We start from the raw sequence: 223,344 nt of genomic DNA on the forward strand, positions 1-223,344 counted from the left end.
CACCTAATTTCCACATATCTTCTACTTGCCCAGTAAATACATTAATTCCATACCACTTATTAGCTTCATTTTCATGAGCACTTCTTAATTTAACTAACAAATCAATTGGATCATAACCTCCATTTTCAATTAATATCATAACTAAGTTCTCTAGTGCTGATGCATATGCTTCAATTGCTAATTGCTCTTTTCCTCCTATTTGTGGAGCATACTTTCTTAATCTTTTTGCTATTTCTAGTTCTACAGCTCCTCCTCCGGCAACTGCTCTACCATCTTTTATTACATCAGCTACTGTTCCTAGAGCATCTCTTATTGCTCTTTCAGTTTCATCTACAACTCTTTCTAAACCTCCCCTTATTAGTATACTAACTGCTTTTGGATTCTTCGCTCCTTCAACGAATACCATTTTGTCTTCTCCTACCTTTCTTTCTTCTACTAATGCAGCGTATCCTAAATCTTGTGGAGTTAATTCATCAATATTGGATACTACTCTTCCACCAGTAGCTCTAGCTAATTTTTCTAAATCACTCTTCTTCGCTCTCCTTACTGCTAATATACCTTTCTTTGCAAGATAATGCTGAGCTACTTCATCAATTCCTTTCTGGCAAATTACAACATTAGCACCAGTTGCAGCTATTTTATCAACTTTTTCTTTAAGTAAGTTCTCCTCTTCTTCGAGGAATTTCTTCATTTGAGTTGGATCGTTAATTCTTATCTCTGCATCTAGTTCTGGTTTTTCCACTTCTAATGATGCATCTAATAATGCAATTTTTGCATTTTCAATTCTTTTTGGCATACCAGGATGTACAACTTCCTTATCAACAACTATACCATAAATTATTTGAGTATCATTTATGCTTCCTCCATGTTTCTTTACAATTTGAATATTGTCTAAATCAACATACCATTTATCACCTCTTAATTCAGCTACTTGTGTTACAGCTTTCGCAACAATGTCAGCTAGGTATTCTCTTGCCCCAGCTACTGCCTTACTATTTAACGAAGTTATTGCAATTTTCCTCAATATATCCATATCGTTAACAGATACTTTTTGAGCTATTTCTTCTATTGTTTTTAGTGCTTGTTCTTCTGCTTTCTTAAAACCACTAACTATAATTGTCGGGTGAATTTCTTTATAAAGAAGTTCTTCTGCTTTTTTAACTAATTCGCCTGCAAGAATAACAGCTGTTTTGGTTCCATCAGCTGTTTCTTCATCTTGCCCTTTCGCAATTTGTACTAAAAGTTTGGCAGCAGGATGTTGTAAGTCCATTTTATCAAGGATTGTAGCGCCGTCATTTGTAATTGTTATATCACCGAGACTATCTACTAGCATTTTATCCATTCCTCTAGGTCCATATGTGCTTTTTAATGCTTCTTCAACAGCCTTAACTGCTGCAATGTTTATTCTTAATGCTTCTTTTCCATATGTTCTGCTTGATCCTTCTTTTAGAATAATGACTGGAATACCTTCTGGTGTAGTTGCAACTGTAGCTGTGGTGGACATAATTTTTTCACCGCTGAAAGCACATAAGAAGTGCTTATATAAAAAGTTTTCTTTTAGTATTTGTAGTTAAGTACATGAACCATCTTATGTGTTTAGTCTTTCTCTCATGTGTAATTGCAATTTTATTTTTTCAGTTATTTTTATTTTTGTTAAAATTTTTTTCATATATTTTTCACTTATGTTTAGGTTTCTTGATAATCTATTAAATTCTCTTTTATCATAAAGATATAAAGCTACTGCAAGTTTGTATTTAGAGTTTTTAGATTGAAACATTGGATGCGTGTCGATTATATCATATAAAAGCAATAATTTTTCATTATTTTCTATAGCTTTTAATGCATTTAGAGAACTTTCTCTTAATAAAGAACCATTATATACGATTATTTTTTCTAAGCCTTTACGCTTTACAGTTCTAACCTTATTATATTTAGTTATTCTCTCAATTTTCTGAAAGAAATCCGGGTATAGGGACTTTGTGACTAATATGATTTCTTCATTATTGTCTTGATAATTATCATAAGAGTATATTTTATCTAGTACACTACCGCATTCAGTACATACAAGGTTTCCATTTTTGTAATCCCATACTAAGTTCTCACTCCCACAATATGGGCATTTCATGATGGAAAATAAACAAATGAGTATATATGATACTTTTAAGTTATAATTGAATATTGAGACTCAGATGAGTGAAGATATTGACAAAATTATTATATTAAACGATCTAAAACAAAGAGGTAGAAAATCAATAGTAAGTGGTAATTATATTTTTATCTCGATGTCTGATCAATTTGAATATGTTATATATCCAGTAAATGAAAATAAGGTGCTAAACGTTAGGGAAATAGAAAATTTTGTAGAATTCTCTAGGAAAATTAAGAAAAAAAGTGTACTGGCTATAGTTGATAAATATGGGGATGTCACATATTATTTATTATCTGAAATAAATTTAGCTAAGAAGTGAGTGATCATGGTTTCTTACGAACCTGTAAGAGGAATGAAAGATTATTACGGTGAAGAGCTTTATAAGATAAAGGCAGTTGAGAATGCTTTTATTAAAACAGTAAAACTTGCTGGATATCAAGAAGTAGAAACACCTATTCTTGAAGAGTTCGAATTATTCGCATTAAAGGGTGGGGAAGAACTAAGAAACACTATGTATGTATTTAAAGATAAAGCTGAAAGAGAAGTAGCTCTAAGACCAGAATTCACGCCAAGTATTGTAAGGTTTTACCTTAATTCTTTACAACATCTGCCAAAGCCAATTAGGTTATATTATATAGGTACAGTTTACAGGTATGATGAACCACAATTCGGCCGATATAGAGAATTTAGGCAAGCAGGAATAGAACTTTTAGGTTCTTCAAATATTTTGTCAGATATAGAAATATTACAGATTATAACAGAAATATATAGAGAGCTAAATTTAATCGATAAAATAAGAATTAAAATCAATAATATTTCATTGGTTCGAAAAATATTAACAAAATTAAACCTTGATGATCGTTCTCAAGAACATTTTCTTCACTTAGTTGATAAAAATAAAATTAATGACGCATTATCGATGCTACCTTCTTCAGAATATACAGAGCTTATAAGGTCTATCCTTGAAGTACGTAAACTTGACGATTTATCATACTCTAAAATAAAGGAAGAAATTGAAGAAAAATACAAACTTAATGATCTAGTTCAAGATTTAAATCAAATAATTACAATAAGAAATATAATAACTGAGTTTGGAGTAGAAGCTTATATTGATTTAGGATTTGTTAGAGGCTTAGCATATTACACTGGTTTAATTTTTGAAGTCCTTCATCCATCCGTTTCCTTTAGTATTGCTGGAGGAGGGAGATATGATAATCTTGTAGAACTGTATGGTGGAAGTCCTACTCCAGCAATAGGATTTGCTATAGGAGTTGAGAGAACTGCTCTCGTGCTCGATAATTTAGCAAAGAAGGAAAATCAACCAAAAATTGGTGTTTTTGTCTTATCAGATAACGCCATATCATATGCAATAAAAATAATCGATATGTTAAGGCAAAATAATTATATTACAACGATTAACCTAAAATCCGCTTCTGTCACAAAGTTAATTCCTTCATATGCTGAAGAAGGATATTCGTTTCTGATATTTATAGGTAAAAAAGAGTTTGAGGAAAAGTCAGTAACATTAAAGAACTTACGCACAAAAGAGCAAGTAACTATAAAAGAAGATAGACTGGTGGAGTATCTTAAGCAAATAATTTAAGTTATCAAATAATCATTTTCATGGGTTATCAAAATATGGAAGAACTTCCTGCAACAGCTTTAGGAGTTAAACTCAATGATGGTGTGATTTTAGCTGCTGAGAGAAGACTTAGCTATGGCGGTTTTGTACTTAGTAGAGCTGCTAAAAAAGTTTTCAAAATAGGTAGATTTGGAATTGCTGGAGCCGGAATAATGGGTGATATTCAAACATTAACACGTGTGATGAATGTTGAAATAAAATATTATGAGATGTATAATAATAAACCTATTTCAGTAAAAGCAGCAGCTAAGTTACTTTCTGTAATACTATATCAATATAAATGGACTCCTTTTATATCTGAGCTTTTATTTGGAGGTATAGATGAAGAGGGACCTAAGTTATTTGTCCTTGATCCCATAGGTTCTCTTATTGAAGATAGTTACGCTGCAGTAGGGTCTGGGGCAAGAGTTGCAATTGGTGTTTTAGAAGCTGAATATGATCCTAATATGTCACTAGATAAAGGTAAAGAAGTAGTATTGAAGGCATTAAAAGCAGCTATTGAAAGAGATGTAACATCTGGGGATGGAATAGATATATTAATGATAAAAAGAGATAATACTTCAGCTGAAGATTTTATCAAGTCTTTTTAACACAAAAATAAACATGATCCATCATATTAAATATTTTATTACTTATTAATCCTTTTTCGCTATATATTTTTACTATTAGCCCATATAGAGATATTTGATCTAGAATTTTATCTCCATCTGGTTTCTCATAAAAAATATAACCATGCGCACAGAAATCATTTGAAGTATAGGTAGGTTTTTCTCTAGATATCTCCATCTTTACATTTTCTTCGTTTCTAAATATATTTATACTATCTAATATATCAAATTCAACTTGGTAATTTTCACAGCTCATTTTTACTATTAATAACCCCTTAAGACTACCTTTATCTATTGAAGTTATTTTGCATTCGACTTCAAGCTTTCCTTCAGCTTGCAATGCCATATGCCAATAAATGGTTTAATCTTAAATAATATTAACTATTATTCATTTTGATGAGTAGCAGAAGAGTAGCAACGGAATTAAACTCCTTACTCGATAAAACAGTTACTGTAAGGCTTATAAATAATAAGATATACTCTGGTACTTTATCATCATACGAGTTATCACCATTTATTTTGACGTTAACAAATGCGAAAGATAACGATAATAACAGTTACTATAAAGTCATTTTAAACGGTAGTTCGATAACTGAAATTCTAGTAAAATCATCACCTATATTTGATCCAAGAGAATTTGCAGATTTGATTACTAAAGAACTTAATTTAAGGGCAGGTGATGCGAAAGTATATGAAGAAGCTGGTGTTGTTATAGTTTTGGATAAAATTAAAGTTTCTGAGAACGGAGTTGAAGGGAGCGGACCTTTAGCTCAAAGAGTATATGATCTATATAACGATTACATTAATAAAAAGAAGAAAGGAGCATAAAATGGTTGGAGAATTCGAAATTAAGGACGAAGATTTAGCTGGAAGAATAGGAATATTGACTACAAAGAAAGGAAAACTTGAGACACCAGTTTTTTTCCCAGTAATTAATCCATTTAAAACAGAGATAACCATAAAAGATATAGAGAATATAGACTTTAAAAACATAATAACTAACGCCTATCTAATTAAGAAAAATATAAATGAAGAAAAAGATATTCATGAAATACTTAATTTTAATGGAGTAATCATGACAGATTCTGGTGCTTATCAAATACTTCAGTACGGTAACATAGACGTTCTCAATAGAGAAATAGTGGAATATGAAAAAGCAATAAACACTGATATTGCAGTCTTTCTAGATCTTCCTACTGGAGATACAAATGATAGAAAGGAAGCTGAATATAGTGTAAAAATAACATTAGAAAGGGCAAAAGAGATAGAGGAATTAATCAAAGACGATAATGAAAGAATTTGGGTTCATCCAATTCAAGGAGGAAAATTTCTTGATTTAGTTAAATATTCCTCTATTGAAGCTGATAAAAATGAAATATTTAAGATGTTAGCTTTAGGGAGTCCTACCGTTGTTATGGAAAAATATGAATATTCTTTATTAATTGACATGGTTTTCACTGCAAAAAGTAATGTAAGTCGTGGAAAACCATTTCATTTGTTTGGTGGGGGTCTTCCACACATAATACCTTTAGTAGTTGCTCTTGGAGTAGATTCATTTGATTCCGCCTCGTACATACTATATGCTAGAGATAATAGATACATAACAAGAAGTAAAGTTTACAGATTAGAAGAACTAGAATATTTTCCATGTTCCTGCCCTGTATGTTCAAAATACACTCCAAAAGATTTGTTAGAGATGCCTAAAGAACAAAGAATTAGATTATTAGCTATACATAACTTATATACTATAAAAGAGGAAATTAATGCAACCAAGCAAGCTATAAAAGAGGGAAGATTATTTGAGTATGTTCAAGAAAAAGCTTACTCCCATCCTGCTGTATATTCTGCTTTTAAAAGATTATTAAGATACAAAGAATACTTAGAAAAATATGATCCAAGAGTGAAGGGAAATGTAAAGGGTCTCTTCTTTTTTGATTACAACTCTTTAGAAAGGCCAGAATTGGTAAGACATGATAAATTTTTATTTACTATAAAAAAGAACAAAGAGAAAGCGATCGTTATATGTAATAAAGAGAAAGCCATGAAATTTTATTCTGAAGATACTGACGTATATTATGTTCATCCGTTTTATGGTATTATACCTAAAGAATTAATAGAAGTTTATCCATATTATCAAACAGAGTTTCCAGAGGAAATAGATAAAGAAGTGATTTCTACCGTGAAAAATAAAGTGATAGATTTCTTTAAAAGACAACAATACAAAGAGATAAAATTTGAAGAATGCGAAAAATATGATATTACATATATACCCTATTAGATCCCTCTTTGGTTAATTCTTTTTGAACTAGCTCTAGTTGTCTTTGCAATTCTTCTTCTATTTTTCTAGCATCTTCATATAATTCTGAAACATCAACAGTAAGGCTGTAAAGTTTATTAATCTCTTCTAAAGCCACTGCAGCTGCGGCAGGATCTATTCTTTCTCTATCAGCGTAAGGTAATAATACTGTAGTAGGGATATCTTCTATTTCAGCATATATTGTAAACAAAGCTAATGGTCCAATAATTAATAGCTGTTTTTCCATCAATGGATATGGAAGATTTATCTTGCTTGTTGAGGTCTTTAACCATCTTAAATTACTATTATCATTTTTATATCTCTTATCTAGACCTCCTATTAATAACATCTCTGAAACTTCAATTTTCTTTAACCATTTAATAATCTTCTCAGTGAATATATTCATTTCTTTCTGTAATGGTAAAAGATGACTAAGCAAAACTAAAATATTATTATTTTTATCGTAAAATAATTCAAAAGGAGTTGCTAATCCGTATTCATCAATAAATGTTACATCTCTTAAGTACTTTGTTAAAACAAAACCTACTCTTTTCATTCCTAGTTTTAATGCCAGATATCTAGTAGCAATGTAACCAACCTCACCAAGAGTCCTAAAACCAGTTATAAATCTAACTCCTTTTAGTTCGTTCTCATTAATTCCCTTCAAAACTATCTTGATCGACATTTTTTATACCTCTCTTAACAATTACAGCTAAACCCCTTTTATATTGTTTTACTTCTTCCCCAGAAACCTTTGCTCTTCCGACACCTAATAGGTTATCATTCTCATCTACAATTAATACTTCATCTCCTGCTCTAATATTTTTATCTGCATTAACAACAAATTTACAAAACACATTTCTTCCTTCTCTAATAAAATTAGCAACATCATTTCTTATAACAAATCTAAAAGTTGGAGGAGTTGAACATGATTTAATCACTGCTCCACTTAATTCTGTTAATGAAAAGAGATTATCTTGGGCTCTAAGAACTAGATATAGTTTTTTATCTTCTGTAAGAATAAATCTTATCCTATTTGTAGTTAAAGACTTTTGAATTAAAAAAGAGGAATCTTGGGGAAATAAGCATGAACTAATTTCATAAGAAAATTGATAAGTTGCAATATTACGTAAATATTCTAAATCTTCTCTTTGTGCCTTCATGGGCTTACTAAGATTAAACATATTTTTCTGATCTTTCTGTAGACTTAGACTTATTATTTTTAGCTCTAATTTTTTCTATCGCTTTTACTAAATCATCCATAGTAATATATCTTCTTCCTTCTCTTATAGCAATGTAACCAGCTTCTGTACATGCATTCTTAATCTCTGCACCGCTAAAACCATTAGTGAGGCTAGCTAGCACATCATATTTAATTGAACCATCTACTTTCATTTTTTGAAGATATATTCTAAATATCTCCTTTCTACCCTCATAGTTTGGAAGTGGAACCTCTATTAACCTATCAAACCTCCCAGGTCTTAATAATGCTGGATCAAGAATGTCTATTCTATTAGTTGCTGCAATAATTTTCACATTATCTAATGGTTTAAAACCATCAATTTCAGCAAGTAATTGCATTAAAGTTCTTTGAACTTCTCTTTCTCCACTAGTGCCCATATCAACTCTTTTAGCCCCAATTGCATCAATTTCATCAATGAAAACTATTGAAGGAGCTTTTCTTCTAGCTAACTCAAAGACTTCTCTTACTATCCTTGCTCCTTCTCCCACAAATTTTTGTGCAAACTCTGAAGCAACCACTTGTATAAACGTCGCATTACTTTCAGCTGCAACAGCCTTAGCTAGCATAGTTTTCCCAGTTCCTGGAGGACCATATAATAAAACTCCCTTAGGTGGTTCTATCCCAATTTCCCTAAAGAGTTCTGGATTCTTTAATGGTAATTCTACTACTTCTACCAGTTCTCTAATTTGTTCGCTTAGTCCACCTATGTCTGAGTAATGTACATTAGGCTTTTCTACTACTTCGAACGATTTTACATATACATCTTCTCTTTCTGGTAAGATTTCAACAATAGTTGACCCTCTCTGAGTTAATGCTACTGAAGTACCGGGCTTTAGCTTCTTTATATCTATATTGGAAGAAACATTTACAATAAGATTAGGTCCTGAAGAGCTCCTTACTACAACCTTACCATCTGGTAAAATATCTAATACTATAGCTTCAATATATGGTGGAGCTAATAGCTTTTCGAGTTCTCCTTTATACCAATTAAGGTCTTGTCTTAGTTTTTCAAGTTCTTTAGTTAACGACTCTATTTTCTCTTCTAATAGTCTAACTATAGGATCATCACTGTTATAATGCTTAGCCCTATAACTGTCTAACTCGTCTGACAATTTACCCCAATAATATCTTTAGTATATTAAAACCTAAAAACGTTTAAGAGTGGTAATAAAGAGTATATAGTATGCAAAGCCCAGTTACAAAATACTGTGAAATGTGTGGTGCTCCTATAAAAGGTAACGGGATTACTGTAGCTTATGAAGGTAGTATTATTACTGTATGCTCTTCTTGTTATAATAAAATTAAGAAGTCTGCAAAAATAGTTGACGAAAAAGAATTAAAGAAGAAAGAAGAGAAGAAAAAAATAAAAACAACGGTACCAAAATTATCAACTGAAGTGGAGTTAGAAGTAGTAGATGATTATTATAAGTTAATAAAAGAAGGAAGAGAAAGACTTAAAATGACTCAACAACAATTAGCACAACAACTTAAGGTTTCAGAAAACGTTATAAAAAGATTTGAAAGCGGAAAACTAAAACCAACAATACAACAAGCTAAACAATTAGAAAGAATACTTGGGATAAAATTACTTATACCAGTTGAATCTGAAGAAGAAAATGAAGAAACAGACTTTGAACTAACATTGGGTGATGTAGCTAACATTAGAGAGGGAAAGAAGTGAAAGCAATTCTGTTTACAGCTGAGGAATATAAAGATGAAGCATTATCATTAGCAGAGACTGCTTTATATGATGTAGTGAAAATTTATAAGTTACCAAAAAAGCCAAATCCAAATTTTTATATTCAAAAAGATAAGCTAGAAGAGATAAAAAAACTAGACGACGTAGATACTATAATAGTTTTTGATCTATTAAAATCTAGGCATTTTATAAATCTTAATAAAGAATTATTAGGAAAGAAAATTCTAGATAAAGTCCTTTTATTGCTAGAAATTTTTGCTTTGCACGCAGGATCAAAAGAAGCTAAACTACAAATAGAATTAGCAAGAATGAAATACGAGTTACCTATCTTAAAAGATCTTTATAAGAAAACTAAGATTACCGAACAGCAAGGTCCGTTAGGAGCTGGTGTTTACGGTGTTGAATCTGCCATAAGACTTTATCAAAGAAGAATAGTTAAGATTCGTAAAGAATTAGAAGAACTTAAGAAAATAAGAGAGGACCAAATAAAAAGAACAAACTTTAATAGTATAGCAATAGTTGGTTATACTAATGCCGGTAAGACAACGATATTTAACTATTTAACTGGTCTTAATCAGAAAGTCGATTCCTCAATGTTTACAACAACTTCTCCTAAAAGATATGCAATACCTTTAGATGGTAAAAAGATACTTTTAGTAGATACAGTAGGATTTATTAGAGGTATTCCTCCTCAAATAGTTGAAGCATTCTTTGTAACCTTATCTGAAGCTAAATATGCTAATGCATTATTACTTGTACTAGATTCCTCTTTATCAAGTACATTGTTAGTTGAAATGTTACAAAGTTCATTAGAGATTTTAAGAGAATTAGGAATTTCTGGTAAGCCTATGATAATAGCACTTAATAAAATTGATAAAAACGCTAATGACAATGAACTAAGAGAAAAGATAGATTTAGTTAAAGAACTAAGTAGTACTCTCTATACTCCGGTCATTGATGTAATACCAGTGTCAGCATTAAAAGGTATAAATATGAATTTATTAAGGGATAGGTTATTAACACTAATACAAACTTCGTAATAAAAGACATTTATGTTTTAAGATTACATCACAGACCAGAAAGGGACAAAAGAGTAACTACTCACGTTATTTTAGTAGCTAGAGCATTTGGTGCAAAAGGAGTCTTTATCGAAGGAGAGGATAAAAATTTACTCAAAAGCATTGAAAAAGTAAAGGAAACTTGGGGAGGAAAATACTTTTTAGTTGAATTTGTGAAAAATCCTAAAAGTTTTGTTGAAAAATGGAAAAGAGATGGAGGAATAGTAGTACACTTAACAATGTATGGACTTCCGATAGATAATGTAATTGATAGAATAAATTCAGAAAACAAAAAAATCCTTATAATAGTTGGATCTGAAAAAGTAGAAGGCTGGTTCTACTATAATTCAGATTACAACATAGCTATAGGAAACCAACCTCATTCAGAAGTTGCAGCTTTGGCAATTTTCTTGGATAGAATATATAAGGGTGGAGAACTAAATATACAATTTAGTGATGCAAAATTATCAATTATACCCCAGGAGAAGGGAAAAAAGGTGATAAAAAATGAGTAGTAGAGCTGAAGAGTTAATACTTAGTTTAGCAAAAGATTTAGTAGGAGAGGATGCTACAGAACTCCTTAGGTTTCTTCTAAAGAAAAGAACGGAAATGACAGATGAAGATATAGCTAAAGAGTTAAACATTAAAGTAAATGAAATTAGAAAGAAGCTTTATTTACTTTCTGATCAAGGATTTATAACTTATAGAAAAACAAGAGATAAAGATACTGGTTTATTTATTTATTATTGGAAAGTTAACTTAGATCAAATAAACGAATTGTTACTTAATAGAAAAAGACTCGTATTAGAAAAATTAAAGACTAGGTATGAACAAGAAAAAGATTCCCTTTATTACTATTGTCCTCAAGATAATATACAGTTCAATTTTGACGAAGCCTTAGAAAACGAATTTAAATGTCCAAAATGTGGTTCTCCATTAGAGTATTATGATTCAGAAAAAACCAAGAAATTCTTAGAGTATAAGATAAAACAGCTTGAAAGCGAAATAGAAAGAGAGACAAAGCATGGGTCTAATAACCGTTGACCTTTTTTCAGGTGCTGGAGGATTCTCAATAGGGTTTAAAAGAGTAGGATTTGATATAAGGTTAGCAATAGATATAAATCATGCTGCAACGCGCACTTATTCTACTAATTTCCCAGAAGTAACAGTAATTGAAGATGATATAAGAAATATTACTGGTAAAGATATTGAGTATTTTGTAGGAAAAAAGATAGACGTTGTAATTGGAAGTCCTCCTTGTGAACCATATACTGGAGCCAATCCTTTAAGGATGAGAGAACCACTTGATAGGCTTTATCTAGATGAAGATGGCCAGCTTACACTAGAATATATTAGGCTTGTTGACGAGTTAAGGCCTAAGGTATTCGTTATGGAAAATGTACCGTCAATTATAGGTACGGAGTCTCTAAAATCTGCTATAGAATACGAATTTCATAAAATTGGGTATAAGGTATTCTTTAATTTTTTAAACGCAGAAGATTACGGAAATCCTTCTAAGAGAACTAGAGTCTTCATAAGTAATATAAAGATAAATCCACCTAAGATTAAACATAAAAGAACTGTTTGGGATGCAATAAGCGATTTACAAGAAAGGACTGATATTCCAAACAATGAGATTCAAGATTTGTCTGAGGAGAAAATTAAGGAAATTTCAAAGTTAGATTTTGGAGACTATTTAACTATGTTTAGAGGTAGTTCTGGTAAGAATATTCCATTATATATTAGACTTAATCCTTATGACATTGCCCCTACAGTATTAGGAAATTCACGCTTTATACATCCTTTTGAGAACAGATTTCTAACAGTTAGAGAACAAGCAAGATTAATGAGTTATCCAGATGATCACATTTTCTTAGGAAGCAAAGAGGAACAGTATAATCAAGTAGGTGAAGCAGTTCCAGTAGCCTTATCTACTGCAATTGCACGAGAAATAATGGGTAAAGTATATGGAATTATTAATAGTGCTCCATAACGTAAGTAGTACCCAAAGAATTATTGATTTTGCAAAGTTAATATTTAATTTAAATATAAATCATTTTATTGTAACAAAAGTAGGAGGAGTAGCAGCACAAGCCGGAGTACCGGAAGTTAGTAAAATAGCATATAAAAATAACAAGTCATTTATTATATTACCAGACCTTAAGGATGCTATAGAATTATTTAAACCAGATGCAGTTTATCTTTTTACTCAGTCAGCTGAAAAGAAATTTACAAAAGAATTATTAAAAGATAAAAATAGAGTAATGTTAGTTTTTTCTGGTATTGAGACAGGATTTAATAAATTAGAGCTCAACCTAGGAGAAGCTGTAAAAATCGAGGGAATAAGCAATGAGATTTCATCTGTTGCATTAGCTGGAATATTAGTGTATTGTATATTAAATGATGGTAATATACTGCATTAATAAAAGTGAGAAACTTTTATAAGACATAATATACAATAAGATAATGTCAACGTGGGCCCGTCGTCTAGCCTGGTTAGGACGCCGCCCTTACAAGGCGGAGGTCCTGGGTTCAAGTCCCAGCGGGCCCATAATTTTACATAAAATTGAAAGGCGTTCTCTCTTTTTAGAATTTGCGTTAAAATCGCCCCATTAAACAATATGGCAACAACGAGTCAACAATCATTTAGACGTGGCAAGATGGAAATTTGGCAACGCAAAAAAGCAAATTTTTTAAATCAGTGGCAACATAAATAATTTAGGTGTAGCTGATTGGAATTAACAGAAGAAGAACTAAAGCGAATTGATGAAAAAGCAAGAAGGAAAATCTTTGAATATCTAGATTCTCAGAAGAGAAAGCCAGACACGATTGATAGAACCACGTGGTACAGGATAAAGAAAGGAGTGAGAGGAATAGGGGACGACACTTTGAGGAAGATGATAGAAGTGTTGACTCCCGAAGAGTTTGCTAAGTTAATTTACGACGCTGAAGTCAACACTAACGTAAGAATCGACACTGTTCAGGGTGCGATCTTTTTTGTGGAAGATGCCGTGAAGAAGTTTAAAGAAATTGTTGACCTTCACCCTGAACTTACGAATTATGTAGCGGATAAGATTTTGCCGTTTGTGTCATCATTGCCACACTCCGTAACGATAAAGCCTGAGCATATCAAAAAGTTTGAGGCTATAATGAAGATGAAAGGATTGGCAAAGAAAACATACGAAAATAATTACAATTACTTACTCCGAGCTTTGCGCGATCTCAACTATCAACTATCTCCAGATGCTTTGGCGGAATATATTGTTTCTCTTCAAGAGGAGTCACCTAATGTAGCTGAACACGTCGCTAAAGCGCTTAAACTTTTCATAAAGGAAGTTTTGAAGGACAAATTACTCTATGACTCGTTCAAAACGCCACGTGCATCTTCTGTTAGAGTAATACCCGCTGAATTTTTGGATTATGATAATTTGAAGAAGATCTTTGAGGCGATTAACCACGTGCCCGCTAAGGCTTTCTTCCTTCTTCTCGCTGAATCAGGTTGGAGACCTAACGAGATATTTTCTCTAACGTTGGATAAAGTGGATTTCAAGGAAAGGCTCATTCGATTAGAGAAAGTAACTAGAAGTAAGAGAGCTTATATCACGTTTTTGCATGAGAAAACGGCGGAGTGGTTAGAAAAGGAGTACTTGCCAGTAAGACAATCTTTTGTTGAGGCTATGAAACCTCAGTTGACAAAATTAGCTGAGGCAAATCCTGAACAGGGAATAGACGTAAGCGAGTGGGAGAAGAAACTATTCCCATATGGCATAGATTCATTAAGAGAGAAAATTAGAGAAGGAGTAGCGAAAGTTTTGGGAGAGGAGAAAGCGAAAACTTTCACGCTCTACTACTTGCGCCACGCGTGGAGTACTTATATGAGGAGAAATAACGCACCCGCCGATATTACTAATCTGTTACAGGGTAGAGCACCGCCTAAGGAGTTTAAAATTTTAGTTGAGGGTTATACGCATTACGGTATTGAAGATTTAAGAAAAGTGTATGAAAAGTTCGCGCCATGTTTAATTTGCAATAGATGATTACCATGGCTAATTTCTTCAGCTAACTTTTCTTCTTTATTCTTTTTTAGCCATAATTAGCCAATCGACTGGCTAACTAGCTCAATTTCTAGTCATAGCGAATTTTTCCTAACTGTAATTCTACTATTAAATCATACATCCGTGAATGGTAGAAGAAAAAATGTGTGATACTTCTACAGAGCTATCCATTGGATTGTGCACTACACGGTGTGTCACATATAGAAAAATTAAAAAAGAAAGAAAAAATATATGTCTTCTTCACAGAAGAAGATCGCTTCTTTTTCATTTCTCTATATGTCACGCACCTCAGGGTGCATAGCCCGACAGAGAAGCATGCTAATGGAAATACACCATGGGCTGAAAAGGACGTGGTACACTTTTTAGTGATACACGCCCGTTATGGCGTATTTTTTGTGGATTACTTTTTAGTGTATCACGCGGAATTTTACAAAGCAATATGAGTAGCACATCCCATACTACTTTTTAGTAGTACAGACTCACCCCCCACCCCCCTATCTATACTACTAAAAAGTATACTATGCGCTTGTCATTTTTCCTACTATTTGCATTTGCTCAGAATTTTAAGCAATGCAACAATTTGCACGCATTTTAGAATATTGAGCAAAATGTTACAAAAATTTGCAAGCTTGTAAGCGTGCTTTTAGTAAATTGAGCAACAAATTGTAAACTGAGAGAAAAAGCACTTAGTTTTCAGTTGTAGGCGTTACTAATCCGCACTTAGCTTTCAATTCTTCAGCTTTCGCCTTATATTCCTTTGCGTTTGAAATAAGTTTCTTTATCTCCTCACGATCTTGAATTAGTGATAAGGCATTGTTAAGGTCAAAAAATACAAGTAAGATTATAGGATCCTTTATTAGCCATGGATTCCCATTACTACCACAGAACCTTAAAACGTCACAATTTTGAATTGCGTCATCATAAGTAATTGAACCACACAATACTCTACTATACCCCGGAATAATTCGCGCTAAATACTCCAACACGTTAAGGCTTTTCATTTTCGTTCTCTTTATCGCATCTTCAAAATCTGCTTGTGTTGGAATTTTTGTCTTCTTCTCACCCTGAGCTAATAACCATATTTCAGGGTACTTCTTGAAAAGCTCTCTTTCCGCATCACCAATTATGAAATCAACTAGTTTTTGTATTATCTGATGAGCACCAACTATATTAAGCCCATCTAAGCTGAATATATTCAATTGCTCAGGCTTATAAAATACGTTCTTAACGTTGCGTTCATCATCAATCAAACAGCATTCATCACGTAACTTCTTTATCACTTGTTGAATTCTCCTCATCGAGTATTCTATTCCCTTCTGTTCACGTATATATTTTTGAATCTCTGACGTCTCCTTTACTCCAGATGATATAATTTCTAAAACTAACATTGCTAGCTCATCCCTTTCGCATAATTCTGGTTTACATTTCGCTTCATTAATCTTATGCGTTTCGCTTGACGTTTTCTTTTCATTTCGCTTCAAGAAAATACCCCCGTTAATAATTGTTTCGCTTTATCCGGTTATAAGTTTTTAGGGGCGAAATAGAAATAATGAAAATGAAGAGTGATGGCTGAGGCACTAGTTAAAGATAAAATAATTTTCGTGGGAAAGAAGAAAATTGCAAGAAATAGTAATAGATTTATGGTTAATATTCCCAGTGTTTTTATAGGGAGTATTGTAGAGCCCGGAGAGAATGTTTATGTATTCTTGCGACACCCGAAAATAGGTTTAATTCCATTAGGCAATAGAAAAATAGTTACAGTGCAAACGAAAACTGGAAAAGCATATTATGTTTATGTTCCAAAAGAAATTCTTGAATTTTTGAAAATTTTTGAAGTTATCAATGATGAATTCGAAATCTACATAATGAGAAAGTGAAGAAGTTAAAAAAAACAGAACGGGGGACGGGTATGCCTACTAATAATAAAATTAAGAGGTTAAAAAAGTCAAACGGAATTAATCATAAATCTCTTCTGGATTTTATAGTCTATAATAGCATTGAGGCAAACAAAGAAGTAGATTCCAAAAACCAGCTAGAAAACAATTCGAGAGAAGCTGAAGAATCTAGAACAAATTCCAAGTTCAATTACTCAAGGGGTATATCTGACAAGGTGGAGAAAGTGGAGGAGAATATTGATCATCTAGAAGAAAAAAATACTAATCCACTTTATCCACCAGTTAAGGATACCCCAATTCAAAAGCTGTCAGAAGATAATTACATGCCCAATATAGAAGAAAAAAGTAGTGAACTAGAGGAAGATAAGGAGAATTCTGTAGTTTTTGACGCAAAGAACCAAGTCATAATACTGAATGCAAAGAATAGAAAAGCTTTCATTTATTTTGAGAAAGTTGAGGATACAAAAGTTGATGTTAACCTGGCTAAAGATGGCAAGATACCAGTTTATCCAGTGTATGAGCTTATTCTGAAAAGAGCCAGAAGACCAGAAGCAAAGACGCTTAGAATAAAGCTGATATGGAGAAGAAATGAGAAAGGAAATGTAGAGTGGCATATTGAGAATTATGGCGCTGTTGTTAATCAGATTTATGAATTCCTTTCCTCTTCAAAAAAGGATAAGCATATCACTAAAGACATGGTAAAGTTAGCCTTAGACTACTTAATTAATGAAATTCCGCATGAGCCGAAAGAGGTTGATATAGTTGATTATGTTCAGTCAGACCCAGAGCTTAGGCAATTGTTTAATGAGCTAAAAAGGAATCCTATCAAGTTTGTGTTAGACCACACTGACAATATTGTGGGGAATGAAGAGCTGAAGATCAAAATACTATACGCGGTAGTCTCTTCAGTCTTACCCCCACTTGAACAGTCCATTTACAGAATTCACCTAATTATAAATGGTAATTTTGGAGTTGGAAAATCATCAACAGTTGAGTCAGTGCTCAACTTGTTTTTCAATAATGCTGATGGTTTCAGTGACTATATAGTCTACAAAGCAACAAGGTTCACAAGGAATGCCCTGGGGCATCTTGATGTTGATAACTTAGATGGTAAGGTGTTCTATCTTGTACAAATGGATTATGCTGAGGGAGTGAATTATTTGAGGGAAGCTCTTGATATGGGCTATTTGATAACAATTTATCCATGCCGTGACTCAAATACTGGTGAGATTAAACAGTGTGAGAATATTATCAAAGGAATGCCAGTTTTCATTTCAACAAATGTATCAGCAAACTTAGATGATCAGCTGTTAAGTAGAGTGTTACAGCTCTACTTACCAAGGAAAACTGATAATGAAACCATTCACAAGGTCTTTATTAAGAAAGTAACTAAGCCCAAACGCAAAGTTGATATTACGAAAATTAAGCTAGTAACTTACGCATGGTTAAAATCTTTGCCTAAAGATGTTGCCATACCCGAAAATGTTGCGGAAAAGATGTGGGAGTTTTACGCAAGGTACTTTAACCTTGAGAAAATCAAAAAAGATGAAATCAATAACATTTTCAGACCAATAGACCACTTTAGGAATTTAGTTCATGTTCACGCATTAATACATGGGCATGATGTTGTTAGGGAAAATGATGTTGATGAAGTGATAAGCCTATTTAAGAAAGACTTAATCCTCTCAGCATTCCTATTATCTGAACTTGACCTTAAGATTATGAAATTCTTGAGAGATATAGGTGCTGTAGAGGAAGAAAATGGGAAAACGCCACACATGGTTAGAACTCTAGTAGTTGCGTCAGAGTTTAAGATGTATGTGCGCTCTATGAAGAATATCCTGGATAGACTGGCAAATAATGGATTGCTCATAAAAGAATTAGAAGAGGGAAGGACATCGTTATGGTGCTTAAGCCGTTATGGGCTAAATGTTGTTAATGATTTACTTGAGGGAGAACAACAACAAGAGAGTGAGGCAAAACCCTGGGAAAACTTCTTCCAACCACCAGAGGAGAAGTATGATTATATTGTATCAAAAATAGCTGATAAACCAGAGTGGACTGTGGAAGAGTTACGCACTATGTTACAACAACATGCTGAGGCAAACACAGATGACTTGGTAAACAAATGGATTAAGCTGTTAGAAGAGACCAAGGTTATTAGGAAGATTAGTGAGAACAAGTATAAAGCATTAGTAAAGTGGAAAGCAATTGACAGTGAGACAAAAGAGTTAGTTTATGAAGAAGAGGAAAGCTGTGAGGCATATGATGGTCAGCCTTATGATGAGAATAATAAGGTAATGAGATTATGCCTTAGTATTGGGAATGCATACATAGAGAACACTGAAGATGGAAAACGTATTTTCAGAGTGATAAAATAAGACTGTCAACATTTTGTCACAAAAGGAATATTATATGAAAACAATTTATATTTCGTTGTAGCTAAATTATTTAATGCGTTGACAGTTACAGCGTTACTAGTCAACGCTTTCCCATCCTTACAAGGCGGAGGTCCTGGGTTCAAGTCCCAGCGGGCCCATTGAAGGGGGTACCCCCTTCAACCCCCACTTTCAATTTAACGTAAGTTTTTACGACGTCATCTAAAGGACCCACGTAACGTTCCTTTACCTCACCATTTAACGTTTCCAATTTATAGACATAATACCGCCCTTTTCTTTCCCTTATTATCACATCACCATATTTGTATCTCGTTTTTTCTTTCGTCATTTTATCGCCCTAAATAACGATTGCCAATTTTGATTTATAAGTCTTTGGCAACCCGTAAATTTTGCTGAGATTTAATTACAAATTGAAAGAAAATACAGTATTTCATACCGGTGCAAATAGTGTAAAAATAGCTCCCTAGTTAATGATCACTTTTTCTAATCATCGCTGATAATATTCTCTTTGTTAGAAAGATTATAAACATAATATCACAATAAAAGAATATATTCAAAAATTTTTATTTTTATGAAATTTATTAAATAAATAGAGATAAGATGAACTATTTCTGCAATCTAATTTTCCATGTTTTATGTGCTATGGAGAGAATACAGTTTTCCAACTTCTTTATTGTAATAATAAAATCGTTAGACACACTCTGTAATTGTTAAGCTACAGATTATTTCTATAACTTCTTAAAATATTTTGACATTATTCGTATATAAATCTTTAGAAGAGATCATAGCTACCTTTAATTTTTATCTGCATGAAAACATTATAATCATACTCAAATTTGAAAGAGAATATTAATAATTATATCATTATCTATGTATTCTATTTAGATGTATGAATATCTATATATTCTATTTTTATTTATATAAAATAAATAGAAAATATTTAAAAAATATTAATTCATGCTTATTCTAAATGGTGTTCAATCATATTGAAGGGAATATTAATATTCCAGGGGAAATACCTTGGGAAATAGTAGCAGCATATTTTATCATTGTTCCACTACTTCTATATCTAATAGCTAAAAAAGAGAAAATAATAAAGAAATTTACTACGTTAGATTATGTTTACATAGGGATAGGTGCTGCAATAGCGACAGTCTGGGAATTCTTTATCGGAAGTTTTCTAGATAGAGCTTTAGCTATACGATATATTGATCTTGCTTTTTGGGGTAGAATGTTTATACTGATATTAGTAGTGGCTATAGTAAGAAAATTTGGAGCAGGAATGCTATCATTAGTAATATTCGATGTATTAGCTGATGCTGTTCATTATGGTTGGGCAGGACAACCATTGTTCTTTATCTATGAAGGTTTAACTTATGGCTTATTTATAGATCTAATTATAGTAATAACTAAAGGAAGACCATTTGAAGGGAATAAAATATTTGTTGCTTTACAAGGTGCAATAGTAGGATTTTTGTGGAGTTTGCCAGATCCTATACTATGGGAGGGATTTCTACGGCCATTTATTTATGGAGGTATAGTTAACTGGGATAAGATAGGTTTTGATATAATAACTTCTTTTCCATTTACCACTATTGTAGGAGTGATTGCAGCATTTACATCTCTAAGAGTTGCTAGAGCAATTGGAGCTTAAGTTAAACTTTTTTTATTATTTGTTTCATACCCCTTATGGACTACAAAGTTAAAGATCTTAGTTTAGCTGAACAAGGGAAAAAGCAAATAGAATGGGCAGAAATGCATATGCCAGCCTTGATGGAAATAAGAAAAGAGTTTGAAAGAGAAAAACCCCTACAAGGAGTAAGAATTAGTGCGGTTCTTCATGTTACTAAAGAAACTGCTGTTTTAGTAAAAACGTTAAAGATAGGAGGAGCTAGTGTAGCTTTAGCTGGGAGTAATCCATTATCAACACAAGACGATGTGGCAGCAGCATTAGTTGAAGAAGGAATACATGTTTTTGCTTGGAGGGGAGAGAATGAAAAAGACTATTATGATAATATTAGAGAGATTCTAAAGTATGAACCACAAATAATTATGGATGATGGAGGAGACCTTCACGCTTATGTACATGAAAATATGCCCCAATTAAAACTATTTGGAGGAACAGAGGAAACAACGACTGGAGTAATAAGATTAAAAGCAATGGAGGAACAAAAGGTCTTAAGATACCCAGTTATTGCAGTTAACAACGCATTTACAAAATATTTATTTGATAATAGAATAGGGACAGGACAAAGCACTATTGATGGTATACTTAGAGCTACAAATATATTAATTGCTGGTAAAGTTGCTGTGGTTGTAGGTTATGGTTGGGTAGGAAGAGGAATAGCATTAAGACTAAGAGGTATGGGTGCAAGAGTTATCGTAGTAGAAGCTTCACCATTAAGAGCGCTAGAAGCTGTGATGGATGGTTTTGATGTAATGCCTATGGGTAAGGCAGCAGAGTTAGGAGAAATATTTGTAACAGCTACTGGTAACATAAATGTGATAAGAAAGGAGCACATACTTAAGATGAAAGATGGAGCAATACTTGCTAATTCTGGTCATTTTAACGTAGAAATTGATGTAAAAGGACTTAAGGAAATTGCGAAATCATCCAGAGTAATAAGGCCTAACTTAGAAGAATATCAATTGCCTAATGGGAAAAGAGTATATTTATTGGCTGAAGGAAGATTAGTTAACTTAGCTGCAGCAGAAGGTCATCCTAGTGAAGTTATGGATCTGAGTTTTTCTAATCAAGCACTCTCTGTTAAGTACATATATGAAAACAGAGGAAAGTTAGAAAACAAAGTATATAACGTTCCTGCTGAAATTGATGAGACTGTTGCTAGACTAAAGCTTAAGGGTATGGGAATAGAGATAGAGCAAATGACTCAAGAACAGATAGAATATATGAAGCAATGGAAATATGGAACTTAACATAATAGCGTAACTCTTTTAAATGATTTTAACATATTTCTTAATGGGCCCGTAGCTTAGCCCGGTAGAGCGCCCGGCTCATAGAGAATTTAGAAGTTCTTGAGAGACCGGGTGGTCCGGGGTTCAAGTCCCCGCGGGCCCATGGTTATGAGCTTAGGTGTATAAATTTGCAGTTAGTATCTCTTAAAATAACAGTTGAATAATGAATATGACTTCCTCTGCCTAAAGCGGAGGTTCCCCTCATCGATTCGGAATTACATCTCTCATTTGAGGGGCATTGGAGCTCTCGTAAACGTTGGAAAAACAAATATAGAAGATAGAAAAATTGCAGCTTTTTCATTTATGTGTTCCATTTACTGTTTACTCCCCAGTAAACGCATGAAAGGAAGTAGCGTTAAGCTTATTATGATAAGATGAGAATTAAAAATCGGGTTGGGGCCCTCATCGGTCGATTCACACGGTCCTCATCTTGGGTCAGCCTAGCCAGGTTCTCTCATTCCTCGGGCCCCTCATCCCCGTTTTCTAATTCTGAATTTTGAAGTATTTAAATTTTTCATGTTTTTATTTTTGCTCTATTAATATTACATTAGAAATAATATTACAAGTACTGTCAACGCTACGCTCACTGACCCGCGCTTTTCTTTCATCTGGGCTCCAGGTTTTGGTGATTAAGGTTAGAAGGTTTTTAGATAAAGAGAAAAACCGAGGTTAAGGGAGTGAAACCCCTTATAGATTGAAGAGAAATGTAAGGTTAGAGAAGAATTAAGGCTAAGGATCTTGTATTGTTAGATAGAGAAGAGATTTGAAATGAATAAGAGGTGAGGTTAAGGGGCAAGGCCCCTTATAATGTATAGGCTAGGTTAAGTTGACTTCCTCCGCTTTCGGTACTCCCTAAATTCAATTCATGATGAATATTACTAAGACTTTATTTTATGTTAGTAAGAATGAATCAAAATAAAACTTAAGAAATAAATTGAATTACTATAGCATAGGGTCATCTGTAGTTAAAAATTCTACATCCATTTTTTCTCCTTATTAAGGCAAAGATAAAACTTATAATAATAGTAATATATTCCGAAATAATTTACACCTCTTTGACGATATATTTTAGGATGTTTTTCATATGCTAAATGAAGATGAGTTTTTATTTGAATTGATTAAAATTATGTAACCACTTTTTATTAATCTTGATTTATTTTCAAGGAGGTGATTTTATGGAGTACCGTGAAGAGCGAGGCTTTCTGCCCACACTTATTGTAAATTTAGCTAATTACTAATTTAATTCAACTTAAAGTTGTTAATAATAAAAATTTTAATATATTATATATAGCATTTGCAGCAGTGATGGCTGTAGAGGCTTGGGATAGTGAGGATCAAATAGTTAAAGATGCGCAAAAATACATAGAAAAATTAAATGAAATATATAATTATGTTTTAAATCAAGCGTACTCTTGTATTGAATCATTTCCCAACTTACCAAGAAATGAAAAAATTATTTACGAAGAACAAGTACAGCAATACTTAAATGGAATAATAGGAGATGTTGATGCTAGATTAGATAAAAACGAGATAATTAGTTTCTTAATGGAAAAAATAAATGAGTATTTAAGTAATCAAGGAATTTATTGCTAAGGATAGCCACAGTGAAAAAGTATAAATTATTTCTAAATATATCAGTGAAGAAGTTTTATATTAATCTTAATAAAATGTATGTAAAAAATTTTAACTACATGACAGCATTATGGAGATAACCAAGAGTATCATTAATTGCAAAAGTTAAGTAAAAGTGTTGTTTTATACTTTAGTGAGGCTTATAAATAGATTTTTGTTAACCTTAAATTTATAGTGAAAATGACTAAAAAGAAAACATATTACAACTTTGGTAGCATAATCGTGCATAAACGGAAAGATAAATATTATGTTAAGTATGTCCTTAATGTCGTCATTAAGTTATAAATATTATTTGTATAACGAGTATTATTTATTGCCAAGAAAGGAAGCCAGTCTATAGTAATATTCCTTGTCCCTCTGTGGTAGTAATCATGTGGTTAAGAATGGGAAGATTATGGGAAGTAATCCTACCTCTTCAGGGTGTGTTGGAGAAAGTTAGTAAAGGGAGCTAAACATTATCAAGACAAGAGTGTGAGGGAGAAGGTTCTTAAGTGTATGCTAATTGGATGGACATGAGGGTCATTTCTAGGGTACTTCAAGTTCCCTTGGGCACGATCTTCGCGTGGATCAAGAGGTATGCAAAGCTTGTGGTTGAGAGCTATTGATGAGTTGAGAAGGTGTAAAGGTTGTGGATGTACTTAAGGAGGAACATAAGGCTTTTTACGTGTGAGTCTTTACGGGCTTCATATTCTCCGTTAGAGACAGAAGCAAGAAGACGTTTCTGGGGCTTGTGCAGTACATGCACTAGAAGAGCATATAGGTCACTGAGGGCAACAACGTTTATTTTCCGAAACATAGGGTAGTGCCACGCGTGAACCCTAACGAGTCCTTCAAGAACAAGCTCGTGAGGTTTAAGAGGGCAACCAAGGTGGTGAACAAGAGGTTTGAGATGATGAGGTACTCCGTGGCTCTAGTTCTATGAGAAAGAGGGCTAGTGCCAGAATTTATACCTTAATGATAACACAATAGACACACGCTTGAATTATAATGGTAAAGTTTATTAACAAAGATGCTATGAAATAATAACGGAAAGTCCCGCCGTAGCTCAGCCCGGTGGAGCGCCCGGCTGTAGGCAGGAGGGCACGCGGTGACCGGGTGGTCCGGGGTTCAAGTCCCCGCGGCGGGACTTCCTTATTTTAAATACAATAAAGGCGTTTTTCTCTTATCTAGATAATCTTATTTCCAAATATTTCTAATTAATTCGAACTAGCCAAATAACTACTAAATTCGACAAGTGCTAGTCTGCTCTCTATAAAACAGGAGATAGTCTAAAACTTTCCGGTAATACTAACGTTTCATCAAACAAAAAGTCTGCATCTTTCTTAAATCAAGACCTTCTCCGTGAAAAGGAGTTTTCCATTCTCTTAAATAAGAACTTCAGTACCTCCTCTCTACTAACAAAGTTGTTAGAGTTTATGGTATCATTTTTTCTGGTTTAATTATTTGTGCAAATACTGCTGTGGTAATTATTGATAGTGCTACTACTATTATTCCGAAAATTAGATATGTTTGGACTATTTTCGATGTAATTGATGGTATTAGTATGTAGATAAAGAGGAGTATTAAGGTTATGAAGCTTCCTGCACTGGATCTTCCGGTTGGTGAGATTCTTTGGAAGTATGAGATGTATAATGATAGTGAGACGGAGAGCAGGAGAATCCTAGGCCTATTAGTAGGATGATAATAGCGTATGTTATGCTGTTGTAAATGAGTATATATAAGATGGTTATTGCCATTACGATTGGTGTCGCAATAATTAAGTATGATATGATGTAACTTATGTATAGGGATTTTGGTGGATATCCTTGTGTTAGTAGAAATTCTAGTAGACTATTTCGTCCATCGTCTATGCAACATTACTAACCTTAACCATGTTTTCTCTCTCCCATAATATTCTCAATCATCTTCAGCAACTTAATCTCATTACTCTTAAATGAGGGAAGAAAAAACGAGATATAAGTATGGTGATGTGATAATAAGGGAAAGAAAAGGTCGGTATTATGTTTACATTCTAGAGAACGTGAATGGTGAGATAAAGGAGCGTTACGTTGGTCCTTTAGATAAGGTCGTAAAATCATATATTGAATTGAAATTGGGGGTTGAAGGGGATGTTCCCCCTTCAATGGGCCCGCTGGGACTTGAACCCAGGACCTCCGCCGCGTCAGGGCATAAAAGAGAGTAAAGAACGCTCTAAAAAATCGTTAGTTGCCAATTTACTCCAATATGCGACAGACGGCAACTTAAAGGACTTTTACGACTATCTAATTAATGAACGAAAAATAAGCGAAGAGACCGCAAAAGAGAGATTGCATTACTTACAAACCCGTGAGGTTAGATTATCAGATGCGGGGATTAAAGCGTATAGACTTTTCACAAAGTTCTTAATTAGCCGTGGATTAATCAGTGAAGAGTTCGCTAACAAGATATTGAAGGAGTTAAAAGTACCCAGGAGTAACGCCGATTTATATGTTCCTACGATTGAAGAAATAAAGCGTACTCTTCAATTAGCGAAAGAATACAGTGAAAACGTCTATCTCGTTTATCGTCTCGCGTTAGAAAGTGGGGCGAGATTAAGCGAAATATTGAAAGTGTTGAAAGAGCCAGAGCGTGATGTTTGCGATAATGGGATATGTTATTATCCATTAGCATGGACTCGCGGTTATAAAGGAGTATTTTATGTATTCCACATAACGCCCCTTAGGAAGTTGAGTATAACGCAATATGCAATACAAGACTTTGAGAAACACAGAGACGCTTTACCAATAAAATACATTAGAAAGTTTGTAAGTACGAAATTAGCCGAACTGGGAATTCCACTTGACGTAATCGATTTTATCCAGGGTAGAAAGCCTACTCGCGTACTAACGCAACATTACGTTTCGCTTTTCGGAATAGCGAAAGAGCATTATAAGAAGTATGCGGAATGGCTTAAGGAGTTTTATCAACACTTATAGTAACCTATACCCCGTTACCAAGCCTAAAAACCCGTGCTTTTTCCCTTCCACTAGCCGGGTTACTATATAATATTATAATGAATACCCCGTTATCCCACGTCATTTACGCCCTTATTCCCCGTCAAATGGGATAACATATTATATTATAATGAGTACCCCCGTTAGCTCACGTTATTTACGTCCTCATTTTCCGTTATTTGAGCTAGTATTTTTTACGTGATTTTCAAACTTTATTATTGGAGTGACCTATACCCCGTTATCAGCCGTTATTTCTTGTTCTTTTTTCCTTCTGGCTGATAGTATTTTTTGCGTGATTTTCAAACTTTACCCCGTTAGCCACTGTCATTTAGGTCGTTATATTACATTTTGGTGGCTACAATTTTTTGCATTCACGCGTGATTATTTCCTCTCAATATATTATCGCATTATTTCATTATAAATATTTTATCACTCTGAAAATCCCGCGTTCGTCTGTAGTTCTATCGATATACGCTTTCGCTTTGTGTAAGCAATCCGCCATAATGTCGTTCCTATCGTCATATTCCATACCGTCAAACTTCTCACAGACGTTGTTAACGTCTCTCAGTCTGATGTATATCTCGTTATCTGCAGTGAACGTTTCTAATCTATCTTTCAGTTTTTCGAAAGCGTCAGTACCGAAAGCGTCAATGAAGTCGCGTAATGCGATAGTCCCGTGGCTCTTTAGATATTTGTAAGCGTCTAAAGTCATAATATCTTCCGTCCCTCCTTCCATAGTTTCAGCATCTTTTCCGTTGCTCTCTGACATTCCTCTGGCGTCATTGCTACGCATGGCATTTGACGAATCTCGTTTTCCGTCATCATGAAAAAAGTCGTTTTCCGCTATACCCGTATCAGTTTCGATAACGTCATCAGAATGTTCGAAATACGATAATAATCTCTTTCCTATCGTCGTAATTTTCCAATGGTACGCCGTACCAATTCTTTCCGATATTACTAAATGTTTTCCTCTTAACGACTCTAAAACGTCTCGTGTTATTGAGTCGTCGAAATTGGATTCCTCCGCTATAACTCTAGTCTTAGGATAATTAGCAATATCGTCATCTTCTCTTAACGACTTAGTTAATTCGTATAACGCCTCTAGAACCTTAAACTCTCTCTCACTAATACCGACAACATTATACATTATGTCGAAACGAAACTCTCCTTCAAGAACGTCCCTAAGATACTCTAATGTGATTAAATTACGTCCTTCGAAACTCGCCTTTGCTTTTAGAAACGCTAATAATATATCTAAACGTCTTTTTGCCACTCTATCGTCGTTAGTCAATTGCTTTAAGTCCATAAGGAAATCCTCTAATAATTTAACGGCTTTTTCGTCAAATTCCACGTTTCTAGGACGAGTTAAGATATAACCCGTGAATATTAAACGGTCTACGTCAGTAACCTTTTCGTACAACTTTAACGCTTTATTTCTTATTATCGCCCTTAATTTCTCGTCATCATCTGAGGGTAAATACGCTCTCCAAGTACGATTAAGTAATTGTTCTAACGTAATATCGTACTTATCCGTAACTATGGAGTAAATGAGCGCCGGTTTACCATATACTCTGAGCGTTCTAACTCGAAATCCATCCGTCGTTTGTTCAGTCACGAATTTGTTAATTCTTCCTTCGCTTAATATTGGTCTTAGACGCTCAAGATTTAACCCGTCAATTTGATTAACATACAAAATTCTCCCGTCCCAATTATAACCGTCTAACCATGTAATCGCCTCTTTCGTTATAACGTCGGCAATAATTACTATCTCGTCCTCTAACGACTCACCGCGAAGTAATAAGTCTAACACAGCCTCGATAGTCTTAGTCTTACCTTCGCCACTACTTCCTTCGATACCGATATTAAAACGCAAATCGTCATTATCTAATTCTATTTGAGATGAAGTTATTGCGTACGCAATATACTTTTTGAATTTCTCATTACCGACGATTTTGGACGTTTTCTTAAATAACCACTCGTATGGGTTCTTTTCGATATCCTTAAATTCGGGTAGTTGAGTAACGATATCTATTAATTTCACTTCTAACGTTTTCTTGCTAATTATGTTGTCTATGTTATCACGCAATTCCTTAATCGTTACGTTTCTTTTAGTCGCTTTAGATACTTCGCTTAATGTCTCGTCACAATTATTGCTTTCGCACTCGCCTACTTTTCTATCCTTATAATAAAATGTAATATGATAAATTGGTATTAGTACGATTTTCGCCTTATTCCTATCGTTTAATCCTTTCGCCCTTATTTCGAATCTAGAAAATTTTAACGATATGTTAACGACGCTTTTGTTTTTTGCACTAACTGAAATTTTTAACGTCTCTTTTCTATACGAATCTTCGAATTCTTTTATTTTAAAAAACCCCCCGGGATTAGTCGAATTAGTCGTTTTTTGCATAGAGTCTGAAATAAACGACGAATTCGAAGAATGGGTAGGGGTATTTGTTAACACATTGAAATTATTTCTTCTAGATTGTACATTTTGATCGTTGACAGTTTGAGAGTTTTTGATAGAAGTTTTTGCAAACGATTCAGATTTACCTTTATTCTGTTTTTTCGCGTTTAGAATTTCACTTAGTCTTTTCGCCATTACTCATCACCCAAAAGTATGAATCGTTCTACGTCAATTCCTTTAACGAGAATATCGCCCTTCCTAACGCCTTTTGCATCTTCGTCTTTTAGATTAAGAACGACACGATAATTCGCTAATTCTTTCGCTTTATACCATTTCTTATTTTTACTATCGTAATAATTACCGTCTAAGGGTTCTATCTCTACGCCATAGGAGTATCTCGATTTGAAGGGATTATTTAGAACTTTGGCGATAATACTTTTGCCAGGATATACGTAGATAGTTTTCTTATTAGCGGTAGGCTTTTTATTTTGATTTGCGTTATTAGATTTTGAACTGAACACCTTCATTCCGACCACCTTATTTTTTCTGAAAACCCATTAGAAGAGAGGATTTAAAAAGGGCCTTTTACGGTTTCATGTGTCGTTTTTCCGAAATTGCACGCCTTTCCTTAATCTTTAGTACTTTTTGAACTATTTCGTTAAATAATTTGTTATCATACGCTAAAATCCTAGCAACTTCGTCTACGTTATCTCTTACGATTCTTTCTATTTCGTCATCGCTAAACTCAATATCTTCTACGTCAACATCAAATTCAGTATTATAACAGACTGGATAATATTCGCCGTGGTCTTTATCGACTTCGCAACTTTCTACCATTTCGTCCCCTTCAATTTCGATTTTAGCCATTTTTATTAGCCCTCCTTTCGACGAATTCTCTTAACGCCATTCGTATCAATTCGCTCCTATTGTTTATCCCGTACTTTGCTCCGATTTTCTCGATTTCTTCCACGAACTCGGGAGTTGCATAAAAAACGAATCTTTTGACTTTAGGTTTCGATTTTTGTGACACATTTTGTGTCATATTTCGTCCCTTATACTTTATCTTTACGTACGTATATATAAACCTTTCTATCATAAAAAGTTTATAAATAGGCGAAGAATAAGGTACCATATGAGACCGTTTGTAAGAAAAAGTGGCGCGGGTAACGAAGTCTATTATCTTAATATTCCTAAAGATGTTGTTGAGGCTTATCAGATATCTAGAGATGATAACTTTATCCTTAGCGTAGAGAAAGACTCTGAAGGGAATCTTGTGTTGAAATACACTAGGGTTAATAAGGCATAGGTTTTTTTTACTCTCTCTATCTATATTCATTTTGAGCGTACCCCCCTACCGATTTTTGTGACGAACGCTTATGCGTCTGACTTTATGATGACGCCTCTTTTAGGTATCTATCTATTGCTAAGCGTATGATGTCATTCATACTTACTCCCGTCTGTTTGCTAATCCTCTTTAGGGTTTCGTACTTTTCTGGGGTCAAGTTTAGTTTAAATGATTTCGTGTTTACCATATTTTCACCTCTGATAGAGGTCTTTTTACATAATACTTGATAAAATATTGGGGGATAAATGAGGTAATACTTACCCTAAACGCTTAAATATGAATTACAAAGGATTGTCTCGCGATATCCGAGTATTATTTTTTCATTTTTTCTCGCCGATAAGGATTCTTTGCCGTCTTCTTTCAATTCACCGTAATATCACGGCAAAATTTACGGGTTGCCAAAGACTTATAAATCAAAATTGGCAATCGTAAAATTAGGAGTGGGGTTTTAGGGGTGTCCCCTAAAGAAAAAACGAGATATAAGTATGGTGATGTGATAATAAGGGAAAGAAAAGGTCGGTATTATGTTTACATTCTAGAGAACGTGAATGGTGAGATAAGGGAATCTTACGTTGGTCCTTTAGATAAGGTCGTAAAATCATATATTGAATTGAAAAGTGGGGGTGTGGGGGTTGTACCCCCACAATGGGCCCGCTGGGACTTGAACCCAGGACCTCCGCCGCGTCAGGGCGGCGTCCTAACCAGACTAGACGACGGGCCCATAAAACCAATAAGATTATTTTTAATTGGACTTTAAAAGATTATAGGTTTAATGTAACGGAGGATATACCTTAAAACTTATACTACTCTAAGGCTATCAAGTATCTGCGGTGCATAAACTCTTGTTCCATTTAATCCTATTTTAGTCTTCTCTCTCTCTACATATCTTCTAAAGGATTCAATTGATCCAGGCTCACCGTGGTTCAAAACTAAGTTCTTAGGCTTTGAATTGAGATTCCTTAAGAAATTCAATAATTGTCTTCTATCTGAGTGTCCAGAAAATCCTTCTACTCTTTGGACTTCCATCTTTATTTGTATATTCTCTACCCTTCCATCTCTATCAATTATTTGAATTTCAGTGGCTCCATCGCTTACTTTTCTTCCTAAAGTGCCTTCTGCTTGATAACTAACGAAAATTATCGCATTTCTACTGTCTGGAGCCATTGTCTTGAAAAATTCTACGGCTGGTCCTCCATTAAGCATTCCAGAGGTTGCTAATATTATTGAAGGTTCACCTTGTGCTATATCTTCTCTAAATCCTTCAATTCTGTGGAAGAATTCTGACATGAAAGGATTTTCATCTTTATAAAGTATTGCTTCTCTTACTTCTCTACTTAACATTTCTGGATAGGCATTATGTATTGCTGTTATTTCTTCAACTAAACCAGTAACGTATATTGGTACTTCTGGTATGAGTTTCTTCTTCATTGCATCATTAAGGACAAGCATTATTTCTTGTCCTCTTCCAACCGCAAGTACTGGAATTAATACTCTACCTCCTCTACTTACAGTTCTGTTGATTATCTCTATAAGTTTCGCTTCAGCCTCTTCTCTCCCTTCTTGCTCATGGTCACCGTATGTTGTTTCCATAATCATTGTATCTACTCTTGGGAACTCGTCATTAGCTTTGTCAAGTAATTTTGTTCTAGCATACTTAAAATCACCAGTATAGACTATATTATGTGTTCCATCACCTATATGTAGGTGTGCCATAGCTGAACCTAAAATATGTCCAGCGTTATAGAAAGTTAGTTTTATATCTGGTGCGATGTCGGTTACTTCTTCGTAATCTAGAGTTATTGTATGTAAAAGTTCTTTTCTAACTTCTTTTGCTGTATATGGGAGTGGTCTTCCTTCTTTTTCAGCTACATCTAAAGCATCTAATTGCATTAATGCCATAATGTCCCTTGTGGGAGAAGTTGTATATACTGGTCCATCATAACCATATTTAAATAGTAATGGTACCATACCGCAATGATCTAAATGAGCGTGAGTTATTACTACGGCATCAATGTCCTCAAGTCTTACTTGGTCTATATCAAGTTTAGGAAATAATCTTTCTCCATAACTAACGCTTGGATTCAATCCAACATCAAGTAGTACTTTACTTTCTGGAGTTTCAACTAATACGGCTGATCTCCCAACCTCTTGAAATCCACCTAATGCTGTTATTCTTACACTTCTATCTTTAAATAGAAGTTCTCTGTGTATTCTCTCTCCAAAGACCTTAAGCATTTTAGATCTATATTCAGTTTCATTGTAAATATGAGTTAGAATGCTGTCATAAGTTCTGGATTTAATTGGAGGCTCTCTAACTATTATTGGTCTCCAAAAAGTTTCAAAAAATATCTTGTTTTGTATCGTTCCTCCTTTTCCTATAACTAAACCAGGTTTCTTCGCTTTAATTAGAACTTCACCGAGTTCTTCATCAAATTTTATATCAGTTATTTCTGCTTCTTTAGGGACTATATTCTTTATAATTTCTATTGTTTCTTTCTTATCTCTTCTAGCTTTTTCATCAGCTTTTAGTACAATTCTTTTTCGTATATCTTTTGCTATTTTCTTAAATAATTCTGTCTTATCTGCTAGGACTGATGGGTTCTTTACATATATAGCTATCTCTGGTCCTTCAAACTCTATTTTTGTTATTCCAGCTTCTTTTGGTATATTATTATATATTGTTGCTATTATATTCAATCTAAGAGAGGACACACATTTCACCAACTATAAGAAGTAGATATACAAAGTACATATGCTAACTTTTAATATTTAAATTCTTGTTATATAAGTTGTGGAACTAAAGGAACACATTATTGATTTACCAAAGAAAGTTTATATTGGTTATGATATAATTGAAAATACTAAAGATTATATTACTTCACTCAATCTTTCTGGGCCATTTCTTATAGTTACTGGACCTCTAGTTAGGAAAATAATAACAAATAAAGTTCTAGAAACTTTAAGGGATGAAAAACTAGAAGTAATAGAGGTAAAAATTGCTTCAATGGACGAAGTAAGTAAAGTTGAAGAAGTAGCAAAAAAAATAAACGCTAACACCATAATAGGAGTTGGCGGAGGTAATATAATAGATGTTGCAAAATATGTAGCCTATAGAATTGGAAAGGAATTTATAAGTATTCCTACAGCTCCTTCTCATGATGGAATAACTTCTCCTTTTGCGTCAATTAAAGGATTAGGTAAACCGACTTCAGTAAAAGCTAAAGGCCCTATAGCAATAATAGCAGACATTAATGTATTATCTTCAGCACCTAGAAGGTTAATAAATGCTGGAATAGGAGATACAATAGGTAAAATAACTGCCGTTAGAGATTGGCAATTAGCAGCAAAACTGAGAGGAGAGTATTACGGAGATTATACTGCTTCCTTAGCTTTAATGTCAGCTAAACATGCTATATCTTGTGCAAAAATTCTTGATAAAGATCTGAAAGCTGGAGTCAGAATACTTACTGAAGCTTTAATAAGTAGTGGTGTTGCTATGGGAATGGCTGGAAGTACAAGGCCAGCAAGTGGTTCTGAACATTTATTTGCTCATGCAATTGAAATTTTATACCCAGATAAAGCCTTACATGGAGAGTTAGTAGCCTTAGGAACCATCCTTATGGCTTATATTCATGGGATTAATTGGGTTAAAATAAAGAATGCAATGAAAAAAGTTGGTTTATCTACTAAAGCGAAACAGTTAGGAATTCCAGATGAAATTGTAATAAAAGCATTAACCATTGCACATACAATAAGGCCAGAAAGATACACAATTTTAGGTGATAGAGGTATAACTTGGGAGGCTGCTGAAAAAATAGCTAAAGAAACTGGAGTTATCGACTAAAAACATCTTTATTATAATTTTCGATGAAAGTTATCGTAGAGTCTGGTAATACGTAGTTAATTATGTCTTTTGCTAGCATATATTTTCTTACTTGGATGTCCTCAACTAAGAATAATTCTTTAGGCAGAGTAAATTTTACATTCTTCTTCTCATCTAACTCCATGTTCAATTTATCAACGTAAGAGGAGCCTAACCATCTTTCAATTAACGCTTTTATCTTATCTGCCTCACTTTCCAATACTTTAACTATCTTTACTTTATATACAAGAGTTTTACCAGCTAATGGGTGATTTAAATCTAATATTACTCTACCTCCAGATACACTTTTAATTACAGCTAACGAACCATTAGATAATCTAACGACCATATTTGGATATGGGCTTATTCCTTGTCTCTTCAAATCCCCTAAAGGTATTGTTTTGACTTTTGTATTATCTCTTAGGCCATAAGCTTTTTCTGGAGGTATTTCGATCTCTTTTTCTTCTCCGGGGTTCATTTGATATAATGCTTCTTCAAGCCCTTGGATAACGTTATGCTCACCTAATATAACTAATTTTGGTCCGTATTTATTTTCTTTATTATAAATATTAGCTTTCTTTGCTTCTTCTTCAATAGTCGTATCGAAAACTTCCCCAGTATCTTTTACTTTTGCAATGTAATCTATATAGACAAAATCTTTATCTTTTAACATTTTTCAATCTAAAATCAGTAGGGCTTGTAGTTTATAAAGCTAAGTGGAAGGTTAAAGTTTTAATTTAGTGTCTTTATCTTTTTAATGAAATGAAAGGTACACCTTCATTCGGAAAAATGAACAAATCGCCGACTCACGTTAGATGCAGAAGATGTGGTAGAAATTCCTTTAACGTTAGAAAAGGTTATTGCGCTGCTTGTGGATTTGGTAGAACCAAAAAAATAAGAAGATATAGCTGGCAGAATAAGAAAGTAAATGGTCTGAGGCTTGTATAAATGTATGAATGGCATTGGCATATTGAATGGCAAACGCCATATGAATTTCATGGCCATGCAATAACCAAAGTAATAGCGGAAGAGAAAACACCTTATCAAAGAGCTCTTTTAGTTGAATTAGCTAGATTTGGTAAAGCATTAATATTAGATGGGAAAATTCAATCATCATTAGCAGATGAGTTCATCTATCATGAAGCATTAGTTCATCCATTACTTTTATCACTCAATAACCCAGAAAAAGTCCTAATTTTAGGAGGAGGTGAAGGAGCTACTCTAAGAGAGGTTTTAAAGCATAAAAGTGTTAAAAGTGCAACAATGGTTGATATAGATCCAGTTGTAATTGACTTTGCTAAGAAATATTTACCAGAATGGCATCAAGGATCATTCGATAATCCAAGAAGCAAATTAATAATAAAAGATGGTTACAAATTTATAAAAGAAACTAAGGAAGTTTATGATGCAATAGTAATAGATTTAACTGATCCAATAAAAGATTCTCCCTCTCAGTTATTATACACTAAAGAGTTTTATGAAGATCTAAAGAAAATAACTAAAGGCGGAATAGTAACTCAAGCAACTTCTCCTTCATTCAGTTTAGAAACTTTCTCCATCATCTATAATACTATAAGGCAAGTATTCAAGAAAGTAAGTGCTGGAATAGTCTATGTACCAGCATTCGACGGATTATGGGGATTTGTTTACGCATCAGATAATGTAGCGCCTACTGAATTAACAAAAGATGAAGTCAACAAAAGAATAAAAGAAAGAATTCAGGGAGAATTGAAATTTTATGATGGTGAAACACACTATACCATGTTCAGTATTCCTAAGCATATAAGAGAGGTAATAGAAAAAGAGAAAAGGATTTCGACAAAGGAAAATCCTGTAGCTGTTCCAGCATAGTTTTTATTTTTAAGAATCTAATTTTATATTTGCCGGGGTGCCCGAGCGGACCAAGGGGGTAGGCTCGAGACTTTTCCAGCGTTTAAGGCGGGCGACCTACTGCCTCTCTGAGGCACGCGGGTTCAAGTCCCGCCCCCGGCGTAAATTTAAAACTACAAAAGAGAAAAATAAAGTAAGCGGGGGTGCCCGAGCAAGGTCAAAGGGGACGGGCTCAGGACGTAAAAAGTGAGATCCCCGTTGGCGAAGGCCTGCGTGGGTTCAAGTCCCACCCCCCGCATTTTATTACAATATTGTTTATTTTTCAAAGAAGAACTAAATTGATATAAAACTTAATAGATCTAAAATTCTCACAATTTAAATTAATATGTTAAAGAAATTCTAATCAATTTTATAGAGAAATTTCATTTAAATTCTTCTTTTGAAAATTTTTATGAAAAGTTAAAGGATAGTATAATATATGTCTTCTCAAGAGCCTCAAGAGCAAGTGTTAAAGCAAATAGCAGATAATTCAGCTGGATATGAGTACGTGATACAATCGTATATTAGACAATACATTCAACTAGAAGAATTATACAAATATGCTTATTATACAAATTATTATTCATTATTAGTTGAGGCTATAGCATCAAAACAATTATCAGAACAATATGCTTTACGATTAGAGGAAGAAGCAAAATGCTTAGTAACAGGAAATTATGATACATACAATCAAAATAAGTTCTGGCTATACCCAGCAATAGCTATAGCTGAAAGCATAGCTTCAACAACAAACTCACTCATAGACATTATAAGACAAGGTATTATAGTACAAGAGAAAGATTCAGATATACTATATTATATTGGAGGATGCTCAAAATATTGGAGATCTGGTAATATAATAGTATTCCAAGGAGGAAAACAATTCGGAACAGCAGATAAACAAAGAGTAAAAGTTCACGGAGTAGGCAAACTCAAGGCTAACCAACTAGACATCTATTCCAATTCTATTACAGATGATTTAATGGAAATATGCATAATACCAATACTACCCCCTAAAGGTTTCAATTGGATAAACCCAACATACTACTCACTACCAAATGCAAACTATCAAGAATCAGTAAACGAAAACGTACTTAAAATAGCTATAGCACAATTATTAACATACCAACCAGATATAATCTACTTAACACTTACGTATTCCAAGAACTTTTATTATACTAGTAATGGACATTATTACATTAGTCTTGGAATAATTAATTTCTTATCTTCAGTGAGTGGTGTTTTTCCTTATCCTTATCCAGCATATTATACTTCTGGTGTTGAGTATGCTGGAAACTATGATCCATCAATATTTTTAGGCAAGGTATATGTCTTAGCAGATTCAACAAAATCTTCACCATTCTACTCTAAAAAGGGAATATTATATCCAGAAAAATATAATGGACTAACATCTTCCTTATTCACTATTAATAAGGCTTCTATTGGTAGTCCTGTTTTTACTAGTACTTGGGCTGGTGGTACTTCTTGTAGTAGTTATGGTGTTGTTGGTTTGGTTTCTGGTATTGTGAACTATTGGGTTAAGATTGGGAATAGTGTGGTTTCTAAGGCTCAAGATAGTAGTATATTGGAAAGTGTTCCGGATGATTTTGATATTGGTTTATATATTTTGCCAGTTATTAGGCTTCCTACTGATTTTACGCGTCAAGGTATGTTAAAATTTGCTGCTGGTTTAAAGCAAGAGAAGGCTGTTGAGATAGGATTGGAGGTTATAAGTAAGGCTAAGAGGGCAATGAGTGAGTTAATTTCTGCTGGTATCTTATCTAGTATTGCGTTTGCAGCAGTTGTAGCAGTGGATGAGTGGGATGAGGTTAATCAAATAGTTCAAGATGCTAAACCTTATGTTGAAAAATTAAATAAGGTTTATAATGAAGTACTTTCTCAAGTGAACTCTTGTATAGAAGCACAACCAAATTTACCAAGGAATGCGAAAATAATGTATGAACAGCAAGCACAACAGTATTTAAACGGATTAATGAATTATATGAATGCGAAAGCTGATGAAGATGAATTAATTGAACTATTAATATCTGAAATGGATAACTATCTTGAAAGTCAAGGAATAGAATGCTAATTTAAATAAGCAACATATTATCATTTTTCTTCTACATTTTGCTAGAGTTATTTAACTCAAGTCCCACCCCCCGCATTAGAATCTACCTTAAATTGACCAACTTCTTCTGGTTCTTCATACCATTTAACTTTTCTTCCAATCTTAGCTCTCATTTTCCACTTTAATGTTTTTGGTTCTTTTTCTATTCTTTCCTTTAATGCTTTCAATTTTTCAGCAACATTTTGTGGAGGATTAAACTCATTTAATAATCTATCAATATTATCAGTTACGGTTGTATAAAATCCCCAGTCATCAGAAAGCAATTTAGAGATATAATTCATATCTATAGTTTTTTCATCATCATGATCCCCTAAGCTTAGATCAGTAAGGAGAGCGAAAACATCTTTTATATCATTTTCAGTTAATTTTACAATTTGTAATTTAGTTAAGAGAAGATCGGAAGGGGGAATAGTATAAGGCATTATGGTTAGCCTGTCTTTTAGGTCTATCTTATGGCACATCTCAAAAATGTCTAAAAAAACGTCTATCGTAGAATCTATTTGTGGGTCGTAAAACATTAATCTTCTATCGCCATGCAAAGCGTTAAAACGCTTATTCCCAATCATTCCAACGCTCTCTAAAACTTCGCTTATTTTCTTACTTTGGCTAGAAAGTCCAAAGAAATCTATATCTTTATATTTTCTTGCAAACATCTCACTACCTTTTGGGGCGAGTATTGCTACTGCAGCACCCCCAATTAATCTCAGTATTATATTTTTATCTCTGGCTTTATCAATTATCTCTTTGCCTCTTTCCAATAGTTTTTCTTTAGTTATTGCTATTTCTTTTCACCACAAATAGGTTTATACATGAGGAGGATTTAAGTGTTATAGCAGAAATCTAAACAATTTTAAAGTATCAATTTATTATGCTGAAAAGAATTTTGACTTTATGAAAAGTTCAATTTTATGTTTGACAAAAATAATTGCTTAATAAATTTCGTTTTCAATATCTATAATGATGAAAGATTGTATATAAGTGTGGCGATATAATTATAGAGAAATAGAATGGAAGTAATACGTCTATAAAAATGGTGATGTGAAGTAAACTTATATCGGTCCTTTAGATAAGATTGTCGAATTATATCACAAATTCAAAATGGAGGTTGAAGGTGGACATAGTCCTTCAATGCTGCGACCGAGATTTAATCCGGGCCACGAGCTCGAGAGGCTAGAAAATGTTTCAGAATAAACATGGAAATTAACGTAAAATGTTTCATGTTTCAAAGAAAATAGATTGAAAGTATAACAGAAACTTAGAATAAAATTTTATCACAATGTAATACTTGTTTATTTCAAATTTGCTTCCCAATAAGCTGAAACAAATAGTATGGAAAGCAACATAGTTAAGCTTATTTTAGTATAAGGAGAGAGAACTAAGGGGGTATGGGGTGGCCTCTGACCCTCTGTCTCAGTTGCCGGGTGCCGGGTAACTCATCATCCCCTACCCCCGTTTCTAATTCAGAATTTTGAGGATTTAAACCTTTATGTTTTTATTTCTATTCTATTAATATCGCATTAGAAATAATATTGTAAAAAATATGAAAAGAAGGCCTTTAGGCTAGGATGAATGCTTACAAAGTTCAAAAAACGCTATCAAAAAATGATGTAGTATAAATACAGCAAACATGGGAAGGGGTCTCTGCCTCCAGACTGCCCCTCAGATGAGACATTAAACTTGAATTAATGAGGGAACCTTTGCTTTATGCGGAAAAATCAGATCAATTAGCATACTAAATCACTTTACTTATAAGAAAGTGAGGCTGTTCCAAAATAAGGATTGATGTTTCATTTACGGCTTTATAAAGAGAATGTAAAACCTTTCAATTTAATACAAAATTAGTGCCGCGGCCGGGATTTGAACCCGGGCCACGGGCTTGAGAGGCCCGCATACTTTCGGTGCACGTGCTTGACCGGGCTATACTACCGCGGCGTTATAATATAGTCTTCTTATCCTAAAAAATTTAAGCTTGAAGAAATGGAATTTATGTTAATAGCTGGATCCGCGACTTTTTTGGTTAAATATCCATGGTAATATGAAAAATATTATTGCAATTATTGTAAATATTATGCCAAATGTAAATAAATATGGTAATTGAGAAGAATTACCAGCTCCTATTATTATTGGAAATGGTCCAATAAATATTACTCCAGTAAACCCTCCACTTGTAGTAGTTTGTGATATAGGTATATTGCTAATCGAAGCTAAAGTTAAAATAATAATACCAAGAAAGAGTAATCCTATGCCAGCATAAACTAGTTTCATAATATCTTATTTGTAGTGTGACTTTTAACTTTTATTCGAATAAATTTCATTGAAACATATTTAGAGAAAAGTTTATATACCAGTGAAGGGTAAAATTTTTAATTGGGTTTTAAAACTTTATGCCCCCTTCTAGGTGGTTCTATGTCAGAAACTAATAAATCTCAAGCTTCTGCAACTCCTTGTCCTCCTGATAAAATAGTTTTTGATGAGGAAAGAGGAGAATATATTTGTACAGAAACTGGTGAAGTAATAGAAGAGAGAGCTATTGATCAAGGGCCTGAATGGAGAGCTTTTACACCAGAGGAAAAAGAGAAGAGGAGCAGAGTTGGTGGTCCTCTTAATCAAACTATACATGATATGGGTATATCTACTGTAATTGACTGGAAAGATAAAGATGCTATGGGTAGGACTTTAGACCCTAAGAGAAGATTAGAGGTATTAAGATGGAGAAAGTGGCAAATTAGGGCTAGGATTCAATCTTCAATTGATAGAAACTTAGCTCAAGCTATGAATGAATTAGAGAGAATAGGGAACTTATTAAACTTACCTAAAGCTGTAAAAGATGAAGCAGCTTTAATATATAGGAAGGCGGTGGAGAAGGGATTAGTGAGAGGAAGAAGCATTGAGAGTGTGGTTGCTGCTTCAATATATGCAGCATGTAGAAGGATGAAGATGGCTAGAACTTTAGATGAAATTGCTCAATTTACTAAAGCTAATAGGAAAGAGGTCGCTAGATGTTATAGGTTAATATTGAGAGAACTTGATATAGAAGTACCAGTGAGTGATCCTAAGGATTATGTAACTAGAATTGGTAGCCTATTAGGCTTAAGTGGAGCTACAATGAAGATGGCTATTGATATTATAGAAAAAGCTAAAAGTTCTGGTTTGACTGCTGGTAAAGACCCAGCTGGATTAGCTGCTGCTGCAATTTATATTGCTGCATTACTTAACGATGAAAGAAGGACTCAAAAAGAGATTGCACAAATTGCTGGTGTTACTGAAGTAACAGTTAGAAACAGATACAAGGAATTAACACAAGAATTAAAGATTCAAATTCCAAATCAATAAAAGTTTTGTCTTTATTTTTCTTTTTTCCTTTTCTTTTCATTACTCTATTATTATTATATTAGATTCTGGATACCCCATTTTCATTAATAGTTCTTTTACTTTTTCTCTATGATCTCCTTGTAACTCTATTTTCCCATTTTTAACAGTGCCACCAGCAGCTAATTTTGATTTGAGTTCAGAAGCTATTTTCTTTAATTCCATGTCAGAACCAGATAAACCTTCTATTATAGTTACTTCTTTTCCATATCTTCTTTTTTCTACCTTTATTTTTATGAATTGTTCTTCTTTATTTAGTTGTTCACATATTTCTGGTGGTAAACCTCCACAAAGATTATCAGACATTCTCAAAAATTCATATTGTATTAGGGATTTTTCAACTTTTCTGTTAACAGTTAGGTTTTTAACTATGTTGTTTTTATTGTGTTTTATGGCAAGGTATAGATGTGGAAAGTGCTGGAAAGAATTTGATGATGAACAATTGAGAGCTTTACCGGGTGTTAGATGTCCATATTGTGGATATAAAATAATTTATATGGTAAGGAAACCAACAATTAAGGTTGTTAAAGCGATCTAGCCTTATATATTTGTGCTGCTGTTTCTAGTATTATTCTTGCTGCTAAAACAGAAGTTATTCCAGTAGGGTCATATGGTGGAGAAACTTCTACTACATCAAATCCTATGACTCTTTTATCTATGACTAATGAGATTATATCTAAAACTGTAGATGGATCTAATCCTTCTGGTTCTGGTGTAGCTACTCCAGGAGCGTATGAAGGATCTATTCCATCCATATCATATGTTATATAGATTTTTTCACATTCTCTGAAATTATTTACTATTTTTTGTGCTGTCTCTCTCACTCCCATTAACTTTATTTGATGTGGTGTTATGTATGCTATACCATTTCTGTTAGCATATTCTATTTCTTCTCTGGATATTGCTCTAGTCCCAATTTCCATTATTTTGATTCCTTGCTCCGATATCCGTCTCATTACACATGCGTGATCATATCTATAACCCATATATTCTTCTCTTAGGTCGAGATGTGCATCTATGCTTAATACACAATCGGGTTTAATTCCTCTTGTAGTTCCTACAGTTATTGAATGTTCTCCACCTATACTAATGACTATTTTTCCTTTTTCAGCAAAATAGCTTGTTACATCTGATATTCTTTTTATATTTTCTTCGACGTCTGAGGGGTGCATTACAACATCTCCAACATCGTTAAATCCTATTTCTCCCATATCAATTCCAGTCCTTATTGAATAAAATTCTATATATTGTGCATATTCTCTTATAGTTGAAGGTGCAAATCTAGACCCTGGTCTAAAACTACTTGTTATATCTAGTGGTAAACCTATTATTACAAATGGTGATGTAGGTTTATTGAAGCCTGCAAATAATCTGCTATTTTCATTCAAATATAATAATCTACTGTCTGACATGAGAGTAGAAATTTTTAATCTCGTTTATATGCTTATCTCGTATGAGTGAGAAGTTAATAGAATTGGCAAAAAGAAGAGGAATCTTTTGGCCGTCTTATGAGATTTATGGTGGCGTGGCTGGACTTTACGATATAGGTCCTATAGGTGTTAGAATTAAAAACAAGATAGTTGAATTATGGAGAAAATTCTTTGTTTATGATAATTCTGATTTTGTAGTAGAAGTTGAAACGCCAGTTATAACGCCTTATAAAGTTTTAGAAGCCAGTGGACATGTTGAAAACTTTACTGATCCAATAGTAGAATGTACAAAATGCCATAAGATATATAGGGCTGATCACTTGATAGAGGAAATAGCTAAAATTAACGTTGAGGGTTTGTCTCCTTCAGAATTAGATAGAATAATTAGAGAAAAAGGCATTAAGTGTCCAGCCTGTGGTGGAGAGCTTAGTGAAGTAAGGCTATTTAACTTACTTTTTAGTACCAACATTGGTCCATATAGTGGAAATCAAGGGTTTTTAAGACCAGAGACAGCACAAGGTATGTTTACTTCATTTAAGAGGGTTTACGAAGCTTTTAGGCAGAAATTACCAATTGGTATTGCTCAAGTAGGGAGAGTTGCTAGAAATGAGATTTCACCTAGGCAAGGGTTAATACGAATGAGAGAATTTACGATAATGGAATTAGAGTTCTTCTTCGATCCAGAAAGCAATGTAAATCCGCCTTTAGAAAAGTTTGGAAATATGAAGTTAAATATTCTTAGGGGGGAGGATAAAGTAAAAGGGGAGAAGCCTAAAGAATATTCGATTCAAGAGTTACTTGAAGAAAAAATTGTTTTAAATCCATGGATGTTATACTGGATGGCTACAGCTACAAAATTTGTTTCTGCACTTGGAATAAATTCATATTACTTTGAGGAAAAATTACCTCATGAAAGGGCTCATTATTCTAAACAAACATTTGATCAAATTGCTGTAATAGGGGAGGAGAAGGTCGAAATATCTGGTCATGCCTATAGAACTGATTATGATTTAAGCAGGCACATGAAGTATAGTGGGCAAGATATGACAATATTTAAGAAATATGAAAGTCCTAAAATTATAAAGAAGAAAGTGGTAGTAATAAATAAAGATAAACTTAATAAAGAAGATAAAGAGTTCGTAAAGAATCTTATGACTTTTATAAATTCTAAGAGGCCAGAAGAAATAGAAGAACTTATTAATAAAGGAGAAAAAGTAGATGGTAAAAACATTGGAGATTATGTTAAGATATTAGAGAGGGAAGAAAAGGTCGTTGGTGAGAAGATTATACCTCATGTCGTGGAACCCTCCTTTGGCGTAGAGAGATGTTTATATTTAACTCTTCTTAATGCATATAGAGAAAAAGACAATAGAATTATATTATCTTTACCTAAATATATAGCACCTTACGAAGTAGCTGTCTTTCCTCTCTTAGAGAAAGAAGAGTTAATAAAGAAGGCCAAGGAAGTTTACGAAATTGTGAGAGAGAAGTTTGACGCAATTTTTGATGATTCTGGAAGTATTGGGAAAAGGTATGCAAGAGCTGATGAAATAGGTATTCCATATTCTATTACAATAGATCCTCAAACTTTAGCTGATAATACTATTACTATTAGGGATAGAGATAGTTGGCAACAAATAAGAGTTAGTATTAATGAGATTATATCAGCATTAGATAGGTTATTCAAAGGTGAAGAGTTTAATAAGGTAGGTAAGCTAATTAATAATGAAAATGAGTAAGGAGGAAAAAGAAGAGGAAAAGAAAATTGATGTCAAATCTTTAGTAAATATCATACCACCAGCGTCATCACTAAAGAAAAGTAAAGCTCCTCCTAAAGAAAAAAGAGTGAAAATGAGGAAAAGGCCGGATGTAGATCAGGGCATTATTTTAATTTCTAACAAGTTGGCTAATGAGTTAGGAATAACTGAAGAGGTTGAAGTTTCTGTAAAAGGAAGAAGAGCAAAGTTTAAGGTTATAATTCAAGATGGTTTACCAGAGACTGAAATATATGGAAATGAGGCTGATATGATTAAACTTGGTCTTGAAGATAATAGTACTGTTAGTGTGAGGGCCTCTAAATGAATGAAAATGATATTGAGATAGGTAGAGTATTATTACAATTTGATCAAGTAATTGAAGAACATAATTCATACTTAGAAGAGCTAGAGAATTTAGTAGAATTGCCAGAAATAGAGACAGAGAGATTATCTAGGCTTTTAAGAAGAATGAGGAAAACTAGAAAACAGATATTAGGAGGGATAAGTAGTATTGTCGAACATATCAAAAATTCTAATGATCCAAAACTAAAGGAAGAAGCTTTAGGAATTATGAACTATTTTTACGTCGTAGGAATTAATGATGAGGAAAGAGCCTTAAGGAAAGTAATGGAGATTGAAATGAGTTTGAAGGAAGATATTGAAAAAGATATTGAAATGTTAGAAAAAATAAGGTCATTAGTAATGCAATTTATTTATTAACCATTACTCATCTTTCTAACATAGATGAGTGTTCCAGAACTGAATATTGAAGAGCAAATACAAAATATACTTAATAACATTCTTGACCAACTAAGATTATTATATCAACAATTTAATGAAAATGAAGTTAATCATATGCAGATATATTCTAAGATTGATGGCTTGAAGTCAGTTGTAGAAGATTCTAAATATAAAGCTGGTGAATATATAATAAAGGTGAAAGAAGGAATAGAAACTGCCAGCTTATACTTAGATATATTAAATTACATAGAAAAAGTTGCACAGAATTTAAGTGCTGTTTCCTATAGATACTCTGTTCTTCAAAGCAGAATTAAAATAGAGGATAAAATATTACATTCACTTTTAGTAAGTATGATAGAGAAATTAATTGCTGCTACAAGTAGTGCATTAGAATCCTTTAGATTGCTTTCTCTTAATGCGAAGAAATCTGCAGAAAAAGCTAGAAATATAATTAAAATAGAAGAAGAAGTTGATGATTTATATAGGAATTTTGAGTTAAAGTTATTTGAGAAAGAGAATGAGTTAGCATTTATGATGCTGACAAAAGATATAGGGGATAGGTTAGAGGATTGTGCTGATTTACTTAGGGATGCTGCAAATAACATGCTTTATATCAGTTATTTAAGGGAATGAAATAGATGATAGGAGAACTTCTAAAAGATAAAATTATTATAAAAAACATTGAAGATGCAAGAAAAATTTATAAACTAGGATATTATGGAAAGCCACTAGGTATTTCTAAGCCTAAGTCAGCAGAAGAAGTTAATAGCGAATTAATTCTATCACTTATAGAAGGATTATATTTAACTAAAAAAGGAATTTTAGATGTAACATATAACGGTGAAAAGCTGGATTTTCAGAAGTTATATGATATAGGAATAAAGCAGATTCCAAGATTTAGAATTCTTTATACTGTTTATGAAGATCTAAGGGAGAAGGGGTATGTTGTAAGATCTGGGATTAAATATGGAGCAGATTTTGCTGTTTATACAGTAGGTCCTGGAATAGAACATGCTCCTTATCTTTTAATAGCTTTAGATGAAAATTCAGAAATAACTTCTAATGAAATATTAGGCTTTGGTAGAGTTTCACATAGTACAAGAAAAGAGTTAATATTAGGTATTGTTAATTTAAACACTGGTAAGATAAGATACATAATGTTTAAATGGTTGAAGATGTAATATGATTATAGGCTTCATAAAAATTGGGTGATAAGTAATTGAACCCTAGAGACGGCAACTTTAGACAAAAACCCAGTTTTACTGCTGACGAACCTAAGCCCATGCCATTAGGTGATAAATGTAACTATTTATGCCCATATTTTAGATGTAATAAAAAGGCATTAAACATACAGAAGAAATACATCAAAGGAACTCCTCAAAAAATAGGCTACTGTATGTGGGTAGGAGATGTATGTATTACTGGAGATTGTCAATATGCTTATTGTGAAAAGAGAGCTCTATTGCCCGGGAATAAATGTGCTTTTGCTATAAAGAGAACTGAAAATGGGGAAGATATGGAAAAAGAGTTAAAGAAAGAAGAGGAATACGATAGCAAAATGAAAGATATATTATCTAAGAGATTTGGTCACAAGGGATACGATTTACTGTAACACTATTCCAATGTTTATATAAGGAATTAGGAATTTTTAGTAAATCAAGGATTTTTCCTACTATGAAGTTGATAAGGTCGTTTATGTTCTGAGGATTATGATAAAATCCTGGAGATGCAGGCATTATTATTCCGCCTGCTCTAGAAACTTTTAATGCATTTATCAGCTCTATTGTACCTAAAGGAGTCTCTCTAATAACCAGAATTAGTGTTTTTCTAACTCTAAGAAAATTTAAAGCTGATCTAGAAAGTAAATTTGAAGCTATTCCATTTGCTATTTCTGCTAATGTTTTTATGCTACATGGCACTATAACCATGCCCTCAGTTTCTACTATATGGCTTGAACTAGAAGGTGGTGCTTCTATCTGATCTTCCTCATAAACAACAGAATTTAATCCATTAAAGAAAGATTCTAAATCTATTCCACATTCTACTTTTGCTACCTTCTTTGCTTCTTTACTTAAAATAACTTCTGTATGGTAACCCAATTCATTTAATATTTTAATTGTTCTTATTCCATAAATTACACCACTCGCCCCGCTTATTCCTATAATAACTGTCCCTTTCTTGTCCCTACTTTCTGTTCTTGCCTTCTCATCCACTCTCTCACCCAATTATTATAGCATTGCTTACTACAAAAAACCCAAGGTTTATTATTGCAACAAGTTTTTACTACAATAGGATTTTCCTTTATTATTTTTCCGCACCAACTGCAATGAAGCTGATTTACTTTCGTATCTAGTTGAAAAGGCATGAGGGTATATTTGTGTTATTAAATAAATAGATTTTTCATAAAAATGCTATATTAGCTACTTTATAACTAACTTAATTCATGGATTCAAACTCAATAAAGGTAAAACAAGTAGATGAGGTTAAGATAAGTAAGTATATTTTAAGATATACATTTCAAGATTGGGAGAACATAGTAGAAAGCGATGTTGTTATTGTAGGCGCAGGACCGTCTGGAATGACTGCTGCATATTATCTTGCTAAAGCTGGATTAAAGACTGTAGTTTTTGAACGTAGACTAAGTTTTGGTGGTGGAATAGGAGGAGGAGCAATGCTATTTCACAAAATAGTTATTGAAAGCCCAGCAGACGAAGTTCTAAAAGAAATGAACATTCGATTAACAAAAGTTGAAGATGGTGTATATATTGTAGATTCAGCTGAATTTATGGCCAAGCTAGCAACTGCAGCCATAGATGCTGGAGCAAAAATATTACATGGTGTAACTGTAGACGATGTAATATTTAGAGAGAATCCATTAAGAGTTGCTGGAGTAGCAGTTGAATGGACAGCTACTCAAATGGCAGGATTACATGTTGATCCCTTGTTCATATCAGCTAAAGCAGTAGTAGATGCTACTGGTCATGATGCTGAAGTAATATCAGTAGCTGCTAGAAAAATACCTGAGTTAAATATTGTTATTCCCGGAGAGAAATCAGCATATAGTGAAATTGCTGAGGAATTAACTGTAGAAAATACTGGAATGGTTGCACCTGGTTTATATGCTACTGGAATGGCTGTAACTGAAGTAAGAGGTTTACCGAGAATGGGACCAATATTTGGTGCTATGGTTTTATCAGGGAAGAGGGTTGCTGAAATAATTATAAAAGATCTCCGTTACTCTTAAAGCCTATAATTATATTTTTTACTTCGATGAGTGAAGTACAACAAACAAAAATTAAGATTTCAGATAAAGCTGAAGGAATAGTAGAAAGAGATGTTAAAAATAATGCGATAGGTAGAAGAGAATTATATATTAAGGTTTTTCATATAGGTAGTGGGACTGTTTCAAGAAAAGATGTGATTAAGGCAATAGCTTCTGCCTTTGGTGCTCAAGAGGATCTTATAGTAATCAAGAAAATCCATACAGTTTATGGTGCTGGAATAAGTTACGTTAGAGCTAATGTATACAATGATAAGAAAACTTTACAAGAATTCGAACCTCAATATTTAATAGGTAGAGATACTGGACAAAAAGTAAAGAAAGGTGGTAAAGGTGCCCAAAAACAAGGATGAAAGCCAAAAAGCAATAGTTAGAACTTATTACGTCATAGAAGGCGATAAGATAAAGTTAAAGAATAAAAAATGTCCTAGATGTGGCAGTATAATGGCGCATCATCTCAAGCCTGTAGAGCGTTGGGCATGCGGAAAATGTGGTTATACCGAGTTTATAGGTAAAGGGAAATGATTGTTTTAGGTATTGAGTCTACTGCACATACTTTTGGTGTGGGTATAGTTTCTGATTCTCCTTTATCTATATTAGCAAATGAAAGAGATACTTTTGTTCCAAAACAAGGGGGTATGAAACCTAGTGATTTAGGTAGGCATCATGCTGAAGTAGCCCCAGTAATAATAAGTAAAGCTTTAGAAAAAGCAAAATTACGGATAGAAGATATAGATTATATAGCAGTTTCTTTAGGCCCTGGAATAGGTCCAGCTTTAAGAGTTGGAGCAACTATAGCTAGAGCTTTAGCCTTAAAATATAAGAAAAGTCTTGTTCCAGTTAATCATGGTATTGCTCATATCGAGATAGGTAGATTTACAACTAAAGCTGAAGATCCTTTGATACTTTACTTATCAGGTGGAAATACTATAATATCGACTTACATAGATGGAAGATATAGAGTTTTTGGGGAAACTTTAGATATAGCCTTAGGTAACATGTTAGATACATTTGTTAGAGAAGTGGGTCTTGCTCCTCCATACGTGGTTAATGGTGTTCATCAAATAGATATATGTGCAGATAAAGGGGGAAAATTCATTGACTTGCCATATGTAGTAAAAGGGCAAGACATGTCGTATAGTGGTTTATTGACAGCCTCTTTAAGAGCTGTAAAAAACAATAAGCTTGAAGATGTTTGTTATAGTTTAAGAGAAGTTGCATTTGATATGCTTTTAGAGGCGACTGAAAGAGCATTAGCTTTGACTGGTAAGAAAGAGATTTTAGTAGTTGGTGGCGTAGCAGCAAGTGGTAGTTTAAAAAATAAGTTATATAATCTTGCTAAGGACTGGAATGTTGAAGTAAAAATAGTGCCACCAGAATATTCTGGAGATAATGGGGCTATGATAGCATATACTGGATTACTTGAAGCCAAGCATGGTGTAACTATACCAATTGAAAAATCTATAATTAGACCTAGATGGAGAGTTGATCATGTGGATGTAGTATGGAGATAATAAGAGAAATAAAGAGAGGTGCAGAATCGATAATTTATGAAGGTTATTTTGCTGGCATTCATTCTATATTTAAAAAGAGAATTTCAAAATCGTATAGGGATAAACAACTTGATGAGAAAATAAATAGTGAAAGAACTAAGTTGGAAGCTAAACTTATGTTTTCAGCAATGAAGAATGATATCAATGTACCAGCTATATTATTAGTTGACCCTTTTGAATATTTAATTGCAATGGAGTATATTGAAGGATTTCCCATAAAAGATATGATACCAAAATTGAAAGATAGATTATTAGCAATTGGTGAAAACATAGGGGAGATTGCTGGGAAGCTTCATAAAATTGGGATTTCTCATGGTGATTTTACAACTAATAACTTAATATATACTCTTAATGGAGAAATATTTCTTATTGATTTTGGATTAGCTAAGAGAAGTGATGATATTGAAGATTTTGCCACCGATGTACACGTTTTTTTAAGGAGCCTAGAAAGTGTTCATTATGAATATAAGGACGTGATTTTTAAAGGATTTGAGAGAGGCTATTCAAGATTTAGAGATTTTGATAAGATTATGAATAAGGTTAAAGAAATAAGAATGAGAGGGAGATATGTTGAAGAACGTAGAAATAAGCGTGGTAACATCAAATGAAAACAAGTTTAGAGAGTTAGCAGAGTTAGCCAAGGAATATAATATAAAACTAAGATGGATTAATTTACCTAAAGTTGAGATTCAAGCTGATTCTTTAGAAGAGATAGTAAGAAATTCTGCAATCATTGCTTATAACATGATTAAATCTCCTTTAATAATGGAAGATAGCGGATTATTTATTGAAGCGTTAAATAATTTCCCTGGTCCTTACACAAACTATGTAAGAAGAACCATAGGATTAGAAGGAATACTAAAAATAATGCAAGGGATAGAAAATAGGAATGCCTATTTTATGACAGCTATTTGTTATATTGACGATAAGATAGTGAAAGTTTTCACTGGAAAGATAAATGGCAGGATTTCATATAGTATTAGAGGAGACAAAGGATTTGGGTTTGATCCTATATTTATTCCAGAAGGAGAAGATAGAACTTTTGGGGAGATGAACTTAGAAGAAAAAAATAAATATTCTCATAGGGGGAAAGCATTCAAGGAGTTTGTAAAATTTTATCTTACTTATATCTCTTAGTTTCTTCGATACTTTCATTATTTAACTCTGAAAAATGAGTTATTGAGTATTCATAAAGATATTTATAATCTTCATCTGTCAAGTCCGGTAATTTTTCTACTTGGATATATTCTTCTAATTCTTTGAGGCTTGATATATTAGGAAGAACAGAAGTTACTTTACTGTTATATAAGATGAATTTTAAAGCTAGTTGTGATAATTTTATCCCCTTACTTTTTGCATATTCTAAAAGGGGTTTAGATAGCTCTACAGCTTTTTTGATCCAGTTAATATCTTTTAAGCTTCTATGAAGTTTTGGATTATTAAAAATAGGCCATTTTTCCTCTATTAATGCATCTGACGCATGGGGTACTCTTACAAAATGTGCTATATCAAAATTTAAGAAATCGATTCCAGGTTTTAACTCTATTATATTATAAATATATTCTAAGCTTTCATATCCCATTTTTATTGCTTCTAATCCTTCTTCTCCCCATCCTAGAGTAGGACCTAGTGCAACTCCAATTACTCTAACTTTTCCATCTTTCTTTAAACTATATAAAAAATCAAGAACTTCCTTATTTTTAATAATTTGCATCTTAGGATTATGAATCATTAAGATATCAATGTAATCAGTGTTTAATCTTTCTAAGCTCTTCTTAAATGCAAAGTCTAAGTAATCTAAGTCAAATCTCTGAATAGCTCTATTATTTATTTTATTATAGAAATCATATCCTATTTTAGTCAAGATTACAATTCTATCACGTTTCGTATTGAATACTTTTGACAAAATAGTTTCTCCTAGTCCTTCTCCATATATGTCAGCTGTATCAAAGAAATTAATACCATTTTCGTAAGCTTTTCTAAGAATATCTTCTGCTTTATTAACTTCAGCCCCCCACCAATCAGTGACAAGGCTCCAAACTCCTATACCAATTTCAGATACTTCAATGTTAGTATGATTTATTTTTCTTAGTTTCATGTAATACCTCGCCTAATGTTAAAATCCTTTTTGATATTATAAAAACCATTATACATAATGCTTGTAAAAGTACCAGAGAAAATATTTGATGAAATACTTAGGAAACTAAAAATTCAAGTATATGAATATAATTCAAAAATAAAAGAATACGGAGTCTATTTAAAACCGTATCACATAGTTTATAAAAATGGTAAACAGTATATTTATATAGGTAAGTACTGGTATAAATTAGAGAAGAAAGAAGGAAAATTGAAGTGGATATATTTAGGCAAGAAAAAACCTATTGAAAAAATGCCTGACCCACCTGCAATACCAGATTATACAATAATAAGAGATGTTGAAGGATATGTTATAGATGAAAAAGTCCTAAATGAGTTCAAATGATAGCATCTTTTTTACTTTATCTATTATTCCTAACTTTATTCCATTTATAATCATAGTAAGGTCTTCATAATCTAATTTTATTAACTCTGAAATTGCTAGAACAGTAGCCGGGGTAAACGGACTTCCCATAAATGCTTCAATGGAGGATTTTCTTGCATTTACTCTAGCTAAATGATGAAAGCTAGCTAAAGCCTCATAAACATTAGTTGTGATCAAACTTTTCGAGTAAGGAGTCCTAGATAAAACATCTAGTACTTCTTTTTCTGTGTTAGCCCCTGCAATATCTTTTAAAGAAGCTTCATCCATTTTGCACATTACATCCCCAATTAAATGAAGTTTGTAAGCAAGTGCAGTTGAATAGTAATCTTCATATGTACAAATAATGTCTTGAGCTTTTGATTTCCAATCCCCTCTAAACTCATTTACTATCTTTGATAACTTATATATAAAGTAAAATTCTAGAAGAGAATTAATTTCAGAAGGAGTCTTCTTGTTTGCTCTACTTAATGCGAATTTAAGTCCCTCATTAATTATACCTTTTGAAAAATTCATCACATCATCAAGGCTTTGAGGGTTTGAATCTGCTAATTCCTTTATTAAGATAAAATTATTAGTTAATTTTGCCCCAGTTAACAGAGAGGAAATAAGGGGCTCTAATTCACTTAAACTAAAAAGATATAAGTATAAATCTACTATATCAGAATTTACTTTTGTATTGCTTACATATTTTCTAATTTTAGTAAGAAAATTTATTGCTCTCTGCTTAAATTTTCTTTCAGCATCATCAATGGTGCTTGGAATTTCCTCTATAAATCCTCTATCCTTAAGCAAGCTTAAAGCGTCTTTCCACTCTGCAGTTGTTAAAAGTTCATTTACTGTTCCTTTAGTTAATACAAACGATTTATATAATCTCGCTATAGATGTAGAGTAAGCTAGTGTACTACTCATCTATTTAAATACCTCCTCGATCTTTTTTAGTACAAATTGGGTAGCTTTTTCTAGGTTCTTTTGGCCTTTCTCCTTAATCTTTGATATTTGTTTTTCTCTGTCTTCAGCATATTTTTTACTTAATTCATTAATTTTATCACTAGTGTTTTTATCTATTTCTTGTGAAATTTGATTTAGTTCTTCTTCAGCTATAGACCTAAACTGTGTGGTAAGAGATTCTGCAAATATAACAAGTCTTTTCGCATCATCTGCAATATTTTTTTCTATGTTTTTTAGTTCTTCTTCATATCTTACTATCAAATTCGCATATGTTGATAATTTTGAAGACATCTTAGTATATAGTTTAAGTTGAGCTTTTTAATGATTTTCTTCCTCTAATAATATAACCCGTGTGCATTACCCCTATATTTTTAGGTCTTGTTGCATTTTCTTTAATCTGATACTCTCGTAAAATTAATTCTTCTGCATGTATATCAATAAATCCACTATTTTTTAATGCGATGCCTACTTTCTCAATTTGATTTGTGGTAGGAACAAAAATTACTATTGAACCAGATGGCTTTAAAGCATCATATGCATGTTTAGCAACATTCCAAGGATCTGGCATATCTAGAAAAATGGCATCCACATTGCTTTCTTCAAATCCTTCTCTAACATCTTTTAATTTAAACGTTACCCTATCTGTGAGGTTAAGTAATTCTATGTTTTTCTTCGCAATTTCTTGCATGTCTTGTCTTATATCGTAAGTTATTACTCTCCCTTTTTCACCCAAGTAATAAGCTAAAGATATGGTAAGGAAACCAGACCCGGTGCCAGCTTCTAAAACAATATCTCCAGGTTGTATTCCGGAGGAGTATATCATATAAGCTACATCTTTGGGATAAAGAACTTGCGAGGGTCTTTTAAGTCCATTATAGATATCTATTAATGAGGGTTTTAATACATAAGCTTTATTTCCAGTAGATAATGTTACCTCTGAGCCATATTCTAATCCTATTATTGAGTCTAAATTTATAGCTCCTTTATCACTTCCAAATTTTTTACCTTTTTTCACTTTAATAAGATAAGTTCTTTTCATATCAATCCAAAACGTTATAACATCATCTTCTTTTATCATCAGAATTAGAAAGATAAAAGTAACTTAAAAATCAGTTCTGGTGTCTTATTTCATTGATCAAAAACACCAGCTTTCATCACTGGTCGTTTACCCATAATTCTTTTCTTATAAACTCATTTAATGCTGCTCTTATTACTTCACTTCTTGATGTATATCTACCAGTATTTATTAATTCATCTATTGCTTCCAAAAATTGTTCTGGTAATTTTACGGTTATTATTCTCATTATAGGTCAATTATTTTGCTTTGAGGATATTATCTTTTAAGCATTATCCCTATTTTTATCAGCCTTTTCCCATAAATACTCAAAATAAACTTTGCCTATTTCAACAAAATAGATATGATTTGAAAACATTCCTAACAACGTATTACCTTGTGTTTTTATTATTAAGAAAATTGAATTTGATGTTATTATGCCACTTCCAAACATCGAATCTAAATATCTAACTTGAAGGACGTTGCTATCTACTTTTAGACTTTTACTTAGTATAACTTTAACGTCATGTTTATAGGAGTTAGCTTCAAGTAATTTAACAAGTTCTTGTGATAATATTTCTGGAAAAGATATTGCAACATAATACTTACTAGAGTTCTCAGAGAGTATTTGTTGAAGTGTTTGGTTAATAGCATCTTGCTGAACAAGAGCTATATTATAGAAAGAAGTTTGAGAAGAGAGTAAAACAGATATAGGTAAGATTAAATCTCTTTCTATTTTTTCTAAGCTGTCAAAGATATTTTTCTTCACATTTTCCCATACTTCTCTAATTGGATTAGCTATATAATAAGATGGCCTTTTTCCTATTCTTCTTATCCAACCTCTTCCTTCTAATTTAGTTAAAATAGGGTATATCTTTGTATAAGAAATGTTAATTTTATCAGATAATTCCTTGGCTGTCATCTTCCCATTAAGAAGTAATATAAAATATAGTTTCAGTTCATTTCTACTTATTCCAAAAGCTCTAGCTATATTTCCTATTTTACTTACGATATCATCAATATTTTGGGACATATTAACATTTTTATTTTCAAGCCACTTATTAATAAACGGTGTATCAAATGGGTGGCGCCAGTAAGAAACCCATATCTACAGTAGAGAAAAGAATGAAAAAAATGGCTGAAGAGCAACAAAAGAAACAACAAAAGAGAGCCCCTACAAAGACTGGAAAAGAATTAACGAGCAAGAATGTTATAGTTGATAATGAGACTTTGAAGAAAGTTCAGGAAGAATTAAAGAAAGAAATAATAGTTACTCCTTATACTTTATCAAGTAAATTAAACGTCACTATAAGCGTGGCAAAGAAAATATTGGAAGAGTTAGAGAGACAAGGAGTTGTTAAAATAGGTACCAAAGATAGAAGAACTGTAGTATATGTAGCTGCTTCATAAAAATTATTCTTCTTCCTTTTCTTCTCTTTGTTCTTCGACTTTTTTTGTTACATTAGTCTTCATTTTTTTAATACTTTTACAGAAAGTTTGAAGAACAGAATCTATGTTGCTTATGCTCCCTATTTTTTCTCTATTAGCTTCCTGCGTTAACACAGTAGATTCAACATATACTACAGTATCTTCTTCTTCAGCTTGCTTATAAATTAATGTGTTAGTACTTGTTACAAATGTTGGTGAAGACCCTATTATGTCCCCGTTCTCATCTTCTATTGTTTCTCCAACAATAATATATGGTAATCCATTTTCTATTGTTCTTGCTATTGCCATATACTTTATTATATCATATCCATTTCTAGGATAAGCTTTCATTGTCCCAATTATTGCAGATACATTATTTAATGATAAAAGTTTATTGATTTCAGGTGAAAATAAGTCATCTTCAGAGATTATACCATATCTTTTATCTAATGACATATAAACTGGTTCTTTTCCAGACGAAATTCCAAGTCTTACATCTTTTTCAGACACTATTATTTTCCTATATTTTCCTAATATTTCTCCTTGCGGAGAAATAATTAATGTTGTCAGAAATATTTTTGGTCCAGCTTGTTCAAGTATTGGACCAGCAATTAGATGAACTTCTCCTTCCATTGATAAATTTATTAAAGTGTCTGTTACACTACCCGGTATTTTTTCAGCAAGATTCTTAATTATACTCCTCGCTTTCTTATCATTCTCGTAAATTTCAAATATATTTCCTGCTGGAAATAAAGATGGAAGTATAACTAACTTAGCACCTTTATCTTTAGCTGCCTTAATTAATTTCTTAGCTTTTTCTATATTATATTTTTTGCTCATTTCTCTCAATTTTAAATGAAGTAATCCGATGAGCATAATATCACCTAATCTTATTTATTTCCTCATAAATATCCTTTAATACATTTATGTAATCTTCTTTACCTTCCTCCACCATATCCATCAACTGTAATAGAGTTCTTGTTCTGTTCTCAGATACAAAACTACTAAACTTTTGATTTAAATAGTTATTTACCTCTTTGCCTAAGGTAGTTGGAATAAGTTTTTTTGTTTTTTTACTTTCAATTGCATACCCTCTTTTTAATATTGTACTTATAATAGTGGCATAAGTACTAGGTCTTCCTATTTCTTTTCTCTTCATCTCAGCAACTAAATCAGCCTGAGTATATAAATTCACGGAACTTTTTGCAAAAGATCCTTTAAGCTCTACTGTATATATTATCTCGTCTTCGCCAGATGCCTTAATTTTTTGAATAACACTGCCTTTCACAATTCTAGTTGTTGGCAAATATAAGAACTTAGAATAATCTATTTGAATAGGGAGTTTAATATCTGTTATAAACTCAGCTAAGTTCTGGAATGTCTTTAATTCGGTCTGGCATTTTTCATCTTCACAGATTTTATATTCTATTTTCTCTTTAATAGCTTTGATAGGAACTAATTGGCTAGTGATAAATCTTCTAAATATTAAATCATATACAAGGAAATGAACTTTTGATATCTTTTTAGCTAATTCTATTTCTCCCTCATCAATTAATAATCTTAGCTGATCAACATCTAAAGGTCTCGTAGGTCGAATAGCTTCGTGAGCACCACCTTCTCCCCAAGTTCTAGGTTTAAAAATATTTTGATAGTTCTCCCCAATGATTTGTTTTAGATAATTCTCTGCTATAGATATACCCGTGCTTGATATTCTAGTACTATCAGTTCTATGATATGTTATAAGTCCTAGTTCAAATAGGTCTTGAGCTATTTTCATTGCCTCTTGTGCTGATATCCCATAAAATTGATTTGCATCATATAGCAAAGTGTCAGTAGTGTATGGTGGTAAAGGATTAATTTCCTCTTCTGTAGTATTCATATTTACAATCTTTACATAAACTACTGAATTCTTTCTTATCTTGTTATTCTGCTTAGGTACATAAATTTTAAGCTCTTCAATTCCTTTAATGTTTCCGTAATAAATTTTCATCTTATTTTTCTGATATTCGTCATATCTACTTACTATCCAATTTAGTACTGGTGATTGCACTCTTCCAGCACTTAAGTTTCTATTTTCTAAACTATCACACTTATAATGACTACAATAATAGTTTCTCCAGAAATCTTCTTGAAGTTTAGTAGAAAGTTTGAATCCTATCCATCTATCTTCTATTCTTCTAACTATTTGCGATTTAACTAAATTCACATTAAACTCTCTTGGATTGTTAATAGCTTGTAGTATCGCTTTCCTTGTAACTTCATGGAATTCAGCTCTTTTTATGTTAGAGTTAAATGGTCTGAGTGCTAGATAAATATCCCAAGCAATTTTTTCACCTTCAGTATCTGGGTCGGTTCCTATAAGAATCTCATCCACTTCTAACGCTAATTTTCTTAAAGCATCTATCGTGTTATTCTTATCTAAAACTATTTCTGTTGTTCCGCATCTAGGGCATCTATTTCCTTCAGCATAATCAGTAAATTGATGCCCATTTCTACATCTTTTTATAGTATTATAATAAGGAATAAATAATAAATGAGAGTTACTTTTAACTTCTATTCCATAAATTCCTATATTTTGCGTTGTTAAGTCATAAACATGGCCTCCAGAAGCAGCTACTATAAGAATTTTGTCCTCTAAAACGGTCTCAAATGCCCTAATGTTTTCTATTTGTCTAATACTAGGCCTAGAAAAGAAATTAGAAATAGTTTTTGCTTTATTGGGAGATTCTACAATAAACAAAACTGTTTTGACTTTTTCTAAAGACGGTTCTACTTCTCCTTCTTTTTTTATCTTATATATTCTCTCTCTTTCGCTCTTTATCTTGTTGACAATATCATCTAAACTTTCATTTTCTATCTTATTATTTTGTAAATCTAATTCTTTCCATGAAATTTCATCTAAGATAAGCGATAATTTTTTATTTAAAATATTGAATAAACTGAAATCATCTACTAAAAGAACTGAGAGCCCAGTAGTTAACTCTCCACCATATATTCTAGAAGTCCTTCCACTGGCTTGAATGTACGTAAGATAATCAGGGATAAGGATATTACCATTAGATATAACTAAATCTCCAATTTCTGCTACTTTCTTTAAAATTTCTTTATCTTCAAGGTATTTATTAGCTATTTCATAAGCTTTTAATAGAACTTCATCCTCTAATTTTCCTTCTTTTGCTTGCATAGACAACATTGAAATTGCTGCTGGGCTTAATCTTCTAATTTTTCCTCTTACTCTTCCTGCTAGTCTTATTATTTCTTGATCTCTAGTAACTAAACCTAATATACTTAATATTCTAGATAGTGCTACAATATTCATTACTTCTCCTATTCTAAACTTAAATTTTGGTATGCCAACAAAAATTGCATATTTTACTCTCCAAGGAATATCAATTCCTCTAACCAGAATACCATAATGTGTAGCAGAACCAATTAGTGCATAAATGTCTCCGTTAGCAAACTCATCTATTTTACCTGTATTTGTTGAAGTTATAGCAGCAATTTTAAAACTATCACTTAACTGTTGCTCAAGCCATTTTGCATACTCTTGTCCTTTGTCTATGGGAACAAAAATTAAGCCTCCATCGCCTAATTTACTTAATAACTCTTTAAGGTATGCTACGATTTCCTCGTTAGTTTTAGGTAAAGGAGAGTAAGTGTCTATTATTTTTCTTAAGTATATCACTGAACTACCCGGCCTAAATCCCATAAGGGCTGATAATACTGGATTTCCTCTAGTTAATGTGGCTGATGAAAACACTATTGTCTTTCCTTTAATTTTATTTCCTCTTATTTCCTGGATCTTGTTATATATTGTTTCATCTTCTTTAGCTTTCTTTAATAGTTCTTTTACTGCTGTTATGTCATCTTTTGTGAAACCAGCTAGGTTTAATATTGTCTCTGAGCTTTTGCTTGATTTTAGAGCAGTATCTACGTCGTCAACAAACATGAAATCGTACCTAATATTTCTAAGTTCGTTGATTTTATCTATGAAAAATCTATTTGTAGAGACGAAGATATTAAATTCTCCTTCATTAAGTGATTTATAAAGCTCTTGTTTTTGTGATTCATTTAAACCAGAATGATAGTAAAGTAGCTTTGTTTCTAGGTTAGCTTTTCTTGCAAATGTCGATATTCTATCAACAGCTTGTTTTACTAAGCTTCTAGTTGGGAATATGAGTATTGATCTTCCATTTTTAGTAGAATAATATAATGACGTTATCATTCCAAACGTAGTCTTACCTAAGCCCGGTGGAGCTATAATAGCGAAGCTTTCTTTCCTTAAGACTCTAATTATCCAACTCTTTTGTGGACCAAAAGGAGGAAAACCAATAATATTTTTGAATAATTCTACGAATTTATCGTATTCTTCAATTATATTTTTGATCTCTAGTAATTTTTTCAGGTTATTGTTCTTCTCCAATTCTTCAATTAAATTCCTTATATTTTTAAATTCTAAATCCTTTCCAAGGCATTTGTTACATACAGACCCTTTATAGAGTCTCTCAGCTGTAATAAACTCACCACAGTTTGGACAAGTGTTCATATAAATTGATGGGGGAATATCGTTCAAGTTTCCCTATCACTAATTTATGTAACAGTTAGACTTATTTAAAAGATTGTATAGTTCAAACATAATGAGTCAAGAGGTAACTTTAAGAGTAAGTGAAGCAAGACAAAGAGATGTTGGAAAAAAAATAGCAAGATTATCTGATTATATTATGAAGAAAATAGGTATTGAGACCGGTGATTACATAGAAATTACAGGTCCGAATGGCTCTGCTCTTGCACAAGCAATGCCTTCGTATGACATATCTGACGACGAAATCAAAATTGATGGATACATTAGGAAATCAATAGGAGTAGGCATTGGAGATGAGGTTAAGGTTAAAAAGGCTAATGTTAGCCCCGCGTCTAAAATTACCCTTGCTCCCACTCAACCTATAAGATTTGATAGAAGCTTTGTTGAATACGTAAAAGATCAGTTAATGAACAAACCGTTAGCTAAGGGAGAAACAGTTCCTATACCAATTTACACTGGAACTTTAGACTTCATTGTAGTAAATACTCAACCCTCAAATTACGTTTATGTGACAGAGTCAACTAACTTAGAAATAAGAGAGGAACCTGCAAAAGAAAGTGAACTAGGTGGATATCCTAAAGTTACATGGGAAGATATTGGAGATCTGGAGGAGGCAAAGCAGAAAATTAGGGAAATAGTAGAATGGCCTTTAAGACATCCAGAATTATTCCAGAGACTAGGCATAGAACCTCCTAAAGGAATTTTACTTTATGGGCCTCCAGGTAATGGCAAAACTTTGCTAGCTAGGGCTTTAGCTAATGAGGTAGGAGCTAGTTTTTATACGATTAATGGACCAGAAATTATGAGCAAATTCTATGGAGAAAGTGAACAAAGACTAAGGGAAATATTTGAAGAGGCTCAGAAAAATGCTCCTGCTATAATTTTTATTGATGAAATAGATTCTATAGCACCTAAAAGAGAAGAAGTAACTGGAGAAGTAGAGAAAAGAGTTGTTGCACAGTTACTTACTTTGATGGACGGAATAAAAGGTAGAGGAAAAGTAATAGTAATAGGAGCTACAAACAGACCTGATGCTGTTGATCCGGCATTAAGAAGACCAGGTAGGTTTGACAGAGAAATAGAGATAAGACCTCCAGATACTAAAGGTAGAAAAGAAATCTTGCAAGTTCATACTAGGAACATGCCATTATCTGATGATGTTGATTTAGATAAATTAGCTGAAATTACGTACGGATATACTGGAGCTGATCTAGCAGCTTTAGCCAAAGAGGCTGCAATGAATGCTTTAAGAAGGTTTATAGCGGAAAAGAAGATCAACTTAGAGCAAGAACGAATACCAGCTGAGATCCTAAAAGAGCTAAAAGTAACCATGCAAGATTTCCTTGAGGCTATGAAATCTATTCAACCTACGTTGCTTAGAGAAGTTTATGTTGAAGTGCCTAAGGTACATTGGAATGATATTGGTGGATTAGAAGATGTAAAACAACAACTAAGAGAGGCTGTAGAATGGCCTTTAAGATTTCCAAATGTGTTTAGCAAAAGTGGAATAACTCCACCTAAGGGTATTTTGTTGTTTGGTCCTCCTGGTACTGGTAAGACTATGTTGGCTAAGGCTGTTGCTACTGAGAGTGGTGCTAATTTTATTGCTGTTAGGGGTCCGGAAATATTATCGAAGTGGGTTGGTGAGAGTGAGAAGGCAATTAGGGAAATATTTAGAAAGGCTAGACAAGCAGCACCAACAGTAATATTCTTTGATGAGATAGATGCAATAGCACCAATGAGAGGATTATCAACAGATAGTGGAGTAACAGAAAGAATAGTAAACCAACTACTAGCAGAAATGGACGGAATAGTACCATTAAATCAAGTAGTAGTTATTGCTGCTACTAATAGGCCTGATATTCTTGATCCTGCTTTGTTGAGGCCTGGTAGGTTTGATAGGTTGATTTATGTTCCTCCGCCAGATAAGAGGGCTAGGGTTGAGATTTTGAAGGTTCATACTAGGAATGTTCCATTAGCTGAGGATATTACTCTGGATGAGTTAGGTGAAAGGACTGAAGGATACACTGGAGCGGATATAGAAGCTCTAGTACGAGAGGCAACAATTAATGCAATGAGAAAGGTATTTGGTGAGTGTGATAAAAAATCAAAAGATCAGTGTGGCAATAATGTAGATTGTTATAATGTAAAAATGAAAGAGTGCATGAATAATACTAATATTGTTGTGTCAAAAGAGGACTTTATGAAGGCTTTAGAAACTGTAAGACCAAGTTTAACTCAAGCTGATATTCAAAGATATGAAAGAATGGCTAAAGAACTAAAGAGGTCTACTCTATGAAGAAATATAAAATATTATTCTTTATTGCTGATGGTCTAGGGGATAGACCAGTAAATAAATTAAACGCTAAAACTCCATTAGAATACGTAGAAAAGCCTAACATTAAAGAACTATTGAGGAACTCAATAGTAGGGTTGATGGATCCTATATCACCGGGAGTAATAGCTGGCAGTGACACATCTCATTTATCAATGTTTGGATTAGATCCTCATAAGTATTATAGGGGTAGAGGCGCTTTTGAGGCAATAGGTGCTGGTGCTAGATTAAAAGCTAATGATGTTGCCTTCAGAGGAAATTTCGCTACAGTAAATAATGATTTAATAGTAATTGATAGGAGAGCGGGTAGAAAGATTGAAGAGGCAGATGAGTTAGTAAAAGAATTAAATGATAAAATTGGTGAAATAGATGGAATAAAAGTTAGATTTTACCATGGTACTGAGCATAGAGTTGCTGTAGTATTAAGTGGAAAAGGGTTAAGTGATAAAGTTAGTGATACTGATCCTCATGAGGTTAATAAAAAAGTTTTGGAAAGCAAACCTTTAGACAATTCACCAGAAAGTCAATTTACTGCTACTATAGTTAATAAATTAACTCATAAGATTTTTGAGGTTTTAAACTCCTCAGAAATAAATAAAACTAGAGTAAGTAAAGGAGAACTCCCTGCTAATATTGTTTTACTTAGAGGAGCAGCTGAGTTTGTTGAACTCCCTCCATTTGAAAGCTATACTAAATTAAAAGCAGCTGCTGTTTCTGCAACTGCATTAATAAAAGGAATTTGTGAACAAATTGGAATGAAAGTAGTTACCCCAGCTGGTGCTACTGGTGGTTTAGATACCAATTATCTAGGTAAAGCCGATGCTGCAGTTGAATTATTAAAAGAGTATGACTTTGTCTTTTTGCATTTAAAAGCTACGGATGCAGCTTCTCATGATGGTAATGTGGATGGTAAAGTCTATGCTATTCAGAAAATGGATGAAATGATTGGAAGGATAATCAATAAGTTTGGGAGTGAATTAGTTATAGCTATAAGTGGTGATCATTCTACTCCAGTAGAGGTGAAAGAACATACAGGTGATCCGGTTCCTTTCTTATTATATGTTCCTTATAGTATAGTTAATGATCAAGTAAATGATTTTAATGAAAGAGAAGCGAGAAAAGGTTCATTAAGAATAAGGGGATTAGATGTAATAAATATTTTACTTAATTATTCTAATAGAGCTGAGAAGTACGGTGCGTGAAGAGGCTCGAAAGGGCTGAAAAGTGATGAGCCCGCGCAGGTCGGATTTCAACAATTTTTTACGTAAAATTTCTCTAATATTTGTTTCACTCTAATCCTAGTAAGTTGGTTGTTAATTATTACTACAGCTCCAGCATTAGGTTGCCCATAGATTATAATGTCCTTATCTCTTCCAAAAAGCACAACTGGAATAACAAGTAAGTCTTCTTCTCCATCAACTAAAATTATACTCTTTTTACTGTAATTTTCATTTAAAATATCCTTAATTGTTTTAATACTCGATAATCTTATTGTTGATTTTTCATTTCTTATTTTTATTAAATGATCTTCCTTTAGATCAATTTTTATATTTCTTTTTGTTTTCCCATCAATAATAGATAAAAAAGGAATTATTCCATTAGTTCTCAAAGTTTCTGTTACTACGTCACCTACAGTAATTATTCTCTGACCTTTATTTAAGAGAAGAAAGTTTATGAGCGAATTTTTATCAGTAAATAAAAAACCGTAGGGTCTCGATAATTCCTTTTTCAAATCTTCAGGCATTACAAAGCAATACTCTACTTCACTATTATCGCGTATCTCCAAGGTATTGTTACCCCAAGTAGTTTAGCGGTTTCTGAAGAGGGATCTATGATAATTACCATACCGCTCCAATCGTCACTAAAACTTGTTGATCCGCAGACTGGGCATTTGGGAGTATCTGAAGGGACTAATGCTCTACAATTTTTGCAAGCTTTAAACTCTTTATTTTTCTCTGGCATCACTTGCTCGCCTTTGTCAACTCTTGTGTAATCCATTCAATTTTTCCTAAATAAGGTTGTTTCATCGTAAGAGCTATCCTTGGCATTCTTCCTCCACTAGTAGATACGCTAATTATTCTTGCTCTAACTCTATCGCCTTTTTGAATAACTTTCTTACTTTTTTCTCCAAAGAGAATACCTCTATTTTGATCATATTTTAAATTATCATCAGTTATCTGAGATATGTGAGCTAAACCATCTACAGGTCCTATATTAACATATACTCCATAATTATCAACCTGGTTAACTTCTCCTTCTACAACTTCTTGGATTACTGGAACAAAAGTTAACATTTCAAAACTTACTTCATGATATGTAGCTCCGTCTCCAAATATAATATAACCTTCTTCATTTACTTTAGCATTTAATACAGCTAAAACTAAACCTAAATCCTTAACCATTTTTTCCTGGTATTCTTGTCTTAAAATTTGTAGAGCTATTTCATCCAGAGGTTGTCCAAAATATTCTGGCGGTATACGTATTATACCTCTTGCTTTAATTAATTTAAACATAAAATATCAGACTAGATAATAATGTCTACCTTTATATTTTTACTCTTCTGTCTAAGATAAATAACTTTCACTCCTTCACGCTTTGCCTTATATCTAAGTTTAGTATCATTTGTAAATAAAAATAAATTATAATATTTGCAGATATTTATTAATGCATCATCAACTCTTAGATTCTCGTAACCATCTATATTCTTCCAATAAGTTTTATACTTATCTAAATATAACAAAGCTAAATTAGCTTTTTTACTCATTAATACACTCTTAGAATTAAGAAACTTGTTTAACTCTTTAATTACTACATTAGGTATGTAAAAAGTTGGTTTATAATCTAGGAATTGTATTATTTTTTCAAAAGGATCAAAACCGTAATATATATATAGAAGAATATTAGTATCTACTACTACTCCTAAATTTTTATTATTCCCCAACCTACTAATCTCCATCTTCCACTAACTTGTCTACTTATAACAACTCTTAAATCTTTATCCCATACTACTAAAGGTCTCTTCAATTCAACCTCTAGCTCGTCGTTTTTAATACTTTTTGCCACACCCAAAGTTGTTGAAGAACCTAGCGTAAGCATTAGTACCTCTCCTTTCTTTATGTTTTCAACTTTAACTAAATCTTTTGCCCCAACTACTCTTTCTAATAATTGATAATTTTCTATTCTCAAGTTCCATAGTACTTGTACGTTTTTATTATTTGATTTAACTACAACACTTCCAACTAAACTATCAGCTTTTACATATGAAGGATCTAAATTTGTTCCAAGTGCTACTAGTCCACCAGGTTTTGCTTCCTTAACTTCTAGATCTGAAAAACGAATAGATGTTATAGTTGTATACATTGGTTCATATTCAACTTTACCACCAGCTTTTTCATATCTTATTCCTGGCAAAATCTTTATTTCATCTCCTATCTCTAATTTCCCTTGAATTATGCTACCTCCTACTACTCCGCCTTTTAATTCATTATAAGGTGTTCCCGGTTTATTCACATCAAAGCTTCTAATGACTAGCATTATTGGATCTTTTGTTAAGTCTCTATTAGGTGTAGGAATATATTTTTGTATACCTTCTATTAAAGCATCTATATTTATCTTGTGCAGTGCACTTACTGGAATTATCGGCGCATCTTCAGCCCAAGTACCTTTTAAAAATTCTTTAATTTGCTTATATTGCTTATAAGCTTCTTCTTTGCTTACAACATCTACTTTATTTTGAACAATAATAAGATTTTTAATATTAACAATACCTAATGCAACAAAGTGCTCTCTGGTTTGTGGCTGTGGAAAAGGTTCATTTGCTGCCACTACCAGAAGCGCACCATCCATTAATGCAGCTCCAGAAAGCATAGTAGCCATTAATATTTCATGCCCTGGGGCGTCAATAAAAGATACTTTTCTAAGGAATTGTGGTTTTTCGTCACTGCCACATTGGTTGCAAGAGTATTCTGTTACGTATGCTTCTGGTTTGTTACAATGAGGACATAAGCCAATGCTAGCTTCAGCATAACCTAATTTTATTGTCATGCCTCTTTTTAATTCTTCGCTATGCTTTGAAGTCCAGACGCCAGTAATAGCCTGGACTAGAGTAGTTTTACCATGATCTACATAGCCAACTACACCTATATTAACTTCTGGTTGAACTTGTGGCCAAGACAAAAGGATAATCACCTAATAATTATACTGTTAATCTGAACTATATCTTGAGTAATCATATTACCCCTAACAGTTTTTTTCTTTCTTATTCCATCTTCGTCTGGATAGAACCCAGGAGGACCACTAAGTAATAATCTTCTTTTTGCACCTCCAGGGACATCAAATCTCATTGGAAAGCCAGAATTATCTGAACCACCAGTTATCTTGACTTTAAATAGTAAACCAGAGATATTTAACTCTACAGTATCACCTATTTTAGCTCCTATTAAATTACTTAACTTTGATTGATCAATAGAAATTTGAAAGGATTTAGTTCTATAGGCTAATGCCTCAAACTCATTAGCTCCATATTTTTCTGCTATACTTGGTGAAATCCAGACTTCATCTGCAGGTATATTGTTATCTATTTCAACTTTAAAATGAGTTTTTACTTTTACCTTTTTGTCTCCTTCTTGCTTTACTATCTGTAAAGTAATTAGTGTATCTAGTCCAAGTTCTTCCTTTAATTTTTGGCTAAGTTTGGCTATTGGTAAAGCTTTTCCTTCTTTCTCTCCTTGTATAGATTGAACTTGATCAGATGTTTTAACCTTAACTTTCTTTATTTTTGGCTCTTTTGTTTGCGGATCAGATATGACAATTTTAAAGTCTGGCAAGTTAGTATCACTTGGTAAGGTAAATTAGAATACAAGTATTTAAAATCGAAGTATATAAATTACGTATGCTTGGTGTCTTACTAGTTTTACATGGAAGTAAAATAAAAGAGTGGCAAGATGTGGCTATTCAATATGCTAATCTGTTAAGAAAATATTTTGATTTAGTTGAATATGGTTTTATAGAATTTAATCAGCCTAGTATAACTGAAGCAGCTAAAAATCTTGTAGCTAAAGGAGCGGATACAATTGTTGTTGTTCCATTACTTTTTGCTGCTGGAACTCATTTTAAGAGAGATATACCAAAACAGTTAGAAGAAATAAAGGGTGTAAAAATAATTATTGCTGATCCTATAGGAATAGATAAAAGAGTTGCTGAGATCTTGAAAGAGAGAGTTGAAGAAAGTTTACGTAGCTCCGGAGGCCAATAGTTCTGCTTTTTCTGGCTCGTATTTCCACTCCATTGGTAATTTTCCTACTCTTTTATAATACTCAGCCAATCTTCTTATTTTGGACTCGATCTCCTCTAATCCTCTTTTAGCTTTTTTATCTTTAGGATGTTCAAAAAGATGTCTTCTCACGTTTGCAGCCTTCCTAATCAAGTTAAATAGATCTTCAGGGATCTTTGGTGCTAATCCTTTCTCTTCAAGAATAGTAGTTATTTTTTTACCAGTAATTTGTTTTACTAGAGGAACTCCATATTGATCTCTAAGAATTAATCCTATCATACTTGGAGAGTATCCTTTCTTAGCTAATTCTTCTACTAGTAATTCTACTTCCTCTCTAGTAAACCTTACCCACTTTGGGGCACCACTTCTAACGGGTCTTGTTGAATGCGATTTACCGTTAGGTCTTTTCTTGTTCACAATACTTCACCTATTTACTAATGGCTTTAACGAAGTAGTATTATAACCCTTATTTTTAAGTTCTTCTCTTATAATCTTTGTTCCTTTTACCATGTTAACTAGTTTTTGAAATGCTATCTTTCTTGGCAATAATTTGAGTCCACAGTCTGGATTTACCCATATCATTTCTGGCTTAAAATAATTCAGTAGCATTCTCAAGTCTTTAGCAACTTCTTCAGCAGTTTCAACTCTCCTATTATGCACATCAATTACACCAACTCCTATTTCTCTATCCCATTTAGTAAATAGCTTTACTGGTTCATAGTTATAGTTCTTTAATGCAAGATTTATTTGATCTACATTTAATTTATCTAGGTAAGGTTCTAGGTACTTATATTCACCATAACAGACATGCATAACAACCTTCACATTGATACCTTTTATAGACTCATTAACTGCTTCTATTGCCCATTCAACTTCATCTTTATGAGTATGTATAGCTGGCTCATCAACTTGAATAATTTTAGCTCCAGCCTCTATGAGGTTTTTAATTTCTATATTAATCACTTTTGCTAAATCAAAAGCTAAATCCCTTTTGTTTTTATAGTACTCATTATAAGACCATTCAGCGATTGTATAAGGACCTGTTATAGTTATTTTTAGGTTTTCTGTATACGATGCTGACTTTGCGAAGAGAAATTCATCTACTAACATTGGTTTTATATATTCTACTTTTCCAACAACTGATGGTTTCCTATAATAATTAGTTCCCCAAACTCTTACTGGACCATAAAATTTAAATCCAGCTAATCTCTCCGCAAAGAACTCTACCATTTCATCTCTTCTCATCTCTCCATCAGTTGGTACATCAACCCCAGCTATTTGATGGTCTCTTAATACTGTGACTACAGCATCATCAAAAGCTTCTTGTAAGTCTTCGTCTGATATTTTGCCGAGTTTATGTAATCTAATTGCTTCTCTTAGCCATTTAGGTCTGGGATAACTACCTATAACTGTAGTAGGAAGAATTGGTAGCTCATCCATTCATTATCATCTCCTTAGCTTTTTGTAATAGTTTAAATTTTTTCTGGACTATTATTTCTGGTATAAAGTCATTAAATGAAGAATTTCCTATTATGAGTCTTTCAATTCCCTTTTCCTCTGCAGTGTTAACTATCCTTTTTATAGTTACTATTTTTTCCATCTTAGTTGTTCTAGAATCTAAAACTCCAAAGTAAATCTGTTTTCCTTTCAATAGCTGATAAAGTCTTCCAAGTTTATTTTTGTTGTTTTCTGTTACGTCAAATCCATATATGTTTGCTGGGATCTTCATATAATACTCAATTCTATCGAAGTCTATGTCAAAATAGGATAATAGATGAACTTCATAATTTATATTTGCTAACATAGACTTGTAAATTTCTGGTAATAATTCAAGAATTTCTTTCTTTATTCCTTTTTGAAAAATTGAAGGTTCATGAATTTCTATTATATCGCTTCTTATGTTAGAAAGCAAAGAGTTTACCGCATTAGCATAATCTCTCATAAGTTCTTCCTCGTTTTTATAATATTGGTTTTCAGAAAGCTTAAGAAAAGTTAGTGGACCTAAAATTACTGCTTTTAATTTTATTCCATGACTTTTTGCAAGTTCGTTTGCTTTTTCAAAGTATTTAATATAATTGTTATCTTCTTTGTAAGTTAGCTTATTTTTTATTACTATTTGTCTGTAATAGAAATTATTATCAAAAAATCTTGTCAGACTTTCTTTTTGCACATTGCTTAGAAAAGAATATGTTAAATCTTCTATATCATCCCACTCAATCATGCTGTCCGTAGAAAAATCTACCTTAAAGTCTTTCATCATAGAGAAGAAACTGTTCATAAATTTATATATTTCTTCTTGAAATTTCTCTTCAGATATTTTCCCATTATTTCTTTTTGATATTATTTTTGCTATTTTTATTGGTTTTGGATAACTTCCAATTAACGCAGTTTCTAACTTCATTAAGATAATTTGGGGGCAAGCAAATAAGTAACTTTCCCCCCTCCTTCCATATTGAATTCAAGTTGCATAGGTTTTTGCTCCGCAAACGCTACCTTAACATAGTCCGAAAGTTTTGTGAGTGAAATTATATCATTTAAATATTCTATATCATACGATGATGAAGATTCCTTATTAAATTCTATTTCAGCTAGGCTTCCAGTTTCTTTTGAAAATTCTACTTCAACTTTATTTTCGCCTTCTCCTCTAACAACCACTTTCTCTTCATTAGCAGTTATTGATAAAGTATCTGATACCTCGGCTATTTCACCAATTGCATTTTTAAATCCGCTAGCATTTATTGAAGCTTTTATATCAAATTCTAGATTTATTTCAGGTACCTCAGGTGGTAATACTTCCAAGTTATTAACGTTAAACACTCTATTGAGAGCACCACTTAATGTTAATTTAACAATCTCTGGAGAGTCCGCTTCAATAACAATCTCTTCTTTTCTTTTAGCCGCTTTAAGAAGCTTGCTCATGTACTGAGTATTAAAGCCGAATTTGAACTCTTCTGGGACATCATATTCTTTGAAAATTTCTTTTGGTAAGTCAATCTTTATGAGAGAAATATGAGCCTTATCTATTGCTATTAACTGTATCCCATCTGGCTTTATATCAAATAGTGCTTCATCAACAAGTTTAAGTAAAGCTTGAACTATTGCTTTTAAATCTCTCACATCATCATAAACTATTCGCATATTCACTTTCCCAAATTTATTTAATCTAATCACTTTCTTATTTTTTCTTATGGAGTTTCCTCGTATAATCATTTCTTCAGATAGGAGCGATTCTGGTAAGACTTTAATTTCCTCAGCTTTAATGAAAATTTTATCTAAAAAGATGAAAGTCAGAGGATTTAAAGTAGGTCCTGATTTTATTGACCCCAAGTACCACAAAATAGCCTCTGGTTCACCTTCAATTAATCTTGATTTGTGGTTAATGGGTAAGGAAGGCGTAATAAAAAGCTTAGTGAAATATGGTAAAGGTTATGATATAGGAATCATTGAAGGCGTAATGGGACTTTATGATGGTATAGATACAAATTATAGCACTTATGAACTTTCAAAAGTTTCTGGAACTCCAATAATTTTAGTTCTGAATTGTAGTAATGTAAGCAGTACCATAGGAGCAATAGTAAAAGGCCTAAAAGAATACAAAAATGTAAATATCCTAGGAGTGATATTTAATCAGATTGGTTCAGAGACTCACTATAATTATTGCAAAAATTCTGTAAATGAAGTAGAAGTACTAGGCTATGTAAAGTATGATAAACGATTTGTAGTTCCTTCTAGGCACTTAGGACTTTACACTACTGAAGATTATAGGGAAGCTAATGATACTTTAAACATAATTGCAGAAGAGATAGAGAATTCAATAGATATCGATAAAATAATTGAAATAGCAAAAAATGCTGAGACATTACCAGATATTTTTGAAGAGGAAGATAAGAGAGTAAATAAAGGTAAAGCTGCTATAGCGTATGATTCAGCATTTAATTTTTACTATGAAGAAAATATAGATTTACTTAGAAAAAAGTATGAAATAGAGTTCTTTAGTCCTATTATGAATGAACAAGTGGATAAAGATGTTGAATTAATTTATATTGGTGGTGGCTATCCCGAATTACATCTGAAAGAATTAGAAAATGCTACTAAAACCAAGAGCTGGATTAAAAAAGAAGCAGAAAAAGGAACTAAAATTTTAGCAGAATGTGGCGGTTTAATGTATTTATCGAGAGAGATTATAGAAGATAAAAGTTATAATATGGTAAATTTATTTGACATTAGCATAAAAGCCAAAGATAAATTAACCATAGGTTATACAGAATTGGAGACTTTGTATGACAATATATTAAGCAAACAAGGTGAAATAATTAGGGGTCATGAATTTCATGTATCTAAGGCCATAAACGTAGGATTAGATGTAAAATTTTCATTAAAAAACAGGGTAGGAAAAGGCATTTGGGAAAGAAAAGATGGAGCTACAGTTTATAACGTGTTAGCTTCATATTCTCATTTTCATTTTTCAACTACTAGAGGATTGTTGTCTTCTTAACTCTAGTTTTTTAACTCTGTCTAATACTTCTTCCAGTCTATCTATTTCAGTAGTATATAATCTTATTTTGAAAGGTAATTTTGACGTGGATGAGTGTATTTCTATATACCTTTTCTCTCTATTTTCACTAATTTCTGCGTTTACTAAGTGTCTTGAATGTAAGAATATTCCGCTTTTATCAGTTGAAAGTATCCCTTTTTCAGTTATTTTATAACTTTGAGGTGCCATAACTTCCATCATTTGTACTTTTACTAATCTTCTATAGACAAACATGTTAAACAAGAATAATGCTTCAAAATATGCTATATACACTAATAATCTTTCATAACCGATTACACCGTTTACAATTTTTAATAGTACCTCATCGTAAAATACAAAAATCGCTATAATATATATTATCATGTACATAAATGATTTAAAGTTAGCCATTGCAAATTCTTGCATTTTCCTCATATATTCCTCGTCTTTTTGAAGTATTTCCCCAGCTTTCTTTTCTTCAAAAAGGGTTCTAGCATTAGTGATATCAGATAAATATTTCCTCTCGCTTAATAACGGATTACTTCTCATTGTCATAACGCTGGTAATTCCCAAGATAACAATTATATAAAGAATATATACGGGTAAGAAATATTGAGGATATAATGATAGTACGAATGATAATACTATCATTAGTGCTTGAGATATTAGTATCATTTTCCAATTGTAAGGATTAGGGTATCCTTGGGGATAGGTAGACATGCCTAATATTAATATCTTTATTACCTTAATAAATATGTGTTTACTTGTTCTTGTTTTATTATCTTTACCAACATCATCAATGACTCTAATTAGTCACTATACTTATAATATTCCAGCAACTAATAATATCTTAAATATCTATGTTATCGAAAATTATAAAAATATCCCTCTTAAGATAGACGTTATATTTAATTTAACTTATGTTGCTATATGCATATTTAATAATTCAAAATTAAATATTACATACACAAATAATTCAATATTACAAAAGCCACTCATAAGTGTTTCTAATAACAAAACATTAATCGAAGTAACTTATCTATTCGCATCCAACATGACATTAATCATATCTTCACAATCACAAATGGTAAAGATAATTGGAAATGTAAGTTATATAAACGAATCAGTAGTGTCTTTACCATCTTATATAGATTCTAGTAATTCTTCAAATGATTATAATCTAGCTTATACTGTATATATATTAATATTAATAATTTCAGTGATAATGTTTATTATACTTAGGAGATATAAAGGTCATTAGTATATACGCTTTTATATTTTTGATTTAATGTATTTGTGATGATACTAAAATCGGAACTAAGGAAAAATCTTGAAGAAGGACTTCCAGTGCTAATATATGATTTCGATGGAAGAGAAGAAGAAGTTGATATGATGTTTTATGGTGGAAAAATAACGTGGAAAAGTATAAACTTGTTAAGAAAAGACGCTGGGGGACTAATATGTTACGTTACTACAGAAAATTACGGCAAAAAATTAGGCTTAGACTTTATGGTTAATATAGTTAAAGAAAAATATCCTAATTTAGCTAAAAAACCAGTTTATGGTGATGAGCCAGCCTTTTCACTTTGGGTCAATCATGTAGCAACAAGAACTGGGATAAATGATTATGATAGGGCGAAAACAATTAATGAACTTCATAATGTTATTTCACTTATAAACCAAGATGAAACCTTAGCTAGAGAAAAATTTGAAAAGGAGTTTTATTCACCAGGCCATGTGCCGATTTTGCTTTCTAGAGGTTTAAATAAGAGAAAAGGTCATACGGAGTTAAGTATATCTCTGCTTGAGTATGTAGGGCTAGAAAAAAGTGCAGTCATTGCAGAAATGCTTGATGATGGAAAAAGCATGAGTAAGGAGAAAGCATTAAGATACGCAAAATATAATGGATTTCTATTCATTGAAGGAAATGAAATTCTAAAAGAGGTGTCATTATGAGGAAATATGGAGTTGTTGATACTACGTTTTCAAGGGTAGATATGGGGAGTATAGCAATTAAAGTTATAAGATCTGAGGATCCAGATGCCGAAATAATTAGGTACACAGTACCTGGAATTAAAGATATGCCAGTAGCTGCTAAAAGGTTATTAGATGAGGGTTGTGACGGTGTTATAACATTAGGTTGGGTAGGAAAGACTATGTTAGATAAATATAGTTACTTAGCTACGAGTATTGGGCTTATCATGACTCAAATATTAACTTCTAGACATATAATAGATGTTACAGTTCATGAGGATGAAGTTGATGATGAAGAGAAACTTAAGGAGTTAGCCATAGATAGAACTACAAAACATGCTAAAAACTTAGTTAGATTAGTGAGAGATGGAAAAAATGCTTTAACTCCTTATGCTGGGAAAGGTTTGAGGCAGGGTTATGAAAATGCAGGACCAATCGATTAATCTAGGAATAGTAGTTGCTGAATTTAATTATGACATAACATATTTAATGCTACAACGAGCAATATCTCATGCTAAATTTTTAGGAGCTAATATTAGGATAGTGTTCAAAGTACCAGGAAGTTATGATATGGCTATAGCAGTAAAAGAATTATTAAAAAGGGATGATATTGATGCTGTTGTTACATTAGGTGCAGTAATTAAAGGTGAAACTAAGCATGATGAAATAGTGGCTACTCAAGCTGCGAGAAAATTGCTAGATTTATCAGTAGAATTTGGTAAGCCAGTTACCTTAGGTATTATAGGTCATGGTGTTACTCATGAACAAGCAGTAGAAAGGATAGAGGAGTATTCTACTAGAGCTGTAGAGTCAGCAATAAAATTAGCCAAAAGATTGAGAATGTTGCATAATTTACAAATATCTAGAGAAGAGATGGTGATAATAGAATGAAAATAGCTGAGATAAACCTAGAAGGATATAAAGAATGGACTGAAAGTTTAGGTTATGATAGGGAGTGGAAAATACAAAGTTTTCAACATAATTTTTTATCTGAATTAACGCAGCTAGCTTCAGAGATAAACTCCTTTGCTGTTACTTATAGATACGATTCCTACATATTACTTTTAGACGGCGCCGAAATAAGCAAAATAGATCAAGTCATAAGCAAAATAAGAGATCTTTCGCCAGTACCAATCAAAGTATGCTATGGATACGGAAAAACTTTCTTAGAGGCTGAGAAAAATTGTGAACATGGAGAGAAAATAAGCGATTTTAACGATGAAAAAATACTAGTCGCTCATTTTGATTTAGATGGTTTTACAAGGAGGAGATATTTGTTTGATGCGTATCTAGAAATATTTGAAGTTTATAACAAGATATTCAATATTATGCAAAATCTAGGGGGTTTGGCCTATTATTTTGGAGGAGATAATATTGGCGCATTTTTAAATGTAGAAATGTTAAATCATGTTAAAGACATTGTAGAAAGTATATCTGGGCTAAAAGTTGGAGTAGGAATCGGTAATAATCCAAGAGAAGGCTTAAAAAACGCAGCTAAAGCATTACACATTATTAGATTATATAGAGATAGGAAGATTGAAATTGTCCAATCTTAGAATAAATCTAGGAGGAATTCTTTTAGGTGAAGAGTTAGAATTAAAAGAGAACGTAAACGTTGAATTAAGTGAAAATAACGAAATTCTACATGTGGGTAATGGTTATGATTCAAGTGCAATAGACATGAGACAATTTATAATGCTACCCCCTTTAATAAATGCTCATACTCATATAGCTGATTTTACTTTTCCAGAAATTGGAATAGATAAAAGCATAAAGGAGTTGGTAGGTGATCCTAACAGTGAAAAATATAAGTATCTAAAAATCTATTCTAATAAGATTATTGATGGTATAAAGAATTTTGTAATTAAATCATTAAAGTTTGGAATTGTGGGATTAATAGATTTTCGTGAAGAAGGAATTATCGGTATAGTAAAAGCCAAAAATGCATTGAAAGAGTTCGTGAATATAAGATATTATGCTCTAGGTAGATTAGATTCTTTCGACGAAAAAGAATTAGATAAGTTATCAAAGATAGCTGATGGATATGGTTTACCTGATTTAAAATATCACAATGAAAAAGAGTTAACAAAAATATATCAATATTTTTCTGTAAAAATAAGAGCTGTTCATGTAGCTGAAACTAAAAAACAGTATATAAGAGATAATATCGAGAATTTAATTTCAATTTATTCTCCGAATCTTGTGATTCATGGCACCCACTTCACCGAAGATGAGTTTAATAGCCTCAAGGAGAAAGAAATACCCATAGTATTTTGCCCTAGGAGTAATCTTTGGTTTGGTGTTGGAGTACCTAATATTGCATTAGCTTATGATTCTGGGGTTAGTGTACTTTTTGGTAGTGATAACGGAAGCTGGATATCTCCAAATCTTTGGAAAGATTTAGAGCTGGCTTTACTTATAACGAGAATACAAAGACCAGGTAGCAACTATGCAAAAAATATTCTTTTATCGGTAACTGTAAACTCTTATAAATTACTTAATATTGATCTTAGCATAAAAGAAGGCAATAGGACTTATCCTATTTTGATTAAAGGAGAAGAAATTTTTCAAGCTCACGAAAAATATGTAGCGATAATAAAAAGAGCTTCAGATAATGGTATTTACAGTCTAGGAGCTATCCAAAATATTAGCTGACCTCCAGAATCAGTAGGAACTTCTATTTTCATCGGTATATTATTTCCAAATCCAACAGTCACGTTTTGAGAAATAGAACTCACTTTAAGTACGTCTTTTAATACTTCTATACTATATACTGCTTTTGACTGTGATTCTATATTTAGAGATTTTAAAGGTTTGTCTTGTCTCAAAACTGATCTGTAAGTTTTCCCAGACTCTTCTACGTAAAATACGATACTATCTTCTTCTGCAGATATCTGTACCTCTTCACCAATCAAACTCAAGTCTCTAGCAATATCTTTTAATACATCACCGTCAGTTGTAAAAGAAGCACTCAAATTTACTTTTGGTTCAGTAAGTTGATCTATTGACACTTTCTCCCCTTTTATGTATATGTTGCTTCTTGTACCAGTCTTTTCATCCCTTACAGTTACCTTTAATCCTGCTTCTGTTTCTTCAAAAGTAACTGTTGCACTTTTCGACTTAGCTTTCCCAAGAATTTTCTTTAAATCATCTATTTTAATCTTTATTCCTTGTGGTTTATCTATCGTATAATCATCAAGAAATTCCTTTGAAATCTTCAGTATAACCATTAGTACTTTGTCTTCTGTTAAATACCTTGAAAAAATACTATCTTCAGAGAAATTTAATACAATCTCGTCTGTAACTTTAAGTAACCCAGATAATAAGGAGTAAAAATCTTTCGCATTGGGATATGTTGCTTTAATCATTCTTCTTCATTTGATTTTTGTTGCTTAACTTTTTTAGTCTTTTTTGCTACCTTTTTCCTTTTCTTCCTATCAGATGCAGAATAATGAGAGGCTAACTCTTCAAACATCTTTTTGGCTTCTTCAATACTAATCTTACCATTAAGTAGATTATCCCAGATTTCGGTATTCTTCATTAAAAGTTCTATATCAGCTACACTTAATGCTGGAAGTTCTTCTTCTTCTGTCTCAGCTTCAATTTTCTCTTCTTGCTCTTCTTCTTTTGGTGTAAGTTCTTCTTCTGTCTCAGTTTCTGTAGATTCCTCTTCTTCTTTTTCTTTGTCATTTTCTTCCTCATCAAACATTATAAATCACCATATGCTAAGTTTAGTAGATATAAATCACCCCTTAATAAATCTCTAGTTACGCAAAGCCCCCTTGGTAATTTTTGTAATGTTTCGTAGATTGCTGAATAGATATGCGAATCATAACCACCTATTAATTTGCTAGCATAATCCAATTCTTTTGGATCTATAAGGTTAAAGACAAAAATGTAACTCGAGTTATTTATTAACTCTTTTATATACTCACTTGTCTGTGAAATTAAAATAAAACCAAATCCAAATTTTCTTCCTTCAGCAAAAAGTCTCTCAATTAGATTTTTGCCTGATTCTTTAGATAGAATAAATGGAGCTTCATCTATAACAATAATTTTCTTTAACTTTGATATACCAGAAATATACATGAAACTTTGTATAGATTTCAATAATGTTTCAATAATTATATATTTTATTTCATTAGTTGGAACTTTAGAGAAATCTATTATAAAATTTTCCTTAAATATATTTGACAAATCAATGTTCGAGTTACTGAAAATAGAAGAAGTGAGAAATTGAATATAAGGTTCAATAGACTGATATTTTGATAAATCTTGTGTTGTTGTAGCTAATTTCTTTTTCTTTTCTAATAATAAAAGAACATCTCTAAAAGTAGGTGGAGTATTACTCCAACTTGTTTGGTTGTCTTCATCTATTCCTTTTTCCGCATAAGCTTCAAGTATAAGATTCGTTAATTCCATTGTTTGAATATTGCCTAAATTAAAGAGACTTTTTAACATCAATGATATTTCTAATGCTCTTTCTTTTGGACTTCTTCCAAACAAACTTAATGGATTTATAGTAATCTGAGAAGCATCAATTCTTTTCGCATTGTTTATTTCATATTCTCCATGAACATCGAAGACTAAATAAGATACATTTAGAGAATTAAGTATCTTTTTAGCTAATGTTGACTTTCCTACACCGCTAGTTCCCAATATTATAACATTATAATTTTTACTAAAAGAGAAATCAAGGTAATACATACTATTATATCTTATCCACTTATAGTTAGGATCGCTAGTTAAAAACACAGTGTCTACTGCAGTAGCTTTACCTAATTTTCCTATAATTTTTCCAATTATAATACCGTTTTTACTTGTTATACTATTTTTAGGAATGACTAAGTAAGGAAATATAATCCAGCTTAAGGTTACTAAAGGTAGCTCATAATTAGATCCATAGAGAGATAAAGTAATACCTGCCAATATACTTCCTACAAGCAAGAAGGGATTATAATACAAATACCAATAGAGTAGGATTGAAATAATCATGCTTATAGCAAGTTTTAAAGGAGAAAAAGAGATTTTATTTTTCCTTAATTCGTCCCAAAGAAAATCATAAAAATTTCTTTTTACAAGTGAGTAAAGAAAGAAAATAAATAATGAAATTATAAAATAATATGGAGCATAATAACTTATTAGAAGAATTGTCTCATAAAAATCCAATTTGAAGAATATACTATAAATTGCAAAGAAAGTAGGCATTGATAATATGGATAAAGTTATAGAATTAAAAAGGATGAAAGCCAATACCCCATCTGCAATAATAAATATCATCATTAGCATAAAATAATATAGAGAATTTTGAATAATATATAGAGTTCCCATCTCGATAAATAATATAAGTATAAAAATTATGTAAGCCCTCACTTATATTAATCCCAAAAACTTATTATTATTGGCTAAATGATAAGTGTTTCTAATGATTTTGTATCAAAGCTTAAGGAATTAGGTTATGTTAGTCTTACTCCCATACAAAAGTTAGCTATACCAATAATTCTAAAAGGAAAAAACACGTTAGTTATTGCCCCTACTGGGTATGGAAAAACGGAAACTGCTATTTTCCCTGTTTTTTACGAAATTTACTTAGAAAATTCATTACCTATTTCTGCTTTATATTTAACCCCACTGAGAGCACTAAATAGAGACATAGAAATAAGGTTAAAAAAACTAGGAGAAGCGTTAGGGATTAAAGTTGCTGTAAGACATGGTGATTCTACCGAAAGTGAAAGAAGAAGGATAATTAATGATCCACCTAAACTTCTTTTGACTACACCAGAAACACTACTTTATTTATTGGTTAATAATAAATATCGAGAGCTATTTTCTAATCTAAAATGGATAATAATTGATGAATTGCAAGAAATGTTAGATGAGAAAAGAGGTTATGAATTATTATTAGCATTAGAGCGAGTAAAGAGGATTAGTAAAAATAAAATTCAATTTATTGGCTTATCAGCAACTATAGGAGATATAGATATTGCTAAAAAGTTTTTAGGAGATGAAGTTGAAGTAGCAAAAATTGACGCAAGAAAAAATATGGAAATATCTCTCATAATTCCAGAGTTAAAAGATGAGTATACTGACCTATCTTTAAAATTTGGTTTAAATCCAGAGGTAATCGCTAGATTTAAAGAAATAGAAGAAATAATTAAAAAGGAAAAGCCAGTTTTAATCTTTACTAACGTCAGAGAAACTACTGAGTTTATAGCAAACGAACTTTCAAAAATTACTCAACTTAAGGTTTTAACTCATCATGGTTCCTTATCTAGAGAAGTTAGAATTGAAGCAGAGAAAGAATTTAGAGAAGGGAAAATTGACGCATTAGTTGCAACATCAAGTCTAGAATTAGGAATTGACATAGGTAAAATTAACGCTGTTATTCAGTACATGTCGCCTAGGCAAGTTTTAAGATTAGTACAAAGAATTGGTAGGAGTGGGCATTCAATAAATAAACTGTCTAGAGGATATGTAATACCTTCAAATGACATTTATGATATTTTAGAATGTAAAGCTATAATTGATAAACTGAAAGAAGGATATTTAGAGAAGCCGTTAGTTGAAAGAAAGCCATATGATGTTATTGCACATGAGATTGCTGGATTAGTTTTGGAAGGTTATACTGATATTAATGAGATTTACAGTATTATCAAAAGTGTATTTTTATTCAATGATTTATCCATAGAAGAGTTCGATAACATATTAAGTATGTTAGAATCAGCAAAAATAATAAAAAGAAATAAAGATAAAGTTTCTCCTTCATTCAGACTTTGGAGATATTACTATGAAACTAATATGATACCAGATTCGTTAAAGGATTACTTAGTAATTGACTACGTTACTAACTCAAAAATTGGGACTTTAGATGAGGAATTCATTTCAGCCTTAGATGAAAACACCGTTTTTGTATTGGGAGGAAAACTTTGGAAAGTAGTTACTATTGAAGATGGAAAAGTTTACGTAGAGCAAGCCCAGTTAAAAAGCGGTATATTACCTAGCTGGTTTGGAGAATCTATTCCAGTTGAAAAAGAAGTCGCACTGAAGGTATATGAGTATATTGAAAAGGTAAAAAGAGGTGAAGATATTGATCTTCCAGCTCATATAGTTCAAAAATTGCGAGAAATAATAGAAACCCAAGAAAAAAGAGGGTATCCATTACCTTCAAGTAAAGAGATTTTAATAGAAATTAATCATGATCTAATAGTCATTCATTCAGCCTTTGGTACCAGAGGTAATAACACATTAGGTGCTTTAATTTCTGTATTGTTATCTCAAGTAAAAGGAATAAAAGCTAATTATAGATCCGATTCTTATCACATAGCTATTGCTACAATAATTCCAGTATATAAGAGTGATATGGAAAAGGTAATTAATTTATTAGTTTCCATGAAGGAAGAAGAGTTAATAGAATTGTTAAAGGTTGCTATTAAAGAAAGTCCTCAATTTAAATGGAAATTGCTAGTGGAAGCAGAAAGATTTGGGGTAATAGACAAGGAAAAAGACATTGATGTAACGTCTACTCTTTTAAGACCATTTATAGATACTGTTGTTGGGGAAGAGGCAATTAAAGAACTATTAACGAAAAACTATGATTTGGATTTAATAAGAAATGATTTACAAAGAGTGACTTGGAAAATTATAGAAGTGCCTAGTTTTTCTCCTCTAGCTAAAGAATTTTTAGATAAACTTCTAGTATTTCATTCTAGTGAAGACAAGCCAGTTATGATAGAGGTCTATAAGAGAAAACTAATGTCAAAAGAAGTTAAAATAATATGTATGGTCTGTGGTTGGAGTAGTAACTATCGTGCAAATGAGGTACCATCAAAATGTCCAAAGTGCAGTTCAGTTTTCTTGACCGTAACCAGTCCAGAAGATAATGATAGTATTCAGATAATAAAGAAGGCCTTAAAAGGTGAAAAAATTCCTAGAAAAGATATGAAAAAGTTAGAGGAATTAAAACGTATATCCTCTTATTACTCTCAATACAATAAGTATGTTGCAATAGGCTTATCTGCCCCTGGTGTAGGTGTTTCAAATATAGCTAAAGCATTAGAAAAATTAAGAGAAGGAGAGGACAAATATTATGAGGCTTTACTTGACTTAGAAAGGAAATTCATAAGAACGCGTAAATACTGGCACTAAGTTTAAATTTTTATTAATACGTTTTTTCATAGGTAATAACCATGCCTGCAATAGAGGTCGGAAGAATATGTGTCAAAACTAGAGGGAGAGAAGCCGGTAAAAAATGTGTTATTGTAGATATTATAGATGAAAACTTCGTTCTAGTAACGGGTCCCAAAGACATTAATAAAGTCAAAAGGAGAAGAGTAAATATTTTACATCTAGAACCAACTGATAAGAAGATAGATATAAATAAAGGAGCTAGTGACGATGAAGTTAAAAAGAAATTAGAAGAAGCAGGGCTTATCGAATTTATGAAACAAGATGTGAAACCCAGAATACCTGTGATTTGATATGCAACTATACGATTTTATTTATAAAATAGATTCTTTTTGTGATTATAATAATAATTGGAATATTATGAAAGATTTATCTACTGATGAGAAATACGGTTATTTTGCTGATAAAAGACCGATTGATATTTTGATTAAAAATTCTATTATAAATATTGATAAACCTCCAGGTCCAACAAGTCATGAGGTTGCTTATTGGATAAAACAAATGTTTAAAGTTTCAAAAGCTGGACATGGTGGAACCCTAGAGCCTTGAGGGTCAAACCCTCAGGCGGGGAGATCCTAAAGTAAGTGGAGTTTTACCAATAGGCTTAGAAAATGCTACAAAATTAATGAATTATATTAGTTCGTCAGGCAAGGAATATGTATGTCTAATGCAAGTTCATTGTCACTTTGATTTTAAAGAACTAGAAAATATACTAAAAAAGTTTATTGGAACAATATATCAGAAACCGCCTGTAAGATCTTCAGTAAAAAGAAGGACAAGAAAAAGAAATGTCTATAACATTGAGATATTAGATCATGAAGGAAAATTTGTTCTGCTTAAAATCTCTTCAGATCCTGGTACGTATATGAGAAAAATTTGTCATGATGTAGGTATTATCTTAGGTTGTGGAGCTCATATGAGAGAATTAAGAAGAATAAGATCTGGTATCTTTACGGAAAAAAACTTAGTTACATTACAGGAAGTATCTGAGGCTTTATACATGTGGAAGAATTGTAAGGATGAGACTGACTTAAGAAAATTGCTTTTGCCAGAAGAGTTTGCCACTTGCGGAATTCCAAAAGTTATAATTGACGATAACGCGGTAAATGCGATAACTTATGGAGCTATGCTTACAGCCCCTGGTATAGTGGCATTTCAGAATTTCAAAAGTAAAGATAATGTGGCTATACTAACTTTAAAAGGAGAACTAGTCGCTATAGGAGAAGCTGAAGTAAACTCAAGTCAAATATTAAATATGAAAAAAGGAATTGTTATAAGACCTAAAAGAGTTATTATGCCCCGAGATATATATCCTAGATCTTGGAAGAAACATGAGCAGTGAATTCATAGTTAATGATGTAGTTAACGGAATTCCATTATCTTTAGTTAGCAGTCGTGGAGTGTTTTCAAAAACTAAGTTAGATTTAGGTACAAAGGTTCTTCTTGAGAACTTAATTTTACCAGAAAAAGGGATTGTATCAGATATAGGTTGTGGATATGGACCTATTGGCATTTACATTGCATTAAAAAATCCTAATCTAAACGTTATTATGATAGATATTGATGAAAAAGCTGTTTATTTAGCTGAAAAAAATGTAAAAAGATATAAACTAGAAAATAGAGTAAAAGTAATAAAAAATAACATCTTAGAAAATATAGATATAAAATTTAATGGAATATATTCAAATCCACCGTTAAAGGCTGGAAAAGCCTTTATAGAGAAAATGTCTGAACAAAGCTATCAAAGGCTTGAAACTAATGGAATAGTTGAAGTGGTAGTTTATAAAGGCGAAGAAAATGTGATTAACCTTTTCAGAAGATATTTTAATGAAGTCAAGGTCCTAAAAAGGATCAAAGGGTATTCGATTATAATGGCGGTTAAAAATTAATAGTAATTATTCATATAATAATATTGCCGGGGTGCCCGAGCGGACTAAGGGGCTGGCCTTGAGAGCCAGTGGGGATTTCCCCGCGCGGGTCCGAATCCCGCCCCCGGCGCTGAAGGGGGGTACCCCCTTCAACCCCATTTTCAAATTTACGTAAGATTTTACGACGTCATCTAAAGGACCAACGTAATGTTCCTTTCCGTCACTACTCGACGTTTTCGATAAATAGACATAATACTTACTTTTAACTTCACGTATGATTATATCGCCAAACGTATAAGTCCTTTGTTTTTGCGTCATTTTTTCGTCAATATTACGCTTAACAAAAAACTATTTTTAAGCTTTGTTAACACGTTAAAAGTTATCAGAATTATCAGTAAATTGAAAGAAAGCGTTAACTGTTCCACACCGGCGAGAAAAAATGAAAAAAGTTATCCCGTTAAAAGATACGTGACCATTTACTCGTGCTCTTTAGCTCTTTTCTTCTTAGCCGTGACTAAGTAGACCGAAAAGAGGAAATCGCCAAAAAATCCCAAAGCTAATAAAGGTTCAATAGCTAACGATATTCCTATACTCATGCCCGACATTAGCGATATTACGAATTCCTTACGTAATCTTAATGATGGCATTAATCAGACTCACCTCTTTTTGTCCTTCGTTTTTGATACTTAAGATTAATATACGTTTTAAATTAGGTCGTTAAACGCTAATATTCCCGGGAAATTTTTAGTTTCTATTTGGTTAGGAAGATACAGAGAATAGGCTAAAAACTTTCTTGGTTTAGTAATGGTTACACTATTAATTACGGAAAGTCTTTAGACAAGTAAAATCAAAAAATTTGTGTTATGCAAAGACTTTCTGGAAACAGTAGCGTTATTTTTTGTTAAATTTTAATTCATATTATAGTTACTAAAAAGAGTTTATTAGAAAATGACAACTACAAAAGGTTGTAAAAAGGCAAATATGACAAACGCAAAGACAATGAAAATTCCTTAGTTCTTAATTAAAGATTTAAAAACAAGATAAACAATAAAGACATATCGTTTTATTAAATGTTCTTTCTTATCAATACTAAATTTATCTAAGAGTTAAGCTTGCTACCATTAGGTAATCTCTTAATTCTCTTGTAATTAAGAAGTTCTTTCTCACATGTTCTCTTCCATTTTTGCCTAATCTTTCTCTGACTTCTTTATTTCTAAGTAAATATAAAGCATAATGTGCGGCTTCTTCTGGGGTACTAACTAAATATCCTGTTATATTATTAATTACTTGCAATGGAATTCCTCCAGTATTACCTCCTATGACTGGTCTTTCTTTCCATAAAGCTTCACTAACAGTTAGTCCAAATCCTTCTTTTATTGACTTTTGCATTACTATAGTTGCTCCGCGTTGAAATGCATTTATTTCAAGATCACTATTAGGAGGAAGCATAAGTAATTTGATATCATTATCATTCCCAGCAGCTTGTAAAGTCTCTTTGTATACTATTTCTCCTTCAGGATCATCAGTGGCAGGACTTCCTACATAAACAAGCTGTACATCAGTGTGTCTCTTTACTAATTTATATGATTTGATGACTCCTAGTGGATCTTTAGCTCTATCAAACCTTGATACTTGGGTGATTATAGGTCTATCTGGATCTATATCAAATTTGTATAATATTCTTTTGATAGTTATTTCTGGAATTGGTCTGTTCTTTATGCTTAAAGGATCTATCGATGGAGGTACAACGTATTGAGGCTTCAGTAAATCATCTCTTCCAAATACTGGTGAAGAGATTATTATGCTATCATAGTTTTGTACATATTGTTTTAAGAAATTCCATACTGGTTCATAAGGATTTGAGATATCTATATGACATCTCCAAATCCATTTTCCTTTTTTCTTAAACTTAATTAATCCTGCAGGCTGAGGATCATGAATGAAAATTATGTCATAATCTAAGTCTAATTCATTCCCATTAATTTCTTGCCATTTATTATATGTTTCAAATGCGCCCTGAGGAAGTTCACCATAGCCATTTTGCAAAGAATTATGAAAAGATTTTGTTACTGTGAAGAAGTCCTTATCTCCTCTGATTACTTTCCAATCAGTGTTAATTCCCAATTCTCTCATTAGTGGTACTAATTTACTTAATATTTCAGCTACTCCTCCACCTGCGGGAGTAGAATTAACGTGAAGAACTGACATTCCTTTCAATTTTTCAGCAATTCTTATAATACTATCTAGCTCTTCTTCTCCTATTATCTCTGCATATTTCTCTATCATTTGAACATAACCTCCTCTATTTTTCTTATTATATCTTCTCTTAATTTTTCCTCATCTGTATAAGTTTGTGGATCTATTGATGATAAAGAATCAGATATATCCTTTAAACCATAATTTTCTTCTATCCATAATGAAAAGTCATTTTTTGTAGAGTACCCCATCACCCTTTTAAATATGAAATGATAAGCAATTGATCTAATTGATATTGTTGCTATAGTATCAAAGAACTCTCCTAAATTTCTAGCTACTTTTCCGGTCTTATAAATAACTGGAGAGCAAGATACAAAGTAAAATGGTCTTGTAGCTCTTCCACTCACTTTATTTTCGCTTAAAATTTTTATAAGATCTTCTCTAACATCTTCTACTGTTCTAGGTTCCTTTCCTTCAATATCAGAAATTATTTGGGCTAATTCTAAGTTATGTAATTCATCTCTTATCCATACAGCAAAGTCGTTATGCATATCCTCTGGAATAACATGACTAGAAAAGAGAGGATGAAATATATGATAGAAAATAGATAATCCATCTACTTTCTTTATTCCTTCTATTAGTTCATCAACTGTATATGCCTTTAATCCAGCATATCTTGGTGGATAATAAGCTGCTTCAAATTCAAATGGAGTTTGTGCTGGTTTATCAAGTAACTCCTTATTCATAAAATTACTATTATATACAAAAATATTTAAAACATCTTTGCTCAGATTTTCCAGCGAAAATCATCAATCTTTCGACCCTCTTTTCATCATCAAAAATTTATTATCTTGTTATTTAAAATATATATTGCGGCCGTCGTCTAGCCTGGATTAGGACGCTGGCCTCCCAAGGCTAGACGAAGAAAGCCAGTAATCCCGGGTTCAAATCCCGGCGGCCGCATAATTGTTCTCTATGTTGGGACCTCTGGAGACCCTATCTCATCGAACCCGTTTTGGGTATCTCGATAGAGTGTCGCCAGGTCCCTACATAAAAAATAACCATTAAACCTTTAAATTCATGTATCATAATATTATATGCCGCCGTAGCTCAGCCCGGGAGAGCGCCCGGCTGAAGTAATGCACGCAGTGACCGGGTTGTCCGGGGTTCAAGTCCCCGCGGCGGCACTTATTAAAACAGGTGTTTCTATTGTATAAAGTGCTTATAGTAAAACTCACGAATATTGATAAAAATGTGATAAATGAAATTGTAAATCATCTCTCAAATCTTGGCTTTCATGTAGATGTTCTCGGTGAAATAAATCATATTAATATAACCTATTTTGATTGGGAAAGATCTCAGTTTAAGGCTGAAAAAATATTAGAATTTATATCAAATAAATTCAAGAACTTTCCTTATGATTCTATTATAGCTATTGGGGAAATTGATGCATATGCAAATGGTTTAAACTTTGTGTTCGGATTGTCTACTAAAAAATTTGGCACTGTTTATTTATCTAGGTTAAAAAATGAATTTTATAGGAAAGAATGTGATATTCAATTATTTATAAACAGAGCAAAAAAAGAAGTAACTCATGAGTTGGGTCATACATTAGGTCTTTCTCATTGTTCTAATCCTAATTGTGTGATGAACTTTAGTAATTCTGTTCAAGATGTTGATAAGAAATCTGCATATTTTTGTGAAGAATGTAGACTGAAATTAAATATCAACAACAAACGTTAAAATATAATATCCATTTTCATTTTCTATGTTCATCTCATGATAAGTCATTGCTTTGACAACGGTTCTTCTTTCATGTTTATCTGGATTGAATTTTTCTCCCCAAGCTTTTGCTTCAAGGGTTAAGTTTTTTTCATCGATATTTACATCAAACTTACTAAATAATAATAATTCTGAATCATAATAAACTAATAAACTTTCTATCCATCTATATAGTAAGTTTTCAAGATCGTATCCGTCTACTTTAATTTCTCTCATTTCCTTAGGCTCTACTTTACTAGTGTCTGTCATTACTTCAAATACAGCTAAAGCAGCATTTTCAAAAGCTTCATTAAGGTCTTTTCCGTAAGCTCTAATACCAATATCTGCAGTATGATCAAAGAACTCAAACTTTTGCATAAATTATAAAAGGCTGTAGAGATTTTATTTTTAATTGAGCAAAAGTGGGAGGAAGACAAAAGACTACATTATTTATGACAAAGGAAGTAAAAAAGGAAGCTAAAAAAGGTGTAACTACGCAACAAACTTCTCAAAAATAAACTTTATCCCAAAAAGTATTGATAACCCTATTATGATACCTAAAGCTAAATATTCTATGTTTTTTAAATATAGGTAAACTAATATTGAGTCAAATATAATAAGATACGAAACTAACTCATAGCTTTTCATTTTTATCACACGATGTCTACTAAGAATGGTACTCTACTTCCATAGCCACCAATAGCATTTCCAAGACCTATGCTCAGACCGCTTAAAAGTATTATATAGCTTGTAGGTGCTAGTAGATTGGCGATAAAGATTTGAGGAATTTCATATTGTAATACTATAGATATATTGGGATTAGGCGGCAAATTCATTTTGAGTATATTTAGATCTAACTGAGTTAAGAAAGTAGGCAAATACGGTAACCCAATGTAGAACACTATTGATGCTGCAATAAATGAAGCCCCTATTGATCTCCCAATTCTAAAAGGCAATGCCATAAGTAAAATCCCCATTGCAATAAAAAGCCCAGAATACTGATATATCATTTGAGATATTATTGTTAAGAATTCTATAAATGACGTGGCCATCGATAAAAGAAATGAAAACATCATAAAGGGTGCAAAGGCTCCGGCAATATACTGTATTGAGTCTAATATTCCTTTAACTATCTCATATTGTAAAATATCATAGTTTTCTACTGTATATAACCATTGAAAATATGAAGGCCATGATGCTCCTAACATATCTAGTAGTTGTTGCATAAATGCTAAAACTGCTGTATAAATTGTAACCCAGACTATGACATAAATTGAATCTGTAATTAGTTTAGGACCCCATTTCTTTACTCCATATACTGGAATTGGCAATGCATAAAACAATGAACCAAGAGTATATGTTAGTGAGGCTAAGATTTGTGCATAGAATAAAAAGTCAAATACACTCCACATATCTTACACCTGTGATGCTATGTAAGATATAACATAAAATATAGTACTACCAATTGCTAAGAAAAATGCTGCTATAATAGCATCTTCTATTAAATCTTGTCCTCCTCTTTTGATTCTAAATATTGGTATAGGTGAGCCTCTTAAGGCCCAACCTACTGCCCACGCTAGTACAAATACACTCCAAGCAATTTCTGTTACAGTAGAGTTTAAATTTTCTATGAAGCTCAAAAGTGTCATTTCACATCTATTTTTTAAAATGTGCTAAATAATAGAGACTCTCTAGCGAATATTTTTTGATAATGAAAGAATGTAAGTTTCAATTATTTTTGCTATATCGTCCGGTGAAAGAAAGTTCGTATTTATAACTAGATCGAAAACAGATAAATCAAACAAATCTATTCCATAGTAAGAAAGAAATCTCTTTCTATGACTTTCTTCTCTTTCAATTATTTGTTCTAAAGCTTCTGAAAAAGGTATATTATCTCTCTTTGATATTCTTTGTGCTCTAACTTCTAAATCTGCGTTTAGATAGACAGATAAATCAGAAAGGCCTTTTAATAACCATCCGCCAATATGTGATTCTATTACTAAATTTTTCTCATCTTTTACTAGTCTAAGTATTTCGTAATCTATTTTCCTATCAATATCAAAGATTACTTCTGCTTTCTTATTAAGTTCTAATAAACTTAACCCTTCAGACTCAGCCAATTTTCTAAAAATTGAACCTGCTGATATATATTGTAAAGAAAATTTTTTCGATAAAATTTTTGCTACTGTAGATTTTCCACTCCCAGGAGGACCACTGATAACAAGAATCATGAGCTTCCTCTCAAGCTTTGCTTAATTAGAATTTCAAGGCAATGATGACAAATATAACCTCCATATATCCTTTCTGGTCTTTTTTCTGTTTTACTATATTTTGAAAGGAAGTTAGTTTTTACACCTTTTAATGGTTTTTTACATATTGCACACTTAGCTACATTATTTTTTCTTCTCTCATAATGTATAGTTGATTTGCTTGATGGCAATCTTACGTGAATCTTTCTATATGAAGTTGATCGGTAGTGAGGGTTAGGCATATATAAAAATTATAAGTAGGTTTTAAATAGTCTTCGGTCTTCTTAACGATAAAGGAGTAAATAAAAGGAATGAAATAATATAGATAAATAAATTACTTATTATAAACTTTCCATGATAACTAATTGTCAAAGGTGTATTATAAGGAAAATATACGGGCAAATTTATGTAATCAATAACTATAAAGAGTCCTATCATATACACAAAAATCAAAGTTAATGACTGAATAAACATATAATTTCTTAGTTTAGCCGTATAATAATCTACGTCTTTTGATATCTTTTTCATTGTTTTGTCTCTCCTTTTAGGAGAAGAAATTTTAACAACCCTATCTTCATATTCTTTTATTTTTTCTATCGCTAGATTCATTTTGTTCAATAGATATAATTTATACTCAATATATAATAAGAAATTTAATAAAAAAGATAATCCAATTATATAAAAAATACCTAAGTTCATACGATCACAGCATAGAGGAAATTATTTCATTAGCTGCTATTGAAGGGTCTCCCTCAACATTAATTATGATCTTTACAGTAGCGCCAACAAGAACAGCTGATGCCATAGCTGCATATCTAGCAAAATTTATTGTTTCTAATATTACTTTTTCATCACTATAATCGCTTCTACTTCTTGTGGTATCCCTTTTTTGTCTATCAAGAATTATTTTTGGATCAGCTTCTAGTAAGAAAATAACTTTAGGATTTATTTCTTCGATTACATACTTAGGTAAACCGGGAAGATAACCAGAAGGAGTTCTAATTACTGCATGCGTATCAATGAAAAATAGTCCTTCTCCTCCTTCACTTGCTTCTTTAGCTATTCCTCTAGCTGCTTCAATTTGCAGTTGTTTTTGCTTTTCTACTGGTAATTTTCTCATCTCATCTCTATTATTTACATAACCTAATTTTACAGCCGTCATTAACATATAATCTCCGTAATTTACTATTTTATTATTAATTTTCTTTTCCTCCAATATTTCTTTTACCTTTCCTAAAACAGTAGTTTTACCTACACCCGGAATTCCAGTTACAATACCTATTTTCATTTTTACTCACCGATTATTCTCTTTAATAGTGGGTACATCTCTAACGTTCTCTCATAAGCTAATAAATTATAGTACTGAATAGCTATTGTTACTGCTAATAAAATTCCTACTCCAGTTCCATACACTCCTAGAAATGTTGCTAATACAGCGATCACTCCAACAATGAGTGAGCTATAGAATCCTAATGGATAAATATACTTGGCTAATATAGCCTCAATTACTCTAGGATTATTTCTCATTCCTGGAATTTCCATTCCAGCCTCTACCATTTGCTGTGCTTGTGTAGCTGGATCTAATCCAGCAACATCTATCCATAAGATTCCGAAAATAATAGATAGGCCTATAAATACTAAGGCATAAATTGCTGCCCCTACAGGGTCAATAACTAATGCGAAAACACTGTGAGGAACATTAGCTGGAGGGAAGAAGAATGCATTAGCAATATCTGTTAAGATTGATGATGCTGGAGATGAAATATATGAAGCTAAAGAAGCAAATAATTGGAAATCAGCTCCTAATACACTTACAAAGATAACTGGGATGCTACTTACATATAGGAAGTTTAATGGTATAGTAGTTTTTATCCCTCTTAATCTTTGTGTAGTTACTGGTATTTGTATGTTTATATTAGTTAAATAAATAATTAGAAGTATCAGAGCAATAGTAGATATAAGACCTATTAAGTCTGGTTGATATGGAGTAGTAGTGCTAGTGTTAACTATTAATGAAAGGATGTTCTTTCCACTTACTATATCGGATACCAAGACTGGGAAGAATCCAACTGGCAAATTCTGATTTGAAACAGCAGCTATACCAAACATATCCCAGAACATAATTTTAGTAACACCAGCTAAAATGAACAAGCTTATTCCAGAACCAAGTCCCCAGCCTTTTTGTATCATTTCATCTAATAATAAGATAATGTAAGTTGCAATAATGAGCTGTGCAGTAACAATCGCTGACAACATAATATTACCTGCAGTTCTTGTAAATACATAACCAAATAGTGCTGACTCCACCAAAATAAATATGAAAGCTAAACCTTTTTCTGCTTCAGTGAATCTTGCTTGATCTTCTTCCTTAGCTAAATCCATTTGTATAAGTTTTGATCCAACTAATATTTGCATGATTAAACCAGAAGTAATAATTGGACCTATACCTAACTGAGCTAAAGTACCTTGTGTTGAGGCAAATATTATCTCTTCAGCTAAGAAGTTACTTAAAAATGAATTAGATGAAGTTACCCCATACAAAGGGATTGAAGCCATTACTAAATAAATTATAACAGCAATAAATGACCAAAGTAACTTAGATGATAAAGAAGGTCTTTCTTTAGGTTTAGTTATAGCTGGTAAATATTCTCCTAGTGTAGCAAGAAAATCTACAAAACCCATACTACTCTAAAAAGCCTATTCACTTGTGGTTAATATAATTTCTCCTCCTAATTCCTTAATTTTTTCCATTGCTTTTTTACTAGCTTTGTCAACCTTAATGATTAGTGGTGTTTTTAAACCACTGCTCCCAATAAGTTTATCATAGCCTAATTCAGTTAAATCCACAATCTTCTTGCCATTTTCTTCCTTAACTTTGACTATACCTTTATCTAATAATTCTTGTAATTTTCTCATTGTTATTACATTATAGATTTTTGATGTTGGATTTACAAAACCGTGCTTACCATACCATCCTTCTCCATATTTTACTAGCCATGACCATTTTTCCTTATGCATTCCTATTTGTCTACTTCCCTGTGCGCCTCTATCTCTATGCTGTCCTTTAGTACCCCAGCCATGAGTCCTATAACCTCTATATTTTCTACTTTTTTTCTCTCTCCTAACTGTCATTTAGACCATCCTCTTAATTAGTTCATTTATCTTTTCTCCTCTATAACCAAATTCACCTTTAACATTAAAAGGTCTATTTATTTTACCCTTGAATCCACCACTTGGTGGATGAAGTCTGATCGGTAATTTAAAGTAGTCATCGAGCTTATGCAACTTTAGTTCTCCAGTCATTATCTTTTTTACAAAACTATCATATCCATCTATTTTTAATTGTGTCTTGAGAATTTCATCTGTAATTCTCTTATGACCTATTTTAGTTTCTAATCTGGTCAAAAGTAATTTTAAGCTTTCTTCGTTTAATTCTCCCCATGTTACATATGGTTCTGCTACTTTAAGCATTCCTCTTATAGAAGGAGTATCTTCATAAATCATAGCATTAAATCTTCTTGGCAATCTTAGCAATTTTAAAGTATCTTGTATGTACCAAGGTGTACCTGCATAACCTCTAATTCTTATAATTCCTAAAAGCGTTACCATTTTATTTCCTCCTCATCCAATCTATTGGAGTAACAAATTTGTAAGTATTATAAAGTGCATTATATCCAGCCTTTATAAAGTTCTCTGTAGTATAAGTTGATCCTCTAGTTAGAGACCAAGCGTCTTTTATCCCAGCATAAGTTAACAAAGTCTTTAACGCAGGACCTACAACCAACCCAGTACCTTTGGGAGCTGGCATTAATAGTACTTCAACACTCCCTGCCTTTCCATAAACTTTGAAAGGCAAACTATGCGGTTCACCACAAGTACATTCCCAACTTCCACATCCTCTTCTTACTGGTATAATATTCATTTTGGCATCCTTTATTGCTTTTTGTATAGCAACTCTTAGCTGCTTAGCTTTTCCTGTACCGTAACTAACATAACCATCCATGTTACCCATAACAATTAAGACTTTATACTTAGAGATCTCACCGGCATCTGTCTGTTTTTGTACAATCTTTATATCCATCACTTCATATTTTAATTTAGGTAATAATACATCTACTATTTCCGGTTCAGTAATAGGATAATTCTTCTCAAATAGTTCTTTCATTGACGTTATTTTTCCTTCTTTAACTAACTGCCCTATCTTAGTTCTGGGTTTCCATTCTTCTGGATTTATTACAGGTACTTCTTCTGCCATTATGCACCACCGGATTTTATTTTATTTAAAACTTCTTGAAAGTGAGAAGGGAGATCTTTTGGATGAAGTCCTCTTTCTAAATATTTAGAAAATAATCTTTTGAATAATTCAGGGTTTTCTGATTCTAGCTTTTGAGCATATGTTGCAATATGAAGACCCTTAATTCTATCTTCACTAACTCCAATTTCGCCTACTGGAACTTGTAGTCCTGCATCTATAGTTCCTTTTATTACAGTGAAAATTCTGCCTCCTTTTACTGGTACAAACAATCCAATGTCAGTTACTGCTTCCTTTATTCCAGCTTTTAAAGCTCTAACCCCTAATAAGTAGCCAGTAAGGTATGCTGCAGGTGTGTTGTTTGTATCACCTTTCCAACCGAACTTTTTAGCTAGTTCTATTGAGTGTGCGGCAGCAATAACTACATCGCCTTTAGGGTTAAATTTGACTATTTGAGCTATAATGTATTTATTTGTTATTCGAACAACTAACCTAGTTGCATTATTTATGACATAAGTATATCTTTTGTAGTAATTCGTTTTACCTTCTCTTCTTCTTCTATATTTTACCTTATAATTAGGACCGTGAGCCATGAGTTATTCCACCTTTACACCCAGTTGTCTTAGGTAATTTTTAAGATCTGACAAACTTCTAAAAGAGTTACCTTTTGCTTTCCTATATGCTAATCTATATACTTTTTTGTCAATTATGTCATTATCTCTTAGATATTTTAGATATATTCTTAATTTTCTTATTTTTGTTACCCATTGTTCTTTTTTGCCTCTTCTTGCACCAGCAGTTCCTTTTCTGCTTCCACTTTTTCTTTTTTCTCCCCTCTTTCTTCTTTTTTCTCTTTTTTCTTTTAATCTTCCTCCACTAATACCTTTTTTCTTCTCTATAATTATTTTTCCTTCTTTTATCAATTTTCTAATTTCGTCCCTAGTTATTGCACTTGTTATATCTTCTAGGAATTCTGTGTTAAATTTAACATTATTTTCACCTACATTACTTAGCTCAGCTGCTAATCTTCTTTGGAGAGCAAATTCTGGCATTCGATATCACCCATTAGCTAATTTTAATCCCATTTTTTTAGCCTCTTCAATTAACTCTAATCTCTTTTTTAAACCTAACTTTGAGGAAAGAATAACAATTACTTTTTCTTTCATTTGTGAAGCTTTCTCTAAGTCTTTTTTATTAGAGACATAGAAAGGTATAAGACCAGATGGATGTAAGCCTCTTATATCTTTTGGAGATCTAAATCCTATTTTTACTTTTGGTTGATAGCCTTTAAGTTCTAATCTCATTGGATTGTCTATCCCTTTAGGCTTTCTCCATGTTTCTTGCCTTCCTATTCTATAGAACTTGTCCCAATCATATCGTAAAAACTCTAGTTTATTTTCTCTTATTTTCTTTATTTTCTCTTGGATTTTTCTAATATTCTTATTCTGTTGACTCACTACCTATCACCTCTTTTTTATATATGTAAATTCCATCTGCAAAAACTCTTCTATCATAACCAGTAATTTTAGTAGCTAACTCAATATTAGCTGCTGTTTGACTAACGTTTTCAATATCTTGACCTTCTACGATTATATCTTCTCCTTTAACAGTAACTTTAACTCCAGGAAGTATCTTGGCTTTTCTTATGTTTTTTTCTCCTATTAGGTTTTGTATTTGTACCTCGTTACTACTTACTTTTACAGTAACTGGGAAGTGAGTATAAATTATCTTAAGATAATATCTATAGCCTTTTGTTACACCAGTAAACATATTTTCAATATGAGCAATTATTGAATAGAATTGTGCTTTCTTTCTCCTATCAGCAAAAGTAGTTTCTACTATTATTTTATTATCTTCTTTTTTTAGTTCAATACTACTTATATGGCTAAAATCCTTTTCTATTTCTCCTTTAGGTCCTTTTACTTTAACTTTCATGCCATCTATGTTAACTGTTATTCCTTGCGGAATTTCTATTTCTTCATATAAATGAACAGCTTTCATAAGGATCACCCTAATAAACGTAACCTAATGCTACTCCTCCTGTTCTTTCCTTTATTGCATCTTTATGTGTCATAATTCCTTTTGGAGTTGAAATTATTAATACTCCTATTTCTTTAGAAGGTAAATATCTTCTAACATAATCGGGTAAAGTTAGTAAGTCTTTATATTTTAAGGGGTATCTTGGTGTAATTGGACCACATTTGTTTATTCTTCCTAATAACTGAACTACTATTTTTCCAGATCTACCATCATCTATAAACTCAAATTCTCCTATATATCCTTCCTTTTGCATAGTCCTAAGGACGTTAATTATTAATTTTGATGCTGGCATGATTATTGCTTGCCTATTTCTTCTCATTTCATTATTGTAGATTGTTGTTAAGGCATTTGCTAAAGGATTTAAATTAACCATAATTTTTTCACCTCGTTTTCTTAAATCCCATTTCATAAGCTACTTCTCTAAAGCATTGTCTACATAAATATAAACCATATTTTTGTATTACTGAGTCCCTACTTCCGCATCTTCTACAAACTTGTACTCCTTTTCCATATTTTCTTTCGGCTGGTGGCTTATATTTACCCATTTCTTTTACCCCTCTATAATCGTAACATTAAAGTTTTGCTTTAGAAATTCCATTGCTTCTTCTTTATTTATCATTCTATGTCTCTTAGGAATATGTGCCTTCTTTCTTTTTCTTCTCATTACTCTGTAGCCAGCTCTAACTAATGTAATTGCTACATCCATACCGAATATTCCTATTTCTGGATCATACCTAGTTCCAGGAATCAAGACGTGTTCAGATATTCCAAAACTTATATTTCCATAATCATCGAAGCTTGATGCCTTTATCCTATGCCCAACAGCAGCTAGTACTTTATTCAAGAACTCAACAGCTTTCTTCCCTCTAAGAGTTACCTTTACTCCAATTGGTGCTCCTTTTCTTACTCCAAATTCTCTGATTGACTTTTTGGCTATAGTATAAACTGGCTTTACACCAGTCAGTTCTTGTAATAGTTGGTATGCCTTTTGTAATCTTTCCCCAGCTTCTCCTACTCCAATGTTCACAGTTACTTTTTCTAGTTTTACTTTTTTCATTGGATTTATTGTAGTTTGAGTTACGGCCATTTACTTTACCCCCACATTAGGATCAATTTCATTCTCTCCAATTGCCATAACGTTTTGAAGATTAGTTTCAACAATCTCTCCATTCTTTTGCTCTATAGCTACAATGCTATACTTCCTTTTCTTGTAGTTTGCATATTGTATTGATTTAATTATTCCATGTAGTCCTACGTTTCTTCCACCGATTACTATAGCATATTTTCCTTCTTTAATTTCATAAGTTTTCACTATGCTCTGTGAAGGAGTTTCAATTTTTAATGTAGTTAATGTAGGATAATTCATTTCAGGTATTTTTTCTTTGGGAATTAAAATATTTCTACCATCTTCAAGATTTAATTGTAAATTTCCGTTCTTATTTGTCGTCTTATTAATTATTCTAACGAACTTATATTTGGCATCTTCTTTTGAAATTTTAACTGGGAATAGATATTTTACATTATCAGGAACTATTCTAAAGTAAAGATCAGAAGAAGGAATAGCTACAACATCCATTAATCCAACAGGGTATTTATAATCTTTTCTAACTCTCCCATCAACTGTTATCTTTCCGTCGAAAATTAGCCTCTTAGCTTCTCTAGTAGTTTCTGCAACATTAAGGTAATGTTTTAGTAGTAAGGCTAAAGGAATACTCTCAGATAATTTATGAGGACCAGCATTTGCTCTAATTGTCCATTTGTATTCCTTTTTACTTAAGTTTAAGAACCAGGGAGCTTCGAATCGAGTTATGTGAGCCAATTTACTTCGCCTCCGTTGTTTGTTCTTTCTTCTTTAAATATTCTTCTCTTGCTTTTCTTTTTCTTTCAATTATCTCTTTTCTCTTAGGATCAGATAAATCCAATTTTGTAATCATAACTTTAGAAGCATGAATCCATCTGTAAACTGGGGTTCCATCAGCTTTCTTTCTAGTTAATCCCTCAATTGCTATTCTTCCTTTTTTTCTATCTACTTGTATTACTTTTCCTTCAAAATTAAATATATCCTTATCTCCTCTCATTACCTTAACAGTATCTCCCTTCCTTATCGGTAATCTTTTTATTCCATACTGTTGTTGTAATTCATCTGATAGTTTGGCTGTTAATAATTTATGTCTCTGATGATTAGGTAAGTTATATAATAATAATCTTTGCTTGGAGGGTTTATGTGAGGTCATTCATATCACCATTGTAGCTATACTAGCTACTTTTGGCCATCTTTCTGCTGCTTCTTTAGCAATAGGTCCTCTTATTTCAGTGCCTTTAGGTGTCCCATCTGGGTTTACAATTACTACAGCATTATCTTCGAAAGAAATCCATGTCCCGTCTGGTCTTCTAAATGGCATTCTTTGCCTTACTATCACGGCCTTAAATTTCTGTTTTCTAACCTCTGGTGTTCCTTTTCTTACAGAAACCATGACTAGATCTGCAACATTAGCAAAGGGTATTCTTCTTAGAACTCCTTTGTATCCATATATCCCAATTATGACAGCTTCCTTCGCTCCACTGTTATCTGCAACAGTAACAGTAGTATAATGCTGCAAACCAGGTGTGAGCCCTTTTCTACTTCCTAATACTTGAAGTTTTTCCGGCATTCACATCACCTTTTACCTATAACTACAAATGAAACTGACTTAGCTATTGGTCTGCATTCAGCAATTATAACGTTATCTCCTTCTTTAACATCTAAACATGGAGGAATATGCGCATGGATTCTGCTTCTACGTCTTTCATATCTTTTATATTTTACGTCGTAGAAAAGATATTCTCTTTCAACTACTCCAGTTTTTTCAGCTCTATATTTAATTAGCTTACCTTCTATTAAAATTCCTCTTACTCTTAAACTTCCATGAAATGGACAGTTTTTATCGTCACACGTTTTTGAGGGAGGAGTTATTCCCTCTATTCCAACATTTTTAACTAATGCACCTTTTTTACCCATTATAACCACCTTTTTTCCAATTTACCTACTAATTTAGAGCCAGGTAGGACTATACTCCTACCATTTAAATAAAATTCAAAAATTCCATTATCTTTGAGAACTCTTATTCTTTTACTACCGGCTTGAATTAGAAAAGTCTTCCTAGATTCATAGATAACTATTCCTTCCCTTCCTATTAAAGAAGGATCAGAATGACCTAAAATTTTAATTCTAGTTCCAATCAAATCTATCATTTCTTGCTCTCCTTCTTTTTCTTTTCTATTTCTTTATTTAATAAAGAAAGAGCTGTCAACACTCTAGCTATATCTTTTCTCAAATTTCTAATTGAGGCAGTATTCTTTAAAGTTCCCATTCTAGCTTCTACTCTTCTCTTTAATAATTCTTGTTGCAACTCTTTCAGTTTATTCAATAATTCTTTCTTTTTTTCTAATAACTGTTCAAGATTCTGATTGCTTATATCTTTCACTTCATAACCCAATATCTCGTTCATTTTCATTGTTGTCCACCACTAGATTTTTGGGATTCGTCTATAAAGCTCACATTAGTAACGGTTACCATACTCTCTCCACCACCTCCTTTAGGTTGCTCTCTTATCTCAATTTTATCTACGCTCTTTATTGGTTTTGTAATTAGTATCTCAACACCATAAACACCCGGTTTTAGCATTGCAGCAGCTATAGCTCTATCTACAATTTTATCTAAATAAGCCCCACTTTTATACACAACACCTTCTTTTAGTTTTTCATATTTTGCTCTTTCAGATGTTAATTTTCCGCTTATAATGACTTCAGCACCTAATGCTCCAGCATTCATAATTCTTCTGATTGTGATAAATGCTGCCCTTCTGAAATGATAGCCCTTCTCTAACGCAACAGCCAGTCTGAATGCCATAACTCTTGCATTTAATTCTGGATTGTCTATAGTAGTTACTGTAATTTGAGGATTATCAAGTCCAAAGTATCTTTCAAGCATTTGTGCTAATTGTTTTATTGTTTTTCCTCCTTTACCAATAATTAATGCTGGCCTACCAGCATATATAACGACTCTAGTACCTATTGGTGTTTTTAAGATTTCTACTCCTGCATATTCAGCATTATAGAATTGCTTCGCTAGATACTCATCTACCATGACTTTTGTCATTGATTTTTGAAGGAAATATTTCTTAATAAGAACCATAATCTTACACCTCCGCTAAAACTACTTCAATATTTGATGTGTATCTATATTTTCTTGTTGACCTCCCAAAGGCTCTAGGCATAAATCTCTTAATAGTTATTCCCTTGTGAGCTGCAATATGAACTATTTTCACATTGTCCATATCTAATCCTTTGGAATTTGCATTATTTTCAGCATTTTCCAGGACTTTTAATACGTACTTTATAGCTTTTTTAGGGTATCTACCACTTTTTACTTTCCATTTTGGTGAAATATTTGATTTGTGCGAAGCTCCATGAGAGTGTCTCCAAAATGGAAGAGCGTCCTTTTCATCTAATACATCATATAAAAATCTCTTTGCATCATTAAGTTTCATTCCTCTTATTGCTTTGCAAACATTATAGAGGTCTCTAATGGAAGCTGGAACATTTCTTATGACAGCTTTTGCTATTTTTGTATCATCTATATTTAAAATAGGATAAGTCCAGTGAGCCATTGTTCATCCCTTCATGGCTAAGAATAAGCTTGATCTAGTAGCTTTCAAACCTGGTTCACCATGTTCTACTTTCTTTGTAGTTATCGAGAATTCTCCTAAATAATGTCCAATCATTTCTGGTACAACTTGGAATTCTACGAATTCTTTTCCGTTATATACTGCAAATTTTAGTCCAACCATTTCTGGTAAAATTACCATATCTCTAACATGAGTTCTTATAGTTTTATTATATTTTCCTTCTCTTATATATTTTCTTACTTTCTCTAATAATCTTCTTTGCCTATCTGAAAATCCTTTTTTCAAGGATCTCCTTTGCCTAGCGGGTAATAACTTAATAAACTCGTCCATAGGCATATTTAATAATTCATCTAAGGTTTTTCCTCTATATCTAAACTTTTTCCATTCCGGTGGAAATTCCATGGACATTATATCACCTTAAACATATATATACAAATTTAAAAATTCATGCACCTTCTTTCCTTCCCGTTCTTCTGGCCGCAATGTGACCAACTTTTCTACCTGGTGGTGCATTTCTTGAGACAGTTGATGGCCTACTAACACTTTGATGTAATCCGCCACCGTGAGGATGAGATACTGCATTCATTGCTACCCCTCTTACATGGGGCCATTTCTTTGCTTTAACCTTATATTTCCAGTAGTTGTTCCCAGCTTTAAGGAGTGGTTTTTCTGTAACTCCACCGCCTGCAACAATTCCTACTATCGCTCTAGCATTACTACTAACTTGAGCTATTTTTTCTGAAGACAATTTAACTAAGACTTTGTCTCCACTCTTTCCAACTACTATGCCGTATGTGCCTGCTGATCGTGCAAATTTTCCTCCATCTCCTCTAATTTTTTCTATATTAGAAATTATAGTTCCTTCAGGCACATTTCCTACTTCTACTATGTTACCATTACTAATTGATGCATTTTTGCCAATCTGTATTTTTTGACCAACTATTAATCCTTGAACTGATGGAACATAAAACTTAGTTCCGTCATCTAATTTTATTAATGCTAAAGGGGCATTTGTACCTGGATTATGAACTATGTCTATAACTTTTCCAACGTGTTCCCCTTCTATTGGTGGTATTCTGGCTTTGCCTACTCTTCTCCAACTTGGACTTCTGAAATTTATTCCTCCTCTTCCTGCTCTTTGTTGTAATAACCTTTTACCCATAACTTTCACCTCATAGAATTCCTAATTTATGGGCTATATCAGTAGCATTAGATTCCTTTGATAGCTTAACATATGCTTTCTTTTCTCCTTTGTTAGTTATTAACGTATTAACTTTTTCTACTTTAACATTAAACATGGTTTCAATTTCTTTCTTAATATCAACCTTAGTTGCTCCTTTTTCTACTATAACTGTTAAAGTGTTTTGAGATTCAATTAATCTAATAGCTTTTTCGGTAGTTAAAAATTCTTTAATTATCATAATACTAACCTCCCATCAAATCTTTTACGTAGTACATCAATAGCTGATTTAGTATAAATGGTTAATCTGCCAGGGTGACCACCTGGGGCCAAATGTATAACACTTAGGTCTTTAGCTAAGATAGTGTCTACCCCAGCTAAATTTGAAGACGCTTTAATAAATTGGGGATCATATTCATGAATTACAATTAGAGGACCTTTTGGCTCTTTGTATCTCCTTCCTCTCATTTTTCCTTTCCCTGACCGTATTTTAGTCTTTTCTTTTACTCTTTCAATATCTTCTGATACCTTTAAAGACTCTAATGTTTCCAGTATATCACTACTCTTAGATATCTTCACAATATCATCACTAACGATTATAGGAAGTGTTTCGGCAGAAAAAACATGTCCTCTACTTTTTACTAAATTAATATCAGTGGTAGCACTTAATGCACTTATTATAGCTAATCTTTTCTCTTTTTTATTGATTTCTTCCTCAAGCCTCTTTTCTACTTTAGGAGGAAATGCTAATCTACCGCCAACTGTATTTGGTGCTAAGGCAGCTTCTCCAGTAGTTTTAACTCTTGGAACTCTTGCTAATCCTAAGTTAATACCAAAGCTTACTGCTGATGTTCTCTTTCCTGCCATTGGATCTCTTCCTTTAGGTTGTAAGGATTTTGTAAATTCTGATAAAAAAGCTCTTCTTATTAGATCTTTCCTTACTGGATAACTAAAGAAAATAGGTAATTCTATCTCTTCTATCTTATTTCCTTTAAGATCAAAAACTTGAGTTTTTTTAGCTTGTAATTCAAGATACATGGATATTTCACCCTTGCTGACTGTATAAATTAACATATGTTAGCTTAGGAACTGACTGTGGATTCCAACTTGGTCTTATTGGATATCTCAAGAACAATGGTCTTTTCTTAGCGCCAATTACTGAGCCCTCAATTATAAGATAAGTGTTCTTAACTAATCCATAATTCACAAAGCCACCTTTTGGATTTATTTCGTCTGGATTATCCGATATCTTTAGTATTCTTTTGTTATATTCTGTTCTTCTATGGAATCCCATTTGTCCCGGTTGTGGAACGTAACTTGGCGTAGAGAATGAAGGTCCTCTTGCTCCAACTTTTCTGCTTCCTTTTCTGTGTTTGTGCCATCTAGGTAGCTCTACAACACCATATCTTTTAATAACTCCTTGGAATCCTTTACCTTTTGTTACACCAATTATGTCTATTAACTGACCTTCTTTAAATACGTCCTTTACACTTAAAGGTTTACCTAGAATATTTAATGCATAGTTTAATTGAGCCTTTATATCTCCTCCACCTAATTGTATTTCGACTATTTCAGGTTTTTTCTTACCTAATGCAGGAACCAACTTTGGCTGAGTTGTAATTAAAACTCTTAAATATAAGATGTCATTTATCCTAGAATTTAATGTATCTAATTTTCCTTTCATTTTCTCTTTATCTAGTTTGAGTCTAGCAATCTTTCTTGTTTGTAATGTTTTAAGAACGTCTTCTGGCAGTTCTCCCCAATATTCTGATAAAGTTGTAGGTTCTCCTTTAGGTCCCATAACGTATGCTCTTAGTGCTAATGGTATAATAGGGGGAGTTTCAATTATGCTCACTGGAACATAAATTTCTTTCCCGTAATTAGGAGAAGTAGGTTTATCATCAATCATGAAAATATGAGTCATGCCAACTTTGTAACCTACAAATCCTAATAATTTTGGTTCATTTAATTGAATAGTCGGCCAACTTCTAGGTGTAGGCAAAATTTCGCTAGCTCTTTTTCTCGGTCTTACACCAGCCGAACCTCTCCTTGGCGAAGCAAGCTTACGATGACCCATTAATTTTCCCTCGTTCCCTTCATTTTAAAAAATCTCCGTATAAAAATGTATCTATCCTAAGATGAAATTAAGAATCGATAAGGAAGAGACCAATGCTTCCTCAGCTCTAATATCTTTAACTCCTTGATTTGGTATAAAGTTATATATATGTTCAAAACTTTTTACTTCTTTTTTTAATAAACCTCCTTGTGGTGGCCCTATTAGTAATGAGATACCTTCTCTTTCGTAGAGTGATCTAATCTCATTGGCAAATTCCAGTGGATTTTTGCCAGATCTACTTGCAATGATTAAATTATTAAAATCTCGTAATTTCTCGTAATCAATAAAATGCATTTTAAAACCTAAATAATAAGGATAAAAAGTGTATTCTTTAACTTGTAGTGGTTTTGTATTAGTAATTAAAATAATTCTAGCGTTGGTCTTTAACTTATTTTTAAGTCCAAAAATCCCTTTTTTACCTAATCTATATTCTCCTTCAATTGGCTCTTTTGATACTATATGAGAGGGAATATTTATAGGATTTAAAAGTCCTACTTTCTTTAGATTTTTCTTTATTGGTATCTCCTTTTTTAAATAAGGGGGCAATAAGGCATAATCTATTATATCCGAAATTATATCTATTATTTTTTTATTCTTATAATCACTAATCCAGTACAAATTTGAAACTCTAAAAATTGCTAGAATTCTTATTATATAAGACAATTTAATCGTAATTTCAGCTAAACTTTTCTCAGTAGAAAAAATTGATGTAAATAAAATAATATTTAAATCTTTTCTTCTAGGATATGGGAAAATCAAGCCTTGCTTACTCCAATTGTATATTCTTCGTCTTCAATTTCCCATGTGGATACAAGATCTCCTTTACTTTCTCCTATAATTAGTTCTTTAGCTCTAGTTTCATTCTTTATATAATCGCTCCACTTCTTAATCATATTTGTTCTATCTTCTGGTGGTTTAATATATAAAGTTATATAGTCGTTTATTTGAACGTTTAGTTGTTTTCTCATAAATTGTATTCTTCTTACAATGTCTCTAACAATTCCTTCCTCTTCCTCTTCTTCATTTATTTCTTTTCTTAATACAACTACACCTCTATCAAATCTGGCTGAAACATATCCTTCTTCTGTTTCTTCAAGTATATTAACATGATTAACTTTTATTTGGATAGGTTCTCCGTTTATTATTACTTCATGATATCCTTTAGATATAATATCAGCAGCTACTTTTTCTGAATTATTTTCAATATATTCAATTATTTTACTACTGAGTCTCTTAAAATCGGGTCCAATTGTTCCCTTATTAGGTAAAGCTTTTACTTTGCTAAATCTCTTATAACCTTCAATGCCCCCTATTTCTACATCCTTAGAATTAAGCAAGAATTTGATTACATCTTTTACTGCACTAGCCATTTTTACATCGATGTCTGAAACGAGGAATACATATGCATTCTTAATTGGCCATCTTAATTTTATTCCAGCTTTAGCCCTTGCATTTAAGCCAGCTTCCGCTATTTCCTTACTTAGTTCGAATTCTCTTTCTATTTCTTCATTTATATATTCTTCTTCTACTTCTGGCAAACTCTCCATACTTACAGAGTCTTTCTTATCTACAACAAAATCTTGATATATTTTTTCTGCGGTAAACGGAATTACTGTTGACAAGATTGATAATGATCCCTTCAGTACCTTATATAATACATAGTACATAGTTATTTTGTCTGGGTCATTACTCTCATTCCATGCTCTTTTTCTAACTAATCTTAAGTAAAATCTACTAATATCATCTATTATAAAGCTTGTAATCTTATTAGCTAATTCATGTACTTTAAAGTCCTTCATTGCTTCTTTAACTTCCTTTATCATCTTATTGTATCTAGATAATAACCAAAGATCCTCTAATTTAAGATATTTTTTAAGCAAATCTAAAGTGTATTGTCTGGGATCAAAGTTATCTAAATTCATATAAGTAGAGGCAAAGACATAAACATTCCATATTATGTTAAGGTCTCTCTTTGTTTGGTCCATTGATTTCCATGAGAATTTCGCATCTTCCCAAGTAGTATTTCTTAATAGCCATAGCCTTAATACATCTCTACCATACTTCTCAATAACTTGTGAAGGTTCAATATAGTTTCCAAGGCTTTTATGCATCTCTCTTCCTTGTTCATCTAACATAAAACCGTGAACTAATACAGCGTTATATGGTGCTTTATCAAGTAGTATTACTCCAGCTCTCAATAAACTAAAGAACCAACCTCTTAATTGATCATGTCCCTCCAAAACTAAGTCTACTGGTCCTATCTCTTTCCACTTGTTTTCCCAATCTTTGCCAAGGCTAGCAAAGAAAGCTACTCCACTATCAAACCATACGTCAGCAACATCAGATACTCTATAGGCCTCTCCACCACATTTATCACATCTCACTACTACTTGATCTATCCAAGGTCTGTGCAGATCATCAGGAACTTTATTTAATGCAACTTTTTCTAATTCTTCTCTACTACCAACAACAATGATGTTACCACAATTCTTACATATCCATATAGGTAGTGGTGTTCCCCAGAACCTTTGCCTACTAATTACCCAATCTCTAATTTCTTTAACCATATTACCTATTCTTGTTTTTCCCCATTCCGGTATCCATTTTACGTTATCAATCTCTCTTAGTAATTCATCTTTCAATTTTGAAACTCCTATAAACCATTGTTCTATTGCCCTTAGAATTAAAGGAGTTTTACATCTCCAACATACTGGGTATCTGTGAACTATCTTACCACTATAAAGTAATGCATTTCTTTGCTTTAGATCAGCAATTATTTCATTTGCTGATTCTCTAACGTTTTTGCCAGCATACTTACCAGCTTCTGGTAAAAATTCACCTCTATCATTGACTAACATAACTACTGGAGCGTTAATTTTCTTACCTATTTCAAAGTCTACATCACCATGTCCTGGAGCAGAATGAACTAATCCAGTACCTTCAGTTAAGGTTACGTTCTCTCCAGCATCAACTACTATATGATAGTTATCTAATCCTTTTTGGGCAGGAACTATATCAGCTAGGGGATGTATATATTGCTTTCCAAGTAGCTCTTCTCCTTTAAAAGTTCTTAGGATCTTATAATTCTTTATCCTGGCTTCTTTCATCACATCATCTACTCTATCTTTGGCAATTATCAATACCTCTCCACTAACCTCAACTTCTGCATACTCATAATCCTTATTTATCATTACAAACACATTTGCTGGTAAAGTCCAAGGCGTGGTTGTCCAGATAACTAGGTACTTGTTATCTTCATTTTTGAGTTTGAACTTAACATAAATTGAAGGGTCTTCTAAATCCCTATATTCTGAAACCTCATAGTCAGCCAAAGTTGTCTCACATCTAGGACACCAGTGTAAAACGTGGACACCTTTATATAGCAAACCTCTTTCATAAGCTTTCTTCACAAGTCTCCACGAATTTGATATGTAATAGTCATGTAATGTCATATAAGGGTTATTCCAATCCATGAAAACTCCTACGTTCTTAAAGTTTTGCGTTAGAGAATTAGCGTTATTTATAGCAAACTCTTTACATTTGGTCACAAAAGTATCTACACCGATTTTTTCTACTACATCAGATTTTTTCTGAACACCTAATTGCTTCTCCATAGCAACTTCTATTGGTAATCCATGAGTATCATAACCTGGCTGATCATAAGTTCTATATCCCGCTAGTCTCTCATATCTAAGAATACAGTCTTTTATTACCTTATTCCAGATAGTGCCTATGTGTGGAACTGGACTTGAGGGATACGGTGGTCCATCAATAAAGAGGAATTTCTTTTCAAACTTGCTATTATATTCTTTTAATTTTTCATATATTTTATTCTCTTCCCAGAATTCAAGTATTTCCTTCTCGATAGAGAGTGGATCGAATTTAGGAGACAAGGGCCTTATTGTAGGATAAGATAATTTAGACCACCTTATTAATACATAAAGCTGAGGTTTAAAAACCTTTTAACTTATCTTATTGTAAATTTCGTTTATAATATCGTCAGTAGTTGAATTGCCTCCAACATCTGGCGTTAATGCCTTCTTCTCCTTATATACTAAATAAATTGCGTTTTCTAATGCTCTTGATGCTTTCAAATATCTATCATCATTAGAAAGTTCGTACATTCTTTCATACATTAAACTCACAGAGAGCAAGAATGCAGTAGGATTAACAATATTTTTACCCGCAATGTCAAAAGCTGCACCATGAACTGGTTCAAATAATGCCTTTTTATCACCAATGTTTGCTGATGGAGCTATGCCTAAACTCCCAGCAATTTGACTTGCCTCATCACTTAATATATCACCATATACATTCTCAGTTACAATAACATCGAACATTTGCGGATTTCTCACTAAATTTGCTGCTGCAGCATCAACATACATTTCTGAATAATCAACTTTTCCCTTAAGTACTGATCTACAAGCTTCGGCAAATAAACCGTCCGTTATTCTCATTACATTAGCCTTATGAACACAAGTTACTTTTTTACGTCTTCTTAATGCGAAATTTAAACCTACTTTTGCTATTCTCTCCGAAGCAAACCTTGTAATAACTTTCATTCCTACTGCCACACCATCTGTTACAACATATTCAAAGCCCTTATACAGATCTTCAGTGTTCTCTCTTACTATTAAAATGTCAACATTGCCATATTTAGTATCAATTCCAGGCAGGGATTTTGCTGGCCTAATATTGGCATACATATCATACATTTGCCTTAATTTAACTACTACATCAGCCGCTGATTCGCCAACTGGACCTTTTAGAATTATATCTGCTTTATCAATAACTTTTAAGCTCTCCTTTGGTAATGCTTCACCAAATCTAGCTAAAGCTCTATCACCTGCTTCTACTTCAATATATTCAATTGGTAACGAGTAAAGTTCATTTATTTTTGCTAATATTCTCTTAGATTTAGATACAATTTCAGGACCTACACCATCTCCTTGTATTAGTGCTACAGTAAAGGCCATGATAGGTTTTAAATTGTTTAAATTTTTAACCCTTTCTGTGTAAGCAAATCTATTAATTTTTCAACATTTTTAAAACTATTAGGCATTGTTTTTCTTATTATTTCGATTTCATACTTGATAATAGGTAAATATTTTTCAAGATCTTCTTTAGTATAAATATCAAGCCTAGAGAAGTGAACTAATAAGTCTATTAGCATAGAATTTCCTCTATTAAAGGCTGGGTAAATATCGCTATTTTTTCTATAAAAATAAATTTTATAAAAGAAATATGAAGGATCATCTAGTTTTTCGTAATAACAATTTGCTAGTAATGTATATCCTTGATTTATTATTGGTAAATCTTCAAGAAAAGTATTAGGTTTTAACTCATCGAAGAAGGCATTAAAGAACAAATTGGAATCACTAACTATATTTATGCTACATTTTGGAAATTTTAGTAAATTAGAAAATGTAATTGTATTTCTATATATCTTTGATTTTAGCACATTTCCACTTTTTATGATTCCTATAGGTGCTAAGTTTGGTTTTTCTCCATTTGTTCCAAGGATAACCTCATATATACCATCATATGGGAAAACAAGATTTATGATATCAGTTATGTAGTCCATATTATGAATTTAACAAACAAAGTAAAAGAGTTATCAAAGTATGGAGAACTAATTGCTGGTGATAAGAAAGAAAAGTTTGTTGTAGACAAAATAAAAGCATACTTTGAGGAGAAGAAAATAGATATTTACATATATCCTCAAGAAGTCTTAAATTGGAAGGAAAATGAAATAGAAATAGAATGTGATGGAAAAAAGATAGACGCTATATCCTTTCCTTATTCTCCATCAATAGATATTGAAACAAATGATTATAAAGTAATAAAAGTAAATAATATATTAGAAGTAAATAAATATTATAAAAATACTGACGTAATATCAATATTTACTATGGATGATTATTTTAGAAAAATTGTCATAAAAGATGGCAAACTATTATCTCACTTACCTCAAAAACCACCAAGTATACCAGCTTTCTATGTAAGATCAAGAGATGTGAATAAGATTCATGGGAAATGTCGATTTTATTTAAAGACTTCATTTACTCCATCCATAGGTTACACCATAGAGGGTATAATCCCTGGAAAAACAAATGAAAGTATTTACGTAACTGCACATCACGATCACTGGTTCTCCGGCGAGCATGATAACCTTATTTCAGTTGTTATCTTACCAGAATTAAGTAGTAAATACGAATTACATTTAGTTTCCTTTACAGCAGAAGAAAGTGGATGTTATTTCAGTAGTTTTTCATGGGCATGCGGTTCTCACGCCTTTGTAAGGGAGAGTAACATTTCTCCTTTAATTACTATTAGTTTAGACAATCTAACTACTAATCCTCAATATTTTGTTACACCCGGTCTATTAAAATATTTTGAAAATAACATTTCAAGTCCTTCACCTTATACAGATTCTTATAACTTTTTGAAACTCGGAATTCCAACTATTTCTGTTTCTGATATAAATTACTATTATTATCACTCGGAAAGAGATATAATCGATGAAAAAGAAAATTTTGATGAAATAATTCACAAATTAAATAAATTCTTGGCAACAGATATTCAAATTAACAAATATGAACTTATAAACAATATTTTTAATTTACCTCTTCCAATTGAGATAAAAACCTTAGCATTTAATTTAATAGAAAAGGGAAAGTATAATGAACTTCTAAAATTTTATGGAAGCGTGTTAGAGCTTAATAGTGGCCTAATGGAAGCGTGTGAGTTTTATAAATTAGTAGGTCTTAAAAAAGCATATTCTACTGCTATAGCAATAGAAGATTTTGATGAAATTAAAAACAATTGTGAAAGTAGTGAATGTCAAGAATTGTTTGATAAATATCTATCTTATTTACAAAGAGAAACAACTAAAGAATATATTAAGGTTCTAAAAAATCTCTTCTAGCTGTTTTAAGTTTTGAATTACAAAATCAGCATATAATTCTGCAAACTTTACTTTTCCTTCTCTATCTACTAAGATTGAATAGAGTCCGGCTTTTTTAGCAGCTAAGCAATCTTTAATTGGATCATCCCCTACCATAAGACATTGGCTAACTGAAAGATTAAGTTTCTCACAAGATAAGATAAAAGGTTGTACATTTGGTTTAGGTTTAATATTATTTTCTCCACTTATAGTAATCACATCAAAATACGAGATTAGCGGGAACTTATTTAGTCTTTGTCTTTTGTCTCCCCACTCGCCATCACTATTAGTTATTATACCTAATTTGAAACCCTTTCTTTTCAGATACTCTATTGCGTCTAAACTATCTTCATAAGGAGTATTATTTCCAGCAATACTCCAATATATTTGAGTCCATTCATATAAATCTTCCATCTCAGCATTTATATTATATCTCTTTAGTAATTCTTCCCACCATACTCTTCTATCGTAAATTCCTTCCTCATCAAGTTTCTTTGAAATCTCAATAAGATTTTTCGTCAACTCCTCTTTTGTTGTGTTAACATTAGGATAATTCTCCTCGATAAAATTTAAAATATCTTCAGCAACTTTAACTAAAGCTTCGTTAGAAAGCTTATCAAAAGAAACTAAAGTATTATCAAAATCAAAAAATATAGCCTTAACATCCTTAAAAATATTAAACTCTTCCATGAAATTCACGCTAAGAAATCTTCTACTTTTGGTAATTCCTTAGGTAATCCTTTTCTCTCTCTTATCTTCATTATAGCATCAACTAATAAGCTATCTGGAATTGGGGCCCATCTACTAAACTCAGTCCCCCAGAAAGCTCTTCCAGCACTAGCTGCTCTAAGTTCGCTCGCAAGTTCAAACGATTCTGAAACTGGAATCTCAGCAGTGATCCTTGCGATGCTTCCCATTTGAGTCATATTAAGTATTTTACCTCTTTTTCTAGTTATAACGCCAGTCACGTTTCCAACGAAGTCCATAGGAACTCTAATATCCAATTTTTGTAATGGCTCAAGTAATGTTGGCTTTGACGTTAAGAAACCTGCAAATATAGCGTTTCTAACTGCAGGATATAATTGGGCTGGACCTCTATGTGCAGGATCTTCATGTATAACAGCGTCATGTAGAACAACTTTCAATCCTCTAATAGGTTCATGAGCTAATGGTCCTTCTTTCATTGCTAATCTAAATCCTTGAAGTATAGTATCCATGACTTCCCTTAAGTGTTGCACACCGCTAGTTGCATTGACAAAGACATTTATGTTTTCATCGATTGCTATTATTTTCTTAGCCTCATCGTAGTCCCAGTCTGCCTGATCCTTAAGTATTCTAGCCATTTCTTTAGAGTCCATGTCTTCTCTAACAGTACCATTTGCTATCAGTTCTATTGTTTGTTCATTTAATGGTTCAACACTAATGTATAATTTGTTATGCTTATTGGGTGATTTTCCTTCAAATACTTGGCTTTTTGTTCTTATACTTTCTCTATAAACAACAATTGGTGGAGATGTTACTACATCAACACCGTAATTCTCTTTGAGCAATTGTAAAGATACTTCTAAGTGTAAGAATCCCATTCCAGAAAGTAAATATTCACCAGTTTCTTCATTAATTTTGACTAATAAGTTAGGATCTTCAATACTTAACTTCCTTAAAGCATCAATCATTTTGTTAAGATCTTTAGGATTCTTTGGCTCAACTGATATAGTTACAACTGGTTCTGAAACATAATGTAAAGACTCGAAGGATCCCACATTTGCATCCTTATATTTAACGTCAATTGCAGTCTCTCCAGATCTAGCTTGATCTAGTCCCAAAGCAGCAGCTATGTTACCAGCAGGGATTTCTTCAGCTAATTCTCTAGTTGGCCCCATGTAAAGGCTAACTTGTAACACTCTTTGTTGCCTTTTAGCATTAACTAACCAAATTTCTTCACCAGCTCTTAATGTACCAGAGAAGACTCTGCCAGTAGCTACTAAACCAGCGTGAGGATCAACTTTCATATCACTGATCATAAGTACTATAGGACCATTGGGATCTGCATTCATCATAGCTTTAGCGATATCACTATCTAAATCTCCCTTCCAGATTTTTGGAATTCTATATTTCTGAGCTTCTTTTGGATTAGGTACAAATTTGATTACTGTTTCTAATAATGCTTCATGTATAGGAGCTCTATTAGCTAATTCTTCGACTTTAGATTTATCACCACTTGAATACGCATTAACCACATCACTGAACTTTATACCTTTCTTTTGTGCGATTGGTACGCTAAATCCCCATTTGTCTTTGGCCGATCCAAACACAACGTTTCCTAGTTCTGGTCTAATCCTCCAAGCTTCTTTATATTCTGGTTCAGCATACATCTCTATTAGATTGTTAATTTCCATAATCATATCAATTAATTTTTTCTGTACTTCTTGTGGACTAAGTTTTAATTCTTTAACTAATCTATCTACTTTATTTATGAAAAGAATTGGCCTTACTCTTTCTTCTAAGCTTTGCCTTAGAACTGTTTCTGTTTGTGTCATAACTCCTTCTACGGCATCAACAACAACTATTGAGCCATCTAATATTCTAAGGCTTCTTGTTACTCTTCCGCTAAAGTCAACGTGACCAGGTGTATCAATTAAGTTGATTACGTAACCTTTCCCTTCAATTTCATGGTACAAGCTTATATTTGCTGCTTTTACAGTTATACCTCTTTGCTGTTCTACTGAAAGGTAATCTAAGGCTAATGCTTCACCAGCTACTTTCTGTGAAATTATTCCTGCAGCGGCTAGTAATGTATCACTTGTAGTGGTTTTTCCGTGATCTACATGTGCAATTATTCCTATATTTCTAACTCTAGTAATATCTTTCATTAAGCTAAGAACTTGCTCAACTGTCTTATATCGAGGCAAGGTTTAAATCACCATTTTGTATTTAGTAACTTAACTTCAGAATATTAAAGTGTAATGGATATCCGTAGTCCTTTTTATAAGAGCATTAGCATTTATAAAAATAACTTTTTATCATAAGAATTAAAATAAGTAAATATGCAACAAGAATTTGTTAATAATGAAATATATGACGTCGTAATTGTTGGAGCTGGAATCGCTGGATTAAGTGCAGCATTATACGCTTCAAGACAAAGGATGAAAACACTGGTTGTAGCTAAAGATTTAGGAGGGCAGCTAACGTTAACAGACTTGATAGAAAATTATCCAGCAGTAGATTCAATTGGTGGATTGGGTTTAATAAGGAAAGTTGAAAACCAAGCTAAGAGATTTGGAGCAAAGTTTGTTTATGGTGAAGAGATCAATGAAATACATAAAGAAGGAGATCTTTTCAAGTTAAAAGGAATACTAGGAGAGTATATAGCTAGAACTGTAATTTTAGCTTTCGGAAAAACTCCTAGAGAACTTAACGTTCCAGGCGAAAAAGAGCTTAAAGGTAGAGGAGTATCTTACTGTGCAATTTGTGATGCTGCTTTCTTTAAGGATAAACCAGCTGTTGTGGTTGGAGAAGGAGAACCGGGGGTTGAAGCGATAGAACTTCTTTCAAGATATGCTAAACCAGCATATTATGTATCATTATCTCAGCAACTAGTCAGCGAAGATGAAGCTACAATAAAATCCCTTTTATCAAATCCTAATATTAAAATGTTCTTAGGATATAGAGTTACTAAAATTATTGGAAATTCCAAAGTGGAGGGAGTAGTTATTCAAAATATAAAAACAAAAGAAGAAATAACTCTTAATGTTGATGGAATAATCATAGAAATGGGATATATTTTACGTACAGATTTTCTAAGAGATTTAGTGAAATTAAATGAAAAAGGAGAGATTATAGTGGATGAGCTAGGTAGGACAAGTATGGAGGGAATTTTTGCTGCTGGTGATGTAACAAATACGCCTTATAAGCAAGCAGTAGTAGCTGCTGCTGAGGGCGTAAAGGCAGCGCTTTCCGCATTCAACTATTTAAGAAGCAAATCTGGTTTACCACCAGTTAGTGTAGATTGGAAAGCTGAAAAGAAGAAAGCTGTAGTCTCATTTAGGCTCTAGGAAATCAAGTAATGAAGTCTTGTTATTTTTCTCATTACTAGTTTTATTAGTAGAATAAGAAGTATGAATTACTTTATATATTTCTTCTGCTTTTTTCCTGCTTTCTAAAACCTTTTCTAACTCTGATACACTTGCACTACAAATCTTTTCTATACTTCCAAATCTTTCTAATAGCCTTTCAGCTAATTTACTTCCTATTTGAGGAAAAGCTTCAACTACATATAATTGTATTTCTCTTAAATTCTCGAATTTAGGTTTCTCATGTAAATTTAGACTTCTCTTTGCTTGTATAGAACTTTTCTCAGCAATTTTATAAATAATTTCTGCTGACTCCCTTCTATTGCTAGAGTAGATAACTCTTAAATCAAATTCCACTATAGCTGATATTAGAGCTGCATTTATTGCCTTCCATTTTGAGGTAATCTTTCTAATTTTTTCAGTATCACCCTCTATTAAAATAAATGGTTTAGAATAGGCTTCGCTTAATCTTCTTAGTTGGTCAAAAAATCTTTTATCAAAAACTGAACTAACAAAATCTTCTACACTCTTTCTCTCTATTGCTATGTTATCAGATATAATGTAGTCTCCCACAGATAGGTTATCAAAAATTACCAATGCACCTAATTCCTTAATTATATCTGGTACTCCGCTGTTCTTTTCACGATAATCAGCGTAAATTCTAAGCATCAAATAATAGATTTCGTAGAATCTTATTAAAAATGCTTGGTTCAAAAAATGTTATGCCTTTACAGCTCCTCCGCTTTGGGGATAATATTTGGCTATGAGTTCATTTACTTTCTTTTGTAAATCTTCTAGTTGAGTTCTCAATAGATTTTCTTGTTTTTGATATGTTCTAGATCTTAATTCTAATATTTCTTTTCTATCATCCAATTCTTTCTGAATTGTCTCTTTGTCTGTTTTAACTAACAAATTGCCTACTATTTTATATACAGTGGTTCCTGCAGGTAGTTGAGATAATTCTTGAAGTATCTTATTAACTTCTCTAAGTTCGCTATCGATAACATTCTTTTCAGTTAAAAGCCTATTAAGCTGATCTTGTAACTGTTGTAACTTTACTAATTGTGTTTGTAATTCAGGAGGAATTCTTTCTGTCATTTTTACTCACCTTTTTTATTGTCTCCATTATTGTGTATATCCAAGATATATAAGAGTTCATTATAGCTCTTCCCTTGTTTAATGTATTAGCTCTTATCACAATTTCAGCCTTTTCTTTGTTTATACTAACCGATTTATTATCAATATTTTCAAGCAATATAGAATTAAATATTATATCTTTTTCCTCATTATTAGCATCAATTAAAATTTTTATTTCTATCATACAGTAAAAATCTTATAATAGGACCTAAAATTTTGTTATCTTTCGTGAATTTCAATTCATATATAGAAGAGTTTTCTAAATATTCTCCGTTTGCATAAGCATCGCAATTTTCCAGATATAAATATCCTAAATCTATTAGCATATTTTTGATGGATTCTTCTTCAATTCTTCCTATACAACCTCTTTTTATAATAGTTCTAGGTAATTTTAATTCTGTAAGTAAAGTCACACCATATATTATGAAATTATACTTTACTGTTCTATTCGTTAAATCGTATACTTTAAATCTTCCAGGGTTACCTTTTCTAATATTAATAAGAATTAAATATTTAGCTCTAAGATAAATTGATTTAGAAATAATTTCATTTAAACTTTGTCTACCTCTATTTATCTTGATAGAATTAGGAAAAATATAAGTTAATTCATTTAAAAAAGTTCTAACTCTTAAAGGCGCATCACGACTAGAAGTAAAAACAACCTCAATATGGGGTATAAGCAAGTCCTGCCCACTTAGCACCACACTTTTTACAATACCATACACCAGAAGCGATTCTTACTACTTTACCAGTAGTTTTACACACTGGGCACTGATGATCCTGATATCTTTTTTCCATTATTTCTTTCCATTTTTTCCTAACAGATGAACCATATCTAGCGCCAAACCTGCCATCAATTCCAGTGACTTTTCCCATTTTCAATCACCATAATTACATAATAATTTGCTTTTTAAGCTCTTCGAACAATTTTTGTGAGGCTGCTCTTGCTAAGCTTTCTGCATTATCAACCTCTTGCAAGCTTAAACTACCAAAGTTACTCTTTTGCATACCTACTATTCTTCCATCTGGAGTATATGAGAATGAAATCTTTACATCAGCAATACTTTCCTCATCAAGGTTGGGGTCAACAACTAAGAATTTTCCAATCTTTGCCACAGTCACAGTTGCTACTGGATAATTTATTGGAGTTATATCTGTTTTTTCTTCTTTTAAAATCTTTATATTTTCCCCTTCAATTTCAACTTTAGGAAGCTTGGTATTATATAGTGCGGCCACTGCAGCTAATGTACAAGCATCCAATACATTTCCGCCATAATCTAAAACATAAACATCAACCCATGCAGTCCAAACTTTTTTACCTGGTGCAATGACTAACCTAGAAAGGTCTACAGCTTTAGAATCTCTAAGACTTCTATCCACAACTCTGGCTAGTTCAATTGCATTCTCATCTGGTGGCCCTGGTTCAAAAGTTTCATAAGCTAGTGGAAGAAGCTCAACATTTACAATTAAATTTCCTTGATTAGGAGTATCTGGAAAAGGTTCTTCTTCTTCTAACTTAACCCCTGCTAATACCATTGTATCTCCTAGCTTTACTAAAGCAGATCCCTCAGCTTTCTTAGCATAATTTAACGTTATTGACAAAGGTCTGTAATCAATGTTCTTTCTTCCGTCTAATCTGATGCCTCTCTCCAAAGAATTTAGTATACTTTCTTTCTTGAGCAACGACATAATGTTCTGATTAGATGGGGTAATGGACATACTTATTCCTCCTTATATTCTGCGTATTTGCTCCTTATTGCTTCCTTTTCAAGGTTATATATTGTCTCAATACCTTTTTGGGCCATTTCTAATCCTTGTCTAAACTCTTGTGGTGTCATATTTCCATTTAATTGCAATAAAGCTACTTGCTTTAAGGATGGCATCATGGCAATTGGCATATCTGCTTCACCCCACATATCTTCTGGTTCATTTAAATCTAAGACTAAAACACCATCAGCTTTGCCTACAGCTACACCTGCTATTAAATCTCTCATTGGAATACCAGCATCAGCGAGCGCCATCGATGCAGCCATCAAAGAGACTAATCTTGTTCCAGCATCAGCTTGTAGTACCTCCATAAAGATATCTATAACAGTCCTTGGAAATAACTCTACTAAAATTGTTGACTCTAAAGCTTCTCTAATTACCTTTGAAAGCTCAATTTCTCTTCTACTGGGAGCTGGATTTTTTCTCTCATCTGTGGAAAACGGTGTCATGTGATAACGAACTCTAAGAACTGCTCTATCTGGCAAAGCTAAATGTCTAGGATGCATTTCTTTAGGTCCATAGACTGCTGCTATGACTTTAGTGTTTCCCATTTCAAAAATTGCAGAACCGTCAGCATTTTTTAAGACACCTAATTCTATTCTTATTGGTCTCATTTCATCGGGTCTTCTTCCGTCTAATCTTAGTCCGTTATCAAGTATTAGCTTCGGTTTTTGCAGTTGAATCATTTTTAATCTCACCCAATTTTTCTTTCAGAAACTTTCTTATTTTTTCCGTTAGACCTTTAATGTGGGATTCTCTTTCTATTATTTGAATAGCCTCAATTAACACTTCCTCTATTGTCTTAGTTGCGCAATTAGCATGAATTCTTCCGTTCTGGGCAACTAAAATTTCGCACCCGGTTTCATTAGTTAAAGTATCTAACATACTCTTATTTTTTCCAATAACTCTAGGGACTTTTATAGGTGGTATATCTATTACAATGCCATTTGCGATTCTTCCAAGTCCTTTTCCTTTAATAGATAGGATTGGGTTAATGGTTCTATCATAAGTTTCTATTTTTGCAATCACGTAGTCACCAATATTTAAATATCTACGCAAATCTTCCCCTGGCGTTACAGGTCTTCCTAGAAAAGTTGACGCAGGAAGGTATGCTGAATAAGGAGATTTTATGTCTAATATCCATCCATAAATCTCTATATCCTCAACGAGACCAATTACAGTATCTCCTATTTTTGGAAAATATCTATGTCCTTCTAAAGGAACTATTTCAAATAAATTTTCTTTAACTTCTATCAAACCAGTTATTGCTGAGTAGTATTTATTCCCTATCTTATAATAATAAGGTGACCAAGGTATTTGAAAGTCTCCTTCTGCTATTAAGTCACCAGGAGTCACTATGCTTCTGTCTTCAAAATATATCTTATTAGCAGACATCTCATCTCACTTTACTTGAAGTATTTTCACTTCCACTTCTCCTTTTGTCAAAGAATTAAGCTTATCTATAACTTCTTGTTGCATTCCTGCAGGTATTTCTATTTCCGCTATCAAAGTTCCATCGCCTAACCAATTAGTCTTCTTTACTTCGCCTAAGTTATGAAGTTGTGATTTTACTCTCGCACTATACTTTGGATCAACTTTTATCTCCATTAACGCTTTAGCAACCTTAATTGGAATTATTTTTGTAATTTCCTTAATTATTTGCATTGCTTGTCCTTCAATGTCTTTGTTTGGATCTATCTGAACTCTTGCTTGTTCCATCGCCATTTCGATTCTAGTTCTTGGTATAGGTAAATGAGTCTTAGGATCAATTGCGTTTCGTGATATGTAATCAATTATCTGTTTCTTTTTATTCTCTATCATTTCTTTCCTTTGCTCAGCAGTAACTTGGATTTCTCCTTTTAGTATTATTTGTCGTGCAATTTCTTCAAAGTCTGTAGTTCCAAAAACTTTCTTTAAAGCAGAAGGAGAGGCTTTTAGACCCTTCTTCACATCTTTATATATTTCATCAGATACTACAACATCAGATAAACTTATACTTTTACCGCTCTTTAACTCACTTGCCTCTTTTGGTTTAACTAGTATTTCAAATCTTTCACCACCATGCTCATATCTAGCAATAACATATTCTTCTTTTTTCGTCATGAAATAATTTTCACCCCAATCATAATTTTTGTAGAATTTCAGCTCTCTCAGAGAAGCTCATTTTTCTAAACATACCAGAATCAACATCTGCATAACCAACTTCAATATTTGAAGGACCAAGTTTTTCTCCTGGTTTAAGAGTTGATGCTAACGCTCTAATCCCCAGAAGTATGGTATCTTGCATGTTTAAGTCCTCCCTATAGTTTTTCTCAAAGAATTCTGTTGCAGTATATCCTCCCTGACCTATTGCAACAGCGTAATATGGCATAAATTGACCACTTGGTTCAGTCATTAATAATTTAGGCACTTTACCTCTGTCAATTCCCCCTATGATTAAGGCTACGCCAAAAGGTCTTACACCGCCATGTTGTGTATACATTTGTTTTACATCAGAAACTACCTTTGTAAGGTAGTCAATGTTGATTGGTTCATCATAAATTAACCTATGTTGTAATGCTTGTGATCTAGCATAATCTATTAAGACTCTCCCATCTGAAGCCAAACCAGCAAAACTACATCCTACGTGATCGTCTAAGATAAAGACTTTTTCAATACTGTCAATATCTAGTAGTTGTGTTGCTTTCCTTTTTTCTCCTATAAGAACTACTCCAGATTTTGTTTTTACACCTAATGTTGTCCAACCCTTTTTGACCGCCTCAAAGGCGTAATCAACTTGGTACAATGAACCATCTGGTGAGAATATTGTTATAGCTCTATCATATCCCATTGCTGCTGGTCCGAATGCCAAATTTGTTCTCCCAATATCTGTAGATATAATAAGTGTTAAAAAGTGTTATCAGCTCGTCGCGTGTTCATCATAATACAGACTGGAGCGGCATCATCACTTAATTCCTATTAGTCTTTTAGCCCTTTTTAAACTTCCTGTAGTCCTTCTTGGAACTAAAAGAATTTCTTTATTTCCTATATTTTTTACTAAAGGTAAGCTAGCAATAACTATTTTGTATCCAGCTCTATTAGTTGATATTATCCCATGATTTTCATAAATCAAAATGACTTTTGGATTTGAAATATCTAACCAAAGCTTTCCTCCTAACTCTTTTACTGATAATCTAATGGCGTTTTCAAGATCTTTTAACTCGAAGTTATCTTCGCTTATTATATCGAAAATTATATATCTTTTAGTTCTTATATCTCTTTTATTCTTTATTTTTTTTATATAGATGATTTTAGTTCTATAAGAGAAGATTACTAAGACGCTTAAAATTGATAGCCAAATGATTACTATAATGTTAAATATGTTCATTTCTTGAGAATAGCTTTTGTGGTAAGAAATAAATCCATCCTATAGCCTCTTCTTCATCAGCTCCATGTACAACAAGTAAATCAATTTTAGATAAAGGAGGCCAAATTTCGTTAAAGGTTCTTGCACAAGACGATAAAATTGGGGTTGAGATCCACTTATACGACCATGTCACAAGTTTCCTTATCACATACGAGTTAAAATTACGTAGTTGTACTTCTACTGGTTTGTCATATTGTCTAATTAAGTTTAGCATAGTTTTCTTAAATAAATGAATATTATCTTGTGCAAGAATTATTCCAGTTATTTTGTCGTTTATAATAGAATACTTTAATGCGTCAATACTCATTGGTTTTACGAAAATAAAACCTTTAGGATTTGATTTTAAAAAATTTGTAATACTCTTTGAGTTCTTTGCTAATATACTAAATCTTCTAGGCCCCATTAGATTATCTTCTGATAAAAAATAATCATAACCAACCTTCTTAAGAAAATAATAAAGGTTTGAGTTAAGAACGCATGGCTCCAGAAGCAATTCTTTTCAGCTCTTCTTTAAGTTCATCAGATATTTTCCCTTTAAAACTCATAACTATTTTTATTATATCATCACCATCTTTAAGACTAATTTTTTTCTCTGCAATTAACCTTTGTTTATCTATTCTTAAATGCAGTTTATTCCCTTCCATTCTTTCATCTAAAGTAGAAAGTAACAATATTAAATCAGCATAATCAAAAGAGTTAAACACTTTATTAGCCATCTCATTAGCGATTTTACCAGAAATTCTGTACTCAATTATTTCTATTTTATTACCATAATGTCCTTCAGCCTTAGTCTCATGAATCTCAGATGAATTAAGAAGAGTTCCGAAAAAATCTGATAACGCTAATATTATCTTATCTCTGTTCTCTGTTTCATGACAAAATATCGTTATAGATAAACTTGAGAGTTTCATTTCCCTGGTATTTTATCAAAGTTTTGAAGCCTATAGTACTTACTAGCTTCGTGTCTCTTCTTTTGTTCCCTCTCTTTCTGTTTTTTCTTCCATTTATGTTGTACTGTTCCTTTAAGTCCTCTACTTTTAAGTAATCCTCTTGCTTTCTTTCCAGCTGATGTTAGACCTCTAAACACCCTTCTCCTATTTGCTGGATCCTGTAACCATTTAAGATTAGGATCTGATTTAATTACTGGATGATTTGGATCTACCATTATGATTTCATAGTACTTATACATTCCATCTTCTCCTACATAATAGCTTCCAAGAACTTCTAAGTTAGGGAACTTTCTGGCAGCTCTTTCTTCAGCTATCCATCTATAGCCTTTAGCTGGGGAATAACCATAAACTCCCATTCTTTTTGGTCTTCTACCACTATTAGGTCTCGGTTTATTCATTCCTCCTCTTCTTACTCTAACCCTTACAACTACAAATCCTTGTTTTGCCTTATACCCTATAGATCTAGCTCGGTTAAGTCTAGTTGGTTTCTCTAATCTTATAATAGCTGGCTCTTTTCTCCATTGAATCAACTTTTGTCTAAGTAACTTTTTATACTCGTCAGATTGCCAAGTTTGTTCTATATAACTATACATTGATGTTGCCATTATTCTTCTAATGTTTAAATGAGCAACTACTTAATAAATGTGTTTCTCTACTTTATCATGAATGATAACAATAGGATTAATTGGAAAAACTAATGTAGGCAAAAGTACGTTTTTCTCTGCTGCAACATTAATAGACGTACCTATAGCGAATAGACCCTTCGTTACTATAGAGCCCAACGTAGGCATAGCTTACGTTAAGAAAAAATGTGTTCATGTAGAATTAGGTGTAAAGTGTAATCCAAGAAATTCGATATGTATGGGAGATTATAGATTTATTCCAGTGAAATTAGTGGATGTAGCTGGATTAATCCCTGGAGCACATGAGGGAAGAGGTTTAGGCAATAAGTTTCTAGATGATTTAAGAAAAGCAGATGTTCTTATTCATGTAATTGACGCTAGCGGTTCTACAAATGAAGAAGGTGTACCAGTACCTCCAGGAAATAGAGATCCCGAAGAGGATGTAGCTTTTATAGAAAAGGAAATAGAAGAGTGGTTCTACTCAATTATCAGTAAAGATTGGTCTAAATTTGCGAGAACTGTTGACCTTTCAAGTAAAGATCCAATAGATGAATTGTTAGCAAAACTCTCTGGTTTGTCTATTAATAAATATCATATAATAGAAACACTTAGAGAGACTAAACTAGAAAATTTAAAACTAATGCAATGGACTGAAGAAGATTTAAGAATGTTTTCAAAAAAATTAAGAGAAATTTCAAAGCCAATAATTATTGCAGCAAACAAAGCTGACATTCCGGAGGCCAAGAAGTTTATAGAAAAAATGAAGAATAAATATAAATATATTGTCCCAACCAGTGCTGAAGCCGAATTAGCTCTTAGGAAGGCAAGCAAGGCTGGTTTAATAGAATATATTCCCGGAGAAAAAGAATTTAAGATCCTTAAAGAATTAAGTGGAAAACAAAAGGAGGCATTAGATTATATAAAGAAAAATGTTCTTGATATTTATGGAAGTACTGGAGTACAAGAGGCATTGAATATGGCAGTGTTTGGGGCCTTATCAATGATTGTTGTGTATCCAGTAGAAGACGAGAAAAAGTTAACTGACCATAATGGTAATGTATTGCCGGATGCTATATTAATAAAAAAAGGTTCCACGCCCAAGGATTTAGCTAGTGTGATACATTCAGAGTTAGCTAAAGGATTTCTCTTTGCTATAAACGTGAAGAAAAAAGTGAGAGTAGGTGAAGAGTATGAACTTCAAGATGGCGATGTGATTAAGATTGTATCTTCAACTGCTAGGCCTTGAAGAACTCTCCATAACCTACATCTCTATTAACTACTGCACCAGGGTAAATTCTTGCATAGGCTCCTATTTTTATCCCGGGCAAAATTGTCACGTTAATTCCAGTCCTTACGTGACCTCCAATAAATGCTCCTAATTTTTTCCTTCCACTGCTAACTCTTTTTCCCTTTATATTAACCTTAACATCTTTCTCATCAAACCTAAGATTTGCAATTAATGTGCCTGCACCAAGATTTACATCTTCAGCGATTACAGAATCACCTACATAACTTAAGTGAGGTACTTTAGATCCTTCCATTATCACGCTTTCCTTAATTTCAACTGATGCACCAACTTTTACTTTTTCAGTGAGTACTGTATAAGGTCTTATGTAAGAATTAGGCCCAATTTCACTTTTCCTTCCAATATATACCGGTCCTTCTATGTATGTACCGGATTTTATCTCAACATCCTCTTCTATTATGGCTTTTCCTTTAATTTTTACATTATCTTCCACGTTTCCTAGATTTTTACTAAATTCTAGGTTATCTAAAGCCCATTTATTAACATCTATAATGTTCCAAGGTCTACCAATATCATACCAAAAGCCTTCATATTGTATAACTTTTATTGTTCTCTCTTTTGCCATAAGAGTTAATGCGTCAGTAAGTTCTAATTCTCCTCTTTCTGAGACTTTGGTTTTATCTAGATAAGAAAAAATATCTGAAGACAATTTGTAGATTCCCCCATTAATGAGATTTGAAGGCGGATTTTCTGGTTTTTCAATTATTTCCGTTAGATTTCCCTCATTGTTTGTAACTAAGACTCCATATTCTTTAGGATTCTCTACTTTTACTCCTAGTATAGCGTTATCTTTTTGCAGTAAAAATTTACATATAATATCTTCGCTAGGAATAAATACATCACCGTAAATTATAAGAGCTTCATCATCAAACTTTGTTGACTTCAAAGCAGCACCAGTACCTTTTAAGTCTTCTTGTTGAGTAACAAAACTAACGTTAGATAAGTGTTTTTCAAAATATTCTTTATGTTTAGGCGATATAACTATAGTAATATCCTTAATCCCGCATTTATGTAAATATTCAATGTGATATTTAATAAGAGGTTTAGAGAGAATAGGAACAAAAACTTTAGGTCTAGTATGTGTTATAGGCTCTAATCTTTCTCCAGCGCCAGCTGCAAATATGAAAGCTTTCATTATGATAGGATATCAAACAGCATTATATAAACTGAAGCCATAGATTGTGTTTCTTATGAATTATGCATTTTGCATACTCTGTAGCTCTTATTAATCTTGTAAAGACGTGAATAGTTACTCTTCAAATTAGGTGTCATTTTATAGCTAGGTTTTCTTATATAACGATAATTGGTTTTTGGTAATGATAAAGTCTAAAGGCTAATAATTAATTAAAAAGTTTAAATAATCACTACTAAGTCCTATAAGTTTTTAGCCTATTCTCTTCATTTTCAACACCTAAGACAATTTAAAACTTTCCGGAAATACTAACGCTTAAGTCAACTTCTTTTTAGTTTACTTAAAAAAATAAGTTTTCATTTTTATTTATAATAATCAATAACATCAAAAAAATATAAGCTAGTAATTTAATAGTTTAATTTAAGAGTGGTAATGATGAGAAGAAAAGGTATTCTTATTATGTTAGCTCTATTAGTTTCTTTCATTGTAATGATTTCCTTATTATATTATCCAGAAATTGATTTAGTGATTAGTAAATATTTGGATCCTCCAGTTATAAAGGTTTATTTTGCTAAAGGTTTGCAGTTTATAAGAAATGTTTCAGTGTCATTATATGCATTCTATCCTACAAGTAATGGCACTGTTATAACCAAAATTTTCCAAGGAAATAACTTAAAATGTTTAATAATTCCTCTCTCTAACTTAACAACTTACGCAAAACACTGGATTAAGCATTATGGTTATTCAGTAGTACCCTCATTAATAGGTTTTGTATCGTATTATGTAAATGAAAGTAATGGGAGTATAGTAGTTTATACTCAACCATTTTCAATTAGAGTGTCACCTTATAACATAACACATGGAATAGGAAAGGTTGAAATAAAAGAATTTATAAACCCAATAGCCCATGTACGTAAACATGTAAACAAAAATAATAAATCAGTTATGGCAAACACGGTAACTACGACCACTACTACTGTACCACCAACTTATACGTCTCCTTATCCCTCATTTGAAATAGGTTCACAATTAGATGCTATATGGTATTATCCATCAAGCAATAGCTTCGGTCCATTACCATTATCAGTAGTGTACATAACAGATTCAAACTTTTGTGACTATGAAGGGGATATAGAGCTAACTGAGCAGTCTGCAACTAGCAGTGGTTTTGAGATCTCTTTTGGAATTACAGTTTTAGGTGCAATAAATATAGGCGTTAATGGTGTATCTATAACCACACAAAGTAGTAATATAAGAGTAAATTCTGAAGTCCAATATGGTAAGGAAGTACAATCCCAATTTGCTGAAATATTTACATGTGGTCAATTTGCTGTAGTAAATTATACTGTTTACTGTTGTGTAGGATATGGATTTGGAGGTTGGAATTATACTGTTACTGAAGTGTTTTTAACCGGTTTAGAAATAAATGGTAGCAATTCAAATTACGTTCCAGCATTATATACTGTAAATTCACCTTTACCTACTTTAACACCATTAAAATATTTTGAGGATATTTCTAACAACGAAACATACATAGGTTCTGTTCACTGTGGCTCATGGACTTACAATACATATAACTTAGAGTTTGCGACATGTGAAGGTTATATAGGTGGTTCAGTACCAGTTGGTCTTATTATAAGTGCATTACCAATAGGAGAAGTTCCTACATGGGTTACTTTAGTTGTATCGCCATATATTAGTATAGTGCCATTTACCTCAAATACAGAAGTATATAGTTCGGTAATAGGTCTAACTGGATTGACTAACACATATATTTATCATGTATACATGTTATATTCTAACGTTACTTATTCTATTGGATCTAAAAACTATAATATTCCCTATTATTTCTACTACATAAACTATACTAACTTTAATTAATAAAGGATCTTAATAAAAATAAGTTACGATGGAGTTTTTAATACTTTAGTTTTTTCTATTTCTACTTTTCTTAATGGGTATATTTTCTTTGCTTGTTGGAATATATCATTAGAAAGTTTACCAAATACAACATCTTGTACAAATTCATCAAATGAACTTTCTGAAGCCTTTTTTGATAATATATCCCATATTATTTTTCTAATCTCAGTCTTTTGAGATACATGAGCCCTATATGTAGTTAATGCTAACCCTTTTACTCTAATGAGGTATCCATCTTTTGTAGTAACGTCAGTAATTGCATCAATTTTAGAGCTCTTTCTCCTAACTAATGATCTAATATAATCTCTAGATAATTCATGGCCAGCGAATCTAGTTACTAATCTATCCCCTTCAATACCAACTATTTTGAAATATAAATGAACGTAGACTAAACTATAATCCCCAGTTAAATCATAAAGCGTTGTCTCGACTTTTCTATTTAAAGCTTGATTTGAATCATATGCTGGTGTTGTTCCTAAGACTACTTCTCCGAACGTTTTTGGAGCTAATATAGTAAACCATTTCTTTAACTTCCACTTGTCCTTAATCGCTGTCTTTGACGACATGCTAATCAACTTACTACATACTTTTATAAAAAGTTCACTACTCAAATTTCTTTGTTAATTTAACGTAAAGTTTTCTCAGCAATCTAATAACTGTCCTTGCTTCTTCCTCATCTAATACTCCTTTTATTAAAGCCCTTTTCAAAGCTATATACATTGCTTCATCTTCTTCATTATTTTTAATTAAATTAACTAAATCTCTCGAATATTTATCTATCAAAGATATTGACTCGCTGCTTACTGTTGGCCTATTTTCTCCTTTACTTTTCCAAATCTCATAAAGCACTATTCCTACTGCATGAGAAAGATTAAGCACTGGATACTCTGGATTCCCTGGGATAAATAAGAGTAAATCAGATTTAGCTATTTCCTCTCTAGTTAGACCTACGCTTTCTCTTCCAAAAATTAAAGCTATTCTTTTCCCTTCTATTAATTTAGGTAATTCCCATGGTCTAATAGATTTTCTGAGAATATCACCCCTATTATCTGCAATACTTGAGGTGGCAATTTTCAGATCAACATCTTTTATTGCCTCATCAAAACTATTAACAATTTTAGCTCTTTCAAGGTACTCTATTCCTTTAGCAGAAAACCTCTTTGCTTCTTCTAAGTCACAATGGGGATTAACTATATATAATTCATCAACTAGAAAATTTTTGGCTAATCTTGATATGAAACCAACATTATATGAGCCTTCAGGTTCAACTATTACTAATCTTATCATTGTAGATCTCCAATGCCGTAAGAGTTTCGAATCCTATAGTTCTTTCTTTTTTTGATACTATTCTAAACTTTAATTTTTTTATCACACTCATTAAATACTCCTCATCTCCGAGAGAGGAATACAAAGTGTAAACTCTTTTTGCTTTAATCATGTGTAAAAATTTAACTAAAATATCTACTCCACTTTTTCCGCCTGACCAGCTATATCCTATCCATTTATCATATTCCTCATAAGGTAAATAGGGAGGATTAAATATAGCTATATCGAACTCGAAGTCTCTGATACAATTTATAAGGTCACAATTTATAACATGATAATTCGTAAAAGAGTACATTTTTAATGTACAAAGAGTAGCTTCTGTTGCATAAGGGTTTATATCTACAAAAAACACTTCTTTAGCTCCTAACGAAAGAGAGTGAAGTCCTAAAATGCCACTTCCACTACCTACGTCTATGACAATTTCCCCTTTATTTACTCTTAATATATCTAAAAGTAATTCAGTATCATCAGAAGGTTCGTAAGTTTCATCATTTATACATAATTTGTATTTATTAAACTTAATAATTCTAAAACTTGACACGGCTTATAGTCTCTCACTCTTTTGTTAAAAATATCTTTATTTTTAATATTTGTAGCACCACATAATTCTAAAGCGTTAACAATTTTCTTATTTCTATATCTACTTATGCATTTTAATAACTCATTGACTTTATTTGTGTTAGTCCTTATCCTTTGAAAGATTACTATCGAGGAGAAGACTTTTGGTCTAGGTTTAAAAAACCAAGGAGGTAAGACATCTTTTATCTCTATTTTAAAGTAATAATTTAACAAATAAGAGATGTAAGTAGGCTCATTTACAACTTTTTTAATAAAATCAAGTTGCAAAATTAGGCTTAACCTTTTGATTCCGTCTAATTTAACGATTTCTTCAAAGAAATCAAAGGTAATGTAGTAAGGTAAAGAAGAAACTATTTGACCTCTTATAACTGGTAAATACCTAGCATCAGCAATTACTAGATTTTTAAGGTAATTGGAAAATCGTTCATCTAATTCTATTATGATGTCAGGATTTAAGTGTTTAGTTATATTTCCTTTTCCACCACCTATTTCAATTAAAGGTCTTATAGATAAATCCACATAAGAAACAAATTTCTTTATAGTTTCCTCATTGACTAGAAAGTGTTGACCCAGCCTCATTCTGTTTGCCCAACTTTTCTAAATACCCTATGTAAACTGAATGTTCTCCAAGTTTTTTGTTCTTCTCATCAAACAAGGGATAGACAAATAAGTAGTACTTCTCTCCACCTTGAATTTCTTTTATTATCCTCTCTGTTAAAATTCCAACGACATCTTTTATACCAACCCTTGTTTCAATATCTTTAAAATCTGTAAATGGCTGCTTCTTTCTTTCCTCTAATATTATTCTCAAAGTCTTTTTCCCAATACCCGGTAAAAGCTCTAACGCATGCAATTTAAGAGTTAAGGGTTCAGCTTTGTTAAAGAAATCAATAAATATAGATGATTTATCTTCTGTAATTATTTTTCTTACTACTTTTACTAACTCGTCTTTTGCTACTGTAGTTAGATCCTCATACGTAATATGAAAATCAATTTTAATGGGTGAATTATCTAGTTCTAACTTCTGTTCTATTTGAAAATCAATATTAGGAGTTAAAGGTACAGCCTCCATAAGCATAAAATAATCGGTTCCAACTAATTGCATAACAGGCCTATTCTTATGTTGGGGGTGTTTATCTAATGGATTCCCTTGTCTCATATAGTCTAGAATATACACTATCTTTTCCATTCTTTCCCTTACATTCTTTCGTCTCTGCATACACATTATATTTGTTTTAAAAAGTAAAAATCTCAACTCTCCATATGTGACTTTACTATACTTATTATTTTCTGTATTTGATCCGTAGTATAAGTTTTTCCCGAATCTAGTACAAGAATAGATCTAACTTCTTCTATTGTAGTAGGACATATACTAGCAATTATAGCCCTAATATCTTCTCTTGGAATTATGTCTTTTAATTCTTCCATAATTTTTAATGACACATCACTATCGCATTTAGAAACTGTATTTAAATACTCAAAAGTCCTCTGAAGAATATTTGAAGAAGAACCAGAAGATATAACATCTTGAAGAATTTTTTTTGCATAAGAGTAAGGTACATAATGCTCCTCCTCAACCTTAAGAGAAAAAGACAAACACTTCACCCTGACTTAATTCCATTAAATCTAACCAAGTGCTCTGGCCTTACTATGATTATTTTTTCCTTGTCTCCTAGGTTAACTTTTACAATGTATGCTTTTCCTCTCTTACCTTGAACTATACCAACCTTGCCGTGGTATCTTCTATGAGGCATACCTTTATGAATTGATGGATTTATTTTAATTACTACATAATCTCCTTCTTTAAATTCCTCCATAAGTAAGCTTAACCTAGGTACTCCTCCTCTTTCTCTTACATCCTTTGTTAATAATTTTCTTGTTCTTGTTCTATAGCCTTTTGAGTGAGTAACCATGTTTAATCCTTATCAAACTAATTTCTAAGAACCAATTAAGATTTTTGTTTTCCTTTTAACGGCATACTTCTTCTAATAACTTAGTAGAAAACATTATAAGGGATAGTTTAACACATAATTTTTGGGCAAAGCGGGGGTGCCCGAGCTGGTCAAAGGGGGCGGACTTAAGACCCCCAGTAAGTGATCCGCTGGCGAAGGCCTGCGTGGGTTCAAATCCCACCCCCCGCATTTTATTACAATACTATTTATTTTTCATAGAAGAACAAAATGCAATATTAGAATTAGAAATGTCAATGAAATTTTTATATTTATCTTTATAAATGAAATTTTTGACTAGAAAATATGTAAAATACTTCTAAGTTAAAAACATTAGCAAAAACCCTTTGCTAAAATGAAAGAAAATGCATTACTATCTATCCTAATTTTTAATGAGTTAGCATTCTATTCCTTGACTTTCAAGATAGTTATTCATTATCAGATATTAATAGTCCAATTAATTCATCTTCATCAGCTTTCGCATTCATATAATTCATTAATCCGTTTAAATACTGTCGTGCTTGCTGTTCATACATTATTTTCGCATTCCTTGGTAAATTTGGTTGTGCTTCTATACAAGAGTTCACTTGAGAAAGTACTTCATTATGGTTGTATGTATCATAATTTCCTGTTACTAAGCATTTTGCTTCTTCCTCTAATTGTAAAGCATATTGTTCTGATAATTGTTTTGATGCTATAGCCTCAACTAATAATGAATAATAATTTGTATAATAAGCATATTTGTACAATTCTTCTAGTTGAATGTATTGTCTAATATATGATTGTATCACGTACTCATATCCAGCTGAATTATCTGCTTTAACACCTGCTCTTGAGAAGACATATATTATACTATCCTTTAACTTTTCATAAAAATTCTCATAGAAGAATTCAAGTAAAATTTCTAGGAATTATAGTAGGCTATTCAATTATATAATTACTTTTTATTCTAATGTTATGCTATCTATATTAAAAACTCTGATAAGAATTAATTGGCATTTAATTTCTTGAAGGTAATTCTATTAACTAAGAATTTTAGATCTATTAAGTTTTATATCAATTTAGTTCTTCTATGAAAAATAAATAGTATTGTAATAAAATGCGGGGGGTGGGACTTGAACCCACGCAGGCCTATGCCATCGGGGCTCTTACCATTAAGGTCCTAAGCCCGACCCCTTTGACCTTGCTCGGGCACCCCCGCACAGTTAAAAAATTTATGTGTAAGAATAAAAAGCTTAGCTCAGTCTTTTACGGTTTCTAACATTGAAACTACGTTCCAAATTGAAATTCTAGTGTGAGTAGGCATATTTGGATCTTGACTTATTTCCTCGAGTATTCCTATTGCATTTGCAGCTCTTACTCCGGGACTTAACGAGGGATCTTGCAAATTTCTTATAGCATCAGTAGCTGCTCTTCTGATATTTCTAGGAACACTGGTATCATTTACAATTTTCTGTAACATAATTATTGCTTGTTTAATTTTTGCTTCGTTGTCATAAAGGGATGCCATATTCTAATCACCGTATCATATTTATTATACTTTGGTTTTTTAGTTTATACATGATAGTGAAATGAGCAAAGAAGAAGCTGGTGTAAAAAAAGCTGCTGAATTATTGAGACAAGGAGCTACAATGTTAGATATGGCATGTCCTATATGTCACATGCCCTTGTTTAAGTTAAAAAATGGTGATATTGTGTGTCCTAATCATGGAAAAGTTTATGTCGTAAAAGATGAGGAAGAGGAAAAGAAAATCACGATTTCTATGTCATTAGATACCTTAGAGGAGACTTTGTTTAAGAGTATGACTTCAGTGGTAGAAAAACTGAAAAACGAGCCTATGGACAGTGATGCTTTAATGCAGATAATTAGATATTTAGATGCTATTGAAAGAATCAGAAGAATTAAGAGCATTTCAAAAGAGAGCAAATAGTATTATTTACTTTTTGCGTAATATTTTCTATTGTGTCATTCGCATTCAAAACTATAAAATTATATTTTATAGACAATTCCAAGTATTTTTTCCTTACTTTATCCAATGTGACTATTTTCTCTTTAAAATTAAATTTATCATCTTTTCTTATCCTTTTTAATGCATTTTCAACTTCAATATCAAGTAAAAATACAATATCTGGTTTAGGGAATTTAGAATTAACTTCTTCTATCCATTTCTCATCAACTCCTAAAACACTTTGATATGCAATAGTGGAGTGAATATAACGATCCATTATTACAATGTCTGGGTTTTGTTGTAATAACCATTTTATATGGAAAGCCCTATCTGCTGAGAACAATAATGTTAATAGAACTGGATCATTCCACCCTGCCTTTCCTATTAGTTTTGTTATTTCTTCTGTGAATGGTTCTTGTGTAAGTATTACATTATATCCTTTTTCTTGTAGAAACATGTGAAGATTTTTAGCTATTGTTGTTTTTCCAGCGCCATCGATTCCCTCAAATGATATTAACTTGAACATTTTTTTATCTTTACTCTTCTTTCCTCAAAATTCTCATTTAAGCTTATATAACCCATTAATGCACCGTCAACATCTTTTTCTGGTGTTTTTATAGTTACATAATCTTTATTTATATTAGAAATTATTCCTGCTCCCACAATTTTTCCTTTTGACGTTAATCCAAGTAATAACCCCTTTACGTCTTGGACATAATATCCTTCACAAGGTTCTTCGTCACTTATTTGTAATAAGTCTCCTCCCCAACTTATAAATAGATTATTTGTTACTGGTATTCCAAATATTTTTTCTGTTCTGATTTGAATCTCATTTGCTCTAGTGAAATATTCCTTGTAAAGTGATTGTCGATATTTTTTTCTTTCATTTCTATCTCTCCAATTTCCTAAAGGGAATCTCTTTATATGTATGATTTTTTTATTTAGATCATTTGGGAGAGGGAGTTTTTCTTCATTTTCAAAGATAACAATATAATCTGGGTCTATAAGATAAATTAGTTCAAGTTTATGTTTAAATGCAAAAAATCCTGAAACCCATCCATCCGTGTCAACTATTATATTATTTTGCAATAGTTTTGTAATTAAAGCAATGTGATATGAAGGGTTTATTGTAGGACTTTTATCTCCAAAGAATTCAAGTTTACTATATCCTTTTTCTCTAGGGTTCAATGTTTGCTTAATGTTAGATAATGCTATGAAAGTTGGAATGAATAATGATGATTGCCCTACATCTGCATCAAGAATAGGAATATTTTTAAGATTTGAAACTAAGTTTGAAAAATAAGATTTACCAGAGTTTTCATTACCTAAAACTAGAATTTTTCCGCCTAGTTCTTTTCCAATTTTTTGCCATGATAATGTAGGAAATTTTGAAACGATATTACAATCCATATTTAAATCTGTTTCTTTTAAAGTTGTTAAAGTATAAGTTTTTGCGTCTTTAATTTCTATTTCGTCATTGATTTCAATACCAGAAATATCGATTAAACCTTGTTTTACTTTTATTTTACAAGGTCCTTTTATTACTATGTCTATGTCTTTTTCAAACATAATTTTTACCTTAATGTTGATCTTAGTGCTATTGCATAAGCTGCTCTAATGTCTCTATCTTTGATATTTATAAAAGGATTTTTACTACTAGTTTTACTTTCATTTACTATTTTTGTTTCTGGGAATTTTATCTTTAGAATTCTGTAGACAAGTTCTCCTATTTTGTTTCCTCCTCCTACCCCGATATATAGTTTTTTATGAGGAAATAGTGACACTAAATATTCTATTTTTTCTTCTATATCCATTAGGTTACTATTATCTACGTATAAGATCTCTCCGTCACCGATAATTACTATAGTGAGTTTTTCTTCTTTATTTGTATCGATACCTATTAATAATTCATTAAATCTATCTTTATTTCTTGATTTACAAACAATATAACCTATGAGAGAATTGAAGTTCATTTTTTCTACTAAATTATCGTTAATAACTATTTCTCCTTCTTCAGATATGGAGATATTGAATTTTTTTAAAGTATTTATTAAGTAATAAGTTACTTTTGGGTCACTAACTTTCAGTGCTACTTTTTTTACCACATTTTTATTTATATTCTCAGTGGAATTTAAACCTTGAAAATATCAGAGTTTGTTTTTGAAAAAGGGAGAATAGTGTCTCTATATGGTGCTTCTGGAAGTGGGAAGACTAATATTATTCTTCAAGTTATTACTGAAATTACTCCCAGTTTATATATTTCTACTGAAGGTAAATCATACTACGCTAGGATAGAGAACCTAAAAGCAAAGAAGGATGTATACTATACTGAATCTAATAGTGTGTATGAATTGATATTATCTATAATAAAATCTGCAAATCTAAACTTGAAGTTAATTGCTGTTGATACAATAAATAGATTTTATAGGGAAACTAGAAAAGAAAAAGATATCGAGTACCCTTTAATTCTTTTATCAGCATGGGCATATGAGAATAACATTAAGGTTTTATTAAGTTGGCAAGTATCTGGCAATAATAGAGTGAGCGGAGAAAAATTTATGCGAAAGGTATCTGAAGATGTCTTAAGGGTTACTAAAAATTATATCATCGGCAACTTAAGAGTGTGCAAATTTAAGATAGTTAGTAGTGGTGTTGAAGGATGTCTTTAATAATCTATATTGCTTTAGGAATTTTATATTATTTGCCAGCATTAGTAGCAAATGGAAGTGCTCCTTTCGTTAAAAATGGAACACCAATTGATTTTAAAAGAAACTTTATAGACGGAAGAAGAATACTTGGTGATGGTAAATCTTTTGAAGGTCTCTTAGTAGCATTAACTTTTGGTACTACTGTTGGAGTAATTTTATCTAAGTTTTTAGGAATTGAGTGGATTATAGTTAGTTTTGTTGAATCTTTTTTTGCAATGATTGGTGATATGATAGGAGCATTTATTAAGAGGAGGTTAGGATTAGAAAGGGGTGCTAGAGCATTAGGCTTAGATCAACTAGATTTTGTTTTAGGTGCTACTTTAGGTTTATTTTTAGCTAAAATTCAAGTTAATATTTATGAATTTTTAAGTATAGTTATTATAGCGTTTGTCCTACACATCTTAACTAATAATATAGCGTACCGATTAAAAATAAAAAGTGTTCCTTGGTAATTTTCTATTATGCCAAAAACTTCAAAATCAGATAAGGTTTACGGTCTATTAAACAATGTTTACGTTTTAATAATCCTTATAGTAGTTATGGCAATTGGAATATTAGGAGCTATTGCTTTCCCATACTATATTTCTCCTATTACCTATTCTAATGGTGGTGTACCTCAAGCTGGAGGAATTGCTTTTCTAGCTACTCTACTGATAGCCGGACTTTTAATAGGTACTTATCTTCTAGAGAATAAAAACCACGAATTAGGTGCCACTTTCCTAATAGCAGTTCTACTAATTTTAATGGCTTATGTGTGGTTAGCCTATGGTTCTTCGGCGATTAAATTTTTATTTAATATAAGCTGAAGTAAGATGAGGAATATGGATCAAATTAAGATAAAACTTTCAACGGGTAGAGAAGTTGTATTAGACGATGAGGCTATTAAGGCTTTGAATGAATATGTAAGGACACAATTAACGTTAGAACAATTAGCTAAGAGGCTAGGTTTAAGTGGATGGGAAGAAGCTTATGAGCTAATTAAACAAGTACCAGCATGGGTAATGTGGACTCCATTACCTATATATAAAAAGTTAATAAGCTAAACTTTTCTATAGCATTCGGGTTTGGATTCATACACTAATCCTTGTTTTCTCATATCAGACAATAGTTTTTCAACACTCGGCTTATCAATACCTATCCCTTCAGCCTCTTTTATTATATCTTTAATTTTAGCACATTCATTGTTTCCTGCTAATGTGTCAATAATTTCGAGAATTTTAGCCATCTTTTCTCTAGCACTTTTAGGTTTGCCAGTCATAATAGTGTCTATATCAATTTTTCCAGATTCAACATCTAAACCAACGTTTTCGAGGAAAATTCTCATAATATTTATTGCTCTTTCAGCATCTTCTCTATCAACTTCATTCTTAAGTGCCATTCTTGCATATGCTTCTGAAATTCTAATTAGTGCTTCTAACTGCCTAGGTGTAATGATTATTGGAGAGTCAGGAGATTCAGAGCTTTTCTTTCTCATCTCTACAAAGAAGTCCTGAAGCAAGTTTTTTGCTTCTTCACTTAATTTAGGGAACACGTTTTTTCTGGCATATGCTATATATTTCTTTAATGTATCTACATCTATAATTTGATTATCTTTAGTTTTTCCTGCATGAACGTTTAGTATGTGAGATGCAAGCAATTGATCTTCAATCCCTGGCTTATCTATTAATATGAAGATTAAATCAAATCTTGACAAAATGGTTGGCGGTAGGTTAATGTTTTCAGCTAATCCTCTTTCTGCAATATATCTTCCTAACTTTGGATTTCCTGCTGCTATAACAGTAGCTCTGGCATTAAGTTTTGCCACTATTCCAGCCTTAGCTATAGAGACTGTTTGTTGCTCCATTGCTTCGTGAATCGCTACTCTATCTTCATCTCTCATTTTATCAATCTCATCAATAACAGCTATTCCACCATCAGCTAATACTAAAGCTCCAGCTTCTAAATAATAATCGCCAGTGTTTTTATCTCTTGTAACTGTGGCTGTTAGTCCTGCTGCTGTAGATCCTTTTCCAGTAGTATAAACTGCCCTTGGTGCTACTCTTGCTGCAAATTGCAGAATTTGAGATTTAGCAGTACCTGGATCACCTATAATTAGAACATGTATATCTCCTCTAATTCTTGTACCATCTTCCATAATTTTTGGTATTCCTCCAAATAACGCTAAGGCTATAGCTTCTTTTATTTCCCAGTGTCCGTATATTGATGGCGCAATTGAACTTATTATTCTCTCTCTTATCCAAGGGTCTTTAGAAAGTTCTTTTATTTTTTTCTCATCTTCTTCTGAGATTTTTACTTCATCCAAAACTTTTTGGGAAATTTCTATACTATTAACTTTTAAGTAAAAGTCAAATATCGCTTTGCTTCCTCTTTTAATTTGCGAATCTTTCTTTATTTCTAATATTCCAACAATTTTTACTCTATCTCCTGGTCTAGCAGAATCAACTAAGTCATCTTCGAATACTATTTCCAATTGTCTAGGTAATTGTCCAGGTGGAATCTCCTCTGGTCTTTCTTGGATTACAGCTTTTTGCCAATCTATAAATTCAGATTTATCCTCAATAAGTTTAAACTGTCCAGATTTTCCACAAACCGGGCAAGTTGTAGGTAATTCAATAATTTCGTCAAACTCCCCTTCTGGAGGCCATACGAATTCTTGCATACAATCTGGATTAAGATGTCTAAATACTGATTTACTAAGTCTTTCTTTAACTGGTGTTGCTTTTACTAATATACCTTCAACAGTTATTAATTTTCCACTATCATTGCTTCTTATTTTTCTTAACTCAACTACTCTAGGAACATTAGTTATTCTTAAATGTATCTTCTTTATTTCATCTTGAAAAGATGGATCTTTTTCTATAATATATTCATAAATTCTGTTTTCAAGAATAGGAAGAAGTTCTTTTGGATTATTAATAATTTGAGTAGCTAGTTGTTCATTAAAGTTAAATAAATCACTAAAATTTGCAATAAAACTTCTCTTTCTATATGCTATAATTTCATTAATTTGATTTAGATAAATGGGTTTTCCTTTATTATCTCTATAAGTATTTATGAATTCTAATATTAAATCTCCGTAATCAGCTTGTTGTATAGCCAATAATATCACCTATGTTGTGCTCAATAGTATATTTTATATTTCTGTAGACTAAAATCTCTTCTGCTGTTAATTTATCAAGTATATTTTGGTCGGAGATTTTCAAAAATGCCAGTTGTATTATCTTTCTAATTCTTATTGAAACAATCTCCTCAAGTAATTGTCTTGCTTTTCTTAGCTGTTCTAATGCTTCTAAGCTATTCTCTTTCTTTAAATCTTCTAATAATACGGAGATTCTATAGTAAAAATCTTTTGGTACTTTTACCAATGAGGCTGGTGTGTTAATGTTTTGTCTTTCCTGAAATAGTATCCTTCCTAGCTCATCCAACGATATACTCTCGCTTATTTTGACTAAAGAGTTTTTTTGAAGTTCCTTGGCTAACCAAAATCTTACCTCATCTTCACTACCTTTAGATAAGCTGATTTCCTCAAATCCATCATCAAATGGCCCCCAATCTTCTAATACCATGATTTTTTTCTTAATTAGCATGTTAACTCTTGATAAAGCCTTAAGCTGAATGCTTAGTAATGACACAGATTAAAAATTAATTCGTAAAAAATAAAAGCATAAGTAGTAATGGAAGAACCTAAGCTTATCTTAACAGTAAAAAATAATAAAAATAATAAATGTATAATAGAGATTTTAAATAGGTTATTCTTGAAAGATATAAATTCTAGAGCAGAAGAAGTAGTTAAAAATGTGATACTAGTTTACACTTCTTTATCACCGATCATAGCCTATGGATTAATTATTTCAGCACCTCCATCGTGTGTTTCTAAAATTTATCCCATAGATTTTTCCGTTAATACTATAAATGAGCAAGATATTATAACGTATTTTGTTAAATATATAAAAGAAAAGAACGGTACATTTAAAACGTTCTATGTAGATTGTTATGATAGAGGAGTAAAAGTCAACTGTAGAGAAATAGAAATAGGTATTGGTATAGGATTGAAAGATTTAGCGAAAGTGAATTTTGAAAAACCGGATAAAGTAATAGTGGTGAATGTAGTTAAGGATTCAGCGTATCTATCAATAATAAATAAGGGTCAAGAAAAAGTTTCGGTTAACTCTCTCCGTTAAAATATATAGTATTACTTACATAAAAAAGATTAAGGTGAAAGTTTTGGACTCACTTAAAGATGTTATTGAAGATGCAATTCATGGTACTACTGTATTTGAGAGAATAAACGCATTAAATCCAGATTATATACCCAAGAACTTACCTCATAGAGAGATACAGATTAGAGAATTGACAGTGAACTTCAGAGATATACTTATTAATCCGGGTAGCACTTCTGTCAGAGTAGTTATTACTGGTAAGACCGGAACTGGAAAAACAGTTACAGCAAAGAAATTCGGTGAAATATTTAGTGAAATAGCAAAAGAAAAAGGTTTAAAGATATTTTATTTGCATATAAACTGTCATAGACAAAGAACACTATATTTGATTCTAATGGAGATAGCAAGGCAATTAAATTTACAAATACCTAATAGAGGCCTTTCTTCACAAGAGACATTTAAGTTGATATATGACTATTTAGATAAGAGAAACATTCAACTTATACTAGCTTTAGATGAATTTGACTATTTTATAAGTACATCTCCAGTAGAAGACATTTATTTCTTAGTGAGAATCTATGATGAGTTAAATGCTTTAGTAAAAAGAATTCATTATATATTCATTTTAAGAGAGATGTCAAGCTTAGCAAGTCTTGATAAAAGTATCAAAGATCACGTTATAAAGAATATAATAGAATTTCATCCTTATACTTCTAGTGATCTTTTTGATATTTTGGATGATAGAATAAAAACAGAAAAAGCTTTCAGAGAAGGAGCAGTTCCAGAAGAGACTATCAAATTTATTGCTGACATTTATGGAGTAGACAAGGGTGGTAATGGAAATGCAAGATTAGCTATAGAGACTTTAGAGTTAGCCGGTAAGATAGCTGATACTGAAGGTTCACCTCAAGTTAGTATAGATCATGCTAAAAAAGCCAATTCAAAAATAAATCCGGAGTTGAGTATAATAATAGATACAATAAAAGATCTAGATTTGCATCAATTACTAGTAGTTAAAGCAATAATGAATCTACATAAGAAAGAAGGTGTAGATTTCTTCCCAATGGGCAGAGTTGAAGAAGAATATAATTTAGTAAGTAGAGAACTAGGAGCACCCCCAAGAAAACATACTCAGCTTTTTGAATATATAAGGAAACTAAAGCTAATGGGACTAATAGTTGCAAGACAGAGTGGAAAAGGAATGAGAGGTAGAACAACTCTAATATCTTTATCTGTTCCTTTATCAACTGAATTTGAAGATTTAATAAATAATGAAATAAGGGATAAGCTATTACAGCAAAACAATTATTAACTCCTACAATATTAAAAATACTCTATGTCTTATTTAAACAAGGAGATATGAATATAACTAAATTAGCTAAGGAGACTGGAATCAAATATCAGACTCTTCTTAAAAACATCGAATTCTTAGAACAAAAGAAAATAATTGAAGTTATTAAGGGGGAAAAAAGTAAAATAATCAGACTAAACTACTCTAACCCTAAAGTAATAATTTTAAAAAATTTGTTTGAGGAATTAGAAGATATATGACTGAAGCAAAAATCGTAGACATATCCTCAAAAGATATTGTTTTGAGAGAGGCTACAGCAGAGGGATTTATAAAATTAAGGAAAGAAACAATAGAAAAAATAAAAAATAAGGAGATAGAAAAAGGAGATGTTATTGCAATAGCTAAAACAGCTGGAATATTAGCTGCAAAGAGAACTCCAGAACTTATTCCAATGTGTCATCCTATTCCGTTAGAATATGTAGATATAGATATACAAATTGAAGAGGAAGGATTAAGAGTTATAACTACTGTTAAAGCTCATTATAAAACTGGAGTTGAAATGGAGGCTCTAACAGCTACATCTATTGCTTTGTTAACAATCTGGGATATGGTAAAGAAATATGAAAAAGATGAAAAAGGACAATATCCCAATACTGAAATTTCATCAATACGTGTAGTAAATAAAATTAAGATTTCTTCCTACGATAATAAGTAGATCTTTTTCTTTCAGTAGTTTCTTTTCTCTCCTCTTCCTTTGGCTGTTCGGTTATTCCTTCATATAAAGAGGATAACATTTTTATAACGTCTTTCTCTTTTTCAGTTAATTCTAATTCTTTATCTAGTTTATCATGAAACTTTTTGTAATAAATTACAAATAATGGAAGAAAATCGTTTAATGTTTTATCTTTCGAGGCATGAATAATCACACCTATTTTCCTTAAAAGACTATCTAAGGCATCTCTAGTCTCTTTGGTCTTAGCTAGCTGTTGGATATATTGGGGGAATTGGTATTTCACCCATTTTGCCTTATAAGTAGGCTTTTTCTTTTCGAATGAGGCAAATGCAACTCCGGGCCCCATTAGATCAAAAGTATACGACAATAAGTCCCACCCAACTAATTTAGCTCTATTTAAGAAGATAGAAGCTCTTGATAGAGCATCATATGCTCTCCAAACGTCTTCCATGTCAGTGTATTGAAGTGGAATATTTTCATCGAGCCAACGCAATAACAATTCATAATCAATCTGTGTATCTGTAACAGCACTTTTAGCTTGCCAGTAATATTTAGCCCAGAAAACGCTTCTCAATGCTTCAAATGGATCTAGCTCTCTATCTTTTTTCCTAACTAAGTTCTTTGCCATATCTATTGTAACTCTACCATAGCCCTCAGCTACTCCTTGTAACATATTAATTGCATATCTTGCATCTCCTTCTGATTGGTCAATTATAAAATCTAATGCCTCATCTTCACAAACTATTTTTTCTGCTTCACAAATTTTTTTAAGTATTCTCTTTAACGGATATTTAGTTAGTCTTTTTAATTCTATCATCTTTGCTGCATTCCTTAACGGTCTGAGAGAGGGATCCCAAGGATCATTAGCCGTTAATATGATAGGATATTTTGTCTTGTTTATAAGTTCTATAATAGCATCAATAGCTCCAGCGTCAGCTCTTGCGTTTAAACCATCGACTTCGTCTAGTAAAATTAGCTTTCCCTTAATCCCAAATAGGGTTCCAGTAACTGATGCTCTCTCTGCCATACTTCTTATGTCGTTTAAGTTTCTTGAATCACTTGCATTCATTTCAAATAATTCTAGTTTATAGTCTCTAGCTAAAGCTTCTGCTAAAGTAGTTTTTCCTACTCCTGGCGGGCCGTATAGCAAAACAGCTTTATAACTGGGATTTCCTTTTAACCAACTTTCAATCCATTCAGTTAACTCTTTTTTTGCTTCATCTTCATTTTCAACTTCATTTAAAGATTTGGGCCTATATTTTAAAAACCACTGTAAAGGCAATTTACTTCCCTTTAAGGTATTTTTCTCCGTAAACAGCTAATTTAGCTAATAATGCACTTAACTGTATTTCATCGTCAGCTCCTTCCATAATTCTATATTCTACTTCTCCTATATAATCAACTAGCAATACTTTCAAATCATCTGGTATGTTGATTTCATTTCCAGTTATTTCTCTGTGAACTTGCTTTATTATATCTTCACCTGATAGTCCATAGTTAACGAGTAATTCTCTCAATTTCTCTCTAGCTTTTAAAAAGTTGCCTTGAAGTGCTGTCATAATCATATCTCTAATCTCTTTAGGTTGAGCTAAACCTAGAACTTTATAAACAGCCTCAACAGTAACTTTACCGTAAACTGAAGAAGCTTGAAGAATATTGATGGATTTTCTCATGTCTCCTTGAGTAATATCATAAATCGTTTCTAATGCTTTTTGATCAACTTCCACTTTTTCATTCTTTGCTATGTACATTAACCTAGCTACTACATCTTCTTTTTTGAGTGGGTAAAATCTAAATAATGCTGTTCTTGATTGAATAGGTTCAATAATTTTACTTAAATAATTACAAGCTAAAATAAATCTAGTAGTTTCTGTATATAATTCCATTGTTCTTCTAAGCGCTTGCTGGGCATCTGCTGTCATATTGTCTGCTTCATCTAGCAATACTACTTTAAATGGAACGTTGCCACCAGCAACTGTTCTAGCGAACTCTTTGACTTTATTTCGTATAACATCAATACCCCTCTCATCACTGGCGTTCAGTTCTAAAAAATATTGCCTATAATTTTCACCATATAGATCATGAACTAAAGCAAGAGCAGCAGTAGTTTTTCCCGTACCCGGAGGGCCAGAAAAGAGTAAATGTGGCATGTTTTTTTCCTTAACAAATTTCTTTAATCTTTCTACGATATCTTTCTGATTAACTATATCGTCAAGAGATTTAGGCCTATATTTTTCAGTCCAAAGTATTTCTTCTTCAACTGACATACAAAATTACCCTTAATTATAACATATTAGAAAAATAGTTAAAAGAACTTACCTTCTTTTATACTTACCCATAATTACTCCTTTGTCAATTATATGGCCTTCCATCATACTTTTTAAATCATCTGCAGTTACTCCAGATTTAACTGGGAATTCAATGTCCAAAGCATAAACATTAAAGAAATATCTATGCGGAGGATGAGTTCTTGGAGGGCAAGGTCCTCCATAACCAACTTCGCCAAAATCATTCACTCCTTGTATACCATAATCTGTTTTTTCTGTTTTCTTAATATTTTCTGGTAATTTGTTCGTTTTTACATTATAAATCACCCAATGAATAAAAGTTCCGCCCGGAGCATCAGGATCTTCAACAATTATAGCATAGGTTTTAGCATTAGGCACTTCATCCCATTGAAGATCTGGAGATACATTAGATCCATCACATGTATATTTTACTGGGATAAAATCCTCATGCTTAAAAGCAGAAGACCTAACATTCATAATTACAAAATCTCTAACAAGAATAAAAATTTTTATATTTTCCTTTCTGGGTAATACTCTTTCTCTTCATGTCCATTTTTAGTTATCTTTGCAACTATAACTCCAGTCCCTGTATAAGGATCCCTTTTTATTGACGAGAAAATAGCTCTTCTAGCTAAATCTGCAGCTTCATCTAGTGTCATATCTGGTCTGTATTCATCTTCAATAACTCCTATAGCTTCGACAGAACCTGAGCCAGTAGCTGTATAATCTTCTTCTGTTATATCTCCCACATAATCTAAATTATAAAGTTTGGGTTGATCATCAACTCCACCAATTAGTATTTGAACTAAATAAGGAAGATACTTTGACGAAGAAAGAATATTTGCAAGATAAGTAGCTAGTGCTTTAATTGTTGTTGGTCTCATGCCAGTAATGAGATTGTAATGATAAATGTTCTTTAGAATTTCATAAATGAATTGAAGATCTGCGACGCTTCCTGCTGTAGTTATGCCAATATGAGGAGCTATGTACAAAACTTTCCTAACATATTTATGCGCTACATAAAGTCCAGCACTAGCTCTTCTATCAGCAGCCAGTACAACTCCATCCTTTACTTTAATACCCACTGTGGTAGTACCTGTTTTTAAGATCTTCAACTTTGGAGAATCCATCATAAAATCTTAATGTAAAACTACTTAATAAAACCAACAATTCCTAAGATCTCTTCTGCTAAATCTAAAATCGATCCATCTTTGAAAGGTTCTCCACTTATCATCAAACCTACTGGCAAGCCATTAAGCGACGTGACTGGTAATGAGATCGATGGAGCCCCAACAGTATTAAATATTTCAGTGTTTGCAATTAATGAATCTCTATATTTTAGTTCATTACCTATAACTTCTGAGATTTTAGGAGCTACAATCCTTGTTGTAGGTGATAGAAGCGCGTCAACTTTTTTGAATATCCTGAAATATTCTTCTATAAGTATTTTGCGTAATCTTAATGCATTTACGTAATCTACTGCGGATATTTGAAAACCACTTTCAATTAATTTTCTGACATCATTAAAGTATTCATCTTTATATTCTTTGTAATATTTGAGGTGATATGAGGAACCTTCAGCTAATGCAATATTTTTTCTTACTTCTCCCGAATATTTTGTTATCATGTCATTCTTTATTTCAATTATATCAAAGTATGACGATAGTTTGTTAATTGTCGAGTTCAAGGCTCTCGAAGTTTCATAGTCCTCAAAGAGGAAAAGTCCTAAAGTGGGTCTTCTTTTGTTATGGGTTACTAGCGGTATTTTATTTTCAGTCACAGCTTCCATAACTTTTCTTATTTTGTTTATATCTTTGGCTAGAAATCCTACAGTATCAAAAGTCCAACTGAAGGGTATTATGCCATCCGTTGGTAATAATCCAGTAGTAGGTTTGAAACCTATAACTCCACATAGAGCAGCTGGAATTCTTATAGATCCACCAGTATCTGTTCCTATACCTATATCAACTAAATCTAATGCCACTGCAACTGCTGATCCTCCGCTAGAACCTCCACTTATTCTTTCTGGGTCGATAGGATTTTTTGCAGGACCAATTAAAGATGAAGTATTAGTTGCTCCCATAGCAAACTCATGAGTATTAGTTTTTCCTACTATTTCTCCTCCTTCTTCTAGGATTTTATTTACAATGTATGCATTTTCATTAGGGATGAAATCCTTTAGTATTTTTGAACCTGCAGTAGTTCTGATACCCCTTGTCATTATTACGTCTTTTACGCCAAACTTTAGACCATGCAGTTTACCTTTATCTCTAATTTTCATTTTTGCTATCGTTACAAAAATATTGTATTTTGAATTTAATTCTTCTAATGACATCTTCATTCACGCAATATAAAGGCTCACTTAATCTTTCTAAGATGTAATCTTCCAAGTTCATTTAGTATTACCTTTATAAAATTTTCTAACTCCTCCTTATTAATATCTCTTTCCTTAGCAATAGAGAAAACTATCTCTTCAACTTTCGAGTAATTTTTGTATTCTTCGTTTAATCTTCTCCACGGTATTCCTTTTAATGCTCTTGCTATCTTTTCATTAAAGGGCAACTTTTTCATTAACATAAGACAAGCTATGATAGGATATCCTATATAATTTCTATACATAGTCCCATTATCTGTGCTATTAACTAAATTTTCTTTTATAATAACTTTATATACACGATCTCCCTCTGAGGAGACAACTTCACATTCATTTTCATTAATAATCTTAACTCTATTATCAGCAATAGCACCTAATGCTTCAAGAACTTTAATTCTAGGTGGATTTTTTAAGTACATATAATTAAAAACGAGTCAAAGGTAATAAGCTAATAAAAAATTTATACTATATAAACAGTATAAGCAATTAATGAAAGCTATAGTAGTTCCAGGGCCAAAACAAGGTTACAAACTCCAAGAAGTTCCTGATCCTAAACCTAATAAAGATGAAGTAGTAATAAGAGTAGATAGAGCTGCTCTCTGTTATAGAGATTTGTTACAACTTCAAGGATATTATCCAAGAATGAAATACCCAGTAATACTAGGACATGAAGTAGTTGGTACAATTGAAGAAGTTGGTGAAAATGTAAAAGATTTTGAAGTTGGTGATAAAGTAATTTCATTACTTTATGCCCCTGACGGAACATGTGAATATTGTAAAATGGGAGAGGAGGCTTATTGCCACAGTAGGCTTGGATACTCAGAAGAATTAGATGGCTTTTTTGCTGAAAAAGCTAAAATTAAGGTTACAAGTTTAGTTAAAGTGCCAAAAGGAACACCAGACGAAGGAGCAGTTTTAGTTCCATGTGTAACTGGGATGATATATAGGGGAATAAGAAGAGCCGGAGGTATTAGGCAAAACGAATTAGTATTAGTTACTGGTGCAAGCGGAGGCGTTGGGATTCACGCTATCCAAGTTGCAAAGGCATTAGGTGCAAAAGTAATAGGTGTAACTACTTCTGAAGAAAAAGCTAAGGTGATAAAACAATATGCAGACTATGTAATAGTCGGTACTAAATTCTCAGAAGAGGCTAAAAAGATAGGTGATGTAACAATGGTAATAGATACTGTTGGGACACCAACTTTTGATGAAAGTCTTAGATCTTTATGGATGGGAGGAAGAATAGTACAAATAGGTAATGTTGATCCTTCACAGATATATAATTTAAGGCTAGGATATATAATTCTAAAAGATATAAAAATAGTTGGACATGCTTCTGCCACTAAAAAGGATGCTGAAGAAACATTAAAGCTTACACAAGAAGGTAAAATAAAGCCAATAATAGCTGGGACTGTAAGTCTTGATAACATAGATTATGGATATCAACTGATCAAGGATAAAAACAAGATAGGAAAAGTCTTAGTAAAACCATAAATTTCTAATTATGTAATAAGTATGTGTGAAGGTAAAATTTTCATCAATTGAAATTAAAGGCGATTTATTACCACATACAAAGGATGATGTAAATCAGTATAAGGAAATAGCCTCATTTATTTTAGACGCTATTGGAGAAACACCTATAACGGAAATTACAATTGATGATAAGCTTCTATATTTTTCATCTTTTCTTACAACAAAACTAATTGAAGGAATATTAGATAATGTTTATGCTTACACATCAGAAATAAAAGGTCCAAAATATTTATCTGGAGACGTGTCTATGATAATAAGTGAAGCAATAACTTATGCAACTTTAAATGCATTATATGATGTAAAGCTTACTAATATAATTCCATTTAGAAGTGTAAAATATTTAGGCACTATAGTAGATGCCATGATTGATTTAAACTATGAAGAGAAGCTTAGCAAATTTATTGGTTCAAAGGGGGGAGTACTATTTGTTAACATACGATCTTCTATGAATCCTCGTTCTTATTATCTTATAGATAAACTAGCTAAAAGTTTAATAAATTTAGAAATCGTTCGATATCCAGACAATTATGGTTTAATCTCTATGGTGATAAAGGATAAAAACCTAAAAGAAATCTTCATATTCATTAAACCGTGATTAAAATGAGTTGTGATAGAATATCTGAGGCGTTAATATATTTATGGATAGGAGAATCAAAAGAAGCTGAAAATATCTCCAAAGAATGTCTTCAGAGTCTAAGAGATAGTATCTCAAAAATCAGAGAAAAAATCAAGGAGATAAAAGCAAATGTTGAAGAAGAATATATATTGCCTTTCTATTTGAGAGAAAAAGGAATAGAAACTGAAGATTTGATAAAATTAGCACTTTATGAGCTATCTAGGCGTATTAACATGTTTCCTGGTAATTCTTCATCAAAGAATTTTGATGGTGTTAAATACAACGTGTTTTATAGTGGTCAAAAAACAATAATAAGAGGTTATTGTAAAGATTGTAAAGGATATAAATTTGAAGATATAGATAGAGGATTTCTGATAAAACTTGATGGACTTATTTATGGTGAAATATTAGGAAGTATTAAGGAAGATAGTGAAATAAAGAAATTAATAAGTGAATTAATAAAGTAGTTTTATATCAATTTAGTTCTTCTCTGAAAAATAAATAGTATTGTAATAAAATGCGGGGGGTGGGACTTGAACCCACGCAGGCCTACGCCAGCGGAGCCTCAGTCCGCCCCCTTTGACCTTGCTCGGGCACCCCCGCACAACAAATATATTAATTCATAGGGCTAAAAATGTTTTCTTTAACCAAAGACCTTTATATTAAAATGCCAAATTGAAGTACTCAGTGCAAGAAAGAGAAATATAAAACCTTAATAAGTTAAAGAGATTATTGTCTTTCTATTAACGAGCACTGAAAACTGTTTCATAAATCTGTAAATTTATATGTTTTCAATTTAATTTATTTCTAGAATCCTAACTAAACAGAAATGATAATTCACGAATAGTGGTAGAAAATGGAAAAGATGTTTTCTCGTAGTAAGTTGAGGTGGTTTCCACAAAAGTAATGAAGAAGAATGATATGGTTTGTAGTAGTCTAGTGACCTATTTGTATAAACAAATAGTTACCTATTAAACCTATAGCAAGCTTTATTAGGCAATTGAAGCTAAATTAAATATCAGATTAGGGATGAGTCTTTGATAAATATCAAATAAATAAACAAGAATTGAAAGTTCTAATAAGAGAATTAAAAAAATGGTCTGCTCCAGCAACGGTTCTTCTATCATTATATATTCCTCCGGGTAGACCTATACCTGATGTTCTTAATCTTTTAAGACAAGAATATTCAATAGCTCAAAACATAAAATTGAAAAGGACAAGAGATGCAGTTACATCAGCAATTCAATCTGCTATCGATAGATTAACGCAAATACCAAAAGTACCGGAAAATGGATTAGTAATATTTTGCGGAGAAAATTTTGAAACTGAAGAATCAAAGTGTTTCGTGTTTTCGCCACCAGAAAAAGTCACAATATTCTTTTATAGAACAGATAAGTATTTTCACGTTGAGTTTCTGGAAGATATGATTGAAGAAACTGATGTATTTGGGTTGATTCTAGTTGAAAGAGATTATGCTACTATTGGAGTATTAAAAGGGACCAGAATCGAAGTATTAGATGAGTTTGAGGGTTTTGTGCCAGGGAAGCATATGATGGGTGGGCAATCTCAGAGGCGTATTGATAGAATAATAGAAGAAATGTATGCAAATTTCCTTAAAGAAGTTGGAGAAAAAGCTAATGCATATCTGCTTCCTTACCTAGAGAGTCAAAAATTGAAGGGAATATTATTAGGTGGCCCTGGATATGCAAAGAAGGATTTCTATGACGGCGATTACTTAGATTATAGATTAAAGAAGTTAGTACTTCAACCACTTTATGATATTCCTGATCAAGGAGATGCTGGATTAAAGGAGTTAGTTATGAAAGCACAAGATATATTAAAAAATCAAAAATATGTGCAGGTTCAGAATCTTTTGGAGGAATTAAAATATCATATTGCTAAAGATGATGGATTAGTTATTTATGGAATTGAAGAAATAAGGAAAGCTTTACAAATGGGTGCTGTAGATTCTTTAGTAGTTTATGATGAGCCAAATACTGAATTAGAAAAATTAGCACAAGAGGCTGAGAATTATGGTACAAAAGTGTATGTTGTTGGTGATGAATTACCTGATGCAGAATGGGTTAAAAAAACGTTTGGTGGAGCTATAGGTAAGTTAAGATACAAAATATATTAATCATCAAATAATTTTTCTTCTTTTCATCTCATTAAGAATTTTTTCTATTGCTATAGGTGGTTCTACACCATAGCTTTCTACGAATTTTTTCTTTAATATATTTGGCTCTAAATCTTTAAATTTTTCCTCAGCAATAATTTTCCTAATCAAATTAATTTCATCCTCCCAGTAATTCCAAGGATACATAAACCAAGACCAATCTTTTATTACAAGAGCATAATAATCTGGTCTAATTTTAGCGCTTTGTTCAATAATTTGCATTGTAGCAGTTTTAACTTCTTTAGGATTAAATGAGTCCATTACATATTTTCTGGCTAGTTCTACACTATCACCAGTGTCAGTAATATCATCTACTATTAAAACTCTTTTACCTTGAAGATCAACTTTATATGGATATTTAACTTTAGCTTCCGGTGTGTGAGAAGCTGTTTCTATCCAATGTTCTATCTTTATGGAGAGCATGTCTATTACTCCAAGAACATCGGCTACAATTCTTGCTGGCACTAAGCCACCACGAGCGATTGCTATTATTATATCTGGGTTGTATTCAGATTCTTTAATTTTTTCTGCTAATAGAGTAGACCATTCAGCTACTTCTTCCCATTTAACAACCTTAACTGGTATTTTTGGCAATTTAAATTCCCAAATGCTCTTGATATAAAACTTTATCAATTTTTTGGTTTATACTTTTATACTTAATTGATAAGAATTGTATGATGATAGAACCTAAAGAAAAGGCTTCGATAGGAATAATTGGTGGATCTGGACTATATGATCCACAAATATTAACTAACATAAAAGAAATTAAAGTGTATACACCGTATGGAGAACCAAGCGATTATATAATTTTAGGGGAACTTGAAGGCAAAAAAGTCGCCTTTTTACCAAGACATGGAAGGGGTCACAGAATTCCTCCACATAAAATAAATTATAGAGCAAATATCTGGGCATTAAAAAGTCTGGGAGTTAAATGGCTTATAGGTGTTTCTGCTGTAGGTAGTTTAAGACTTGATTATAAGCCGGGAGATTTTGTAGTTCCAAATCAATTCATAGATATGACAAAAGGAAGAGAATATACATTCTTTGATGGTCCTATAGTTGCTCACGTCTCTATGGCTGATCCGTTTTGTGAACATTTAAGATCTATAATTATTGAAGCCTCAAAGGATTTAGGAATAACAACACATGATAAGGGAACTTATATATGTATTGAGGGTCCTAGATTTTCAACAAGAGCTGAGAGTATAGTCTGGAAAGAGGTCTTTAAAGCAGACATTATAGGAATGACCCTAGTACCTGAAGTAAATTTAGCATGTGAGGCTGAAATGTGTTATAGTGTTATAGGAATGATTACTGATTACGATGTTTTTGCAGATATTCCAGTTACTGCTGAAGAAGTAACAAAAGTTATGGCTGAAAATACGGCTAAAGTGAAAAAATTATTATATGAAGTGATTAAAAGACTACCAGAAAAACCTGATGAAAGGAAGTGTTCATGTTGTCAAGCATTAAAGACAGCTTTAGTATAAGTAAGATGATAAAAATTTACGATGTACCTATTGATTTCTCTGAAAGTGTTTCATTAATTTATGATGAAGATACAGAATTAGAGGCAATTACTCTAGAAAGAAGCTTAATAGCATTAAAGAGTACCTTCGTTAAGTCTGTAAACATTTATGATTTTTCATTTCTTGAAAATCCATATTCTGGAAACTTTAAAGACGTAATAATTTTTGTGAATGATGAAAATAAGGCTAAAATAATATTAGATAATGTTTGGGCTCTAGAAAATAAAGGATACTTAATTACATGTAATAGTAAAATTAAAGGGAAAGGACAAGTAAATGTATTGCATTTTTCTCCTGATGAGTTATGTGAAGTAAATGTATCTTTGTCGTTGTTGAAGAAAGTTTCTTCTTTCATAAATAATGAAAGGAGTAAAGATCTTCTGAGAGAGTTAAACAGTTTAGATAACTTAAACGAGTGGATATTATCAAAAGTAAAAGAAATTAACTTTAATAGTGAAATATTTTTGTCACCAGTATTCTTTCCAGCAATAACTTTAATGAGTAAAATCTTAGATAAAAATGTAAAAAGGTTTTATGAAAAACCTTCATCTAAAGACGTGATTTTTATTACTACTGGAGTTGATGCAATAGTAGTTAGGAAAAGAGAATTTGAATTAAGAAATTCTAATTTAAACGTAAAAGAAATTCTGTTAGATATCGATCCTCTTCTAGCACCAATTTATTTAATTCTTATGACATATTTATTTAAGCGAGTTAATGGAGAATAATAAAGTGGACTTACTTTCTTATTGGAAAAAAAGCAAGGAAATTATTGATAAGCTTATTAATGATTACTTAGCTGACATTAAAGATTGGGAATTATTAGAAGTCAGTAAGTATATACTAAAAGATGGAAAAAGATTTAGGGGAACTTTAACTTTCTTATTTACTGAAGCTCTAAAAGGTGAAATTAAAGATGCATATAAGGCAGCTTTGGCGTCAGAAATATTACATTCTGCCTCACTAGCTTTAGACGATATAGTGGATTATGACCTTATAAGGCGAGGTGGACAAGCTGCCTGGGCTATTTATACTAATAGAAAAGTTATATTTATTACAAATTATCTAATACCTTCTGCATTAAATATTATATCTTCTTATGGCGAAAAAGCACTAAAACTTAGTATTGAGTTATGGAAAGATACTGCTATAGGTGCGTTAAAGGATATATTTGGTTCTCCCTCTGAATATCTTATTACTATTGAACTTAAAACTGCAAGTTTATTCAAGTTATCTACCATGTTGGCATCGTTTGCAGCAAAAAGAGAAGAATTAGTAGAGGAATCATTAAATCTAGGTAAATACATAGGAATTGCTTATCAATTAATCGATGATTATATAGACTGTATAAAATATGAGAGAGGAGAATTAAAAGAATTAACGGGAAGTGCTAAACAGTTATATGATTTAAAGGGTTACTCATATAAGGATTTTGTTAAAAAAGAATATGAAAATGCTTTAACAAATTATATTTACACTGTCAAAAAAATGGAAATAGACCAAGAATTTAGCGAGGCAATTATATCTTTGCCATCGTTTTTGACTATGGGACTATTAAACGAAGCTGGGCTGGATAAATTATAAAAAGTCTTCTATCAAGTGTTCAATTGGTGAATCAACATTAAATTAGCAGTTATACATGAATCTCAGAAAATTACTGAATCAGCAAAGCAGCTTTTATTAGAAATTAAGAATAGTGGGCACACTCCTATTTATGTAAGAATATCTAGACTTAATCCAGTAATATCTAAGGATGGCCTAGAATTTAATTATGGTGGTAAGAAAATTGAATTAGACGGAGGTATAGTTAGAAATTTAGGTTTTATTTCTTCTACGGAACAGTTAATGAAAAGATTTGATTCTTTAAAAGGGTTAGAAAGTAATGGAATAACACTTATCAACTCTCCAGATTCTATGTTTATAGCTAGAGACAAGTTCAATAGTCTCATGAAATTAAAAATGGCGAAAATTCCAGTTCCAGATACTACTGTAGTAGAAGATCCATTTGAGGTAATGAGACTAGTAAACGAATGGAAAGATGTAGTTATTAAACCTGTCATTGGTAGTTTAGGATTAGGTTCTGTTAGGGTTTCTGATCCAGATGTAGCGTTTAGAGTAGCAAAAGCAATTTTATCGGTTAATCAACCAGTTTATGTTCAGAAATATATTAATAAACCAGAGAGAGATATAAGAGTTTTCGTTGTAGGTACTACTGTACTAGGAAGCATATATAGGGTTAATAGATCCTCATGGAAGACAAACGTTGCACAGGGCTCATTGACACAAGTGCTTTTACCCAATGAAGAACTTCAAGAGATTTCTTTGAAAGTAGTTAAAGCATTAAAGCTAGATTATGCTGGAATTGATATAGTTGAAGACGAAGATGGTAGTTATAAGGTTATCGAAGTAAATGCGGCTCCTCTTTGGAAAGGTTTCTATGAGGCTACACACATAAATCCAGCAAAATATATAGTTGAGCATCTTATTAGAAAGATAAAGAAATGAAGAATAATAAACCGGCTGAACAATGATGAGGAGCTTTCGCCCGGATTATGAGAAATCTATAGTTTTCATCTCTTTTATCGTTCTCAACACAAACATTGTATAAGTTGATGTAACCCCTTCCATATTGCCTATTTTATCAAGAATAGTGGCTAATTCTTCTCTACTTTTCACTCTTACTTTTAATAATGCATAATATTCTCCAGTAACGTCAAATATTTCGTATACTTCCTTAAATTCATAAATTTTCTTTAATATTTGCTCATATTTTTTAGGATCAGCTTTTATAAGAACGAAGGCTATAACATTATACCCAATTTTTTCTGGGTCTACATCAACATAAAATCCTTTAATAACCCCATTTTCCTTAAGTCTTTTGATTCGTATATGGATCGTTGATTCGCTTAAATTTAGCATTTTCGCTATTTTAGAAAATGGTGTCCTAGCATCTTCTTGTAATATTTTAAGTATTTTTTTGTCTATGTCATCAAGGAAGTATGTCATATTATCATCCTCCCAAACAATTTTATCGCATCTGTTAAATCAAAATCTCCAATAGCCACCTTTAAGACTAGATTAGGATCACTTTTAGTCATAATCCTAGAAAGACCTTTTAAACTCATATATCCCTTTTTAACTCCGTGAACTACTTTAGCTTGCATTTGAATTGCCCAATATAGTTTGCTTTTTTTGAATTCTTTTTCAAATTTTTTTCCATTAAGTATTGAATCAGCTAAAATTTTTGCTGACAAAATAGATGGCCTAATTCCCTCTCCGGTTAATGGGAAAACTGTACCTAAGGCTTCACCTATATATTTTCCATTTAGTCTCTCTTCTAGTACACCATAGTCAGAGACTCTAGCTCCATGAAATGTTAAAACTTTCCCTTTAAGAATCTTTTTCACTCTTTCTTTAAGGAAAGATACGTCAGCCCATCCTCCAATTCCAATCTTACTTCCTTTTTCATCTGGGAATACCCATGCATAACCTAAAAGATCACTATAAAAATAAAATTCTACGATTTCTTTATCTATCTGATAATCAGTTATATATTGAATTGCTGGAATTGTAGTATCTTTAGGTAGAGAATAGTGACCATTAGCATAAATAATATAATCATCTGTTATTTTTTCACCTTCGGTAGTAAAATATTGTCCATTTTTTTCTACTACTTTAGTGTTAAATTTTACTTCTATTTTTTCGGCTAGGCTTTTTAAAAAAACGGGTTTATTAATAATATAACCTAGCTTGTTGCTGGTCCTTATATCATGAACTAGTTTATCATCAAGATATATTCTAAAACCTTTTATTTCACTAATTATTGCTTCTTTAGATATAGGAATTAAGTTCTCAATTCCAGAAATCAATCCCCAAGCACAAGGTTTAAGTCCTACATCATTTAGCCCTTCATAGACAGTAACTTCATGTCTAGTTCCTTTAAGGAACCATGCAAGAGATAAACCAGCTGGGCCTGCTCCGATAACACTTATTTTCATTCAATTTCACTTCCTTAAATAAAGTAATATTAATATTCCTATTAAAATAGTTCCAGAATACAACACAATAAATTGATAAAAGTTTGCAAGAAATCTGCCTATAATTGCCCCTATTATAAGTACTAATAAGAAGGCTACATAACCATTGCCAAATCCAAGGAAATTCTTTGAAATAATTTTAGCTATAAAGGGTTTTATTGAAATTATAAATTGGAATATGAATGGAAGTACATATATTAGTCCAATCTCAGCGAATAATCTTGGTTTTATTGGTAATGCGAAAAATATACCTAAAGTAATTCCTAAAGCAAAAACACCGGAGAAATAAAGGCCTATTATTCTACTCTTTAATGTTGTCCACGTTTTATAAGTTATCATCAAATATAGAACTATCACTAAATCTACAGTTGATAGTGCGACAAAAACTGGGAAATTTAGTAGGTATGCTGGAATTACTGGTAAAGCTATTAGTAAAATGGAAATTGCAACTAATGTGCTAGTATTCAACTTATCTCATAACTATACCTTAATATTAAATATAAAATTCTAATGCTAATGGTTGCGACAAAAAGATAATATATTATGTGAACTTAATTATCTAAGGTGAATAGTAATTGAAGTTATTAGTTATGGGAAATATTAGATTTCCAGAGCCTCATGTAGAAAGTACATTATCATCAATAATAAAAAAGGAAGAACCAGAAACAATTGTTTTAGATGGTGACACAACACAATGCTATTGGGATTATGAGTGTCCAAGAGTAATTGATGTCTTATATGTAATTAGAAGTTTGGCACCATGGGCCCAAATAGTTTATATTCAAGGTGATATGGATCCGCATGCAATAAAATGTATTATGGCTGAACCAAGATATAGAGAAGAAATAATAGCAACTACAACTTATATAGCTGAAGTATCCTCTACAAAATACTTCATTTTGCATGGTCATCAAGGCGATATTGATCAACTTAGAAGAAGTATTTCTGCAGGTCCGTGGGATTGGTTGGTTATAGCACAACATAAAAGATTAGAAATAGATAAATTAGCCAGAGTAATTTACGTTGGTGGAGTGACAAGAGAGTTTCCACCAGAAGCCAGAGGTTATTTAGTTATAACTGATTCAAGTCATTATATTAGACAAATTAAGAGCTGACTCCTATAATGGCTCCTTTTACTAGTTCATAAATTTTAACATCGTAGAATCCTTCTATTATATTCTCTTTACTTTCACCTTTCTCCCAAATCTTATATGAATCAATTATAATCTCGTTCTTTCTAGATTTAGAGAAAAATATCTCTTTTTCTCCTTTTAATCCTCTTAAGATTTTCACAACTGATAACAACTCCTTATCTATTTTGTCATACAAAACTTGAATTATCACAATAAAATTATTGTGTTAAACTAAATATATGCCATTTTAAGTTATACTTAGTATTTTCTTATCCAAGCGAAAATCACTAATACTTACCATTTCTACATAATTATATGCCTTACAAAAATATTCTTACTATTATATCTGTAAATAATGATAATTTTGAAAGTTATTTTAGAAAAATATTTTCTGATGTTAGGGCTAGTGGAAGTAAGAAAACGATCATAAATGTATTTACTGATTTACAATACTATGAACTAGTTACACTAATAAGAGAAGCGTTATTGGATAATATTGATATAGGATATGAGCTATATCTGTGGAAAAAAGATCAAGTTGATTATTTCTTTAAAAATTTAGAAAAACAAGAATACGATGGTTTGTTAATTTATTGTGATGAAGAAAACAAGAACTATATATCTAAAATTGTGGAGAGCCTTCCCAATTCTATTAAAAGGAACTTAATAAAAGACTCTTGTAAAAGAATTAGTTAAATGTATAATTCGTAGATAGTTTTTTAATTATTAATGGAGAGTATAAATAGCGATTAGTTTGAAGGAACTAAAATACGATGTTCTTATTGTTGGAGGCGGTTTTGCGGGAGCCTCTACAGCATTTCATCTTGCTGGCAAAGGGTTAAAAGTATTATTAATCGATAGCAAACCTTGGAATAGAATAGGAGATAAGCCTTGTGGAGATGCTGTAAGTAAAGCTCATTTTGATAGACTTGGAATGCCTTATCCACAAGGTGAAGAACTAGAAAACAAGATTAGTGGAATAAAGCTTTATAGCCCGGATATGAAAACTGTCTGGACTGTTAATGGAGAAGGATTTGAGCTTAACGCACCATTATATAATCAAAAAATACTAAGAATAGCTGAAAGTAAAGGAGTTGAAATTTGGGATCAAACTACTGCTATGAAACCAATATTTGAGGATGGTTATGTAAAAGGAGCTGTTCTATATAATAGAAGGACAAACGAAGAGGTTACTATTTATTCAAAAATACTAGTTGATGCAACAGGGTACTCAAGGAGTGTAAGGAGTAAATTACCACCAGAATTGCCAATCGCTGAAGATCTTGATGAGAAAGATGCAGATATTGCTTATAGAGAAGTTTTGCTAACTAAAGATGATATAGAAGATCACGATTATTTAAGAATATTTGTAACTCAAAAAGCGTCCCCAGGCGGTTACTGGTGGTATTTCCCTAAGGGGAAAAACAAAGTAAATGTAGGATTAGGTATCCAGGGAGGAATGGGCTATCCGAGCGTGCATTTATTCTATCAAAAATATCTGGATTCGTATGCACCAGATGTAGATAAATCTAAATTATTAGTTAAGGGAGGAGCATTAGTACCTACAAGGAGACCTTTGTATACAATGGTATGGAACGGAATAATTGCTGTAGGTGATTCAGCATATACAGTAAATCCAGTTCATGGAGGAGGAAAAGGATCAGCTATGATTTCTGGTTATTGTGCCGCGAAAACAATTTTGAATGCTTTTGAGAAAGGAGAGTTCTCTGTACAGGGACTCTGGGATATGAATATTTGTTATATTAATGAATATGGAGCTAAGCAAGCAAGTTTAGATATATTTAGGAGATTTTTGCAAAAATTAAGTGATGACGATATTAATTATGGGATGAACAAAAAAGTCCTTAAAGAAGAAGACTTATTAGAAGCAAGTGAAAAAGGAGACCTTCATCTTTCTGTAGCTGAAAAAGCGATGAGAATTATTGCAGGATTAGGTAGACCTTCATTACTTATGAAATTGAAGACAGTTGCCGAATATATGAAAAATATAAAGCAACTTTATCTCAGCTATCCTAGATCTCCATCTGGATTACAACCATGGAAGAGCCAAGTAGACAGCTTAATAACTGAATTTAATATGAATATTAGCAAGTAAAACAAATAGTATTGTTAGGATAAAAGGCATCACTAGAGGTATCCAAAAAGTTCTCATAGCATAACTCCCAACCTCTTCCAAAGCATTAACCATCAAAGAGATGAAGGAACCAAGAACCTTAACTCCTTTCACTTCAATTTTTTTAAACGAAACTTCTCCTTTTTTAGCATTCTTCTTTGCCTTAAGCGTTAGTTCATAAGCTTTTTCTACTAAGGATTCGCAAGGTTGTGCAGGAGTGTAAAGATCACCAACAACAGTTCCAGTGCAACTGTGATCATCTGGAGTTACAAGAATTGGATAATCCACAACATTCCTTAGTTTTTCTCTTATTTTATTAGTTAATAAGGGGTCTGCATTATTTGAATAGATGTAAATTATTGCTGCATCTTTCTCTCCATCCGAAATATAAGTCACTCTTATCTTATTATTACATAATCCTTCACAATTTTCTATTCTATCATCTTCATATCCAATAATAAGCGGTTTCTCTTTTTTGTTGGATAAGGATTTCAAAATTCCATTAGTTATACAACTAAAGGTATTAAATGGTAGTTCTTGCGATAAATACTCGTTATGGCAGTCGACTATATAATTTCCAGATTTTATTGTAAAATCCCACAATTTAATTGGCAAATCATCTATTCCATAATTAGGTCTTTGAATAAATGATAGAGATTTTTCACCGAAATTGAGCGTTATACCAAAGAATTGGCCACAATTCCATTCACTTATTCCATAAAATGACAATTTAGTCCAACCATCATTTTTCATCTCTTCTTCTGCAACTAATTTTGCTATTTTTGCTGATTGCGAGGAAGATGCTATATCAATCTCATGACTACCTGGACCATGAAAGGCTATGTTTAGTGAGTTCTCGTTTTCAAGTTGGTATATGAATTTGCTACTTCCGATATCACCAGAAATTCCGTAATGTATTTTAGGTATAACAAAGTAAATATTGCCAATTTTAAATACACCTATATGAACTACTGTTTTCATGGATATATCTTCTAGAAATTTCTCCAGGGATTTTGAATCCTTCTTTGTTACATTAATTATAAAAGGTCTAAGAATCTGAAGTGATTTTAAACCAGTTATTTTTTCTCCTTTTTTGTTAATTATATGAATATAATAATAGAATATAAACGAAATTATGAAAGAGTATAATACAATCAAAATGTTGATATATAAAATTGTTGAAATTAAATTTATTAAAAATATATAAATAGACGATCTCACTTCACTGTGCTTTGGAAGTAATACATATCCTAAAAGGGGAGTAAACAATGTTAAAGAAAAATAGTAAAAGTGAGATAGAATGAAAGAAAATACGAGGTAAAAAAATGCTGTTATATCTGTGAAAAAGAATATAAGCTTCTTGTCCGTAAAAAGCACTAATGAAACAACTATCATATAGATTATAAAAGAGAATATATACACAAAACCAATTTCTAAGCTTCTTAATACTACTAGCGCTGATTCAAATGTTGCTATACTTGAAAGGATCTTCATATCTGGTAAGCTTTTTAATTTAGAGTAGTACTTTCTCGTAATAGCTTCCGAATTCACGATTAAAATAAAGTTATGGGGGGTTTAAATGCTATTGACAAATGAAATTTTAAATGCTAGCAAAGTTATCAGATATAAGAAAGAAGATTGTGAGATATATCTAGTAGAAAAAGAAGGCGAAAATTATTTAATAGGAATATATCAAGGTAAAAATACTACCTATGCGAAAGTTACGTTATCTTATGCAAAATGGGATTGTGATAACATTCTTTATTATCCCTTTGGCTATTTTGCTTTTGCTCTGAATGAGAATGAATTAATAGAGAAAATAAAAGTCAAAATAGATGAGTTGAAGAGGAATGTTATTAGATGATTACGATTTAATAATAAGTGATGTAGACGGCGTGCTTGTAAGAGAAGGAGAACCTATTTGGAGTAATCTAGTTGCAGTGAAAAAAATAATAGAAAATGGAAAAAAGGTATTATTAATAACTAATAATTCTGGCTTTAGTCGCGTACTTCTGTCTAGACAACTTAATTATTTGGGATTAAAAATAGATCCTAAAGATATTATTACAAGTGGCACAGCAGCTGCAATATATCTAAAGGAAAAGACAAATGTAAAATCAGTTTTCGTAGTGGGAGAAGAAGGATTAATTGAAGAACTAAAAAATTTTAATTTTAGGGTTCTAAATTCTAACGAAGTAGAAGAAGAAGTACCGGATGCAGTTGTAATAGGTTTAGATAGATTGAGTACTTATGAAAAACTTTCCACAGCTATGAGGTGTATTTATAAAGGGTCAAAATTTATAGTAACTAACATGGATAGACTATGGCCATCTAAAGATGGACTAAAATTAGGTGCTGGAGCTTTAGCATCGGCAATAATTTATGCCTTACAACGAGAGCCGGATTTTATAGCCGGAAAGCCGAACACTTGGATAGTAGAAATAGCATTAAAAATATCTGGTATAAATAAACTAGAAAAAGCTGTAATAATAGGGGATCAATTAGAGACTGATATAAGAATGGGTATTAATGCTGGCATTGATACGATTTTAGTCTTGACTGGAATTTCGACTAAAAAAGATCTAGAGAAAAGTAATATTAAACCAAAATTTGTTGTAAATTCTTTAAATGAAATTGTGAAATAAAGGTTTTTTAGTGAATATATGGACTTATTCATGTGGAGAAAGTTTCATATGATGCAGTAGTTGTTGGAGCCGGATTAGCAGGTTTAATGGCTGCACATGAAATAGCTTCTGCTGGATATAATGTTGCTGTTATCTCAAAAGTTTTCCCAACTAGATCTCATTCAGCAGCTGCTGAAGGGGGTATAGCAGCCTATATTGATGGAAACTCAGATCCTAATGATAACCCAGAATATATGGCATATGATACTATAAAAGGAGGAGATTATTTAGTTGATCAAGATGCCGCGGAGCTTCTTGCCTACAAATCCGGAGAAATAGTAATGTTATTAGAGAGATGGGGTACATTATTTAACAGACAACCAGATGGGAGAGTTGCTGTAAGATATTTTGGCGGTCAGACTTATCCTAGAACAAGGTTTGTAGGAGATAAAACTGGGATGGCTTTACTTCACACTGTTTATGAGAAAACTTCCGGCTTAGGCAATGTAGATTTTTATTTTGAATGGTTTACCTGGGAATTAGTTAGGGATGATAGCAGAGTAAGAGGAGTAATAGCTTTTGACATGAGAAATATGTTACCAGTCTTTTTCAAAGCTAAGGCAGTAGTTATGGCCTCTGGCGGTATGGGAATGTTATATAGGCACTCTACTAATAGCTATATAAATACTGGTGATGGTTATGCAATGGCATTAAGAGCTAAAGTTGCAATCAAAGATCCAGAATTTGTTCAGTTTCATCCTACCGCTTTATATCCCTCAGATATTCTAATTAGTGAAGCAGCTAGAGGAGAAGGAGCTATATTAAGGAATGCAAAAGGAGAGAGATTCATGGCTAGGTACGCTCCTAAAAAATTAGATCTAGCTCCCAGGGACATAGTATCAAGAGCAATTCTTACTGAAGTAAAAGAAGGTAGAGGTTTCCCAGGCGGTTACGTAGGTTTAGACTTGACTCATTTGGGAGAAGATTACATCAAGGAAAGGTTAGCCTTAGCTTATGAAGCTGCTAAAAGTTTTGCTGGTATAGATGCAACAAAAGAAATGATTCCAGTAAGACCAGCACAACATTATTATATGGGTGGTATTGATGTTGATATAACTGGTAGAAATCCAGATTTAATTGGACTCTTTGCAGCTGGTGAAGCGGCTTGTGTTTCAGTACATGGTGCAAATAGACTAGGTTCTAATTCACTTCTTGAAACCTTAGTCTTTGGCAGAGAGACGGGAAGAAGTGTTGTAGAATTCTTAAAGAATTATACTGAACCTTCATCAGATATTGACAATGAAGCTGAAAAGATGGCTAATTCAGCTTACGATATAGTAAAAAGTGAGAGTGGAGTTCATTTTGGTGAAATATTAGAGAAGCTTAGAGATGTGATGTGGGATTATGTTGGAGTATTTAGAGATGAAAACGGTCTAAAAACCGCACTATCAGAAATTATTAAGCTCAGAGAAGATATGAAAAAAATGTATGTTTTAGACAAGTCTAAAGTATATAATACTGAATTCTATAACGCTCTTGAACTTAAAAATATGTTGGATTTAGCATTAGTGATAGCTCATTCAGCTTTAAATAGGAAAGAGTCAAGGGGTGCTCATTATAGATTAGATTACCCAGAAAGAGATGATCAGAATTGGTTGAAACATACTATAGCTTACTTAAGAGGAAATACAGTAGAAATAACCTATAAGCCAGTTAAAATTACAAAGTGGAAGCCAGAAGCTAGGGTGTATTAAAATGTCCCTCCAGAATGAAGAAATGGAAGTGGTTTTAAAAATAAAAAGATATTCACAAGATAAAGGATATTGGTGGCAAGAATACAAGTTAAAAGTAGATAGGTTTACTCAATTTACTGAGGCGTTAAGGAGAATAAAGAGCGAGCAAGATCCCACTTTAGCATATAGGGCTTCATGCCATATGGCTGTTTGTGGAAGTTGCGGAATGAAAATCAATGGAGAACCTAGATTAGCCTGCAAGACTTTAGTCATTGATGTTGCGAAGAAGTACGGCTCTAACATCATTACAATAGAGCCTATGGATTATTACAAGCCAGTAAAAGATCTCATTGTAGATCTAGATGATTTCTATCAGAGAATGTATAAAGTTAAACCAAGATTATATCCGCATAAAGACGTAATTGAAGGCAAGGCTGAACAAAGACTCAAACCAGAAGACCAAAGAGAACTTTGGAAATTTGCTCAATGCATTTGGTGTGGATTATGTGTTTCAGCATGTCCTAGTGTAAAAATGGATCCAGAATTTTTAGGCCCAGCTGCACATGCAAAGGGTTATAGATTCTTAGCTGATCCAAGGGATACAATAACTGAGGAAAGACTAAAGATACTTATAGATAGTTCATGGAGGTGTACTTATTGTTACATGTGTTATAATGTTTGTCCTAGAGATATAGAGCCAGTTACTGCAATAAAGAAAACTAGAGCATACAGCAAATTAACTAAAGATAAGACGCCAGTAATATTAACTGGAGAAAAGCATTCAGAAGCAATATTCAATTCTCTAGTTGAAACTGGAAAGATTGAAGAGGCTAAAGTTTATTTAAATACTTATGGGCTGTTAGGTTCTATAAGAGATTTTATATATCTGTTCCAAACTGGTAAGATTAAATATGCTTTAGTAAAAGAGAAACCAGTTGAAAATATAAGTGAGATCAGGAAAATTCTAAGTGGTGATAATAAATGAGTTATGCATATTACCCTGGTTGTGCAACACATGGTCTTTCTAAAGACGTTGATATAGCGACAAGAAAAGTATTTGAAACTTTAGGTATAAAGCTAGAAGAAGTTAAAGATTGGAATTGTTGCGGTGGTGGTTTTTACGATGAATACGATGAAGTAGGACATATAGCTTTGAACTTGAGAAACTTGTCTATTGTGGAGAAAATGGGATATAATAAGATGATTACACCTTGTAGCGTTTGCTTACATAGTCATAGACTAGCTACCCATAAATATAAAGAAAATAAAGATCTAAGGAAGAAAGTACAAGAGAGAACTAAGGGCACAAACATCAATTATTCGGGGAAAGCAGAGGCAGAACATATAGTTTGGATATTAGTGAGAGATATAGGAATACAAAAAATTAAAGAAAAAGTCAAAAAACCACTAACTGGTTTAAGGGTAGCAGCATATTATGGATGTCAAATGTTAAGACCAGAAGAAATAATGGGATTTGAACCAGCTTTTAACCCACATAGCATGGAAGATTTAATAGCCGCTACTGGGGCAACTCCAGTAACATTTCCTTCCTCAAGATCTTGTTGTGGATTTCCGTTAATGGGAAGTAATCCTAATGTAGGAATAAAAATGGCTTATAATGTTTTAAAGGGTGCAAAAGATCAAGGGGCCGATATATTAGTTCACCCATGTAGTTTATGCCATCTCCAATTAGATTCCTTACAGTTGAAAATTAAGGCAGAATTTAATATTAATTGGACTCTTCCAGCTATTTATATAACTCAGCTTTTGGGATTAGCCTTTGGATTTTCTGCTGATGAGCTTGGAATAAGTAACTTGGCAAAACAAGTTTTAGCACTAAAGGGTGTTATATAATGTCATTCGAGGATAGAATAAGTGATATTTTAACTAAAATTGGTGCTACTATAACAAAGGGATGGTATACTGTAAGTGAAAGGCCAGAAAAACCACCATTTGGAAAAGAGCTTGAATACAAAGTTGGAGAACTATTTTGGGGTAAAGTACATTTAAGAAATGAAGGAGACTTATACATTTTAGTGATTTCCAAGGATGTTTTTAATTGGAAAGATAAAATATCTCAATTAAAAATTAGCGGAGAAGTAGAAGATGCTGCTGGAGGTCTGTTATGGATTAAAGAAAATTTAGACAAATTAGAAAGCGATCTGAAGTTTATCAAAGAATTCTTATCTTCACTTAAAAAATAATTTTTTATTTTGTTATTAGATACTTTATTTGGCCATGCCCAGCTGACACCCAATTATGGCTGGTATGAGGCTGGGGCCTCCTCCTCATGCTTCTACGACTTTTAATAAATCTTCATGGTCAAGTTTATATACTACTAAATATTGATCTGAAACTCTTCTTAAATCTGCATTATCTCCTCTAATCATTACACTAATTAAAGTGGAGTTAGCTTCTTTTAATGATCTTCTAACCGTTGTTTCAGCTATTTTATCTTCTCCATCAGTTAATAATATAATTTCACTAACTCCTTTAACATGCCCTTCCTTTATATCTTCGCAAGCTGAAATCACAGATCTACTAATATCTGTACCTCCCCCACCTCTAATTTTACCTATATATTCAATCATTTTGATTACATCTTTGCTTTTAGCATTCTTAGGAACTTTAATTAAAGGATAAGGAATATTATCAAAGAATCTTATATAGAAATCTCTATTTTCTCTTCTTGCTCTACTGTACAAGGCTAGAGCTACAGCCTTAGCCCATATAATCTTTTCTCCATCCATACTTCCGGATTTATCTAATAGTAAATATATTGGACCTAAAACTTCTTTTATTCTTTTTTGATAAAGCAAAAGCTGTGACTCAGCTAGTTTTACATAAAATAATTCTTCTGGTAAAGCTAATTCTGATGATACAATCCTTTCTAAATCCGAACCTTCTTCATATCCGTAAAGCTCTCCTCTTGAGAATCTTGTGGTTCTCTTTTTAGTAAAGCTACCTAATCTTGGCATACCGCTTAGAAATTCAAGGATCTTCTTTATTTCTGTGTTTCTTGCTAATCTCAAGACTTCATGTATTTCCCCTTCAAAATTAAGGATAGATCCAGTTCCAGCACCATTACCACCAATAATTTTCTGTAAGTTTCTAACAGACTCAGAATCCTCTATTGCTTTACTTAATGCTTTATCATTAACTTGTTTCATCATTTTCTCCATTTGTTGCATATCTTGTTGTTGCTGTTGTTTTTGCCCCTCTTTACTTCCGCTTCCTTTCATTAATCCGTTTAATATTTGTTCAGCCATTTGTCTTTCTTCTTGGGATTGTGAGGTTCTTTTTATTCTTTCTAACTCTTCAACTAGGTTTTGTACATAACTAACGGATAAAGCCATACTAACAGCTGAGTTAACCATTGAATAATTTCTGTTTTCTTCAACTAGAGGTGAATTCATCATCATGTCTATGAATTTGTACATTATTTCTTTTCCTTTAGGTATATCTTCTTTTGTTTTTGGTATTGGCATTGGTAAATAATGAATATAGTATGTATCAATTAGGAAATTTTCATCTAATTGTAAATCTCTTCCGCTCAGCTTCTTTAAGGTATAGTTTATTCTTTCACCACGGTAACGTACTAAAGGATCAGAGTAATCTATTCCTCTTAAAAAACCTTCTTCCTCTTCACTCATGTATATATCCCCAACTTTCTAGCCACTTTTTCTAATAACACGTCAATTTCCTTTACAACCTCCTTTGAAAACTCTTCAACTTTTTCATCTCCACTTTCTTTTCCTAAGGCAAGCACTCTATCTCTTGTAGCTCTTAAACTTCTTATTAATTCAATTAACCTTGGATCTGAATCATTAGCAGCATCTACATATTTACTTGCTTCTTTAATGTTAGAGTAAATTTCATTTAATTCTTTCATGTATTTTATAGGAGTCTTTAACTCTTCTGATAATAACGCTGATACTTTTTCGAAATCATCGATTTCTTTTGGAGCAATATACTTTAAAACAATCAAATCTTCTTCTATAGCTTTTATTCTACCATTTAAAATTGCATGAGCAGATACGATCTTTAATACTTTACCTTTTCTTCTATCTGTTAAATGAATTCCTTTTTCTTCAAGCATTGCATAAAGTTTTAGTAATTTACTTTTAACAGCTGATAGATCAACTTGTGGTATTAAATTATATAATTCATCTAACTGTTTAACACTCATAAATGGTTCTTTAACAATCCATTTATTAGAGAACTCGTAATCCCATGCAGAATTTATTAAATCTTTCCACAAATCTTCACTTACTGGCTTAGCATAATGTCTTAACAAAAGTCTATCATACAGTGCATCTAGTTCTGGCTCATCTGGAACTCTATTGCTGGCTGAGATTAACGTTCTTAAGGGGACTTTTATAACATTGTAACCGTCATAAATTACTCTCTCGTTTAATAGGGAAAGTAGTGCGTTTAGTATAGCGGAATTGGCATTAAATATCTCGTCTAAAAAAGCAATTTCACTTTCTGGTAATCTATCTTTAGTAATTCTTTTATATAGACCTTGTTTTAATGCGTTAATGTCTAAAGCTCCAAAGAGTTCAGCTGGCTCAGTATATTTTGTTAATAAATACATAAAGAATTTTGCATTTAATAGTTCAGCGGCTCTTCTTGCTAAGGCTGACTTTGCTGTTCCAGGTTCTCCTATTAATATAACGTGTTCTTTGGATAGCAAAGCTAGTGTAATGACTTTTGCTTCTTCTTCTCTTCCTATGAATGGTGCTGCTAGTAATTCAACAAATTTTTTAGGATATTCTAATAATTGTTGATTGCTACTCACACTTATTCCCAAAGATAATTATAACTGTATAGCTTAAAAACAAATCTTAACAACAATAACACGTTACTTTAAAACATACAAAAAATATAGGTTGAACAATTTAATCATAAATTACCCAAACTTCACGATAAATTAATGTTCTTTTACGTTATGACAAGAATTTTTATACTTGGGAACTAAGGTTTATCTAACAAATCTCGTGAGTCGAGTCGAATGGGAGAAGAAAAAATAAATAATCTAAAACCTGGAATGGAAAATGTAAACGTAGTTGTAAGAGTTTTAGAGGCATCAGAGGCTAAAGTAATACAAACAAAGAATGGTGCAAGAACGATAAGTGAAGCGATTGTTGGAGACGATACTGGAAGAATAAAATTAACTTTATGGGGTAAATTAGCTGGTTCAATAAAAGAAGGAATGGTTGTAAAGATCGATAATGCGTGGACAACTGCATATAAGGGTAAAGTACAATTAAATGCTGGAAGTAAGTCTCAAATTTCTGAAGTAAATGATAATTCATTTCCACAAGCAGATCAAATTCCTGAAAATACTCCTTCTGCAGGTGAGTATAAGAGACCCTTTAGGGGTGGAAGAAGACAAGGTAGAGGTGGAAGGAGACCAAGATTTGAGGAGGAAGGTGGTGAAGAAGAATGAATTTTGAAGAGGTAAAAGATTTAAAACCTCAAAAAATTGGTGAATTTCTAGATAAAAGTGAAGATGGGGAAGGCTATATAGTTAAGGTTTCAGAAGATAAAGTTTACGAGTTAGCTCCTATAGCTTATTATGTATGGGATTTATGTGATGGGAATAAGACCGTAGATCAGATTGTAACTCAAATTAGTCAAGAGGCAAACTTATCAGTTGATCAAGTTCGTGACCCAATATTAATGGTTTTAGACGAATTGAAGAAGGCATCACTTATAAGTATGTAAAGTTATAAGCTTTCTTTTTTATTTTCTTTTATGCGAGCTATTTTAGATGATAAAAATTTACTTTCAGCTGAAGAAGCTTTAAAAATTTACATAAATTCTACTTTACCTAGACCATTAGGAGAGGAAGAAGTTGATATATTAAATGCCTTAAACAGAGTTTCTGCTGAAGATATTCTATCACCTATTGACTTACCTCCTTTTTCTCGATCTACAGTGGATGGATATGCTGTAAGAGATTCTGAAACTCCAGGGGAATTTAAACTAATTGGTAAGATTAGCATTGGTGAGTATAAAGAAGTAAGAATAAAAGAAAAAGAGGCGGTTGAGGTTGATACTGGTGCTATTATACCAGATAATGCTTCTGCTGTAGTTAAAGTTGAAGAAACCGAGAAAAATGGAGATATAATTGTTGTAAAGAAAAAGATGAGGTTTGGGGAAAATATAGGATGGTTAGGTAGTGATATTCCAAGAGGTTTTGAAATTTTAAGGAAGGGTGAAATTATAACCCCAGAAAAAATCGCATTACTTGCGGCAGTAGGAATTAGGAAAGTAAAAGTCTTCAAAAAGCCTAAGATTTTCATTATAACCACTGGAGACGAACTTATTGAACCTGGTCTTCCTCTTGCGAAAGGCAAGATTTACGAGTCCAATTCATTCTATTTATATGCCAAATTGATGTCAGAAGGATATGATGTTATTGGATATACGCATGTTAAGGATGATAAGAGTGCAATTAAAAGCGAACTTGAAAAGGCTTTACAGAAGGCTGATATAGTTATTCTTACTGGTGGCACTAGTGCTGGAGAAAAAGATTATGTTCATCAAGTAATAAGAGAATTAGGAAAAATAATAGTTCATGGATTGAAGTTCAAGCCAGGGAAGCCAACTATCTTAGCAACTGTGAATAATAAGCCAGTTATAGGCTTGCCCGGAAATATAGTGTCAACAATTATGATAACAGAGAGAGTCATTATTAAGTACTTATCCATTTTAGCCGGAAAGGAATTTGCAGATCAATATCAAGTTAAGGCTACTTTAATGAATGATGTTAAAGCTGATAAGAATCGTTATACTTATGTTCCAGTCTATTTATTTATAAAGAATGATAAATATTATGCATTAAGTGTTCCTTTTGATAGTTATATGATAGGAACTTTTGCTTCAGCTGATGGTTACATAGGTTTAGAACCTGGTAAAGAACTTAAAGAGGGAGAGGAAGTTTTAGTCTATATAAAGAGAATTGATTTACGTCCAGTTTATATTGGTGAGGAGGAACCAACTATTTTGAAAGAACTTAAGGAATTCAGAAAAATACCGTTAGGATCTTTTCCAGCATTAAAAGCACTTAAATATGGAATTGGTGACATAGTAGTAATCAGTAAGCTTTATGAGTCTTCAGTTGCTGGAGATTTCACTTTTACTAGAAAGATACTTCAAAACGGAGAAGGCGATAAGATAGGTTATCATGAGTGGATAGGGTTAAGTAAACTTATTGATTCTCCTTCGATAAGATTACGGTATATTTCTCTATCAGTAAACTTTCTTGGTAGAGCTACTGTAATTGCTCCTGCTACTGTAATTAATGAAGGAAAAGAAATAACAAAAGAAGAATTAGTAATAATAGTTAGTAAAAATGAATATAAGTCAAAGCTTAAAACTTTCTTTGAGTAATATCCGATTGTGATTGTTAAAGCATTCTCCTCATCAGCAAATTTGGGTGCTGGTTACGATATATTAGCATTAGCTCATAATGCCTTTGAAGATACAATAGAAATTGAGGCTAAAAACTCTTCTGAACTAGATATTAAAGTGGAAGGAGAAGGAGTTCCTTTAGCTGTAGAAAAAAATTCTGCTAGTTACGCTCTATACGAACTTCTAAGAGAGTATAATGTAAGAGCTAAAGTTAGACTAAAGGTAATAAAAGGTATTCCAGCTGGCTTAGGCTTAGGTAGCAGTGGAGCTTCTGCTGCTGCAGCAGTATATGGTGCTAATGAGTTATTTAAACTTGGTTTAAGTAGGCAAGAATTAGTTAAATTTGCTATGAAAGGCGAGATAGCTTCTTCCGGGTCACCTCATCCTGATAATGTTGCAGCTAGCTTAATTGGTGGTGTAATAAGTGTTGTAAATCCTAACTCTATTAAGGTTGAGCAAGTCCCTATAAATTTAGATTTTGAACTTATTCTAATAATTCCGTTAGTTAAGATTGAGGCTAAAACTAAAAAAGCGAGAGAAATGGTACCAAAACAAATAGAGATATCTAAATATGTTGCTAACGCTAGGTATCTTTCCTCTCTAATCTTAGGGTTTATAAAAGGAGATAGAGAATTAATAAGGTTAGGTTTAAATGATGATATTGTAGAAAAATCCAGAGAACCTCTATTTCCTTATTATCCTAAGATCAAAGAAGTTTCACTTTTAAATAATGCAATTGGTGCATGTGTAAGTGGAGCCGGACCTACTATAGCAATTTTTGTTGATTCTATGTCAGATAAAAATAAAATAATTGATGAGTCATTAAAAGTTTGTAAGGCTTATGGATATGAATGCATATATAAATTAGCTAAAGTGTCTGGAGGTGCTTGGATTGAGAGAAGGGACTAAGGTAACAATTGAAGGTTTCGATGAGGAAACAGGAGCAATAACTACTCCAATTTATCAGACTACTTCATATGTTTACCCTCTGGGTGAAAAATATAGATATAGCAGAGAAGTAAATCCAACTGTCCTTAAATTGGGAGAGAAAATTGCTGAATTAGAAGAGGCCGAAATGGGCGTAGCTTTTTCCTCTGGTATGGGGGCGATTTCTTCAACTTTACTTACATTAACTAGACCAGGTAGTAAAGTCCTAATTCACAGAGATATGTTCGGAAGAACATATAAATTTTTCACAGATTTTCTACGCAGTCTAGGAATTGAAGTTGATGTAGCAAACCCTGGAGAAATAGTGGAAAAAGCTAAAGTTAAAAAATATGATGTAGTTTACGTAGAAACAATTTCTAACCCTTTATTGAGAGTTGTAGATATACCGGAACTTTCTAAGATATGTAAAGAAAATGGAAGTATACTGATAACAGATGCAACATTTTCTACTCCAATTAATCAGAAGCCTATAGTTCAAGGTGCAGATGTTGTTTTACATAGTGCTTCAAAATTCATAGCAGGGCATAATGATGTAATAGCCGGATTAGGAGCTGGAAGTAAAGAATTAATGACAAAGATTGATTTAATGAGAAGAACTTTGGGAACATCATTAGATCCTCATGCTGCTTACTTAGTCATAAGAGGATTTAAAACTTTAAAAATAAGAATGGACGTAATTAATTCTAATGCTCAAAAGATAGCTGAATATTTGCAAGAACATCAGAAGATAAAGGCCGTGTATTATCCCGGATTAAAGTCACATCCAGATTATGAAATAGCTAAACGTGTATTAAAAGGATTTGGTGGGGTTGTGACTTTTGATATAAAAGGAAGCATGAATGATGCATTAAATGTAATGACAAAACTAAAAGTTATTTTACCAGCGCAAACTCTTGGTGGTGTAAATTCAACTATCTCACATCCAGCAACTATGACTCATAGGACTCTAACTCCAGAAGAGAGAAAAATTGTCGGTATTTCAGACTCGATGCTTAGATTGTCAGTAGGAATAGAAGATGTAAATGATTTAATAGAAGATTTAGATAAAGCTTTATCTTCTATTTAAGAGAGTCTTCTATTAAATAATGGCTTTTATCTCGTTCTTCAATTCTTCCTCTAACATTGTCTTTATTTCATTTCTATGTAGCCTTATTAGATGTAAATATAATCCTCTTTTAGTGAAGGGTCCCTTATTACAAAGTTTACAATATAGTAAGGAATTCCTAGATTCAGAGAGCCAAAAAGATACTCTTTCTACTGATTTTTTTGCAATGCTAAACGAAGATATACCAACAATTTTCTCTATTTCTCTATCTTCTACTTTTATTTTACTTGCTACTCTAGCTGTTATATCTATTAATTTCTCTGCTGTTATTGATATCCCACTATCCATTTTGGGTCCCATACTGCAGATATTCCTATAGCTATAGCTAATATGGAAACTAGTCTTACTAATCTTTTGTGTAAATCAACGTTTAAAAATGCTTTTACATCGTTCAAATCTATACCTAGACTTCTTAGGACTTTTTCTACTCTCACTTCAAATTCTTTATAAAATGAAGGTATTTCATTATTATCTAACGATTTTTTCATATCTATCGTTAATTCTAGTGTTTCAGCTAGCTCATCTTCTGTTAAATCTGGGAATATCTGAGTTATTTTCTTATTGATTTTACTACCTATAACTTCTGCCATTCCAGGAAGATACTCAATTGGTACTAAGTATGATATCCACGCATCTACATATCTTCTTACAGTTTCTCTTACTTCTGGCAAATCACCTTCTAGTTCTTCAACAATTGAAGCTGCTGCAATAATATGTGCTGTAGCTTCTCCAATTTTTAAATCAATGAATTCAAATTGTGAATTCGAATAATCTATTATATCACTCATTTAGTAACACTATATAATAACTACCAAGTCTCATGTTTAAAGATGCTAAACAGATAATACGAGACAATAAACGGTATAGCTTATCATCACTTAGTATTTAAATTTACTAAGTATAAAGTGACTAAAAGGTTAAATATGAAAGCCTTTGTTTTTGGGTTAGGCGGAGGAGGAGATGTAGCGTCAACTTACATAGCTTCTAAGTATCTTGAACTAAGGAACATTTCAAGTATCATAGGCGCAGTTACATGGGAGAGATATGTTGAAGATCCTTTACCTGGACCAATATGTAAAGAGGATTTAGTAAATGCAAACCCAGTAAATAACATAATAACTGAAATATACCCGTCTTCTTATGCTATAAGGAAAAACGTTAAAGTAATACCGCAATTGGTTAGATATATTAAAGCTTTAAAAATAGAAAGAGGATATTCAATTTGTATTAAAGAAGGACCAGTTGCTATAGCTGATGGAATTGAAGATTTTTCAGTTAAAAATAACATAAAAATGATTATAGGTGTGGATGCTGGTGGGGATGTATTAGCTAAAGGATGCGAGGAAAGTCTAGGAAGTCCTTTGATTGATTTTATTATGTTATCCTCTTTAGTTGAATTAAAAAAGAAAGGATTTGAAGTAATTTTAGCTACCATAGGATCTGGTAGTGATGGAGAACTTGATCAAGAGTATATAATGCAAAGAATAGCTGAAATCGCTAGACAAGATGGACTAATTGACGCAAAAGGAATAGACAAGTCGATGGAAAAAGATCTAAATCTCATTTTTTCAAGTGTTGTGACAGAGGCTTCAAAAATTCCTTTTGATGCTTTTAAAGGACTATATGGTGAGGTTCAAATAAGAAATGGTTTAAGAAAAGTGAAAGTTTCCCCTATTTCCTCGATTATGTTCTTCTTAGACCCAGAAATAGTAGCTAAAACCTCTCCCCTTTATGCTGTGATAAAGGATAGTACTTCATTAGAAGATGCTGATAGAAGATTAAATGAAGTAGGAATCTATACAGAATATGATTTCGAGAAGGACTTATACGAGAAGTTTGGATTATATGCCAAAAAAAGAAATATATCTGAAATAATAAAAATAAGAGAAGAAGGAAAAACTAAGTTAGGAAAGCTGAAGCTAAAATGTTAATTTTTCTATAATATTTTTTATTATGTGTAGCATAATTTATAACCTTTTATGCAATTATATTAGCTGTGAAAATACTTGATGACTTAAAAGCTACTTATGGTCTTTCTGAGCAAGATATTGAATACGCTTTGGAAAAAGCTAAGGGCATAATTTTAGGATTTGCCATGGAATATAAAGCGATAAGAGTTTTAGAAGATATGGATTTTAAAAACGTAAAATATGTTGATTTGCCTACTCATGATCTTGAAGCTGAAAAGTGTGGGAAAAAATATTATATTGAGGTTAAAGCATCCAGTAAATCTCCTACTAAAGAATATACTGCACATAAATTAGCAATGATAGCGATGTTAGATGGTACGCATTTAACTTTAGTAATGAAACCCTCTCCTCATCTTTTTAGTACTGAGGAGATATTAAGTGCTCCTAAAAAAGTCCTCTTGAATTTCTTTAGATATGCATATCGTGGAGAAGTAGAGAATCTTAAGACTCTCCTTAGTGATGATAAAGCAAGGGAAATACTTCAAAGTTATGAGAGAATTATAAAAATATATACTAGCAAATATAGTGAGAACAGTTTAAGTATTATTCAATCCTTCTTTTAATGCTCTATTAATTTTAAATAAGTAGAGATCTCTTTCAGCTCTATCTAAATACTTATAAACTGTAGAATGCTCTCTCCCTTTAATTAGCATCTCTATAGCTCTTTTAGCAATATCGGCTTGTTCTACGTTTCCAAGAATTCCTACATAATGGTCTGTAATAATTATATTTACTCCAGTGTACTCTTGAATTATTTTCTTAGTCTTTCCCTTTTCGCCTATTATTCTTCCTTTAATCCTCTTTAGATCGTCCGGTCCATTACTTACATCTTTCAAATCTATTATTTCTAAAATATAATCATCTTTCATAAGTTTCATTGCATCTTCTGGATCAAAACCTACACCAATAGCTTTTATAATAGATATTACCTTCATCGCGTCATAAGCGTTATTATTTAAAGGAGTTACATTAATAGATTTAGTTCTTTCATTAAGTTCTATTTTAGTATTGCTTATTTCTTCTAGCCTAGGTATAATAGATTTTATTAAATTAATCTTCTCATCAGGTACAGTAATGTACATCAATTTTGATCCTCATTCTGATATATCTTCAGTCTCCTTAATATTTCCTCAGTTTCAATCACTTGGATTCCCTTACTTTCAAAAAACGCGTTAATATTATCTATATCTCTCTTAACTAATTCTAGTGCATTAGGGTGATTTATATCTATTGCTTGACTTACATCGATAATGTAGCATTTATCTTCCCAGACCATAATATTGTACTCACTTAAATCACCATGTACTAGCTCTGCTTTATTAACCATTTTTTCTATCTGATCAATAATGTCAGTATACAAATTTTCGTTTATTTCTTCATCTAGAAGTTCTTTCAAGAGTGGTGCTCTAACTCCATTCTCTCCTATAAATTGCATTACTAATATATTTTCTAGTACGTAAATTGGCTCTGGAACTCTAACATCGTTCTTGTACAATCTATTCAAATTTTTGAATTCTTTTCTTGCCCATACACTAATTAATTGCTTGGTATTATTTACCTTAATGTCTTCAAATCTTGGATCTCCAAAAGTATATTTTTCTAAAGCTCTTTTACTCTGAGCAGTTGAAACATAGTATATTTTTAATGCATACCATTTTCCATCTTCCGTTACAGCAGGATAGACTTTAGCTTCTTTTCCAGCAGAAATAGAACCATAAATATTTTTTAGTTTTAATCTTCTTGATAATTGAAAAAGTAGATAATATGTCCTTGTATCTAAAGTTGAATCAACTACTTTAAAAAGATCTTCATCTTTTCTCCTTTTCTCTTCTTTTTTCCCCTTTCTTTCCAAAAAATCATCCTCTTAGCTGTTCTATTACATCTGCAGAAACTACTTGTTCCTCTTCAAGTCTTCTAACTTCACTCTCAGAGTACTTATATATAATATCACATTTATTTGGCTGAAAATCCCAAGGGGCAGCTAAGACTACATCCCCTTCTTTTACCCACATTTTCTTTCTCATTTTGCCAGGAATTCTTCCCAATCTTTCTTTTCCATCTAAACACACCACTTGTACATGTTCTGCTCCAAGCATTTTCTTAACAACGCAAATAACTTCTCCTTCAGCTGGTTTAGGAACTTCTCTTACAGAAGATTGCTCATTTGATTTCTTTTTTGCCAATCACTTAGCCACCATTTGACATATTATTTTTTGTACCTAAAAAGTTATAGAGGCCTTAATAACTCAATTGCAATTGCTGTACTTCCTCCAGTTCCATGACAAATACTAGCTATTCCTCTCTTACCATCTAAAGTTGATAAAACATTTATAAGAGTTGTAATTATTCTCGCTCCACTAGCCCCAATAGGATGCCCTAATGCAATAGCGCCACCAAATACGTTAAGCTTATCGTAAGGAACTCCTAAGTATCTATTATATAGAACATTATTCACAGCAAAGGCCTCATTGTTTTCGAAATAATCAAACTGAGAAATATCCATATTCAATTTCTGAAGCAATTTCTTTACAGCAAATATAGGAGCTTCTGTAAATCTCCAGCTTTCTATTCCTACCCAGCTATATCCTAAAATCTTAGCAATTGGTTCTACTTTATATTCTTTGACCGCTTTTTCACTCATTAATATTAATGCTGAAGCTCCATCAGATATTTGAGACGAGTTGCCAGCAGTATGAACACCATCTGGATTAAAAGCTGGCTTTAATTGGGACAATTTCTCAATTGAGGTATCCCTTCTTATTCCTTCGTCTTGTGTTATTTCTTTTCCATCTACTTTAACTGGAACTATTTCTTTGCTAAAATATCCTTTGTCGGTAGCGGTAGCTGCTCTTTTATGACTTTCATAAGCAACCTCATCAAGCTCTCTTCTAGTAATATTATGAGCCTTAGCAACCATGTCAGCTTCTTGTCCCATTAATTTCATATTGAACGGGTCAGTTAGACCATCCATTAACATTGTATCAATAAACTCTAATTTTTTACCTAACAACATTTTTATACCCCATCTTGAGTCACTTTTTATTGCTAACATAGCTTGACTCATACTTTCCATTCCTCCAGCTACTATTATGTCAGCGTCCCCACTCTTTATCATCTGTGTTGCATTTATTGCACTAATCATCCCAGAAGAACAAACCATATCTACGCAGTATCCGTCTATTTCCATCGGTATACCAGCCTTAATTGCTGCTTGTCTAGCAAGATCTTGGCCGTGACCAGCCCTTAATATGTTTCCCATAATTGTTATATCAACTTTTGAAGGATCTATATTAGCTCTTCTTAAAGCTTCTTTAATAGCTATTGCCCCTAATTCATATGGGGGAATATCTTTAAACACTCCTCCAAATCTACCTATTGGAGTCCTTACAGCAGAAACAATATATACGTCCATATAAATCACTTTGTTTAAACTATTTTAAATTTTTATGCATTCGAATTTATCTAATCATTGAATTAATTGCCCTCTTAGGTCAAAAAATGAAGCCTCAGTTATTTTTACATTAATCCAATCTCCAAGTTTATTATAGTCCTTCACTATTACTGGAATATAATTTATTGTTCTTCCTATTATTGAGCCTTTTTTACCATATTCTGTAGTAATGACTAAGGAATTAGATCCTATGTATTCTGAGTGAACGGAATATGCTACGTCTTCATATACTTTATTTGCTATTCTCATTCTCTCCTTTTTAACGGGATCAGGGACCTGAGGCATCAAAGCACTTTTTGTGTTTGGCCTTATAGAATACATTGCTAAATGAATTCTCTCGAATTTTAGTTCTTTTATGAGTCCTAAGGTGTTATTAAAAGCTTCTTCGTCTTCTCCTGGATGGCCTATTATAATATCAGTTGTGATATTTACTAATGGAATTTTATTTCTTATTTCTTTAATAAGTTGCTTATATTCATCAACAGTATATTTTCTATTCATTAGTTTTAATACTCTGTCATCTCCGCTTTGTACAGGTAAATGTAAGAATTTATATACTCGTCTATCTTTCATAATTTCTATTATATCGTCTATTTCTTTCATTGCAAGTTCTGGTGTCATCATACCAATTCTTATCATATAGTTTCCTTCGATTTCTAATACATCTTTAATTAGTTCTGGCAAACTATAATTAATATCTAACCCATATGCTGCAGTATCTTGAGCTGTAAGTTCTATTTCAACTGCTCCATTCGTTATAGCTTCTTTGACTGCATTGACTATGCTTCTAGGAGGATAACTCCTAAGTTTTTTTCTTGCAAGTTTAGTAATACAGAAATTACAATCACCCGCACATCCATCTGCAATTGGAATGATAGAAATTTTTCCCTCAAATACTCTTGGTGTAATGAGTTCTTTACTATCTTCCAAGAAAATTCTTCTTGTTGGACTTTCAACAGCTTCAACTATCTTATCTACACTTTGAGCTCCAACTAAACTGCTTTCGGGGGCTAAATTCATAACTAGAGCTGGTTCTGAACTCACTAAACAACCAGCTATTACTAGTTTCTTTCCTATTTTTCTTAGCTCTTTGATTCTTTGTTTCATCCTCTCCTCAGTTTCTAATCTAACCGCACAAGTATTTAGTATAATAGCGTCAGCTTGAGAATAATTTTCAACTATTTCATGCCCACTCTCTTTTAGCAATGTCATCATTATATATGAGTCTCCTTTATTTAATGCGCAACCATAAGTTTCAATGTAAACCTTCAAAATTAATCATAAGTAATTTATACTTCAACCTCTTAAGATTACTTGTGGCTACAGAAGAGGAATACGTTAAATTATTAGATAGGCTTTATGCAAAACTTCCTGAAAGAGTCCAAAAAGTTAGTGGTCAAGCTCTACCTAATTTAATTATATTATCCATTGGGAATAGTACAATTATAAAGAATTTTAGTGAATATTGTGATAGAATAAGAAGGGAAGATAAACTTTGTGCAAAATATTTGCTTAAAGAACTAGCCGCTCCAGGGAATATTGATGAAAACGGACAACTTGTAATTCAAGGTAAGTTCTCTTCTGCTAGTATAAACAAAATCATGGATAGATTCCTAAAGACTTATGTACAATGTAGTACATGTAAGAGCTTAGATACGGTTTTAGTAAAAGAAAAGAAAGCATGGTATATTTCATGTTTAGCTTGTGGTGCAAAGACTCCAGTAAAACCGTTGTGATTAATATGAAAGTTAGTCTAAATGTAATTAGAAGAGATGGATATGTTTTCGTTAATATTTGTGAATTAGAACTTCTTGGGAAAACATTTAAAGAAGGAGATATTAACTTAGTTATAAATAAGGAGTTCTATGAGGGGCAAGAAGTTTCAATTGATTATGCTTTCTCCTTACTTAATGAAGCTAGCGTAGTAAGCATGGTAGGAAATAAAGTAGTCGATGAAGCTTTAAAAAGAGGGCTTATAAAAGAAGAAGGTGTGATTTCGGTTCAAGGTATAAAGTTCGCACAAATATATAATATGTGAGTATAATGACAAGAAAATTTTGTGTAGTTTGTGGAAGGGAAGATGGTGAATTTATAGGACCTTTATGTGTAGACTGTTATATAAAAACCAAGGATTTAGTTAAAATGCCTAGAAAAATACAAGGAAAATATTGTAAAATATGTGGTGCTGAATGGGCCAATGGAAAATGGATAAGAAGCAGAGATAAAACGCTTTCTCCCATAGAGTCTATTATTTATAGAGAAATTGGTAAGAATGTTGAAGTCGATCCTAATGTTGAGGAAATAAACTATCAAATAGAAAACATTTGGAAAGATGTTAATGGTCATAATTTTGTTACCATTAACGTATCTGGTAAAATAAAAGGAAAAGAATTCAGTATTTCTAAGATAGTTAATTTAGACATAGAAAAAACTATATGTTCTTCCTGTATAAAGAAAAAGTCAAGGTATTATGAAGCTATTGTGCAGTTAAGATTTAAGGAAGGAGAAATTGATTCAAAAAAGAGGACTATATTCGAATCTTTCTTCACAGACGATATAATTGATAATCTATCAGATGTTGTAGAAGGGAAAGAAGGAGTGGATTATTATTTTATTAACAAGACTATTGCAAAAAGACTTGTATCGAACTTTACCTCAATGGTGAAAGACGTTAAGATTGTAGAAAGTTATCAAAATGAAACTATCAAAAACGGTAAAAAATTTGCCAAATTAGTTATATCAGTAAGAGTATGATTGTTATTGGAATTGATGAGGCTGGAAGAGGATCATTAATAGGTCCTATGATAGTCGCTGGAGTAGCCATAGATGAAAATAAATTAAATTTTTTGAAAAAAACTGGAGTAAAAGATAGCAAGCAGTTAACTAGGAACAGAAGAAACGAGTTATTTGGAATAATTACTTTGCATGCTGAAGCATTTACTGTAGTAAAAGTATATCCAAATGAGATAGATAATGAAAATCTTAATGAATTAACTTATAAAGCAATGATAAAGATTATTCATTCCCTTATGTCATTTAATCCACGAAAGATAACTATAGACAAGGTTGGAAACACTAAAGTTGTAGAGGAAGAAATATTAAAAATGGGTGTAGAACCAAACATCGTTACAAATGCTGATGTAAACTTTGTTGAAGCGAGTGCTGCAAGTATTATTGCTAAGGTAATAAGGGATAATATTATTGATGAATTAAAACTCATTTATGGTGATTTTGGTAGCGGTTATCCAGCAGACCCTAGAACGGTTGAGTGGGTTAAAAAAGTTTATGGCTCTTATTCTTCTCCTCCTCCTATAATAAGGAGAAGTTGGAAAATTTTACAAGAGATTGCTCCCAAATATTATATTAGGAAATGGTAACAAACTTACCAGCTGAGGCAAAAGCTAAATGGCTAAAATATATGGATGCTAAAACTACTGAAGAGAAAATTAAAGCATTGCAAGAATTTCTAAGTGCAGTTCCAAAACATAAAGGAACTGAAAATTTAGTATATTGGGCTAAAAGACGGTTAGCTGAATTAAAAGAGGAAGCACAGCTAGAAAGAAAGAAGTCGTCTTCACTAGGTAAAGGGCTACAATTCTTCATAGAGAAAGAGGGGGCTGGCCAAGTTGTTCTAATAGGAAATAACGAACTTAGAAATAAGTTAATGAAAATACTGACTAATGTTAGGAGCGATCCTAAAGAGCTTCCTATCCCCGGAATGATGCAGTATCAAGATGTAAAGATACAACTAGTAAATCCTCCGCCTCTGATATTTGAAGCTAGAGCACTAGTAGGAAGAATATTAGGTTTAATAAAGAATGCTGATTCTTTACTTATTGTAGTTAATGGCAAGGAGGAATTCAATAATATAAAGGACTTCCTAGAAAATAATGGAGTATATCTTAAGAAACCTAAGGGTAAAGTAATAATAGATAGAAGCAGATATGGGAATAGTGGTATAAGGATAGTAGTTCTAGGTAAATTAGTTAATACATCAGAAGTAGAAGTTAAAAATTATCTAGAAAGTTTTGGAATAAAGAGTGCTCTAGTGAAGATTTTAGGAGAAGTTACCCTAGATGACATAGAAAAAGAAGTATTTGAAACAGCGTTTTATAAGCAAGCTGTTGTTACTACAAATGAAGCTTTCTCAGTGGATGAAGATGCAATAACAGTTGTAAGATTAAGCGAAATAGAAAAATTAAAAGAGGCTATATTTAAGTCACTTGACGTTATCAGAGTCTATACTAAAGAACCTGGAGAAAAACCAACCTTAGAGCCATTAACGGTTAAACGAGGAACTACGGTGATTGAAGTAGCTAGGAAATTGCATAATGACCTAGCTGAGAACTTTAAATATGCAAGAGTTTGGGGTAAATCAGTTAAGTTTCAAGGTCAAAAAGTAGGTGCTGATTATGTATTAGAAGACGGAGACATAGTAGAGATACATGCCAGATAAAAGCTTATATTAATAGAATTAAAATATATTTTATGGCTATTACTTCTAGTAAGAAAAAAGAACAAAATGAAAATAGTGTGAAAATTTCACAAATTGATTTATTATTTTATAAATCTCCTTTAGTCGAGCCTTTATCTAAATCTCTTGATAAGAAACTTAAGCAAGCTGGGCTTTCAGATGATCCAAAACTTTATGCTTCCAGGATACTATTTTTCTTATTATTTAGTATAATTGTAGGAATAATATTAATTTTCTTCGGTTTAATATTTATAAGAGAATTTGAAATAACTAGACTTTCTAAATACGCAGTTGTTGGAATTATGGGTCTTTTATTTGGTATAATAATCCCAGTAGTAACTTATTTAGCGTTAATATCAAATGTCTCCCAAAAAGTTGATAGTAGGAGAATCGGAATTGAGGCAGAAACTCCAGCATTTTCAGCTTTGTTCCTAGTATTCCTAAGAAGTGGCCTTTCACCGAGATTATTATTTGAAAACTTAGCTAAGACAAGAGCTTTTAATCATATGAACCAAGTCTCTAAATATATTGTAAAAAGGATTAACTTCTTAGGAGAATCAGTAGAAACAGCGATAAACAGTTCTATAAAAATTGTTCCATCTAAACTTTATGATGATTTGATGACCACTTATGTAACTGCAATAAGAACTGGTGCACCAGTTTTTGAGACAATGCAATCAAAAATTAAAGATATATTAAGGAATATGGAATTAGCAGCATCGAAAGCAGCTGACAATCTTTCAGGTGTTGGTGAAGGTTATGTAACATGGTTAGCTTCTGGTTTTATAAGCTTCTTTTTAATTCTTATATTAGAAGCAGTATTTCCTCAGTTACATGTTTTACCAATAGGACTTTTAGGAGCTTTTGCAGTCCTTGGTATTCCATTAGTTAATATTCTGTTTGTTTGGGTTGTTGATCAAACGCAATATAAGTTCCCAGAGAAGCAATTAAAAGCTGATAAAATGTTTCTAATGTTATTTCCCGTTGGTATTGTTTTAGGAATTATATTCATGATAATTTTAGAGCCAATAATAGCAAAAATTATGCATGAAACTCCAATAGCCCCAAAATTTATGTTAATAGGTTTATTTACTTTATCTGGTAATTTAAATTATATTCCAGCAACAGTTATAGGTTTAACTTTAGGTTTAATTATATCAGTGATTCCTCCTTATGTTATTGCAAGAAGAGAATTGAAAGAAGGTACAGGGTATGATATTTATGTAGCAAGATTCCTTAGGGCTATTGGTGAAGGTACTAGGGCTGGTTTATCTCCAGAAACTGTCATTAAAAATTTGAAAGATTCCAAAGAACTAGGAAAATTACAAATAATACTAAAAAGAGTTTATGCCTATATTAATTTAGGAATTCCAATAAAAGATGCTTTCAGAAAGGCTGCTGACATAATAATAGATTTCTCTACAAAAATAGCCTTTACCTCTCTTGCTGACATGATAGAGATAGGAAGTTTAACACCAGAATCAGTTGAAACTCTTGCAGATCAGCTTGATTCCCAAATAAGAATAAGGAGAGAGTACTATGCGAAAATTAAAATTTTACTCTATATGCCTTATGTAGGTTCAATTCTTGCACTAATAGCTACTATAATACTTTCGTCAGCTATAATATCTCTCTTAAGTTCAAGTAGTTTTATAACTAGTTACGGTCCTTTAGCTGCTGCTCAAGCTTTGGTACCGAGGGCAGTATATATTGCTTCATTATCATCAGTATTTAATGCTTATACTGCTGGACTATTAGTGGGAAAATTAGCTTCTGGAAGAATTGCTAATGGATATTTGCACTCTGCAATACTTCTGGTAATAACTATGATTCTAGTATTAATAACTCTTTCAATAAAGTTTTCATTTGTGTCACCAGTAGCACCTAGCCTATAAAAGCTTATATAGAAGATAATTGTAATAAAAGGTGATAGATAATGAATTTTAAACTTAATCTCTTCGGTAAATCAACTAGTAACAATAAGGCTAAAGAAACATTAGAATTAGATTTACCATATTCACTATATCCTTTATACGTTACATCAGCCTCCTTTGAAGGAGAGGTTCAAGCGGATTATGATATTGATCTAGTTTCAATTATACCAGATTATATAGCTAAAGATTTCGAGAAATATAAAATTGAACTGTCAATAGCCAAGCCTCATGTATTTATAACTTACGATGAAGAAAAGGGAATATATAGATATAATCTAGTGGAACCCCCATTGGATATTAGTACATTTAAGATTTACACAACTTTAATCTCTGAAATAGAAAGAAACTTACTCAGTAATGCTGATTACGTAGAGTTAGGCAAAATATTAGATGAATTAAGTATAAAGAGAAAAGATCTAAATGTTTTCCAGGGTAAAATAGGTGAATTTAGGCAACTTTCTACACCCTTTAAAGTATCTTTGTACTATACACTAAGAAACATGTTTGGCTACAATATAATTACACCATTATTGTTAGATACAAAAATTGAGGATATTTCTGTGAGTGGAATAAACTTACCTATATATGTCTATCATAGAGAGTTTGAATATACTCCTACAAATATAATATTTACTAAAAACATGAGTATGTTTGGTAAGATAATTGATGGTGAGCAAGTAATAGATGAATTAGTATTAAGGTTAATATCATTATCTAATAAAACGATATCAGTAGCTAATCCGATTATGGATGGTATATTGCCTAAAGGAGATAGAATAGCTGCCACTTTTAGAAGAGAAGTATCCGCTAATGGTTCATCTTTCGTAATAAGAAGATTCTCTGAAAGTCCCATAACAATATTAGACTTGATTAATTCAAAAGTCTTATCCCCTCAAGCTGCAGCCTATTTATGGTATGCGATAGATATGAAACTATCCTTTATGGTTATAGGAGTTACTGGAGCTGGTAAGACTACAGTCCTAGGATCTATATTAAATCTTGTAAAAGAGTCCATGAAGATATTAACTATTGAGGATATTCCAGAGTTAAGACTTGCACAAGATAATTGGGTCCAACTTTATGCAAGGCCTGCATATGGAGGCATGGGTAAAGAAATCACGTTAATGGACTTACTAAAGTTAGCGTTAAGATATAGACCAGATATAATAGTAGTCGGAGAGATAAGAGGTGAAGAAGCTTATGTGCTATTTCAAGCTATTTCTACTGGACATGGTGGTGCTACGACTTTCCACGCTTATGATAGTGAAAGTGCTATAAAGAGGTTGATGAATGAACCATTAAATATACCTAAAGAATGGATTCCTATGATGAATATAATCGTTACAGTTAGAAGATTACCAGTTTATGTTGGTGATAAAATACTATTAAGAAGAAGAGCTGTAGCTATCGATGAGATTGTTTCGTATAATGATTTAAGGAGAACTGTTAGATGGGATCCAGCTACCGATAGTCACATATTAGATTATGAGGCTATGCAAGTATTAAGGGCTAGAATTGAGGAAGCTGGTAAAAATTTTGACGAAGTTAAAGCTGAAATAGAGAGGAGAGCTGAATATCTAAAATTATTAGCATCAGCTAGACCTATTGTTCAAAGTAAGGAGAGTTATAAGTTATTAAAGAAATATATAATAAAGTATAGCCTAAGACCAGTAGAAGCAATGAGAGAAGTACAAGCTATGATTGGTACTAGACAACAGCTTCCATGAAAGCAAAAAGTAATAAAATAGCCGTAGGAAAAATATTTCCAAAAGTTATATTTATGTAGGAAAATATAAGTAAAATTGGTAACAGAATATTAGTATTATTTTCAGTGTTCTTTTTCTCTTTAATCTTAGGAGTAATTTTCCATTTAAAAGGCATTCTAAATAGCCCTTTTATATACCCAGAAATAGATGCATTTAAGATAGTTAGAGGTAATCTTATATCATTTACTTTCTGAGCAAAAACAACAGAGTATACAGCTAGAGATATCCCATATATCAGGATTGCTAAAAGAAATGACAAAATGGGTATTTTAAGAATAAAATCTAATGCAGAAAACAAAAGTAAAATAAATATGAAAAGTCCGTATATTCCCCATTGTTGTGCATAAAACACTCCCTCAAGTCCTATAATACCTCTTCTAATCATTTTAATAGATTCAAAAAATAGTTGAGCTGAGCCATAAGACCATCTTTGAATTTGATTATAAAGATCATTTAATGTGTAAGGTGCTAAAGAATAAACTATAACATCATCGATATATTTTATTTTGTAACCCTGCAGGAACGCTCTAATACCTAATTCTAAGTCTTCTGTTATTATATTTTCTTTCCAACCTCCAAGTTTAATCAGAATATCCTTATTTATACAAAATGCAGAACCATTAGGAAATATTGGAAGACCTAGAATATAGCGTGATTTAAATAATGAATCCATAACTTTTTCAGTAAATTCTTCATAATATTTCTGTATAATTGTTTCAGACTTATAAATTCTAATTCTATATGCAGTGATATCAAAATCATATTTTGATAATTTTTTTAAAAAATCTTTATCAACTCTTCCATCAGCATCAAGGAAAACTAAGTAATTATATTTAGCATATTTTAGTGCATAATTTAATGCTCCAGCTTTACCCCCTTTAGGATTTACTCTATTAATTATTTTTAATTTTTCACTTTCTTTAAAATCTTTATATTTTTTATTAAATAATTCTGGTGGATCATCCGAAACTATAATAATTTCATAATCATCATAATCTAGTTCGAGTAAATTATTTATTAACTCTTTTATGACGCTGACATCTTCATTCTTTTCAGCGACAATGATGCTAAATTTTTTCTTAGAATTTGTCAAAGGATAAATATTAGATGGTACTTTTCTTGTAATATAATATACTTGAAGAAAATTCCAAATTGCAGGAATTAAAGAAGAAAGGATTAGAAGTAGTGAAAAAATCATTTAGCGTTTGCCCTTTTAATAGCTTCATTTATTCTAGCTTTTGCTTCAGTTACTCCTCCCCAACCGGATATTTTAACCCATTTACCTGGTTCTAATTCCTTATAATGTTCAAAGAAGTGATTGATTTTATTCTTAACAGATTGAGGTAGGTCTATAATATCTTTTATATTAGAGTATGTAGGGTCTACTTTATCTTTAGGTACTGCAATAATTTTAGCATCTTCACCTTCTTCATCTCTCATATATAGTATCCCAATAGGTCTCACTTCTATCGCTGTTCCGGGTAATAAAGAATAATCGCTTATTACTAAAACGTCTAATGGATCACCATCTTCTTCTAGTGTGCCGGGAATAAATCCGTAATTAAAAGGATAAACCATTGAAGTGTATAACACTCTATCAACCTTTACTACTTCGGCTTCCTCATCATATTCATATTTTATATTTGATCCTAAGGGTATTTCAATAAATACATTAACCTCATCTGGTGCTTTCTTCCCTGGACCTAATTTCATCTTTCTTCAAAAAATGATTATATCAGTCGTTTATATTCTTTATCAAGTTATTGATTTCCTCACTGATAAGGCTTATTTTCTCATCTCTTAGAAATTTTTCAATCTCTTTCTCATATGTTTGAATAATTTCCTTAACATCATAACCTAGACTAGCATATCTTTTTGCTTGTAAATAAGTTGATAATCTATCACATAATTTAGCTATTTTCCCTTCTAAAGTCTTACCCTCTTTATATTCCTGAAATAACTCTTCATCAAGGCCTAGTTCATTAAAGGCTTCAACTTCAAGGTCTTCTTTTTGATTAATTCTATCAGAGGTCCATTTAGGTAAATCTCCTACAATACTTTCAGCTGAATCATGAAATAAGGCTATTACCGAAGCTCTTTCTGGATTAATCTCTATTCCCTTCTCTTTTAATTTTTTTGCAAGAAAATATGCTAATACAGCAGCTTCCCAGCTGTGTTGGGAGACAGTTTCTCCCATTGCTGGTGGTATACCTCTTTGCATCCAACCAGTTCTTACTAGGTTTTTACACCCTACTATGACTCTTTCCAAATTCATGAGTGAAAAATAAGAAAATCAGTTTATATTTTTACACACGTAGTTAAGTAAATCTATTAATGAATCTATATCTTCTGTCCAAATCCTTATCATGGCTTCTTTTCCTTTCATACCCTTATCGAAAATTACATTAGGAATGTTATGAGAAATCTCGTATACGTAATCTATTATCCATTGCATACTTTTTCCCTCAATATTATATTCTGGTTCTTTTTCTCTATCTACTTCTATTATATCTAATCCATATTTACCTAGAAGTTTGATTATATTCTCATCATACCTTATATTAATGAGTGATGTCGCCCTTTTACCTTTTTGTATTATAGCATATAATAACCTTGCAGTATGTGTAGGTTTGCCAAAAACTATAGGAAATCCTATATTGACTTTATTGTCCCAGTTTTTTACTATCCTATTCTTAAATGTAGCAATATCATTAAGGTCTTTAACATAAGAAGAAGGTATAGAATGAGCTAAATTCGATTGAACCTCTGGTATTAACTTATAAAAGTTGGCAGTAGATTGAACAAAATCAGCAAATTTATTCATATCTTCAATAACTTGGTATTTAAAAGAGTTCTTTTCCAAAAAAATTAGAGGATCAATAGGTCCTATCCCTTTTCCAATATCTAGTCCGTATTCTATTGAAACTTGAAGGATATCTCTTGCAATCCTAAATGCGTTTTCCACACTATTCCCCTTTGTAATTTCAGCAGATAGTATTGTCGAAAAAACGCTTCCAGTACCATGAGTATTCTTTTGATTTATTCTCTTATAGCCTAAAATTAGATAATTATCTTTCATAGAATTATAAAGAACATCTAAACTAAATTCCTCATTTAAATGGCCTCCCTTAATTATAACATAAGGGATGTTATATTTTTCTGAAATAATTTTAGATGCTTTTTTCGCGTCATTTATCGTATTAATCTTCATTTCTGAGAAATAAGACGCCTCTACTGCATTAGGTGTTAAAACCGAAGTTATAGGTAATATTATCCTTTTATAATCATCAACATCTTTAATTAGTTGTGTTCCATCTTTAGCAAATAAAACTGGATCAGTGACGATTATTTTTCCATCCAAGTATTTCTTTACTATTTCATATTGATCCTTATTATAAATCATACCTATTTTCACGTTATTAATATTAAAATCTTCTAGGATTACTTTCATTTGTTTTTCGAAGAATTCCTTGTTTACAACAAGTATATCTTTCACTCCAGTAGTATTTTGTGCTGTAATTGCTGTAATGACCAAAGTTCCATGAACCCCTAACATTTCATAAACTTTTATATCAGTTTCTGCTCCAGCTCCGTTTCCTGTATCAATTCCAGCTATACTAAGAGCTGTTGGTTTTCTCATTTTTTCTCACCCTTGTATTACCTGCTACAACCCAAAATTCTCCGTCATCTCTTATTTCTAATTTCCATATGCCAGTAGTGTTTTTGACCAATTCTAGGGTTTCCTCAACGGCATGTATTGCATCTTTTCTCCCTTTTCCAAGTGCCATAATGAGTAGAACGTTCTCTCCAGGTTTCATGTTGTCAATTACATGAAGAATCTTTAGATCAATTAGATCACTATATTTTTTCTTCATTTCTTCAATTATTTCGTTAAATCTTCTTCTTGTATACTCTTCGTAAGCTTCATACCTTAATTCGTAAACTTTATGCCCCTCTACAATACCTTTTACAAATCCTAAATATACTACTAGTGAACCTGCCTCAGGCGGAGCTTTTTCTCTGAACTTACGTATTTCTTCTAACAGATCGAATCTTTTTGATAGATAAAGTTCTCCTCCAGAAGGTGGGGGTAAAAATGCGATCTCATCACCTTCATGAATTTCCGAAATTCCGTTCTTACCATTAACTAATATAGTAACTTTTATACTCCCTAGCCCATTTTTAACTACTTTAAGAAATTCACTTCCATAAATAGAAGACAATTGATTAAGTAAACAATCTATGGTTTTACAATTAGTTTCTATTTCTTCAAAGTTTTTATTTGTAAAGTCTTGCAAGAAAGAGAAATATCTAATCTTTATTTTCATCTTTCTCTCCCTTTATTTAACAACAAAAATATAGTATGGATAAAGAGTTATTAAATTTCTTATTAAGTGGGGAACAACAAAAAAACTTTAAAGAAAAAGATGATAGAATGTTTGAAATATTGAATAAACTAAATGAAATTGATAGTAAATTACAATTACTACTTAAGTCAAAACCAAATAAAACATTATGTGAGCAAATATTAGAGAAGACTTATATTATAGTCTCTCACAAAGATGTGGATCCAAAGCTTAATCCTTCCTTGTTTATATTAGATTTAGACGGAGATAAGGCGTTAGTAACGTTTAAAGATACAATAGAGCTTCTTCAAATATATTTTAAGACGTATAAGGAAGAAGTAGAAATGAAATTACCAAGAAGACTAATGCCTTTATTTTCATTCTTGAAAAAGAATGGACTTATTTATTTAGATCATGAAGATAAGACATATAAGTTTATTTAAGAATAAATTATCTCCTTGAAGATTCTCTCAATCAACTTTGTAGTTATAGCTCTTTTAGCTATTTCAATTAAAGCTTTTATCATTTCTTCGCTATTGACTATATCCTTAGCTGTATACTCAAGCTTACTTGAGTTCAATATTCTTGTTTTTAACTCAGTAATGGTAGAAGTATAGTCTTGCCCTCTTAAATAATCTGCTATTAGTGATGTTTTAGATTCTAACATGCTCGGATCATTCACTACGCTATTTAGATATTTAACTATATCATTTTTCCTTTCATTATTAGAAATTTTTTGTTCAAATATATTTTTGAATTTATTTCCAACAATAGGATAAGATATTAAGACAAAATATTCTTTTCCACCTAAATTCCATAATCCAACTTTCTCAGCTATGTCATCAGCAGAAGAAAGAAGTGCCTCTGTAATTGACTCTGAAGCTAAATTAAGTAATAAATTATCTAGATCTTTTGATCCTTCTATTACTCCTGCTGTCTGTATTCCAGTATAAAACATAGAATAAACTGAAATGCTTCCAAATTTCCACGTAGAAAATGGACATATAGTTATTACATCTTTCTTTTTGTATGGCATTGGTGCTCCTTTATATGTTGTAAAATTTAATCCTGCACATTCATCATCATCTCCTCTTATCCCAAGTTTCTTCGCCCAACAACCTGCATGAACCTTTCCCTTTATGTCACCTTTAACTACCTCATATGCTAATATTCCTTTATCCCCAGAAAGATTATTGTAAACATAAAGAGCTTCTGGACATAAGAAGTATATTCCTTGAGCCCCTTTATTTTTCTTTAATTCAAAAATTTTACTTACTTTTTCTCTAGCTGCTTGAATATTTCCTCCTATAAAGTCATCAAATCCACAACAATCATTAATTATTTCAACTCTAGGAGAGAATTCAACAGGTAGGGAGTTCCCTTTATTTAAAAGATATGTTAGAAAGCCCCTAACTCCGTTTATATCATATTTTGAAGCACATCCTATAAAAAGCAAATAAAGAGGTTTATTTCTATAAGTATCCTGAAGTTTCTTTGCTAAGTTTGTTACATCTGCAGGTAAGGGTTGCAGATCAATTTTTATTCTTTCAGGAGACAGTGTGTTTATTCCTTCTGTGTTTAATTTGCTTATAGGAATATTTATTGGACAGACTTCTTCATCTTTTACACAACCGAAACAAGTCTCAAATTCTTTTTCTTCAAAGACAAGTCTTCCAATTTTACCTACGGGGCTATAAATTGGATTTTTAGTAAACTCATAAGCCTTACATGCATTTAAGCATAATCCACAATTTATACATTTTAAAGCTTCAGCATACAAACTAATAATGTTCTTATATTCTTTAGGAGATTTAACCTTTTTCTTCGCTTTATCGAGTATTTCCAAATGTAATTTATCATATTCTGAAAGGGAAGGAAAAGGGATAACATCTCTGTTCTTTTTAAGAAAAGAAGCTAAATTATCTATATCTTCAAATCTAATTCTTCCAAGAGTTATATAATACCTTTCTGGTGAATTATAATTTACTATATACCCTATAATTTTCTCGAATACTTTTAATTGTTCTAATTTAGAATAAGAGGCTACAGTAGTTCTTAGCATTACTGGGATATAATCCCTTTTAAAACTCTGAACCACAATTTTGTTAATATCGTTGATAAGTGAATAAGTGTCTATACTATTTCCAGAAATTCCTTCTAATTTGGCGTAACTAGGAGGAAGATAATATCTTTCTTTACCATCAATTATGAAGGCACTCCAAGCAAATTTACTCTCTTTTTCACTCTCAACTACTTCAGAATAATTTGCAGTCATCACTTTAGCTATATTATCATTAAGTGTATGAACTTCTTTTTTACCCTTTACGAAACCAAACTTATAACTACCAAACCCAGAACCATTTGTAGCAATAAAACCACCAACACTTCCTTGCAAATATATAGGGAAAAGGACAGGAACCCTAGAATATTTCTTAAGTTCAGTTATAAGTTCTTCAAATGTAATACCTGGTGCTACTTTAAATATAGAATAGACAGAAGAAGAATTATTTTCTTCTTCAATTATATTTCCAGAAGGTAATTTAGTAGGAGAAGGGATTAATTTGGGATTAGAGTACTTGATTATTTCTCCATTCATAGAAGTAAGTCTCCCAACAATAATTTCTTTTTCTTCTTTTATGAAGTATTTTTCTAGGTCTTTTATCTCAATTGTACTCAAAGCCCTGCTAAAAATAGATGCGTCAGTAAGTCTCATCCATCTAAATTAAAAATATAAAGTAATAAATGTTTTCCTTACTATGTGACAGATATTGAAATTATAGTTCCGATAAATATTTCTGGAATTTGGTATCCTATTTATGATTATGATATACGAAAGAGAGGATCTATTGGGCTTTCACTAGTTCTAAATCCATCTATATTAGTTATTCCTAGTAAGAAAGAAGAGTCAAAAATTATTTTTAATGGAAATGAAATACACAATTTCCCAAATTTAGAATACTTAAGAAAACTTGGAAAAATTCAATTAAATATAAAATCTGAAATTCCATTAGGTTTTGGCTATGGTATGAGTGGTGCCATAAGTTTAGCATATGCATTAGCATCTCATGAACTATATAACATAAATTTACAAGAAGCCTTAATAACAGCCCATGTAAGCGAGGTATTAAGCAATAATGGGCTAGGGGATGTAATAGCTGAATATTACGGAGGTGGATTAGTATATAGAAAAAAACCTGGAGCTCCAGGGTATGGAGAGGTAGAAAAGATTTCTGTTGATTGGGATGTTATATGTAGTAAACCAATTTCTAAAGAATCAACAGAAATCCTTATAAAAACGAAAAATGAAAACGCTTTGCGTTATATTAGTGAATTTTTGTCAAATAAAACCTTAAAAAATTTCTTCTTTCTTTCTAGAAAATTTACTGAAGAACTAGGTTTTTATTCCCCCTATCCTAACTCATTCAGAAAGAAAGGCTTAATACTTAGGTTAAAGGAATGTGATGAAGGATGGATAAAACACACACCAGCAATGAATGGAGCATCCGTTCATTAATTCCTGAAAATCATCCTAGAAGACAATCGTTAATAATAAGAGAAAAAATTGTTGATGCATTATTAGATGGTTATTTAGCTCCACAAGGTCTTATAGCTCACGGAAGAGGAGAGTGTTTTGATTATTTAATTGGAGAAAAAACACAAGATTTTGCAATAAAAGCTATGAAAGCTGCAATAGCAACTATGTTGTTAGCTAGACATCCAGTAATTTCTGTTAATGGCAATATGGCTGCATTAGTACCAGAAGAAATTGTTAAACTTGCTGAAGTTTTAAATGCTAAAATAGAAGTTAATTTATTTTATAGAACTAAACAAAGGGAAATAAAAATAGCTGAAATATTGAAAAAATATGGGGCTAAAAAAGTTTTGGGTGTAGGTGAAGACGCATCAGCAACAATTCCAGAATTATTTAGTGAAAGGAGAAGAGTTAGTCCAGAAGGTATTTATATTGCAGATGTTGTCCTTCTTGCATTAGAGGATGGAGATAGGACTGAGGCATTAGTTAAGATGGGAAAGAAAGTTATAGCTATAGATTTAAATCCTTTGTCAAGAACTGCTCAGAAAGCCAATATTACTATAGTAGATAATATAGTAAGGGCTTTTCCAAAAATGATTGAAATAGCTTATGAGCTTAAAAATGCAAACAAGGAAGATCTAGAGAAAATTGTACGAGAATATGACAATAAAAAGATACTAGCTGAAAGTATTAAATTCATTAGTGAGTATCTCAATCAACTTTCTTTAAGTTTATAATTTTCTCTACTAGGAAATTTACTTTCTTTAACATCAATAATATAATCTTCTATGGCTTTTCTAATTATTTCCTTCAGATCGACATACTTCTTAGCAAAATAGGGAGAGAAGTCGGATAACCCTAAAAGATCATGAATAACCAATATTTGCCCGTCACAATATGGCCCGGCACCTATGCATATTGTAGGAATACTAACACTTTCAGTAATTTTCTTCGCTACATCTGCATAAGTATTCTCAATTACTATGGCGAAAACTCCTACTTCTTCTAATGCTTTTGCATCTCTAATTAATTGTTCTTCTTCTTTTTCTCTTTTCCCTAAAATTCTAAATCCTCCTATCCTTAAAAATCTTTGAGGAGTTAAACCTATATGTCCCATTACTGGTATGCCAGCCCTAATAATGCCTTTAATCACATCTACCATTTCTTCTCCTCCTTCTAATTTTACCGCATCCGCACCATGTCTGGCAAGTATTCCAGCGTTTCTTATTCCATCCTTTACCGACGTTTCATAGCTCAAAAAAGGCATATCTGCAACTACAAGTTGTGGAGGATTCGCTTTTACCACGGCATCTAGATGTATAAGCATTTCTTTCATTGTTACTTTTAACGTATTCTCTTTTCCCAAAACAACCATTCCTAAAGAATCTCCAACTAAGATCCCGTCAAGACTTGTCTGAGAAATAATTTTCGCTATAGGGTAATCGTATGCTGTTAACATCGTGATTTTCTCCTTCTTTTCCTTTTTCTTCAGAAAGTCCCTTATTGTAGCCTTTGCCATACACTTTCCTAGCTATAATTGATGCTAAGGTTAATATTCTCTTAACTTTATCAGCTATAACTAGTGTTTCTTCATACTGTGAAGCTTCTTCATAAATCTCAGCAAGTTTTGATAATTCATCAAATACCATCAATCTGAAAGTCTTTTTATCTACTTCAGTTAACACAGTTTTCTTTGACATTAATTCTAACTTTCTTTCAATTTTCTGAGGTTCAAGAGAATAAAATTTAATTTTTATCAATTCTACCCTAGGGTCATTTTCTTTATTCTCGTTTATAACGTTCTCAACTTGTTCCTTATCAATAAATTTCCACCAGTGTTGGTTATTACTTTTATACGTTGTCTCTATTATTCCGTAGTCTTTTTCTAATGCACGTAAAATCATTTTAGGATCAAATGAGTATCCTAGATCTTGTAATTTTTGAACAATATCCTTATAGCTGAAATCCCCTAACTCATTCTTCTCGTTCTCATATGAACAATCTAAAGCTGTTTGCAGGACTATCCTTCCTCTATCACCAAACTTCAATAAGAACTCTACAGTTCTGTCACTAACACTACCATTTACCACATTTTATTTTATTCGAATGCTTTTTTATTCTAATATTTCGAAAATCATGGTATAATGAGTGAAGAAATTGCCGTGAGTGTTATTAATCTTAAAAAGAGATTTGGTAATTTCGAAGCATTAAAAAACATAACTTTCACTGTGAAAAAAGGTGAAGTATTTGGCCTTATTGGTCCTAATGGGGCTGGCAAAACTACAACACTTAGAGTAATTGCTGGCATAATTAGAAAATATGAGGGAAAAGTTGAGGTATTTAACTTATCTCCAGTAGAAGCTAAGAATAAAGGTTATATATCGTATATGCCTGAAGATGCCTTTCCTTATGAGAAGTTAACCGGTATTGAAAATCTTAGATTCTTTGCTGAATTATATGCTAGTGGTGATAAAAAGAAAATCGAAGAATTCGTTGAATTAGGTATTAAAATTGCAAATTTAGGGGATAAGATATATGAGCAAACTTCAACTTACAGCAGAGGAATGAAAAGAAGGCTCATCATTGCTAGGACTCTAATGGTTATGCCTAAATTAGCGATTTTAGATGAACCAACATCGGCTTTAGACGTGGAGTCTGCTGTAAGAGTAAGGAATATCATCGTAGATATGGCTAAAAAATATGGAATAACTATAATTCTTTCTTCTCATAACATGTTAGAAGTTCAATATATGTGCGATAATGTTGCAATGGTAAATGATGGAAAAATAGTAATTACTGGAAGTCCTAAAAATATCATAAATACTTTAAGAGTAAGTAATCTTGAAGAGGCTTTTATAAAGGTGATCTCAAATGCTTAAAACATTTCTAATGAAAGAGATAACTGAGATAAAGAGAGACAAAAAGTTATTACTTTCAACTATCTTATTACCTTTTATACTTCTCCCCCTTATCGGCATAATTCTATATGCATCAGTGGCTGCACAACCTCCAGTTATCGCTATACTAAATAACAATACTGCAAATACACCCTATGTGAATATAGTTGCCAATTATATTAGACAAAATGGAGGAGTAGTTGTTACAAATTCAACACAAGACGCAGATATAGTAATAGTTTTTCCTAGTAATTTTTATCAGAATGTAAGTAATATATCCAGACAAGCTTTTGTGTATTTTTATGTTCTAATTTCTTCTAATCAAAACGCTGAAAACCTAGCAGATAATGCTTTATATAAACTGTTACTGAACATTTCTGATCAAAGAATAGATTATCTGAAAAGCTTAGCTCATGTTAATGTTTCTTCTTCCTCAGTAAGAGATCCTATCTATATAGTTTTAGGTTATAGATCGATAACTGGAAAAGCAGTTTCTGCTGGAGTTAGCCAATTGGCTAGTTTTGCTAGGATTATAGCTTTAATATTATTCCCAAGTGCGACACCAGTAGTATTTTATTTACTAGAAGGGATTACTGGAGAAAGAGAAAGAAAAACATTAGAATCCTTACTTGCAACTCCATTATCTGTAAGGTCTTTCATAATTTCAAAATTAGCAGTAGCCTCAATTTTAGGTATTTTTTCATCCTTAGGAGATATAATAGGGACATTATTTTTCATAACAATCTCTTCATACGCATTTAACATAACAATTTCGCTTACTCTTTCGTTACTAGTGATTATATTTTTTGTATATTTAATCTCAATATTTTTAACAGGGGCATTAAGCTTAATATTTCTATTTATTCTAGGTGGATCTACAAGAAATATACAGGTGATTAATTTCATAATAATATCGTTTGGAATGATAGCCTCATTTGTAGCACTCTTTATAAATCCTAGCCAATTAACATTTCCATTGTTATTAATCTATGGTATCCCTTATGTTCAATTAAGTCTTGGGTTACTCCTATATGTATTCGGATCAATACAAGAATCCATATTCTCTTTATTAATAACATTTATTGTCTCTGTATTCCTAATTTTAGTAATCTCTAAGTACTTTAATTCCGAAAGGCTTCTCTTAAAATAAAAAATATATTTTTGAACACCAATTATATCTTATGCCAGTAAAAGCATATATTCTAGTTGTGACTGCAGTAGGAAAGGAAACAGATGTTGCTAATTCAATAAGAAAAATTAATGGAGTAAAAGAAGCAAACTCAGTATATGGAGAATACGATGTTGTAGCAGAAATCTTAGCTGAGAGCTTAGATGAACTTAATAAAATAATATCTCAGATAAGAAGAGATCCTTCTATTTTAAGGACAGTAACCTTAATAGTAATGTAATCAGAACGAGGAATTTTTTCCTCATTTTTTAATCAGTACGTCCCTACTACATCATAATAATAAAGGTGACCCTCCTATGCTCATTTAGCTCCCGGGACACGGGAGCATAATCACATAGGCCCAAAATTAACTCTTTTCTTCCTTATTTATAACTTCTACTTCTTCTTCTTCGCTTTCTTTCTCTAACAATTTTTGAACTAATTCTTCCACTAACGTATCAAGCTGAGCTACTTTTGCTTCAAGATAAGCGACACTTTCTTCTAATTTTTCGTATCTATCCTCTGTTTCTTCTTTTTTCTTGTTTTCCTTTTCCTCCAATCCTTGTCTAATGTAAAACTTTACTAAATCTGTTATTTGTACTCCTAAGTCCTCAGCTTTTCTTTTAAGTTCTTCATAAAGTGATTCTGGTAATGACAAATGTATAGTAGGCAATGTGTATACTCCTCATGATAAAAATATATTATTACTAATATATTAATCTTCATCATAATATACTCCTCTTGTAAGCAGAAGATGGAAATACCGCTCCAGAAAATACTTAAACCTTAGTATGAAGAATAATAATATCGGATAAAAGATGAGAGTTGTAACATTTAAAGTGGAAGAAGATTTACTGGAATTATTAGACAGATACGCAATAAGATACGGTTTAAATAGAAGTGAAGCTATTAGGAAAGCTATTGAAAGCTTAGTAAAAACAGAAATAGATAAGGAAACTGTGCCAGTAGCAAAAGTAGAGAAAGTTAGACTTTAAAAATAATAACTGTTCCCTTTTCTAAAGTACTTTCATCAACTTCTTTTTCCTTTATCTCTACTATTTTTCTATTTATCTTGTTTAAGAATGGTTCAATAGGATCTAAAGGCATTAAATGCCCTTTAATCCAATAATGCATTGGTATAACAATTTTTGGACTAACTCTGTTTATTATCTCTATTGCTTCATTAGCATTTATTGTTATGACTCCTCCTACTGGGATCATTAATAAATCTGGATTTTTTATTTTTTCAATAATTTCATCAGAAGGAATATGACCAATGTCACCCATATGAACTATTGTTTTTCCCTTTGAGTCTGTGACTTTGTAAATTGCCGTTTCTCCTCTTCTCTTTCCTTTTTCTTTATCATGATAAGCTTTAATTCCTTCAATAATATAGGAATCATAACTTATTTCTCCATACTGTTTAATTTTTACTTCTTTATGTGGAATGATTTCATAAGCATTATGATCATAATGATTATGAGTAATAAGGATTAAATCAGCCTTAACATCTGGTCTAGGTAATCCTATACTTCCACCATCATGAGGATCAAATAGTATAGTATTATCTAGAAGAAAAGAGGAATGATATAAAAACTTAATCATACTTTTATTTTCTTACTACTAACTTTAATAGCTATCTCTTTAGCTGTCTCTACTGACACTTTTTGTCCATTCTCAGCAAGTCTCTTTATTTCATTCAATACTTCTCTTAATTCAGCTTCATCTAAGTAAATCCCTTGGTCTTCTAATAATTTCTTTAGTCCATGAATACCACTATGTTTTCCTAATGCGAGCCTTCTAAAGTTGCCCACTTCTTCTGGGGAAATAGGTTCATATGTTAATGGGTTTTCAATTACACCGTGAACATGAATACCAGATTCATGGCCAAAAGCATTATCTCCTACTATTGCTTTAAAGTAAGGTACCGGAACTCCAGTTAATTCAGATACCAATCTACTCGTTTCATATAATTTGTATGTCTTAACGTTAACTTCATAACCTAATAATTTCTTTAAAGCCATTACAACTTCTTCTAATGCAGCATTTCCAGCTCTTTCTCCAATTCCATTAACTGTTACGTGAACTTGCCTAGCTCCAGCCATTACACCAGCGATAGAATTGGCGGTTGCTAAGCCAAAATCATTATGGCAATGCACACTAACTATTTTATCTTTAGTAACACTTACAACGTCCTTTATAAGGTCATAGAATTTAAATGGATGCATTACTCCTACAGTATCTGGGATATTTATTCTATCTGCACCAGCTTCTATTGCTGTACTTACAGCTTTTAATAGAAATTCTTTATCAGTTCTAGTCGCATCTTCTGGTGAATATTCTACTATAAGTCCATGATCTTTAGCATATCTAACAGATTCATAAATTCTATCTAAAACTTGTTCCCTTGTCATTTTTAATTTATATTGTAAATGAATGTCTGATGTTGCGATAAAAATATGAATACTAGATATACCAGAATCTATTGTTTTATCAATATCTTGCTTATTAGCCCTTGATAATCCTATTACTTCTACTTGATCTCCAACTTCATCTAATATTCTCTTTGTAGCTTCAAACTCTCCTTCCGATGCTGCTGGAAATCCAGCTTCTATTACGTCAACTCCTAACTCTGCTAGTTTCCTAGCTATTTTTACTTTCTGATCTATCGTCAAGTCTATTCCTGGAGCCTGCTCACCATCCCTTAGGGTTGTATCAAATATTCTAACTTTTTTGGAATTAACCGAGAATTGACATCCCAAAATATCTGTTGCTTAAAAAATTATAAATCTTTGCTTAAAACTTGTTCAATTATTTGCTTCGCTATTTTCAGTTTGTTTTTCTTTATCCAGCTTGCAGGTAAATTTTGTTTATAATAAGGTTTAGAATATCTTCCTACAATACCCGAAGTAAAATCCATCCCATAAAGGTGAATTTCCTTTGCATCAAATAATAATGCTATAATTACAGCCCTATCTCCATCAGTAAATCCACCAAATAAATGTAATTTTCCAAATGGATATACTTGTACTGAACCGATAACTTTGCTCATGTAATTGATCTTATATAATTTATCAATATTGTTTCCATGAGCATGAACCACATATATGGAATCTCTCGGGTAAACATTTATTCCATCCAAATCTGTTATTACAATGTCTGGAGAGATACCTTTCTCAAAAAGATAATTTGTAGCACCATCAGCTGATATTATAATATCTTCATTTAATTCGTTTATCTCTTCTATATTCGGACCAGCACCAATAATTGCAACTTTTTTATTTCTGATTATATTTAACTCTTCAACTAAATCATCTTTAAGTTTCATGTTTAATAATAAAGCCGAATAGTAGTCATCTTTTTCAGAATATCCAAAAATTCCTCTAATTTTCGAATATAGATTTAACCAGTAGAAAGGATCTTGAAATATATTATATCACCTTCATCTTTGATTATATTTATTTTAAAATTTTCTTTTATATACTGAAAAAAGGGATTATTTTTAGATATTTTATATATTATTCTTTCATTTGGAAACAAAGCATCAATAACGTCAGATCCACAAATGTCCTTATCCAAATCAACTATGAAACTCATCAAATACACTATTAGCTAGTTCAAATATTTCTTCTAATTCCTTAATTAATCCCTTTGCTTCAAAATTCCTTATGAGTACACTATCTTTAAAAGACGCTTCATCAATTAAGGTTAATGGGTAAAGTCTCTGTTCAAGAAGTTGTAATTTTCTTACAAGAGTAAGTTCTTTTTCAGATAATTTATATAGAATAATGTTTAATCTCTGAGCATTATGAGGAGAAATTGAATAAAATCCATAAAGAGCTAGAATAGCTTTACTTAAATTTTCTATGAAAGAATACGCATTATCTATGGTTCCTAAAAGGTCACCTTCTTCTAATGAACTCTTAGCTTGTTTAAGTAATCTGAATGATTTACTCAAATATTCAGAAGCTAATGCACTATTATTCATACTTCTATCACTTCTCCTTTATTAATATCTGCTATTTTAACTACTCCACTTACTATTTGAGCGTTTATCTTTTTTCTTTCGTTTTCTATTATTTTTTCTCTATCGAATAATATCTTACCTTTGCTTAATAAATAAAGAATAATAGGATTATGAAATTCAATTTCGGTAGGATCTATAACTATGAAGTACAAAAGAGGTCGATGTCCATACTTTTTAACGTACTCAAAATAAACGTCAGTTGGTTCGATTTTCTTAGTAAAATATTCAGCTATTTCTTGTCTTGCATAGAACGAGATTTTATGTGTCTTATCTAAAACAACTAAGACAAGAAGTGGTTTTTCCTCATCTAATGAATCTATTGCCTCTCCTCCAATAACAATTCCCTTTAGTATATTTCCATAGTGCAAAAGAGTTCCTTCAGCATACTCTTCAATAATGCTTAACAAAGACTTCATGCTTATTACTTACAAATGCAAAACTTAAGTTTGTGTATGAATTGATAAATGAATACTTGAATTATGCTCCCTACGAGACTTTACCTATCCTAGAATTAAGAATACCTTGTAGCACTGAATGCATTACAAAATCTAAATATAAGGAGTTATTACAAATAGAATCATTTAAGTCACAATTAGAAGTCGTAGATAGTTTAAAAGATCTGATTAATTATAAGATTAGTAATTTGCTGGAGGAAATTTCAGTAAAAATAAAAAATCTAGAAAATATTAACATTGGAAATCTAGCTTATTCTATCTATAAAATTATAGAGTTCGGCGGAGACTATCAGATTGGCTATGATACTATTAAATATGAAGATAAACTTATTTTTACGGGAAATTTTAATGAAATAATGAATTTAAATAAAAAAATTGAAAAAATTTTATCCGATCAAAATGTTAAATCTATATGTGACGAGATTAAATACTTAGTAGAATCCTTATGGGAGCATTTTGATAAAAATATAAGGAGGTCATTAAATGAAAGTCAAAGTAGGGCTTGAAGGATTTTCGTTCGATTCTGCACATTATACACTATCATCTGAAGGAAATCAACAAATTCATGGTCATACGTATAGAGTAAACGTCGAAATTGAAGGAGATTCAATAGATGAGAATACGGGATTTGTCATAGATTTTGATATAATAAAGAAAATAGTAGCTGAAATAATTAGAGATTGGGATCACAAACTTATAGTTCCAAATGAAGATTATGACAATATTTACTTTAAGGGCCCATTTAAATTAGAAATAAAGAGAATCCCCTATAGATATCCGACTGCAGAATACATCGGTTTAGATATAGCTAAATCAATTTATGAGAAGTTAAACCGAAAATATAAGGTAACTGTAAAAATATATGAAGGAGAAGGTAACTATGCAATTATAGAATATCCTTGAGTTATTTTATTATAAAACGTAATCCAACATTATCAACAAATCTACTGTCTTTTTCCTTGTTTTTTATAAAACATATAGTTCCGTTATCAAAAGTATAACAGTTATATGGATTTTCAAGAAATCTATTTATTTCAAACTCTATTCCTTTATCGCTTTCTTTAAAATAGCCTTCTAATTCAATTCTCTTAAAAATTGAGTTCTTGCTTATTACTATGCCACCATATATGATAGCAAAACACTCTGCCATATTTTTTCCATCACAAGCTTCTTCTACATCAAAAGTCTCCTTAAGTTTTTCAAGAAAATCATCTTCAGTCTCTAGGGGAAAAGTAGAAATATAAAGCGTTATATCATTTTTTTTCATTTTTACTATCCTTGGGTGGGATGTTATAATATCCACGTTTAAAGAGGGGTTCATCTTGTATATAATTTTTATCTATTTTTAGTGCTATTTCAGCCTTTGCTAATTCATATCCTATGTAAAGTGCATGCTCATTATTTATGTCTTTGACTTGTTCAAGTAATTTTCTTCCAATGCTTAATCCGTCTAAACCAGATATCTTAACTCTTTCTTTTCCTATCCATTCTAAGTATATTTTATCATCAACTTTAATTCTTACATATCCTTTATCCATCCTTTTAGGTTCAATATGCTCATTTATCTCAAAGTACTTTTCCTTTTCTTCTATTTTGTCTTTTACTTTCTTTTTGTCTTTTAATATGAGAAGATCTATTCCCAAGTCTTTAGGTAGACTTTTCTCTTTCAAAGCAATACTTATCATCTTAGTTGCTGTATTAACTTCATAAGAGCTCCATCTTGTTTTATTATGATCCATAATTAGTAAGTTTCCAACACCTAGTTCTCCAGCTATAGAAGTTAAAAGTGCGTTTACACCTACACTATCTGCATCAATTAACTCTGTTGCATTAAGAATACCCATTAGCATTGGTGCATCAGTTAACTCTCTTAATTTCTTATACTCTATAATACTGTTGACTAAGCCTACAATTGGGGGCGAAAGAATAGGATCTAATATTAGTTTTTCAAATCCTTTCTCTACAGCTTTCTTATATATTTGTAATGTAACCTCAGCCCTATTTTCTATGGATAAAGGGGCAATCACGAATGCATGATTCTTAATTACGTCTAATTTCTCTATGTTCTCTTCATTCAAATTAAATATAAAATCAGCACCACTCTTTGCCCCTTCTATTAGCTCTTTTGTGGAAGAGGAATCAATTCCAACAATATAACCTTCATCTTTAAGTTTTATTATCTTATTTTTTACTTCATCAATATCTTCATGTCCGTTTGGGAATCCAAGAACTATCACATTAACATAACTTGAGACCCTTTTTGCTTCACTAAGAATGAAATTTACATCTTTGCTAGCATTTATTTCAATAAATATTCTAAAAGGTGGAGGATATCTAGGGATTTTTAAACCATCTATTTCAAAAGCATAATTTCCTTCTTTTTCTATTTCATCTAATTTTTCATCAATATTCTTTAGTTTTTCCTTACCTAATATCTGGTCAGCAGGGAGAACATATGATAAGGATAAACCTTTTAGCAACGCATCAACAGCTAAAGGAATATCTCTATAATCCTCTGTTCCTTTAAAAGTTTTAACCTTAGTTACTTCTTCTATCTTTTTTGCATCGCCACTTACTAAACCTGGAATTAATATATAATCATATTCGCTCAACGTTAGCTCCTTAAGCTTTTCAGCAATATAATCTACAGTCATAAGAGAAGCAATGGGATAATTTAATACTAACACATCAGCTTCAACATTTTTTAATTGCTTAGCTATTTCTTTCACATTATCTGACGCTAGTCTACCTGTTATGAGTAATATTTTCACATTTAACTATATCTATTCTAGGATTAAAAATACGTTATTAGAAACTCTTTTATTTACTCTGTCATTATATATTTACTGATGAGTCTTTTACCTAGGGCGTTTGATGTAAAGCCTGGAGAGAAGTTTGACGTCATTATAATAGGTATGGGGCCAGCTGCGTACAGTGCAGCATTATATAGTGCAAGATTCATGTTAAAGACTTTAGTTATTGGAGAAACGCCAGGTGGACAATTAACTGAGGCTGGAGAAGTTGATGATTACTTAGGGTTAATTGGAATACAAGCTGCTGATATGATAAAGCTCTTTAATAAACACATTGAAAAATACAATGTTCCTGCAATAATGGATACTGTTGAAAGCTTTAGAAAAGATGGAAATGAATTCGTAGTAAAAACTAAAAGAAGAGGTGAATTTAAAGCAGATGCAATTATTGTAGCTGTTGGCGTTAAAAGAAGGAAATTAAACGTTCCTGGCGAAGTAGAATTTACTGGAAAAGGTGTATCTTATTGTTCAGTATGTGATGCACCTCTATTTAAAAATAGACCAGTAGTTGTAGTTGGAGGAGGAGATTCAGCACTAGAAGGTGCTGAAATTTTATCACGTTATGCTACAAAAGTTTATTTAGTTCATAGAAGGGATGAATTTAAGGCTCAACCTATTTATGTTGAAAGTGTAAAACAAAAGTCTAATGTTGAAATAATTCTCAACTCGGTAGTAAAAGAAATAAAAGGAGATAAAATAGTTAGGAAAGTAATTATACAAAATAATAAAACAGGAGAAATTAAAGAATTAGATGTTAATGGAGTATTTGTAGAAATTGGATTTGATCCACCAACTGATTTTGCTAGACAAAATGGATTAGAAGTAGATTCTCACGGATATATTAAGGTTGATGAGTGGATGAGAACAAATATTGATGGCGTTTATGCAGCTGGTGACTGTACTGGGATGTGGCTAGGATTTAGACAGATTATCACTTCTGCAGCACAAGGTGCTGTAGCTGCTCATAGTGCTTTCAATTACCTAACTGAAAAGAAGAGGAAAAAGTGATGAGAGAAGTCTTAACAAAAATTGCTAGAGAGGTAATATCATTTTTATATGAGGAAAAGGATAAGCAAGGAATAGATAAAATTATAGGAAAACATGAAAACGATGTGACTAGGGTCATTGATAAGAAATCTGAAGAACTTATATTTGATAGGCTTGAACATTCAGGTTATAAATTCATGTTTGTTTCTGAAGAAGCTGGTGTTATTAATAAGGGAAATTATGAGTATATAGCAGTTATTGATCCTTTAGATGGAAGCACAAATTATCTATCTGGTATTCCATGGTCTTCCGTTTCTATTGCTATTTATAGAAGAGAGGAGAATAATTTATTATCCTCTTTAAGCGGAGTTGTTGGTAACATTTTTACAAATAAAATCTATTCTTATGATGATAATTTTGCATATATTGATGAATTAAAGGTGAGTGAAAAAATAAAACCTCCTGAAAAGTTACTATTGTTAGCTTACTTTTCTAGATCTAAACTACCTTTAATTAAAAACTTTCTTGATAAATTAAATGCTGATTATAAGATAAGAAGTTTAGGTAGTGCTTCGTTAGATATGATTTTGGTATGCACTGGTAAAGCTTCAATGTATTTTGATGTTAGAGGAAAACTTAGAAATGTAGACATAGCTGCTTCATCAAACTTTTGTAAAAGATTAGGTATTATTCCACTTAATTCTAAATTAGAAGAACTAAAAGTAGGAATAAAAAACGTGGAACAAATCCAAGAAGTTATACTCTCTTCTGATCAGAATCTGTTGAATTTGATGTCTCAGACTTTACAGAAGGCTTAATTTTTGCTATAGCTTCAATCAAGTCTTCATAAGTTAGTTTTCTATCTTTATTTCCCCTTATTATTTCTTTTAATACTTTCATCTTAGCTTCTCTAGTTACTGCTGCTATATCAGCCCCACTATATCCTTCAGTTATTTCAGCTAGTTTCTCACAATTAACTTGTTCGCAAATATCTTTCCCAAGATATTTTTCAAATATATCTTTTCTTTCTTCCTTATTAGGTAATGGCATAAATATTATTCTGTCAAATCTTCCAGGTCTTTTTAATGCAGGATCAATATCTTCAAGTCTATTAGTAGTTCCTATTACTACTACTTCCTTTAGGCTTCTAATGCCATCCATTTCTGTTAGCAATTGGTTTACAATTTTTGCTGCTTCAGACTTTTGGTTTTCACGCTTAGGTGCAATAGCATCTAATTCATCAAGTAATAAAATCGACGGTTTATTTTCTCTTGCTCTATTAAAAACCTCTTTTACAGCGGCAACTGCGCCTTCATATCCTTTATATAAAATTTCGGCTCCGCTTAGCATTATTAACTTTACCCCTAAAGTTTTAGCTAATGCCTTAGCCATCATAGTTTTTCCTACACCTGGAGGACCATAAAGCAAGATTCCTCTAATTGATGGTATTTTCATCTGTTCCATTAAATGATAATATTTAAATTGCATTTCTAATAAATCGTATAATTCTTTCTTTATCTCATTATAACCTCCAATATCATCTAAGGTTATTTTTTCAACATCATCTGACTCCGGTATCTCTGGTCCTCTAAACTTTCTTTCATAATCTAATCTGAATTTTTCGTACTCATCTAACATTTGCAAAGTTACACTAGGCTTATATCTCTTAATTATAGTCGTAAAATCTTGCATAGTTATTTTTCTTTCAATACCTTTTTCTAGTGACTCAACTGCAGCTAATCTAGCTACTTCTTGACATACATTTGCTATATCAGCCCCAGTAAATCTTTCTGTCATTTCAGCAAGCTTATCAAAGTCAACATCATCAGCTAATGGCATATTCTTACAATGAATTTGGAAGATTTCTTTTCTAGATTTTTTATCTGGTACACCTATATAAATTAACTTATCAAAACGTCCAGCTCTTAGTAGCGCTTTATCTAAAAGTTGTGGAACATTTGTCGAACCCACAATAATAACTCCTTCTTCGCTTTGCAGTCCATCTATTTCGGAAAGCATCAAAGATAGTAGTCTTGGAGTTACTGAATCCCCAGTATGGCTTTCTCTTTTAACACCTATAGTGTCTATTTCGTCAAAGAATAAGATACAAGGAGCATTTTTTCTTGCATTAGCGAATAGTTCTCTCAGTCTAGCTTCACTTTCTCCATACCATTTGCTCATAATATCACTAACATTAACATAAATGAAATTTATCTTGGCTTCATTTGCCAATGCTCTCATCATTAAGCTCTTTCCACAACCAGGAGGGCCGAAAAGCAATATTCCTTTAGGAGGACGTAGTCCATATTTTCTTGCTACATCTTTATATTTTAAAGGTAGTTCTATGTATTCTTTTATTTCTTTCTTTACATCTTCATATCCACCTATCATGTCCCATGTTATTTTCTCTTTTACTTCTTCTTTTTTCTTTTGAGATTTTTGTTGTATTTGTAATGCCTTATCTGATAAAATAAATTTCTGAGTTTGTTTTCTAAACAGTAAGACTAAAAGCGTTATTGTTACTCCTAATGCACCTAATACCTCTATTAATGGAATAATTTGAGTAAATCCCATGTTCAAAAAACATTATGGATTTGCAAATATTTAAATTATAGTTAATGTTTAATGTCTTTCAAAATCTCCTTTGCTGCATTATAACCAGGAGCTCCAGTAACGCCTCCTCCTGGATGAGTTCCAGATCCGCATAGATATAAGTTCTTTATAGGTGTTCTATAGTCTGAATACCCGATTATTGGCCTAAAGAAGTATAATTGATCTGGAGTCATATCAAGGTGGAAAATGTTGCCTCCCCAAATTCCAAATCTTCTTTCGATATCTAAAGGAGTAAGTATTTCATACTTAATTGGCTTAAAGTTAGGCGCGTATTCTCTTACTTTTTCAATTGTGATTTCAGCAATTTTATCTTTTAAATTGTCTAGGTCACTACTATAAGGAACGTATTGTCCAAAGATCGTAAAAACAAATTTCCCCTGAGGAGCTAAAGTTGGATCTACAGTAGATGGAATATTTATTGATAGCCAAGGTTCTTTAGAATAACCAAAAACTTTTGAATCTATATAAGCCTTTTCAACATAATCTACGTTGGGAATTATTAACTCCGAGGCAATATGCTCTGGTCTTAAAGAAGTTCCATAGCCAAAATCCGGTAATTCTTCAAGATATCCATTAATTTTAAATGAAACACCAGTAGTTTTTAATGATTTTATTTTCTTTATAAACTCTTCTTCCAATTCTACATTTTTAAGTAATTTCAGGAAAGTCGTTTTTGGATCAGCATTAGATACGACAATTTTACTTTCAATAACTTTTCCATTTTTTAATTTAATGCCTTTAGCCTCATTATTCTTCACTATAATCTCATCAACTTCAGAATTTGTAAATATTTCAGCACTGTAATATTCAGCTACTTTCCTTAATGCATTTGATACACTACCCATTCCTCCTTCTACATAACCCCAAGCTCCCTTTATACCATTGATCTCTCCAAAATTGTGATGAAGCAAAACATATGCAGTTCCAGGGGTTGAAGGAGAAGCATAAGTACCTACTACAGCATCTTCAATTAATGCTGATTTAACTTCTTCACTTTCAAAAAATTCATCAAGGAATGATCTACCATCTTGGAAGAACATTCTAGCAATTGTAAGCGCAGTATTTTCATCTATGTTTAATCCTCTGAAGACCTTGAAAAGCTCCTCTACTTCACTAAAACTTAAAGGTCTATTTAATATTAGAAAATCAGCAATATCAGAAAAAGTATCTAATATCTTAGAAAATCTTTCATAAGCTATAGCGTCTTTTTTAGAAAATTTTTCAATCTCTTTTTGTGTTTTCTTCACTGAGGTCCAAATAGTTATGCTTTTCCCATTTCCGAATGGAACAAACAAACCTGGATCTTTTAAATATACTTTAAGACCAAAATTGTATAGCTTTAGATCATCAATAATTTTTTTCCTAAATAGACTAAAAACATAAGAGGCAGTAGAAACTTTTATCCCTGGCCATAGTTCTTCAGTTACAGCAGCTCCTCCAATTATGTGCCTTCTCTCGAATACAGCGACTTTTAGTCCTTCTTTTGCTAAATATGAAGCAGTAACTAATCCGTTATGTCCTCCACCTATAATTATAACATCGTAAATTTTATTCACCTCTTCTAATTCTAAACACTATTGCTAGTATTGCCCCTAATACTGATATTGCAATTGCTGTATACGCGAAAACCAGTAACATTTCAGTTGGATTCATTTAGGATAACTTAATTAACTTAAATAAAACTTTAGTGGTATGAGTATAACTTACCCAGATTATAATGGAAATAGTATTTATAATTTAGCTTGTGGAATTGCTGATTTCCTTGGTGTAAAGAGAGAATGCAAGGGGAATAAAATAAATATTGCTGGTAAAAAATTAGCTTTAGTACTTCTAGATGGGCTAGGATACAATATGCTTAGGAGTGTCGGCTATGAAGTAGAGAATAAGATAACTACAGTATTTCCCTCAACGACATCAACAGTTATAACTACTTTATTTACAGCCTTACTCCCAGCGGAGCATGGAATACTTGGTTATAATACTTTTTCAAAGAGGTTAGGAGGAATAGCTAATGCTTTAAAGTACACTTACCCAGCAATAGGAGATCGAGATGCTGTTAGTGAAAATATTAAGTTTTCAAATGCTTTTCCATCAGTTAAGAGCTATCTTTCTGAAGTTAAAGATAAAAAGACAGCATCTGTGGTCCCTAAAGGAATTGAAAACACTGAATTTACAATGGCTACACATGGAAAAGTTAGCACAACAAAGATATACTCTACTTACTGGGACGCACTTTACGAATTCTCAAACATTTTGACTGATTATGATTTTGTATATTTTTACTTACCAGATATCGATACCTTAGCCCATAAATATGGTCCTTCAAGCATTCCAGTTAAGCAAGCTATCAGAGATATATTTGAAGGAGTAAGGCAAATAGCTTATAGTCACAAGGATTACACTTTTATAATAGTTGCAGATCACGGTCATGTCGATGTATCTTCTCACGTTTTACTAAACAATGATTCTGAACTACTGGATATGCTATATCTTCCACCATATGGTGATTCGAGGGCTTTGTTTTTCTTAACTAAATACGAGCTAAAAACTTATCTTTATCATAAATATCCAGAACTAAAAGTATTTGATAAAAATGATTTCGAAAAGTTAGTAGGAGGAGATAAGATAAATGCTGATTATATAGCTGTTCCCCTAGATAATAAGGCTTATATTTATTCCTTTAGAGACCAAACTGATGACTACGCAAAATTAAAAGGTCACCATGGTGGTTTATCTGAAGATGAAATGTATATTCCAATGGTGGTAATAAATGGTTGAATATTTTATACCAAAATGGGAGGAAATAGAGGAAGGGATACTTTATATAGTAGAGAAGATGGTTAATGATAATTTCATTCCAGATGCTATTATAGCAGTACTTACTGGTGGTGTTATTCCAGCAAAGTTAATTGCTGATGCTTTAGGAGTCAGAAACATAAAGTATATTGATATAAAATTCTATAAAGGAATTGAATCAAGAGAGAGAAAACCAGTGATAAAAGCAGTTTATGTTGATAATATAGAGAATAAAAAGGTTCTTATAATTGATGATGTAGCTGATACTGGTGAAACGTTAGATGCTGTTAGTAACATTATAACTATGTATAATCCTTCTCTTGTAAGATTAGCAACTGTATACGTAAAACCTTGGTCTAGAAAATATCCTGATTATTATTATAAGATCTTAGATAAATGGATAATATTCCCATGGGATAAATGGGAAGTAGTTAGAGAAAATAGTCAAGCACCAGTTGATAAAAAAGAGAAATATCTAGAAATTTTAAGTAAACTTAAAAGATAGCTGGTTCTTTATACTCTCCCCATATTTCTCTTAGAGTTCCACTGATTTCTCCAACAGTAGCCCCAGCTTTAATTGCATTTAGTATGTATGGGAATAAGTTTTCATTTTCTTTTTCGGCAGCTTTTCTTAATGCATTTAGGGAGTCTCTCCACTTTATCTCATCTCTTTCACTCCTATACTTCTTTAAACGTTCTATCACCCTATTTCTAACTTCTGGGTTTACTCTGAATACTTCTGTTGTTCCAATCCAATCTGGTTCATAGAACATATTTACCCCAACTTTAACCATGTCTCCGCTTTCAATCTTCTTTTGAAGTCTGTAAGCACTTTCAGCAATTTCAGCCTGCGGATAGCCTTTTTCTATTGCTTTCATCATTCCTCCCATATTTTCAATTTTTTCAATTATCTTCCATGCTTTATCTTCAATTTCATCTGTTAATGCTTCAATGAAATATGAGCCAGCCAAGGGGTCAATAGTGTCTGCTGCACCACTTTCATAAGCTATTATTTGTTGAACCCTTATTGCAATCTTTGCAGCTTTCTCACTTGGTAAAGCTAAAGCTTCATCATAAGAATTTACGTGCAAGCTCTGAGTTCCTCCTAAGACTGCAGCTAAAGCTTGTAATGTAGTTCTTATTATGTTTATTTCTGGTTGTTGAGCTGTTAACTCTGCCCCACCAGTTTGTGTATGAAATCTAAGCATCATAGACTCTTGCTTCTTTGCTCCAAACCACTCTTTCATAATCTTTGCCCACATTCTTCTTGCTGCTCTAAACTTTGCTACTTCTTCAAATATGTTAGTATAACCAGCAAAGAAGAAAGAGAGTTTTGGAGCAAAATCGTCAACTGGAATTCCCCTTTCCATTGTCTTCCTAACGTATTCTATTCCGTCTGCTAATGTAAATGCTACTTCTAATACTGCATCAGCACCGGCTTCTCTTATGTGGTAACCGCTAATACTAATTGGGTACCATTTAGGAATATTCTTTGCAGAATACTCAATTAAGTCAATAGCATATCTCATTGATGGTTCTGGTGGATAAATAAAGTTCTTTCTTGCAATATATTCTTTAAGAATATCGTTTTGTACTGTACCATCTAGGACTTTTCTATCTATTCCTCTAGATTCTGCTGTGGCCACATACATTGAGAGTAATTCAATTGCTGTTGCATTTATTGTCATTGAAGTTGTTACTTTGTCTAATGGAATTCCGTTCATTACAATGTCCATCTCTTTCCAATGAAACATCGAAACTCCAACAACACCTACTTCTGTAAATGCTAATATGTGATCTGGATCTAGTCCTAATTGTGTAGGTAGGTCAAAAGCCATACTTAAACCAGTCTGACCAGCTTGTAATAATTTTCTAAATCTATCATTTGTATCTTCTGCTGATCCAAAACCAGCATATTGTCTAATTGTCCATAATCTTCCCCTATACATTGTAGGGTAAATTCCTCTTGTGAATGGATACTGACCGGGGTATCCTATCTTCTCTTCATACGATCCTCTAAGGTCAAGAGGAGTATACAATCTTTTTACTTCAATACCAGAGGGGGTGGTAAAAGTCTGTTTCCTCTCTGCTCTCTTGCTCAACCATGGTTTTAATACTTTTTCTTCCCATTGTTGATAACTGTCTTTAATTTTATCCTCTATATCCAAGCTAAGCCCCGTATTTATATAGGTTTAAACACTTAAAACTTTTGCTTTTTTAAACAAACTTTTAAGTCAAAAATGTAAAAATATAATTGATGGAGACACAAAATATTGATCATATAGGTATAGCTGTTGAAAACATAGAAGAAGCAATAAAGTTTTATACAGAGAAATTAGGCATGAAGCTTGTACATAGAGAAACGTTGGAAGACAGAGGATTAAAGGTAGCATTTTTAACTGGAAAAGATGGTGAGACAGCAATTGAACTACTTGAGCCAATAAATCATGAAGATATGAATAACACTGTGGCGAAGTTTATAAAAAATAGGGGGCAAGGATTACATCATTTGGCTGTAAGAGTAGAAAATATCGAAGCTTCACTTAAAGAATTAGAATCGCAAGGTATTCAATTAGTTGATAAAAAGCCTAGACCCGGAGCGAGAGGTCATTTAGTTGCTTTTGTCCATCCAAAAAGCGTGATGGGAGTTTTATTAGAGTTGGTCCAACCAAGAGAATAATTGATTTTTTAACCACTAATTCATAATTATTTATGGGATCTACAATGTCCAAGAAGTATAGAGATCCATTTGATTTATTTGATGAGTTATTTAGAGAGATAGAAGAAGAATTTGAAAGGTTTGAAAAAGAATTTATGAGGCTCGGGAAAGAAGAAGGAGCAAAAGTTTATGGACCTTATGTTTATGGCTTTAGAATTACTGTAGGTCCAGATGGTAAACCTAAGATTGAGGAATTTGGCAATGTTAAGAATTTTAAAGGACAACCGATAATAAGTGAAGAAAGAGAACCATTAGTAGATGTTATAGAGAAGAACGATGAAGTAAGAGTAATTGCTGAAGTGCCTGGTGTAAATAAAGATCAAATTAAAGTAAGAGTGTCTGGAAATAAGTTAATAATTCAAGCACAAGGTGAAGATAGAAAGTATTATAAAGAAGTTGAGCTTCCGACTGACGTTGATGAAAAGAGTGCTAAAGCAACTTATAATAACGGAGTACTTCAAGTAGTTATGAAAAAGAAGCCACAACAAGAGACAGGTACTGAAGTTAAGATTGAATAGATTCCTCAAGTTTTTTTATTATTACTTTGTCACTTTGTATAAAGCTTAATCCACTTGGATCTTCTATTATTAAAGTGAATTTTCTTTTTCCTTCCTTGGCTTCAAATAATTCTTTGCAAGTTTCTTCATTACATTCTTCTATTTGATCTATTATGATTTCAAGGATTCCTTCTATGGTAGATAATACACCCTGATATGCTGTGCTAGCTGTTATTTCAACTCCTAATTCTGGAATAAACACATTAGCAAAAGCAGATCTATAAATAATAGTATTTAAGTCCTCTTCTTTTTCCACTTTGTACTCTAGTCTAATTGGGGAAAGAAATTCTATGGGTTTTACATCTCTAACTCTAAAGCCACAATTTTCGCATTCCCAAACAGAAAGTTCTAATTTTCCTACTTTAGGGGCATCATATGCATATTCTCTGATTATTAAGGTTTCTTTATGACACATTGGGCAAACATGTTTTCCTTCATAAAGTAATTTAGGTTCACTCATTTATCCTCAATTATAAAATTTAAACCCAAGTACAAATTATTAATTGATAAAAGTGGTGAGATGAACTATCCTAAAGAAAGTGAAGATGGAAAGATAGAGTATAAGCTTATCCTCAGTAGTAAAGATGAAAATAGGTTACAAGAATTAGCTTCTCAAATGAAATATAGACTTGAAGAAGGTGGTGGTGAAGCCTTTTACATTATTGGAGTAAGTGATAATGGAGAGGTTTTAGGCTTAACAGAAAATGAACTTGATAAAAGCTTACAGATATTGTCTAAAATAGCTTCAATTATAAATGCTAAAATAGTTCATGTTAGAAAAGTTGAAGCTAAGAAAGGAAAGTTCATTGCTGAAGTCTTAATAAGAATTCATAGGGATAAAATTCCAGTTCAGGTAAACATAGCTGTTATGGGTCATGTGAATGCTGGTAAAAGTACGTTAACTGGTGCTCTTATCTTTGGAAAATTAGATGATGGAAATGGAACCTTAAGAGCCTTAGTTGCTAAGCATGTACATGAAGTTATAACTGGAAGAACATCTTCTATTACATTAAGAGTTTTAGGCTTAAAAGATAATGGTGAGGTAGTAAATTGGAATTTAAGAGATCCTTTAGATGAAGCAGATGTTACAATAAATAGTTCTAAGATAATTCGTCTAGTTGATTTGGGAGGTCACGAAAGATATTTGAGGACTACATTAAAGGGATTATTAGGTTATGAAATAAATTACGTTATGTTAGTTGTTGGTGCAGATGATGGCTTATCAGCTATGGGAAAAGAACATTTAGCAGTAGCTTCTATTTTACGTTTTCCTATATTTATTGTGATAACTAAAGTTGATAAATATGGTAAAGAGAGAATTAATGAAATAGTTAACGATATTAAAAATGTTCTTAGAATCCCTGGTATAAATAGATTAGTTATGGAAGTGGAAGGAGAAGAAGACATTCTAAACGCAATTTTAGCTATGAGGACGGGAAGAGTTGTACCAATATTTAAAGTTTCTAATGTAACTGGTGAAGGATTAGGTTTACTCGTTAAATTCCTTAACATGTTACCACCAAAGAATAAAATTGAAAAAATGAATAATTCTCAACCTCCTTTAGTTTATATTGATGAGATATACAATGTTAGTGGTGTTGGTACAGTGGTCTTAGGTTCTGTTATAAGGGGAAGTATATCAGCAAATGAAACCTATTACGTAGGTCCTACAAAGTTTGGTGAATTTAAACCTGTAAAAGTTAAGTCTATTCAGCTTAATAGAATATTCGTTGATAGTGTAAATCCTGGAAGCATAGCAACTTTTGCTATTCAAGGTGTTGAGAAAGATGTATTAAGAAAAGGAATGGTTTTAGTTAAAGGAGAGACAAAGGCTTATAGGAAATTTAAAGCAAAGGTCATTGTATTGCATCATCCTACAACGATTAGGGAGGGATATGTTGCAACGTTACATTTATATACTATAAGGCAGGCTGTAAAGTTTGAAAAGATTTCTAAGAAGTATTTAAGAACAGGAGATTCCTCAGAAGTAATCCTTTCCTTCTTATACAGGCCAGAATATATTGAAAAAGATCAGATATTCGTATTTAGAGAAGGAAGAACAAGAGGACTTGGTATAATAACTGAGTTAATTGATTAAGATACTGCTTGAGCTGTGCATTCTAAAATTTGTTTTGTTAATTGGGAGACTTGCTTTTCTACGAAATTTTTTAAAGCTGGAATTTGAACGTCAACATCATAGTCAACGTCATAGACTAATTCATGGTCTTGAATTTTAACTAAACTTCTAACTATAGCTTTAACACCAGCACCAATAATTTCTATTACAGTTTCTGACCAATTATCCCCTTTGTTAAAGGCCTTTACTTCGCCATCAGTTTCAATAGTCAAAAAACCTATTTTACTTTTTGCAGTAAACCTATTTCCATCAATTTCTTTTACTCCAGGTACACAACGTAACAAGTTATGATAACTCGAAATAAAATCTTCAGCCTTACTTATGTCATTTATTTTTATTTTTCCTTGTAATTTCATTCACTACTCGCCTTTGTTTTAATACATTCAAATAGATCATTTAAAATTTTGTTAACAGCAGAATCCATTAATCTAGCTCCTACAGAAGCTAGTATACCGCTAATCTTCACATCTGCAGTATATTTAAGTCTTGTTGGATTATCTAAAACGTTAATTGTAGCATTAATATCAACATTACTATTTAATCCGTTTCCCTTTGCAATTAAACCTACAGTTCTTGTCTTATCGTCTATTTGAGAGAATTTTACAGAAGCTTTATAGTCCCCCTTTATAAATCCTATACCAGTTGTACCTACAACTTTATATTCATCTCCCTCTTTTGAAAAATTCTTTAAACCAGGAAAGCAAGAAGCTATTTTTTCCGGCTGTGTAATATATTCCCATAATTTATCAGAAGTAATAGGGACTTGTACTTCTCCTTCAAACTTCATAAGGTTATATTAGAGTACAAATATTTATGAGAATTGGTGCTGTTATACTTGCTGCTGGAGAAGCTAAAAGATTTGGAAAAAATAAGTTGATTCAGCAATTCTTAGGAAAACCAATACTAATTAGGGTTATAGAAGCGGTTAATTTCTTAGATAGGGTCGTAATAGTAGGAAAGTATGCTAATGAACTATTACCATTATTAGAAAATGAAATAGTGATTTATAATCCTAAATGGATGCTGGGTATAAGCGAATCAATAAAATTGGGAGTAAGATTTTTTCAAGATTATGATGGTATTCTTATTTTGCTAGGAGATATGCCATTGTTAACAAAAGAAACCATACAAAAAATAATATCAAGTTTTAAAGAATCTTGTTCAGCGGTTATTCCTGTTTATCAAAACGCTAGAGGTAATCCCGTACTTATTTCTAAAAAACTTTATGGAGATTTAATGTCATTAAGTGGTGATATTGGAGCAAGAGAAATACTGAAAAAACGAAATGACGTGTGCTTGATCGAATGTGGAAAAGAAGTCATTATTGATGTGGATACGGAGTCTGACTTAATTTCTCTGCAGCAGCCTTAATTGCTTTCACAATATTTTGATAACCAGTACATCTACAAAGATTCCCAGATATTCCTTCTCTTATTTCTTCCTCCGTAGGGTTAGGCTTTTCTTTTAACAACCAGTAAGCCTCCATTATCATCCCTGGCGTACAGTAACCGCATTGTAATGCGTGGTTTTCCCAGAAAGCTTCTTGAATGGGGTGAAGTTTTCCATCTTTTGCTAATCCTTCAACTGTTAATATCTCAGCTCCATCGGCTTCAACGGCTAATACTGTACAAGATTTTACAGATTTTCCATTCATTATAATTGTGCATGCTCCACAGTTCGAAGTATCACACCCTATATGTACTCCAGTGAATCCTAATTCTCTGAGAACATGAACTAATAACCTTCTAGGTTCTACCTCAGTCTCATATTTTTCTCCGTTAATTTTCAAAGTAATTTTAACTTTTTCATCAGAATTTATCACTTTCATTTCTTTCACCTCTTTAATGCGTTAAGAATAGCTCTCTTAGTTAAAACTTTTACCATTTTCTTTTTGTATTCAGCAGAACCTCTTAAATCTGAAGCTGGATTTGCACTTTCCATGGCTCTGGTAGATGCTTTTTCTATTACTTCGTCAGTTAATCTTTTTCCCAAAAGTTCTTCTTCTGCGCCTTTAGCCCTAACAGCAACGTTATTAACAGCGGTTAAGCCAATTCTAACATCATCAACCACATCGCCAGAAAGTTTAAGGAGCAAAGCCACTCCTACTATTGCAAAATCTCCGGCTCTTCTTTCTAATTTTTGATAAGAGAATTTGTATCCTTCAAATAAGGGTACTTGAATTTCAGTAACTAATTCTCCCGGATTAATGTCTGGAGAAAACATATCTTTTGCAAAGGATTTAAAATCAACTACTCTTTCTCCTTTTCTTCCAGTAATTTTGACTTTTGCATCCATAGCAATTAAAGCTGCAGGATAATCAGCAGAAGGATCAAGATGAGATATACTTCCACCAATTGTTCCCATGTTTCTAACTTGTGGATCTCCAATTTTACTTGCTGTTTCACTTAATAATGGAATTGAAGAATTCATGATCTGATAGTGGGTAGTTAAAGCTCCGATCTTGTAAACGTTTCCCTCTTTTGTAATATAACTAAGATTCTGAAGCCTTCGTATTTCTACTAAATATGATGGTCTAATTAATCTTAGTTTTAGCATTGGTATTAAACTATGACCACCAGCTAAAGGCCTAGCATCTTGATGCTCTTCTAAGAACTCTAACGCTTCATTTAAACTATCTGGAATTACATATCCAAACTTTGGCGGGTACACAGAAATTAGGTAACAAACTCATTTAATATATTTTTCTGGTCTTTTTTTGAACTCAGCCATACACATAGGGCTACAGAAATAGTACGTTTTCCCCTTATATGAAAACTTATAAGGAGTCGTGTCATCAACATCCATTCCACAAACAGGATCTTTAACCTTCATAAGTAGACTTCCGTTAAACAAAGATTTTAAGTTAACTTCCATAATCTGTCTCTAAGTTTAACAACATCACCAACAACAATTATAGCCGGGGATTTAACATTGTTTTCTTCTACTAATTTTGATAACTGGTCTAAAGTTCCAATGAAAACCCTTTGATTTTCTGTTGTTCCATTTTCAATAATAGCTATCTTCTCTTTAGGATCTCTTATCGAAAGTAGGACTTTTTCGAGCTCTTTAATTACGTGTATTCCCATAAGAATAACTAATGTTCCTTTTTTAGGAATGTAATCTTTATCAATTATTTTATTATAGGCTCTAGTAGCGGTGATTACAGTAAAACTGGAAGCCGAAACTAATCTACTAGTTACTGGAATTCCAGCATAAGCAGGGACAGCAATAGCACTAGTGATCCCAGGTACAACTTCGCATTCTATTCCATTACTCATTACATAAATGCATTCTTCTTCCCCTCTACCAAAAATGTAAGGATCTCCACCTTTTAAACGAACAACAATATCTTTTACTTTAGCTTTTTCTACTAGAAGGTTATTTATATAGTCTTGTAGTTCTGAATCTCCTATTTCCTTTCCTACATAAATTAATTCAGCATTTGTATTCTGCAATAATTTTTTAGAAATAAGCCTATCATAAATAATGACATCAGCCTTTTTAATTAAATTATAAGCTTTTAATGTAATTAAATCTGGATCTCCGGGTCCAGCACCTATAATATAAACTTTTCCCATCAAATTGCCTTT

At 32.1% G+C, this 223,344-nt stretch carries 280 protein-coding genes, 13 tRNA genes and 3 pseudogenes (2 of these 296 cut by a window edge); 129 read left to right on the forward strand and 167 right to left on the reverse strand.

Annotated features, from left to right (window positions below):
• Both thsB and ACAM25_RS06540 read right to left on the reverse strand, forming a co-directional pair.
• Nucleotides 1–1,504 carry the 5' portion of a thermosome subunit beta gene (thsB, locus tag ACAM25_RS06535; protein ID WP_369611500.1) on the reverse strand. It extends 155 nt beyond the left edge of the window, so only the first 1,504 of its 1,659 coding nucleotides appear in the window; the start codon lies at nt 1,502–1,504; its stop codon lies beyond the left edge, outside the window.
• An 84-nt stretch (nt 1,505–1,588) separates the two neighbouring features.
• A complete protein-coding gene (locus ACAM25_RS06540; RefSeq protein WP_369611501.1) occupies nt 1,589–2,125 on the reverse strand; it encodes a TFIIB-type zinc ribbon-containing protein in 537 nt (178 codons plus the stop codon).
• A gap of 64 nt (nt 2,126–2,189) precedes the next feature.
• Between ACAM25_RS06540 and ACAM25_RS06545 the strand changes: the two genes are divergently transcribed.
• From ACAM25_RS06545 to psmB (ACAM25_RS06555), 3 genes are read left to right on the forward strand one after another with little or no spacing between them, the layout of a single operon-like run.
• Nucleotides 2,190–2,468 carry a ribonuclease BN gene (locus tag ACAM25_RS06545; RefSeq protein WP_369611502.1) on the forward strand — a complete coding sequence of 93 codons (279 nt, stop codon included), beginning with the start codon at nt 2,190–2,192 and terminating at the stop codon, nt 2,466–2,468.
• 6 nt (nt 2,469–2,474) lie between these two features.
• Nucleotides 2,475–3,752: a histidine--tRNA ligase gene (gene hisS / locus ACAM25_RS06550; protein WP_369611503.1), complete on the forward strand. Its 1,278-nt coding sequence runs from the start codon at nt 2,475–2,477 to the stop codon at nt 3,750–3,752.
• Nucleotides 3,753–3,787: 35 nt separating this feature from the next.
• A complete protein-coding gene (psmB, locus tag ACAM25_RS06555; protein WP_369611504.1) occupies nt 3,788–4,381 on the forward strand; it encodes an archaeal proteasome endopeptidase complex subunit beta in 594 nt (197 codons plus the stop codon).
• Here the strand turns inward: psmB (ACAM25_RS06555) and ACAM25_RS06560 are convergent.
• Nucleotides 4,368–4,745, reverse strand: a complete 378-nt coding sequence (locus ACAM25_RS06560) for a DNA-directed RNA polymerase subunit G (RefSeq protein WP_369611505.1) — start codon at nt 4,743–4,745, stop codon at nt 4,368–4,370. The genes psmB (ACAM25_RS06555) and ACAM25_RS06560 overlap by 14 nt on opposite strands.
• Before the next feature lie 47 nt (nt 4,746–4,792).
• Here ACAM25_RS06560 and ACAM25_RS06565 point away from each other — a divergent pair, with 47 nt between their 5' ends.
• Together ACAM25_RS06565 and tgtA are read left to right on the forward strand one after the other, a co-directional pair.
• Nucleotides 4,793–5,227, forward strand: a complete 435-nt coding sequence (locus ACAM25_RS06565) for an Lsm family RNA-binding protein (RefSeq protein WP_369611506.1) — start codon at nt 4,793–4,795, stop codon at nt 5,225–5,227.
• Nucleotide 5,228: 1 nt separating this feature from the next.
• A complete protein-coding gene (tgtA, locus tag ACAM25_RS06570) occupies nt 5,229–6,677 on the forward strand; it encodes a tRNA guanosine(15) transglycosylase TgtA (RefSeq protein WP_369611507.1) in 1,449 nt (482 codons plus the stop codon).
• Here tgtA and ACAM25_RS06575 read toward each other — a convergent pair.
• From ACAM25_RS06575 to ACAM25_RS06585, 3 genes are read right to left on the reverse strand one after another with little or no spacing between them, the layout of a single operon-like run.
• Nucleotides 6,658–7,380 carry a proteasome assembly chaperone family protein gene (locus tag ACAM25_RS06575; RefSeq protein ID WP_369611508.1) on the reverse strand — a complete coding sequence of 241 codons (723 nt, stop codon included), beginning with the start codon at nt 7,378–7,380 and terminating at the stop codon, nt 6,658–6,660. The two genes, tgtA and ACAM25_RS06575, sit on opposite strands and share 20 nt — an antisense overlap.
• Complete coding sequence (locus tag ACAM25_RS06580) at nt 7,349–7,858, reverse strand: PUA domain-containing protein (RefSeq protein ID WP_369611509.1); 510 nt, start codon at nt 7,856–7,858, stop codon at nt 7,349–7,351. Before ACAM25_RS06580 ends, ACAM25_RS06575 begins: the two co-directional genes overlap by 32 nt.
• 13 nt (nt 7,859–7,871) lie before the next feature.
• Complete coding sequence (locus ACAM25_RS06585) at nt 7,872–9,050, reverse strand: proteasome-activating nucleotidase (RefSeq protein WP_369611510.1); 1,179 nt, start codon at nt 9,048–9,050, stop codon at nt 7,872–7,874.
• A 71-nt stretch (nt 9,051–9,121) separates the two neighbouring features.
• On the opposite strand from ACAM25_RS06585, the gene ACAM25_RS06590 reads away from it, so the two are divergent.
• From ACAM25_RS06590 to ACAM25_RS06625, 8 genes are all read left to right on the forward strand, one after another.
• A complete protein-coding gene (locus ACAM25_RS06590) occupies nt 9,122–9,619 on the forward strand; it encodes a multiprotein bridging factor aMBF1 (RefSeq protein WP_369611511.1) in 498 nt (165 codons plus the stop codon).
• A complete protein-coding gene (gene hflX / locus ACAM25_RS06595) occupies nt 9,616–10,677 on the forward strand; it encodes a GTPase HflX (protein ID WP_369611512.1) in 1,062 nt (353 codons plus the stop codon). The genes ACAM25_RS06590 and hflX overlap by 4 nt, the downstream gene beginning before the upstream one ends.
• A gap of 140 nt (nt 10,678–10,817) precedes the next feature.
• Nucleotides 10,818–11,210, forward strand: a complete 393-nt coding sequence (locus tag ACAM25_RS06600; RefSeq protein WP_369611626.1) for a tRNA methyltransferase — start codon at nt 10,818–10,820, stop codon at nt 11,208–11,210.
• The gene (locus ACAM25_RS06605) at nt 11,203–11,739 is read left to right on the forward strand and encodes a transcription factor (RefSeq protein ID WP_369611513.1); all 537 of its coding nucleotides are present in this window, start codon (nt 11,203–11,205) and stop codon (nt 11,737–11,739) included. Before ACAM25_RS06600 ends, ACAM25_RS06605 begins: the two co-directional genes overlap by 8 nt.
• Complete coding sequence (locus ACAM25_RS06610) at nt 11,720–12,688, forward strand: DNA cytosine methyltransferase (RefSeq protein WP_369611514.1); 969 nt, start codon at nt 11,720–11,722, stop codon at nt 12,686–12,688. Before ACAM25_RS06605 ends, ACAM25_RS06610 begins: the two co-directional genes overlap by 20 nt.
• Nucleotides 12,663–13,118: a RecB-family nuclease gene (locus ACAM25_RS06615; RefSeq protein WP_369611515.1), complete on the forward strand. Its 456-nt coding sequence runs from the start codon at nt 12,663–12,665 to the stop codon at nt 13,116–13,118. Before ACAM25_RS06610 ends, ACAM25_RS06615 begins: the two co-directional genes overlap by 26 nt.
• Before the next feature lie 53 nt (nt 13,119–13,171).
• Nucleotides 13,172–13,246, forward strand: a tRNA-Val gene (locus ACAM25_RS06620).
• Between the two features lie 181 nt (nt 13,247–13,427).
• Nucleotides 13,428–14,732, forward strand: coding sequence for a tyrosine-type recombinase/integrase (locus ACAM25_RS06625; protein WP_369611516.1), 1,305 nt, complete (start codon nt 13,428–13,430; stop codon nt 14,730–14,732).
• Nucleotides 14,733–15,436: 704 nt separating this feature from the next.
• Here the strand turns inward: ACAM25_RS06625 and ACAM25_RS06630 are convergent.
• Complete coding sequence (locus ACAM25_RS06630; RefSeq protein WP_369611517.1) at nt 15,437–16,231, reverse strand: hypothetical protein; 795 nt, start codon at nt 16,229–16,231, stop codon at nt 15,437–15,439.
• Nucleotides 16,232–16,315: 84 nt separating this feature from the next.
• Between ACAM25_RS06630 and ACAM25_RS06635 the strand changes: the two genes are divergently transcribed.
• Nucleotides 16,316–16,627, forward strand: coding sequence for a hypothetical protein (locus ACAM25_RS06635; protein ID WP_369611518.1), 312 nt, complete (start codon nt 16,316–16,318; stop codon nt 16,625–16,627).
• Between the two features lie 32 nt (nt 16,628–16,659).
• Nucleotides 16,660–19,026, forward strand: coding sequence for a hypothetical protein (locus tag ACAM25_RS06640; protein WP_369611519.1), 2,367 nt, complete (start codon nt 16,660–16,662; stop codon nt 19,024–19,026).
• Between the two features lie 139 nt (nt 19,027–19,165).
• Here ACAM25_RS06640 and ACAM25_RS06645 read toward each other — a convergent pair whose 3' ends face one another.
• Complete coding sequence (locus ACAM25_RS06645; RefSeq protein WP_369611520.1) at nt 19,166–19,372, reverse strand: putative integrase; 207 nt, start codon at nt 19,370–19,372, stop codon at nt 19,166–19,168.
• A 642-nt stretch (nt 19,373–20,014) separates the two neighbouring features.
• Between ACAM25_RS06645 and ACAM25_RS06650 the strand changes: the two genes are divergently transcribed.
• The 8 genes and pseudogenes from ACAM25_RS06650 (at nt 20,015) to ACAM25_RS06685 (ending at nt 26,606) form a co-directional block, all read left to right on the forward strand.
• A complete protein-coding gene (locus ACAM25_RS06650; protein WP_369611521.1) occupies nt 20,015–20,698 on the forward strand; it encodes a hypothetical protein in 684 nt (227 codons plus the stop codon).
• A 35-nt stretch (nt 20,699–20,733) separates the two neighbouring features.
• On the forward strand, nt 20,734–21,981 hold the full coding sequence (ahcY, locus tag ACAM25_RS06655) for an adenosylhomocysteinase (RefSeq protein ID WP_369611522.1): 1,248 nt from the start codon (nt 20,734–20,736) through the stop codon (nt 21,979–21,981).
• Between the two features lie 45 nt (nt 21,982–22,026).
• Nucleotides 22,027–22,123, forward strand: a tRNA-Ile gene (locus ACAM25_RS06660).
• 1,199 nt (nt 22,124–23,322) lie between these two features.
• On the forward strand, nt 23,323–23,613 hold the full coding sequence (locus ACAM25_RS06665) for a hypothetical protein (RefSeq protein ID WP_369611523.1): 291 nt from the start codon (nt 23,323–23,325) through the stop codon (nt 23,611–23,613).
• 799 nt (nt 23,614–24,412) lie between these two features.
• Nucleotides 24,413–24,574 (forward strand): annotated as a pseudogene (locus ACAM25_RS06670) (IS1 family transposase); the annotation flags it as partial.
• Nucleotides 24,575–24,686: 112 nt separating this feature from the next.
• Nucleotides 24,687–24,778: transfer RNA gene (locus tag ACAM25_RS06675), tRNA-Tyr, on the forward strand.
• 807 nt (nt 24,779–25,585) lie between these two features.
• Nucleotides 25,586–25,834, forward strand: a complete 249-nt coding sequence (locus ACAM25_RS06680; RefSeq protein ID WP_369611524.1) for a putative integrase — start codon at nt 25,586–25,588, stop codon at nt 25,832–25,834.
• Entirely contained in the window at nt 25,761–26,606 is an 846-nt protein-coding gene (locus ACAM25_RS06685; RefSeq protein ID WP_369611525.1) for an integrase, read from the forward strand. Before ACAM25_RS06680 ends, ACAM25_RS06685 begins: the two co-directional genes overlap by 74 nt.
• A gap of 433 nt (nt 26,607–27,039) precedes the next feature.
• Here ACAM25_RS06685 and ACAM25_RS06690 read toward each other — a convergent pair whose 3' ends face one another.
• Genes ACAM25_RS06690 through ACAM25_RS06705 form a run of 4 tightly spaced genes read right to left on the reverse strand, consistent with a single transcriptional unit; the run spans nt 27,040 to nt 30,163 of the window.
• Complete coding sequence (locus ACAM25_RS06690; RefSeq protein ID WP_369611526.1) at nt 27,040–29,226, reverse strand: hypothetical protein; 2,187 nt, start codon at nt 29,224–29,226, stop codon at nt 27,040–27,042.
• Nucleotides 29,226–29,558 (reverse strand): hypothetical protein, encoded by a 333-nt coding sequence (locus ACAM25_RS06695; RefSeq protein ID WP_369611527.1) that lies wholly within the window; start codon nt 29,556–29,558, stop codon nt 29,226–29,228. The genes ACAM25_RS06690 and ACAM25_RS06695 overlap by 1 nt, the downstream gene beginning before the upstream one ends.
• 58 nt (nt 29,559–29,616) lie before the next feature.
• A complete protein-coding gene (locus ACAM25_RS06700) occupies nt 29,617–29,898 on the reverse strand; it encodes a hypothetical protein (protein ID WP_369611528.1) in 282 nt (93 codons plus the stop codon).
• Nucleotides 29,891–30,163 (reverse strand): CopG family ribbon-helix-helix protein, encoded by a 273-nt coding sequence (locus ACAM25_RS06705; RefSeq protein WP_369611529.1) that lies wholly within the window; start codon nt 30,161–30,163, stop codon nt 29,891–29,893. Before ACAM25_RS06705 ends, ACAM25_RS06700 begins: the two co-directional genes overlap by 8 nt.
• Between ACAM25_RS06705 and ACAM25_RS06710 the strand changes: the two genes are divergently transcribed.
• Nucleotides 30,164–30,337 carry an AbrB/MazE/SpoVT family DNA-binding domain-containing protein gene (locus ACAM25_RS06710; RefSeq protein WP_369611530.1) on the forward strand — a complete coding sequence of 58 codons (174 nt, stop codon included), beginning with the start codon at nt 30,164–30,166 and terminating at the stop codon, nt 30,335–30,337.
• A gap of 82 nt (nt 30,338–30,419) precedes the next feature.
• Here the strand turns inward: ACAM25_RS06710 and ACAM25_RS06715 are convergent, their stop codons facing one another.
• Nucleotides 30,420–30,563: a ribbon-helix-helix domain-containing protein gene (locus tag ACAM25_RS06715; RefSeq protein ID WP_369611531.1), complete on the reverse strand. Its 144-nt coding sequence runs from the start codon at nt 30,561–30,563 to the stop codon at nt 30,420–30,422.
• Between the two features lie 306 nt (nt 30,564–30,869).
• On the opposite strand from ACAM25_RS06715, the pseudogene ACAM25_RS06720 reads away from it, so the two are divergent.
• Nucleotides 30,870–31,001 (forward strand): annotated as a pseudogene (locus ACAM25_RS06720) (putative integrase); the annotation flags it as partial.
• Nucleotides 31,002–31,022: 21 nt separating this feature from the next.
• Here the strand turns inward: ACAM25_RS06720 and ACAM25_RS06725 are convergent.
• Nucleotides 31,023–31,097: transfer RNA gene (locus ACAM25_RS06725), tRNA-Val, on the reverse strand.
• Nucleotides 31,098–31,174: 77 nt separating this feature from the next.
• Nucleotides 31,175–33,088 carry a beta-CASP ribonuclease aCPSF1 gene (locus ACAM25_RS06730; RefSeq protein ID WP_369611532.1) on the reverse strand — a complete coding sequence of 638 codons (1,914 nt, stop codon included), beginning with the start codon at nt 33,086–33,088 and terminating at the stop codon, nt 31,175–31,177.
• A 79-nt stretch (nt 33,089–33,167) separates the two neighbouring features.
• Between ACAM25_RS06730 and ACAM25_RS06735 the strand changes: the two genes are divergently transcribed.
• Nucleotides 33,168–34,220, forward strand: coding sequence for an NAD(P)-dependent glycerol-1-phosphate dehydrogenase (locus ACAM25_RS06735; protein WP_369611533.1), 1,053 nt, complete (start codon nt 33,168–33,170; stop codon nt 34,218–34,220).
• Here ACAM25_RS06735 and ACAM25_RS06740 read toward each other — a convergent pair.
• Complete coding sequence (locus ACAM25_RS06740) at nt 34,210–34,911, reverse strand: FKBP-type peptidyl-prolyl cis-trans isomerase (protein WP_369611534.1); 702 nt, start codon at nt 34,909–34,911, stop codon at nt 34,210–34,212. The two genes, ACAM25_RS06735 and ACAM25_RS06740, sit on opposite strands and share 11 nt — an antisense overlap.
• A gap of 89 nt (nt 34,912–35,000) precedes the next feature.
• Here ACAM25_RS06740 and ACAM25_RS06745 point away from each other — a divergent pair, with 89 nt between their 5' ends.
• The 5 genes from ACAM25_RS06745 (at nt 35,001) to ACAM25_RS06765 (ending at nt 38,199) form a co-directional block, all read left to right on the forward strand.
• Nucleotides 35,001–35,186, forward strand: a complete 186-nt coding sequence (locus ACAM25_RS06745; RefSeq protein ID WP_369611535.1) for a 50S ribosomal protein L37e — start codon at nt 35,001–35,003, stop codon at nt 35,184–35,186.
• Nucleotides 35,187–36,089, forward strand: a complete 903-nt coding sequence (gene speE, locus ACAM25_RS06750) for a polyamine aminopropyltransferase (RefSeq protein WP_369611536.1) — start codon at nt 35,187–35,189, stop codon at nt 36,087–36,089.
• 31 nt (nt 36,090–36,120) lie between these two features.
• Nucleotides 36,121–36,230, forward strand: a tRNA-Ser gene (locus ACAM25_RS06755).
• A 35-nt stretch (nt 36,231–36,265) separates the two neighbouring features.
• Nucleotides 36,266–36,366, forward strand: a tRNA-Leu gene (locus tag ACAM25_RS06760).
• A 180-nt stretch (nt 36,367–36,546) separates the two neighbouring features.
• Nucleotides 36,547–38,199, forward strand: coding sequence for a hypothetical protein (locus tag ACAM25_RS06765; protein WP_369611537.1), 1,653 nt, complete (start codon nt 36,547–36,549; stop codon nt 38,197–38,199).
• 56 nt (nt 38,200–38,255) lie between these two features.
• Here ACAM25_RS06765 and ACAM25_RS06770 read toward each other — a convergent pair whose 3' ends face one another.
• On the reverse strand, nt 38,256–39,020 hold the full coding sequence (locus ACAM25_RS06770) for a hypothetical protein (RefSeq protein ID WP_369611627.1): 765 nt from the start codon (nt 39,018–39,020) through the stop codon (nt 38,256–38,258).
• 271 nt (nt 39,021–39,291) lie between these two features.
• On the opposite strand from ACAM25_RS06770, the gene ACAM25_RS06775 reads away from it, so the two are divergent.
• The gene (locus tag ACAM25_RS06775; RefSeq protein ID WP_369611628.1) at nt 39,292–39,429 is read left to right on the forward strand and encodes a putative integrase; all 138 of its coding nucleotides are present in this window, start codon (nt 39,292–39,294) and stop codon (nt 39,427–39,429) included.
• Nucleotides 39,430–40,080: 651 nt separating this feature from the next.
• On the opposite strand, the gene ACAM25_RS06780 is transcribed toward ACAM25_RS06775, so the two are convergent.
• Nucleotides 40,081–40,170: transfer RNA gene (locus ACAM25_RS06780), tRNA-Glu, on the reverse strand.
• A gap of 57 nt (nt 40,171–40,227) precedes the next feature.
• Nucleotides 40,228–40,503 (reverse strand): DUF131 domain-containing protein, encoded by a 276-nt coding sequence (locus ACAM25_RS06785; protein WP_369611538.1) that lies wholly within the window; start codon nt 40,501–40,503, stop codon nt 40,228–40,230.
• A gap of 141 nt (nt 40,504–40,644) precedes the next feature.
• On the opposite strand from ACAM25_RS06785, the gene ACAM25_RS06790 reads away from it, so the two are divergent.
• Complete coding sequence (locus tag ACAM25_RS06790) at nt 40,645–41,571, forward strand: transcription initiation factor IIB (RefSeq protein ID WP_369611539.1); 927 nt, start codon at nt 40,645–40,647, stop codon at nt 41,569–41,571.
• Between the two features lie 39 nt (nt 41,572–41,610).
• On the opposite strand, the gene yciH is transcribed toward ACAM25_RS06790, so the two are convergent.
• The gene (yciH, locus tag ACAM25_RS06795) at nt 41,611–41,913 is read right to left on the reverse strand and encodes a stress response translation initiation inhibitor YciH (protein ID WP_369611540.1); all 303 of its coding nucleotides are present in this window, start codon (nt 41,911–41,913) and stop codon (nt 41,611–41,613) included.
• A gap of 85 nt (nt 41,914–41,998) precedes the next feature.
• On the opposite strand from yciH, the gene ACAM25_RS06800 reads away from it, so the two are divergent.
• Nucleotides 41,999–42,145, forward strand: coding sequence for a DNA-directed RNA polymerase subunit P (locus tag ACAM25_RS06800; RefSeq protein ID WP_369611541.1), 147 nt, complete (start codon nt 41,999–42,001; stop codon nt 42,143–42,145).
• Here ACAM25_RS06800 and speB read toward each other — a convergent pair.
• Nucleotides 42,132–43,019, reverse strand: coding sequence for an agmatinase (speB, locus tag ACAM25_RS06805; RefSeq protein ID WP_369611542.1), 888 nt, complete (start codon nt 43,017–43,019; stop codon nt 42,132–42,134). The genes ACAM25_RS06800 and speB overlap by 14 nt on opposite strands.
• 41 nt (nt 43,020–43,060) lie before the next feature.
• Between speB and glyS the strand changes: the two genes are divergently transcribed.
• The 6 genes from glyS to ACAM25_RS06835 all read left to right on the forward strand — a co-directional run bounded on the left by glyS (nt 43,061) and on the right by ACAM25_RS06835 (nt 47,147).
• Entirely contained in the window at nt 43,061–44,776 is a 1,716-nt protein-coding gene (glyS, locus tag ACAM25_RS06810; protein WP_369611543.1) for a glycine--tRNA ligase, read from the forward strand.
• Nucleotides 44,763–45,119, forward strand: a complete 357-nt coding sequence (locus ACAM25_RS06815; protein WP_369611544.1) for a hypothetical protein — start codon at nt 44,763–44,765, stop codon at nt 45,117–45,119. The genes glyS and ACAM25_RS06815 overlap by 14 nt, the downstream gene beginning before the upstream one ends.
• Entirely contained in the window at nt 45,116–45,514 is a 399-nt protein-coding gene (locus tag ACAM25_RS06820; RefSeq protein WP_369611545.1) for a hypothetical protein, read from the forward strand. Before ACAM25_RS06815 ends, ACAM25_RS06820 begins: the two co-directional genes overlap by 4 nt.
• Nucleotides 45,515–45,538: 24 nt before the next feature.
• Entirely contained in the window at nt 45,539–46,168 is a 630-nt protein-coding gene (locus ACAM25_RS06825) for a DUF47 family protein (RefSeq protein ID WP_369611546.1), read from the forward strand.
• Between the two features lie 5 nt (nt 46,169–46,173).
• Entirely contained in the window at nt 46,174–46,716 is a 543-nt protein-coding gene (gene endA, locus ACAM25_RS06830; protein WP_369611547.1) for a tRNA-intron lyase, read from the forward strand.
• Between the two features lie 101 nt (nt 46,717–46,817).
• Nucleotides 46,818–47,147 carry a hypothetical protein gene (locus tag ACAM25_RS06835; RefSeq protein ID WP_369611629.1) on the forward strand — a complete coding sequence of 110 codons (330 nt, stop codon included), beginning with the start codon at nt 46,818–46,820 and terminating at the stop codon, nt 47,145–47,147.
• Here ACAM25_RS06835 and ACAM25_RS06840 read toward each other — a convergent pair.
• Nucleotides 47,110–47,748 (reverse strand): UbiX family flavin prenyltransferase, encoded by a 639-nt coding sequence (locus tag ACAM25_RS06840; protein ID WP_369611548.1) that lies wholly within the window; start codon nt 47,746–47,748, stop codon nt 47,110–47,112. The genes ACAM25_RS06835 and ACAM25_RS06840 overlap by 38 nt on opposite strands.
• Nucleotides 47,694–47,900: a TRASH domain-containing protein gene (locus ACAM25_RS06845; RefSeq protein WP_369611549.1), complete on the reverse strand. Its 207-nt coding sequence runs from the start codon at nt 47,898–47,900 to the stop codon at nt 47,694–47,696. The genes ACAM25_RS06840 and ACAM25_RS06845 overlap by 55 nt, the downstream gene beginning before the upstream one ends.
• A 78-nt stretch (nt 47,901–47,978) precedes the next feature.
• Between ACAM25_RS06845 and ACAM25_RS06850 the strand changes: the two genes are divergently transcribed.
• From ACAM25_RS06850 to ACAM25_RS06875, 6 genes are read left to right on the forward strand one after another with little or no spacing between them, the layout of a single operon-like run.
• Nucleotides 47,979–48,779 carry a sulfide-dependent adenosine diphosphate thiazole synthase gene (locus ACAM25_RS06850; protein WP_369611550.1) on the forward strand — a complete coding sequence of 267 codons (801 nt, stop codon included), beginning with the start codon at nt 47,979–47,981 and terminating at the stop codon, nt 48,777–48,779.
• Nucleotides 48,780–48,805: 26 nt separating this feature from the next.
• Entirely contained in the window at nt 48,806–49,168 is a 363-nt protein-coding gene (locus tag ACAM25_RS06855; protein WP_369611551.1) for a 30S ribosomal protein S24e, read from the forward strand.
• On the forward strand, nt 49,140–49,340 hold the full coding sequence (locus ACAM25_RS06860; protein WP_369611552.1) for a 30S ribosomal protein S27ae: 201 nt from the start codon (nt 49,140–49,142) through the stop codon (nt 49,338–49,340). The genes ACAM25_RS06855 and ACAM25_RS06860 overlap by 29 nt, the downstream gene beginning before the upstream one ends.
• Entirely contained in the window at nt 49,337–50,329 is a 993-nt protein-coding gene (gene kae1, locus ACAM25_RS06865) for a KEOPS complex N(6)-L-threonylcarbamoyladenine synthase Kae1 (RefSeq protein ID WP_369611553.1), read from the forward strand. Before ACAM25_RS06860 ends, kae1 begins: the two co-directional genes overlap by 4 nt.
• A complete protein-coding gene (locus ACAM25_RS06870) occupies nt 50,320–50,976 on the forward strand; it encodes a Kae1-associated kinase Bud32 (protein WP_369611554.1) in 657 nt (218 codons plus the stop codon). Before kae1 ends, ACAM25_RS06870 begins: the two co-directional genes overlap by 10 nt.
• Entirely contained in the window at nt 50,936–51,505 is a 570-nt protein-coding gene (locus ACAM25_RS06875) for an XTP/dITP diphosphatase (RefSeq protein WP_369611555.1), read from the forward strand. Before ACAM25_RS06870 ends, ACAM25_RS06875 begins: the two co-directional genes overlap by 41 nt.
• On the opposite strand, the gene ACAM25_RS06880 is transcribed toward ACAM25_RS06875, so the two are convergent.
• On the reverse strand, nt 51,489–52,466 hold the full coding sequence (locus ACAM25_RS06880) for an aldo/keto reductase (protein ID WP_369611556.1): 978 nt from the start codon (nt 52,464–52,466) through the stop codon (nt 51,489–51,491). The genes ACAM25_RS06875 and ACAM25_RS06880 overlap by 17 nt on opposite strands.
• Nucleotides 52,467–52,523: 57 nt before the next feature.
• Here ACAM25_RS06880 and ACAM25_RS06885 point away from each other — a divergent pair, with 57 nt between their 5' ends.
• A complete protein-coding gene (locus ACAM25_RS06885) occupies nt 52,524–52,850 on the forward strand; it encodes a hypothetical protein (protein WP_369611557.1) in 327 nt (108 codons plus the stop codon).
• On the opposite strand, the gene ACAM25_RS06890 is transcribed toward ACAM25_RS06885, so the two are convergent.
• The 5 genes from ACAM25_RS06890 to ACAM25_RS06910 form a co-directional block, all read right to left on the reverse strand.
• Nucleotides 52,833–53,798, reverse strand: coding sequence for a V-type ATPase subunit (locus ACAM25_RS06890; RefSeq protein ID WP_369611558.1), 966 nt, complete (start codon nt 53,796–53,798; stop codon nt 52,833–52,835). The two genes, ACAM25_RS06885 and ACAM25_RS06890, sit on opposite strands and share 18 nt — an antisense overlap.
• On the reverse strand, nt 53,799–54,128 hold the full coding sequence (locus tag ACAM25_RS06895; protein WP_369611559.1) for a hypothetical protein: 330 nt from the start codon (nt 54,126–54,128) through the stop codon (nt 53,799–53,801).
• A 13-nt stretch (nt 54,129–54,141) separates the two neighbouring features.
• On the reverse strand, nt 54,142–54,915 hold the full coding sequence (locus tag ACAM25_RS06900) for a tRNA (adenine-N1)-methyltransferase (protein WP_369611560.1): 774 nt from the start codon (nt 54,913–54,915) through the stop codon (nt 54,142–54,144).
• A gap of 76 nt (nt 54,916–54,991) precedes the next feature.
• A complete protein-coding gene (locus tag ACAM25_RS06905) occupies nt 54,992–55,141 on the reverse strand; it encodes a ribbon-helix-helix domain-containing protein (protein WP_369611561.1) in 150 nt (49 codons plus the stop codon).
• Between the two features lie 36 nt (nt 55,142–55,177).
• The gene (locus ACAM25_RS06910) at nt 55,178–55,924 is read right to left on the reverse strand and encodes a TrmB family transcriptional regulator (protein WP_369611562.1); all 747 of its coding nucleotides are present in this window, start codon (nt 55,922–55,924) and stop codon (nt 55,178–55,180) included.
• A 47-nt stretch (nt 55,925–55,971) separates the two neighbouring features.
• Between ACAM25_RS06910 and ACAM25_RS06915 the strand changes: the two genes are divergently transcribed.
• Nucleotides 55,972–56,301 (forward strand): 30S ribosomal protein S25e, encoded by a 330-nt coding sequence (locus ACAM25_RS06915; RefSeq protein ID WP_369611563.1) that lies wholly within the window; start codon nt 55,972–55,974, stop codon nt 56,299–56,301.
• Between the two features lie 3 nt (nt 56,302–56,304).
• On the opposite strand, the gene ACAM25_RS06920 is transcribed toward ACAM25_RS06915, so the two are convergent.
• Both ACAM25_RS06920 and rgy read right to left on the reverse strand, forming a co-directional pair.
• Nucleotides 56,305–57,195 (reverse strand): carbon-nitrogen hydrolase family protein, encoded by an 891-nt coding sequence (locus tag ACAM25_RS06920; protein ID WP_369611564.1) that lies wholly within the window; start codon nt 57,193–57,195, stop codon nt 56,305–56,307.
• Between the two features lie 4 nt (nt 57,196–57,199).
• On the reverse strand, nt 57,200–60,865 hold the full coding sequence (rgy, locus tag ACAM25_RS06925) for a reverse gyrase (protein ID WP_369611630.1): 3,666 nt from the start codon (nt 60,863–60,865) through the stop codon (nt 57,200–57,202).
• A gap of 91 nt (nt 60,866–60,956) precedes the next feature.
• Between rgy and ACAM25_RS06930 the strand changes: the two genes are divergently transcribed.
• Together ACAM25_RS06930 and ACAM25_RS06935 are read left to right on the forward strand one after the other, a co-directional pair.
• Complete coding sequence (locus ACAM25_RS06930; RefSeq protein ID WP_369611565.1) at nt 60,957–63,200, forward strand: CDC48 family AAA ATPase; 2,244 nt, start codon at nt 60,957–60,959, stop codon at nt 63,198–63,200.
• Entirely contained in the window at nt 63,197–64,438 is a 1,242-nt protein-coding gene (locus ACAM25_RS06935) for a 2,3-bisphosphoglycerate-independent phosphoglycerate mutase (protein WP_369611566.1), read from the forward strand. The genes ACAM25_RS06930 and ACAM25_RS06935 overlap by 4 nt, the downstream gene beginning before the upstream one ends.
• A 47-nt stretch (nt 64,439–64,485) precedes the next feature.
• Here the strand turns inward: ACAM25_RS06935 and ACAM25_RS06940 are convergent, their stop codons facing one another.
• Genes ACAM25_RS06940 through ACAM25_RS06965 form a run of 6 tightly spaced genes read right to left on the reverse strand, consistent with a single transcriptional unit; the run spans nt 64,486 to nt 68,062 of the window.
• A complete protein-coding gene (locus ACAM25_RS06940) occupies nt 64,486–64,980 on the reverse strand; it encodes a GTP-dependent dephospho-CoA kinase family protein (protein WP_369611631.1) in 495 nt (164 codons plus the stop codon).
• A gap of 14 nt (nt 64,981–64,994) precedes the next feature.
• A complete protein-coding gene (spt4, locus tag ACAM25_RS06945; protein ID WP_369611567.1) occupies nt 64,995–65,198 on the reverse strand; it encodes a transcription elongation factor subunit Spt4 in 204 nt (67 codons plus the stop codon).
• Nucleotides 65,198–65,749, reverse strand: a complete 552-nt coding sequence (locus ACAM25_RS06950) for a DNA-directed RNA polymerase (RefSeq protein WP_369611568.1) — start codon at nt 65,747–65,749, stop codon at nt 65,198–65,200. Before ACAM25_RS06950 ends, spt4 begins: the two co-directional genes overlap by 1 nt.
• A gap of 11 nt (nt 65,750–65,760) precedes the next feature.
• Entirely contained in the window at nt 65,761–66,192 is a 432-nt protein-coding gene (locus ACAM25_RS06955; protein WP_369611569.1) for a PIN domain-containing protein, read from the reverse strand.
• Nucleotides 66,156–67,412, reverse strand: a complete 1,257-nt coding sequence (gene eif2g, locus ACAM25_RS06960; protein ID WP_369611570.1) for a translation initiation factor IF-2 subunit gamma — start codon at nt 67,410–67,412, stop codon at nt 66,156–66,158. The genes ACAM25_RS06955 and eif2g overlap by 37 nt, the downstream gene beginning before the upstream one ends.
• An 8-nt stretch (nt 67,413–67,420) precedes the next feature.
• The gene (locus ACAM25_RS06965) at nt 67,421–68,062 is read right to left on the reverse strand and encodes a 30S ribosomal protein S6e (RefSeq protein WP_369611571.1); all 642 of its coding nucleotides are present in this window, start codon (nt 68,060–68,062) and stop codon (nt 67,421–67,423) included.
• A 65-nt stretch (nt 68,063–68,127) separates the two neighbouring features.
• Between ACAM25_RS06965 and ACAM25_RS06970 the strand changes: the two genes are divergently transcribed.
• A complete protein-coding gene (locus ACAM25_RS06970) occupies nt 68,128–68,490 on the forward strand; it encodes a CbiX/SirB N-terminal domain-containing protein (RefSeq protein ID WP_369611572.1) in 363 nt (120 codons plus the stop codon).
• Here the strand turns inward: ACAM25_RS06970 and ACAM25_RS06975 are convergent.
• From ACAM25_RS06975 to pcn, 4 genes are read right to left on the reverse strand one after another with little or no spacing between them, the layout of a single operon-like run.
• Complete coding sequence (locus tag ACAM25_RS06975) at nt 68,467–68,925, reverse strand: 30S ribosomal protein S15 (RefSeq protein ID WP_369611573.1); 459 nt, start codon at nt 68,923–68,925, stop codon at nt 68,467–68,469. The genes ACAM25_RS06970 and ACAM25_RS06975 overlap by 24 nt on opposite strands.
• A gap of 6 nt (nt 68,926–68,931) precedes the next feature.
• The gene (locus ACAM25_RS06980; RefSeq protein ID WP_369611574.1) at nt 68,932–69,948 is read right to left on the reverse strand and encodes a methionine synthase; all 1,017 of its coding nucleotides are present in this window, start codon (nt 69,946–69,948) and stop codon (nt 68,932–68,934) included.
• The gene (locus ACAM25_RS06985; RefSeq protein WP_369611575.1) at nt 69,941–70,909 is read right to left on the reverse strand and encodes a 5-methyltetrahydropteroyltriglutamate--homocysteine methyltransferase; all 969 of its coding nucleotides are present in this window, start codon (nt 70,907–70,909) and stop codon (nt 69,941–69,943) included. The genes ACAM25_RS06980 and ACAM25_RS06985 overlap by 8 nt, the downstream gene beginning before the upstream one ends.
• Nucleotides 70,909–71,646: a proliferating cell nuclear antigen (pcna) gene (gene pcn, locus ACAM25_RS06990; protein WP_369611576.1), complete on the reverse strand. Its 738-nt coding sequence runs from the start codon at nt 71,644–71,646 to the stop codon at nt 70,909–70,911. Before pcn ends, ACAM25_RS06985 begins: the two co-directional genes overlap by 1 nt.
• A 49-nt stretch (nt 71,647–71,695) precedes the next feature.
• Here pcn and ACAM25_RS06995 point away from each other — a divergent pair, with 49 nt between their 5' ends.
• Nucleotides 71,696–73,003, forward strand: coding sequence for a cobyrinate a,c-diamide synthase (locus ACAM25_RS06995; protein ID WP_369611577.1), 1,308 nt, complete (start codon nt 71,696–71,698; stop codon nt 73,001–73,003).
• On the opposite strand, the gene ACAM25_RS07000 is transcribed toward ACAM25_RS06995, so the two are convergent.
• Nucleotides 72,974–73,741: a DUF2208 family protein gene (locus tag ACAM25_RS07000; protein WP_369611578.1), complete on the reverse strand. Its 768-nt coding sequence runs from the start codon at nt 73,739–73,741 to the stop codon at nt 72,974–72,976. The genes ACAM25_RS06995 and ACAM25_RS07000 overlap by 30 nt on opposite strands.
• Before the next feature lie 34 nt (nt 73,742–73,775).
• Between ACAM25_RS07000 and ACAM25_RS07005 the strand changes: the two genes are divergently transcribed.
• From ACAM25_RS07005 to ACAM25_RS07030, 6 genes are read left to right on the forward strand one after another with little or no spacing between them, the layout of a single operon-like run.
• Nucleotides 73,776–74,282 carry a hypothetical protein gene (locus tag ACAM25_RS07005; protein ID WP_369609028.1) on the forward strand — a complete coding sequence of 169 codons (507 nt, stop codon included), beginning with the start codon at nt 73,776–73,778 and terminating at the stop codon, nt 74,280–74,282.
• 38 nt (nt 74,283–74,320) lie between these two features.
• A complete protein-coding gene (locus ACAM25_RS07010; RefSeq protein ID WP_369609029.1) occupies nt 74,321–74,977 on the forward strand; it encodes a 3,4-dihydroxy-2-butanone-4-phosphate synthase in 657 nt (218 codons plus the stop codon).
• A complete protein-coding gene (ribC, locus tag ACAM25_RS07015; RefSeq protein WP_369611632.1) occupies nt 74,971–75,438 on the forward strand; it encodes a riboflavin synthase in 468 nt (155 codons plus the stop codon). Before ACAM25_RS07010 ends, ribC begins: the two co-directional genes overlap by 7 nt.
• The gene (ribH, locus tag ACAM25_RS07020) at nt 75,419–75,886 is read left to right on the forward strand and encodes a 6,7-dimethyl-8-ribityllumazine synthase (RefSeq protein WP_369609030.1); all 468 of its coding nucleotides are present in this window, start codon (nt 75,419–75,421) and stop codon (nt 75,884–75,886) included. The genes ribC and ribH overlap by 20 nt, the downstream gene beginning before the upstream one ends.
• Complete coding sequence (locus ACAM25_RS07025; RefSeq protein WP_369609031.1) at nt 75,883–76,551, forward strand: GTP cyclohydrolase IIa; 669 nt, start codon at nt 75,883–75,885, stop codon at nt 76,549–76,551. Before ribH ends, ACAM25_RS07025 begins: the two co-directional genes overlap by 4 nt.
• Nucleotides 76,538–77,650, forward strand: coding sequence for an amidohydrolase family protein (locus ACAM25_RS07030; protein ID WP_369609032.1), 1,113 nt, complete (start codon nt 76,538–76,540; stop codon nt 77,648–77,650). Before ACAM25_RS07025 ends, ACAM25_RS07030 begins: the two co-directional genes overlap by 14 nt.
• Here ACAM25_RS07030 and ACAM25_RS07035 read toward each other — a convergent pair.
• The 3 genes from ACAM25_RS07035 to ACAM25_RS07045 are packed head-to-tail and all read right to left on the reverse strand — an operon-like array spanning nt 77,617 to nt 80,368.
• Nucleotides 77,617–78,363: a DNA polymerase sliding clamp gene (locus ACAM25_RS07035; RefSeq protein WP_369609033.1), complete on the reverse strand. Its 747-nt coding sequence runs from the start codon at nt 78,361–78,363 to the stop codon at nt 77,617–77,619. The genes ACAM25_RS07030 and ACAM25_RS07035 overlap by 34 nt on opposite strands.
• Nucleotides 78,360–78,704: an RNA polymerase subunit Rpo13 gene (locus ACAM25_RS07040; protein ID WP_369609034.1), complete on the reverse strand. Its 345-nt coding sequence runs from the start codon at nt 78,702–78,704 to the stop codon at nt 78,360–78,362. Before ACAM25_RS07040 ends, ACAM25_RS07035 begins: the two co-directional genes overlap by 4 nt.
• A complete protein-coding gene (locus tag ACAM25_RS07045) occupies nt 78,704–80,368 on the reverse strand; it encodes an ATP-binding protein (RefSeq protein ID WP_369609035.1) in 1,665 nt (554 codons plus the stop codon). Before ACAM25_RS07045 ends, ACAM25_RS07040 begins: the two co-directional genes overlap by 1 nt.
• Before the next feature lie 36 nt (nt 80,369–80,404).
• On the opposite strand from ACAM25_RS07045, the gene ACAM25_RS07050 reads away from it, so the two are divergent.
• The 6 genes from ACAM25_RS07050 to ACAM25_RS07075 all read left to right on the forward strand — a co-directional run bounded on the left by ACAM25_RS07050 (nt 80,405) and on the right by ACAM25_RS07075 (nt 85,177).
• Complete coding sequence (locus tag ACAM25_RS07050) at nt 80,405–83,140, forward strand: DEAD/DEAH box helicase (RefSeq protein ID WP_369609036.1); 2,736 nt, start codon at nt 80,405–80,407, stop codon at nt 83,138–83,140.
• Nucleotides 83,141–83,181: 41 nt separating this feature from the next.
• Entirely contained in the window at nt 83,182–83,472 is a 291-nt protein-coding gene (locus ACAM25_RS07055) for a 50S ribosomal protein L14e (RefSeq protein WP_369609037.1), read from the forward strand.
• A gap of 1 nt (nt 83,473) precedes the next feature.
• Nucleotides 83,474–83,728: a tRNA pseudouridine synthase A gene (locus ACAM25_RS07060; RefSeq protein WP_369609038.1), complete on the forward strand. Its 255-nt coding sequence runs from the start codon at nt 83,474–83,476 to the stop codon at nt 83,726–83,728.
• Between the two features lie 76 nt (nt 83,729–83,804).
• Nucleotides 83,805–84,521, forward strand: a complete 717-nt coding sequence (locus ACAM25_RS07065; RefSeq protein WP_369609039.1) for an RNA-guided pseudouridylation complex pseudouridine synthase subunit Cbf5 — start codon at nt 83,805–83,807, stop codon at nt 84,519–84,521.
• Nucleotides 84,511–85,068 carry a class I SAM-dependent methyltransferase gene (locus ACAM25_RS07070; RefSeq protein WP_369609040.1) on the forward strand — a complete coding sequence of 186 codons (558 nt, stop codon included), beginning with the start codon at nt 84,511–84,513 and terminating at the stop codon, nt 85,066–85,068. The genes ACAM25_RS07065 and ACAM25_RS07070 overlap by 11 nt, the downstream gene beginning before the upstream one ends.
• A 25-nt stretch (nt 85,069–85,093) precedes the next feature.
• Nucleotides 85,094–85,177: transfer RNA gene (locus tag ACAM25_RS07075), tRNA-Ser, on the forward strand.
• Here ACAM25_RS07075 and ACAM25_RS07080 read toward each other — a convergent pair.
• The 4 genes and pseudogenes from ACAM25_RS07080 to ACAM25_RS07095 all read right to left on the reverse strand — a co-directional run.
• Nucleotides 85,177–85,365: pseudogene (locus ACAM25_RS07080) on the reverse strand (putative integrase); the annotation flags it as partial. The gene ACAM25_RS07075 and the pseudogene ACAM25_RS07080 sit on opposite strands and share 1 nt — an antisense overlap.
• A 158-nt stretch (nt 85,366–85,523) precedes the next feature.
• Nucleotides 85,524–85,694 (reverse strand): hypothetical protein, encoded by a 171-nt coding sequence (locus tag ACAM25_RS07085; RefSeq protein WP_369609041.1) that lies wholly within the window; start codon nt 85,692–85,694, stop codon nt 85,524–85,526.
• 448 nt (nt 85,695–86,142) lie between these two features.
• Nucleotides 86,143–87,333: a glycosyltransferase gene (locus ACAM25_RS07090; protein WP_369609042.1), complete on the reverse strand. Its 1,191-nt coding sequence runs from the start codon at nt 87,331–87,333 to the stop codon at nt 86,143–86,145.
• Entirely contained in the window at nt 87,330–87,989 is a 660-nt protein-coding gene (locus ACAM25_RS07095) for a DUF5752 family protein (RefSeq protein WP_369609043.1), read from the reverse strand. The genes ACAM25_RS07090 and ACAM25_RS07095 overlap by 4 nt, the downstream gene beginning before the upstream one ends.
• Nucleotides 87,990–88,115: 126 nt before the next feature.
• Between ACAM25_RS07095 and ACAM25_RS07100 the strand changes: the two genes are divergently transcribed.
• The 3 genes from ACAM25_RS07100 to ACAM25_RS07110 all read left to right on the forward strand — a co-directional run bounded on the left by ACAM25_RS07100 (nt 88,116) and on the right by ACAM25_RS07110 (nt 88,986).
• Nucleotides 88,116–88,206: transfer RNA gene (locus tag ACAM25_RS07100), tRNA-Gly, on the forward strand.
• A gap of 136 nt (nt 88,207–88,342) precedes the next feature.
• A tRNA-Phe gene (locus tag ACAM25_RS07105) sits at nt 88,343–88,430 on the forward strand.
• Between the two features lie 22 nt (nt 88,431–88,452).
• The gene (locus ACAM25_RS07110) at nt 88,453–88,986 is read left to right on the forward strand and encodes an archaemetzincin family Zn-dependent metalloprotease (protein ID WP_369609044.1); all 534 of its coding nucleotides are present in this window, start codon (nt 88,453–88,455) and stop codon (nt 88,984–88,986) included.
• Here ACAM25_RS07110 and ACAM25_RS07115 read toward each other — a convergent pair.
• The 36 genes from ACAM25_RS07115 to ACAM25_RS07290 all read right to left on the reverse strand — a co-directional run bounded on the left by ACAM25_RS07115 (nt 88,963) and on the right by ACAM25_RS07290 (nt 111,092).
• Nucleotides 88,963–89,382, reverse strand: coding sequence for an archease (locus ACAM25_RS07115; RefSeq protein ID WP_369609045.1), 420 nt, complete (start codon nt 89,380–89,382; stop codon nt 88,963–88,965). The two genes, ACAM25_RS07110 and ACAM25_RS07115, sit on opposite strands and share 24 nt — an antisense overlap.
• 114 nt (nt 89,383–89,496) lie before the next feature.
• Entirely contained in the window at nt 89,497–89,652 is a 156-nt protein-coding gene (locus tag ACAM25_RS07120) for a hypothetical protein (RefSeq protein ID WP_369609046.1), read from the reverse strand.
• A gap of 5 nt (nt 89,653–89,657) precedes the next feature.
• On the reverse strand, nt 89,658–90,416 hold the full coding sequence (gene cedA / locus ACAM25_RS07125) for a DNA import protein CedA (RefSeq protein ID WP_369609047.1): 759 nt from the start codon (nt 90,414–90,416) through the stop codon (nt 89,658–89,660).
• Between the two features lie 3 nt (nt 90,417–90,419).
• A complete protein-coding gene (gene cedA1 / locus ACAM25_RS07130) occupies nt 90,420–90,653 on the reverse strand; it encodes a DNA import protein CedA1 (protein WP_369609048.1) in 234 nt (77 codons plus the stop codon).
• Between the two features lie 42 nt (nt 90,654–90,695).
• Nucleotides 90,696–91,235 (reverse strand): (d)CMP kinase, encoded by a 540-nt coding sequence (gene cmk, locus ACAM25_RS07135; protein WP_369609049.1) that lies wholly within the window; start codon nt 91,233–91,235, stop codon nt 90,696–90,698.
• Nucleotides 91,232–91,495, reverse strand: a complete 264-nt coding sequence (locus tag ACAM25_RS07140; protein ID WP_369609050.1) for a 50S ribosomal protein L34e — start codon at nt 91,493–91,495, stop codon at nt 91,232–91,234. The genes cmk and ACAM25_RS07140 overlap by 4 nt, the downstream gene beginning before the upstream one ends.
• A 22-nt stretch (nt 91,496–91,517) precedes the next feature.
• A complete protein-coding gene (locus ACAM25_RS07145; RefSeq protein WP_369609051.1) occupies nt 91,518–91,952 on the reverse strand; it encodes a hypothetical protein in 435 nt (144 codons plus the stop codon).
• A gap of 4 nt (nt 91,953–91,956) precedes the next feature.
• Nucleotides 91,957–92,541, reverse strand: a complete 585-nt coding sequence (locus ACAM25_RS07150; protein WP_369609052.1) for an adenylate kinase — start codon at nt 92,539–92,541, stop codon at nt 91,957–91,959.
• 2 nt (nt 92,542–92,543) lie between these two features.
• Nucleotides 92,544–93,935, reverse strand: coding sequence for a preprotein translocase subunit SecY (gene secY / locus ACAM25_RS07155; RefSeq protein ID WP_369609053.1), 1,392 nt, complete (start codon nt 93,933–93,935; stop codon nt 92,544–92,546).
• A 15-nt stretch (nt 93,936–93,950) separates the two neighbouring features.
• Complete coding sequence (locus ACAM25_RS07160; RefSeq protein ID WP_369609054.1) at nt 93,951–94,385, reverse strand: uL15 family ribosomal protein; 435 nt, start codon at nt 94,383–94,385, stop codon at nt 93,951–93,953.
• Nucleotides 94,386–94,862 carry a 50S ribosomal protein L30 gene (locus ACAM25_RS07165; RefSeq protein WP_369609055.1) on the reverse strand — a complete coding sequence of 159 codons (477 nt, stop codon included), beginning with the start codon at nt 94,860–94,862 and terminating at the stop codon, nt 94,386–94,388. It abuts the gene before it with no gap.
• 1 nt (nt 94,863) lies between these two features.
• Nucleotides 94,864–95,508 (reverse strand): 30S ribosomal protein S5, encoded by a 645-nt coding sequence (locus ACAM25_RS07170; protein ID WP_369609056.1) that lies wholly within the window; start codon nt 95,506–95,508, stop codon nt 94,864–94,866.
• Complete coding sequence (locus ACAM25_RS07175; RefSeq protein ID WP_369609057.1) at nt 95,508–96,098, reverse strand: 50S ribosomal protein L18; 591 nt, start codon at nt 96,096–96,098, stop codon at nt 95,508–95,510. Before ACAM25_RS07175 ends, ACAM25_RS07170 begins: the two co-directional genes overlap by 1 nt.
• Nucleotides 96,099–96,101: 3 nt before the next feature.
• Nucleotides 96,102–96,557, reverse strand: coding sequence for a 50S ribosomal protein L19e (locus ACAM25_RS07180; protein WP_369609058.1), 456 nt, complete (start codon nt 96,555–96,557; stop codon nt 96,102–96,104).
• Nucleotides 96,558–96,563: 6 nt separating this feature from the next.
• Entirely contained in the window at nt 96,564–96,962 is a 399-nt protein-coding gene (locus ACAM25_RS07185) for a 50S ribosomal protein L32e (protein WP_369609059.1), read from the reverse strand.
• Complete coding sequence (locus tag ACAM25_RS07190) at nt 96,946–97,506, reverse strand: 50S ribosomal protein L6 (RefSeq protein ID WP_369609060.1); 561 nt, start codon at nt 97,504–97,506, stop codon at nt 96,946–96,948. Before ACAM25_RS07190 ends, ACAM25_RS07185 begins: the two co-directional genes overlap by 17 nt.
• A 10-nt stretch (nt 97,507–97,516) precedes the next feature.
• Nucleotides 97,517–97,918 carry a 30S ribosomal protein S8 gene (locus ACAM25_RS07195; RefSeq protein ID WP_369609061.1) on the reverse strand — a complete coding sequence of 134 codons (402 nt, stop codon included), beginning with the start codon at nt 97,916–97,918 and terminating at the stop codon, nt 97,517–97,519.
• 7 nt (nt 97,919–97,925) lie between these two features.
• Entirely contained in the window at nt 97,926–98,090 is a 165-nt protein-coding gene (locus ACAM25_RS07200; protein ID WP_369609062.1) for a 30S ribosomal protein S14, read from the reverse strand.
• A 5-nt stretch (nt 98,091–98,095) separates the two neighbouring features.
• Nucleotides 98,096–98,632, reverse strand: coding sequence for a 50S ribosomal protein L5 (locus tag ACAM25_RS07205; protein WP_369609063.1), 537 nt, complete (start codon nt 98,630–98,632; stop codon nt 98,096–98,098).
• Nucleotides 98,633–99,364 (reverse strand): 30S ribosomal protein S4e, encoded by a 732-nt coding sequence (locus tag ACAM25_RS07210; RefSeq protein ID WP_369609064.1) that lies wholly within the window; start codon nt 99,362–99,364, stop codon nt 98,633–98,635.
• Nucleotide 99,365: 1 nt separating this feature from the next.
• On the reverse strand, nt 99,366–99,779 hold the full coding sequence (rplX, locus tag ACAM25_RS07215) for a 50S ribosomal protein L24 (protein ID WP_369609065.1): 414 nt from the start codon (nt 99,777–99,779) through the stop codon (nt 99,366–99,368).
• Nucleotides 99,780–100,196, reverse strand: coding sequence for a 50S ribosomal protein L14 (locus tag ACAM25_RS07220; protein ID WP_369609066.1), 417 nt, complete (start codon nt 100,194–100,196; stop codon nt 99,780–99,782).
• A 5-nt stretch (nt 100,197–100,201) separates the two neighbouring features.
• The gene (locus ACAM25_RS07225; protein ID WP_369609067.1) at nt 100,202–100,543 is read right to left on the reverse strand and encodes a 30S ribosomal protein S17; all 342 of its coding nucleotides are present in this window, start codon (nt 100,541–100,543) and stop codon (nt 100,202–100,204) included.
• Nucleotides 100,543–100,776, reverse strand: coding sequence for a ribonuclease P protein component 1 (locus ACAM25_RS07230; protein ID WP_369609068.1), 234 nt, complete (start codon nt 100,774–100,776; stop codon nt 100,543–100,545). Before ACAM25_RS07230 ends, ACAM25_RS07225 begins: the two co-directional genes overlap by 1 nt.
• A complete protein-coding gene (rpmC, locus tag ACAM25_RS07235; RefSeq protein ID WP_369611633.1) occupies nt 100,773–101,021 on the reverse strand; it encodes a 50S ribosomal protein L29 in 249 nt (82 codons plus the stop codon). The genes ACAM25_RS07230 and rpmC overlap by 4 nt, the downstream gene beginning before the upstream one ends.
• 14 nt (nt 101,022–101,035) lie before the next feature.
• Entirely contained in the window at nt 101,036–101,719 is a 684-nt protein-coding gene (locus tag ACAM25_RS07240; protein ID WP_369609069.1) for a 30S ribosomal protein S3, read from the reverse strand.
• 4 nt (nt 101,720–101,723) lie between these two features.
• Complete coding sequence (locus tag ACAM25_RS07245; RefSeq protein ID WP_369609070.1) at nt 101,724–102,194, reverse strand: 50S ribosomal protein L22; 471 nt, start codon at nt 102,192–102,194, stop codon at nt 101,724–101,726.
• A gap of 3 nt (nt 102,195–102,197) precedes the next feature.
• Complete coding sequence (locus ACAM25_RS07250; RefSeq protein WP_369609071.1) at nt 102,198–102,620, reverse strand: 30S ribosomal protein S19; 423 nt, start codon at nt 102,618–102,620, stop codon at nt 102,198–102,200.
• A 37-nt stretch (nt 102,621–102,657) separates the two neighbouring features.
• Nucleotides 102,658–103,374 (reverse strand): 50S ribosomal protein L2, encoded by a 717-nt coding sequence (locus tag ACAM25_RS07255; protein ID WP_369609072.1) that lies wholly within the window; start codon nt 103,372–103,374, stop codon nt 102,658–102,660.
• A gap of 10 nt (nt 103,375–103,384) precedes the next feature.
• The gene (locus ACAM25_RS07260) at nt 103,385–103,633 is read right to left on the reverse strand and encodes a 50S ribosomal protein L23 (protein ID WP_369609073.1); all 249 of its coding nucleotides are present in this window, start codon (nt 103,631–103,633) and stop codon (nt 103,385–103,387) included.
• Nucleotides 103,630–104,430, reverse strand: coding sequence for a 50S ribosomal protein L4 (rpl4p, locus tag ACAM25_RS07265; RefSeq protein ID WP_369609074.1), 801 nt, complete (start codon nt 104,428–104,430; stop codon nt 103,630–103,632). Before rpl4p ends, ACAM25_RS07260 begins: the two co-directional genes overlap by 4 nt.
• 7 nt (nt 104,431–104,437) lie before the next feature.
• On the reverse strand, nt 104,438–105,469 hold the full coding sequence (locus ACAM25_RS07270) for a 50S ribosomal protein L3 (protein ID WP_369609075.1): 1,032 nt from the start codon (nt 105,467–105,469) through the stop codon (nt 104,438–104,440).
• A gap of 51 nt (nt 105,470–105,520) precedes the next feature.
• Entirely contained in the window at nt 105,521–106,267 is a 747-nt protein-coding gene (locus ACAM25_RS07275; RefSeq protein ID WP_369609076.1) for a putative RNA uridine N3 methyltransferase, read from the reverse strand.
• Complete coding sequence (ileS, locus tag ACAM25_RS07280) at nt 106,264–109,401, reverse strand: isoleucine--tRNA ligase (protein ID WP_369609077.1); 3,138 nt, start codon at nt 109,399–109,401, stop codon at nt 106,264–106,266. The genes ACAM25_RS07275 and ileS overlap by 4 nt, the downstream gene beginning before the upstream one ends.
• Nucleotides 109,402–109,470: 69 nt before the next feature.
• On the reverse strand, nt 109,471–110,484 hold the full coding sequence (gene leuB / locus ACAM25_RS07285; RefSeq protein WP_369609078.1) for a 3-isopropylmalate dehydrogenase: 1,014 nt from the start codon (nt 110,482–110,484) through the stop codon (nt 109,471–109,473).
• A 17-nt stretch (nt 110,485–110,501) separates the two neighbouring features.
• A complete protein-coding gene (locus tag ACAM25_RS07290) occupies nt 110,502–111,092 on the reverse strand; it encodes a DUF447 domain-containing protein (protein ID WP_369609079.1) in 591 nt (196 codons plus the stop codon).
• Between the two features lie 3 nt (nt 111,093–111,095).
• Between ACAM25_RS07290 and ACAM25_RS07295 the strand changes: the two genes are divergently transcribed.
• Nucleotides 111,096–112,436 carry a M28 family peptidase gene (locus ACAM25_RS07295; RefSeq protein ID WP_369609080.1) on the forward strand — a complete coding sequence of 447 codons (1,341 nt, stop codon included), beginning with the start codon at nt 111,096–111,098 and terminating at the stop codon, nt 112,434–112,436.
• On the opposite strand, the gene ACAM25_RS07300 is transcribed toward ACAM25_RS07295, so the two are convergent.
• Both ACAM25_RS07300 and ACAM25_RS07305 read right to left on the reverse strand, forming a co-directional pair.
• Entirely contained in the window at nt 112,419–113,144 is a 726-nt protein-coding gene (locus ACAM25_RS07300) for an HAD family hydrolase (protein WP_369609081.1), read from the reverse strand. The genes ACAM25_RS07295 and ACAM25_RS07300 overlap by 18 nt on opposite strands.
• Before the next feature lie 5 nt (nt 113,145–113,149).
• Nucleotides 113,150–115,363 carry an elongation factor EF-2 gene (locus ACAM25_RS07305; RefSeq protein ID WP_369609082.1) on the reverse strand — a complete coding sequence of 738 codons (2,214 nt, stop codon included), beginning with the start codon at nt 115,361–115,363 and terminating at the stop codon, nt 113,150–113,152.
• Nucleotides 115,364–115,498: 135 nt separating this feature from the next.
• On the opposite strand from ACAM25_RS07305, the gene ACAM25_RS07310 reads away from it, so the two are divergent.
• Nucleotides 115,499–116,506, forward strand: coding sequence for an NAD(P)/FAD-dependent oxidoreductase (locus ACAM25_RS07310; RefSeq protein ID WP_369609083.1), 1,008 nt, complete (start codon nt 115,499–115,501; stop codon nt 116,504–116,506).
• On the opposite strand, the gene xpf is transcribed toward ACAM25_RS07310, so the two are convergent.
• From xpf to ACAM25_RS07380, 14 genes are all read right to left on the reverse strand, one after another.
• The gene (gene xpf / locus ACAM25_RS07315; RefSeq protein ID WP_369609084.1) at nt 116,492–117,196 is read right to left on the reverse strand and encodes a 3'-flap repair endonuclease Xpf; all 705 of its coding nucleotides are present in this window, start codon (nt 117,194–117,196) and stop codon (nt 116,492–116,494) included. The two genes, ACAM25_RS07310 and xpf, sit on opposite strands and share 15 nt — an antisense overlap.
• Before the next feature lie 48 nt (nt 117,197–117,244).
• Nucleotides 117,245–117,622 (reverse strand): prefoldin subunit beta, encoded by a 378-nt coding sequence (locus ACAM25_RS07320; RefSeq protein ID WP_369609085.1) that lies wholly within the window; start codon nt 117,620–117,622, stop codon nt 117,245–117,247.
• Nucleotides 117,600–117,845 carry a KEOPS complex subunit Pcc1 gene (locus ACAM25_RS07325; protein ID WP_369609086.1) on the reverse strand — a complete coding sequence of 82 codons (246 nt, stop codon included), beginning with the start codon at nt 117,843–117,845 and terminating at the stop codon, nt 117,600–117,602. Before ACAM25_RS07325 ends, ACAM25_RS07320 begins: the two co-directional genes overlap by 23 nt.
• Nucleotides 117,820–118,344: a Brix domain-containing protein gene (locus ACAM25_RS07330; RefSeq protein WP_369609087.1), complete on the reverse strand. Its 525-nt coding sequence runs from the start codon at nt 118,342–118,344 to the stop codon at nt 117,820–117,822. Before ACAM25_RS07330 ends, ACAM25_RS07325 begins: the two co-directional genes overlap by 26 nt.
• Nucleotides 118,325–118,537, reverse strand: coding sequence for a 50S ribosomal protein L37ae (locus ACAM25_RS07335; protein WP_369609088.1), 213 nt, complete (start codon nt 118,535–118,537; stop codon nt 118,325–118,327). The genes ACAM25_RS07330 and ACAM25_RS07335 overlap by 20 nt, the downstream gene beginning before the upstream one ends.
• A gap of 15 nt (nt 118,538–118,552) precedes the next feature.
• The gene (gene rrp42, locus ACAM25_RS07340; protein ID WP_369609089.1) at nt 118,553–119,380 is read right to left on the reverse strand and encodes an exosome complex protein Rrp42; all 828 of its coding nucleotides are present in this window, start codon (nt 119,378–119,380) and stop codon (nt 118,553–118,555) included.
• Nucleotides 119,381–119,382: 2 nt separating this feature from the next.
• Nucleotides 119,383–120,114, reverse strand: a complete 732-nt coding sequence (rrp41, locus tag ACAM25_RS07345) for an exosome complex exonuclease Rrp41 (protein WP_369609090.1) — start codon at nt 120,112–120,114, stop codon at nt 119,383–119,385.
• On the reverse strand, nt 120,080–120,823 hold the full coding sequence (gene rrp4 / locus ACAM25_RS07350) for an exosome complex RNA-binding protein Rrp4 (protein ID WP_369609091.1): 744 nt from the start codon (nt 120,821–120,823) through the stop codon (nt 120,080–120,082). Before rrp4 ends, rrp41 begins: the two co-directional genes overlap by 35 nt.
• Before the next feature lie 6 nt (nt 120,824–120,829).
• The gene (locus ACAM25_RS07355) at nt 120,830–121,531 is read right to left on the reverse strand and encodes a ribosome assembly factor SBDS (RefSeq protein ID WP_369609092.1); all 702 of its coding nucleotides are present in this window, start codon (nt 121,529–121,531) and stop codon (nt 120,830–120,832) included.
• A gap of 19 nt (nt 121,532–121,550) precedes the next feature.
• Nucleotides 121,551–122,279 (reverse strand): archaeal proteasome endopeptidase complex subunit alpha, encoded by a 729-nt coding sequence (gene psmA, locus ACAM25_RS07360; protein WP_369609093.1) that lies wholly within the window; start codon nt 122,277–122,279, stop codon nt 121,551–121,553.
• Between the two features lie 93 nt (nt 122,280–122,372).
• A complete protein-coding gene (locus tag ACAM25_RS07365) occupies nt 122,373–122,795 on the reverse strand; it encodes an Rpp14/Pop5 family protein (protein WP_369609094.1) in 423 nt (140 codons plus the stop codon).
• On the reverse strand, nt 122,782–123,327 hold the full coding sequence (locus ACAM25_RS07370; protein ID WP_369609095.1) for an RNase P p30-like protein: 546 nt from the start codon (nt 123,325–123,327) through the stop codon (nt 122,782–122,784). Before ACAM25_RS07370 ends, ACAM25_RS07365 begins: the two co-directional genes overlap by 14 nt.
• Nucleotides 123,302–123,745: an RNA-binding domain-containing protein gene (locus ACAM25_RS07375; protein WP_369609096.1), complete on the reverse strand. Its 444-nt coding sequence runs from the start codon at nt 123,743–123,745 to the stop codon at nt 123,302–123,304. Before ACAM25_RS07375 ends, ACAM25_RS07370 begins: the two co-directional genes overlap by 26 nt.
• The gene (locus ACAM25_RS07380) at nt 123,742–124,389 is read right to left on the reverse strand and encodes a 50S ribosomal protein L15e (RefSeq protein WP_369609097.1); all 648 of its coding nucleotides are present in this window, start codon (nt 124,387–124,389) and stop codon (nt 123,742–123,744) included. Before ACAM25_RS07380 ends, ACAM25_RS07375 begins: the two co-directional genes overlap by 4 nt.
• A 61-nt stretch (nt 124,390–124,450) precedes the next feature.
• Here ACAM25_RS07380 and ACAM25_RS07385 point away from each other — a divergent pair, with 61 nt between their 5' ends.
• Complete coding sequence (locus ACAM25_RS07385) at nt 124,451–125,653, forward strand: redox-regulated ATPase YchF (protein WP_369609098.1); 1,203 nt, start codon at nt 124,451–124,453, stop codon at nt 125,651–125,653.
• On the opposite strand, the gene spn is transcribed toward ACAM25_RS07385, so the two are convergent.
• Nucleotides 125,643–126,848 carry a bifunctional sugar-1-phosphate nucleotidylyltransferase/acetyltransferase gene (spn, locus tag ACAM25_RS07390; protein WP_369609099.1) on the reverse strand — a complete coding sequence of 402 codons (1,206 nt, stop codon included), beginning with the start codon at nt 126,846–126,848 and terminating at the stop codon, nt 125,643–125,645. The two genes, ACAM25_RS07385 and spn, sit on opposite strands and share 11 nt — an antisense overlap.
• Nucleotides 126,849–127,280: 432 nt before the next feature.
• On the opposite strand from spn, the gene ACAM25_RS07395 reads away from it, so the two are divergent.
• A complete protein-coding gene (locus tag ACAM25_RS07395) occupies nt 127,281–128,726 on the forward strand; it encodes a hypothetical protein (protein ID WP_369609100.1) in 1,446 nt (481 codons plus the stop codon).
• 23 nt (nt 128,727–128,749) lie between these two features.
• Here ACAM25_RS07395 and ACAM25_RS07400 read toward each other — a convergent pair whose 3' ends face one another.
• The 7 genes from ACAM25_RS07400 to ACAM25_RS07430 are packed head-to-tail and all read right to left on the reverse strand — an operon-like array spanning nt 128,750 to nt 132,583.
• Nucleotides 128,750–129,331, reverse strand: coding sequence for a 30S ribosomal protein S3ae (locus ACAM25_RS07400; protein WP_369609101.1), 582 nt, complete (start codon nt 129,329–129,331; stop codon nt 128,750–128,752).
• Nucleotides 129,332–129,368: 37 nt separating this feature from the next.
• On the reverse strand, nt 129,369–130,052 hold the full coding sequence (gene trmJ, locus ACAM25_RS07405) for a tRNA (cytidine-2'-O-)-methyltransferase TrmJ (RefSeq protein ID WP_369609102.1): 684 nt from the start codon (nt 130,050–130,052) through the stop codon (nt 129,369–129,371).
• On the reverse strand, nt 130,030–130,632 hold the full coding sequence (locus tag ACAM25_RS07410) for a HemK2/MTQ2 family protein methyltransferase (protein ID WP_369609103.1): 603 nt from the start codon (nt 130,630–130,632) through the stop codon (nt 130,030–130,032). Before ACAM25_RS07410 ends, trmJ begins: the two co-directional genes overlap by 23 nt.
• Nucleotides 130,584–131,249 (reverse strand): 16S ribosomal RNA methyltransferase A, encoded by a 666-nt coding sequence (locus tag ACAM25_RS07415; RefSeq protein WP_369609104.1) that lies wholly within the window; start codon nt 131,247–131,249, stop codon nt 130,584–130,586. The genes ACAM25_RS07410 and ACAM25_RS07415 overlap by 49 nt, the downstream gene beginning before the upstream one ends.
• Entirely contained in the window at nt 131,218–131,889 is a 672-nt protein-coding gene (locus ACAM25_RS07420; protein WP_369609105.1) for a DUF655 domain-containing protein, read from the reverse strand. The genes ACAM25_RS07415 and ACAM25_RS07420 overlap by 32 nt, the downstream gene beginning before the upstream one ends.
• 32 nt (nt 131,890–131,921) lie before the next feature.
• Complete coding sequence (locus ACAM25_RS07425; RefSeq protein ID WP_369609106.1) at nt 131,922–132,266, reverse strand: DNA-directed RNA polymerase subunit F; 345 nt, start codon at nt 132,264–132,266, stop codon at nt 131,922–131,924.
• Nucleotides 132,267–132,271: 5 nt separating this feature from the next.
• Nucleotides 132,272–132,583: a 50S ribosomal protein L21e gene (locus tag ACAM25_RS07430; RefSeq protein WP_369609107.1), complete on the reverse strand. Its 312-nt coding sequence runs from the start codon at nt 132,581–132,583 to the stop codon at nt 132,272–132,274.
• 130 nt (nt 132,584–132,713) lie between these two features.
• Here ACAM25_RS07430 and ACAM25_RS07435 point away from each other — a divergent pair.
• A tRNA-Leu gene (locus ACAM25_RS07435) sits at nt 132,714–132,811 on the forward strand.
• 236 nt (nt 132,812–133,047) lie between these two features.
• Here ACAM25_RS07435 and ACAM25_RS07440 read toward each other — a convergent pair.
• The 3 genes from ACAM25_RS07440 to ACAM25_RS07450 all read right to left on the reverse strand — a co-directional run bounded on the left by ACAM25_RS07440 (nt 133,048) and on the right by ACAM25_RS07450 (nt 134,129).
• Nucleotides 133,048–133,410, reverse strand: coding sequence for a hypothetical protein (locus tag ACAM25_RS07440; protein ID WP_369609108.1), 363 nt, complete (start codon nt 133,408–133,410; stop codon nt 133,048–133,050).
• Between the two features lie 309 nt (nt 133,411–133,719).
• Nucleotides 133,720–133,820: transfer RNA gene (locus ACAM25_RS07445), tRNA-Leu, on the reverse strand.
• A 39-nt stretch (nt 133,821–133,859) separates the two neighbouring features.
• On the reverse strand, nt 133,860–134,129 hold the full coding sequence (locus tag ACAM25_RS07450) for a UPF0147 family protein (protein WP_369609109.1): 270 nt from the start codon (nt 134,127–134,129) through the stop codon (nt 133,860–133,862).
• Nucleotides 134,130–134,190: 61 nt separating this feature from the next.
• Between ACAM25_RS07450 and ACAM25_RS07455 the strand changes: the two genes are divergently transcribed.
• The gene (locus ACAM25_RS07455) at nt 134,191–134,550 is read left to right on the forward strand and encodes an Sjogren's syndrome/scleroderma autoantigen 1 family protein (RefSeq protein ID WP_369609110.1); all 360 of its coding nucleotides are present in this window, start codon (nt 134,191–134,193) and stop codon (nt 134,548–134,550) included.
• On the opposite strand, the gene tmk is transcribed toward ACAM25_RS07455, so the two are convergent.
• Genes tmk through ACAM25_RS07470 form a run of 3 tightly spaced genes read right to left on the reverse strand, consistent with a single transcriptional unit; the run spans nt 134,522 to nt 136,673 of the window.
• Complete coding sequence (gene tmk, locus ACAM25_RS07460) at nt 134,522–135,094, reverse strand: dTMP kinase (RefSeq protein WP_369609111.1); 573 nt, start codon at nt 135,092–135,094, stop codon at nt 134,522–134,524. The two genes, ACAM25_RS07455 and tmk, sit on opposite strands and share 29 nt — an antisense overlap.
• Nucleotides 135,082–136,137 carry a Clp1/GlmU family protein gene (locus ACAM25_RS07465; protein WP_369609112.1) on the reverse strand — a complete coding sequence of 352 codons (1,056 nt, stop codon included), beginning with the start codon at nt 136,135–136,137 and terminating at the stop codon, nt 135,082–135,084. The genes tmk and ACAM25_RS07465 overlap by 13 nt, the downstream gene beginning before the upstream one ends.
• A gap of 5 nt (nt 136,138–136,142) precedes the next feature.
• Nucleotides 136,143–136,673, reverse strand: coding sequence for a hypothetical protein (locus ACAM25_RS07470; protein ID WP_369609113.1), 531 nt, complete (start codon nt 136,671–136,673; stop codon nt 136,143–136,145).
• 33 nt (nt 136,674–136,706) lie between these two features.
• On the opposite strand from ACAM25_RS07470, the gene ACAM25_RS07475 reads away from it, so the two are divergent.
• From ACAM25_RS07475 to ACAM25_RS07490, 4 genes are read left to right on the forward strand one after another with little or no spacing between them, the layout of a single operon-like run.
• Entirely contained in the window at nt 136,707–137,237 is a 531-nt protein-coding gene (locus ACAM25_RS07475; protein WP_369609114.1) for an AAA family ATPase, read from the forward strand.
• Nucleotides 137,228–137,728, forward strand: a complete 501-nt coding sequence (locus tag ACAM25_RS07480; protein ID WP_369609115.1) for a CDP-2,3-bis-(O-geranylgeranyl)-sn-glycerol synthase — start codon at nt 137,228–137,230, stop codon at nt 137,726–137,728. Before ACAM25_RS07475 ends, ACAM25_RS07480 begins: the two co-directional genes overlap by 10 nt.
• Before the next feature lie 9 nt (nt 137,729–137,737).
• On the forward strand, nt 137,738–138,082 hold the full coding sequence (locus tag ACAM25_RS07485; protein ID WP_369609116.1) for a hypothetical protein: 345 nt from the start codon (nt 137,738–137,740) through the stop codon (nt 138,080–138,082).
• 15 nt (nt 138,083–138,097) lie between these two features.
• On the forward strand, nt 138,098–138,319 hold the full coding sequence (locus ACAM25_RS07490; protein ID WP_369609117.1) for a hypothetical protein: 222 nt from the start codon (nt 138,098–138,100) through the stop codon (nt 138,317–138,319).
• Here the strand turns inward: ACAM25_RS07490 and mcm are convergent.
• Both mcm and ACAM25_RS07500 read right to left on the reverse strand, forming a co-directional pair.
• Complete coding sequence (gene mcm / locus ACAM25_RS07495; RefSeq protein WP_369611634.1) at nt 138,316–140,382, reverse strand: minichromosome maintenance protein MCM; 2,067 nt, start codon at nt 140,380–140,382, stop codon at nt 138,316–138,318. The two genes, ACAM25_RS07490 and mcm, sit on opposite strands and share 4 nt — an antisense overlap.
• Nucleotides 140,357–140,908: a hypothetical protein gene (locus ACAM25_RS07500; protein WP_369609118.1), complete on the reverse strand. Its 552-nt coding sequence runs from the start codon at nt 140,906–140,908 to the stop codon at nt 140,357–140,359. The genes mcm and ACAM25_RS07500 overlap by 26 nt, the downstream gene beginning before the upstream one ends.
• 42 nt (nt 140,909–140,950) lie before the next feature.
• On the opposite strand from ACAM25_RS07500, the gene ACAM25_RS07505 reads away from it, so the two are divergent.
• From ACAM25_RS07505 to moaC, 4 genes are read left to right on the forward strand one after another with little or no spacing between them, the layout of a single operon-like run.
• On the forward strand, nt 140,951–141,457 hold the full coding sequence (locus ACAM25_RS07505) for a THUMP domain-containing protein (protein ID WP_369609119.1): 507 nt from the start codon (nt 140,951–140,953) through the stop codon (nt 141,455–141,457).
• 34 nt (nt 141,458–141,491) lie between these two features.
• Nucleotides 141,492–142,748 (forward strand): ORC1-type DNA replication protein, encoded by a 1,257-nt coding sequence (locus ACAM25_RS07510; RefSeq protein WP_369609120.1) that lies wholly within the window; start codon nt 141,492–141,494, stop codon nt 142,746–142,748.
• An 8-nt stretch (nt 142,749–142,756) separates the two neighbouring features.
• Nucleotides 142,757–142,987 (forward strand): winged helix-turn-helix transcriptional regulator, encoded by a 231-nt coding sequence (locus ACAM25_RS07515; protein ID WP_369611635.1) that lies wholly within the window; start codon nt 142,757–142,759, stop codon nt 142,985–142,987.
• Entirely contained in the window at nt 142,984–143,442 is a 459-nt protein-coding gene (gene moaC / locus ACAM25_RS07520; RefSeq protein ID WP_369609121.1) for a cyclic pyranopterin monophosphate synthase MoaC, read from the forward strand. Before ACAM25_RS07515 ends, moaC begins: the two co-directional genes overlap by 4 nt.
• On the opposite strand, the gene ACAM25_RS07525 is transcribed toward moaC, so the two are convergent.
• From ACAM25_RS07525 to ACAM25_RS07550, 6 genes are read right to left on the reverse strand one after another with little or no spacing between them, the layout of a single operon-like run.
• Nucleotides 143,414–144,742 carry a replication factor C large subunit gene (locus ACAM25_RS07525; protein WP_369609122.1) on the reverse strand — a complete coding sequence of 443 codons (1,329 nt, stop codon included), beginning with the start codon at nt 144,740–144,742 and terminating at the stop codon, nt 143,414–143,416. The genes moaC and ACAM25_RS07525 overlap by 29 nt on opposite strands.
• A gap of 1 nt (nt 144,743) precedes the next feature.
• The gene (locus tag ACAM25_RS07530; protein WP_369609123.1) at nt 144,744–145,727 is read right to left on the reverse strand and encodes a replication factor C small subunit; all 984 of its coding nucleotides are present in this window, start codon (nt 145,725–145,727) and stop codon (nt 144,744–144,746) included.
• Nucleotides 145,728–145,775: 48 nt separating this feature from the next.
• Nucleotides 145,776–146,225 carry a YbhB/YbcL family Raf kinase inhibitor-like protein gene (locus tag ACAM25_RS07535; RefSeq protein ID WP_369609124.1) on the reverse strand — a complete coding sequence of 150 codons (450 nt, stop codon included), beginning with the start codon at nt 146,223–146,225 and terminating at the stop codon, nt 145,776–145,778.
• 32 nt (nt 146,226–146,257) lie between these two features.
• Nucleotides 146,258–146,878, reverse strand: coding sequence for an archaeal proteasome endopeptidase complex subunit beta (gene psmB / locus ACAM25_RS07540; protein WP_369611636.1), 621 nt, complete (start codon nt 146,876–146,878; stop codon nt 146,258–146,260).
• A gap of 20 nt (nt 146,879–146,898) precedes the next feature.
• Nucleotides 146,899–148,083 carry an amidase gene (locus ACAM25_RS07545; protein WP_369609125.1) on the reverse strand — a complete coding sequence of 395 codons (1,185 nt, stop codon included), beginning with the start codon at nt 148,081–148,083 and terminating at the stop codon, nt 146,899–146,901.
• 23 nt (nt 148,084–148,106) lie between these two features.
• The gene (locus ACAM25_RS07550; protein ID WP_369609126.1) at nt 148,107–148,541 is read right to left on the reverse strand and encodes a hypothetical protein; all 435 of its coding nucleotides are present in this window, start codon (nt 148,539–148,541) and stop codon (nt 148,107–148,109) included.
• A 70-nt stretch (nt 148,542–148,611) separates the two neighbouring features.
• Here ACAM25_RS07550 and ACAM25_RS07555 point away from each other — a divergent pair, with 70 nt between their 5' ends.
• From ACAM25_RS07555 to ACAM25_RS07565, 3 genes are read left to right on the forward strand one after another with little or no spacing between them, the layout of a single operon-like run.
• Nucleotides 148,612–149,616, forward strand: a complete 1,005-nt coding sequence (locus ACAM25_RS07555) for an acryloyl-coenzyme A reductase (RefSeq protein ID WP_369609127.1) — start codon at nt 148,612–148,614, stop codon at nt 149,614–149,616.
• A 25-nt stretch (nt 149,617–149,641) separates the two neighbouring features.
• Entirely contained in the window at nt 149,642–150,250 is a 609-nt protein-coding gene (locus ACAM25_RS07560; RefSeq protein WP_369609128.1) for a hypothetical protein, read from the forward strand.
• Between the two features lie 5 nt (nt 150,251–150,255).
• Nucleotides 150,256–150,738 (forward strand): hypothetical protein, encoded by a 483-nt coding sequence (locus tag ACAM25_RS07565; RefSeq protein ID WP_369609129.1) that lies wholly within the window; start codon nt 150,256–150,258, stop codon nt 150,736–150,738.
• Nucleotides 150,739–150,789: 51 nt separating this feature from the next.
• On the opposite strand, the gene ACAM25_RS07570 is transcribed toward ACAM25_RS07565, so the two are convergent.
• Nucleotides 150,790–150,874, reverse strand: a tRNA-Leu gene (locus tag ACAM25_RS07570).
• A 463-nt stretch (nt 150,875–151,337) separates the two neighbouring features.
• Here ACAM25_RS07570 and prf1 point away from each other — a divergent pair.
• The gene (gene prf1, locus ACAM25_RS07575) at nt 151,338–152,408 is read left to right on the forward strand and encodes a peptide chain release factor aRF-1 (RefSeq protein ID WP_369609130.1); all 1,071 of its coding nucleotides are present in this window, start codon (nt 151,338–151,340) and stop codon (nt 152,406–152,408) included.
• Nucleotides 152,409–152,411: 3 nt separating this feature from the next.
• Here the strand turns inward: prf1 and ACAM25_RS07580 are convergent, their stop codons facing one another.
• Nucleotides 152,412–153,041, reverse strand: a complete 630-nt coding sequence (locus ACAM25_RS07580) for a phosphoribosyltransferase (RefSeq protein WP_369609131.1) — start codon at nt 153,039–153,041, stop codon at nt 152,412–152,414.
• An 83-nt stretch (nt 153,042–153,124) separates the two neighbouring features.
• On the opposite strand from ACAM25_RS07580, the gene ACAM25_RS07585 reads away from it, so the two are divergent.
• The 4 genes from ACAM25_RS07585 (at nt 153,125) to ACAM25_RS07600 (ending at nt 156,481) form a co-directional block, all read left to right on the forward strand.
• Nucleotides 153,125–153,937: an S-methyl-5'-thioadenosine phosphorylase gene (locus ACAM25_RS07585; RefSeq protein ID WP_369609132.1), complete on the forward strand. Its 813-nt coding sequence runs from the start codon at nt 153,125–153,127 to the stop codon at nt 153,935–153,937.
• On the forward strand, nt 153,907–154,704 hold the full coding sequence (locus ACAM25_RS07590; RefSeq protein ID WP_369609133.1) for a hypothetical protein: 798 nt from the start codon (nt 153,907–153,909) through the stop codon (nt 154,702–154,704). Before ACAM25_RS07585 ends, ACAM25_RS07590 begins: the two co-directional genes overlap by 31 nt.
• 4 nt (nt 154,705–154,708) lie before the next feature.
• Nucleotides 154,709–155,560 carry a hexaprenyl pyrophosphate synthase gene (gene gdS-2 / locus ACAM25_RS07595; protein ID WP_369609134.1) on the forward strand — a complete coding sequence of 284 codons (852 nt, stop codon included), beginning with the start codon at nt 154,709–154,711 and terminating at the stop codon, nt 155,558–155,560.
• A gap of 69 nt (nt 155,561–155,629) precedes the next feature.
• Entirely contained in the window at nt 155,630–156,481 is an 852-nt protein-coding gene (locus ACAM25_RS07600; protein WP_369611637.1) for a RimK family alpha-L-glutamate ligase, read from the forward strand.
• 45 nt (nt 156,482–156,526) lie between these two features.
• Here the strand turns inward: ACAM25_RS07600 and ACAM25_RS07605 are convergent, their stop codons facing one another.
• The 3 genes from ACAM25_RS07605 to ACAM25_RS07615 are packed head-to-tail and all read right to left on the reverse strand — an operon-like array spanning nt 156,527 to nt 158,481.
• Nucleotides 156,527–156,982, reverse strand: a complete 456-nt coding sequence (locus tag ACAM25_RS07605; protein WP_369609135.1) for an Lrp/AsnC family transcriptional regulator — start codon at nt 156,980–156,982, stop codon at nt 156,527–156,529.
• The gene (locus tag ACAM25_RS07610; protein WP_369609136.1) at nt 156,979–157,974 is read right to left on the reverse strand and encodes an NAD(P)/FAD-dependent oxidoreductase; all 996 of its coding nucleotides are present in this window, start codon (nt 157,972–157,974) and stop codon (nt 156,979–156,981) included. The genes ACAM25_RS07605 and ACAM25_RS07610 overlap by 4 nt, the downstream gene beginning before the upstream one ends.
• A 6-nt stretch (nt 157,975–157,980) precedes the next feature.
• Complete coding sequence (locus ACAM25_RS07615) at nt 157,981–158,481, reverse strand: hypothetical protein (protein WP_369609137.1); 501 nt, start codon at nt 158,479–158,481, stop codon at nt 157,981–157,983.
• A gap of 107 nt (nt 158,482–158,588) precedes the next feature.
• On the opposite strand from ACAM25_RS07615, the gene ACAM25_RS07620 reads away from it, so the two are divergent.
• On the forward strand, nt 158,589–159,128 hold the full coding sequence (locus ACAM25_RS07620) for a phosphoesterase (RefSeq protein ID WP_369609138.1): 540 nt from the start codon (nt 158,589–158,591) through the stop codon (nt 159,126–159,128).
• Here ACAM25_RS07620 and ACAM25_RS07625 read toward each other — a convergent pair.
• Nucleotides 159,118–159,357, reverse strand: a complete 240-nt coding sequence (locus ACAM25_RS07625; protein ID WP_369609139.1) for a hypothetical protein — start codon at nt 159,355–159,357, stop codon at nt 159,118–159,120. The genes ACAM25_RS07620 and ACAM25_RS07625 overlap by 11 nt on opposite strands.
• Nucleotides 159,358–159,461: 104 nt before the next feature.
• Between ACAM25_RS07625 and ACAM25_RS07630 the strand changes: the two genes are divergently transcribed.
• On the forward strand, nt 159,462–159,842 hold the full coding sequence (locus ACAM25_RS07630; protein ID WP_369609140.1) for a DUF5751 family protein: 381 nt from the start codon (nt 159,462–159,464) through the stop codon (nt 159,840–159,842).
• Nucleotides 159,843–159,900: 58 nt separating this feature from the next.
• The gene (locus tag ACAM25_RS07635; RefSeq protein WP_369609141.1) at nt 159,901–161,262 is read left to right on the forward strand and encodes a digeranylgeranylglycerophospholipid reductase; all 1,362 of its coding nucleotides are present in this window, start codon (nt 159,901–159,903) and stop codon (nt 161,260–161,262) included.
• On the opposite strand, the gene ACAM25_RS07640 is transcribed toward ACAM25_RS07635, so the two are convergent.
• Complete coding sequence (locus ACAM25_RS07640) at nt 161,227–162,831, reverse strand: DUF2070 family protein (protein WP_369609142.1); 1,605 nt, start codon at nt 162,829–162,831, stop codon at nt 161,227–161,229. The genes ACAM25_RS07635 and ACAM25_RS07640 overlap by 36 nt on opposite strands.
• Before the next feature lie 28 nt (nt 162,832–162,859).
• Between ACAM25_RS07640 and ACAM25_RS07645 the strand changes: the two genes are divergently transcribed.
• Genes ACAM25_RS07645 through ACAM25_RS07670 form a run of 6 tightly spaced genes read left to right on the forward strand, consistent with a single transcriptional unit; the run spans nt 162,860 to nt 167,841 of the window.
• Nucleotides 162,860–163,144 carry a hypothetical protein gene (locus ACAM25_RS07645; protein ID WP_369609143.1) on the forward strand — a complete coding sequence of 95 codons (285 nt, stop codon included), beginning with the start codon at nt 162,860–162,862 and terminating at the stop codon, nt 163,142–163,144.
• A complete protein-coding gene (locus tag ACAM25_RS07650; RefSeq protein ID WP_369609144.1) occupies nt 163,131–163,925 on the forward strand; it encodes an HAD-IIA family hydrolase in 795 nt (264 codons plus the stop codon). The genes ACAM25_RS07645 and ACAM25_RS07650 overlap by 14 nt, the downstream gene beginning before the upstream one ends.
• Before the next feature lie 32 nt (nt 163,926–163,957).
• Nucleotides 163,958–165,658, forward strand: coding sequence for a succinate dehydrogenase flavoprotein subunit (locus tag ACAM25_RS07655; RefSeq protein ID WP_369609145.1), 1,701 nt, complete (start codon nt 163,958–163,960; stop codon nt 165,656–165,658).
• A 1-nt stretch (nt 165,659) separates the two neighbouring features.
• The gene (locus tag ACAM25_RS07660; protein WP_369609146.1) at nt 165,660–166,622 is read left to right on the forward strand and encodes a succinate dehydrogenase/fumarate reductase iron-sulfur subunit; all 963 of its coding nucleotides are present in this window, start codon (nt 165,660–165,662) and stop codon (nt 166,620–166,622) included.
• Complete coding sequence (locus ACAM25_RS07665; protein ID WP_369609147.1) at nt 166,619–167,491, forward strand: CoB--CoM heterodisulfide reductase iron-sulfur subunit B family protein; 873 nt, start codon at nt 166,619–166,621, stop codon at nt 167,489–167,491. The genes ACAM25_RS07660 and ACAM25_RS07665 overlap by 4 nt, the downstream gene beginning before the upstream one ends.
• Nucleotides 167,491–167,841 carry a succinate dehydrogenase gene (locus ACAM25_RS07670; RefSeq protein WP_369609148.1) on the forward strand — a complete coding sequence of 117 codons (351 nt, stop codon included), beginning with the start codon at nt 167,491–167,493 and terminating at the stop codon, nt 167,839–167,841. The genes ACAM25_RS07665 and ACAM25_RS07670 overlap by 1 nt, the downstream gene beginning before the upstream one ends.
• Nucleotides 167,842–167,925: 84 nt before the next feature.
• On the opposite strand, the gene ACAM25_RS07675 is transcribed toward ACAM25_RS07670, so the two are convergent.
• Together ACAM25_RS07675 and ACAM25_RS07680 are read right to left on the reverse strand one after the other, a co-directional pair.
• Complete coding sequence (locus ACAM25_RS07675) at nt 167,926–169,290, reverse strand: VWA domain-containing protein (RefSeq protein WP_369609149.1); 1,365 nt, start codon at nt 169,288–169,290, stop codon at nt 167,926–167,928.
• The gene (locus ACAM25_RS07680) at nt 169,287–170,450 is read right to left on the reverse strand and encodes an AAA family ATPase (RefSeq protein ID WP_369609150.1); all 1,164 of its coding nucleotides are present in this window, start codon (nt 170,448–170,450) and stop codon (nt 169,287–169,289) included. Before ACAM25_RS07680 ends, ACAM25_RS07675 begins: the two co-directional genes overlap by 4 nt.
• 201 nt (nt 170,451–170,651) lie before the next feature.
• On the opposite strand from ACAM25_RS07680, the gene ACAM25_RS07685 reads away from it, so the two are divergent.
• The 5 genes from ACAM25_RS07685 to ACAM25_RS07705 are packed head-to-tail and all read left to right on the forward strand — an operon-like array spanning nt 170,652 to nt 175,073.
• Entirely contained in the window at nt 170,652–171,089 is a 438-nt protein-coding gene (locus tag ACAM25_RS07685) for an OB-fold nucleic acid binding domain-containing protein (RefSeq protein ID WP_369609151.1), read from the forward strand.
• Nucleotides 171,086–171,367 (forward strand): PqqD family protein, encoded by a 282-nt coding sequence (locus ACAM25_RS07690; RefSeq protein ID WP_369609152.1) that lies wholly within the window; start codon nt 171,086–171,088, stop codon nt 171,365–171,367. The genes ACAM25_RS07685 and ACAM25_RS07690 overlap by 4 nt, the downstream gene beginning before the upstream one ends.
• Nucleotides 171,368–171,397: 30 nt before the next feature.
• Nucleotides 171,398–173,038, forward strand: coding sequence for a gephyrin-like molybdotransferase Glp (glp, locus tag ACAM25_RS07695; protein ID WP_369609153.1), 1,641 nt, complete (start codon nt 171,398–171,400; stop codon nt 173,036–173,038).
• A 9-nt stretch (nt 173,039–173,047) separates the two neighbouring features.
• A complete protein-coding gene (locus ACAM25_RS07700; protein WP_369609154.1) occupies nt 173,048–173,968 on the forward strand; it encodes a homoserine kinase in 921 nt (306 codons plus the stop codon).
• Complete coding sequence (locus ACAM25_RS07705) at nt 173,952–175,073, forward strand: aminotransferase class I/II-fold pyridoxal phosphate-dependent enzyme (RefSeq protein ID WP_369609155.1); 1,122 nt, start codon at nt 173,952–173,954, stop codon at nt 175,071–175,073. Before ACAM25_RS07700 ends, ACAM25_RS07705 begins: the two co-directional genes overlap by 17 nt.
• A 12-nt stretch (nt 175,074–175,085) precedes the next feature.
• Here the strand turns inward: ACAM25_RS07705 and ACAM25_RS07710 are convergent, their stop codons facing one another.
• A complete protein-coding gene (locus ACAM25_RS07710) occupies nt 175,086–175,400 on the reverse strand; it encodes a hypothetical protein (protein ID WP_369609156.1) in 315 nt (104 codons plus the stop codon).
• On the reverse strand, nt 175,379–175,900 hold the full coding sequence (locus ACAM25_RS07715; protein ID WP_369609157.1) for a hypothetical protein: 522 nt from the start codon (nt 175,898–175,900) through the stop codon (nt 175,379–175,381). The genes ACAM25_RS07710 and ACAM25_RS07715 overlap by 22 nt, the downstream gene beginning before the upstream one ends.
• A gap of 135 nt (nt 175,901–176,035) precedes the next feature.
• On the opposite strand from ACAM25_RS07715, the gene ACAM25_RS07720 reads away from it, so the two are divergent.
• Nucleotides 176,036–177,043, forward strand: a complete 1,008-nt coding sequence (locus tag ACAM25_RS07720; RefSeq protein ID WP_369609158.1) for a DUF1152 domain-containing protein — start codon at nt 176,036–176,038, stop codon at nt 177,041–177,043.
• Nucleotides 177,044–177,108: 65 nt separating this feature from the next.
• A complete protein-coding gene (locus tag ACAM25_RS07725; protein ID WP_369609159.1) occupies nt 177,109–177,645 on the forward strand; it encodes a hypothetical protein in 537 nt (178 codons plus the stop codon).
• On the opposite strand, the gene ACAM25_RS07730 is transcribed toward ACAM25_RS07725, so the two are convergent.
• Genes ACAM25_RS07730 through ACAM25_RS07750 form a run of 5 tightly spaced genes read right to left on the reverse strand, consistent with a single transcriptional unit; the run spans nt 177,619 to nt 181,808 of the window.
• On the reverse strand, nt 177,619–178,164 hold the full coding sequence (locus tag ACAM25_RS07730; RefSeq protein WP_369609160.1) for a KH domain-containing protein: 546 nt from the start codon (nt 178,162–178,164) through the stop codon (nt 177,619–177,621). The two genes, ACAM25_RS07725 and ACAM25_RS07730, sit on opposite strands and share 27 nt — an antisense overlap.
• A complete protein-coding gene (locus ACAM25_RS07735; RefSeq protein ID WP_369609161.1) occupies nt 178,164–178,934 on the reverse strand; it encodes a serine protein kinase RIO in 771 nt (256 codons plus the stop codon). Before ACAM25_RS07735 ends, ACAM25_RS07730 begins: the two co-directional genes overlap by 1 nt.
• Before the next feature lie 4 nt (nt 178,935–178,938).
• A complete protein-coding gene (locus ACAM25_RS07740) occupies nt 178,939–179,265 on the reverse strand; it encodes a translation initiation factor aIF-1A (RefSeq protein ID WP_369609162.1) in 327 nt (108 codons plus the stop codon).
• Nucleotides 179,266–179,309: 44 nt separating this feature from the next.
• Entirely contained in the window at nt 179,310–180,494 is a 1,185-nt protein-coding gene (locus ACAM25_RS07745; RefSeq protein WP_369609163.1) for a thiolase family protein, read from the reverse strand.
• A 54-nt stretch (nt 180,495–180,548) separates the two neighbouring features.
• The gene (locus ACAM25_RS07750; RefSeq protein WP_369611638.1) at nt 180,549–181,808 is read right to left on the reverse strand and encodes a tRNA (N(6)-L-threonylcarbamoyladenosine(37)-C(2))-methylthiotransferase; all 1,260 of its coding nucleotides are present in this window, start codon (nt 181,806–181,808) and stop codon (nt 180,549–180,551) included.
• Between the two features lie 41 nt (nt 181,809–181,849).
• Between ACAM25_RS07750 and ACAM25_RS07755 the strand changes: the two genes are divergently transcribed.
• From ACAM25_RS07755 to ACAM25_RS07785, 7 genes are read left to right on the forward strand one after another with little or no spacing between them, the layout of a single operon-like run.
• Entirely contained in the window at nt 181,850–182,269 is a 420-nt protein-coding gene (locus ACAM25_RS07755; RefSeq protein WP_369609164.1) for a translation initiation factor IF-2 subunit beta, read from the forward strand.
• Between the two features lie 5 nt (nt 182,270–182,274).
• A complete protein-coding gene (locus ACAM25_RS07760; protein ID WP_369609165.1) occupies nt 182,275–182,571 on the forward strand; it encodes a DUF424 domain-containing protein in 297 nt (98 codons plus the stop codon).
• A gap of 5 nt (nt 182,572–182,576) precedes the next feature.
• On the forward strand, nt 182,577–183,287 hold the full coding sequence (locus ACAM25_RS07765) for a 60S ribosomal export protein NMD3 (RefSeq protein ID WP_369609166.1): 711 nt from the start codon (nt 182,577–182,579) through the stop codon (nt 183,285–183,287).
• Nucleotides 183,284–183,910: a ribonuclease HII gene (rnhB, locus tag ACAM25_RS07770; protein WP_369609167.1), complete on the forward strand. Its 627-nt coding sequence runs from the start codon at nt 183,284–183,286 to the stop codon at nt 183,908–183,910. The genes ACAM25_RS07765 and rnhB overlap by 4 nt, the downstream gene beginning before the upstream one ends.
• Nucleotides 183,904–184,989, forward strand: coding sequence for a TGS domain-containing protein (locus tag ACAM25_RS07775; protein WP_369609168.1), 1,086 nt, complete (start codon nt 183,904–183,906; stop codon nt 184,987–184,989). Before rnhB ends, ACAM25_RS07775 begins: the two co-directional genes overlap by 7 nt.
• A 32-nt stretch (nt 184,990–185,021) precedes the next feature.
• On the forward strand, nt 185,022–186,902 hold the full coding sequence (locus ACAM25_RS07780; protein ID WP_369609169.1) for a type II secretion system F family protein: 1,881 nt from the start codon (nt 185,022–185,024) through the stop codon (nt 186,900–186,902).
• A gap of 41 nt (nt 186,903–186,943) precedes the next feature.
• Nucleotides 186,944–188,668 carry a type II/IV secretion system ATPase subunit gene (locus tag ACAM25_RS07785; RefSeq protein WP_369609170.1) on the forward strand — a complete coding sequence of 575 codons (1,725 nt, stop codon included), beginning with the start codon at nt 186,944–186,946 and terminating at the stop codon, nt 188,666–188,668.
• Here the strand turns inward: ACAM25_RS07785 and ACAM25_RS07790 are convergent.
• From ACAM25_RS07790 to ACAM25_RS07810, 5 genes are read right to left on the reverse strand one after another with little or no spacing between them, the layout of a single operon-like run.
• On the reverse strand, nt 188,649–189,905 hold the full coding sequence (locus ACAM25_RS07790; RefSeq protein WP_369609171.1) for a glycosyltransferase family 2 protein: 1,257 nt from the start codon (nt 189,903–189,905) through the stop codon (nt 188,649–188,651). The genes ACAM25_RS07785 and ACAM25_RS07790 overlap by 20 nt on opposite strands.
• Complete coding sequence (gene ppa, locus ACAM25_RS07795; protein WP_369609172.1) at nt 189,902–190,420, reverse strand: inorganic diphosphatase; 519 nt, start codon at nt 190,418–190,420, stop codon at nt 189,902–189,904. The genes ACAM25_RS07790 and ppa overlap by 4 nt, the downstream gene beginning before the upstream one ends.
• A gap of 22 nt (nt 190,421–190,442) precedes the next feature.
• On the reverse strand, nt 190,443–190,982 hold the full coding sequence (locus tag ACAM25_RS07800) for an HD family hydrolase (RefSeq protein ID WP_369609173.1): 540 nt from the start codon (nt 190,980–190,982) through the stop codon (nt 190,443–190,445).
• Nucleotides 190,983–191,000: 18 nt separating this feature from the next.
• Nucleotides 191,001–192,347, reverse strand: a complete 1,347-nt coding sequence (gene thiD / locus ACAM25_RS07805) for a bifunctional hydroxymethylpyrimidine kinase/phosphomethylpyrimidine kinase (RefSeq protein ID WP_369609174.1) — start codon at nt 192,345–192,347, stop codon at nt 191,001–191,003.
• The gene (locus tag ACAM25_RS07810) at nt 192,325–193,035 is read right to left on the reverse strand and encodes a MoaD family protein (RefSeq protein WP_369609175.1); all 711 of its coding nucleotides are present in this window, start codon (nt 193,033–193,035) and stop codon (nt 192,325–192,327) included. Before ACAM25_RS07810 ends, thiD begins: the two co-directional genes overlap by 23 nt.
• Nucleotides 193,036–193,070: 35 nt before the next feature.
• Between ACAM25_RS07810 and ACAM25_RS07815 the strand changes: the two genes are divergently transcribed.
• Nucleotides 193,071–193,496, forward strand: coding sequence for a hypothetical protein (locus ACAM25_RS07815; RefSeq protein WP_369609176.1), 426 nt, complete (start codon nt 193,071–193,073; stop codon nt 193,494–193,496).
• Here ACAM25_RS07815 and ACAM25_RS07820 read toward each other — a convergent pair.
• Nucleotides 193,493–195,766 carry a 4Fe-4S dicluster domain-containing protein gene (locus ACAM25_RS07820; RefSeq protein WP_369609177.1) on the reverse strand — a complete coding sequence of 758 codons (2,274 nt, stop codon included), beginning with the start codon at nt 195,764–195,766 and terminating at the stop codon, nt 193,493–193,495. The two genes, ACAM25_RS07815 and ACAM25_RS07820, sit on opposite strands and share 4 nt — an antisense overlap.
• 45 nt (nt 195,767–195,811) lie before the next feature.
• On the opposite strand from ACAM25_RS07820, the gene ACAM25_RS07825 reads away from it, so the two are divergent.
• Together ACAM25_RS07825 and ACAM25_RS07830 are read left to right on the forward strand one after the other, a co-directional pair.
• Complete coding sequence (locus ACAM25_RS07825; RefSeq protein WP_369609178.1) at nt 195,812–196,567, forward strand: GHMP kinase; 756 nt, start codon at nt 195,812–195,814, stop codon at nt 196,565–196,567.
• Nucleotides 196,522–197,322, forward strand: a complete 801-nt coding sequence (locus ACAM25_RS07830) for a 4-phosphopantoate--beta-alanine ligase (RefSeq protein WP_369609179.1) — start codon at nt 196,522–196,524, stop codon at nt 197,320–197,322. The genes ACAM25_RS07825 and ACAM25_RS07830 overlap by 46 nt, the downstream gene beginning before the upstream one ends.
• Here the strand turns inward: ACAM25_RS07830 and panB are convergent.
• Complete coding sequence (gene panB / locus ACAM25_RS07835; RefSeq protein ID WP_369609180.1) at nt 197,301–198,104, reverse strand: 3-methyl-2-oxobutanoate hydroxymethyltransferase; 804 nt, start codon at nt 198,102–198,104, stop codon at nt 197,301–197,303. The genes ACAM25_RS07830 and panB overlap by 22 nt on opposite strands.
• A complete protein-coding gene (locus tag ACAM25_RS07840) occupies nt 197,989–198,675 on the reverse strand; it encodes a hypothetical protein (RefSeq protein WP_369609181.1) in 687 nt (228 codons plus the stop codon). Before ACAM25_RS07840 ends, panB begins: the two co-directional genes overlap by 116 nt.
• A 54-nt stretch (nt 198,676–198,729) precedes the next feature.
• On the opposite strand from ACAM25_RS07840, the gene ACAM25_RS07845 reads away from it, so the two are divergent.
• The 3 genes from ACAM25_RS07845 to ACAM25_RS07855 are packed head-to-tail and all read left to right on the forward strand — an operon-like array spanning nt 198,730 to nt 200,891.
• Nucleotides 198,730–199,464, forward strand: a complete 735-nt coding sequence (locus ACAM25_RS07845) for an ABC transporter ATP-binding protein (protein ID WP_369609182.1) — start codon at nt 198,730–198,732, stop codon at nt 199,462–199,464.
• On the forward strand, nt 199,457–200,632 hold the full coding sequence (locus tag ACAM25_RS07850) for an ABC transporter permease (RefSeq protein ID WP_369609183.1): 1,176 nt from the start codon (nt 199,457–199,459) through the stop codon (nt 200,630–200,632). The genes ACAM25_RS07845 and ACAM25_RS07850 overlap by 8 nt, the downstream gene beginning before the upstream one ends.
• 31 nt (nt 200,633–200,663) lie before the next feature.
• On the forward strand, nt 200,664–200,891 hold the full coding sequence (locus ACAM25_RS07855; RefSeq protein WP_369609184.1) for an Lrp/AsnC ligand binding domain-containing protein: 228 nt from the start codon (nt 200,664–200,666) through the stop codon (nt 200,889–200,891).
• A 126-nt stretch (nt 200,892–201,017) separates the two neighbouring features.
• Here the strand turns inward: ACAM25_RS07855 and ACAM25_RS07860 are convergent, their stop codons facing one another.
• A complete protein-coding gene (locus ACAM25_RS07860; protein WP_369609185.1) occupies nt 201,018–201,323 on the reverse strand; it encodes a hypothetical protein in 306 nt (101 codons plus the stop codon).
• 145 nt (nt 201,324–201,468) lie between these two features.
• Between ACAM25_RS07860 and ACAM25_RS07865 the strand changes: the two genes are divergently transcribed.
• Nucleotides 201,469–201,645: a ribbon-helix-helix protein, CopG family gene (locus ACAM25_RS07865; protein ID WP_010978515.1), complete on the forward strand. Its 177-nt coding sequence runs from the start codon at nt 201,469–201,471 to the stop codon at nt 201,643–201,645.
• On the opposite strand, the gene ACAM25_RS07870 is transcribed toward ACAM25_RS07865, so the two are convergent.
• The 6 genes from ACAM25_RS07870 to ACAM25_RS07895 form a co-directional block, all read right to left on the reverse strand.
• Nucleotides 201,635–202,255 carry an MBL fold metallo-hydrolase gene (locus tag ACAM25_RS07870; protein ID WP_369609186.1) on the reverse strand — a complete coding sequence of 207 codons (621 nt, stop codon included), beginning with the start codon at nt 202,253–202,255 and terminating at the stop codon, nt 201,635–201,637. The two genes, ACAM25_RS07865 and ACAM25_RS07870, sit on opposite strands and share 11 nt — an antisense overlap.
• Nucleotides 202,252–203,412 carry an isopropylmalate synthase gene (locus ACAM25_RS07875; protein WP_369609187.1) on the reverse strand — a complete coding sequence of 387 codons (1,161 nt, stop codon included), beginning with the start codon at nt 203,410–203,412 and terminating at the stop codon, nt 202,252–202,254. Before ACAM25_RS07875 ends, ACAM25_RS07870 begins: the two co-directional genes overlap by 4 nt.
• Before the next feature lie 20 nt (nt 203,413–203,432).
• Nucleotides 203,433–203,978 carry a 6-hydroxymethylpterin diphosphokinase MptE-like protein gene (locus ACAM25_RS07880; protein WP_369609188.1) on the reverse strand — a complete coding sequence of 182 codons (546 nt, stop codon included), beginning with the start codon at nt 203,976–203,978 and terminating at the stop codon, nt 203,433–203,435.
• 74 nt (nt 203,979–204,052) lie between these two features.
• Nucleotides 204,053–204,247 (reverse strand): hypothetical protein, encoded by a 195-nt coding sequence (locus ACAM25_RS07885; protein WP_369609189.1) that lies wholly within the window; start codon nt 204,245–204,247, stop codon nt 204,053–204,055.
• Nucleotides 204,231–204,638, reverse strand: a complete 408-nt coding sequence (locus tag ACAM25_RS07890; protein WP_369609190.1) for a HEPN domain-containing protein — start codon at nt 204,636–204,638, stop codon at nt 204,231–204,233. Before ACAM25_RS07890 ends, ACAM25_RS07885 begins: the two co-directional genes overlap by 17 nt.
• On the reverse strand, nt 204,635–205,093 hold the full coding sequence (locus tag ACAM25_RS07895) for a hypothetical protein (protein WP_369609191.1): 459 nt from the start codon (nt 205,091–205,093) through the stop codon (nt 204,635–204,637). The genes ACAM25_RS07890 and ACAM25_RS07895 overlap by 4 nt, the downstream gene beginning before the upstream one ends.
• Before the next feature lie 32 nt (nt 205,094–205,125).
• Between ACAM25_RS07895 and ACAM25_RS07900 the strand changes: the two genes are divergently transcribed.
• Together ACAM25_RS07900 and ACAM25_RS07905 are read left to right on the forward strand one after the other, a co-directional pair.
• A complete protein-coding gene (locus tag ACAM25_RS07900; protein ID WP_369609192.1) occupies nt 205,126–205,638 on the forward strand; it encodes a hypothetical protein in 513 nt (170 codons plus the stop codon).
• Nucleotides 205,616–206,035 (forward strand): 6-pyruvoyl tetrahydropterin synthase family protein, encoded by a 420-nt coding sequence (locus ACAM25_RS07905; RefSeq protein WP_369609193.1) that lies wholly within the window; start codon nt 205,616–205,618, stop codon nt 206,033–206,035. The genes ACAM25_RS07900 and ACAM25_RS07905 overlap by 23 nt, the downstream gene beginning before the upstream one ends.
• 1 nt (nt 206,036) lies before the next feature.
• Here the strand turns inward: ACAM25_RS07905 and ACAM25_RS07910 are convergent, their stop codons facing one another.
• Together ACAM25_RS07910 and ACAM25_RS07915 are read right to left on the reverse strand one after the other, a co-directional pair.
• Nucleotides 206,037–206,399 carry a hypothetical protein gene (locus tag ACAM25_RS07910; RefSeq protein ID WP_369609194.1) on the reverse strand — a complete coding sequence of 121 codons (363 nt, stop codon included), beginning with the start codon at nt 206,397–206,399 and terminating at the stop codon, nt 206,037–206,039.
• The gene (locus ACAM25_RS07915) at nt 206,386–207,903 is read right to left on the reverse strand and encodes a dihydropteroate synthase-like protein (protein ID WP_369609195.1); all 1,518 of its coding nucleotides are present in this window, start codon (nt 207,901–207,903) and stop codon (nt 206,386–206,388) included. The genes ACAM25_RS07910 and ACAM25_RS07915 overlap by 14 nt, the downstream gene beginning before the upstream one ends.
• Nucleotides 207,904–207,981: 78 nt before the next feature.
• Here ACAM25_RS07915 and trxB point away from each other — a divergent pair, with 78 nt between their 5' ends.
• Nucleotides 207,982–208,953 carry a thioredoxin-disulfide reductase gene (trxB, locus tag ACAM25_RS07920; RefSeq protein ID WP_369609196.1) on the forward strand — a complete coding sequence of 324 codons (972 nt, stop codon included), beginning with the start codon at nt 207,982–207,984 and terminating at the stop codon, nt 208,951–208,953.
• The gene (locus ACAM25_RS07925; RefSeq protein WP_369609197.1) at nt 208,953–209,750 is read left to right on the forward strand and encodes an inositol monophosphatase family protein; all 798 of its coding nucleotides are present in this window, start codon (nt 208,953–208,955) and stop codon (nt 209,748–209,750) included. Before trxB ends, ACAM25_RS07925 begins: the two co-directional genes overlap by 1 nt.
• Here ACAM25_RS07925 and ACAM25_RS07930 read toward each other — a convergent pair.
• Entirely contained in the window at nt 209,689–211,506 is a 1,818-nt protein-coding gene (locus ACAM25_RS07930) for an AAA family ATPase (RefSeq protein WP_369609198.1), read from the reverse strand. The genes ACAM25_RS07925 and ACAM25_RS07930 overlap by 62 nt on opposite strands.
• Before the next feature lie 41 nt (nt 211,507–211,547).
• Complete coding sequence (locus tag ACAM25_RS07935) at nt 211,548–213,092, reverse strand: phytoene desaturase family protein (RefSeq protein ID WP_369611639.1); 1,545 nt, start codon at nt 213,090–213,092, stop codon at nt 211,548–211,550.
• A gap of 145 nt (nt 213,093–213,237) precedes the next feature.
• On the opposite strand from ACAM25_RS07935, the gene ACAM25_RS07940 reads away from it, so the two are divergent.
• Together ACAM25_RS07940 and ACAM25_RS07945 are read left to right on the forward strand one after the other, a co-directional pair.
• A complete protein-coding gene (locus ACAM25_RS07940) occupies nt 213,238–214,323 on the forward strand; it encodes an alkaline phosphatase family protein (RefSeq protein WP_369609199.1) in 1,086 nt (361 codons plus the stop codon).
• Complete coding sequence (locus tag ACAM25_RS07945) at nt 214,316–214,846, forward strand: phosphoribosyltransferase (protein WP_369609200.1); 531 nt, start codon at nt 214,316–214,318, stop codon at nt 214,844–214,846. Before ACAM25_RS07940 ends, ACAM25_RS07945 begins: the two co-directional genes overlap by 8 nt.
• On the opposite strand, the gene ACAM25_RS07950 is transcribed toward ACAM25_RS07945, so the two are convergent.
• Nucleotides 214,836–216,509, reverse strand: a complete 1,674-nt coding sequence (locus ACAM25_RS07950) for a methylmalonyl-CoA mutase (RefSeq protein WP_369609201.1) — start codon at nt 216,507–216,509, stop codon at nt 214,836–214,838. The two genes, ACAM25_RS07945 and ACAM25_RS07950, sit on opposite strands and share 11 nt — an antisense overlap.
• Nucleotides 216,510–216,598: 89 nt before the next feature.
• On the opposite strand from ACAM25_RS07950, the gene mce reads away from it, so the two are divergent.
• Nucleotides 216,599–217,021: a methylmalonyl-CoA epimerase gene (gene mce / locus ACAM25_RS07955; protein WP_369609202.1), complete on the forward strand. Its 423-nt coding sequence runs from the start codon at nt 216,599–216,601 to the stop codon at nt 217,019–217,021.
• A 44-nt stretch (nt 217,022–217,065) separates the two neighbouring features.
• On the forward strand, nt 217,066–217,578 hold the full coding sequence (hsp20, locus tag ACAM25_RS07960) for an archaeal heat shock protein Hsp20 (protein ID WP_369609203.1): 513 nt from the start codon (nt 217,066–217,068) through the stop codon (nt 217,576–217,578).
• On the opposite strand, the gene ACAM25_RS07965 is transcribed toward hsp20, so the two are convergent.
• Nucleotides 217,565–218,077 carry a ZPR1 zinc finger domain-containing protein gene (locus tag ACAM25_RS07965; protein ID WP_369609204.1) on the reverse strand — a complete coding sequence of 171 codons (513 nt, stop codon included), beginning with the start codon at nt 218,075–218,077 and terminating at the stop codon, nt 217,565–217,567. The genes hsp20 and ACAM25_RS07965 overlap by 14 nt on opposite strands.
• 60 nt (nt 218,078–218,137) lie before the next feature.
• Here ACAM25_RS07965 and ACAM25_RS07970 point away from each other — a divergent pair, with 60 nt between their 5' ends.
• Nucleotides 218,138–219,715, forward strand: coding sequence for a GTPBP1 family GTP-binding protein (locus ACAM25_RS07970; protein ID WP_369609205.1), 1,578 nt, complete (start codon nt 218,138–218,140; stop codon nt 219,713–219,715).
• On the opposite strand, the gene ACAM25_RS07975 is transcribed toward ACAM25_RS07970, so the two are convergent.
• Together ACAM25_RS07975 and ACAM25_RS07980 are read right to left on the reverse strand one after the other, a co-directional pair.
• Complete coding sequence (locus ACAM25_RS07975) at nt 219,712–220,110, reverse strand: SRPBCC domain-containing protein (RefSeq protein ID WP_369609206.1); 399 nt, start codon at nt 220,108–220,110, stop codon at nt 219,712–219,714. The two genes, ACAM25_RS07970 and ACAM25_RS07975, sit on opposite strands and share 4 nt — an antisense overlap.
• Nucleotides 220,107–220,541: a CoxG family protein gene (locus tag ACAM25_RS07980; RefSeq protein WP_369609207.1), complete on the reverse strand. Its 435-nt coding sequence runs from the start codon at nt 220,539–220,541 to the stop codon at nt 220,107–220,109. Before ACAM25_RS07980 ends, ACAM25_RS07975 begins: the two co-directional genes overlap by 4 nt.
• A 26-nt stretch (nt 220,542–220,567) precedes the next feature.
• Here ACAM25_RS07980 and ACAM25_RS07985 point away from each other — a divergent pair, with 26 nt between their 5' ends.
• The gene (locus ACAM25_RS07985) at nt 220,568–221,125 is read left to right on the forward strand and encodes an NTP transferase domain-containing protein (RefSeq protein ID WP_369609208.1); all 558 of its coding nucleotides are present in this window, start codon (nt 220,568–220,570) and stop codon (nt 221,123–221,125) included.
• On the opposite strand, the gene cutC is transcribed toward ACAM25_RS07985, so the two are convergent.
• The 5 genes in view from cutC to ACAM25_RS08010 are tightly spaced (at most 26 nt apart) and all read right to left on the reverse strand, a layout consistent with a single transcriptional unit that may run on beyond the window.
• The gene (gene cutC / locus ACAM25_RS07990) at nt 221,076–221,582 is read right to left on the reverse strand and encodes a glyceraldehyde dehydrogenase subunit gamma (protein ID WP_369609209.1); all 507 of its coding nucleotides are present in this window, start codon (nt 221,580–221,582) and stop codon (nt 221,076–221,078) included. The two genes, ACAM25_RS07985 and cutC, sit on opposite strands and share 50 nt — an antisense overlap.
• A gap of 5 nt (nt 221,583–221,587) precedes the next feature.
• Nucleotides 221,588–222,424: a glyceraldehyde dehydrogenase subunit beta gene (cutB, locus tag ACAM25_RS07995; protein ID WP_369609210.1), complete on the reverse strand. Its 837-nt coding sequence runs from the start codon at nt 222,422–222,424 to the stop codon at nt 221,588–221,590.
• A gap of 18 nt (nt 222,425–222,442) precedes the next feature.
• Nucleotides 222,443–222,586 carry a YHS domain-containing protein gene (locus tag ACAM25_RS08000; protein WP_369611640.1) on the reverse strand — a complete coding sequence of 48 codons (144 nt, stop codon included), beginning with the start codon at nt 222,584–222,586 and terminating at the stop codon, nt 222,443–222,445.
• Between the two features lie 26 nt (nt 222,587–222,612).
• Nucleotides 222,613–223,335: a uroporphyrinogen-III C-methyltransferase gene (gene cobA / locus ACAM25_RS08005; RefSeq protein WP_369609211.1), complete on the reverse strand. Its 723-nt coding sequence runs from the start codon at nt 223,333–223,335 to the stop codon at nt 222,613–222,615.
• Nucleotides 223,332–223,344 carry the end of a hypothetical protein gene (locus ACAM25_RS08010; protein ID WP_369609212.1) on the reverse strand. It continues 575 nt past the right edge of the window, so only the last 13 of its 588 coding nucleotides appear in the window; its start codon lies beyond the right edge, outside the window — the gene reads right to left on this strand; it ends in the stop codon at nt 223,332–223,334. The genes cobA and ACAM25_RS08010 overlap by 4 nt, the downstream gene beginning before the upstream one ends.

The sequence above is a fragment of the Sulfurisphaera javensis genome, from assembly GCF_041154675.1.
In the GTDB taxonomy this organism is placed as follows: Archaea; Thermoproteota; Thermoprotei_A; order Sulfolobales; family Sulfolobaceae; genus Sulfurisphaera; species Sulfurisphaera javensis.

Coding starts and splice junctions, on each gene's coding strand:
- ACAM25_RS06540 (WP_369611501.1), bottom strand. CDS start 2,125: ATGAAATGCCCATATTGTGGGAGTGAGAACTTAGTATGGGATTACAAA.
- ACAM25_RS06545 (WP_369611502.1), top strand. CDS start 2,190: ATGAGTGAAGATATTGACAAAATTATTATATTAAACGATCTAAAACAA.
- hisS (WP_369611503.1), top strand. CDS start 2,475: ATGGTTTCTTACGAACCTGTAAGAGGAATGAAAGATTATTACGGTGAA.
- psmB (WP_369611504.1), top strand. CDS start 3,788: ATGGAAGAACTTCCTGCAACAGCTTTAGGAGTTAAACTCAATGATGGT.
- ACAM25_RS06560 (WP_369611505.1), bottom strand. CDS start 4,745: ATGGCATTGCAAGCTGAAGGAAAGCTTGAAGTCGAATGCAAAATAACT.
- tgtA (WP_369611507.1), top strand. CDS start 5,229: ATGGTTGGAGAATTCGAAATTAAGGACGAAGATTTAGCTGGAAGAATA.
- ACAM25_RS06575 (WP_369611508.1), bottom strand. CDS start 7,380: ATGTCGATCAAGATAGTTTTGAAGGGAATTAATGAGAACGAACTAAAA.
- ACAM25_RS06580 (WP_369611509.1), bottom strand. CDS start 7,858: ATGAAGGCACAAAGAGAAGATTTAGAATATTTACGTAATATTGCAACT.
- ACAM25_RS06590 (WP_369611511.1), top strand. CDS start 9,122: ATGCAAAGCCCAGTTACAAAATACTGTGAAATGTGTGGTGCTCCTATA.
- ACAM25_RS06605 (WP_369611513.1), top strand. CDS start 11,203: ATGAGTAGTAGAGCTGAAGAGTTAATACTTAGTTTAGCAAAAGATTTA.
- ACAM25_RS06610 (WP_369611514.1), top strand. CDS start 11,720: ATGGGTCTAATAACCGTTGACCTTTTTTCAGGTGCTGGAGGATTCTCA.
- ACAM25_RS06615 (WP_369611515.1), top strand. CDS start 12,663: ATGGAATTATTAATAGTGCTCCATAACGTAAGTAGTACCCAAAGAATT.
- ACAM25_RS06635 (WP_369611518.1), top strand. CDS start 16,316: ATGGCTGAGGCACTAGTTAAAGATAAAATAATTTTCGTGGGAAAGAAG.
- ACAM25_RS06640 (WP_369611519.1), top strand. CDS start 16,660: ATGCCTACTAATAATAAAATTAAGAGGTTAAAAAAGTCAAACGGAATT.
- ACAM25_RS06645 (WP_369611520.1), bottom strand. CDS start 19,372: ATGACGAAAGAAAAAACGAGATACAAATATGGTGATGTGATAATAAGG.
- ACAM25_RS06650 (WP_369611521.1), top strand. CDS start 20,015: ATGGTGTTCAATCATATTGAAGGGAATATTAATATTCCAGGGGAAATA.
- ahcY (WP_369611522.1), top strand. CDS start 20,734: ATGGACTACAAAGTTAAAGATCTTAGTTTAGCTGAACAAGGGAAAAAG.
- ACAM25_RS06680 (WP_369611524.1), top strand. CDS start 25,586: ATGAGGGAAGAAAAAACGAGATATAAGTATGGTGATGTGATAATAAGG.
- ACAM25_RS06685 (WP_369611525.1), top strand. CDS start 25,761: ATGTTCCCCCTTCAATGGGCCCGCTGGGACTTGAACCCAGGACCTCCG.
- ACAM25_RS06690 (WP_369611526.1), bottom strand. CDS start 29,226: ATGGCGAAAAGACTAAGTGAAATTCTAAACGCGAAAAAACAGAATAAA.
- ACAM25_RS06695 (WP_369611527.1), bottom strand. CDS start 29,558: ATGAAGGTGTTCAGTTCAAAATCTAATAACGCAAATCAAAATAAAAAG.
- ACAM25_RS06700 (WP_369611528.1), bottom strand. CDS start 29,898: ATGGCTAAAATCGAAATTGAAGGGGACGAAATGGTAGAAAGTTGCGAA.
- ACAM25_RS06705 (WP_369611529.1), bottom strand. CDS start 30,163: ATGGTACCTTATTCTTCGCCTATTTATAAACTTTTTATGATAGAAAGG.
- ACAM25_RS06710 (WP_369611530.1), top strand. CDS start 30,164: ATGAGACCGTTTGTAAGAAAAAGTGGCGCGGGTAACGAAGTCTATTAT.
- ACAM25_RS06715 (WP_369611531.1), bottom strand. CDS start 30,563: ATGGTAAACACGAAATCATTTAAACTAAACTTGACCCCAGAAAAGTAC.
- ACAM25_RS06740 (WP_369611534.1), bottom strand. CDS start 34,911: ATGTTAAAAGATAAAGATTTTGTCTATATAGATTACATTGCAAAAGTA.
- ACAM25_RS06745 (WP_369611535.1), top strand. CDS start 35,001: ATGAAAGGTACACCTTCATTCGGAAAAATGAACAAATCGCCGACTCAC.
- speE (WP_369611536.1), top strand. CDS start 35,187: ATGTATGAATGGCATTGGCATATTGAATGGCAAACGCCATATGAATTT.
- ACAM25_RS06765 (WP_369611537.1), top strand. CDS start 36,547: ATGTCTTCTCAAGAGCCTCAAGAGCAAGTGTTAAAGCAAATAGCAGAT.
- ACAM25_RS06785 (WP_369611538.1), bottom strand. CDS start 40,503: ATGAAACTAGTTTATGCTGGCATAGGATTACTCTTTCTTGGTATTATT.
- ACAM25_RS06790 (WP_369611539.1), top strand. CDS start 40,645: ATGTCAGAAACTAATAAATCTCAAGCTTCTGCAACTCCTTGTCCTCCT.
- yciH (WP_369611540.1), bottom strand. CDS start 41,913: ATGTCTGATAATCTTTGTGGAGGTTTACCACCAGAAATATGTGAACAA.
- ACAM25_RS06800 (WP_369611541.1), top strand. CDS start 41,999: ATGGCAAGGTATAGATGTGGAAAGTGCTGGAAAGAATTTGATGATGAA.
- speB (WP_369611542.1), bottom strand. CDS start 43,019: ATGTCAGACAGTAGATTATTATATTTGAATGAAAATAGCAGATTATTT.
- glyS (WP_369611543.1), top strand. CDS start 43,061: ATGAGTGAGAAGTTAATAGAATTGGCAAAAAGAAGAGGAATCTTTTGG.
- ACAM25_RS06815 (WP_369611544.1), top strand. CDS start 44,763: ATGAAAATGAGTAAGGAGGAAAAAGAAGAGGAAAAGAAAATTGATGTC.
- ACAM25_RS06820 (WP_369611545.1), top strand. CDS start 45,116: ATGAATGAAAATGATATTGAGATAGGTAGAGTATTATTACAATTTGAT.
- ACAM25_RS06825 (WP_369611546.1), top strand. CDS start 45,539: ATGAGTGTTCCAGAACTGAATATTGAAGAGCAAATACAAAATATACTT.
- endA (WP_369611547.1), top strand. CDS start 46,174: ATGATAGGAGAACTTCTAAAAGATAAAATTATTATAAAAAACATTGAA.
- ACAM25_RS06835 (WP_369611629.1), top strand. CDS start 46,818: ATGCCATTAGGTGATAAATGTAACTATTTATGCCCATATTTTAGATGT.
- ACAM25_RS06845 (WP_369611549.1), bottom strand. CDS start 47,900: ATGCCTTTTCAACTAGATACGAAAGTAAATCAGCTTCATTGCAGTTGG.
- ACAM25_RS06850 (WP_369611550.1), top strand. CDS start 47,979: ATGGATTCAAACTCAATAAAGGTAAAACAAGTAGATGAGGTTAAGATA.
- ACAM25_RS06855 (WP_369611551.1), top strand. CDS start 48,806: ATGAGTGAAGTACAACAAACAAAAATTAAGATTTCAGATAAAGCTGAA.
- kae1 (WP_369611553.1), top strand. CDS start 49,337: ATGATTGTTTTAGGTATTGAGTCTACTGCACATACTTTTGGTGTGGGT.
- ACAM25_RS06870 (WP_369611554.1), top strand. CDS start 50,320: ATGGAGATAATAAGAGAAATAAAGAGAGGTGCAGAATCGATAATTTAT.
- ACAM25_RS06875 (WP_369611555.1), top strand. CDS start 50,936: ATGTTGAAGAACGTAGAAATAAGCGTGGTAACATCAAATGAAAACAAG.
- ACAM25_RS06880 (WP_369611556.1), bottom strand. CDS start 52,466: ATGAAACTAAGAAAAATAAATCATACTAACATTGAAGTATCTGAAATT.
- ACAM25_RS06885 (WP_369611557.1), top strand. CDS start 52,524: ATGCTTGTAAAAGTACCAGAGAAAATATTTGATGAAATACTTAGGAAA.
- ACAM25_RS06890 (WP_369611558.1), bottom strand. CDS start 53,798: ATGAGTAGTACACTAGCTTACTCTACATCTATAGCGAGATTATATAAA.
- ACAM25_RS06895 (WP_369611559.1), bottom strand. CDS start 54,128: ATGTCTTCAAAATTATCAACATATGCGAATTTGATAGTAAGATATGAA.
- ACAM25_RS06900 (WP_369611560.1), bottom strand. CDS start 54,915: ATGATAAAAGAAGATGATGTTATAACGTTTTGGATTGATATGAAAAGA.
- ACAM25_RS06905 (WP_369611561.1), bottom strand. CDS start 55,141: ATGAGAATAATAACCGTAAAATTACCAGAACAATTTTTGGAAGCAATA.
- ACAM25_RS06910 (WP_369611562.1), bottom strand. CDS start 55,924: ATGTCCCAAAATATTGATGATATCGTAAGTAAAATAGGAAATATAGCT.
- ACAM25_RS06915 (WP_369611563.1), top strand. CDS start 55,972: ATGGGTGGCGCCAGTAAGAAACCCATATCTACAGTAGAGAAAAGAATG.
- ACAM25_RS06920 (WP_369611564.1), bottom strand. CDS start 57,195: ATGCTCATCGGATTACTTCATTTAAAATTGAGAGAAATGAGCAAAAAA.
- rgy (WP_369611630.1), bottom strand. CDS start 60,865: ATGAACACTTGTCCAAACTGTGGTGAGTTTATTACAGCTGAGAGACTC.
- ACAM25_RS06930 (WP_369611565.1), top strand. CDS start 60,957: ATGAGTCAAGAGGTAACTTTAAGAGTAAGTGAAGCAAGACAAAGAGAT.
- ACAM25_RS06935 (WP_369611566.1), top strand. CDS start 63,197: ATGAAGAAATATAAAATATTATTCTTTATTGCTGATGGTCTAGGGGAT.
- ACAM25_RS06940 (WP_369611631.1), bottom strand. CDS start 64,980: ATGCCTGAAGATTTGAAAAAGGAATTATCGAGACCCTACGGTTTTTTA.
- spt4 (WP_369611567.1), bottom strand. CDS start 65,198: ATGCCAGAGAAAAATAAAGAGTTTAAAGCTTGCAAAAATTGTAGAGCA.
- ACAM25_RS06950 (WP_369611568.1), bottom strand. CDS start 65,749: ATGTTTAAATTAATTAAAGCAAGAGGTATAATACGTATACCGCCAGAA.
- ACAM25_RS06955 (WP_369611569.1), bottom strand. CDS start 66,192: ATGGAGATTAGTAGGTTGGGGAATAATAAAAATTTAGGAGTAGTAGTA.
- ACAM25_RS06970 (WP_369611572.1), top strand. CDS start 68,128: ATGCTTGGTGTCTTACTAGTTTTACATGGAAGTAAAATAAAAGAGTGG.
- ACAM25_RS06980 (WP_369611574.1), bottom strand. CDS start 69,948: ATGGATGAGCTACCAATTCTTCCTACTACAGTTATAGGTAGTTATCCC.
- ACAM25_RS06985 (WP_369611575.1), bottom strand. CDS start 70,909: ATGAAGTTAGAAACTGCGTTAATTGGAAGTTATCCAAAACCAATAAAA.
- pcn (WP_369611576.1), bottom strand. CDS start 71,646: ATGCGAATAGTTTATGATGATGTGAGAGATTTAAAAGCAATAGTTCAA.
- ACAM25_RS06995 (WP_369611577.1), top strand. CDS start 71,696: ATGGAGTTTCCTCGTATAATCATTTCTTCAGATAGGAGCGATTCTGGT.
- ACAM25_RS07000 (WP_369611578.1), bottom strand. CDS start 73,741: ATGTCTACCTATCCCCAAGGATACCCTAATCCTTACAATTGGAAAATG.
- ACAM25_RS07005 (WP_369609028.1), top strand. CDS start 73,776: ATGTGTTTACTTGTTCTTGTTTTATTATCTTTACCAACATCATCAATG.
- ACAM25_RS07010 (WP_369609029.1), top strand. CDS start 74,321: ATGATACTAAAATCGGAACTAAGGAAAAATCTTGAAGAAGGACTTCCA.
- ribH (WP_369609030.1), top strand. CDS start 75,419: ATGCAGGACCAATCGATTAATCTAGGAATAGTAGTTGCTGAATTTAAT.
- ACAM25_RS07025 (WP_369609031.1), top strand. CDS start 75,883: ATGAAAATAGCTGAGATAAACCTAGAAGGATATAAAGAATGGACTGAA.
- ACAM25_RS07035 (WP_369609033.1), bottom strand. CDS start 78,363: ATGATTAAAGCAACATATCCCAATGCGAAAGATTTTTACTCCTTATTA.
- ACAM25_RS07040 (WP_369609034.1), bottom strand. CDS start 78,704: ATGTTTGATGAGGAAGAAAATGACAAAGAAAAAGAAGAAGAGGAATCT.
- ACAM25_RS07050 (WP_369609036.1), top strand. CDS start 80,405: ATGATAAGTGTTTCTAATGATTTTGTATCAAAGCTTAAGGAATTAGGT.
- ACAM25_RS07055 (WP_369609037.1), top strand. CDS start 83,182: ATGCCTGCAATAGAGGTCGGAAGAATATGTGTCAAAACTAGAGGGAGA.
- ACAM25_RS07060 (WP_369609038.1), top strand. CDS start 83,474: ATGCAACTATACGATTTTATTTATAAAATAGATTCTTTTTGTGATTAT.
- ACAM25_RS07065 (WP_369609039.1), top strand. CDS start 83,805: ATGAATTATATTAGTTCGTCAGGCAAGGAATATGTATGTCTAATGCAA.
- ACAM25_RS07070 (WP_369609040.1), top strand. CDS start 84,511: ATGAGCAGTGAATTCATAGTTAATGATGTAGTTAACGGAATTCCATTA.
- ACAM25_RS07085 (WP_369609041.1), bottom strand. CDS start 85,694: ATGCCATCATTAAGATTACGTAAGGAATTCGTAATATCGCTAATGTCG.
- ACAM25_RS07090 (WP_369609042.1), bottom strand. CDS start 87,333: ATGATAGAGAAATATGCAGAGATAATAGGAGAAGAAGAGCTAGATAGT.
- ACAM25_RS07095 (WP_369609043.1), bottom strand. CDS start 87,989: ATGAATAAGGAGTTACTTGATAAACCAGCACAAACTCCATTTGAATTT.
- ACAM25_RS07115 (WP_369609045.1), bottom strand. CDS start 89,382: ATGCAAAAGTTTGAGTTCTTTGATCATACTGCAGATATTGGTATTAGA.
- ACAM25_RS07120 (WP_369609046.1), bottom strand. CDS start 89,652: ATGAAAAGCTATGAGTTAGTTTCGTATCTTATTATATTTGACTCAATA.
- cedA (WP_369609047.1), bottom strand. CDS start 90,416: ATGTGGAGTGTATTTGACTTTTTATTCTATGCACAAATCTTAGCCTCA.
- cedA1 (WP_369609048.1), bottom strand. CDS start 90,653: ATGACACTTTTGAGCTTCATAGAAAATTTAAACTCTACTGTAACAGAA.
- cmk (WP_369609049.1), bottom strand. CDS start 91,235: ATGATTCTTGTTATCAGTGGTCCTCCTGGGAGTGGAAAATCTACAGTA.
- ACAM25_RS07140 (WP_369609050.1), bottom strand. CDS start 91,495: ATGCCTAACCCTCACTACCGATCAACTTCATATAGAAAGATTCACGTA.
- ACAM25_RS07145 (WP_369609051.1), bottom strand. CDS start 91,952: ATGAACTTAGGTATTTTTTATATAATTGGATTATCTTTTTTATTAAAT.
- ACAM25_RS07150 (WP_369609052.1), bottom strand. CDS start 92,541: ATGAAAATAGGTATTGTAACTGGAATTCCGGGTGTAGGTAAAACTACT.
- secY (WP_369609053.1), bottom strand. CDS start 93,935: ATGGGTTTTGTAGATTTTCTTGCTACACTAGGAGAATATTTACCAGCT.
- ACAM25_RS07160 (WP_369609054.1), bottom strand. CDS start 94,385: ATGACAGTTAGGAGAGAGAAAAAAAGTAGAAAATATAGAGGTTATAGG.
- ACAM25_RS07165 (WP_369609055.1), bottom strand. CDS start 94,862: ATGGTAACGCTTTTAGGAATTATAAGAATTAGAGGTTATGCAGGTACA.
- ACAM25_RS07170 (WP_369609056.1), bottom strand. CDS start 95,508: ATGGCAGAAGAAGTACCTGTAATAAATCCAGAAGAATGGAAACCCAGA.
- ACAM25_RS07175 (WP_369609057.1), bottom strand. CDS start 96,098: ATGGCTCACGGTCCTAATTATAAGGTAAAATATAGAAGAAGAAGAGAA.
- ACAM25_RS07180 (WP_369609058.1), bottom strand. CDS start 96,557: ATGCCAGAATTTGCTCTCCAAAGAAGATTAGCAGCTGAGCTAAGTAAT.
- ACAM25_RS07190 (WP_369609060.1), bottom strand. CDS start 97,506: ATGAAAGCTGTTCATTTATATGAAGAAATAGAAATTCCGCAAGGAATA.
- ACAM25_RS07195 (WP_369609061.1), bottom strand. CDS start 97,918: ATGGTTAATTTAAATCCTTTAGCAAATGCCTTAACAACAATCTACAAT.
- ACAM25_RS07200 (WP_369609062.1), bottom strand. CDS start 98,090: ATGGGTAAATATAAGCCACCAGCCGAAAGAAAATATGGAAAAGGAGTA.
- ACAM25_RS07205 (WP_369609063.1), bottom strand. CDS start 98,632: ATGGCCGTAACTCAAACTACAATAAATCCAATGAAAAAAGTAAAACTA.
- rplX (WP_369609065.1), bottom strand. CDS start 99,779: ATGACCTCACATAAACCCTCCAAGCAAAGATTATTATTATATAACTTA.
- ACAM25_RS07220 (WP_369609066.1), bottom strand. CDS start 100,196: ATGCCGGAAAAACTTCAAGTATTAGGAAGTAGAAAAGGGCTCACACCT.
- ACAM25_RS07225 (WP_369609067.1), bottom strand. CDS start 100,543: ATGGGTAAAAAAGGTGCATTAGTTAAAAATGTTGGAATAGAGGGAATA.
- ACAM25_RS07230 (WP_369609068.1), bottom strand. CDS start 100,776: ATGATAGATTTGATTGGAACTAGAATTAAAATTTTAGGTCATTCTGAT.
- ACAM25_RS07240 (WP_369609069.1), bottom strand. CDS start 101,719: ATGGTTCTTATTAAGAAATATTTCCTTCAAAAATCAATGACAAAAGTC.
- ACAM25_RS07245 (WP_369609070.1), bottom strand. CDS start 102,194: ATGGCTCACTGGACTTATCCTATTTTAAATATAGATGATACAAAAATA.
- ACAM25_RS07250 (WP_369609071.1), bottom strand. CDS start 102,620: ATGTCCATGGAATTTCCACCGGAATGGAAAAAGTTTAGATATAGAGGA.
- ACAM25_RS07255 (WP_369609072.1), bottom strand. CDS start 103,374: ATGGGTAAAAGGTTATTACAACAAAGAGCAGGAAGAGGAGGAATAAAT.
- ACAM25_RS07260 (WP_369609073.1), bottom strand. CDS start 103,633: ATGATAATTAAAGAATTTTTAACTACCGAAAAAGCTATTAGATTAATT.
- rpl4p (WP_369609074.1), bottom strand. CDS start 104,430: ATGTATCTTGAATTACAAGCTAAAAAAACTCAAGTTTTTGATCTTAAA.
- ACAM25_RS07270 (WP_369609075.1), bottom strand. CDS start 105,469: ATGGGTCATCGTAAGCTTGCTTCGCCAAGGAGAGGTTCGGCTGGTGTA.
- leuB (WP_369609078.1), bottom strand. CDS start 110,484: ATGGCCTTTACTGTAGCACTAATACAAGGAGATGGTGTAGGTCCTGAA.
- ACAM25_RS07290 (WP_369609079.1), bottom strand. CDS start 111,092: ATGGACTACATAACTGATATCATAAATCTTGTTTTCCCATATGATGGT.
- ACAM25_RS07295 (WP_369609080.1), top strand. CDS start 111,096: ATGAATTTAACAAACAAAGTAAAAGAGTTATCAAAGTATGGAGAACTA.
- ACAM25_RS07300 (WP_369609081.1), bottom strand. CDS start 113,144: ATGGAAGAGTTTAATATTTTTAAGGATGTTAAGGCTATATTTTTTGAT.
- ACAM25_RS07310 (WP_369609083.1), top strand. CDS start 115,499: ATGCAACAAGAATTTGTTAATAATGAAATATATGACGTCGTAATTGTT.
- ACAM25_RS07320 (WP_369609085.1), bottom strand. CDS start 117,622: ATGACAGAAAGAATTCCTCCTGAATTACAAACACAATTAGTAAAGTTA.
- ACAM25_RS07325 (WP_369609086.1), bottom strand. CDS start 117,845: ATGATAGAAATAAAAATTTTAATTGATGCTAATAATGAGGAAAAAGAT.
- ACAM25_RS07335 (WP_369609088.1), bottom strand. CDS start 118,537: ATGGGAAAAGTCACTGGAATTGATGGCAGGTTTGGCGCTAGATATGGT.
- rrp42 (WP_369609089.1), bottom strand. CDS start 119,380: ATGTCCATTACCCCATCTAATCAGAACATTATGTCGTTGCTCAAGAAA.
- rrp41 (WP_369609090.1), bottom strand. CDS start 120,114: ATGATTCAACTGCAAAAACCGAAGCTAATACTTGATAACGGACTAAGA.
- rrp4 (WP_369609091.1), bottom strand. CDS start 120,823: ATGTCTGCTAATAAGATATATTTTGAAGACAGAAGCATAGTGACTCCT.
- ACAM25_RS07355 (WP_369609092.1), bottom strand. CDS start 121,531: ATGACGAAAAAAGAAGAATATGTTATTGCTAGATATGAGCATGGTGGT.
- ACAM25_RS07365 (WP_369609094.1), bottom strand. CDS start 122,795: ATGAACATATTTAACATTATAGTAATCATTTGGCTATCAATTTTAAGC.
- ACAM25_RS07375 (WP_369609096.1), bottom strand. CDS start 123,745: ATGAAACTCTCAAGTTTATCTATAACGATATTTTGTCATGAAACAGAG.
- ACAM25_RS07380 (WP_369609097.1), bottom strand. CDS start 124,389: ATGGCAACATCAATGTATAGTTATATAGAACAAACTTGGCAATCTGAC.
- ACAM25_RS07385 (WP_369609098.1), top strand. CDS start 124,451: ATGATAACAATAGGATTAATTGGAAAAACTAATGTAGGCAAAAGTACG.
- spn (WP_369609099.1), bottom strand. CDS start 126,848: ATGAAAGCTTTCATATTTGCAGCTGGCGCTGGAGAAAGATTAGAGCCT.
- ACAM25_RS07395 (WP_369609100.1), top strand. CDS start 127,281: ATGAGAAGAAAAGGTATTCTTATTATGTTAGCTCTATTAGTTTCTTTC.
- ACAM25_RS07400 (WP_369609101.1), bottom strand. CDS start 129,331: ATGTCGTCAAAGACAGCGATTAAGGACAAGTGGAAGTTAAAGAAATGG.
- trmJ (WP_369609102.1), bottom strand. CDS start 130,052: ATGATAAGATTAGTAATAGTTGAACCTGAAGGCTCATATAATGTTGGT.
- ACAM25_RS07415 (WP_369609104.1), bottom strand. CDS start 131,249: ATGAGGCTGGGTCAACACTTTCTAGTCAATGAGGAAACTATAAAGAAA.
- ACAM25_RS07420 (WP_369609105.1), bottom strand. CDS start 131,889: ATGCAGAGACGAAAGAATGTAAGGGAAAGAATGGAAAAGATAGTGTAT.
- ACAM25_RS07430 (WP_369609107.1), bottom strand. CDS start 132,583: ATGGTTACTCACTCAAAAGGCTATAGAACAAGAACAAGAAAATTATTA.
- ACAM25_RS07450 (WP_369609109.1), bottom strand. CDS start 134,129: ATGGCATCCCTTTATGACAACGAAGCAAAAATTAAACAAGCAATAATT.
- ACAM25_RS07455 (WP_369609110.1), top strand. CDS start 134,191: ATGAGCAAAGAAGAAGCTGGTGTAAAAAAAGCTGCTGAATTATTGAGA.
- tmk (WP_369609111.1), bottom strand. CDS start 135,094: ATGTTCAAGTTAATATCATTTGAGGGAATCGATGGCGCTGGAAAAACA.
- ACAM25_RS07465 (WP_369609112.1), bottom strand. CDS start 136,137: ATGTTTGAAAAAGACATAGACATAGTAATAAAAGGACCTTGTAAAATA.
- ACAM25_RS07480 (WP_369609115.1), top strand. CDS start 137,228: ATGTCTTTAATAATCTATATTGCTTTAGGAATTTTATATTATTTGCCA.
- ACAM25_RS07485 (WP_369609116.1), top strand. CDS start 137,738: ATGCCAAAAACTTCAAAATCAGATAAGGTTTACGGTCTATTAAACAAT.
- ACAM25_RS07490 (WP_369609117.1), top strand. CDS start 138,098: ATGGATCAAATTAAGATAAAACTTTCAACGGGTAGAGAAGTTGTATTA.
- ACAM25_RS07505 (WP_369609119.1), top strand. CDS start 140,951: ATGGAAGAACCTAAGCTTATCTTAACAGTAAAAAATAATAAAAATAAT.
- moaC (WP_369609121.1), top strand. CDS start 142,984: ATGACTGAAGCAAAAATCGTAGACATATCCTCAAAAGATATTGTTTTG.
- ACAM25_RS07530 (WP_369609123.1), bottom strand. CDS start 145,727: ATGTCAGTTGAAGAAGAAATACTTTGGACTGAAAAATATAGGCCTAAA.
- ACAM25_RS07535 (WP_369609124.1), bottom strand. CDS start 146,225: ATGAATGTTAGGTCTTCTGCTTTTAAGCATGAGGATTTTATCCCAGTA.
- psmB (WP_369611636.1), bottom strand. CDS start 146,878: ATGGATTCTCCAAAGTTGAAGATCTTAAAAACAGGTACTACCACAGTG.
- ACAM25_RS07545 (WP_369609125.1), bottom strand. CDS start 148,083: ATGTCATTAGAAGAATTAAATTCAAAATACAATATTTTTGTAACGATA.
- ACAM25_RS07550 (WP_369609126.1), bottom strand. CDS start 148,541: ATGTACTTAAAAAATCCACCTAGAATTAAAGTTCTTGAAGCATTAGGT.
- ACAM25_RS07555 (WP_369609127.1), top strand. CDS start 148,612: ATGAAAGCTATAGTAGTTCCAGGGCCAAAACAAGGTTACAAACTCCAA.
- ACAM25_RS07565 (WP_369609129.1), top strand. CDS start 150,256: ATGAGTTGTGATAGAATATCTGAGGCGTTAATATATTTATGGATAGGA.
- ACAM25_RS07585 (WP_369609132.1), top strand. CDS start 153,125: ATGATAGAACCTAAAGAAAAGGCTTCGATAGGAATAATTGGTGGATCT.
- ACAM25_RS07605 (WP_369609135.1), bottom strand. CDS start 156,982: ATGACATACTTCCTTGATGACATAGACAAAAAAATACTTAAAATATTA.
- ACAM25_RS07610 (WP_369609136.1), bottom strand. CDS start 157,974: ATGAAAATAAGTGTTATCGGAGCAGGCCCAGCTGGTTTATCTCTTGCA.
- ACAM25_RS07630 (WP_369609140.1), top strand. CDS start 159,462: ATGCCTTACAAAAATATTCTTACTATTATATCTGTAAATAATGATAAT.
- ACAM25_RS07645 (WP_369609143.1), top strand. CDS start 162,860: ATGCTATTGACAAATGAAATTTTAAATGCTAGCAAAGTTATCAGATAT.
- ACAM25_RS07650 (WP_369609144.1), top strand. CDS start 163,131: ATGTTATTAGATGATTACGATTTAATAATAAGTGATGTAGACGGCGTG.
- ACAM25_RS07660 (WP_369609146.1), top strand. CDS start 165,660: ATGTCCCTCCAGAATGAAGAAATGGAAGTGGTTTTAAAAATAAAAAGA.
- ACAM25_RS07665 (WP_369609147.1), top strand. CDS start 166,619: ATGAGTTATGCATATTACCCTGGTTGTGCAACACATGGTCTTTCTAAA.
- ACAM25_RS07670 (WP_369609148.1), top strand. CDS start 167,491: ATGTCATTCGAGGATAGAATAAGTGATATTTTAACTAAAATTGGTGCT.
- ACAM25_RS07675 (WP_369609149.1), bottom strand. CDS start 169,290: ATGAGTGAAGAGGAAGAAGGTTTTTTAAGAGGAATAGATTACTCTGAT.
- ACAM25_RS07685 (WP_369609151.1), top strand. CDS start 170,652: ATGGGAGAAGAAAAAATAAATAATCTAAAACCTGGAATGGAAAATGTA.
- ACAM25_RS07690 (WP_369609152.1), top strand. CDS start 171,086: ATGAATTTTGAAGAGGTAAAAGATTTAAAACCTCAAAAAATTGGTGAA.
- glp (WP_369609153.1), top strand. CDS start 171,398: ATGCGAGCTATTTTAGATGATAAAAATTTACTTTCAGCTGAAGAAGCT.
- ACAM25_RS07710 (WP_369609156.1), bottom strand. CDS start 175,400: ATGGATAGTGGGATATCAATAACAGCAGAGAAATTAATAGATATAACA.
- ACAM25_RS07715 (WP_369609157.1), bottom strand. CDS start 175,900: ATGAGTGATATAATAGATTATTCGAATTCACAATTTGAATTCATTGAT.
- ACAM25_RS07720 (WP_369609158.1), top strand. CDS start 176,036: ATGAAAGCCTTTGTTTTTGGGTTAGGCGGAGGAGGAGATGTAGCGTCA.
- ACAM25_RS07730 (WP_369609160.1), bottom strand. CDS start 178,164: ATGTACATTACTGTACCTGATGAGAAGATTAATTTAATAAAATCTATT.
- ACAM25_RS07745 (WP_369609163.1), bottom strand. CDS start 180,494: ATGGACGTATATATTGTTTCTGCTGTAAGGACTCCAATAGGTAGATTT.
- ACAM25_RS07760 (WP_369609165.1), top strand. CDS start 182,275: ATGAAAGTTAGTCTAAATGTAATTAGAAGAGATGGATATGTTTTCGTT.
- ACAM25_RS07765 (WP_369609166.1), top strand. CDS start 182,577: ATGACAAGAAAATTTTGTGTAGTTTGTGGAAGGGAAGATGGTGAATTT.
- rnhB (WP_369609167.1), top strand. CDS start 183,284: ATGATTGTTATTGGAATTGATGAGGCTGGAAGAGGATCATTAATAGGT.
- ACAM25_RS07775 (WP_369609168.1), top strand. CDS start 183,904: ATGGTAACAAACTTACCAGCTGAGGCAAAAGCTAAATGGCTAAAATAT.
- ACAM25_RS07780 (WP_369609169.1), top strand. CDS start 185,022: ATGGCTATTACTTCTAGTAAGAAAAAAGAACAAAATGAAAATAGTGTG.
- ACAM25_RS07785 (WP_369609170.1), top strand. CDS start 186,944: ATGAATTTTAAACTTAATCTCTTCGGTAAATCAACTAGTAACAATAAG.
- ACAM25_RS07790 (WP_369609171.1), bottom strand. CDS start 189,905: ATGATTTTTTCACTACTTCTAATCCTTTCTTCTTTAATTCCTGCAATT.
- ppa (WP_369609172.1), bottom strand. CDS start 190,420: ATGAAATTAGGTCCAGGGAAGAAAGCACCAGATGAGGTTAATGTATTT.
- ACAM25_RS07800 (WP_369609173.1), bottom strand. CDS start 190,982: ATGAATTTGGAAAGAGTCATAGTAGGGTGTAAAAACCTAGTAAGAACT.
- thiD (WP_369609174.1), bottom strand. CDS start 192,347: ATGAGAAAACCAACAGCTCTTAGTATAGCTGGAATTGATACAGGAAAC.
- ACAM25_RS07810 (WP_369609175.1), bottom strand. CDS start 193,035: ATGAAAATAAAGATTAGATATTTCTCTTTCTTGCAAGACTTTACAAAT.
- ACAM25_RS07815 (WP_369609176.1), top strand. CDS start 193,071: ATGGATAAAGAGTTATTAAATTTCTTATTAAGTGGGGAACAACAAAAA.
- ACAM25_RS07820 (WP_369609177.1), bottom strand. CDS start 195,766: ATGAGACTTACTGACGCATCTATTTTTAGCAGGGCTTTGAGTACAATT.
- ACAM25_RS07830 (WP_369609179.1), top strand. CDS start 196,522: ATGGATAAAACACACACCAGCAATGAATGGAGCATCCGTTCATTAATT.
- panB (WP_369609180.1), bottom strand. CDS start 198,104: ATGGCAAAGGCTACAATAAGGGACTTTCTGAAGAAAAAGGAAAAGAAG.
- ACAM25_RS07845 (WP_369609182.1), top strand. CDS start 198,730: ATGAGTGAAGAAATTGCCGTGAGTGTTATTAATCTTAAAAAGAGATTT.
- ACAM25_RS07850 (WP_369609183.1), top strand. CDS start 199,457: ATGCTTAAAACATTTCTAATGAAAGAGATAACTGAGATAAAGAGAGAC.
- ACAM25_RS07855 (WP_369609184.1), top strand. CDS start 200,664: ATGCCAGTAAAAGCATATATTCTAGTTGTGACTGCAGTAGGAAAGGAA.
- ACAM25_RS07865 (WP_010978515.1), top strand. CDS start 201,469: ATGAGAGTTGTAACATTTAAAGTGGAAGAAGATTTACTGGAATTATTA.
- ACAM25_RS07870 (WP_369609186.1), bottom strand. CDS start 202,255: ATGATTAAGTTTTTATATCATTCCTCTTTTCTTCTAGATAATACTATA.
- ACAM25_RS07880 (WP_369609188.1), bottom strand. CDS start 203,978: ATGAAACTTAAAGATGATTTAGTTGAAGAGTTAAATATAATCAGAAAT.
- ACAM25_RS07885 (WP_369609189.1), bottom strand. CDS start 204,247: ATGAGTTTCATAGTTGATTTGGATAAGGACATTTGTGGATCTGACGTT.
- ACAM25_RS07890 (WP_369609190.1), bottom strand. CDS start 204,638: ATGAATAATAGTGCATTAGCTTCTGAATATTTGAGTAAATCATTCAGA.
- ACAM25_RS07895 (WP_369609191.1), bottom strand. CDS start 205,093: ATGAAGTCTTTGTTAAGCATTATTGAAGAGTATGCTGAAGGAACTCTT.
- ACAM25_RS07905 (WP_369609193.1), top strand. CDS start 205,616: ATGAAAGTCAAAGTAGGGCTTGAAGGATTTTCGTTCGATTCTGCACAT.
- ACAM25_RS07910 (WP_369609194.1), bottom strand. CDS start 206,399: ATGAAAAAAAATGATATAACGCTTTATATTTCTACTTTTCCCCTAGAG.
- trxB (WP_369609196.1), top strand. CDS start 207,982: ATGAGTCTTTTACCTAGGGCGTTTGATGTAAAGCCTGGAGAGAAGTTT.
- ACAM25_RS07925 (WP_369609197.1), top strand. CDS start 208,953: ATGAGAGAAGTCTTAACAAAAATTGCTAGAGAGGTAATATCATTTTTA.
- ACAM25_RS07930 (WP_369609198.1), bottom strand. CDS start 211,506: ATGGGATTTACTCAAATTATTCCATTAATAGAGGTATTAGGTGCATTA.
- ACAM25_RS07940 (WP_369609199.1), top strand. CDS start 213,238: ATGAGTATAACTTACCCAGATTATAATGGAAATAGTATTTATAATTTA.
- ACAM25_RS07945 (WP_369609200.1), top strand. CDS start 214,316: ATGGTTGAATATTTTATACCAAAATGGGAGGAAATAGAGGAAGGGATA.
- mce (WP_369609202.1), top strand. CDS start 216,599: ATGGAGACACAAAATATTGATCATATAGGTATAGCTGTTGAAAACATA.
- hsp20 (WP_369609203.1), top strand. CDS start 217,066: ATGTCCAAGAAGTATAGAGATCCATTTGATTTATTTGATGAGTTATTT.
- ACAM25_RS07965 (WP_369609204.1), bottom strand. CDS start 218,077: ATGAGTGAACCTAAATTACTTTATGAAGGAAAACATGTTTGCCCAATG.
- ACAM25_RS07970 (WP_369609205.1), top strand. CDS start 218,138: ATGAACTATCCTAAAGAAAGTGAAGATGGAAAGATAGAGTATAAGCTT.
- ACAM25_RS07975 (WP_369609206.1), bottom strand. CDS start 220,110: ATGAAATTACAAGGAAAAATAAAAATAAATGACATAAGTAAGGCTGAA.
- ACAM25_RS07980 (WP_369609207.1), bottom strand. CDS start 220,541: ATGAAGTTTGAAGGAGAAGTACAAGTCCCTATTACTTCTGATAAATTA.
- ACAM25_RS07985 (WP_369609208.1), top strand. CDS start 220,568: ATGAGAATTGGTGCTGTTATACTTGCTGCTGGAGAAGCTAAAAGATTT.
- cutC (WP_369609209.1), bottom strand. CDS start 221,582: ATGAAAGTGATAAATTCTGATGAAAAAGTTAAAATTACTTTGAAAATT.
- ACAM25_RS08000 (WP_369611640.1), bottom strand. CDS start 222,586: ATGAAGGTTAAAGATCCTGTTTGTGGAATGGATGTTGATGACACGACT.